Here is a 230,686-nt window from a genome sequence, read left to right as displayed (position 1 = left end):
AATAGCACCTGTCATTTTGTTCATTATTTCTGATATAGATTAAATTAGGTTTTATTATCTGTCAAATTAGTAATGCACTTTTATGTTTGTTTCAGTTAAATAAGTTTTCGTAGATGCCTCATTCCTTAAACAAAGTTCTTATCCTTCTCCAAAAAATATAAGGGAGTGTTTCTTCTCCCTATCCTTATGACTTATTTCAAAACTTAATTTCTTTCTTTCATAGGTTGTATGATAAAAATCATACTGGCACTCAACACTGTAAAAATGGTCATAATCACAATCATGGTCTGTGGTGTACCAGTTGAAAGCCAAGCGAGTAAAAGCGAAGAAATAATGCCACTACCATACTGTAATGAACCAATCAAGGCAGATGCTGAACCTGCCATTTCTGGTACACCATCCAATGCGGCTGCGGTTGAATTAGCAGCAATCATGCCGTTCATTGAAAAGAAGATAAAAACCATTGCAATGATGCTATAGATTCCACCAACCTGCTCATAGAATAAAATGCATAGCGTAATTAATGCCACAGTAGCAATTGCAGTCGTACATTTAAGTAGACGATCAAGGCTAAACCGTTTAACCAAGTTACGATTAATAAAACTTAGTCCCATTACCCCTAAAATATTCAATGCAAACAGCCAACCATAATGCTGAGCATCCACACCGTAAAAAGAAATATAAACAAAGGGTGAACCGACAATAAAAGTAAAGGCAGCTACGTAAAAGAAAGTGACACACAAGGTATAACGCATAAACTGCCAATTACCCAATAACCGACGGTAATTGGCAAAGGTATTCATCACAGATGCTCTGGTTCGTTTCTCTACTGGATGTGTTTCTGGTAAAAAGAACAGGGTTAAAAACATGACTCCACCAATACTTGCCAGCAACCAGAAAATGCTATGCCATGTACTGAATTTAATGATCTGCCCACCCAAGAGTGGTCCTGCAATCGGTGCAATTGCCATAATCACCATCAGTGTTGAAAGCATTTGTGCCGCTTGGGTTCGACCATAAAGATCACGAATCATGGCACGTCCAAGCATAGGGCCAGTACATGCACCAAAAGCCTGAAACACACGCCAAAATACAATTTGCTCAATGGATTGAGACAACGCGCAACCAATTGAACCAATCACAAAAAGAATCATGCCTATAAATAAAGGAATTTTCCGTCCAATGCGATCACTCATTGGGCCCCAGATCAACTGTGCCAATGCAAACCCAGCCAAAAATCCTGTAACTGTCAGCTCAACATTTCCATTTAACTCATGTGCCATTTGTGGCATCGCAGGTAAATAAATATCGGTTGAGAGTGAAGTGAATGCCATTAATGCACCCAAAATCCCCATAAAAAACCAGCTTGAAGTGTTCAATGCATTATCAGGATTTTGAGTGTGTGTTGGAGAAACAGGCATTTTAGTGACTCGATTGATCATATTTAAAACATAACTTAGTTTGTTGCATGGTTTTGCAGGAGTTGTTGAATAACAGGATTATTTACCGACAAGTCTTGCAACCATTGTGCGATTTCATTTTTGGCTTGGTTCGCCCGCTCACCCTCCATCACAAATAGAATTCCGTCCCGTTCAATACCACCTCGTAGTTCAATACTTTGCATAATTTGGCATCCACGACAGTACTGGTTGAACTGGGCAAGACTTTGTCCCATGCCATAACCTGTATTGTTATTAAAAGGCACAATCATTTTACTGTTTAAATCTGCATGATATTGGTTCAGGAAACTTTTGATTGGTGGCGGTAACTGCATATCCCATGTTGGAAAGCCAACAAAGATCACATCATATTGCCCAATATTTTCGACCTGAGTTTTGAGTGGCGGTAGATAACCATCCTGATTTTCCTGATCGACTTGCCTAACAATGGCTTGATAATTTTCAGGATAAGGTGTCTGCAACTCTAAAGCCACCAAGTCCCCACCGACTTTTTCCTGTACCATCTTGGCAAGTGCTTCGGTATTTTTAGTGCGGGACAGATACACAATCAGGGCTTTAGGATTGTCTGTATTCACGGGTGGATTTGGTGAGGGAGCCATGTTCTGCTCTGTCTGTGAGTTTTCCGCACTTGGACAACCCATCAAGCCAATTGCACAAACAAAGAATAGAATAAAACGCATACTTGCAATCATCTTCCACCCCCTCTTTTAATCCAGTTTATTTTGCTTGAGCCATTGTGAAAGTAGTTCTGCAATCTGCTGATTGTTTAAATCAGAAAATGGAAAATGGGTATTACCGTACACCCCAATATCAGGCAAATGCACCAACTGGGCTTTTCCGCCATGCTGATTGATTTTATCCACCCATAACTGCGCCATTTTTAGACGTACTCGCCAGTTGTCCTGTCCCGCATTTTGCTGTCCAGCATCGCCATTTTTCTCAGTAGGAATATTATCGCCATAGTAGATAATGATTGGCATTCTGGTCAGCTTCTGAAACTCTGCCATTTTGACTGGGGTTGGTGACAATGTCCCTGTTGCACTTGGCATGGGTTCAGGCAGTTCATTTTCAGGAAACACAAAACCACTGCCAGGTTCGTAAGCAACAATGCCTTTGACCTGACTTGATTTTATTGCTGTCCACCAACCTGGCCCTCCGCCTTGTGAATGGGTAATTAGTACCGCATCACCTGATTTTTTTAGGACTTCCACCATTGCATCACTAATCACCTGCTCATCATAGGCTCCTGTATTCGGTGTCATTTGACGGAAATACTGGTTTAAAGCAGTTGGCTCTTGTGAAAACTGTACCCCTTTAAAAAAGTTGGGATACTGTCCTAAACGAAACATATTGAACCAAGCCTGATCATTGGTGGTGGCTGGTACTTCTGCGGCTACAGTTGATTGTCCCGCCTGTCCCCGACGTGGTTGATCGACCACATACACAGGGAAATGCTGGCGCAGGAATAGTGTCTGGAATCCCTCACGACCATCAGGTGTAGTTCCCCATGTTTTCGCTGATTGTCCTGCACCGTGTAAAAAAACCAATGGATAAGGATGAGCATGTTCAGGAATTTGATAAAATACCGAAGCGTGATCACCATGCAGGGTTTGACCTTGTGGCTTAAATAGTTGTTTATCGTCAAACTGTCCCGCACTTTGAATGACTTTACCACCCGCGGCAAAGTTGCCTTGCTGGGCAATACTCAAAGCCGATGATTGATGTGGATTGACTGAGCAGGCTGACAGCGATGCAGTAACACAGATAGTCAGCAGTAGTTTGCTGAAGAGTGCGTTGATATTCATCATTTTTATTGAGTCCCTATTATTGTAGTTGCTTTAAAACACTTTGCGCATTGTTCGCCAGATCACGACCAACAGTCTGCTGCAATGTGGCCATGATTTTTTGCATCTGAGCAGCATCCACCCCCAGATTTCGGGTAATTCTTAAATGCGAACGCAGTTGGGCATTGACATCACCCATGGCAGACAATGTACTCACCACTACAATTTCACGTTCCAGAGGCGACAAGTTGTCCTGACTAAACAAATAGCCAAATAAATGGGCTTTTAAGGCGTAATCTATTGTGGGAGAGAAGTTTTCAACCAGTGGTTTTGAACTTTCCTCAATGGAGGTCTTGTTGAGATCAGCCAACTGCTCTATACCGAGTTGATAGTAGTCAGTACCACTTGGTAACGTGCTTGGCAGTGCACCCTGTATATCCTTGATACCTTGTTTTTGGCGTTCTTCAAGCAGGCTTTTAAAGGTCAATGTGCCATTTAAGGCACGAGGAAAACCCGCATAGGCGTATTGATGGGCAAACACTTGCTTGATTTCATTCACCGTTAAGCCATTTTGCAGTCCATTGACTAACGCAGGTTTAAGCTGTTCAAGATTGCCTGTGGCGTTAAAGGCAGCAATCGGAATCAGGCTGAGTTGTTTTTGGCTCAATGTCACAGATGTACTTGCTTTAGGCAGTGCAGATACTTTTGGCTCAGTCGGCAAATTCACTTTTTCCAGCCATGTTACGCTCTTGCCATCGGTTGCCACAGGGGTAATGGCAATATGCGACATCGCACTATGCTCACTTGCACCATGCCAGTGTTTGACATTCGGTGGACACCAAATCGTATCGCCTTTTTTAATCGTTTGAATGGGTTTGCCCCATTCCTGAGTACGCCCCTCACCCTCTGTCACAATCAGATATTGACCGTGTGGATGGGTATGCCAGTTAGTGATTGTACCTACTTCAAAATTAACAATGGCAGGTGCAACATCACCTTGCGAGGGCATCACTGGGTAACGGGCAAAGTTTGCCTTGCCAGAAAAGTTACTTGTAGGCGCTGACTGAATACTGTGTTGCTCTGCTTTGGTAATTTGCTGACCCATTTTATCCTCAGCCCAGACCATACCTGATAGAGAACTCATCACCAATAATGCATTAACCTGATGTTTCATGTTATTTCCCACTATCCCTATTAAAAAATAAGGCAATGATTCAAGAAAAGTCATTCAATCATTGCTTATCATTCAGACCAGCAATCTTTATTTCAGGTGCTTGCCATAAAATGCAGTCAGTTGCTCCATCGCCTGTTTGACATATTCAGGCTTCCAATAGGTTTCAATATGGGTAGCATTAGGAATTTTAAATAAGGTTTTGTCTTTTGTGCCTGTGGCTTTGGCAAAGGCATCTTCAGTCATGTAAAGACTGTCCGCCTTACTGCCTGCAATCATGAGTAAGGGCTGATTGATCAATTCGATTTGATCTGTCGCATCCCAGCGCATCAGGTCAAGCAGGCTGCTCATGGTATATTTAAAGGTTGAATTTGGATGGGCATGGGTACGCCAATAGTATTCATATCCCTGACGGTACATCTCAAATGGCAATGCAGCAATTTGCTCATCAGTCATATCGGCATCACCCGCATAAAGGACTTTGCCGCCTGAAACTTCCTGAGCACGAGCATCAGTGGCTTGTTTTAAACGCTGTTGAATAGTATCCAGTTGCGAATCGGCAAAACCATTACGACGCACTCGTCCAGAATTGAACATACTGAGAGTAGCAACCACTTTAAAACGTTTATCTGTTTCTGCCGCTGCCAATGAGTAGCCACCACCGCCACAAATGCCAAGTAAGCCTAAACGGTTATTATCTACTCCAGCATATTGGGTAATAAAGTCTGCCATGCCATGCACATCTTCAATACGGTTTGCAGGTTTATCAACACTACGAGGCTGACCACCACTACCACCCTGATAGGCAGCATCAGCAGTAATGGTGATATATCCCTGTTCAGCCAGAAGCTGAGCATATAAGCCTGCAACCTGTTCCTTAACACCGCCATTTGGATGCGCCACTACAACCGCAGGATATTTTTTACTTGGGTCATAATTGGTAGGTGTATAGACATTGGCAACAATATCCAGTCCATTCAGTTTATAAGTCACTGGATGAATATTGACCTGACCTTTGACATTTTCAGTAATCGCACCGCCATAGACCAAGCCAAAAGGATTTTCTTTTTTATCTGCGGCAAAACCCGCACTTGAAGTGGTAATGGCTGCTGACATTAAAACGGTATGTAAAATTTTCATTTTCGCTCCTGAATTTTAAGTTTAGACATCCATTTTTCGACCAGCCAGCCATTCAATCATGGCGGGGTCACGATGCGAGAAAAAGGAACTGGTGGCGGTATCCATTGCCGTGATTTGGGTCATGTCCTCAATCGACAGCTCAAAGTCAAAAATATCAATATTTTCCTGCAAGCGTTCTTGACGTACCGATTTAGCTAAGGACACAACATTGCGTTGTAGTAACCAGCGTAGTACCACTTGCCCAACGGATTTACCATATTTCTTGCCAATCTCAACCAGTACAGGCTGGCTGAATAAATTATTTCGTCCTTCTGCAAAAGGTGCCCAAGCTTCTGGCTGAATATCTCGTGACTGCATCCACGGCACGGCATGGAGTTGCTGGTTAAATGGATTCACTTCAACCTGATTCACCGCGGGTTTGACCTGATTAAATGCCATCAGATCAGCTAAACGATCAGGGTGGAAATTACTCACGCCAATGGCACGGATTTTACCTGAGGTATACAGCTCTTCCATTGCTCGCCATGCCCCATGTACATCGCCAATCGGTTGGTGAATCAGATATAGGTCAAGATAATCCAGTTGTAAACGGTTCAGTGAACGCTCAAACTGCGCTTTTGCTCCCTCATAACTGGCATCCTGTAACCATAATTTTGTGGTCACAAACAATTCTTCACGTGCAATCTGGCTTTGGCGAAGTGCATTACCGACCTGAGTTTCATTCTGGTAAGAGGCTGCGGTATCAATCAATCGGTAGCCTGCATCAATCGCATGTAAGACTGCCTGTTCACACTCCACAGGGTCGTTCATCTGGAAGACACCAAAACCAGCGAGGGGCATTTCAATATCATTGTTTAATCGAACTGTTTTCATTGCTATCTCTCACCACGTACATGGAGAACATCGGTTAAAAAATAACTATACCCCGACAATAAACGATGTATTAGTCAGGCAATTTCGATTACATTTATATTGATTTTTGATTAATTACATCCGATTAACAAAATAATCGTATTTTGAGGTAAATGATGTCTGAGAACTTAGATGATTTAAAAGCGTTTATCGTGGTCGCTCAAACGGGAAGTTTTACCAAAGCCGCAGGACAGTTGGGGGTTTCACAGTCTGCCCTGAGTTATACCCTCAAAATGCTGGAACAACGTCTTGGAGTTAAATTACTGAATCGAACGACTCGAAGTGTTTCTACCACTCAAGAGGGAGAACAGCTTCTGAATGATATTGCCCCACTCATTACTGGTATTGAACAAAAACTCTATAACCTCAACGAATTTAGAGATTCTCCTCGTGGGAGATTAAGAATCAATGGAACTGAAATCAGCCTTAACTTTTTATTGTGGGATAAATTATCCAAATTTTCGCATGATCATCCCAATATTCAGCTTGAACTGACTATGGATTATGCCTTTGCAGATATTGTTAAAGATCGCTATGACATTGGTATTCGATTAGGAGAAAATGTCCATAAAGACATGATTTCGGTTAAGATCAGTAATGAATTAGAAATGATGACTGTCGCCTCACCTCATTATTTAGAAATTTATGGAACACCACAAACGCCTGATGACTTACATCAGCATCGATGTATTGGACTACGCTTACCTAGCCATGAACGTATTCAATCATGGGAGTTTAAAAACTCAAAACTAAATCCAGAAGTTCAAACCATATCTCCGGAATGCTCCATGGTCGTCAGCCATGCAAGGTTACAACTAAAGGCTGGACTAGATGGTCTTGGAGTTGTATGGCTACCTAAAATGATGGTTGAAACAGAAATACAAAAAGGAAATTTTGTCAGGATACTAGAGGACTGGGACATAAGTTATTCAGGCTACTATATGTATTACCCAAGTCGTCGTGAATCTTCACCATTGTTTAGGCTATTGGTTGATGCTTTACGTTTACGTAATTGATGAAATTATTTTTTAAAATAAAACAAAGATTTATATTTTACTTAAGTTTAAAGCTTACGATCCAAAATTATGCTTTGAATAATGATGAATCTTTTAGTTCATGAACTTGGCTTTTAGTTTTTATAACTTTATACCTCTAAAATGCACTTTTATATTTGCTTCAGTTAAATAAGTTTTCCTCAATATCTCATTTCGTAAAGAAATAGCCAGAACTCCCATAAGCTTAATGTGCCACAAACAATGATTTAATTTATTCTTAATGTGTCAATAACAAGTTTCAAAGCTGGTGACTGCTGTCTACGATGAGGATAATACAAATGAAATCCTGGGTATGCTATTGCATACTCATCCAATACTTTTATTAATTGCCCTTGTAATAAATTGTCCTGAATAAGCTCTTCAGGAATGTAAGCAATGCCTTCTCCAGCTAATACTGCATCAGCAATAAGCTCAGAATCATTAAAGACCCATTGCCCAGAAACTTTAATTTTAGTTTCAATGCCTTCAACCAAGAATTCCCATTGATATAATCCACCTTGAGTAGACAATCGATAGCCAATACAGTTATGTTGAATCAAATCTTGAGGTTTTTCTGGGATGCCCTTTAGCGCAAGGTATTCAGGCGATGCAACAACAACCATTCTGACATCTGAACTAATCCGAACAGCAATCATTCCTTCCGCTACCCGACTACCAAAACGGACACCTGCATCAAAACGTTCCGCTACAATATCAACCATGCCATTATTTGCAGTTAGCTCAATATTGATATCTGGATAAAGCTGCGTTAATTGCTTTAATTTCGGTAATAGCACATAACGGATAGCATGATGACTTGCATTTATTCTTACATTTCCCGCTGGTGTATCTCTTAGTTTCGACAGTAATGATAATTCATTATCTATATGATCAAAACTCGCTCCAATCGTCTGTCTTAGCTTGTCACCAGCCTCTGTTGGAGAAACGCTACGTGTAGTCCGAGTGAGCAACAACATCCCTAAACGCTCTTCCAGTCCACGAATGGTATGGCTCAAAGCAGACTGGGAAACACCTAGCTTACCTGCTGCTTTAGTAAAACTACCTTCACGAGTCACCATCAGAAAGGCATATAGATCATTATAGTTCTCTTTTGTAATCATATAGATTCTCTATGGTTCAGTAATTTAAGCGTTAATATTGAAATAATACCACTTAGAAACGTATGATTTATTAATCCTATTCATGACTCTATCCCATTTTAGCTCCTTGCTCATACATTTTCATATTTCTATAATCTGTTATGCTTCGCACAAATAATTGAAGTTAAAAATAAAAAATCTATTATTCTTAAAAACTATAAGAGATTTGAACATGGCATATTCCCTCACCACGTTCATTATTAAAAGAAATATATAAGCTCTAATCCAACATTCTGCTCGTGACAATGCTTATTTCTTTATTCATATTCGTTTATGAATATTCGACGCAATTGGATTACTTTGTCGTCAAACGAGATATCAAAATAGAAGAAATAATCAAAATAAGTGCGCTGGCTACAAAAGTTATCTGGTAACCACTATGGTCAAATAAAATTCCACCCAGTGTTGAACCTAAAGCAATTGCAAGTTGAATAACTGCCACCATTAACCCGCCACCCGCTTCTGCATCATTGGGTAAGGTACGTGCTAACCATCCCCACCATCCTACAGGTGCTGCCGTTGCTAAGAACCCCCATATACAAAGTAATACTGCAACTACCATCGTCCAAGTTCCAAAAAATACGAGTGACAATGCGATAACAGCCATCATAATAGGAATAACGATCAAAGTTGCATAAAAACGACGTTTCAAGAACGTATTAATTACGGCAGTACCAATAAATCCCATAACCCCAATCCCCAGTAAAATAAGTGACAGGGTCGAAATATCAACCCGAGTTATGGTTTCTAAAAATGGTCGCACATAGGTATAAAGAGAAAACTGTCCCATGAAAAATAAACTGATCGCTAACATACCCATCATAACGACTGGATTACGCAATAATCCCAAAATGGATGATTGCTTTTCTGTTTGACGCGAAGTAGCTGGCATTGAAGGCAAACTCAACCATTGCCAAATAAAAGCGATGACAGCTACAGGAACTAAGCATAAAAATGCACCTCGCCAACCGATGATTGAGCCGAGATAACTTCCTAAAGGAGCAGCAATCACCATTGCCAATGCATTACCGCTGTTAAAAATTGCTAATGCTTTAGGTACTTGTGAGCTCGGCACTAATCGCATTGCCATTGCGGCTGACATCGACCAAAAACCACCAATGACCAAACCAATCAACGCCCGACCTAGCATATAAACTATATAATTTTGGGCTAGTGCCACGATTGCACCTGAAATTGCCATAATAGCCGTTAAAACTAACAAAAGTGTTTTACGATTCATATCTCCTGCTAAGCGAGAAATCGTCAAACTTGTGATGACAGCAAAAGCACCTGAAATTGCAATTCCTTGTCCAGCCAAACCCTCCGTAACATTCAGATCTGTTGCAATCGGTGTCAGTAAACTCACTGGCATAAACTCTGATGCAATCAAGGCAAAAACACATAAGGTCATTGCAAAAACCCCACTCCAGTAGGCAGGAGCTTCTACGAGGCTTTCTTTTTCTTCAGGGTTAAGCATTGACTATCTCTACTCGAAATTGGAGTAGCAATTATAAAAATAAGGTTCAACTGGAATAAGTAGCTTAAGCCGAATAGAGTTATGTATATAATTCATGAATCATAAAAGTATAAATATCGTATTTTTAGCAGTTCTTGAATTTTCACTTTAAAAAAAATCAAATAGTTTTTATTTAAACACATTATTTTCAACCACTTAAAATTTATGCCCTCTAATTAATGAATATTATTCATAAGTCTATGCTGTTTTTTTAGGCTAATACATCTGTGAAAGAATAGATAAACTCATTTCAATCCCTAAATTTATGAATCATCTTTTTACAGGAAGCAGGAATCATGCAATCACATATAAAGAAATTTCGTAATGCGACTCTAACAGCAACCCTTATTGCCACAATAGGCTTATTTTCTTCAACTTCAGTAATGGCGGCAGATATGCCAAAAGATACAGATAACTTTTATCAAAGTAGTCAGGTCACGATTCAAAAAGTTACGTTTAAAAATCAATACAACATGAATGTTGTCGGTAATTTAGTGATTCCTAAAAATTTAAATAAGAATACTAAAGCTCCTGCAATTATTGTGGGACATCCAATGGGAGCGGTGAAAGAACAAAGCTCAATGCTTTATGCACAGAAATTGGCAGAGCAAGGCTTTATCACTTTAGCAATTGATTTACCTTTCTGGGGCGAAAGTGAGGGACAACCTCGCAACTTAGTTGCCCCTGAACTCTATACAGAAGCCTTTAATGCTGCGGTAGATTATTTAGGCAGTCAAACCTTTATTGATCGTAATCGTATTGGCGTATTAGGTATTTGTGGTAGCGGTAGCTTTGCGATTAGTGCAGCAAAATTAGATCCTCGTTTAAAAGCCATTGCGACTGTTGCAATGTACGACATGGGTGCGGTAACACGTAACGGTTTAAATCACTCCCAGACGCTTGAGCAACGTAAGAAAATGTTAGAAACAGCAGCAGAACAACGTTACTCAGAGTTTCAAGGTAAAGGTAAACAATGGATAAACTATTTACCTAAAACAGTCGATGCCAATAGCGATCCTATTGTAAGTGAATTTCATAACTTTTATCGAACACCACGCGGAGCAGCAATTCCTACGGGCCAAACTTTGGAACAAACTCAAAACAGAGCTTTAACCAGTGAAGTTAGATTTGTGAATTTCTATCCATTTAATGACATAGAAACCATCTCACCTCGCCCAATGCTTTTTATTACTGGTAATCAAGCGCATTCCAAAGAGTTTAGTGAAGATGCCTATAAACGTGCTGGTGAGCCTAAAGAGTTGTACTACGTTAAGGGTGCTGGACACGTTGATCTATATGATCGAGTTGATGTTATCCCTTTTAACAAATTAACTGACTTCTTTACTAAAAACTTGAAGTAATCTTCAGTTTAGCCAAGTTGTGCTGACTCAAACCAACTTGGCATTTTTTAATTGAAAGTCCATATTATTGCCCAACCATGATGAGAACGAAAAATAAAGTTAGCCTTATTCTGATTGCATTAGGCAGATTTTTACCATCTGTACTACTTTACATCGTCCCCAATTTGGACACTTTGAATAGCCACTGATTTTGTAGACACCTTTTAATTAGTGGTGGACTGCCACTACTCTCCTAGACAAATTTAGCCTTTTCCTAAAACCTTTTTAGTAGGAAAATATGCATTCATAGCTAGGTTCATGAACCAAATATTTTATAAGTTATCACTTTAGTGCGCTAAGTAATTAAATTTATTGTTTATTAAACATAAATTTAATTGTGAACTGGATTCTAGGTGAACATAAGTTAAATAAAAGATTCAAAGAACGGCACGCTACACACTACTGTTTGTTGCCACAGCTAAGCAACGTGGATTATGATCGTAGAGATTCACGCTGCTGGCTTAGAGTTCTCATTCCATAAAAAGAAAGGTCTAGATTTTATTTAAGACACTAAATCAAGTGCCAGAAGATTTTTCAAGCTGGCTGCCCAGAATCCCTTAAGTGAATGTCTCCTGCTATTTCAGCACACATCAATAGAAAGATAAGCTTTTATTTTCTATATTAATTACGTTTAAATTCCAACCCTCTCATTTTTCAACTAGCTCAGGTTATAATGATGGTCTCCTAAAATATAGTTGATCTATTATGAATGCCTCCAATGACCCTCTACACGGCAAAAAACTTGCTGACATTTTGGATGAGTTATTGGATTACTACGGTGGCTTTGAAGGCTTAAGTCGTAAAATTGAAATTAGATGTTTTTGTATAGATCCAAGTGTTAAATCATCATTGCGATTCTTACGCACCACACCATGGGCACGTGAAAAAGTAGAAAACTTATATTTGTATGTCTTACGCCAAAAAGCTAAACAGAAATCGTAACTATCAGAACCCTAGTCTCAGCATTTTAATTAGTGGCGGACTGCCGCCACTCTCCTAGAAAAAATTTAGTCAATTCTTAAGACCTTTATTAGCAAAATTTGCATTTATAGTTAGGTTTTTAATTACGCTCAAAACTCTCAATTGATGTCTTAAAATCAATTTGTTGACTAATTTTCATTGCTTTATATGAAAAAATTATTGGTGGCATTCGTAAGTTTTTCTAATAATTTTTAAATTATTTACAGCCCCTAATATTGCTTTAAAATTACTTAAATTCAGTTATATAGCACCTATTCCTCCCACCTAAATCACTTTCACAAAAAACTAAGACTAACTTTGTCTTAGTTTTATTATTGACTTAAAACACAGACTACATTAGTCTGTGTTTGTAATTGATCAATTATGAAATTAAATGGCTTATATCACTAGTAGCGTCGAGTATGCGATTCACTGTCTTCTTTTTCTTGTGAATAATGAAGACAAACCTTTGAGTAGTAAGGATCTTGCCGAATTACAAGGAGTCTCTCCAAGTTTTATGGCCAAGATTTTTCCTAAACTTGAAAAGGCTGGACTTGTTGTAGCACAAGAAGGTGTTCGCGGCGGATATTTACTGGCCCAATCTGCTCACGAAATCAGTTTTTTAGATATTGTGAATGCAATTGAGGGTGAAAAACCACTTTTTGAGTGTCAAGAAGTTCGTGGTAAATGTGCGGTCTTTAACAATGCCCCACCCGATTGGGCAACCAGTGGTGTGTGTGCAGTTCATGCAGTTATGCTACAGGCTGAAAAAGCCATGCGAGATGCTTTAGGTGCACATACACTTGGTGATATTGCAGATCGTTTTGGCCGTTATGCACCCGATGTATTTTTTAGTGATGTAAATGGCTGGATCAATGAACGCATTGAAGGAAGAACAGCAAAAATGCGGAAAAGTAAGATATCACGGGATACACCGCCAGACTAATGAGCTGAAAGGGTCTCAAATCCTAGAGCAATAACACCCCGTAATCGTTTTAAACGCCTTCTCAGATTTTTCGGACAGTCAGAGAAAGGATTCGCTAACCCAAAATTTGGGAGATGAGCTAGAACTTATATGTCCGAAAAAATCGATCAAAAGGATAATCAAATGAGTAAGCGTATTATTATTGCAGGTTCTGGTTTTGCTGGTTTATGGGCTGCACTTGCCGCACAACGAGCAATTCACTTAGCTTCCCAGCAACAAAACATTGAAGTGGTGATGGTTTCCCCTAGTCCAAATGTGGATATTCGTCCTCGTCTTTATGAAGCTGTACTTGAAAATATGTACCCTGATATTTCAGAAGTATTAAGCGTAGTTGACGTTAAATATGTGGCTGGCTGGGTAAATGAAATTGATGCTGCTGCCCAAAATCTTGTAATTACCACAACTCAAGGCGATAAACAGACTTTAAGCTATGACCGTTTTATTCTGGCAACTGGTAGTACCACATTTATGCCACCAATACTAGGTCTTACCGAGTATGGATTTAGCGTAAGCACATTAGAAGATGCGGAAAAATTAGATCAACATCTTAAAAACTTAGCCCATAAAACTGCAAATGCAGCACGTAATACTGTAGTTGTCGCTGGTGGCGGCCTGACTGGGTTAGAAACCGTGACCGAAATGCCTGAACGTCTGCGTAGCATCTTAGGTGAAACTGATATTCATGTAGTTTTAGTCGATTCATCAGCAGAAATTGGTGCGGCATTGGGTGATGAAGCTGCGGCTGTTATTCGTGAAGCTCTCGATGAACTCGGTGTGGAAGGTAAAGCTGGGCTACGCGTTACTGCACTTGATGCTTCTGGCGTAACACTTTCTAACGGCGAAAGAATTGAAGCAGAAACTGTTATTTGGACTGCAGGCATGCGAGCGAATTCGCTTACCTCTCAAATTGCAGGTGAAAAAGATAATTTAGGTCGTATTTTAGGTGATGCTTATTTACATGCGCCTGAAGCAAAAAATATTTTTGTGACTGGTGATACAGTCAAAGTTCCAACTGACGATTTAGGTAATTTTAACGTAATGTCGTGTCAGCATGCGATGAGCCTAGGCCGTGTAGCGGGTTACAATGCGGCCGCAGAACTGGTTGATTTACCATTACACGCTTATAGTCAGCCGAAGTATGTGACTTGTGTTGACTTAGGTCCATGGGGAGCACTTTATACTGAAGGATGGAATCGAAAAGTTCAATTTGTGCGTCACGAGGCGAAAAAAATTAAACAAGAAATTAATACTGTATGGATTTATCCGCCTGTTGCAGATCGCGAAGCAATTTTTGCAATAGCAAACCCTGATTTTGTGATTGTTCCTTAATATTAGGTTTTCTAGAATAAACTCCTTTATTTAAACACTAAAAACAAAGCCGTCACTGGTTTTGTTTTTAGGGGCTATTTTTGAGTCATTAGGTATGACTTTATAATTCTGCTAAATTAAAAGCTTTGGTTCATAAACTTAATTTAAGATTAGTGCTTTGCTTACTTCCCGATAAAATTTTGGTGTCACATTCGTCCAGCGTTTAAATGCACGTGAGAAATGAGAAATATCAGCATAGCCCAAACGATCCGCCACCTCTTGAATAGACAACTTTGGCTGTTTTAATAAATGTTCGGCATGTTGTCTACGCACCTCTGCCAATAATGTCTGAAACGTTGTTTGTTGCTGTCCTAGCTGCCTTTGTAATGATCTCTCCGAAATATGCAGCTTTCCTGCAATTTGTTTGATTGATAAAAAACCATCCTGTTCGTCATAAATCATGGCTTTAATCACAGTATCCAGACGATCCCTTCCCATTCTTTTTTGTGCCAGTTTCTGAGCATCTTGCTGGCATTGTTGTCTGCTTAAACGTGCAAGCAACGGATCTGAGGTTTTTAATGGTATACCCAAACATTGTTTCTTAAAAATCAGGCAATCTGCTTCTGCAGCAAAATCCACGCTTAAATACTTGTTCGGATGGATATTCCTATAAAAATCAGGTTTATCTTGCTGAAACTTATAGCGAAGATCCAGATTAACTTGAGCCAGACTCTCCAAAATCTGTGCGAATCCAAATATCAAAAAGCAAATCGCGTGTGGATTCAATCGCTCTGGTCGTAATGGCTGAGAAAAATATAAGTACGCCATTTCGCCGTCAATCTTAAGTCTAGGCTTAAAAACGGCGCAATGTAGACCAATAAATTGCTCTAAAATCTCTATCGCTTCCGATAATGTCTGTGCTGCGGTTGCAGCGATTCCCACATTGCCATAACAAGATGCTCGCATGTCCTGAGCAAGATATAAACTCATTGCAGGTTCCTTGGTTAAGGTCGCCACTTTTTCGAGTAAGTAATTGAAAATATTCATATCAACATACCAGAACGGAGCTTCAAGTTTTTGCATCTGAATACCTGTACCTGCCAGCATTTGCTCAGGAGAAATATTCCATTTTTTCACCACATCGATCAATAAGTTGACATAGCTTCCTGGTAATTCTGGGCTCATTTTTATGTCCTCATTACATGAATTTGGCGTGAAATGGTAAATATTGGCAGCTAATGAACTATGCCAGTTTTAAGCATTTCGGCATAGTTCATTTATCTAAAATATATTGATTAATGTGATATCCCCATGAATATACTGATTGTGCATGCTCATCCAGAAAACTTGTCATTTACCAGTGCACTCAAGGACAAGGCACAAGAAACTTTTGAAAAACTCGGCCACAACGTTGAAATCTCCGATCTGTATGCAATAAATTTTAATCCCGTTGCATCTCAAGATGATTTTCAAAGCTTAAACCAACCTGATTACCTGAATTATGCTTTGGAACAACGCCATGCATTTAAACAGCATCAATTTTCACAGGATATTCAGACTGAAATTGAAAAAGTACAACGTGCAGATCTACTCATTTTGAGCTTTCCATTATACTGGACTTCGGTACCTGCCATTTTAAAGGGTTGGATTGATCGTGTATTCGTCTCTGGACTGTTTTATGGTGGCAAACGCTTTTACAACCACGGCGGCATGCGTGGCAAAAAAGCCATGCTTTGTTTAACGTTGGGTGGTCGTGATCACATGTTTGGTGAAAACACTATTCATGGGCCAATTGAGCATTATCTTTCATCCATCCAGCGTGGCACATTGGCCTATGCGGGATTTGAGGTTCTCCCGCCCTTCATTGCCTATCACGTACCTTATATCAGTCACGAAGCCCGGCAAAAACTGTTAACTGATTTTGAGACCCTCATCACTCACCTTGACCAGCTAGAAGCACTCGAATTTCCATTACTCGAAAATTTTGATGACAAGATGCATCCATTAAAATAAATAGGCCATAAAAAACTGCTATGCGTACCCCAACGTCATAGCAGTTTTTATCTCTAGAATGACTTTAGTTTTTGTGCTGTAGCTTATAACACTCATCTAAAGCCAATTCGTAATAGGCCAGACCTTCCTGAGCAGCCAGAAAAGCCTTTTGTTGTAGTACAGGATCTTTATCACATAAACGCTTAATCAGCTCCATCGCCTCATACGGATGCAAATCATCATAATGTGCATGCGCTCTTAACCAAGCTAAAGAACGTTTATTGATATTGACCTCAGGATGCTGGGTATAGACCTGAATTCCTTTATACACCTGAATAGTCCAGTCACCTGTTGCCCATTCAATTGCGAGATTAGTCGCGGCAATACTTTCAGCCAGCGTGCCTCGGAAGTTGACGTCCCACAAAAAGTGATTCACTGCATTCATGGCCACAGGTGGTTTGACATTGTTGAGCATCTCAACCGTCAGACCAAATCCCCCTGCCCAATCCTGATACCAATTCAAATGCCGTTCTTCCACCTTGATATTCTGGATCAGCCAGTCTCGGGTTTCAGTCACGCCATCCAGTTCAAATGAGGTTGCTTTCGCCAATGATCCGGCCATATAAGACGGAAAATGAGCCACCAGGGGATAGAAATTCAATAAGGCTGAACGAAAACATTCCAGACTTAATGAACCATTAGCCATATCCATAAATAACGGATGTTTACTCACTCTTTCTTTTGAAGGTAACAGGTCATCCCAGAACTGTTGCGCCCATTCGGAGTGAGGTGTGATTTCTAGTTTTGTTCCATATTGATTCATAGCAGTCATTGCGATGCATCCTATTTCGTATGACTTAATTCAATCATTGACCATGATTGATGCTTTTTTATAAATTGTATCTCAATGCTATCAAGATACAATCGATTGCCGTTTAATTTGTAACAGCTTTTTATTTCTTGAATCTAATTTAAGCTTGAATCATTATATTAGGCAATGCTTATTATTTAAAAATTAATATTTTTTTTATAATCTAATACACATTCTATTTAAATCAGTGTAACGTAGTAAAAAAATAATCCCTATTTTGACATTTATAAGAACATTTTTGGGAGTGGTGAGAGATAAGATGAAGTTGAAAGCTTCCAATATATTGGGACAAGAACAAATCGACTTGTTAATTTCTCGCGGGCTAAATTTAGTTTGGTTTCCTAAAGAATTAGAAGTGATCTATCGTGATCAGTACAGAAATGAGGCTGCGCATGAGTTCCGTTATCGCGCCCCTATTATTTTAGGTTTATATCTATTTCTAAGCTTCGGTATCTATCAGGTTCTACCTACAGACCTGCGTATCACTTGGATGGCAACCTACGGATGGGTTGGAATCATTATTACCTTGGCATGGATGCTGTCTTTCCTGCCGATGATGAATAAATGGTTTGACCACTATGTCTGTATCGGCTCCATGGGCGCTGTCGCTATTTCGTTTACGATCATTAACGTACTGGAACAAGGACAAAATAACGTTCTGTTCCATGCTGCCATGATGTATGCCGTTGTGATCATCTACGGTTTCGTCGGAATGCGTTTCTATACGGCCATTATTGCGGGCTGGGTGGGCGGTTTAATCGGGATTATTGCCAGTACATGGCTCAGTGGTGCCATCGACTGGACATTCCTGAACCGTACCTATACCTTCAGCAGTTTTCTGGGGATGGCGCTTGCTTATGCAACTGATCGGCAACACCGTGAAAACTATCTGCAAAACTGCATGATCGAACTCAACCGTTTAGAACTGATGCGACAAGCCCAACAACTGTCGATTCTCTCTCAACAGGATGCTTTAACAGGTCTGGCAAATCGCCGTTATCTGGATGAGGTGCTTGAGAATGAATGGAAACGTGCGACACGGCATGGACTGCCAATTACCATCATGATGATCGATATCGATTTCTTTAAGCTTTATAACGATACTTTGGGGCATATTCAGGGTGATCAGTGCTTACGGCGCATCGCGATTATGCTCGGCTCTATCGCCTCACGCAGTGGCGATCTTGCTGCACGCTATGGTGGTGAAGAGTTTCTGTTACTGTTTGCCATGACGGATCGTGAACAAGCCCTTCTACAAGTCCGCAGACTCATGGAGCTCATCAGTAATATCGGGATTGCTCATCCAAGAAGCCATGTATCCAAACAAGTCACTATTAGTGTGGGTGTTGCCACCATGACGCCAAGTCTAAATGACAGTCTATCCGAGTTTATTGCGCAGGCCGATCATGCGTTATATATTGCGAAAAGTAATGGTCGAAATCAGTATCATATTGCGACATCAGATAATATGATTTCTGAAACTTTATAATTGATTAACTATTATTGAATGAATGTTAAATTAATTTAATTTTATTCTATTTAAAATGTGATCTAAGCCACACATATAATAAATTATCCGTGTGGCTTAATCTTTTTTATATTAGGGTTCGATTGGCTTAAATGGTGCAACCACATCGGCATTTTGAGCACGATGTCTTAAGAAATGATCCATTAGCACAATCGCCAACATCGCTTCAGCAATCGGCGTTGCACGTACACCCACACATGGATCATGACGACCTTTGGTTAATACATCAGTATTTTCACGTTCAATCGTAATGGTTTTACCTGGTGTAGTAATACTTGCAGTCGGTTTCAATGCAATCGCAACACGAATAGTTTGACCACTCGAAATCCCACCCAAGATACCGCCGGCATGATTAGCAAGGAAACCGTCTGTGGTCAGCTCATCACGAGTTTCATGACCAAACTGTCCAGCAACAGCGAAACCATCACCAATCTCAACGCCTTTAACCGCATTGATGCTCATCATGGCATGGGCAATATCTGCATCTAAACGATCAAATACAGGTTCACCCCAGCCGACAGGTACTTTTTCAGCCACGATTTCAAGTTTTGCACCACAACTGGTGCCTTGCTCACGTAAAGCAGTGACCAGCTGTTCAAAACGCGGAACAGCATCAACATCACCACAGAAAAATGGATTATTCGGAACTTCCGCCCAATCCAGTTTTTCTGCAACTTCATTACCAATTTGAGTAACATGTCCACGAATATCAATGCCAAATTTTTCAGCAAGATACTTCTTGGCAATCGCCCCCGCAGCAACACGCATTGCAGTTTCACGCGCACTTGAACGGCCACCACCACGATAGTCACGGAAGCCGTATTTTTGCGTATAGGTATAATCAGCATGGCCTGGACGGAATGTTTGAGCAATATTGCCGTAATCTTTTGATTTCTGATCTGTATTACGAATCAACAAACCAATCGATGTTCCTGTCGTTTTACCTTCAAAAACACCAGAAATGATTTCGACTTGATCTGGCTCTTTACGTTGCGTTGCAAACTTTGATGTTCCCGGTTTACGGCGATCAAGATCTTTTTGCAAATCAGCTTCACAAAGCTCAAGACCAGGTGGCACCCCATCGACAATTGCCATCAAGCCAACACCATGTGACTCACCACATGTTGTCACTCGAAACAGTTGCCCAATACTATTCCCTGCCATGTTTCATCGCCTCTTAATTTTGAACGGATTGCTGAAATAATTCTTTATAACGACGGCATTGTTCAGCGGTTAAGGCAAAAATACCAGAACCACCTCTCTGGAAAGTCAACCAATGAAAATCAACCGTGTTGAAGTTCTGACGCATTGCCCACTCAGAATTACCTACTTCAATCACAATCAAACCATCTTCAGTCAAATAATCAGCCGCTTGAGCTAACATTTTACGAACCAGATCCAGACCATCCTGACCCGCAGCCAAAGCAAGCTCAGGCTCATGCAAGAATTCTTCTGGTAAATCAGCCATATCTTCAGCATCCACATACGGCGGATTGCTCACGATCAGGTCATATTGATTCTCGGCAGGAATTTTTGAGAATAAATCAGATTCAAGTAAAGCCACCTGATATTGCTTATCATGATGCTCAGTATTAATTGAAGCCACTTCTAAAGCTTCTTTTGAGATATCCGTTGCATCTACTTCCGCATCTGGATAAGCATAAGCCAACGCAATTGCGATACAGCCTGAACCTGTGCACATATCGAGAATGCGTTGCGGTGTTTTTGGATTATTATTTTCTGGTAAGTTGTTTAACGCTTCCAGCATACGACCATTCTCATCTAGGCAGTATGGTGCAAAACGCTGTTCAATCAACTCGGCAATAGGTGAACGAGGAATCAGTACACGCTCATCGACATAGAATGGCTTATTGAAGAAATAAGCCAAGTTCAATAAATACGAGGTTGGAATACGGTCATTGATACGACGTTCTAATAAACTTAAGAATTCCGCTTTTTCACTTGGCAGTAACTTCGCATCCAGAATCTCAGCGTCCGCTTTCCATTCAAGTGAAAGTGTTTGAAGTACCAATGCAGAGCTTTCTGCAAAATAATCTTGAGTCCCTTGACCTAAGTGTGCGTCATATTGACGAAGTGCGGTTACCCCAAAACGAACGAAATCTCGAATGGTTACTAAATTTTCAGCCGCTTCTTGTAAATGTTCAGGGCTGATTGTAGGTCGCTCCACTTAGGCGTCTCCAAAAGTGCTAATTGCAAAACGCTTTATTCTAACGGGATTAAGCAAGATTTAACAATAAAAAAACCGCCTCTCTACAAGAAGCGGTCTTTTAAAGCCTTAACTTGGGTAAAAAGCTTATAGTCCTAATTTTTCAGCGACATAGTCTGAGTCTTTATCACCACGACCCGAAAGGTTGACCACGATCCTGATGTTCTTATCCATTTTGGGTGCTTCACGTAACGCCCAAGCCACCGCATGTGAACTTTCCAACGCAGGTACAATGCCTTCCACACGTGAAAGGGTCATAAATGCATCTAAACATTCTTGATCGGTCGCCGTTTCATATTGCACACGTCCAAGTTCTTTCAGGAAACTATGTTGTGGCCCTACACCTGGATAATCCAGTCCTGATGCAATCGAATGCACAGGTAAGGGTTCGCCTTGCTCATCCTCTAGCACATAACAGGCCATGCCATGAATCTGTCCCGGTTTACCCAAGGTCAGCGTTGCAGAGTGCTTATCGGTATCCAAGCCATGACCTGCTGGCTCTACGCCCACCAGTTTGACATCAGTTTCATTTAAAAATGCGGTAAATGCACCAATCGCATTTGATCCACCACCGACGCAAGCAACCACATAATCAGGATTCTGACCAAAATACTCATTAGATTGGGTTTTAATTTCCTTGCCAATAATTGACTGGAAATCACGTACCATTTTTGGAAATGGATGCGGCCCGACCACTGAACCAATCGCATAAATATAGTTTTTTGGATCTTTTAAATATTCCTCAAAGGCACTATCGACTGCATCTTTTAAGGTTGCTGTGCCTTGAGTCACTGAAACCAGTTTTGCACCCAGAATTTTCATTTTAACGACATTGGGATGCTCTTTTTCGATATCCACTTGTCCCATATGAATTTCACACGGAATACCCACCAATGCACAAGCAGTTGCTAAAGCGACACCATGCTGTCCTGCACCTGTCTCGGCAATAACCTTCGTTTTACCCATGTATTTAGCAAGTAACGCTTCGCCTAAGCAGTGATTAATCTTATGCGCACCAGTATGGTTCAGGTCTTCACGTTTTAAATAAATCTGTGCGCCACCCAGTTGTTCAGATAAACGCTTGGCATGAAACAATGGACTTGGACGACCCACATAATTTTTGAATAAATCGTTCAGCTCACCTTGAAACTCGGCGGTATGGCGAATCTCTTCATAAGCCGCATTAATCTCATCCATCGCCTCTTTTAAGTGAGGAGGAATGAACTGACCGCCAAAATTTCCAAAGAAACCTGCTTCATTGGGTAAAGCTACCCCATTGATTTGATGTTCCATCATTATTCCTGTTTTTATAAAGTTGTCGTCTTAATATAAATATTAACGCGATAAGTAGCGCGTCATGTCTTCGATACCTTTCAGCGTCATCGGAAACATATGATTTTCAAAAATGTCTTTAATCCAGTTAATGGTCTGGGTGTAATGCCAATAACCTTCCATTTCAGGATTCAGCCAAGCGGTTTTATCAAAATGCTGACGTAAACGTCTCAGCCACACTTCACCCGCCTCATCATTCATATACTCCACCGAACCACCGACTGACTTTAACTCATACGGTGCCATACTGGCATCACCCACCACAATGACGCGATAATCACGTCCATACGTATGGAACAGATCCCACGTATTCATGCGGGTTGCGCTACGGCGATGGTTGTCTTTCCAGACATAATCATACAGGCAATTATGGAAATAGAAGTATTCGAGGGTTTTAAACTCTGATTTGGCCGCACTGAATAGTTTTTCGCATTCAGCAATATAGGCATCCATCGAACCGCCAACATCAAACAGCATCAACACTTTAATGCGGTTACGACGCTCAGGTACCAGTTGTACATCCAGAATACCCTGTTTGGCTGTTTCACGGATAGTACCATCCACATCCAGCTCTTCAGCAGCCCCTTGACGGGCAAACTTACGTAAACGGCGTAAAGCGATTTGCATTTGGCGGGTTCCCAAAACCTGATCATCATCCAGATTCTGGTATTTACGCTGTTCCCATACTTTAACCGCAGAACGTTTACGCCCTGGGCCACCAATACGAACACCTTCAGGATGATCACCAAACGCACCAAAAGGCGAAGTACCGCCTGTGCCAACCATACGATTGCCACCCTGATGTTTCTTATGCTGTTCACGTAAACGTTCTTCCAGCATTTTCATCAGTTCTTCGAGCGAACCCGCTTTTTGCAATTCCGCACGTTGTTCAGGCGTTAAATGCTTTTCCAACAGTTCAAGATCAAACCAGTCTTTGGGTAATTTGTGAACCTGTTTCAGCAATTCATCTAAATCAAAGGTTTCAATGCCATCAAAGTAATCTTTCATGGCACGATCGAACTTATCAAAGAAGCGTTCATCTTTGACCAAAACTGTTTTAGCCAATTGATAGAACTCTTCCTGATCTGCAAACACAAGACCTGAAGCTACTGCCTGATTAAGATCAATGAGCTCACGTGTTGTTACAGGTACGCCATATTTGCGTAAGGTGTAAAACAGTCGCACAAACATTGCTCAGTACTCTTAACGGCGTGACATAAAGGCTAAACGTTCAAGCAATTGCACATCTTGTTCATTTTTAATCAAGGCACCGTACAACGGTGGAATGGCTTTAGATTTATCGTGGTTACGCAATACATCTTCAGGCATATCATCTGCCATCAACAAGCTTAACCAGTCAATCAGTTCAGAAGTTGATGGTGGCTTCTTCAAATTCGGAATTTCACGTAATTTAAAGAACACCTGCAATGCTTCACTCACCAATGTATTGGAGATACTTGGAAAATGAACTGCGATGATATCGCGCATGGTCGCTTCATCAGGGAATTCGATATAGTGGAAGAAGCAACGGCGCAAGAAGGCATCTGGTAATTCTTTCTCATTATTCGAGGTAATAATCACGATTGGGCGTTGTGTCGCAGTAATGGTCTCGCCTGTCTCATACACATAGAACGACATTTTATCGAGCTCATGTAACAAGTCATTTGGAAACTCAATGTCTGCTTTGTCAATTTCATCAATCAACAGGACACAACGCTCCTCACTGGTAAATGCTTCCCACAATTTACCGGGCTTAATATAGTTTTTAATGTCGTAGACACGATCATCACCTAACTGACTATCACGCAAACGCGAAACCGCATCATATTCATACAAACCTTGCTGGGCTTTGGTTGTCGATTTGATATGCCAGGTAATCAGCTTTAAACCCAGACTTGCAGCCACTTGTTCTGCAAGCAAGGTTTTACCTGTACCCGGCTCACCTTTGACCAGTAATGGTTTTTGTAGAGCACGTGCAGCTTTCACTGCAAGTTTTAAGCTATCGGTCGCGATATATTGATCTGTACCAGCGAAGTGTTGTGTATCAGCAGACATTTAAAAACCTTATTTTTCTATATTTAACTTAGTATCTAAACTGAACGTGCAGTTTTATTTGCAGTGTATTTTGACCAGCAGAAGCCAATCAGTAGCCCTGTACCAATGACAAATAAAATCAATGATAGATTTGACCAGATCAAGACATGTTCTTTAGTAAGCACACCAAAAAGCAAGCCAAAGATTGCAGGTGCAAGAGCTGAATTTGGACCTTCTGAAATGGTTGGCGTTGCAAGAACTGCAAAAGCCACGATCCACAGGATTCCACCAATTGGATTTGGCAGGCGTGACATCAAACGATACCAGCACCACAATGCAATTAGCGTCCCCGTAACATAAACAATGATCGCTACATTTTCTTCAGGAAACTGATCCAGTACCGAAAGAATGTTCGACCAAATTGCTGTTAAAGTTTCAAGCACCGCGTAAGCCCTCTGGTTCTACCGCATTTGGGTTGATCAACCCTTCTGGCGGCATTTGAATGAAGAAGCCTTTGGTATTTAATGAGTCTATAACATGTAAAACGTTTGCACGTGCAAGTTTTCGCTCATTATGAAGTTCTAAATGCATCACAAACGTGGCTTTGCCAAACGCCTGTAAAACGCTTTCTGGAACACCTTCAAATGGGTTCTCTTGTTCCTTGTCATCAGGATAATTTGGACGAGCAATATACATATACATTTCATCTTTCTTGCTCGATCTATAAATATCGCAGTGCATGTTTACTCACATCTATTAACAATCAAAGACAGCATACATGAAAATAAAAATGGATACATTAAGGATTGTTAACGCCAGAGTCGTCTTTTCAATCCCTTGTACGCCAAGCAACTTCTAGTCATAAAATCAACGTGCCATAATTACAGCCTAAAGCTGATGTGAAATGTGATATGCAACAAAACAAATATGATGACCCGCACTTCTTTAACGAATATTCAAAAATGCCCCGCTCGCGCGATGGACTCAGTGCGGCTGGAGAATGGTCTGCATTTAAAGCTCACCTTCCAGAACTCAAGAATAAGAGAATTCTGGATTTAGGCTGTGGTTACGGCTGGCATTGTCAATACGCCTCGGAGCAAGGTGCATCCACAGTAGTCGGAATTGATCTCTCCGCCAAAATGCTAGAACAGGCGCAACGTTTATGTGCAGCAAAAAATATTCGCTATCAACAAAGTGCTATTGAAACATTTGATGCCGAAGCCGCTTCATTTGACCTGATCATCAGTTCACTGGCATTGCACTATATACAAGATCTTGATGCTGTATTTGAAAAAGCAGCACACTTACTGGCGCCACAAGGTGAGCTGTATTATTCCGTCGAGCATCCTGTATTTACTGCCCGTGCTCAACAAGACTGGATTTATAATCATGAAAAACAGCCCCTCTACTGGCCCGTTGACCATTATTTTGAAGAAGGTCAAAGAGAAACACAGTTTCTAGGTGCTCATGTGGTGAAATATCACCGTACCATTGAAACTCATGTCATGGCTTTACTCAAAGCAGGTTTCGAAATCACTGCCCTGATCGAACCATCACCAACCGCTAAAATGATTGAAAAGATGGGCTGGCAGGATGAACTAAGACGCCCCATGATGCTGATTATTAAAGCCAAAAAAAAGAGCTAATCACTTAGCTCTTTCTTAAAATACTAACGGGCAATTTTCATTTGTGTTGCCAGATAATCAATATCTTCCCGCAGCAATGCAATCAATGGTTGAGTCAGCAGATCATAACGCCAGCCCATTAAATAATTCGGCAAGCTCTGCTCATCCAGATGGAAGACTACATGCTCATAGATGGCATTCATCCATTTCTTGCGCAGCAACACTTCTTTCGGAATTCCAGTCTGAAGCACTACATTAGCAATTAAAGCATCTATCTTCGGTGCAACTTCTTTTGAATTATTCTTGATTGGCCGTGCCATACGTAAAGGCCATTCATTTTCAGGCGGCAAAAATTTCAGCAAGTCCAGAATGGTTTTACCATGCTCACGAACTACATTCGGACGTATATCTTTAATCTTGGCAAGCTGGAACGTATTACGCGGATTTTTTTCGACCAGATCAATCATGGTGCCATTACGGAGAATAAAGCTACGCGGCTGATTCAATGCCTTGGTAATCTGTTCTCGCCAGATACTCAACTGCTGCAGTTGCATCAACTCACGGCGTGAATGACGGTAATTACCAATATCCGTATAGAGTTCTGCCAATGGTGTTTCCATTGCAATCTCTTTGGTGAGATTCTGACAATCTTCCAATACGTATTGATAAAGCCCCTTCACTTTCAGATCATTTTTCAATGTATCCGCCAGCTTGGTGAGATACAAAACATCATTTGCCGCATAACTCATTTGCTCTTGCGACAATGGTCTTGCCAACCAGTCAGAACGGGTCTGATCTTTTTCAATATCGATATTGAGACAGGTTTTTAATGCATTCTGATAACTGACTTGTAAGCCATGTCCAAGAAATGCCATGGCAATCTGGGTATCAAACACATTATTTAACGGTTTTTGATCTGCATAATGGTAGATCAGATCAATATCTTCACCGCAGGCATGAAAAATATTCTGTTGTGCCGCAAAAATCTTTGGCCAAAAACTTGTCAGATCCAAAGCAGCGCCGTCGAGTAACAGAATCTGGCCATTTAAATTGATTTGGCAAACACCAAGTTTAGGATATAAGGTATCGACCTTGATAAATTCGGTATCAAGTGCATAGACAGAACACTGTTCCATCTGGCTTAGGAGAACAGCTAAATCTTGTTGCTGCTGGATAAACTGAAACATGTGTGCTCAAGTAAAATAATATAGAACCATACGCAATAGAACTGTCTAAGATCAGCTATTGCTTAACTAAAAAACAAAATACAAAAAATAAATCTAATTGGTATTCCACATATAAAACATGAAATTACTCCTCTCTCCATTTCATCAAAAAACGAAAATCCTTTTCGCCAGCTCATAGTGCCACAAATCATCGCAAATAGATCTACGATAATGTTAGACAAAATGTAAAATTTAATTATTTGTTTAAATTAACAGCATGAATTTAAAATAAATATAAGAAAATGCCTAAGGAGGCTATTATTTCATGCGCATACGGTTATGGACAGCCTGACTTAAAGTATGACTATCGACATATTCCAGCTCACCACCTTGTGGTACACCTTGTGCAATTCGGGTCATATTAATCGGTAAATGTTTGGTCGCTTCAACCAGATAATGTGCGGTCGCTTGCCCTTCTACCGTCGCATTGGTTGCCAGAATCACTTCCTGAATCTGTCCTTCGCTCAAACGCTGAATCAGGTAAGGAATCCCGATTTCCTCAGGGCCAATTCCATCTAAAGGTGACAAATGCCCACCCAAAACGTGATATTTACCACGAAAGCTGCCACTTTGCTCAATCGCCATAACATCTGCTGGTGATTCAACCACACATAACAATTGCTCATCCCGCTCTACAGAGGCACAAATATCACAGATATCATGTTCTGTTAAAGAGTGACAAATACGACATTCATGAATATGGCTGGATGCTTCATGTAAAGCATAAGACAGTGCAAAGGCACCTTCGCGATTTTTCATTAATAAATGTAATGCCATACGCTGTGCTGATTTTGGGCCAACACTCGGCAGAATACGTAATGCTTGAACCAGTTGTTCAAATCGTTCACTAAACACAAATTAACTCGATTATTTGTAGAAAAAAAGATTCCCCAAGCACCCAGATTGAGTGCTTGAGGAATACTCAATTAGAATAAGCCAGATAAACCTGGTGGTAAGCCCATACCTGAGTTTGCACCTTGAAGTTTTTCTTCTGAGATTGCTTCCACCTGACGTGCAGCATCATTCATTGCCGCAGCAATCAAATCTTCAACCATGTCTGCTTCGTCTTGTAACAAGTCAGGGCTAATTTCGATACGCTTAACGACATTACGGCAAGTCATCGTTACTTTAACTAAACCACCGCCTGCTTCCGCATGAACTTCAGTATTTGCAAGCTCTTCTTTGGCTTTTTTAAGATTAGTTTCCATATCTTTTTGCATGCGCTGAGCTTGCTGCATGAGCATATTAATGTTCATAAGTTTCTCTCGTTAAATTAAATCTAAACCGCGTGATAAGTCGCGAATAATATCATCAATGTCTTCTAAACCAACAGACACACGAATTAAACCTTCTTCAATTCCTGCAGCTTGTTTAGCTTCTGCCGACATTCTACCATGTGAGGTGGTTGCTGGATGTGTAATTGTTGACTTAACGTCACCCAGATTACTGGTAATCGACAAGAAGCGCGTATTATCGATTACTGTCCATGCGCCTTCACGTTCGCCTTTCACCACAAAGGATACGACACCGCCAAAACCTTTTTGTTGTTTTTTCGCGAGTTCATGTCCAGGATGATCAGGCAAACCTGCGTAATATACTTTTTCCACTTTTTCGTGCTGATGTAACCATTCAGCAAGTTTCTGCGCACTCTCACAATGGGCTTTCATACGAATGCTAAGCGTTTCAAGGCCTTTCAAGAAAATCCATGCATTAAATGGACTCATTGAATTACCTAGGGTACGAATTACACCATTTACTTCTTCAAGCAAGTCATGCTTACCAACCACCGCACCACCAAGCGCACGGCCCTGACCATCGATATATTTGGTTGCAGAGTAAAGGACTAAATCAGCACCAAACTTGATTGGCTGTTGTAATACTGGCGTACAGAAACAGTTATCAACGGCAAATAAAGCCCCATTGGCATGCGCAATATCGGCAATCGCCTGCATATCACCGACTTGTGCCAATGGATTCGACGGCGTTTCGATGAATAAGATACGGGTATTTGGACGAATCGCCTGTTTCCAGCCCTCAAGATCACCTAGATCAACAAAGGTCACTTCAACCGCAAATTTCGCCACATATTTTTCAAATAAGGCAATGATTGAACCAAATACTGCACGCGAACAAATGACATGATCGCCCGCTTTTAAGTAGGCCATACACATTGCATGAACTGCTGCCATACCTGAACTGGTCGCCACTGCACGTTCTGCACCATCCAAAACTGCTAAACGCTTTTCAAATGCCTGCACTGTTGGATTGGTATAACGTGAGTAAGTATTGCCTGCGATCTGCCCTGAAAATTTTGCAGCAGCATCCGCGGCACTTTCACATACAAATGATGAGGTTAAAAAGATCGGCTCACTATGTTCACCTTCCGAGGTACGATCATGCCCTGTGCGAATTGCCAGTGTTTCTAGTTGGTATTCTAAATCATCGCTTGGATTCATCGTTTTGTATGCCTTATGATCATAATGAGGAAATATGCCAATATTTTGAGCGCCTAAGGTATTTAAGGTCAAGGCGTAAGATGAAATTATCGCTTAGACTTCGTGCAATCTTGACTCATGATGAGACTTTCTAAGATGAAATCGCTTGTGGAACAGCAAAAAATAAATTTTAAACATCTGGCTATGCGTGTATTCGATGCAGACAAACTGGTTTTGTCTCAATCAACGCCGTATCAAGTGATTGCGCAATTCAAACAAACCCGTGTCCGTTTCTATGCTTCAGAGAATAAGCGCTATAAAGAGCCACTGGTTTTTGTTGCACCCCTAGCGATTAATATGGATATCTATGACCTCTATCCTTACCGTTCATTGGTCAAACATTTTCAGGAAAGCGGTTTTGATGTCTATCTGATTGACTGGGGCAAGCTTACTTATAAAAACTATCAGATTAACTTTCTATCTTTTATTGATAAGTTTATTCCAAAATGTATTGAAGCTATTCAACAACATGCACAATCTGAAAAAATTTCACTGCATGGCTGGAGTATGGCAGGCATTTTTGTCACGTTATATACCGCACGCCATCAGCCAAGCGTTGTCAAAAACCTTGTGGTCTTAGGCAGTCCAATCGACAGTTACGCTTCGGGTTACATCGGCAAGCTTTATAAAACCTTGGCTTATCTCACCAACCGTAACCCAACCATTAAAGATTATATCTATAACCGTTTGCCCAAGCTGATGATCCATTCACCGGGCTTCCTCAATTCGTTGGGTTTTAAGCTGCTTGATCCTAAAGGCTGGATTGATGGCAATATTCAATTATTAAAAAATTTGGATAATTTGAAACTGGTACAAGAAGATGCCACCTTAAGCCACTTCTTAAATAATATGATTGATTACCCAGGCGGCGTAAACCAAGACATGTTATTTAACGTCTGGCTGCAAAATCCTTTAAAACACGGTGCGATTCGCCTCAAGAACAAAACCATTGAACTTAAAAATATTAATTGTTCACTTCTTGTCGGTGCGGGTAAAGGCGATCAACTGGTAACTTCCGAGTCTGCATTTCCGCTGACCCAGTTGACAAGCAGTCAGGATGTCACGTTTACTCTTATCCCTGGTGGGCACTTAGGTTTAATGTCCAGTCAAAACAGTTCAATTGAGTTCTGGCCAACTTTAACCACATGGTTAGCCGAACGATCGACGCAAATAAAAAGGTAAAGTATGACTCAATCTGTTGCATTCATCGGTTTAGGCGCTATGGGCTATCGCATGGCGGCGCATCTTCCTAAATATTTTGAGAAAGTTCTGGTCTGGAACCGAAATTTTAGCAAAGCAGAACAACATGCAGCAGAATATGGCACCACGGCGGTTGAACTTGCTCAGGCAGTACAAGCCGACATTATTTTCTCATGTTTACCCACCAGCGATGATGTGGAAAAACTGATTGACGGTATTGAAATTAAGTCAGGTTCAATCTGGATTGACTGTACCAGTGGCGTACCAGATGCAGCCCGCCGTCTCGTCGAAAAACTGAAAGCACAAAATATTGATTTTCTGGATGCCCCTGTAAGTGGTCAAACAGTAGGGGCTGAAAATGCAACCTTGACCTTTATGGTGGGTGGCGATGTGGATGCATTTGAACGTGCTTATCCCGCTATGGCTGCATTAGGTAAATTGATTCAGCATGTGGGTGAACCCGGTGCTGGCTTTGCTGTAAAAGCCATTAACAATATGTTGCTTGCAGTAAACTTATGGTCAGTGACCGAAGGTTTCAGTACCTTAAAAGCACATGGCGTGAACTTGGATGCGGCCCTAAACTGTGTGAATGCCTCTAGTGGCAAAAGCTTTGTTACGGAAAATATTTTCCCGCAACGTGTGCTGAGCCGTGAATTTCCAGTGACGTTTGGTCTACCATTACTTGCAAAGGATACAGGTATTGCACTGGATCTCGTCAAGGATGCCAAATTACCAACACCTCTACTCGCTCTAACACAGAGCCTGATTCAAACAGCAAATTTAACTGCGGAGCCAAATAGCGACTTCTCCGCAGCAGCAAAGCTCTATGAATCATGGAGTAAAATTACGCTGAAGTAAGGGAAAATACCTAAGCGTAAAAAAGTTCTTAATGCATAAAAACCGCTCTTTTGAGCGGTTTTAAGCTCCAACATATATAAAAATATAATTATTTACTTACCACCTACTCTTGTAGTAGTTTTCAAATTAAAATAACAAGAATATTGAGCATTTCAGGACACTTTTTTTATTTTCTCATTTCACATGAAAAACACTATGCATTTATAGTATATTTAATAGAACTATTTTGGCATAATCTATGTCGAAAAAATTTCTAAGCATATATTTAAGTTATGAAAACTAAATTTAATATAGTATTTATTACATCTATAATTCTAGGGTTTTGGTATGTTGCAGGAAGAAGTTACTTTGATGGCTTACTCAATACAACAGGTTTTAATCCTGCGCATATCGGAATGGAAGTTAGTGATTATACATATTTTGGTTTTCTACACTCTTATCCCCATTTATTAATTACAGGTTTTATAAGCTCGGCTTTATACCTTATTTATGAAGCATTTAAAAGAAAGAATATTTTTCTAACCGAGTTCTATTTTTGTTTAGCAAAAATTAATCATATTTTTTAAAAAAAAGGAATAACCTTCAATGAAGTTAAAACAAGAAATGAGATATCAAATAAAATTTTAAAAAATAATTTAGAACCAAAAACAATAAAATTTACATCCATTCTAATGGTATGGTATACATTTATTGCTTTCTACCCCTTAATATTATTAGGGTTTCTTTATTATTTAATAAATTTTTACAACTTAGGGGAAATCAGTAGAAATGAACGAGTATTAAACGGTGAAAGTTATATAATAAAAGACAATGAAAAATATTTTGGAATAGTATGTGGAAAAGAAAACTGTATTTTTCAAACAAAAGATTTCTCTAAAAATCTCTCATTGAAAGACAATAGCATTAAGAATAACAAACTACAACCAACCAAGACATACAACCTTACTAATCAAAATTCAATTTTTTCTGCTTTTGAAATTGAACAAGTAAAAAATAAAAATTACATTATTTACTTATATCAGATCACTCCTAAGCAAGACTTAAACAAAAATGATTTAAAAGATCATCTAAGTTTGTTTTCAAAAAAAGGAGTAGTTTATCGACCGATAGTAAATCAAAAAGTTATTTTATTAAGTTCCTTATCCGACAAACCTAATCTACCTGTGTTTTTAGCATTTAAATTACCTTTAAATGATCAAGTTGATTTTATCTTTAATCATAAGATACCTTATAAATTAAGTTTAAAAAATTAGATTATTACTACAAAACTAATTAGCAGCGGACTCATAATCCGTTAATCCAAAGGACACCTCAGCCTCTCCTCAAACCCTATAATTTAAGGAGATAGTAGATTTTGATTTTGGGACTATCTTGATTTAGAAACTAATGCTGTACTTGCTCTTATATTCCGCATGCTCTGGTACATTGTGTATGTCCTGATCTGTCATTATTCCATGCTCAGGCACTTTGAAAGTGTTGTGTGCCTCATTTTTAGGCACAATCGGTGGTTTGGTATTGGCGTCATAATTTATTGAGGAACAACCAGCTAATCCTAGTCCCAATATTCCTGCAAGCAATAATTTTGTCATGAGTCCCACCAATTACTATAAAAATCACATAATTTAGCAAATCATTTAAATCATGTCTCATGACTAATATTTATGAAGCGCTTTACTTAAAAGACTGAAATATTGAAAACCAATTAATTTTTAAAAGCAGTTTTCTTGTGATTTTTTATTATCATTCTATTCCTAAAAAAGACTACTCACTCTTACATATCGAAGTATACAAACCCTTGTTTTTTCTATATAAGAGGTATTCACCCCTTAAAAAATGAGCATATCAATCATGGAGTCTGTCAGACTTTTATACGTGAGTAAAATTAAGAACATTGACTCGAACTTAAAAACAAATTTGATTGAAATCCTTGATGAGGCTGTAGATTTTAATTATCGTCATGATATTACTGGTGTTTTATATTATGGTCATGGCTATTTTGTACAATGTCTAGAAGGCCCAAAGAGTCTCATTGATGATCTATTTTACAATAAAATTGTGAAAGATGAGCGTCATATCAATTGTGAAATCCTCTATTACATTGAATGTAAAGATAAATTCTTCTCGCAATGGTCTATGAAATTTTCACCAATCAATCAAAATATTACTGATTTTTTCATGAAATATCATTTAGAAGAGTTTAACCCGTATTTGTTAACAGCAGAAACTGTCGAGAAGTTTGTTGCTGTTCTAGCAGGTGAACCTGAGTATAATGTTCAGGCTTATGTTTCCTAAACAAATTTAATTTCTCCTCTATGGCATTCTTCCTCAAGAATGCCATTTAACTTATAAAAACAATTTTTTATTCAAAATAGATTGAAGCATTCGATGAGAAGTGCTTATATATACAGCAAAGAGGACGACCTCTTTTTTATTTTTTCAAGCTTTAGGACGACCTAAAAATATTATTAAAGAGGTGTCCGCAATGGCTTGGGCTTATCTAATTTTAGCTGGTATTTTTGAAATCATCTGGGCATATTCCATGAAAATGTCCGAAAGTTTTACTAAATTAACCCCTAGCATCATTACCATTATTTTTATGATCCTGAGTTTTGGCTTACTTGCCGTGGCAATGAAAACACTGCCTTTAGGCACAGCCTATACCGTATGGGTTGGAATTGGTGCAGTAGGTGCATTTCTGATTGGAATTTTCTTTTTAAATGAACCGATGGGTTTATTACGTCTTTTGGCAGCAGCCTCAATCGTTTTTGGTGTTGTATTGATGAAACTGACCACCGAGTAACGTTTATTTCATAAAGCCCTTTTCAGGGCTTTTTTTAATGTTATTAAATTGCATCTTTTCAAGCTATGCTAGGCTAAGAAGTCTTTAAGCCTTTGATAAGGAGCAATACGTTGTACGAAATACGAAAAGCAACATCAAATGATTTTAATGAATTAACAAAAATATGGCTTCAAGCCTCAATCAAAGCACATCATTTTATTCCTGCAAGCTATTGGGAAAGCAATACAACCAAGATGCAAGAGATCTATTTACCCATGTCTGAAGTTTATATTGCGGAAGATGCAATCAATATTTATGGGTTTATTGCCTTGGTAGAAGACACTGTTGCAGCTCTCTTCGTATCTCCTGAACACCAAGCAAAAGGCATAGGCAAACAACTGATCTCATACGCACAGGATATGAGAAGCCGTCTAGAGTTAAACGTCTATCAAGAAAATAAAAACAGTGTAAAGTTTTATCTGGCCAGTGGCTTTAGGATTATAAATGAAGGCCTTGATACAGCCACCAATGCAAAAGAATATGTCATGCTTTGGGAGAAATCGTAGAATCTACATCAAGGTTTCGTTGCTATAAACATTGATTTTATCGTTTTAAGAAAAGTGTTCTTTCTACTTCACGACGACGCACCAGTCCCTTTAGAATTTGCCCGCCACCTTTATTCCATACCAGAAACTGATCTGCCGCGGCTTGATAGTCTCCAGCATTTAAATACTTGAGCAGTGTTGAATTCTTAAACGCATTCTGGCCAATGTTATAGCTCAGGGAAACCAATGCATCAAATTGATTTTGAGATAGTGTTACTAACACTGCTTTATTGACGGCCTTATGAAAACGCCTTAAGTCATGCTGAAAAAAGGATTTTGCCTGCTCTACAGTGCAGTGATCGCCTTTCTGTACCCGAATACCATCAGGATAAACTGTCGTACCAAAACCAATCGTCCATGTACCGGTACCATCATCATAGGCATCTAACTTCAAATCTTCGAAGCTGGTAATCAGATTAATCCCAGCCTTACTTATAAACCTTTCATAATCATCTGAATCAACTGCTACACCAATGGCGTCATCTACATCAACAGCAGTTGCGATATTTGAATCTTTATTTGCGCTACGATCCTGATATGAAAATAACTTAGAACCAATAATCCTGTGTAAAAAATCAAAAAACGTCTTCATGATGCATTTTTGCTCTCTGTACTGATCCATCAACCCATTTCAATGATCTACTAAAAACTCACCCTATCATTCATTCAATAAAAAACCTGCTTTATTTATGTTATTTGCTCAATGAAAAACCCGCCGAAGCGGGCTTGTTTATTCTTCAATTTCGATCGGGTCACCATCTTCAGGTCGAATATGTCTTTCACCATCATCAGCAGGATCTACACTCGAACCATCTTTGGTAATACTGTTGTATAACTCATCCTCTTTTTTATCATCAATGAATTCCTCATCGTCGAAATCCATCGCTTCATTATCATCATCAAAATTTAAAGGCTTATTTTCATCGATCATGATCTGCATCCTTTATTTAAACATACCATTTCATGCTTGAATAATTGATAGAGATATTCAACAGTGAACAAACACCTTTTGTGTAACCAATGCTTCAAAATGTATGGATGAGTAATAAAAAAGGCGCCTGAGCGCCTAATTTGATTAATCGAAAGCTATTGTGACTGGTTACATTGAATCGTTTTATTGAAAGTTTTATATGACCCTGTTGTGACCATACCAGGCATATAAATCTGCTCACTATGAGCCTGAGCTTTGCTTTCAAGTTCAGTAAAACCTTTGCCCTGACAAATACCTTCGGCTTTTTTATCTACCTTTTTCTTCATCGACTCATCTGATGCAAAGATATTGGCTGTGGTCTGAATCCTATAAGCACCAGAGTCAAGTTCCGTCACTTGCGCTGGAAACATCTGTGCGCAGCCTTGTAGGAGGAGTCATGGAATAATAATCCAAAAAAATTTCATAGATATTCTCTTTCACAAGATTAAACTTTGCTCGCCGCATAAGAATATCATAAATAGCACAAGTTCCCTTTGAGTTAAGAAACTTGCAATTATTCAATCCTGATTATCACATATTGCAAACCGACATATTGATCAAGTTTGGCATGGTTCAAAGTATCATGAAATTCTACTGGCACTTCACGCTCTGTTTCTTCAAATATCCATTTGATATTTTTAATAATTTCAAATTTACCATCAGCATCAAACTTTACACTTGGATCGACAATAGCCTTAACCCTGATGTTTTTATTCGCTTCGATATCTCTTAATGTGATAATTGCCATATCAATCCCCTGATAAAGACCTTTTATATCACATTAGCCCAAAAATTACTGATAAATTAAATATTTATTTCACATTCGATTCATCTGCCTTTGTCTCCGAACCAGTCCAAGCACAGTTTTACGTGCCCGAATCTCTTCTTCCGAAAAAGGCAAATTTAAAATTAACAATTCAATAGACAAAGCGCTGTTCTCAATCAAAAAACAATCTTGTTCTGTACTCCAGTCTGGAGCAGGAAATTCAGGCTTAAGGCGGGATCTTCTCATGCCTATATTCTAATCTATTTTGATCAATAAAAAAGCCCACTCCATAGAGTGGGCTTACCCTTATATTCTTTTGCGCTGAATGAGGGTTATTGTTGTTTAGTTATAATGAAACAACAAAGCAAATATAGAGCAAAGTGTGACATACATCAACAAAAATATGTAATTTACAGAGTGACTTTAAAGTTCAACTACACAATATAACATTTGACCAATGAGTCAAATGTTAAGCCGTTTTATTTCTTTCGTCCTATCTTAGCCATCCATGCAAGTACCAAAAATATCAATAAAATAATAAATACAATATACATATAAGAAGTCTAATTAAAATAAATACTTAGCTTATGATAAAGCATCAAGAAAAAAAGTTCATCTCTTAACAGAGCGGTTAAATTACTTGCTTATTTGTTTGGTGCAGTATTGATACTTTTCCGCTTTATTTTCAATCCCAACCGTATGAATACATGAACAAAAATGAAGTACCCTCGCGTGAGGTATAGCTTCCGGAACATCTACACCATAACATTGAAGATCCACCTCACCCAATCTTGGTGCCATAATCCATTGACCTGTGTAAAAAGGATAAGTAAATCCAATAATTACAATACTAATGAGTATAAAAATAGGAAAGTTATTTCTAATATATTTCAGCATTTTTTAAATTCTTGATAAAAGTAAATGTGTTGTTAAGCGTTAATTTTAATGATCGCCCGATAATTGTAACGGATAAACAGTCACAACAAATCCTTCTTTCGCGAATAAATAAACCTAGTCATTTTTAGGACTTTTAACTTATCGCCTCGTTCTGAAAATCCTTTCAAAATAGGACAAAACTTCACCGACAAGTTATGACGCATCATTGCTTTTAAATGCTGTAAATATGAACACTTCGACACCATATCAATAAGGTGAGTTCCGAAAATACATTTCTCTCTCCCATGATTTAATCTTCGACAAGGTACAACTTCGTCAACTCACATCTCTGAAAATTCATTTATGGAGCATGTGATGCAAAAGCAACACTATACAACCCCATTCGCACAGTACATGGGCAAAGATATCGATGGCTTCTACCATGTGCGTTTAGGCCCGAAAATCTATCTACTTAAAGTTTCATTAAATTACACACCTGAATTTGATACTGAATTTTTTGGTGGCGTTCAGGCTGCTCCTTTTGATTGGCATTCCGTTCTGGTCAAGGATACATCTGTCAGTGAACCTCGTCCGATTACTCCCGATAAACTAGCAATCAAATGGCTTAAAGGTAATTTGAAGAAAATTATTAATTATCAACGTGCCATAAAGCGAAATGCCAATAGCCAAACGATGCGCTATAGCAAAGAACAATGTATCGACTTTCGTAATGCGCAATACAATGGTGCTTAAGCAGAAGAAATACCACATTTATCAATCACATCAGAAGGCTGTACAACAACGGCCTTTTGATAAATAGAAATAAACAAAAGATAAATAGTGATAAAAAAATCACAGTAGATATTTTCCCTGCGCTATTAAATATTAATCAATATCACTCTCTCAATATCTGATTGACATAAAGGTATATTTTTATTGACATCTCAGGCTTTTTTCTAAAATTCATTATTCTTTTGCCGCTTTATAATTTAAATTTTCATTCAAGATAAATCTATTATGCTCTGTTTTTGGCCTTTTACATTGATCGAAATAAATCAGTCATCAAATATTTACAATGAAATTTGTTAATACGAAAATGTTTAGGCTAATCTCTAAATAGTTTTATAAAAAGAGTGACTTAGAAGTCAATCAAGTAAAATGGTGTACAATGAACTGCCTTATAATTATATGTTTTAGTTAGAATTATTAAAACGTATTGATATAAAAGGATTTTTACAACTATAAGGATAAATTGTGGAGTAAAATTACACTCAAATAATAGAGTTTTATTGAAATTTTATTAAGAAACCTTATATTGGTATATACGTAGCGACCAACAGCCATATGGATCTATCTTCATAAAGCGTCGGTTTATACCTTTTTGATTAGAGGAACACCTCATGAATAAGTTAACAGTTGCAGTTTTTGCAGGTTTAATGACCCTAACTGGTTTTAGCGTACAAGCGGCAACCCCAGAACAAGAATGTAAAAAGTTACAGGATGACTATAACCTCATCTATGCATCTAAAGGATTCTGTTTTAAAGATGCTGATGCCAAAGCAAAATTTGGTAATGAAAACTGCCACACCACTAAGCCAAAGTTCTCTGACAAAGAGCAACAACGCCTTGATGACATTAAAGCTCGCCAAAAAGAGCTAAACTGCAAATAAGCAAATCCTTGCGGAGTGTTCAGTGCTCCGCTTTAGGCTATTTTATTTAATGCCTAAATTCTCAATGTTAAAGCACATACTCCCTATTTAAGGATGAATCATGGCATACGATGACCAAAATATTTTCGCACGTATTTTGCGTGGTGAATTACCTGCAATCAAAATCTATGAAGATGATCAGGTACTCGCTTTCATGGATATCATGCCTCAAGCTGATGGTCATGCTTTAGTTATCCCAAAAACAGCAGCGGTAACTTTACTTGATTTGCCTGCAGATGCAGCGGCTTACACGATTCAAATCGTACAAAAAGTTGCCCAAGCGATGGAAAAAGCGCTGGATGTTAAAGGCATTGTTCTGATGCAACTTTCTGGCGCTGCGGCGGGCCAAACCGTACCACACGTCCACTTTCACCTGATTCCAAGTTCAATACATGAGCTTGGTCACCATGCTGCACAAATGGGTGATCAGGAAAAAATTAAAGCATTTGCTGAAAAGATCAAAGCTGCTCTTTAAACGTCAGTTTTGTCAAAAACGGAGTTGTTACTCCGTTTTTTTATTTTATAAACCATTAAAAATAAATAAGAAATATAATTATTACCAAATATGAATCGTCATCAAACTGTCATTTTTCTTTCACTTCTCTGTCACAAAGTTTACCGATACTGCATACAAGTCAGTGAGCTGTGTAACTTTATGTACACAAGCAAGCTTATAACAGTAACTAAGGCATCGGCCATTTACAAAAAAGTGTTTTGGAGAAATCTCAATGAAAAAATTGCTTCTTGCTGCTACTGTAGCAACTTTAGCCATGAATGCAGCGCAAGCAGCACCAACATTGTATGGTAAGCTCAATGTGACTTTGGATCAAATTGATAAAAATGGCTTTAAAGACGAAAGCGTAACTAAAGTAAACTCAAACGCTTCTCGTATCGGTGTAAAAGGTGAAGAAAAACTGACTGAGAAATTATCAGCAGTTTATTTAGCAGAATGGGGTGTTTCAGCTGACGGTTCTGGTTCAGATACTGACTGGGGTATGCGTAACCGTTTTGTCGGTCTTAAGTCTGACGGTATTGGTACTTTGAAAGTAGGTCAATTCGACTCTTACCTTAAAACTGCTGCTGGTAACAACCAAGATATTTTTAACGATCACACTGAACTGGATATGACCAAAGTTCTTGCTGGTGAAGATCGTTTAAGCAACGTAGTTGGTTTTGAAACAGACAAGAAATTACTAGGTGGTCTAGCATTCAACATCATGTTCCAACAAGGTGAAGAATCTTCAGCTGTTAAAAATGATGCGAAAGGCCAAAAAGGCAGCCGTGATGGTTTTGGTGACGGTGTTTCAACATCTCTTACCTATGAAAATAAAGACTATGGCCTAGCAGCAGCTGTTGCAGGTAACTTTGGTGTAGCATCAACTTATAATGCTTATAACAAAGAACTTGGTGGCAAAATCTATTCTGATGCAATCCGTGTAACAGGTTCTTTAGACTTGGCTCCAGCTGGTGTTAACGGTTTAGTATTGGGTGCTTTATGGCAAACTGCTCAACCAACTGACGATACAGTTGTTGTTGCTGGTACACCAGCTGTTTCATACAAAGGCTTAAAAGAAGATGCATTTGGCGTAACAGCTGCATATGCGATCCCTTCTACACCTGTGAAATTAAAAGCGGAATACATCTCTGCAAAAACAGAAGTTGATGGTCGTGAAGATCGTAAAAATGACTTGTATGGTATCGGTGCAGACTACAACATCAATAAACAAGCTCGCTTCTACGGTGTTGTTGCTCAACAAAAAATTGACTGGCAGAAAGATGATAACAAGAAAACTGTTATCGGTTTGGGTATGGAATATAACTTCTAATTTGAAGTTAGCTTCTTAAACTAGAAATAAAAGGGCAAACTGCCCTTTTATTTTTTGAATTTATTATTTTTCAGTAAAAAAGTTTTTTACCGCTTTACGAAAATTTTGAATCACCAGCTCCCTTGTTCTGCCACGCCTAAAAATAAGAGAAAATGGTGCGCAATAACCAAACATTGCGGGTAATAAGACTTTTAAACGTTTTTGCTCCACCCAAAACTGTGCAAAATGTTCGGGTAAATAACCAATGTATTGCCCAGATAAAATTAGAATGAGTTGTGCTTCCATTGAGTCAACTGTCGCAAATGAATGCTTAAATCCCTGTTTTGCCAGTTCAGTGTGACTCCAGTAACCACGACTCACCATTTTTCCTTGTCGAATAACGTCAGCAGTCAAATTCTGGTGTGCGAACATAGGATGTTTATCACTACAAAATAGCCACTGTTGTTCTTTATGGAGAGGCTGATACATCACCCCATTCATTTTCATAAAGAATGAACCAATCGCGACATCAAAACGATTTTCCAAAATTCCCATTTGCAACTCATACGGCGACTGCACCTGAATTTTGATATAAATATGAGGGTTTTGTTTTGAAAACTCACGAATCATTTGATCCAGAGGAATATTCTGATCCGTCACCATAGAATCTAACATACCGATTCTCAACGTACCGGTTAATTCACCTTTAATCTGGGCAGTATGTCTAGAAAAGTTTTCCAGTTCATGCAAAATCCGTTTGGCCTCCTGTAGAAACATCTCTCCTTTTTGGGTTAAAGAAAAACCACCACGCCCTCGTTCACATAACTTAAAACCCACAATTTGTTCTAGTTGAGTCATGTAGGTACTAATTGCAGAGGTTGATAGATTCAACTCCTGTTGAGCATTTGCAAAGCCTTTATTCCTTACAACGCTGACAAAAATTCGAATCAATTTAATATCAGAATAGGCCACTTCTTCCATCATATTTTCCTTATTACCTCTGCATTATTTTAAAACATCCAACATCAGATTAGTTTAGAAAAATCTGAACTAAGTTTTTAAAAAAAAGGATTTATTACCACCCGAGGCTGGTTGATAAATAAATAAAAGGAGAAATAAATGAACAAGATGTTAAATCAACCACTCGGTGGGAATGAAATGCCACGCTTTGGTGGTATTGCCTCAATGCTACGCCTTCCAGTGGTAGAACATGATGCTGGGCTTTCTAATCTAGATGCGGCTTTTATTGGCATTCCTTTAGATATTGGTACCTCCTTACGTTCGGGAACTCGTTTTGGACCCCGTCAAATCCGTGCTGAATCAGTCATGATACGCCCTTATAACATGGCAACAGGTGCTGCACCCTTTGAATCTTTGAATGTTGCAGACCTTGGTGATGTTCCTATTAACACCTTTAACCTAGCTGAAGCGGTACGTATTATTGAAGAACATTATGACCATATTCTGGCACATCCTATTATTCCGCTCACACTTGGTGGCGATCACACGCTAACCCTCCCCATCCTCAGATCTATCTATAAAAAACATGGTCCAGTTGGCCTCATTCATATTGATGCTCATGCCGATGTCAATGATGAAATGTTTGGTGAAAAAGTCGCACATGGCACCACTTTTCGCCGGGCAGCAGAAGAAGGCTTACTCGATTGTCAGCGTGTTGTTCAGATTGGCTTACGTGCTCAGGGCTATAGTGCAGACGATTTTAACTGGAGCCGTCGTCAGGGTTTTCGTGTCGTTCAGGCCGAAGAATGTTGGCACAAATCGCTTGCCCCTTTAATGGAAGAAGTAAAACTGCAAGTCGATGGTGGGCCTGTTTATCTCTCCTTTGATATTGATGGTATCGATCCTGCATGGGCACCCGGTACAGGTACACCGGAAATTGGGGGCTTAACCACAATTCAAGCAATGGAAATTGTCCGTGGTTGTCAGGGTTTAAATCTTGTTGGATGTGATCTTGTCGAAGTATCGCCACCATACGACACCACGGGCAATACATCCTTATTAGGTGCCAATTTACTTTATGAAATGTTATGCGTTTTGCCTGGAGTAAAGATACATAAATAATTGTATTTGCAAATGATAATAATGAAATAAGGGAATATTCAAGGATCTTATCGGATGAAGATAGAACAATCACAACGGGCTGCTGCGGCAGCATTTATTGGCACAACCGTAGAGTTTTATGATTTCTATGTATATGCCACCGCCGCAGCCTTAGTACTCGGTATCGTATTTTTTCCTCAAACTGATCCTGTCACTGGCACATTGGCTGCCTTTGCAACCTTTGCAGTGGGTTTTATTGCACGCCCTGTTGCAGCACTTATTTTTGGACATTTGGGGGATAAATTCGGCCGCAAAAAAATGTTGCTATTCACAATGCTACTGATGGGTGTTGCCACGACAGGAATTGGACTCATACCAAGTTATAACAGTATCGGAATTTGGGCACCTGTACTGCTGATTGTTCTACGATTTATGCAAGGTCTATCTGTCGGAGGTGAATGGGGCGGCGCCGTGTTAATGGCAAGCGAACATGCACCCGCTCATAAGAAAACCTTTTTTGCTTCTTTTGCCCAAATGGGCAGTCCTGCAGGCCTGATCCTTTGTTTACTGGTTTTCAGAGCCATTACCTCTTTGGATGAAAAAGATTTATTCACTTGGGGCTGGCGTATTCCATTCCTGTTGAGCTTTGTCTTTATGCTGATTGGTCTTGCAATACGTTTAGGGGTTGAAGAATCGCCTGAATTTAAACAAATGCAGGAGAAGCAGGAAATCGTCAAATTTCCAATTAAAGAATTGCTCAAAAACTACTGGCCTCAGGTACTTTTTGCGGGACTCTCTATCACAATCGGTACGGCAGGTTTCTTTTTTACCAATACATTTATGATTACCTATGTCACCCAATATGTCGGGATCAGTCGCCCAACTATTCTGGATGCATTATTTTGGGTAACTGTATTTGAATTTATCGCGATGCCAGTTGCTGCCTGGTATGCCAGTAAAATTGGTTCTCATCGTTTTTTATTCTGGGCTGCCATTTTATGTATCGCTGTTCCTTATCCAATGTTTATGCTGGTCAGCACTAAAAATATTTATTTGATCGTTTTAGGCATTACATTGGCTGTGATTGCGCTGTCTTCACTGTATTCAGTCGTTGCTGGTTTTATGGGTGAAGCTTTTCCTGCCAAAGTTCGTTATTCAGGTATCTCCATTTCCTATCAAATGATTGCGGCGATCACAAGCGGTACTACTCCAATCATTGGGACTTTGCTTGCACAGCACTACGCTGGTGAATGGTTACCTTTAGCGCTTTTATTCAGCTTCCTATCTTTGCTTTCTTTGATTGGTATCTGTGGCATTACTCGGCTCAGAAGACAACAACTCCAAACACCGCAACCTACTCAGAAACAGGAAGTTTCAAGAGAGGCTGCTTAAAATTACAAACGTTAGAGACAAGGATGTCTCTTATAAATAAACAAGGAAATCAATATGAAGAGAGATCATTCTAAATCCATTACACACATTGAAAGTTATGGTATAGAAGAAATACCAGCCCACGCTCGTACCGCAACGCCATTTGATCTATTCCGCCTGAGTTTTGGTGGCGCCAATACCTTTTCAACCTGTGTGTTGGGAAGTTTTCCCATTGTATTTGGTCTTTCTTTTCAAGCAGGTTTATGGGCGATTTTGTGTGGTGTTGTATTCGGTGCATGTATTTTAGCGCCTATGGGAATTTTTGGTGCACGTACAGGAACCAATAACGCCGTAGCTTCAGGAGCACATTTTGGCGTACACGGAAGAATTGTAGGTTCGTTCCTATCTCTACTTACAGCCATTGCATTTTTTTCTCTATCGGTTTGGAGTTCTGGTGATGCACTCATTGGTGCAACTCAACGTTTGTTTGATCGTTCCTATCAAAGTAATTGGGTTTATGGATTGGTGTATAGCGGCTTTGCCTTGCTGGTACTGATTATTTGTATCTATGGTTTCCGTTTTATGCTATTGGTCAATCGAATTGCGGTGATTGCCTCAAGCCTACTCTTCTTTTTAGGCCTTTTTGCTTTTTCTCAACAATTCGATTCAGCTTATGCAGGACAGATTCAATTCGGTGAAACTGGCTTTTGGGCTGCCTTTACGGGTGCGGCGCTAATTGCTTTTAGCAATCCAATCTCTTTTGGAACTTTCTTAGGAGGCTGGTCACGTTATATTCCCAAAGAGACCCCATCCTATAAAATCATGCTGGCAGTTTTTACTTCCCAGCTTGCAACCTTGATTCCCTTCCTATTTGGTCTTATGACAGCGACGATTGTTGCAAGTCATGTACCTATCTTTATGCAACAGAATAATTATATTGGTGGGCTAATTCACATAGCACCTACCTGGTATTTTATTCCGCTGTGTTTAATTGCGCTTATTGGTGGTTTATCTACTGGAACCACGGCCTTATATGGTACAGGATTAGATATGTCGAGTATCTTTCCGAAGCTGCTTAGCCGTGTTAAAGCAACAATATGTGTTGGTCTCCTCTCTATCCTATTTATTTTTATCGGTCGTTTTCTGGCAAATTTAACTCAAAGTGTCACGACCTTTGCTACCCTCATTGTCGTGTGTACCAGCCCATGGATCATTATTATGATTATCGGTTTTGTATCTCGTAGAGGCTATTATAAAAATGATGATTTACAAGTATTTGCAACTGGAATAAAAGGTGGCGTGTATTGGTTTCATCATGGTTGGAACTGGCGTGGTGTCATCGCATGGATTCCAAGTGCACTCATTGGCCTATGCTTTGTGCACTTACCTCATCAGTTCGTCGGGATCTGGGGAAATCTTTTTAATGGTCTCGATCTGAGCTTACCTATTAGTATTGTACTGGCGGCGCTGCTTTATACTCTACTGCTCAAATTCTTTCCTGAACCAAGCTCAGTGTATAGTCCAACATTAACTGCTCAAAGTGCAAAACAGCAAACTAATCCATCACTGGTTTCAGACTAAGTATAATAAAGCAGATAGAGAGCTTAACCCATAAACATTCAGCCAGAAAAAAGCCTGTTCATGTGAACAGGCTTTTCATTGAGATTAATTTATTTCTTTAAAAAACCACTCACAAGATTCAACACTTGCTGAATATCCTGATTGGCTTCTTGAGGATTGGTACTGCTGCCTTGAGGCGTCAATGAATCAATCACTTGTGGTAAAACCGAAGCAATGGCACCGTAAATTGCCTGTTTAGGCGCTTGGGTTTGCTGAGCAACCTGTTCTACGTCCTGATCATCAAATAAGCTTTGAATATTTTGTGCAGGCACATCTTCAGCATTTTGCTGTTGTGGATCAACCCAGCTTTGTACCTGATTGCTTAGACCAGCATTTTTCAATTTATCCAAAGCACCTTGTAAACCGCCTTGTTTTTGAATCCACGCCAAAACTAAAGGTAAAACTGCAATCAACAACGTTTGTGCCGTGTTTCCACCCGTTGCATTACTTTGAGTTGAACCTGCACCACCGCCTAATTGACCCAACACAGAACCTAAGATTCCGCCTAGACCACCTTGCTGGTTTTGAGTATTTTGCTGTTGCCCACCCAACTGACCAAGTACTGAACCTAAAATCCCACCTAAACCGCCAGCTTGACCTGACTGTTGTTGACCGCCGCCTAAAGCTTGCTTCGCTAAAATTTCAACAATATTGGTTAAATCTGTCATAACCTAAACTTTCCTTTTGGAATTATTTATCCCAAAAGCATACGCTGCTTTGAAAACACAGCACAAAGATAAATTGTTAAATTTTGCAAGGCTTTGCTGCGAATCTCCGACCGAAATCTCAATCAGATTTAAATCGCAGCATTCACGGTTTACCAGCGGAATTTATCCCAGTTTTCAGGATTGGCCCAGAACTTGGAGTTAAACCAATCTGGTACGTGTTTATAGGTTAAAATATTAAATTGCCATAATGCAAAATCGCTGTCATGAGTAGTTTTATCAATTAGTTGAGTGAAACCCAGTGAACGCAATAGCTTTTCATCTTCACGCTTACTCACCACTACAATCCGCTTCGCCATCAGGTCACGCAACTTCACCAAAAGCTGCGCTTTTTGTGTTTCGGTAATATTTTGCATTTCTTCGGTATCAAATAATACAAAACCTAAATCATAACGCTGCGTAAATGGCAGACTTAAAAAGTCAGTTACGTTAAAATAATGCCATTGAATTGAAGCATTTTGGTCAATCTGCTGACCTATACAAAGTGCAGTATGAATGGGCTGTTCTTGAGATAAATCGTCTAGCATAGAAGTGATGACATTTTGTTCAGCCATAACTGCAACCCTTGATTGAGAAAGATGAGAGTTTATTAATGGAACTACAAGGCATTTGTCATAAAATGCATGCAGCGCTCAAAACGCATAGTGTAACTGATCAATCAACAAGCAAGGCAAATGTTGAATATAAATTTATATTAGATCGTACAGAAACTGACCTACCTTTTGTTTTAGGGCAGGAAATCGAGATCGAATGGACTGGTAATATTTTTTGTACCTCTTGCGGCTCAAAAACACCGAAGTCTTATTCACAAGGTCATTGTTTCAAATGCTTTAAAACAAAAGCAGAATGCGACCTGTGTATTATGAAGCCTGAAACCTGCCATTATCATTTAGGCACTTGCCGTGAAGACCAGTTCGCTCATGATGTCTGCTTCCAGCCGCATATTGTTTATTTAGCCAATTCAAGTGCCTTGAAAATCGGGATTACGCGTATCGTGAATATGCCAACCCGTTGGCTGGATCAAGGCGCAACTCAGGCTTTACCAATCATGAAAGTGGGCTCACGTCGTTTGTCAGGCCATCTGGAAACTTTAATTGGGACACAAATCGCAGATAAAACTGATTGGCGTAAACTTCTTAAAGGTGAAGCTGAGCCATTAGATCTGATTGAAAAACGTGATCAGATTCTGGAAGAATTTGCGCCTAAGATTCAAAGTATTCGTGAAGAATTTAATCAAAACCTTGAGTTTAACGAGAATCTGGAATTTCTAGAGGACGAAAAACCAAGAGAGTTTATCTATCCTGTTGAACATTATCCTGAAAAGATTAAATCACTGAATCTGGATAAAACACCTAAAATTCGTGGTATGTTGCAAGGCATCAAAGGCCAGTATTTGTTAATGGATATTGGTGTGATCAATATCCGCAAGTATACGGGTTATGAACTGATCCTTCGCGCCTAATCCGCAGTATAAAAAAGGTGGCTTTCAATGCCACCTTTTTTATTTATCCCGTTTTTAAACAGTTCAAAATTGCCTGTACTGGATCCTCGGTATTGCCTGAGATCAGTTGTTTATGCATGCTTAGATGTTGCATCATTTGAATATGCGCCGTTTCTTGATCCATTAAACGCTCAATTTCAGTGGCTAAATGCTGTGGTGTTGCATCAGCCTGTATCAGTTCTTCAATGACTTTTTTACCTGCAATAATATTAGGTAAAGAATAATACGGAATCTTGACCAAGAATTTGGCAATGATGTAGGTCAGCCAATTCAACTTATAGAACGTTACCATTGGACGATGCAATAACATTGCCTCGAGTGTCGCGGTACCAGAAGCCAAAGCCACAATATCACTGGCATTCATGACCATACGGCCAATCTTCGATTCTGCATCGCTATTTTCCAGCACATGAATTTTCGACTTTAAACCAGCATCCAAGTGTTGAATGCCCTGTTCAATCTGATGTTTACGTGCATCATTGATCGCAGGAATTAAAAACTCGACTTCAGGATGCTTGCGATGCAGGATGTCAGCAGCACCTGTCAACAACGGCAGTAAACGTTCGATTTCACCACGGCGACTGCCGGGTAATAAAGCGATGTGAGTTTTGTGTGCGGATAGACCCAGTTGATGCTTGGCTTCGGCAATTGGATTTTTTAATGGTAACTGCTTTGCCAAAGGATGCCCGACGAATGCCGCAGCAACGTCATAATTTTCATAGAACGTTTTTTCAAATGGAAATAAACAAAGGACCAGATCGATACTGCGTTTAATGCCATGCACACGGCCTTGACGCCATGCCCATACCGATGGACTGACATATTGCACGGTTTTTATTGGTAAATTCTTTTCTTTAATGGTTTTGGACAAACGCAAATTAAAATCTGGCGCATCAATACCAATAAATATATCCACTGGATGCTCGGTCCAGCGCTCGACTAGACCATCACGGACAGCAAATAACTTTTTCAGGTCTTTTAAAACTTCCACGATTCCCATGACGGATAAAATTTCCATTGGATAGTAGCTATGGAAACCTTCCGCAATCATTTGTGGTCCACCAATCCCTTCAAATTCGACATCGATGCCTTGTTCACGAAAACTGCGCATGAGTTTCACCCCTAGCGTATCTCCAGAAACTTCTCCCACCACGATGCCAATTCTTAGTTTTTGCTTTGACAAGACCCACGCCCCACAGAAAGATTTAAATGATTCTAACAAAATGATTTTACACTGAATCAAACATGATCTGGCAATTTGTTCACGATTGGTGAACATCATTTCTCATCTAAGATGTCATTGTTTTACAGAAAACCTATCTAGATTTACGATGAAATGGCAATTGATTGAGATTGCAGGAATAGCTAATATGAACAAGAATCATTCCCATATGTGATTTATTTCTCCCTTCCTCCGTATCAAGACCCGTTATGGCTAAATCAACCTCGCTTACCTTTGTCTATCGACTGAGTATTTTCTATCGCTTTGCGTTGACCTTTGTACTGGGCTACCTCTGTATGATGTATTTAAGCCTTAGCCTGACCTCATTATTTGTCCGTGTACTTGATAAAGCAGAGGCGATTTATCTGGCGGCTTTTATCGCGATTCTCTTTTATCTCATTTTCATCATTATTAGTTTCTGCTCACATTCATTATTGAAACTCACGTTGATCAGTCTGGGCTTAACAGGCGTATTGTTTGGCTTATCTGTAGGTTTAAATTAAAAATGCAAAATAAAGGTGTTCGCCAATCAATGGCATGGTTACATGCATGGACAGGTCTGATTTTTGGCTGGCTTTTGTTTGCTATTTTCTTAATGGGCACAAGTTCATATTATCGACATCAGATTAATTTGTGGATGCAACCGCAACTGGCTCAGGTTCAAGTGAATCAGAATACAGCCATCACAACTGCTGTCGATTATCTACAAAAGCATGCTGGCGATGCCAAGTCATGGTATCTTAAAGTGGCAAATCACGAAGAACCCGTCAATAAAATGTATTGGCAACAAGCCAGTGGCGGTTATGAAAGCCGTAGTCTGGATGCCAATACAGGTCAGGAATTAAAACTGTCAGCAACTCAAGGTGGAGAGTTCTTTTATAATTTCCATTTTCAGTTGTATGGATTCCCGATCATGATCGGGCGTTTGATTGCCTGTCTTGCCGCTTTCATTATGTTGGTGGCCTTAGTCTCAGGCATCATTACCCATAAAAAGATTTTTACCGATTTCTTTACACTGAGAACCTTTAAATCGCAGCGTTCCTGGCTGGATTTTCATAATGTTACTTCAGTACTCGCACTTCCCTTTTTCCTGACCATTACCTTTACAGGCTTGGCGATTTTCTTCTATCTCTATTTGCCATGGGGAATGCAAAAACTTTATCCCGAGAATCCTTATCAGTTTTTTACTGAAATTAGAACGACTGAAAAGATTGCCATAAATAAAACCGAGCCTCATAAAGCTGAGATGCTACCGATCAGCACCCTGCTGGAAAAAGTAAAGCAACAATGGGGCGAACAAGCACTGGCATCAATTGAAGTTAAAAATCCTAATACAGATCAGGCGATTATTACCTTTAAGCAATTAGAAGATCGATCAATCACGTTAAATCAGGCACAAATCACCTTTGATGGCACAGGCAAAATTCTCGGCAATACCCGTAATGAAAGTGCAGTTGCCGCCCTGAATGCAGGTGTCTATGGCTTACATATGGCAACTTTCGCCCAACCTTTACTGCGCTTCGCATTCTTTTGTTCAGGTATTTTGGGTTGTTTAATGATTGCTTCAGGCCTATTGCTGTGGAGCTTAAAACGTCAGATCCAAAACAAATCTGATCAATTTCATTTCGGTTACTATCTGGTTGATCGTTTGAATGTCGCTGCATTTATTGGTCTGCCCACTGCAATGCTCAGCTATTTATTTGCCAATCGATTTGTACATGTGACCGAAACCACACCCAATTATGAAATCTATACATTTTTCAGCGTCTGGGGATTAAGTTTTATCATCGCCTTAGTGACGAAAAAGCAATATTTATGGAAATCACAGATACTTATTTTTGGATTAGTGGCTTTGATTCTCCCTCTTTATAACTTGCTCTATCTCATCAATCATCAGTTCATCACAGATCTGCAAAGTTATTGGCTATTCTTACGAATTGATTTATTCCTAATTGCCTGTGCCTTGTTCGCTGTATTTATTTTCAAGAATATCCAGCCGATTCAGGAAAAATCCGCTCAGAAGATCAAAACAAAATTAGCCAAAAATGAGGTGAAAGCATGATTCTTTTAAGCCTCGTGTTAATACTTGTTGGAATGCTCCTGCTCTATAAATGTAGTTCTAAGCAGATGAGTAAAACAAAACAACAGTTTGTCATTCGCTATCAAATACAGCTCAAAGTTCTGGCTTATCTGTGCTTTTTGCTTGCAGGTAGCCTGCTTTGTTTAGAATATGGCAGTTCGATTGGATTCGTAAGCTGGTGGATTTTTGCAACGCCCGTGACTTTCTTATTGGTGCTCTGGGTTAATGAGCTTAAACCTGTTAAAAAATAAAATGAATCCGTCAGGCAACTTTTTAGCTCCACTTGTAAAAAGTTGCCTAAAAAACCACAACTCATTGATATATTTTATTTATAGAAATCATTATTCCTTTGCTGACAACGTCCAAACAGATTCCAGCCTGCTTTATCTGAATAAAGCTTTTGGTATTTTTATGCTGTCATTGCACCCTTATCTCTTAATCCCAAAATAAATTCTAAGAGAACCTATCTTTTTCTTTAGCGTTTTTTTGCATAAGTAAATCACTATTCATCACAACGAGTTATCTAAAAAAAGCATAAGATATGCTGATTTTTGCATATTTAGGCATATTGTCGATGTTTGGTCCTATTGAATTTATTATGGCTGGGGTATTGGTTGGCTTCTGTGTTGGTATCACAGGCGTCGGCGGTGGTTCTTTAATGACCCCAATCCTGATCAGTCTATTTAAAATCGAACCTCATATCGCGATTGGTACAGACTTGTTATATGCCTCAATCTCTAAATTTTGCGGCTCTATTGTCCACGCCAAAAAACTCAATATTGTCTGGCCGATCGTACTCTGGCTAGCATTAGGCAGTATTCCAGCATCATTTGCGACGTCTTGGGCCTTAGAACATTACCTAAGTCAATCCACGCATTATAAAGCTGTGCTGACTATGGTTTTAGGTTTTATGTTGACCTTGACAGGTATTTCAATTGTCTTTCGTGCACAGATTGAAAAATTCTTCGACCGTTTCCGTAACCGTGAACAAGCGAATATGGAAAGCGAACAACATGCTTTGCAACACAAACGTCATTACATTGTCATTATGGGAATCGTATTAGGTATCTTTGTTACCCTTTCATCAGTGGGTGCTGGTGCCTTTGGTATCATGGCTTTAGTTCTAATGTTCCCTAACTTGCCTATGATCCGTATTATTGGTTCAGATGTGGTTCATGCCGTTTTACTTACAGCAGTTGCAGGCCTTAGCCATATGTCTTCAGGTAACGTCGACTTTAGTCTGTTGATGTGGTTATTGGTCGGTTCTATCCCTGCCATCATTGTCGGGACTTTAATTAGTTCACGTATGCCAGAAAGACTGATTCGTAAAATTTTAGGGATTACCTTATTTGCTTTGGGCGTGAACTTTATTGTGAACCCTGTGAAAGCCAAACCGAAGCCAGTTGAGACTCATCAGGCTGTCGTTGTACAGCAGACAAGTCATTCAACAACAATTGTTTAAGCCAACAAATGCCACTGCTTTCTGCATAAATTATCGTTATTGCTAGTTAACCAGTCGGCATTTCATGCTATATTCGCAGACAAAATAACCTCTTTTTTCGATTGAATTTGTGACAGCAATGAATACTCTACAGTCAAATCCAGTTTCTCAGCCCGATATCGATGATGTAAACATTAAAAGCATTCAAACGCTGATTACACCAGCAGAATTGAAAGCTGATCTTCCATTATCTGAGGCTGCGTCTCAAACTGTGTTACAAGGACGTGCTACTGTACGTAATATTTTAGATGGCAATGACAAACGTTTGTTTGTCGTGATTGGCCCGTGCTCAATCCACGATCCTAAAGCTGCACATGAATATGCTGATCGCCTGAAAGTCTTGAGCGAAAAAGTAAAAGATACTTTATATCTGGTGATGCGTGTTTATTTTGAAAAACCGCGTACCACTGTGGGCTGGAAAGGTTTAATCAATGATCCAGACATGAATGACTCATTCAATATTGAAAAAGGCTTGCACATTGGTCGTGGCTTATTGATTGATTTGAATGAAAAAGGATTACCTTGTGCGACTGAAGCACTTGATCCAAACTCACCGCAATATTATCAAGATTTAATTTCATGGTCTGCGATTGGCGCACGTACCACTGAAAGTCAGACTCACCGTGAAATGTCTTCTGGTCTTTCATCACCTGTTGGCTTCAAAAATGGTACTGATGGCGGCTTAACCGTTGCAACTAATGCGATGCAATCGGTTAAACATGGTCACAGCTTTTTGGGCCTGAATGAAAATGGTCAGGTTGCGATTATCAATACCAAAGGTAACCCGTATGCACACGTGGTATTACGTGGTGGTAATGGCAAGCCAAACTATGATGCAACATCTGTTGCAGAAGCAGAAGCTGCTCTAGCAAAAGCGAAAGTGAGCAACAAGATCATGATTGATACCAGTCATGCCAACTCAAACAAAGATCCGTACTTACAGCCTTTGGTTTTGAAAAATATCACAGAACAAATTCTGGATGGTAACAAATCAATCGTTGGAATCATGGTTGAGAGTCACTTAAAAGGTGGTCGTCAAGATATTCCAGAAAATCTGTGTGATCTTGAATACGGCAAGTCAGTGACTGATGGCTGTATTGACTGGGAAACAACTGAAAAAGCATTGCTAGAAATGCATGAAGCGTTAAAAGACGTATTACCAAATCGTTAATCTTTAAATAGATGTAAAACAGGCTCTTATGGGCCTGTTTTTTGTTTTGAATTACACTGATATCTTTTGAATAAGCCTCTTTTTTTCATTATACTGCTGCCACATTTCCCCTACGACGTATCGCTGATATGAAGTCCAGTTTTCGTCAACATTTGCTTAAGTGGCGTGCCTCTCTTGGCGCGGTGACTTTGCTGTGTTTACTCTGGCATATCTTCTTACCAACGATGGTCCATACAGGTATCGTACCTGCACTTTATGCAATGCCAAGTCATTGTCAGGTGACAGTGATTCAAAATGCATCATTGATGACTCAGACTCACACAGGCCACCAGTCACATGCAATGCATGACATGCACCATACCCAGCAACTGCAAAGCTCTAAACATGCACATCTTAGTGATCATGCACAGGAGGTTTTTGCGCTTGCCAGCCAGATCATGAAACATTGCCCTTTGTGTACACATGGCCTTGATGCTGCTGTTCTCATCCCATTGATTGCATTTATTTTTATATTTCTGCTGGCCTGGTTTGGTCGTGTACGAAGTCTGTGCTATACGTGGACAGAAGATCTGCATATACCCCGCATCTTTTATATTTTCCCAACTAAACAAGCCCCGCCACTCACTTTATAAATCGCAAATTTTACTTCGCGCCCAGTTACAACTACGGCGCGTCCTTATGTATTGCTTTTTATAGAGTTCAAAATGAATACTCAATTCCGTTTGTCTGTATTAGCGGCTGCTTGCCTTTCTGTCAGCTATAACTCCGTTGCTTTTGCTGAAACTGTGCCATCTGATACGACCAAAACCTTAGCCACCATCGTTGTGACCGCCAGTCGTGAAGGCGAATCAATTAATAATACCCCTGCTGCGATCAGTAAAATTAACAGCAAAGATATTGAAGATAAACATGCAACATTCATCGGCCAACTGGTCAATCAAACCCCAGGTGTTTTGATGAATGATCTGGGCAATGAACAGCATATGATGTCGATTCGTCAGCCAATTACCACAGCAGCAGTTTATCAGTATCTTGAAGATGGTATTTCAATTCGACCTGTGGGCGTGTTTAACCACAATGCCTTGTATGAAGTGAACCTTGCTGGAATTGACAGTATCGAGATCTTGCGTGGTCCAGCCAGCAGCTTGTACGGAAGCAATGCCATTGGCGGAACTATCAACTTCCTGACCAAAGCACCGAGTGCAACACCAACAGCAAATATAGGAATCAGTGCAAGTTCAGAAGCTTATCGCCGTCTGGATATTGATGCTTCTAATACCTTCCCAACTGAGTATGGTGAACAGGGTTTGCGATTATCTGCCTATGCCAGTGATCGTGGTGACAGCTGGCAAGACCATGCCGAAAGTAACAAGCAAAGTGTTACCTTACGACATGACTGGCGTATTTCTGATGCGACACAAATCAAGAATATTGTGAGCTACAATCACCTAAAAGCAGACATGACAGGCAATTTAAGTCTGGAGGATTATCGTAAACGTCCTGGTTATAGCTATCAAACCTTTACTGATCGTGAGGTTGAGGCTACTCGTATTTCTTCACAGCTGAATCACCAATGGAATGATCAGCAACAAAGCCAGTTCACCGTGTATTATCGTGACAATACCACGGAACAAAATCCAAGCTATAGCATCCGTACCGATGTTAAAAATGGTAAACCGACTGGCACATATAGTGGACAGACCACATATAACGCATTTCAGTCTTATGGCTTGAATATGCAGCATTCAGCAACATTGGATCAGGTCAAACTGATCGTCGGAGCAATGGCAGATTACTCACCGAATCAGGCCAAAACCAATGATATCGAGGTTTTCCGTGATCCAGACAGCCTGATTTATACGGGTTATAAACAACGCCAGTTGCTACGCGATTTTAATGTTGACGTCAATAATCAGGCCCTCTATGCACAAGCAAACTGGCAGGTTATTCCGACCTTAAATCTGGTCGGTGGTGCTCGTTATGACTGGATCAGTTATGACTACAGCAATAAATTAACCCCATCAAAAGTAACAGGTGCGCCTGATGAAAAACGTAATTTCCATAAAGCCAGCCCACAACTCGGTTTTGTCTGGAATATCACGCCTGCCATGGACATTTACAGTAACTGGTCACAGGGCTTTGTTCCGCCAGAAGTAAGCAGCCTGTACGGCGCAAATCTGGTCACGCCAAATCTGAGAGAAGCGACATTTGATAATATTGATGCTGGTTTACGCTTCAAACTGCTGGATGACCGTGTCGATGGGGAGATTACCTTATACCGTTTACAAGGCAAAGATGAAGTCATCAATTACACCAAGCCAGATAATACCCGCGAACCACGCAATGCTGGTAAAACCCTGCATCAAGGGATAGAAATTGGCGGCACATGGAAGATCAATGCACTTTATGATCAGCGTTTAAAAGTTTCAGGTAGCTTTGCAAAACACGAATATAAAGCGTTTCAACCCTCAAGTTCACTCGATTACAGCGGCAATACCATGCCAAGCGCACCCAAAAGCTTTGGCACAATTGAATATCAGATCAAACTGGTTCCTGAATTATTACTTGCTGTAGAAGGTGTCTATGTCGGATCTTACTGGATCAATGATGCCAATACAGAAAAATATGATGGACACACCTTACTGAACTTACGTGCTAACTACCGTCAAAATGCTTATGAAGTGTTTGGTCAAGTCATCAATGCCACCGATGTGCATTATGCAGAAAGTACATCTTTTAGCAATAATCAGGCAAGCTACACACCTGCCGCACCGCGGACCTATTTATTAGGTTTGCGCTATCATTTTGGAAAATAAAAACGACTGAATAAAAGATATGGCTTCAACTGAGGCCATATCTTGAGGTTTAAATATAAAATGAGGCAATAACAAAGCTCAGCATCAAACCCGTCTCACTCAGCTCAATTGCAGCACCCACCGTATCACCCGTAATCCCGCCAATACGCTTGATAAAAAGCCCACGTAAATAAAAAATAATGATCAAAAAACTGAACAAGGCGACTAACCCTGTCCATTTAAACATACAAAGCAATGCTATTGTAATGACAAAAACCATCCATATTGCTAGTCGTGGTATATTCTCAAGCATTGAACTTGCCAGTCCCTGCACACGAACATAGCGTGTCGTGAGAAATAAAAATAGTGGCACACTACGTCCAAGCATGGGCAATACAATAAGAAATGCTTCAAACTTTTGTTCAAGCAACACATAGAGTGCGACAAATTTAAGCAGACATACCGCAATCAGGCTTAATACCCCGATCGGGCCGCATGCTGGATCCTTCATAATTTTCAGGGTTCGTTCTGGATCACCAAAGCCACCCACCCATGCATCTGCGGTATCCGCGAGTCCATCAAGATGTAGGCCACCAGTCAACCAGATCCATAGCACCAGAATGAGCCCTGCACTGAACACAATAGGAAGTTTTGCTAATATAAGCGCGAACGCAAATAACATCAGTCCAATCAATAAGCCAACGACAGGATAAAACAGCAAGGTCTGACTATTTTGCTTTGCACTTGGCATATTTTTTAGTTCGATCGGCAAAACCGTCAAAAATTGCAAGGCAATCCAGAAAGGTGTCATGCGAAACAGCTCAATTCAAAAGGTTTATCATGAAATGATTATGAAGAAATAAAATTGGGAATAGCAAGCTATTCCCAAATGAAAATATAAAATAAGTCAGCTTATTGAATTTGATAACATTGTTTTAGCTTCAAATAGTCATAATAGAAGCTGTTAGTGCTATAACGCGCATAGTTACAATCTGGTTTAAACAAGGTCTCTTTTTCGTTATAGAACATCTTCACCAAAGTTGTTCCTTGTGTATTCTGATAGATATCCCACTGTAAATTTGCAGCCATTGGCGACACAAACTCACCACGCCATTTACTATGGGTATAATTATAAGTTTGACGTAAAGGTAGCGGCTGCATCATGTCATGCAATTCCAGACTGGTTGCCAAAGGAATGATGATTTCGGCATGTGCAAAACGTAATACTGCACGATGCGTTTGCTGCTTATCAACTATCGCATCGACCTGTTTAAATAGATCCTGTTTTAAGCCTTGGGCAATTGCACTAGTGACATTCTTCGATTCAGTAAAGCTTGGCCCTTTGCTATAAAAATCATTGGCATCGTTAAATTCAGCATAAAATTTTGCAGCTTCTAGTGGCATATATTTATCAAAATCAATATTTTTTAGCTCTGTTTGCATGCCCCCAGCAATTGAATATAACTCATACACATACGCAGCCGCATCCACAGCACTGGCAATGGTATTCTTGCCTTTACCTTTTTCGGTAATGCTTTCGCCATTTGGCGCTGTCACCGTATAGGAACCCGTATTGCTAAAGCGATATCCTGCTGAACCTAATTTTTGAATAAATTCTGATTTGAAAATAGGAGTAAGCACATTCATGGCTATCTGTTCAGCTTTGCTATTTTGGGCAAGTTCACTTAGTTTATTTGCCAAATCAGCATCATTTTCCTCAAACTGTTGATAAGCCTGACTTGCATCATAGATTGCCTGTTGCTGTGTAGATAAGGGTTGAGTTAAATCACTGTCCTTATTCAAGCTGTGAAAATACAGTTTAAAACGATCTACGCCTCCATCTTTAACTGATGGTACACTGCTGCTGGCCAGACTGGTATATGACACTGGCGTAATCTGGTTTTTAAGCTGTGGTTGCTGCTGAATCAGTTCAGCCGTAAAGAATTTCGCACTATCCACAGCACGATCAACACCTGAACTTTGCACTAAAATTGAAGCAGGCTGTGTCGAAGCGGTTTTAAACAGATCTGGTAAGCGCTGTAATAGACGATCTGCAATACCTCGATGCTCCTGTATACCTTGCATGCTTTCATTGCCATATCCAAACTGACGAATCCCTTCCACGCCATAGCCCAACAGGATATTGGCCTTCATCATACTTTCCAGATCAGCCCCCAATTGCTCCCCCAACGGCGTTAAGGCGTTTTCTGCTTTGGCCTGTTTCCACAAGTTATAAAGTGCCAAATCATATTTGATACTCGACAAACCTCTAGAACCATGACGTGCAACCAGCTCCGTAAAAACGGGCTGAAAACCTTGTGGAACAGCTTCGTATTTTTTCAGATCTTGCTGCGGTTGATACGGTGTTTTGGTTTGATAATATTTTGATTGTGGAGTGGTTTCAGGTGATGGCTGACTTTGTTGATGATCATCGTTATTACAGGCTGCCAATAAAATGCTTACGCATAACATACTGCTTTTAAATAATATATTCATGAAAGATTTGATTATAGGTCAAGAAATTGACCTGTATCATAGGCAGTGGCAATGACAGTTCGATTACAGCTTTCTACTCAGTTATACAATAATCGACAAGGTCATTTTCCCATTCATTTATTTTCTACAAAATGAATCTCATTGTCGCGATGGATCAATTCCAGTGAGTATAGCTTTCCAAGCTCGGCTGGCATTTTTAATAAATCATCTAGCGCCTGTTGACGTGCTAAGCAGGTCAATAATTTAATTACCCCGCCATGTGTTACAACCAAGGCCCTATGCCAATGATTCTGCTGCATTTCGGTATAAATACGATTCACCCCATACATGACTCGCTGTTGGAACTGGGCAAAGCTTTCCCCATTCGGTGCATGATATTGCGTGGGAAATTGCCAGAAATTTGCCAATAACTCAGGTTCTGTTTCATAAATGGTTTGGGTTGAAATGCCTTCCCAATCACCAAAGAATATTTCCTTCATTTCGGAATGAAGCAAAAGTGGTCGTTCTAACTGCTGGGCCAATGCAACCGCAAACTTTTGGCAACGCTGTAAAGGTGAACTGATAATTACATCCCAATGCATCTGCGCATTCAAAGCTTGCTGAATGGTCGATTGCATCTGCAACCAACCCTGTTCTGTCAGCTCATCATCCAGATGACCACGCAATGTATGACTGAATGTCGTTTCACCATGGCGTAGTAAATCAAGGTGCAACTTTGTCACCTGTCACGGCTGCTTCAGCAAAAGTCGCCATTTGATTATGTAAAACACAAGCAAGCTGGATCATGGATAATGCAGCACCTGCACCACTGCCTTCCCCCAGACGCAAGTTCATTTTCAAAATAGGCTGCGCATTCAGTTCTTGTAAAACACGTTGATGCCCGTACTCAGCTGACTGGTGTCCGAATAACATCCATGTCCGACTCTGTGGCTGAATACGGACTGCGCATAAAGCAGCAACTGAACTAATAAAACCATCCACCACGATTGGTAAGCCAATTTGTGCGCAACGAATATAGGCGCCTGTCATCGCGGCAATTTCCAGACCACCGACCGCTGCCAGAATATTTAAGGCATCATTTTTAGCCTCTGTTTGATGAAGCTTTACGGCTTGATCAATCACATTGATCTTATGTTGTAGTTGCTGATTAGTAATGCCCGTTCCCACACCTGTCAGTTGTGCAGCATCTTCATTTAACAATAAACAGGCCAAGGCTGAAGCAGAACAGGTATTGCCAATCCCCATCTCACCTGCAATAAAAATATCAGCAGCTTGTGTTTTGGCGCGCTCCACGCTGGCCTTCCCCAACTGTAAAGCCGCTAAGCATTCCTGCTCTGTCATTGCAGCCTGTTGAGCAAAGTTGGCGGTGCCTGCACGAATACAATGACGCTCCACACCTGCATATTCATAAGCATCACCGACCGTACCGCAATCAATGACTTGTAAATGTGCTTGATGATGCTTGGCAATGACGCTAATCGCTGCACCACCAGTCGCAAAGTTTTGTAGCATTTGGCGGGTCACGGCTTGCGGGTAAGCCGAGATATTTTCAGCAACCACGCCGTGATCACCCGCAAAAATCGTGATCCAGGGTTGCTGAATCTGAGGATGAACTGTTCCTTGCAAAGCAGCCAGATCAATTGCGATTCGTTCCAGATCGCCTAAAGCTCCTGTAGGCTTGGTCAGTTGAAGCTGACGTTGTTCAGCTTGCTGTTTTGCACCCAGATCAGGTTGTTGAATCGCCGCTAAAAACCATTGCTCATGTTCAGTCATATTATTTCTCATCTTTTAAAATCATTGGGAAGCCTGCGACACAAAACGTGACCTTATGGGCGAGTTGACCCAGTGCCTGATGCAAACGCCCCGCTTCATCCACAAAACGGCGGCTGATTTCTCCCATTGGAACCACACCAAGCCCAGTTTCGTTACTGACCAGAATGACCTGAGCTTGCAGTTGAGCTAAGAATGCCAAGAGTTTTTCTGTTTGTTGTTGCAGTAATGTCGTATCTTCAGCCAATAATAAATTGGTCAGCCATAAAGTCAGGCAATCCACTAGAATCAGTTGATTGGGTTGGTCACATTGCAACAGTCGATCAGCTAGATAAATCGGTTCTTCGCACACTTGCCAATGTTCAGGACGTTGTTGCCGATGATGCTCGATACGCTGCTGCATTTCGTCATCCAGCGCCTGCGCTGTGGCAATATATACAACCGACAAGCCAGAATCCTTGGCGATTTGTTCTGCCAAACGACTTTTCCCAGAACGTGCGCCGCCTAAAATCAGTTGCAACATATCTAACCCAATTCAATTTGCTGATAAGGATACAGTAATCCTTGTAAAATCTGTGCCTTATAATAGCCGAAAGTGAGTTGCTTCACTTTAACTTTCCACTTTTTAACGGGCAATTGCTGAATCCGCTCTAGCACCCGATCACTCTGCCATGCTTCGCGATACAGGCCTAAAGTAATATGCGGACAATACTCAAGCGCAGCAATTTCATCTGACACTGAAGCCAGTTGCCGACGAATTTTTTCCAGAATTTGATCCGTATCTTTCACTTGCAAAAATAAGGCACTGCTAAAGCTATCCAGTTGGGCAATCTCTAACTCAAACGAAGATAGCTCCAGATTTTGCAATTGCTTCATCTGTTGTTGTAATTGTTGAATCTGAAAATCATCATTGTATTGCTTCTCTGCGGATGTCAGAAACCCACATACAAATAAGGTAATGTGATATTGACGTTGATTGGCAGGAATCAGTAAATCCGAAAAATCTGCCCGAATCTGGTCTAAGTATTCAATTAGTTCAGGCTGATCAATTTCAAGATACCATAACCCATAGTCTGAACGGCCACGATGCCACTCAGAATAGTCCCGAACGACGGTCGAACACAGTTGGGTTGATGGTTTCAATAACACAAAATATAGATTCAATAAAATATGGAATATGCCATTAAAACATAAGCATAGACTGGATTAAAATAATTGTTTATCTCTCAGCCTTGTCAATCTTGCGAATATAAAATTAGGAAATATCAAATGATATGAGCACATAGCATTATTAAATTGTGGCTTAGTCAACACTAAAACCGTCTAGACACAAGCTGATGCGATTCAGACCTCTGATCATAACTATGCCGCGAACTCAACTTATCCAGCGCATCATCTAAGCCTAAAATCTATATCAGAGATAACACAACTTTATCGATTTAAAGCTGTGTTATTCAATGCTGATAAGATCTACACCACTTCAGATGGGGCTTTAAATCCATCAAAATGGTAAGTCAAGGTTTCTCCCTGCATTTCCGACTGGATCCCCTGATAAAGCATATCTAATAAAGCTTTCTTTTGAGTTGAAGTGAGATCCATCATTTCCACATTCTTACGGATATGTTGAACAATCTCCAACTCCTCAATTTCAAGCTGTCTTAATGCATAAACATAGCCATAAATCGCGCCGTGCAAAATCTTTTGATAAGGCAATTGCTGCTGAATATGATTTTCCAGACTGCCAAATACGCGCTCATTGAAGCCTAGTTTTCTCAGCGGATCGCGAGCCACCCGTTCACACGTATCTTTATAAGCAGAGCGGCAAGAATGTAGAAAACTCTCCGCCATTCGGTCTAGCTCTTTGGCCTGATTCGGTACAATATTCGCCAAACCTAGTTTTACTTCCTCAACCACCTGCTCCACATACTTCTTGATCTTGGCATCCGCTAACGCAATCCCGATCATGTCGTGGTCATGCATACTGGCGTACCAAGCCGTCATGGCATGGCAGCCATTCCATAAACGGTTTTTAATGATCTGAATATCAGAAATCTGCTCAACCAGAATCATTTGGCGCATTTTATTGAGGATCGGGCTACGATTTTCCACATAAATCGGCATATCTGTTTCGCTATGGAATAGGATCAAATCCATATTCTGCAAAAACTGACCCGCCTGAAATTGACCACGCATATCCGCCAAACAGTTGGTGATTTGCTGTTCTTGTTTCTCGGTCAACGCGGTCTCATCTGACAGCTCAATCGCTTCATCATTCAGATCGGATTGATATTGTTTAAATAAACGGTGCTTGATATTCAGCTGGCGATATAAGGCTTGGTCGGTCAGCTTTGCCACCATTCGGTTAACGACGGTATCGCAAAAATAGTGTTCACTTAGAATATGCTCTGCAATATCCTCATCGGTGATCTCAAGCAACGCTTCACGGATATTTTTCAGTACTAGATATTTTGCACAGACTTTATTCAGGATAATCAAGAAGGTAATCGGCTCATGCTGCTCCGTATCTTGCGACATGAAACGCGCCAATAGTCCTCTTGCAATTGTTTTTGCTTCCGATGCAATGGCCTGTTCAGGCAAACACAGCGCAATCAGACTTGAATGCATATACATCTCGAGCATCTGCTGTTCATTGTCCGCATCGATTACAGTCAGATTCTCAATCCGCTCATCATATGAGGATTGTCCATAACGGATACTGTAGCTGCCAAAACTATTGACTGATTCGAGGTACAGGCGATTTCTGGTTGAAGCGAGAATGCGCTTGGGTCTGGTAAAACCATCCCAATGTGACAACACCTGTGCGATATAACCACCACCGATGGCACCAAAACCATGAATCCCGACGGTCAGCTGATTGATACTTTGCGGAAATGGTTCTTGTAACTGCGGCATTCCCATTTCAGGAATATATTGATCCAGTGCATTTAGGCACTCATACATATCCTGATAATAGAAATTTGCTTTGGCAAGCATACTGTCATTGGGTTCTTTTATATCTTTAAATAAAATGGTGATCCCGCCAGCATCACAGGCTGAGCAGATCCCGTTTTCAGAATCTTCAAACATCAAACATTGTTGAGGCTGCAAATTTAGTTTTTGTGCCGCTTTAATAAAAATTTCAGGATGTGGTTTACCTTTTTCGACTTCGTCACCACAGACCAGAAGATCAAAAAATTTATAGACATTGGCATTGATCAAGTATTCTTCGGCAATTGCCCGACGACTTGATGTCGCGACAGCCATTCTTAAACCAGACTTGCGTAAACGTTCCAGTACCTGAATCAGGCCCTTTTTGATCGGAACACCATTATGACGAACTGATTCCAGTTCAAGTTCATCAGCACGTTTTCGGATTGCTTGATAAGGAACATCTTCACCATAAAAAGTTTGGGCAAGCTGTTCAGCAGTTTTTGCACTGAGTCCAAGACACTGCATTAAATATTCATCTGAAAATTCCTGTCCAATGAGTTCTTGGGACGCCTGTTTTAATGTTTGAAAGCGTAACCGCTCAGTATCAAACATTGTGCCATCCATATCAAAAAGCGCTCCCTGAACAGGATAATCATGAAAAATCAGCATCTTTACTCCTTTGTTTTGTTATTGCGCTTATTAGATTAACTAAAAAATCATGACAAAATTTAGACTGTAAATAAATGAAATAAATTTGATTAAAAAATAACCTCAAGTTGTTTTTTTCAGCTTATAGTTGACTAAATTTGTAAAGATTACTTGCATCCCTAACAAAACAATGATTGTTTTTTAGTCAACAACTTTGATGATATAGAATAAACCAGACTTATAATTAAATGGGAAATAGATAAATAAAGTGGAAAAAAAGAATATTTTTAACTATTTATGAATATGAAATCGAGTACCCATTTCGGTAATAGAATGAAGTAGCAAATAAAAAGCCGCAGAACGCGGCCTTGAAATTCAAAGATCTACTCTATATTTGGCCTGCACCAGCAACATGAAAATCACACATAGAGATGGAATGGCTGCAATCACAAATAAATGGGTAATGATCAAAGATTTAGCCAGATATCCACCGAATAATGGGCCGATCACTGAACCCAAACGGGCAATCCCAATACTCCAGCCCACGCCCGTTGTACGCAATGAAACTGGATAATAACTTGCAGATAGTGCATTAATGGCAGGTTGCCCACCAACAATCGCAAAGCCCGCAATAAAGATAACCACAAACAGTAAGGCAATATGACTGACCGAATATCCAATCAAGGCAACACTAACAGCAGCCACTATAAACACTGGAACTAAAACCTTATAAAAACCAATCTTGTCAATTTTTAACCCCATCACGATACTGCCAATCGTACCGCCCAACTGTAGAGTGGAACCAATCATCAGCGCCTGATTCAAAGAAAGGCCGGACTCTTTCGATAAGGTCGGTAACCAGTTGGCGAGAAAATACAGACTGATCATATTTAAGATACTGATCACCCAGATCGAGTAGGTAAAAAAAGCCCGCTTATTTTTAAATAACTCCAATGGTGACTTTTTGATTTTAGGGCCGATATTGCCAATGATTTGAGTTGCTGTGTTGAGTTCCAATGCTGGATAAAATTTCTTCAGCCAGAATAGAATCGTTTTCCCATTCTTTTTGTTTTCGCCTAAGAAATACAATGATTCTGGTAGCTTAAACAGCATAATAAAGAAAATGATCAGAGGAATAACGCCACCAAAATAAAAAATTGCCTGCCATCCACCTATGGGCGTAAGTAATGCAGAAATTCCTCCCCCCAGCATGGCACCGACTGTATAACCACAAGAAATCACCATCATGGTCAAAATACGGTATTTGTTGGGTACAATTTCAGAGCTATAGGCCATGGCATTCGGCATGATACCGCCTAAGAAAATGCCCGTGATAAAACGTATAACAGCCAGCTGTTCAATATTAGCGACATGCGGTGTCCACAACATCAGTACAGAAAATATTAACGTTGAGATCAATAAGATTGGACGTCGACCAAACCGATCAGACAGTGAACTTAAAACAAATGAACCAACAAACAATCCAAATAAACTGGCGCTAAACACCACGCCTAACATGGTTTTTTCGACACCCCACGCTTCTATAATCATCGGCGCGGCATAAGCCATTGCCTGAATATCATAGCCATCCATGATCATCAGCAATAAGCAGGTAAATAGAATAAATTTTTGATAACGCCCAACGCGCTGCTGGTCGATTAAATCATTTAATGCAACTTCTTTCATGGTGATTCCTTCTCCATGTTGCTTTACATGTAATTTTGCAATCCATAATTACTTTATTCGTAATTGATTTATGATATTCGTAAATTCAGCAAATAACAATATGTTGTTTTGTTAATCAAAAACCCTTTTTTAATTTTACATATCAATATATTATTTATTTTTAAAAATGATGTTTTCTATATAAAAAAACCTCAACACAAGTTGAGGCTTATCTTCAATCTAAATCTTAAATTCAGTTTAAGTCAGGCTTAAATCTTGAGACTGCTGCTGGGTAGATTGCTGTTGTGAAGCAGAATAATATTCGCCAAATTTGTCGTAAAATGTTTCTCTAAAACAGTAATACAACATCGCCGTTTTTTCAGGCATTGGAATTAAACGCTGGCTCTCATAGCAAAGATCCGCCACCACTGCTGCATAAGGTTTTACAGTATGGTCTGGCTCCCCTACAATTTTTTTCGCTTCAGAATTCTCAAAAATATAAAAACTCAATAAACGGATGGTCGGTCTTAAAAAGCCTTTACCAAAAACGGATTTATCTCCAAAAAGCAAATGCCAGCCAAGATCGTGCTCATCACCCTCGTAATAACGCCCTAAGCGATCACGTTTCCCTTCATAAATTTCGGTATATCCCACATCCTTGCCATCAACACCCACAATCATTAAACGTTGATGGTCATCGGCCAGCATTTTGTCGAAATAAACTTGTAGTTCAAGTTCAGACTTATTCAGTTGCCATTGGGGAATTACGTGTGGCTCATGCATCCATTGATGTAATAAAGGAATATCCTGAGGATATTGGACTTGGCGGACATAATATTGTGTCCCATCTTCATAATACTCAAAATAATCAGGAAGTTTTTGTGACAGTGTAAGCATTAAGATATTCCTTGCCTTTAATATTAGATGATAATGATAATCAATTTTATTAAGACAAAAAGCGTTCTTTTTCTTGTTTTTTGTTAATGAACTGCATCTGGCGAAGATCACTAAACAGCAAACAGCCGTAAAATGCCTTATGAATTTAGTCCACCAACCAAACTAAAGATGAATGCGGCTAACATTGCACCCCACCAGATCTGTATAAAATATTTTCTAAACAGATAAAAACCAAGCACTTGTAAAAAGAAGGCCGCTGGCAAGGTGACAAATAGCCAGCTCAGTGGGCCAACTGAGCTGCCTTCATATAGATAATTCAACACAAAAGAGAATGTTAAAAATATTACGGCAGAAAAAGATAAAAGCTTTTTCCGAGAGGCATTTAGCCAAGTATATTGCAGTTGTTTCTGCCCGTATTGGCTGAGGATGCAAGCTTGTATAAATGCGGCGAAGGCCCAGAATAATGCTGCAAGACTCATTTTAAAGCTCCTGCAGGCTTGAACTTATTTAGATAAAAATAAATTGCGCCGAGATAAAGTATTCCAATCGTTAGTAATGCCAAATCTACCCCAGCCAACGACCAACGTGAATGAATGATGCTCTGCCACAAAGATGCCTCAGGCACCACAACAAAACTACTCAATGGAATGAGAAATAAAATCAAAGCTGTACTTGGCAGTAATAGCAATACAGCCGTTCGGATATTCAGGATCAAACTGATCAGTAAACTTAATAGCCAAGTGAAGTAAAAGGCCGAAACTTCATAAGTACTTCTTGGCTCGAACACTGAGGGTAACAGTCGCCCTGCCAATAAATAACTGGCACAGGCAAAAGGCAACCCGAGAAAAGTAAAAAAGTTGAGATGCTGTACCAGTTTATAGCTGAAACGATGTTGCGTTTTAATACGTTTTTTCTGCCAGAGCAATGCCCCTGCGGCCAACATCACACATCCAATAATGCCCATGATAGACAAAATCAAACGCATCCAGTAAGAGGCAAAATAGCCCAGATGAATACCATAAGAAGATGAAGCCAACTGGGCTATTGCACTTAAATTTCGAGGTTGATCCAGCTGCTCGGCGGTATTGGCAGCAAAAATATATTGTGGGGTATTTAAGGTAATAATATTTTTATAATTATAGTCAAAGGTGATCATCGCCTCTGGTGTATTCGGTTTTTGTACTTCAAATTTATCGAGTATTGCGCCTGTTTGTGCCTGCGCTGGTAATTGTTGAATAAAGCGTTCCAATGGCTGCATGTTGCTCTGAGATGAGGATGGTTGCGGTTTTGCCATCTCTAGAAACTGCATCTCATTATAAAATTGAGGTATACCTTCTTGAGCATAATGCTTGGATAGTCCCCACGGCAACACCAGATAAAATAGAATCAGTAGTCCTGTAAAAGCCATCACCAGATAAAAAGGAAATGTAATCACTCCCGTTATATGATGCAGATCGAGCAAGGAACGCTGGCCTTTAAAGGAACGAAATACAAAAAATTCTTTAATGATCTTTTTATGCGTGATCACACCTGTAACCAAACTAATTAATAAGATCAGGGCGACAATGGCAACGATGAAACTACCGATCTTGCCAGGCAGTGGATAGAGGGTGTAATGCAATTTAAAAAAGAAATCACCTGCCAGAGTCTGTCGTGCAGGATTGAGCAATTCCCCTGTCATGGGATTCTGTAATTGTTGGTGTTTTCCTGTCTGATCCTGCCATTGCAACAAATTGACTGGCATGCGTTCATTTGCAACGGTCACACGCCATCTTTTTGCATCTGCGGCATGCTGATTTAAATAATTAAACGCGGTTTGAGCTGAGGTTTGGGCAGTCGGTAAAGTTTGAATCTGGCTCATCGCCTCGGGTTGCGCCCAGACATTAATTTCAGTACGGAAATACGCAATCGACCCGGTTAAGAAAATAAAGAAGATGATCCATAAGACAATAATGCCAAACCAGCTATGCAGAATGGCCTGAATTTGACGAAAGTTCATCTTAACTCATCCCCCACTTATGCATGAGCCCGTAGCCAGCCAGTAATAACACGCCTAAGCCATGGATGATCCAGAACCAGCGTTTAGACATAATTGCACTGGTCAATATCACGTAAAAAATGAAAAAGATGAAACTCAGAAAGACGGCGAAATAGACATTTTCGGCTTTAGCAAAAGGCAACCAATCCGCCAAAACCAGACTGAGCCACGAACTATAACAATAAGCCGCCAAGCAGATAAAAAATACTCTGCGATAGCTTAACTGAAAGATCTCTTGTTTTTCTGAGGGGCTCATCCGTATTGCCTTTGCCTGTAAAATCCAGCATAAAAATGAAGAAATATCTGCATCTTCACAGATATTTCTTCCTCTGTTTTAATTAATAGCTAATGGTATAACTTAAACCATAGGTCCGGCCTTCTGCAGGGAGGCTTGAAAGCTTGGCATAGGTAAGTGCTGATTGCTGACTATATACTGTGCGATAATCTTTATTCCATACATTAAACACACCAAAGTCTACACGTCCTTTTCCAGCAGGAAAGTGAGTCAACACATCCATTGTCGTATAGCCTTTAATATCAGCTGACTTATTAGGAGCAATGTTATTATCATTTACGGCAAGTTGATCATCCTTAAATGCTTTATCAGTTCCTTTAACAGCTAAAGCTTGCACACGAACGCCGTAACCTTCATCATTATTCCATTCGGCAAAGACCGTACCTTTGGTTGGCGAAACCTGAAATGCATTCAATTCTCGCCATTTTCCCGCACCATCTTTATATTGTCCGCGCGTATAACCTAAAGTACCACCCACCTTAAAGCTTTCCATAAAAGGATAACTTGCTGTTAATTCAGTCCCATACACCCGTTGGTCCGTATCTGCCAAACTTGCTGATCGGTCTGAACTAAATTGCACGACCTTATCTGAAGTATTATAGAAACCGGTTAAACCTAAATTAAGACCTTGATCCTCTTGTAAACGCCAACCTAATTCATAACTATTCACTTTAATTGGTTCAATATTTGCAGATGAGACACTCACGATTGCAACATCACGTAACATTCGCTGGACATCTGGGTAACTAAAACCTTGTGAGAAGTTAGCAAAAACCTGTTGTGCATCTGTGAGCTTATAAACAGCTCCTAAATTGAATAAGACTTTACTATCACTGGTAGAGTCACTTGGAGCAAGAGTCAAATCGGCACTTTGACCTTGTGCAGCTCGTTGACCTTGTCTTGCAGGAAGATATGCATCAGTTTCAGCTTTAATATACTGATAGCGTGCACCCGCCTGGATATTTAAACGATCAGTTAATTCAAGATCAGTTTGTAAGAATGCACCAAGATTCTGAATAGTTGTATCAGGGCCTGCTCCATAACTTTTTCCTGTGTCTGTATAAGTCAGGCCATTGTTTGATGCATTTAGTAAATCGTAATGTTGACTATCTTTTTCATGATCATAGTCAACTCCATATGTGAGTTTTAATGCACGATCAGCAACAGTCAGATCTTTCTGCAGGGTTGAGCGTAATCCAGCGACCTCTACATTCGATTGTGATTGACTAGCGAATTCAGATAAAGCATAGACTGGGAAGAAACGAGCCTTTTCCTTACGATAGTAGGCTTCAAGATTCAATATCTGCCCTAAAACGTCTTTGTTTTGATACTGAGTGTTTACTGAATAACGTTCAGTAAATGGCTGATTATCAAGCTGCAATCCTTTAACAGCTTTATATGAAGGATTATTAACGACATCACCGGAGTAATCTCGTCCATATTTAGTATCTTGTTTATCTTTATAATATTGAGTAGCAAAGCTTAATGTCTGATTATCAGTTAAATCAAAATTTAAACGCCCATTTACATCAACTGTATCCGTGTCTTCACGGCTTGTTTGATAGGGATCAGTAGCAATTCGGTCACCATGACTATCAAACTGCGAACCGCGACTGGTAAAGTTCGCCCCAAGGAAACCATCGACATTTGCCTGACTAAATGAAACCGATTGTCCAACTTCATAAGCCAATCCGTCCCCACGGAAGGTGTCTGAAGATGTGATACCGACTTTACTTTCAAAGCTGAGTGGTTTTGACGTAGCAGCACGTTTGGTAATGATATTGATAATGCCACCTGTCGCACCAGAACCATAAATACTGGTTGCGCCAGATATAATCTCAATACGCTCAATCATACCTGGGCTAATGCTATTGAGCTGACGTGATACATCACGCGAACCCGTTTGAGATACCCCATCAATCATAACCAGCACATTTCGGCCACGCATGGTCTGACCATAGTTACTGGTGGTTCCACTGCTTGGTGCCAACGACGGAACCAGTTGCGCCAAAACATCCGCAACCTTACGCCCCGCAGTTGCTTGCTGTGCAATTTGATTACGGTCAATGGTCTGCACAGTCCCTGCAATTTCTGCAATATTTTTTGGTGTACGCGTCGCTGTCACCACAATTTTCTCTAATTGTGCAACAGGTTTCTGCGTAGGCTCTGCCGTTACAGCCGCATTTGCTGAAACAGTTTCTTCTGCATAAACATGTTGAGCGAACATTGCCAGTACTGCAAGGCAGCATGGCGTCATTTTAAACAGTACTTGTTTTGCCCTAAACTCATTATTGACTTTCATTTTCTCTTTCTCCAGAGCCCTTATATCACTCAAAAAATATCCAAAAGGCAGGCCATCATACTAAATTTAAATTTTAATGAGAATGATTTTTATTAAAAATAGTATTCATCTCGACGCTGCTGTTTAAAAAAATGGTCTTTTTTCAATTTTTCTGCTTGTTCGAGCTGCTGGAACTGTTCCAGATAGTCATGAGCAGTCTCTGATTTTAAGATAAAAACACCATCTGCATCACCAATCAGCAGATCACCTGATTGCACCGTAAACTGGTTCAATTCAATACCAATATCCATTTCGACGAGACTTTCGCCTTCATTTCGTGTGGTTAAACAACTGACTGACTGAGCAAAAATAGGCAATTTGAGTTTAAGTAAGGCCTGTCGGTCGGTGACAGCTCCTAGGACCACGACTCCTGCCAAACCACAATGAATCGCGGCAACACTTCTCTGCTCTCCCCAACATGCACGTTGCAGATCATATCTAGCGTCGATGAGCAATACTTCATTGGGTTGGCAACTCAGCAACACCTGTCGTAACTGGCTGGCATTCTTTGATTGCAGCCGAACAGTTCTGACCAGACCTACCAGTTGTTGCTCAGGTGACATGGGGAAAATCTGCGGGACATGCCCTAGATCCAATACATGACCAATGGTCGAGGTTGCAATTTTTTTATAGGCTTCGACCAGCAATTCTGGCTGGATAACTTGACTCATGATTTTATCTCTGTTGATTTTTTTAGCTGTAATGGGCAATTTCGACACAGCTCCTGTCCTGCTTCCTCTAGTTGAAAATAGAAGCAGCACTTTTGTCGCATATAGGTATTGAATTCGGGATGCCAGTTATTCCACAGCTTTAAAAAAGGGTTTTCCTGCAAGTTAAAACTTTTTGCCGATTTTGCTTTTAACAGTTGTCGTTGCTGTTGGAGTTGAGCATGAATGTCTTTGCTTAGATTTTGTCGAGCCAAAGCATGATAAAACTGAACCACACGCACAGCGACATTTTCCCAAAGTAATGTATAAGAAACGCGCCCAACGCGGGCAATCTGCTGTAATAAATCATTGAACTGTAGCAATATGATGTCAATTTCTTGTAGAGACATCACCTGAAAAGAATACATTGCCGAATCAGTTAGTTGCAGTCGTCTTTCCCAGTTCCATGTTTCAGGTAGCTCTACGATAAAGATCGAAGGCTGCCATTTTACAAAAGGAAGCGATGCCGCCTGACAATACAAAAAAGGCAGCATCCACAGCGTGGCCCAATATTTAATAAAAAGTGAAGTGGCACATCTCTGATTCTTCGCATGAATACGTGTCGCAAAATCCTGTAGCACCTGCCAACAAATCGAGTCATCGAATAGATCTGCCAGCGTGATTGCCTGCTGGTTGGAACAATGTATTTCCAGTTTCAGCTGCTGTTGCAGCACTGAAAAAGAGCTTTCCAACCCTGCTTGAAAATGGCGACACATATTCATTGCGATTTACTCAGATTGAGCTAAAACATGCCAAAGTGGATTTCGGGTTTCCCCGATTCCTGAGGGCATGCTGCCAATACGGGTATCCTGTTCTAGCAAAGGTCGAATCAACTGTTTATAAGGCCAGTTTGGTGACTCAAACAGTAAGGCCTGCAACTGGCTTTGAATCTCAGGCTGAAAGTCCAGTTTTTCCAGAACTTGTCGTAATTGTTCAGCCAGTACTTGCCACAGCTGATCTGCTGGGATTTGGTAATACTTTGCCAGCGTCTCGACAATACAACCTAAATTGACCTGAATTCCTAGCGTCTGGATATAAAACAGCAAAGCCTCAGCTGAATCATGATAAAGCGTATTTCTGAAATCATGCGGGCTTAAATAATCTGGATCATCCAGACCATTTTGCAGCACCCACGGCAGATAAATACGTAGTGAATCATGATCTCTAAACATCAGGCCATCAAATTGACCATTCTTAAGCACCAGACATAGATTTTGCCCATGAATTTCTCCCATCAGCCCCAAGCGGAACAGACGTAAATTCACCTCAAAGAAGCATGCACATAATTTGGCAAACTGCTCCAAAACCTGTGCAGCATCATTCTGTAGCTGTTGAAGCTGTAAAATATAGTCAAAAACCGCAGGTTGACCTGAAATGGTATGTCCCAGACTGGCCATCGGAATCAGTTGATAAGGCTGCTGCAATAATTCAACTGGAATATGGCGGCGTTGGGCTGCCAGATGGGTTGGCTTCTCTACAAAGAGCCATTCATTGTCCGCACTTCGATCCTGTTGTTTTTCAGGTAAATAAGACCACCATTGCGTTTCCTCACATAACCATAATTTTTGCTGCAAAATCGGATCTTTTTGCTGAGCTTGGCGTAGCAACTTCTGGTTTTTTTCTCCATTGATCATTTTCACGATCGGAAGAAAACGCAATGAACCCAGCGCTTTAATGCCTATCGGCAATTTCAGGCTTTCTTGTGGAATTTCCTTAGACAAAAGACTGCGCATCGAGGCACTGGCATACATGCCTTTTGAAACAAAGTTCAAGGGCTGACAAATTCCCGCCGCGATATCTTCCGCAAAGAATTGCTGAAATAAATGCTGAAATTGCCACGGATGTATAGGCATGGCGATATGCGTTTCACTCAATCCGCGCTGGAACATTTCCTGTTTCAGTTGATAGCGTTCAGCACGATTAATGAAAATCTGGCTAGGTTGTTGCGTAAAAATATCCTCAACACCTGCACCAAACATCATTTTATCTTTATGCACCGCAACCCAATGAATACTCAGTTCTTGAGCAAATTCAGGACAATATTGCATATACTCTTGCTGACTCAATCCCTCCTTTAACTTGGATAAAGGATGATAAGGACGATCCCGATACCCCGCATATTGCTCTAAAATGCGGAACACCTGTGCTGAGCTTTGATGAATCAGATCATGAGCATTGACTTGATGCTGTTGTAGCAGACGATATTGCTGCAAACATTTCTGGATTTGCGCTGAAAAGATCTGAAGCTTGTCGGCCTGACAGTGTTGAAATAACCCAATCTGTTGCAGACATTCAAACAGCTCAAATAATTCAATCGAGTGGATTTGTGTTTGCTGATTACCTGTTTCAACTCGCAAAATTTCTGACTCGGCCGTAAAAGACCATGCTTGTGCAATGCCTTGTTGTACTGGAAAAATAACAACATATTGTGAATGTTGCTCAGGCAACAGTACAAAGTACTGCTGCTCAAGCGTGTTGTTAAATTGCTGTTTCAAGTCAAAACCGAATGTATCCAGCTTGGCCTGTGCTGTTGAATCATCCACAACAGAGTGCTCAGGAATCAGTGCCTCAACCAGTAAGGCATTGACAAAGTCTTGTAAAATGATTCTGTCAGTCAGTTGATAGACAGGTTGAAGTGCATTCATAAATAATCTCACTTCCCCTGCGCTTTAAACGGCGCCAATGGGTTATCAACAAACTTGATCTGAATACGACCATCACCAAACAAACGGCGTTTGGTCAATGACTCAATACGTAACTTTTCCGCAAAAACATCAAAAATTTGATAGCGCTGATGATGTTCAGGATGTTGTTGTTGATAATCTTGAATGACTTCTGCAGCCCATTGCCAGAAATCCTGTTCTGCAACTGAATAAGTCTGATTGAGGAAAATCGCAATATCAGTCAATGCCACAAAGAACAGGCAGGCACAGCTAAAGTCTCGAATCCCATCCAGATCATCAGTCAAGATAAAGGACATGCTATTGGTTTTGGCATGTTCAGGCGGCAACTGATCCAGTTCAGGCGCCAGCTCTGGATGAGCCAGATGTGCTGGACTGTAACGTACGCCGTCATGAAAATCTTTAAGCAAAATACGGGTTGGCCAACCTTGTTGATGCACCAGAATAATATTCTGCCCATGCGATTCAGTCGCAATCCCTTCGGCAAACAGCAAATGAATCAATGGAGTAATGACCACTTTCAACAATTGACGTGTCCATTGCTCAACCCCGTAGTGTTGCAACCACGGCGCAATCATGGCCTGACCATCTTTTTGAATATGGCTTACCCCATTCAGTGGAATCGCATCTTCACCTTCACGTAAATATTGATGGACACTTTCACGCCATAAGCATCCGATCGTGCCATAGGCCTGTTGCGCATGCGAAGCAGGCAAACGGGTAAAATCAACGCTCAGACCATACACCTCACGCAACACTGCAAAATCGAGCTGTCGAGCAGTTTCACTTTGATCAATCAGGCGTTGCAACCAGTCGGTAATAATCGGCCCGTTCATAACCGTATGTTTTGCCAGTACTCGAGAACTAGAAGTATTGGTCAAACTCATTGAAAGCTTGATATAAGGTTTTTCTGGATGCTGTAAATTGGTGACTGTACGCAAGGACTGCTGTGCCAGATAACGGTCTTGGCTATGACCTAAATAAATAATGTCCTGATCTGCAATTTCTTCTGCAAAAATCGAAATCAGGTGATTTTCCCATTGCCAAGGATGAACGGGAATCCAGACATATTCAGCGGCGTTTTGAGTTTGCTTGTCCAGTTGTTGCTGAAACTGGATCAAATCCTGTGCATTGAGTTGTTCTTTAAAAAATGCTTCTGTTTCAATATGACTCGAATGGTTTTCTGCAACAAGCTTCTGATGTACAGCCAACCAGACCAAAGCCATCGGCTGGGCAAACTCCACCCCATAACGGACATTGTCTTGCAGACTAAAGCCAACACGGGATTTATAACAAGGATGATATGGATGCCCATCCATCAAATAAGATTCCAGAATATCGTATGGATATTGAATTGCTGGCAAGGCGTAGTTTTCAAAACAGACTTGTGATTGCAGGTCGTGAATATAAGTCCGCTTTAATTCAAAAATAAAATCTTCCACTTTGGTCGCGTCGGCAATCGAGCGTAGGATTTCATCAATAACCTGATTCAGACGAGCCGGTTGCAGGTTACCTTCAGCATCCTGACGGAGCACATCCTGATCACGTGCCAGACGTACCAACTTATAACTGTATTGGCGTTGCCCTTTGGCAATATACTGAACCGCTTGCTGTTGGCGATCCTGCACCTGAACAATAAAATTTTCACCATCATGATCAGCCGCAATAATTTCTTCAAAAATCAGGGCTTGTAATAATTGCTTGATGACACGTTGTTCAACGCGTTTGGCCTGATCAGACTGTGGTTGTTGCCAGGCTTGAAAAGTATTTTGAATCACATGTGTATTTGCTAAAACTGGATGTAATTGTCCCATGTTGCTCTTCCTAATTATTTAATTCATTTTGTGTTGATCTGGAAAGCGCCATGCATAAGGCAAAGCGCACAAGATAAGAGCCGTACAAAAAATAAAGATTTCCTGAATGCCCTTAAATGAATCCAGTGTTGTATGAGGACTGATCTGAAAAAGATCCTGACGTAATTGCAGATATAGCGCAGCAAGCACCACTGCAACTGCGGCAAACAGCCGACGGAACAGATTGTTCAAGGCAGCCGCCTGAGTGACCAAATGCTGTTGTTGCTGACGCAAGCTGTTAAGCCCTGCTGTGGTCGATGGCATATAGGACAGTCCCATACCCAAACCATGCAACATCATGCAGAAGATGATGAACCAGACATTTTTCACAGGCGCCCATGCCAGCAAGGCAAAAGACAATGCAGTAATCAGCAACCCCAGACTCATAATTTTTGCGGCGCCGTAACGATCAAGATATTTGCCAGCAGGTTGACTACATAAACCTGTCACCAAGGCACTGCTCATCAAAGCAAAACCCGTCCAGAGTGGGCTGAGATGCAAACTCTGTTGAATCCACAACGGCACCAGCAACATACCAATAAACAAACCTACCGTTTGTGCGACACAGATCATCAAACTGAATCGAAAACCTTTTGCAGCAAACAAGGCAGGCTCAATCAATGGGCTGGTCTGATTTTTTTGTCTTCTCGCAAACTGCCAAAATGTGAAAGCACTTAATGCAAGCAATATCCAATAGACAGGTTGCGCGATATCTTCAAGTTGATGAATCTGACTCAAGGTGCCTAATAGCAAAATAATGCTTAGGCTTAGGCAACTAAAACCGATCCAGTCAAAGGACTGATTGCTATCGCCTTGTTCTTTAGGCAGATAAAGATATCCCAACACCAGCGCGATACAGGCAATTGGCAAGTTAATGAAGAATAAAGCCTGCCAATCGAGCCATACCAAGACCAGCGCGCCTAACATCGGTCCAACAGCCAAAGTCAGCATAATCATCGCGCCCCACAAACCTGTGGTACTGCCCCGTTGTTCGCTCGGCGTGACTGAAAAAATCAGACCGAGTGATAATGGAATCATCAAGCCACTACAAAACCCTTGCAAGGCTCTTGCAATCAGGACGGACTCAAACTGATTGAATAAACCACCCACTGTCGAAGCCAAAGCAAAACACAACAATGCGGTTAAATAAGTTTGTCGTTTGCCAAAACGCTGGCTGAAATAACCCGCCAGTGGCAAGCTGATACTCATTGCTAGTAAAAACGCGACCATCACCCAACTTGCCCAGATTTCACCAATCTGGAAATACTGCATCAGCTGGGGGATAGCAGGATTAAAACTACTGTTGTTTAAACTGACGGTCCCTGTACCTAACATGACCGTGAGTAGAACATAACGCTGCAAACCGACTTGTGCCGCTTGATTGATGGGTACAGAAGACCGTTCCATACGTGCGATTCCTCTGTTGACCTTAGTCAATGTGCTCTGACAACTTTACTTGTGCATAAAAAGCGGGAGAAGTATGCCGAAGCTGTCCAGATTTATTCGTCACACGGGATAATCCTGAATCAGCCAGTTGCACATGGTTTCGTGCAGGTTGTTCTGACGATACAGAGGGCGCCACGCCAAATTGTTGATAAGACTGGGCCTGATCCAGCTTAAATAGTTCTTTGCCTAATAACTGATTGGCAATGGTGGCTGCCCGATGAGCGCCTAAACCCAGATCTGGCGTGCCAACACCATGATGGAAAACTTCCATGTTTTGCAGGAAAATTCGCCCATCGCCTTGATAGTTCACTTCAAAATCTGCGCTGACTTGCCAGCGTTGTGTCTGATCAAGCGGAATCAACGTTTGCAGATTTTCCAAGAAAGCGGGTTTTGGATAACGATAGCCAGTAGCCGCAATTACACTATCGGCATCCAGCACATAACGTTCACCCTGCTGCTGGTGCTCGAAAAGCAAACGAATTTTCTGATTTTCCAGCACTTCGGCATGTTGTAATTGATGATGGCCTGCGAGTGTGACCTCGGTGTTATGTCCAGCGATACTACGGTGATACAGTCGCTCGTAAATATCACGAATGGTTTTACTACTGATTCCCTTATAGAGATTGGCCTGTTGGGCTGGTAATTCAGCCTTTAATCCAGCTGGCAAATGATAGAAATACTGCATATAGTCAGGACTAAAATGCTCGAGTCCCAACGGTGTATTCTCCATCGGGAAAAACCCCGCAGAGCGTGTCAGCCAATGCAAATGAAAATCAGGCGTTGTTTTCCCTTGCGAATATTGCCGGTCAAATAAATCGATAAAAATTTCCGCGGCTGATTGGCCTGAACCAATCAACACTACATTCCCTTTTAACTGCGCAGGACATTGCTTTAAATATTCAGCCGAATGTAAGCATTGCTTTGTTTTCGGATATGCCTGCTGCAAACTTTCAGGTAAATGCGGAACTGTACCAATCCCCAAGACCAATTGACGCGTTTGATAGCGCTGTTTTGCACCATTCGTCAGAACTTCAACCTCAAAACCACCTTTAATCGGCTGAACATCCAGAACTCGGCTATTGAATTGAATATGCTCTAACTGCTGCACCACCCACTGACAATAGTGGTTATATTCCTGACGTGGAATATATAAATTTTCACGGAAGTAAAACTTATATAAACGCTGCTGATGCTTTAAATAATTGAGAAAGCTATAGGGACTGGTTGGCTCAACCAGACTGACCAGATCCGCCATAAACGGAACTTGCAGCAAGGCATTGGGCAATTGCATGCCCGCATGCCAGTCAAAACCATCTTTTTGTTCAAAGAACTGATAGTTAAGATCACTTTTGTTTTGCAGCAAACTGGCTAGACTTAAATTAAAAGGCCCTAACCCAATGCCAATAAAATCAAGCATAGCTCACATCCTTCTGTTCAATAAACAGAGGATTTTGCAATTGCACATAGACCGACTGATGTTCAACTGGAGCAATCAATTCATCCAGCTCATGCAAACGTGTCAGCAAGTTACCTTTATATGGCAAGGTTTCGTTAAACAATAAACCCTGTAACAAGGTACTGTCAGGATACTGCTGCAATAGGTCTTGCAAGAAGACTTTTAAATGCTCAAGCAGAACATCTTCGCTAATGTGGCCCGTTGCACCAATTGCATTGATAATGCCGAACAAGGTATTTCCAAAGAAATAATAACTGAAACGTTCATCAACGAAGTCTTTCGGCCCGACTGCAAATGCCTTTTCTTTTAGCTCAGGTAAAGCCTTTAAAATCTCAGTGGCAAATTCTTCGATATAGTAAAAGCCTTGATTGTCACGTAGCCACAAGGTCTTTGGAAAATGATTCTCCATTTCCAGCAAGACATTTTGTTGATGAGATTCGAACGCCATCCCATAACGATGATAGAGATACATTAACGGCTGCAAACTCACTTCAAGGAAGCGGTTAAACCAGTTTAGTGCAATCTCTGAATGATCCATTTCAGGATGTGCTTTGGCAATTTTTGCGAAAAGCGCATTAAAACGATTTAAATCCTTGCTTGGATGATCCTGACATAATGAGGCAATACAGGTGACTTGCTGTTGTGGACTAAAGGGTTGATCACGGAAAATACAGATACTTTCATTGACCACTTCACCCTCAATTTGCAAAGCCATCCATGCAGGATCATTAACGGCTTTTAAACTTGGGCAATGTTTTAAAATATTCTGACCAAATTCACTGTGCCACAAACGATGGGTCAGTTCACCACGATGACACTCTTTCGCCAGATTGACACGGATTGAATTGGTAATCATCACAGAAAGTGAAGGTTTCACCATCCACGGCGCATTAAAACTCGCCAGTGTACGAATCGAAGTCGTCGGTGAAAATTGCCAGCCACGTAAGCCCAGATCAATCAGTTGTCCAGTTTGTTTTAAACGCTCAAACCACGGCTTGCTTTGTAAATAACGTGCCTGCCAAGGATGTAAAGGCAGCAATTTATACTCGCTATGGGTGTTGAGCAGCTTGAGATCATTTTCAGATAAATACCATTGCAATGCGCTTTTAAGCTGGTCTGAAATTGCTTCATCGGTCGCACTGCCCTCAGCAATATAATCCTGATACACAAACCAGTAATGTAGTTGAGTCTGGCCTTTATGTTCAGGAGAAAACTTGAGCCAGTCCTCATGCACAAAACCTGTTCTACTCTTTGGTGCAGGGTGCATACTGTGCCCGAGCACCAAAGCCTGTTCAGATTCAATAAAATTCTGACCTGCTTTGACTAGATCATCAAAATCATGTTCACGTTGTACTAAAAACTGCTGTAAAGCATCACGGCTTTGAATCCATTTTTCGACTAAAGAAGCAGCATCTAAAGGAATATCAGATTCAAAAACCAGTTCTTCCAGCAAAAGACCAACGATTGCAACGGGACTGAATGTTCTTACTTGTCCTTGAATAATAATTTGCGGGAAATCGGCTAAACGATGTCGCCCGACTCGACTGACATACGCTAACGGGAAATAGCACTGTGCTTGAATGGAATGGATCGGAATGGTTAACAGCGTCAAACCTTGGCTAAACGCGTGTTGTTGTGGACTTTGCTGATTTTTATTAAGCAAGTGACCTTTGCCTGTTTCTTGCGTATAGGCGTTGACGAAGTGTTGTATCGCCAACCGATTGGCAAGTGATTGCATCCGATTGTATCCTCTATCCAGAGATCTGATTTATTTTTCGAAATGTTTTAGGCCATAAACATATCCTAAGCGGAACTAAGTTACGTTTAAGACGAAGCTAATGATAATTATTATCATTTATATTTTCAATTCAGTGCCGCCTGCAGAAATTACAATCTAATTGATTGAATTAACTTACTTTAGAGATGCTTTAAGCAAATGAGATACAAAAAGATAATAATAGTTCTTATTTAATAAAATGATAACTTACTCATCGGCAATAGCTTTTTGTGATTCTAAAATCCTATAAATAACAGTGTACTAAAATAAAAACAGCCCAAAATGATGACTTTAATTGCACAAAATATCAAAAATGAGTTCATTTATATCTTTCTAGAATGCTTCATCTGACTTATTGCCTATCTCTTGTATCAATTTATAAAAATGATCACTTTTCGCCGTTGCACTGTTCCCTATTTTCTTCACTATAATGCCGAAAATTTAAAAATCATTCTCAGGGCGAGATCACAGGAAAAATGATGAAAAGCAATAAAAGACGGCATCACACATCAGATGCAAAAAATATTATTCCACTTTTATCCATGAGTGGATTTATTTTATTTTCAAACGCTTCTTTTGCCGCAACTTCAACCGAAGCAACGCTTTCAGACAATAAGACTGAGCAACTACCAACAATTACCATTTCCGCATCACGCTCAGATGAACTCTCCTCTTCTGCCAAGCAGGTCACTCGACTCGATGAACAGCAAATTGAACTTTTGAAAAATGCCTCATCGGGCAATATTGCCACCGTACTCGCCAAAGTCGTGCCTGGCTTATCCGACTCCAGTCGTACCATGACCGATTATGGACAAACCTTACGCGGCCGTAATGCACTGATTCTGGTCGATGGCGTCCCGATGAATCTCACCCGTGATACCTCAAGAGGACTTTCTGCGATTGATCCTGAGAGTATCAGCCATATTGAAGTGATTCGCGGCAGTAATGCGATCTATGGCAGTGGAGCTGCGGGCGGAACCATTTCGATTACGACAAAAGCGACAGGCGGTGAACCGAGCGCCAAGACCGTAATTGGGTTACAAAGTTCACTGACCAATCCTCGTTCGGATGCCTTAAGTGGAGACATTCATCAATATTTTTCAGGTAGTTTGAACGATTTCGACTATGCACTGGATTTAGGTTATCAACGCATTGGCAGTCCTTACGATGCGCGGGGCAAACGGGTTGCACCAGAACCAAGTCAGGGTGATCTTTTCGATGCGGATGCCTATAGCATTGGCACTAAACTTGGATATCACATTGATGATAATCAGTACCTGCAACTTGCCGCGAATTATTATCATGCGGAACAAGATTCTGACTATGCTTCTGACCCAAGCGTTGCCCAATTACCGCCAGGCAGTGTCCCTGCCAAGGCAATCAAAGGATTGAAATTAAAAGAACAGAATAAAAATGAAAACCAGATTTACAATCTGACTTATAGTCATAAAGATTTCTTCGGCAATAAGGTGAATGCTCAAATCTATTATCGAGATTTTTTCACCCGCTTTTCGCCATTTGATGCCCGTAAAGTCCCTACTCGAGGTGGACAAGTCGATCAGGTTTATCAAGAAAATAATGTATTGGGCAGCCGCTTGACTGTAAGTACTCCGCTCGAGTTTCTTGGAGATAGCTCTCTGGTGTGGGGTGGCGACTTTAGCCGTGAAAAGAGCGAAATGCCGCTGGATACTTTCGATCAGAATATCTATGACCAATCTGGTGGCCTAGAATTCGTGAAAAATGGAAAGCTGATCTATTTACCTGAGCTCACCACTCAAAGCATGGGCGCATTCGCTCAATTAAAACACCGATTTAACGATCAATGGTCAGCTGAGGTCGGCACGCGCTATGAAGACAGTTATGCAAAAATTGATAGTTTTGTGCCTTTGTCCCAGCTCAAAGAAGCTGATCCCTATACCGTCCAAGGTGGTAAAGTAAAGGCTGATGCATGGTTGTACAATGCCAATCTTACTTTCTCACCAAATGACGAACATTCAATTTATGCCTCATTTAACCAAGGTTTCCAGTTACCTGATGTAGGTGTGGTTATTCGTAATGCAGGAAAAGATTTTGACTTAGGTTCTTCATTCTTAGAGCCTGTCAAAGTGGATAATTATGAACTCGGCTGGAATGGCCATTTCAACAATTTTAGCTCAAGTTTAGCCGTATTCCATTCCACGTCTGATCTGGGTGGCGTACAATCCTTTGGCAATGGATTAATTTTGACCCGAACCAAGGAAAAAGTGACTGGTGTAGAAGCTACTCTGGATTATCTTGAAGATGCCAAAGTCTGGGGCGCTGGCGGTAGCATTACCTGGATGAAAGGTCGTGAAACCCCGCAAAATAGTCATACTGAACAGGATATGACAGGTTTCCGTATCCCGCCGTTAAAAGTTACCGCCTATATTTCCTATAGCCCGACCGATACATGGACCAACCGTATTCAGGCGACATATTTTGGCGCAGAAGACTACCGTCTCAATGGTAACAATGGCTTCGGTCGCTATGATGTCAAATCCTATACCACAGCGGATTTAATCAGCAGTTTTGCCATCAATAAACAGGATACGGTGACGATTGGAATCGAAAATATGTTCAATCGTGAATACTATCCGTTTTATAGCCAGCTTATGCGAAATAGCAATAATACCAGTCACTTACTCGCGAGTGGCGTAACCGCTAAAGTGTCTTATACACATAAATGGTAATTCAGGAAAACAAATACGATAGATATCTTCTGATATCTATCGTTGTTCTAATCTTTAGCTTTTAATTATCGCAGTTGAATTAAGAAGAACTTTAAAACTCAATATCAATATTTTTATAAATCAAGTACATCAACAAATTGAGCACCCAATATCTTAGCCAGATCCTGAGGGTTCAATCCAATATCCAGTCCTCTTTTGCCCCCACTGACATAAATTTTGGCAAAATTTTGCGCCGTGGCATCGATCACGGTTTTAAGACGTTTCTTTTGTCCGAGAGGACTAATCCCCCCAACCAGATAGCCAGTTAAGCGTTCAGCATCTTTTGGATTGGCCATTTGTAATTTCTTGCAGCCCACTGCTGCTGCAACCTTTTTCAGATTGAGTTGATGATTCACCGGTAAAATTGCAATGAAGTAATTTTTTTCATCTGTGACCATTAAGGTTTTAAATACTTCTTCAACTTTTAGATTCAACTTTTCTGCGGCTTCCAGCCCAAAACTTTTTGCATTGGCATCATGTTCATATTCATGAATTGAAAAAGGTATTTTATTTTTTTCTAACAACTTACAAGCGGGTGTCATATCTATTCAGTATTTTTGCTTTAAGGATAAAGTGAGGTAAGTGTAGCACTTTAAAAATAAAAGATTAAATTTGCTTAGGCTATTTTGAACATAAATCTATTCTTGATAAATCAGCAAACAACCTCATATATTTGCTAAAGATGAAATGCACAGGCTCAAACAATTCATGAGTTATAAACATAATAATTTGATGGCAATGCGCCAGAATTATTGGGACGATGAAAGCTCTTCTACAGTCCAAGCGGAAAAACAGTTTTTAAAAGAACTCCTCGTTGAAGAAGACGTTTTTAAAGATGCGACTTTAGACGACACCAAGTATTTCTTCTTTACACTGCCTAGTATTATTATTGTGAAAGCTTATGCGCTCGGCTTTCATCATAGTCAGGTCAAACGAATGTTGATTAAACATATTCATACCCATCGAGCCGCACTCATGAAACGGGCAGCATTAAAAATTCAGTTTAAAATTTAGGACATATGTATACAAAAGCCAAAAGATAGATCTAAATTCTACTTAGGCTATTTGTGGACAATTCTCCTATTGCACAAATTTAGACTGATAATTCAAGAGATTGAACTATTTTAATACGTTCAAAAGCGGTAATATCCGCTACAATTCATCTCTCGGCTTTCAACCCTCCGATTTCAGCATAGGATTTTTCTTTCATGTCAGATCAGAACGATAAGCTTAAGAATCTAAAAACCTCCTCGGTGGATCGTCGCTTATCTATCGCAAAAGCGTCTTTACTTGCTGGAACACGTTGGGCAACTGCAAGTGCAACTTCTCTTTTCTCAAGTGAAGAAGAAAAAGAGAAGAAACGTAAAAAAGCCATGGCTGAACAGGCGCATTATTTAGTTTCTGAAATTGGCAAACTTAAAGGTTCAATCGTCAAAATTGGTCAGATGATGGCTCTATACGGCGAACATTTTTTGCCTGAAGAAATTACCCAAGCATTAAATACCCTGAACAATCAAACCGTGGCCCTCGCTTGGCCTGCAATCAAGGCACATTTGCAAGATCAGTTAGGTTCAAAACTTGATGATTTAACCATCGACCATGAGCCGATTGGCACAGCTTCACTTGCCCAGGTTCATCGCGCGACCCGTAAATCTGATGGTCAGGAACTGGTACTTAAAATCCAGTACCCGGGTGTGGCAGAAGCGATCGACTCAGACATGAATCTTTTCAAGAATATGCTGAAACTGACTCGGATGGTGCCGCAAACCCGTGAATTTGATCAATGGTTTGACGAAGTTCGTGACATGATGCATCGCGAAGTGGATTATGCAATTGAAGCAGCGACTACACGTCGTTTCGCTGAACGTTTGAAAGATGATCCGCGTTATATCGTCCCACAGATTGTGGATGAGTTCTGCGCTGAAAAAGTACTGTGTATGACGTTTGAACGTGGCGTCCCTGTGAATAGCCCAGTGATGCTTTCTCTGCCGCAAGAACGCCGCAACCAGTTGGGCGAAGCTTCTTTAGAAATTGCAGTGCGTGAGTTGTTTGAATGGGGCGAAATGCAGACCGATCCAAACTTTGGTAATTATCTAGTTCGTTTGGGTGATGGCAGTGAAGTCAACGATAAAATCGTTTTACTCGACTTCGGTGCAATTCGACAGTTCGATAACAACTTGCTGACAGTCGCACGTAACCTGATTCAAGCTGGCTATGATCATGACAAAACTGCGATGGTCAAAGCTATGAAGGGTTATGAATTCTTTGATGGTATGCCAGAAAGTGTCAAACCTGGTATGGCAGATGTGTTCCTGATTGCAACGGAAGCCTTTAGCTGTCCAGAAAACAATCCAGATATGCCTGCGGGGATTATGGATGATCAAGACCGTTATGACTGGAAAAAAAGCCAGCTCCATAGTCGTGTGATGCAACAGGCTGGACAGTCAATGGCTTCTCGTTATTTCTCGGTTCCACCAAAAGAATTTATGTTTATTAGTCGTAAATTCATTGGTGCCTACACCTTTATGACCGTAATTGATGCAAAAACCAATGTCCGCAAAATGATTCGTCAATTTGCTTAATCAATCATTTCCTGTGAAATGAGAAAAAGCCTGTCCATTCATATGCACAGGCTTTTTTGAGCTCTATTGATCAGAAAGTTATGCTTTTAAGCACAAGTTTCTGGCATTTTTTTAATTTCATATGGCAGTCCAACATAGTTTTCTGCCAAAGTCGTTCTACCTGCTGTCGATCCTAAAATATAACTTAATTCTGCCTGCTTAATTTTATGGTCAAACTCGCTTTCCGTTTCGAAACGATGGAGCAAGTGTGTCATCCACCAAGAAAAACGTTCAGCTTTCCAGACGCGTTGTAAACATTTCTCAGAATATTCATCAATACCCTGACTCGAACCCTCAGTGTAATACTCGATCAAGGCACTCGATAGATAAGCAATATCCGAAGCCGCCAGATTCAGCCCCTTCGCGCCTGTTGGCGGAACAATATGTGCTGCATCTCCAGCCAAAAACATATTTCCAAAACGCATTGGCTCGGTCACAAAACTACGTAACGGCGCAATACTCTTTTCGATGGATGCACCAGTGACTAAATGTTCACGGCTTTCAGGATCTAAACGACATTTCAATTCTTCCCAGAATCTATCATCTGACCAGTCTTCAGCATGATCCGTCAATGGCACCTGTAAATAATAACGGCTGCGGGTTTCTGAACGCATGCTACACAATGCAAAACCACGTTCTGACTGTACATAGATCAACTCATCCGCAACGGGTGGTACATCAGCCAATACACCTAACCAGCCAAATGGATAAATTTTCTCAAAAGTTTTAATTTTGTCCTCAGGCACACTGGCTCGACAAATACCATGATAGCCATCGCAACCCGCAATAAAGTCACACTGAATTTGAAAGGCTTTGCCCTGATAGTCAAAATGTACTTGCGGTGCGTCATAAAAATCTTTGACCTGTACATTTTCCGCTTCATAGAACGATGTCAGTTGTGCCGCTTCACGAGCTGCCATTAAATCTTTAGTGACTTCGGTTTGTCCATACACAGTGACTTGTTTACCACCTGTGAGTGCAGACAAATCAACACGGTGTTTCTGCCCATTGGTTAATATTTCAATTCCTGAATGCGGTAATCCTTTCTCTTTTAAATGTTGATCTACACCAGCCTGTTTGAGTAAATCAACCGATACCTGCTCTAGTATTCCTGCACGGATACGTGAAGCCACATAATCAGCACTGCGTTGCTCAATAATGATGTGTTCAATGCCAGCTTTATATAGCAATTGACCTAGTAATAAACCCGCTGGGCCAGAACCGATAATTGCAACTTGTGTCTTTAAAATATCCATCACGTCATCCTTGTTATATGTCCTGACTTTTAAACTACTGCTTTTAAGTTTCGTATACGATGTATTCAAATCAAAAATAACCGTTTATCATTCCACTTGTCCGAATAGCGGACAAAACATGCAAAATAACAAGGAAGGAAGGATGTCCTCTACCGATGCTTTTTTAGAGCACCCAAGTTCACACGAACGTATTCGTCAGGAAGACTATATTGCAGGTTTAGCCAAAGGTCTGGCTCTACTTGAAGCTTTTGGAATTGATCGTCAACGTTTGAACGTTACTCAAGTGGCTGAACGTACTGGCATTAGCCGAACAGCAGCACGTAGACATTTAAAAACTTTAAAATACTTAGGCTATTTGGAAACAGATGAGCATTATTTTTGGCTAACCCATCGCGTGTTACGTCTTTCTAGCTCTTATCTAAGTTCTGCCCATCTCCCTAAAATCGCCCAATCTTTTCTGAATCTTTTATGTGCCCAAACCTCTTTAACCTTTTCTCTGGTGGTCTTGGATGACAATGAAGTAGTCCCTATTGCCCGAAGCTATCTTCCTCAACACGACAATTTGCGGGTCAGTCCTTATGGCATGCATTTAGGCAATCGCCTACCTGCACATGCCACCTCGACAGGAAAAGTTTTATTGGCAGCGCTACCTGAACAGGCTCAATACGATTGGGTCAAAAGTTATGGCTTAAAGCGCTTAACCCCTTTTACGATTATCGATGAAGCTACGTTTATAGACGTGCTGAAAAGCATCTCATTTTCGGACTATTGTCTATCAAAAGAAGAACATGAGCTGGGCGTGATTGCGATTGCAGTTCCAGTGCTGAATGCACAAGGTAAAGCCATTGCGGCGCTTAACTGTATGTCGCAGACCAATCGTGTACAAGAAGATTATTTAGTCCAGCAAATTTTACCTTTGCTGCGTAATACTGCTAATGAGCTACGCAATGTAATATAAAAATCAAATCCTTACGGCCCTTCTTTCTTTACTCATAAAAAACCCAATAAAATTTATTGGGGGCATCAATCTTGTCTAAATATTCCTCACACATCAAATAAAGCCTTTTTAAGCAAAATGGGAAAGCGTCCATTTTTAGTAAAAAAAATCCCCAAGCTAGATTTAAATAAATATCAGCTGCTTAGCATTCTCATTTTTTAAAATCTCAATCTTTGCTCAAATTCCATGCATAAAAAAAATTGACAGAAATCTTAAAAAATAATACATATAGTTTTATATGTTATATTTTAAAACCTAAAGACAAGGAACGACAGATGTCTAAAATTCAACTAAAACATTTTATTAACGGCGAATATGTAGTAGCACAAGGAACGGATTATTTCGATCTGGTCAGTCCAGTAACAGGCCAAGTTTACGCTGCATCACCCAACGCAACGGATGCAGAAGTAGATGCCGCTTATGCAGCAGCAAAACAGGCTTTTAAAATCTGGGGGCGCAGTACTCCCGCTGTTCGTCAAAAGGCTTTACTTGATTTAGCAGATGCAGTGGAAGCAAATGCAGAACGTCTAATCGAAGCACAAAGCCGTAATACGGGACAATTGAAGCATTTGATCGCCTCTGAAGAAGTGGCAATTTGTGCAAATCAAATTCGTTTCTTTGCGGGTGCGGCTCGCCTACTCAATGGCTCAGCAACAGGTGAATATTTAGAAGGTTTGACCTCAAGTATCCGTCGTGAACCTGTCGGTGTGGTTGGTCAAGTAACGCCTTGGAATTATCCATTAATGATGGCGGTCTGGAAAATCGCGCCTGCTTTGGCAGCTGGTAATACTGTGGTTTTGAAACCAAGCGACACTACACCTGAAAGTACCCTGCTTTTGGCAGAAATTGCAGCACCATTTTTCCCTAAAGGCGCGTTCAACGTACTCTTAGGTCAAGCCAATGTTGGCTCTAAAGTGGTTTCACACAAAACCCCGGCACTCGTTTCAATTACAGGCTCGGTACGCGCTGGCTTACAAGTCGCCGCTTCTGCCGCTGCCAACTTAGCCAAAGCACATCTTGAATTGGGCGGGAAAGCGCCAGTCCTCGTATTTGCCGATGCAGATATTGATAAAGCAGTAGAAATGATTGCCATGACAGGTTTCTTTAATGCTGGTCAAGACTGCACTGCAGCGACACGTGTGATCGTGGAAGAATCTGTGCACGATGAGTTTTTAGCAAAACTGGTGGAAGCAGCAAAAAATACACGTTTTGGTGAGCCTGATGACCAAGATGCACTTTATGGCCCATTAAATAACGCCAATCAACTTAAAAATGTGCAGTCGTTTATTGAAAACCTGCCAGCACATGCAAAAGTCGAAACTGGCGGTAGACATGCCAATCGTCCAGGTTTCTATTTCGAAGCCACCGTGATTAGCGGTTTACAACAACAAGATGAAGCCATTCAAAATGAAATCTTTGGCCCTGTCATCACGGTTCAAAAATTTAAAGATGAAGCGGATGCCATTGAAAAAGCCAATGATATTGACTATGGCCTTGCATCAAGTGTCTGGACCACCAACCATGCCCGCGCAACCCGTCTATCACGCGAGTTAGATTTTGGTACAGTCTGGATCAATACCCATATTCCATTAACTGCTGAAATGCCACACGGTGGTTTCAAGAAATCTGGCTATGGCAAAGATTTATCAGGTTATGGGTTTGAAGAATACACGCGTATCAAACATGTTATGAGTTCAAATGACTAAGGCACAAGATACAGATAGGAGCATAGAATGGATATTCAGGAAGCCAAACGCTTTGTTAGTCAGGCTCATCATGTCTTGTTTAATTTACATGATCCTCGTGCTTTAGACCGTTATTTTTCTAAAGACTTTATTGAGCATTCACCACTGGTTGCAGATGGCCTTTCCGGTCTTCGTCAGCTGATTCAGGATTGTCCAGACATTCGCCACGAACCGATTCGTGTACTGGGTGATGGTGATTTAGTGGCAATTCACGGTCGTTTTCATGGTTTAGATGAAGCGCCTTTGGTCGGTTTTGACATCTATCGGGTTAAAGATGGCAAGATCGTTGAGCATTGGGATGGTTTGGTGCCTGAAGCCCAGCCAAATATCAGTGGACGTACCCAACTGGATGGCCCGACCCAGATTGATCATCATGCCGATCGAGAAGCAAACCGTAAAATCATCCGAGATTTTTTTCAAAAGGCCTTAATTGACGGGGACTATGAAGCGTTCAGAACCTATACGGACGGCGATCATTTCCTGCAACATAGTCCTGATATTGGTGACGGGGTAAATTCCGTCATTGATTTCCTGAACAAAATCCGTAATCAAGGTGAAGGTTTGGTATACTCCAAAACGCACCGAAGCATTGCCGATGGTCAGTTTGTGCTGACTCATTCAGAAGGAAGTATTGCTGGAAACCGACATGCCTATTTTGAATTGTGGCGTCTCGAAAATGGCAAAATTGCGGAACTTTGGGATGCAATCCCTGCTGTTCCAGAAGATGAAAAGGCAATACACAGCTTTGGCGTGTTTTAATCCATGATCCGTATCATTAAGCGAAGTCATTCAGCTTCGCTTTTAGAGAACTAGCTATGTCAGCATATACGATAATCTTTGCACCGATCACACAATCGACCCGCTCTGAACAGGTGGTTGAACGTTTGGAGAATGCGATTATCTCAGGACTGCTCAAAAGTCAGGAACAACTTCCGAATGAAGCTGACCTAGCTCGTTTAATGGGTGTTTCGCCGATCACGGTGCGTGAAGCGCTCACAACCTTGCGGGTGAAAGGCTTAATTGATACACGACGTGGCCGAAATGGCGGAAGTTTTGTGTGTGAATTACCTGCTGATTTACGCCTAAGCCTGCATCCTTTACGTCAGGCGTCTAGTGAATATCTGGCTGATCTTGGTGAGTTTCATAGTGCAATTTTAAGTCATAGTGCTTATTTGGCCTCACAAAGAACCACCGAAGATGAGCTTGGTAAAATCAAGGAAATGGTTGAACAATTTCATCAGGCCAGCGAAGCGGACATACGAGCACAACTGGATCTACGCTGTCTGCTCACCTTGACTTCATTTGCCCAATCAGCGCGACTGGCCAATCAGGAACTCTCGATACAGGCAGAATGGGCCCCACTTATTGCTGTTTTGTACCAAGATGATGTCTTTCATCAAGCAGTTGTAGATCAATACCATAAAATTTTGTCATCATTTACTCAGGGAAATGAGGATGAAGCAGTTCTCCAGACGAGAAAAATCATCACTATGCAAACGGATCAAATGCTCCAATACAAGTTATCAATCAATTAAAAACAATAAAAAAAGGGATATCTAAAAAGCATAGATCTCAAAAATATGGAATTTTAGGAGTTATCGGAATGACCCAACAGACACCAATAGAAGAGCTTCAAAAGCTGCTTGAGCAAGTCACTCAAGAGACTTCTACTCTGGCAGAACTTCTTGCTAATAAAGCGAGTCAGATTCTAGCCAAAGATAAAACAGGAAAGCTTAAAGACATCAAACTGTCTACCACTGAACGTAAACAACTGCAGCAGGAAATCAAGCTTGCTCTGCATCAAAGCCAATATAGTCAAGGTATGGGCTTTGCCAGCTATAGTCCCGCAACAAGTACGGAGCAGGAATACTGGACACTGGAATGGTGGTATAAAAAAGAAAATCAATTACAGCAAGCACAGCTTGAAAACTACCAGAATGCACAACGCTTTCTGGATTTCCGTACTTTTGAATGGTTCCAGCAACCTGCGAAAAATAAACAACCCTGTACTTATGGGCCTTATGTCGACTATATCTGCAATGGCGCTTATACCATTACTATGGCCCATCCTGTGATGATACAGGATCAGTTTGTTGGTGTTATTGCTATTGATGTACTGGTCTCTGCACTAGAGAAAGTGTTGCTTCCGAAGCTAAAAAATATCAAACAAAAAGCAGTCATTACCAATAATATTGCCCGCGTCATCACCTCAAATGACATTAGCATCCGAACTGGGACACTTCTCAAGAACTTGACTCATAAGTCTTTGAATAGCTTACCGAGTCAATCGCTCCAGTTAGTCATGATTTAGCGTTAATCAGACCTCAATTCAACGTTTAACGCCCACGCTCCTCTAAATCTCTAATTTTTTGGCTTGCTAAAACGAGCCAAGGGATTTTTTTGCCTAAAAATTACATGTGCTTTTCTGGATAGAAAACAACAATAGATCAGGTTGCAACATTATGGAACAACAATCTGCTTCATTTAAAAAACTCTCATTATGGCAAGTGACTGTGATCGGCATTGCTTATATGACCCCGATGACAGTATTTGATACCTTTGGCATTGTGTCAGGCATTACTCATGGTCATGTGCCCTTGGCTTATTTATTGGCATTGACCACAATGCTGCTGACGGCTTTTAGTTATGCACGATTTAGCAAACACTCTGAAAAAGCAGGTTCTGCCTATACCTATACCGCGGAAAGCATTGGGCCTAAAAGTGGTTTATTTGTGGGCTGGTGTACCTTACTCGACTATTTATTATTACCTTTAATCAATGTTTTGCTGGCAGCCATTTATTTAACAGCCCTCATTCCCAGTGTTCCGTACTGGTGTTGGGTCATTGTCTCGGCTGGACTGGTCACGTTAGTCAATTGCTTCAGGATTCGTCTACTCGCCAACCTAAGTCTGATTTTTGTGTTTGCACCCATTATCCTGATGATCATTTTTGTGTATCTGGTGATTCAAGGCATTGGAAGCACACAGGGTTATGAATATGTGCTCACCTTAAATCCTTTATGGACAGGCCCACAGGAGTTATTACCGCTTGTTGCAGGCGCATCGGTACTGTGTTTTTCTTTTCTCGGTTTTGATGCGGTTACCACGCTGTCGAATGAAACCAAGAATCCGACCAAGACAATTCCTTATGCGGTACTCCTGACCACGCTTTTTGGTGGCTTGATCTTCTTTAGCGCATCTTGGTTCATTCAGCTGTATTATCCTACCAATGCGCGTTTCCAACATCCGTCAGAAGCATTGCCAGAAATCGTTCTGTATGTCGGCGGCGCATTATTTCAGTCAATTTTCCTGTGCGGACAGATTATGAATACAGTGGCTTCTGGTCTTGCCTCACATGCCAGCGCCTCTCGTTTACTCTACATCATGGGCAAAGATAATATTTTCCCTCAAAAATATTTTGGCACGCTACATGCCTCACTTGGCACTCCATTTTTCTCGGTGTTATTTGTTGGATTTATTTCTTTAAGTGCCATGTTTTTGAATCTGGCTCAAGTGATCAGCCTGATCAGCTTTGGTGCTCTGGTTGCATTTACCGCTGTTAATTTTTCAGTATTTGTCAGGTTTTATATCAAGGAAAAACAGCGTTCAGGATTTAGAAATAAATTTTTTAATCTTTTCTTACCGCTACTTTCGGTCATTAGCATTGCTTGCCTATGGATCAATCTTGATTCATCTGCTTTAAAATTTGGCAGTTTCTGGTTAGCGATGGGCATTTTTCTGTTTATTTACAAGGTTCTCAGAAAACAAAAGATTCACTTAACCAATGCATATTGAGCAGGAATTTCAAATACGTCTATTTCGTTCCAACTCTTTAAATTATATTGATGACTTAAAAAAGTTACTGAGTACTCCCAGTAACTTTTTTGCTTAGATCCCATTAATATATGAACAAAATTTATCTATAAACACGCTCCTATAAAATCATGAATCATACCGTTAAAAATAAGTTCAATATCTTCTAGACTTAATACATCTAAATTAAGCACTATATAAACAGAACTTTCAGTCTATGATTCTAATTCAAAAAAACTCTTTATAAACCATTAAAATAGGACAGTGTTTTTTGTATTTAGGGCATATCTTCGATATTTGGTCTTTTATTATTCAATATTTTACATACAGTGGGATAGATTATAATTTTTAGTTTTATTAAATCTAAATAAAATGCCCCATTATAAAAAAGAGGCAGATTATTTATATGCTGGATTTAATTTGGTGCTCTGACTGAAAATCCTGATAGGTCTTACGTTCAGCAGATTCTTCTGTCAAAGGTACAACTTCCCTCATTGTGCTTAAACAACGCTGCGCCAACTGAATATATTCCTGCGTACCTTGAATTTTCCAGAGTCGTTCTTTTTCAGAAAGTTCTCTGGCCACTTTTGCTGGACTGCCTAAAGCCAGAACATTGGCAGGGATTTGATCTTTAGTTTTGACTAAACTATTGGCACCAATAATGCTATTTTCACCAATTTCCGCATAATCCAGAATGACACTGTTCATGCCAATCAAGACATTTTTACCGATACGACAACCATGCAACGTCGCAGCATGACCGATATGTCCCATTTCCTCAACCAGCGTAACACTTTGCGGAAAACCATGAATGATACAGTTGTCCTGTACATTGGCATTTTCCTTGATATGGATACGGCCAAAATCAGCCCGTAATGAAGCAAAAGGGCCAATATAAACCCCTGCCTCAATAATCACATCGCCAATTAATACAGCAGTGGGATGTACAAATGCGCTGGGATGAACAACAGGAATCACATCATCAATACTGTAACAAGGCATCACTCACTCTCTCATTATTTTGGCTCAGACCGCCAAAGCGACGCCAGAAATGTGCAGTTGCATTGGGCATAGGCCCTTCCGATGTAGCAGCAACCGACAAGAAATAGTCATCTGCGGCTTCAAAGACTTTTTTATAGATATTCATGGATAAGGTACGCGCCTTGACTGCGGGCCAGTCTGCTGACAAAAGCTCTAATGGCAAGGCAGGATCTTTAAGCAAAATCCGACGGTAATAATGAATCAGTAAAGTCCGGATCTGAAAGGCTTGCACAGGTTCAATGCGATCATCGTCCTGCATCAAGATTGCTCCGATTTCCCGAAACATATCCAGAAATTGCAGGTAACGTTGACGCAACTCATCAATCGGCCAGTTGGTCTCTAACATACGGCTAATGGTATCGGTGGAGTTATTAAACAGCTGCAAGGTCTCTGCCTTAAACACCACCACCTGCTCACTCATATTCAGATCAACCAGCAACTTTTGCAATTGCAAGCGGTTAGATCCTGGATAAGCCATCAGATTGGTCGAAATATTGGCAAAACCTAGCCATTCCAGTTCTTTCTTCAAAAATGCTTTATTGTCTGTATCCATACTCGACATCAGGATCAGATCCCAAGAATGATCCCATTCCTTCATCTGATCATTATAAATCCGTTGCTCTGCTTGCAAATATTTTGATCGACTGGCATCGGTGATACGATAAAAACTGGTTCTGCCAATCTTGTCTGAATCTAGCCAGTCATTTTTCACCAAGCGAAACACGGAAGTCCGTACAGCACGATCATTAAAATCAAACAGCTCCAGCAACTGAATCAAGCTGGCAAGACTAATATTACCGCCACGATGCAGCACCGAATCACCAAAAATGGTTGAAATGAGCGATGTACCGCTTAGGGTTTCATTCTGAATAATCGAATCAATAATTTGCTGTAGCTTTGCACTCATACTTTTATCTTGGCGTTTAAGATTCAGGATATAGATTCTATACCCTGAATGATCATAATGTTAAGCAATCTGGCGCATATCGATAACGCGTTTTGCTTTCCCCTCAGAGCGCGGCAAAGTCAGTTCATTCACCACCTCTACCGTTACTGAAATCCCGATCATGGTTTTAATACGTTGCATTAACTGCTGAGCCAGTTGCTGCGCCTGCATGTCACAGTTATGGCACATTTCGGTACGGATATGCAAAGTGTCCATGTGTCCTTTTTTCGCCACCAGAATTTCATAATTTGGCACCAGACTTGGAACTTGTAAAATCTGTTCTTCGATCTGGGTCGGGAAAACGTTCACACCACGAATAATCAGCATATCATCACTACGCCCTACGATCTTGTCCATACGGCGCATGACGAGATTCTGACCCGCCAATAAACGGGTTAAATCACGGGTACGGTAACGGATGATTGGCAAACCTTCTTTGGTGATGGTGGTGAATACCAGTTCGCCCAGCTCACCGTCTTTGCACACTTCACCAGTTTCAGGATTAATAATTTCAGGATAGAAATGATCTTCCCAAATGGTTAGTCCGTCACCTTCATTAAGGCATTGCATGGCAACACCAGGGCCCATAATTTCAGATAAACCATAAATATCCAGTGCTTTGATATTCAGGCGCTCTTCGATCTCACGGCGTAACTCTTTCGACCACGGCTCTGCTCCAAAAATACCAACTTTTAATGAGGTATTACGCGCACTGCCCAACTGTTGCTCGAGCTTTTCAATAATGCTGATGCAATAGGATGGCGTGACCATGATTGCCGTTGGTTTAAAGTCCTGAATCAGTTGCACCTGTTTCTCTGTCTGACCACCTGACATCGGAATCACAGTTGCGCCTAAGCGTTCAGCACCATAATGCGCACCCAAACCGCCAGTAAACAGGCCATAACCATACGCCACCTGAATCATATCTTTGGCACTCAAACCCGCCATACGCAAGCAACGCGCAACAATATCCGACCAAGTATTGATGTCTTTTTGGGTATAGCCAACGACGGTTGGTTTACCTGTGGTGCCTGACGAGGCATGTAAACGCACAATCTGCTCTTGCGGAACGGCAAACATGCCAAATGGATAGTTGTCGCGTAAATCCTGTTTGGTAGTAAATGGAAATTTGGCCAGATCATCCAGTGTGACGAAATCATCTGGATGCACACCAGCATCATCAAACTTTTTCTTATACACAGGACTATTGGTGTAAACATTACTCAATGTTTCTTTTAACCGTTTGGTTTGAAGCGCTCGTAACTCCGCAAGCGTCATTTTTTCTACGTCTTCTGTAATGAGGCTATCCACTGCCGTCTCTCCTATTTCGTTATATTATTCGAACCGTTTCGTTTCAATTAAATTAAGCTACATTTTCTAAAATCAGGGCGACACCTTGCCCAACACCGACACACATGGTGCAAAGCGCGTACTTCCCTTGGCGTCTTTTCAATTCTCTGGTGGCAGTAATTACCAAACGCGTGCCACTCATGCCGAGAGGATGACCCAGTGCAATTGCGCCACCATTGGGGTTAACACGTATATCATCATCCTTCAGGCCTAACTCACGCATACAAGCTAGCGACTGGGCAGCAAAAGCTTCGTTTAGCTCAATCACATCCATTTGATCCAGACTCAGACCCGTTTGTTTCAATAATTTTTGTACCGCTGGGACTGGGCCAATACCCATATATTTCGGTTCAACCCCTGCACTGGCAATCGCCACCACACGAGCTAAAGGTTTTAAACCATGCGTATCTGCAAATTGGCGGTTAGTGAGTAAAACACACGCCGAGCCATCGTTTACACCTGATGCATTGCCTGCTGTAACTGAACCACCCTCTTTACGGAATGGTGCTTTCAATTTCGCCAAACTGTCCAGACTGGTATCTGCACGAGGATGCTCATCTTGGGCAAACATTGTGATGTTCTTTTTACGATCCACCAATTCAACTGGCAAAATTTCCTCATCAAAGAAACCTGCTTGCTGTGCCGTAGCCACTTTTTGTTGACTACGAATTGCAAAAGCATCTTGATCCTGTCGGCTGATTTGATATTTTTCAGCCACATGTTCAGCCGTTTCCGGCATGCTATCTGTACCATATTGTGTTTTCATCTTTTTATTGATGAAACGCCAGCCAATGGTCGTATCAAATATTTCAGGACTACGCCCAAAAGCTTCAGTTTGCTTGGCTTGTACAAAAGGTGCACGGCTCATGGACTCGACACCACCTGCCAATACAAACTGTGATTCACCCGATTTAATCGAACGTGCTGCCAAACCCACTGCATCCAGTCCTGAAGCACAGAGTCGATTCACTGTCATGGCAGGAACTGCTTCTGGTAATCCAGCCAATAAGGTTGCCATACGTGCAACATTGCGATTGTCTTCGCCCGCCTGATTGGCACAACCTAAAAATACTTCATCTAAATCCTGCCACGGTAAATGTGCGTGTTTTTCTTTTAAATGCTTGATAGGCAATGCAGCAAGATCATCGGTACGTACCGAGCTTAGGGACCCTGCATAGCGCCCAATCGGGGTACGAATAAAATCACAAATAAAAACGTCTTCCATGATCACTCCTGCTTATGCAAATGCGGTTAAATCTTTTGAATCGTTGGCCGTTACGCTTTGCTGCTGTGCCACGTATTGTTTGAGATAAAGACTTGCACGATATTTTTCTTCGCCATAAATGGCATATAAATTATTGAGCGTTTGCAGCACATACTGCGCGCCCAATTGCATCATCCATTGATACGGCCCCTTAGGATAATTGACACCATATCTCATGGCATTATCAATATCTTCCATACTGGCAATACCGTGAAGACTGGCTTCACAGGTTTCATTGATCAGCAAGACAAGGGTACGTAAAGTTAATAATGCAGGATGGTCTGTAATCCAGATCACATGCATCTGATATTGAGCAAAAAATGCCTCAACTTTTGCCAGATCATCGGCTTGACACAACTGGTTGTGGCTCAGCACTACGGCTTGCGACTTTGAAAAATCATGATGCCAATCCATTAATACCGTTTTACGGCTTAGATAGTTCAGGTTGACAGATTCACCCTGACTTAACCGTAGATCAATATCATCCATCTGAATGATGTTTTCTTCATTTTCAGTCCCACCATTCAGCGCTAGACGTTTTAATAGTTCAGGTAATTGAGACCATGCGCCTTTGACCTGAACATGTGCCTGAAAGGCTGTCGCTGTAATGGCTTGAGGCTGAAAAGTCGAATACTGATTTTTTTCATCATAGTGATAGAAACCTTGCTTTGACTTCCGTCCCCATGCACCTGCATCGACCAACTCTTTCTGAATCAAACTTGGACGATAACGCGGCTCATAAAAGAACGCTTCATAGACACTTTGGGTAACAGAAAAATTCACATCCTGCCCAATCAAATCGGTGAGTTCACACGGCCCCATCGCAAAACCACCACACTGCTTTAAGGCATAATCCAGCTGGTCATAAGTTGTGACCTGTTCCTGTAAAGCACGAAATGCTTCTGCGTAGAATGGACGGGCGATACGATTCACGATAAAACCTGGTGTTGATTTGGTCAGCACTGGAATCTTCTTCCAGTTCAGCATCAAAGTTTTTAACGCCTGACATAATCCTGCTGGTGTTTTTAAACCTTGTACAATCTCGACCAGTTTCATCACTGGCGCAGGATTAAAGAAATGCAGGCCCACGACACGTTCAGGTTGTGGAATCCCAGCCGCAATCGCAGTCACTGAAATTGAAGATGTATTAGTGGCAAAAATAGTGTGTTCGTTACAAATAGCTGCAAGCTGTTGAAACAAAGACTGCTTTACTTGCAGTTTTTCAACCACCGCCTCGATCACCAAATTCACATCAGCCAAATCTTCTATACCATCAGCAATGCTTAAACGTGAACATGCCTGTTGAGCCTGTTCGTCTGTTATCTTGCCTTTTTCAACCAGTTTAGCAAAAGTCTGATGCAATCCCTCAACCGCCTGCTGGGTCTTTTCACGATCAAGATCGTAGAGAACAGTTGAATGACCATTCATAATCGCTAATTGGGCGATCCCGATGCCCATGGTTCCAGAGCCAATAACGGCAATGCGGGCATCAGATAAATCCAGATGAGTCATGCTTAAAGCCCCTGAAAGTTTGGCTCACGCTTATTCATAAAAGCTTGTACGCCTTCACGATAATCTTCTGAACGACCTGCAATACGCTGTAGGTCTCGTTCCAAGTGCATTTGCTCATCAAAGCTATGATTAGGGGATTGATGAATGGCTTTTTTAATCAAGGAAAGACCAAAAGTCGGCTGTTTCGCGAGACGTTCTGCCAACTCAGTGACTTTTGTTTTTAATTCTGCATCTTCAGCAACATCCCAGATCATGCCCCATTCTTTGGCAGTTTCAGCTGGTAATTTATCACCGAGTAAAGTAAGCCCCATGGCACGTGCGTGACCGACTGCGCGTGGCAGGAACCATGTTCCACCCGAATCAGGTACCAGACCTAAACGGCAGAACGCCTGTACAAAATTGGCAGATTTAGCTGCAATCACCAGATCACACGCCAAAGCGATATTTGCACCTGCACCTGCCGCCACGCCATTCACCGCACAGATGACAGGTTTTGGCATATTTACAATGGTTCTAATCAGCGGGTTATAGTAAGTTTCAATCGAATACCCTAAATCTGGTGCAGCGGCATTCGGATCAACCACACGGTCACCTAAATCTTGTCCTGCACAAAAACCTCGACCTTCACCACTGATCACGATGCAGCGAACGTCCTGTTTTTTTACCCAAAGATTCAAAACCTCAGCCACCTCACGGTGCATGTCCACGTTAAAGCTATTCAATGCTTGTGGACGATTGAAGGTTAAATAACCCACACCATTTTTTTCTTCAACAATAATATTTTTATAGTCCATCACTCACCTCTAAAGATTGGTTTTCTTTTTTCAAAAAATGCGCTAATGCCTTCATTCCGATCCTTGGTTGCTGCCAACCAGACAAAGTTTTGCCGTTCGGATTTCAGTCCCTGACTTAATGTTGTCTCATGAATACTTTTGATCGATTGCTTGATTACCCGAATCGCTAAAGGCGCTTGTTTGGCAATCTTACTTGCCAATTGAATGGCATATTCCACCGTGAGTGCGACGGGCACCACCTCGCTACAGATGCCATGCTGCTGTGCTTGCTTGGCGGAGATCATTTCACCCGTCATTGCCCAGCGCATGGTCAGCTGCTGGCCGACCAAACGTGCTAAACGTTGTGTGCCACCTGCACCCGGTAACATCCCTAAACCAATCTCAGGCAGAGCAAATTTGGTATTGTCACCACAAATCACGATATCCGAATGTAGAACCAGTTCAAATCCAGCACCCAAGGCATAACCATTCACTGCTGCAATGATTGGCTTAGTAAACGCATCGATCTTCTGCCATAACTTTGGACGAATATCGAGTTGTAAGGACACCGCATCCATTACTGCCAATTCGCTCAGATCGGCACCTGCAGCAAAGCAATTGCGATTTCCCGTTAACACAACCACTTTTACTTGAGGATCGTGTTCAGCCTGTTCCAGCAAATCACATAAACACTGTAAGGTGGCGTTGTTCAAAGCATTGCGTTTTTCTGGACGGTTTAGGCTCAGCAGCATGACACCCTCAAGTGGTGTTTCTACCTGAATCAATGTTTGCATCGCTGTTTCTCTACTCATCAAAGCTCAAACGCACATTCGCGCCTTTGGGTAAAGTCTGACAGCTCAGTACATAGCCTTTTTCCACCTCATCATCTTCAAGGCTATAATTCAGGAACATATCCACTTCACCTGAAAGTACCTTGCAGCGACAGGTGGCACATACGCCACCTTTACAGGCATAAGGCAAATCTGCACCTGCACGTAATGCAGCATCGAGAATACTTTCGTCCTCTTGTCCAACCGCAACAATCAGCTCTCGTCCATCTAGCACGATGTTGACTTTTTCTTCCTTACGATTGGCATCGGCTTCCGCTGGACGTTTACGGATATGACCTGTGTTAAAACGTTCGGTATGAATGCGCTCTTTCGTAATCCCCAAATCAGGTAACAGGCTTTCGACGGTATCCATCATTTCATCAGGGCCACAGGCAAACACATGATCAAAGTCTGTCTCTAATACGTCATGTTCAAATAACTGCTTGAGCTTATTTTCATCAATACGACCATTCAGCAGTTCACTGTCGTTGAACTCCCGCGAGAAGATATTGATGAGTTGGAAACGTTCTTTAAACTGATCTTTCAGGTCCATAATCTGCTCGGAAAACATGGTCTGTTTCCATGAGCGATTGCCATATACCAAGGTAAAATTTGCCGACTCTTGCTCAAATAACACCTGTTTAATAATGGAAAGAATTGGGGTAATTCCACTGCCCGCAGCAATGCCTAAATAGGCTTGACCACCCGTACGTGCCGCTTTCTGAAAAAACACACCTTGTGGTGGCATGACTTCCAGTACATCACCCACTTTTAAATGCTCATTGGCCCAATTGGAAAATTGGCCCTGCTCAATCTTTTTGACTGCAATGCTGATGTCTTCTTTTGGCGCATAACTACAGATTGAATAGCAACGGCGAATTTCCCCCGCTTCGGTTAAATGGCGAATAGTGAGATGCTGGCCTGGCTGAAATTGAAACTGTTGCTGTTGTTCTGCGGCCAGATCAAAGGCAATGCAAATCGCCTGATCAGTCTGTGGTGTAATTGTTTTTACTTTTAATGGAATAAATTGGCTCATGGCTGATTTCCTTATCCAAGACTTTAAATACATTTAAAATAATCAAAGGGTTCAAGACAGTCCTGACATTTGTACAAGGCTTTGCAAGCGGTGGAGCTGAACTCGGTTAACAGTCGGGTTTTACGACTCTTGCAATGAGGACACACCACGCCATCACTCAGATGAACATGCGTTCCACATTGCTGTGCCGTACCTTCTGGTGGCGCAATGCCATAGGCTTGCAGTTTCTGTTTACCTGCGTCCGACATCCAGTCCGTGGTCCATGCTTCTGATAGATCAATGATGACTTTTGCGGGAATCAAATCTTCTGCTGCCAGTGCTTCGACAATCTGTGCTTTTAACAGGTCAGTAGCTGGACAACCGCTATAAGTTGGTGTCAATCGAACAATAATTTCTTGCTGTTCATTCAACTCCACACCACGGATCATGCCCAAATCCACCACTGACAGCACTGGAATCTCTGGATCGCTGACCTTTTCTAAAACATCCCAACATTGATCAATACAATGACGAATCATGTGCATAGCGACACTCCTTGCCTTACCAAGTCATCTCAGGATAACTGCGTTGAATGGATTGCATTTCAGCCAACAGATAACCCAGATGCTCGGTATGCAAACCTTGTTTGGCACCACGGCGGTAGGCACCATTTGCAGGAATGCTCAATTCAAAACGCTTTAGTTCGGCAGCTACGACCTGATCCCATTGTGCTTTTTCGCTGGATAAATCAGGAATGATGCCTTGCTCAACCAGTGTTTTTTCTTCCGCAGTCAACTCGAACAGTTCAGCGCTAAAACGCCACAAATTGTCTAATGCCTGTTGTACACGTTGATGTGCTTCTGCCGTGCTGAGGCTTAAACGTTCCATCCAGCTGGTTGAGAAACGAATGTGATACTTGGCTTCTTTTAAAGATTTCACCGCCAATGCCGCGACTTCTGGCGTTTCGGATTGGGTTAACGCCGTTAATAACAATACATGGTAATGATCCATCAGCCATTGACGTACGATGGTTTGCGCAAAATCACCATTCGGTTGTTCACACAACAATAAGTTCAAAAACTCACGTTCATTACGGAAATAAGCCAATTGGTCTTCATCACGTTTTTCAGCTTCGTATTGTCCTGCCAAAGTCAGAAAATTTCGGGATTGTCCCAGTAAATCCAGACCGATATTGGCCAATGCAATATCAATTTCAAGTTCAGGCGCATGACCACACCACTCGGCCAGACGTTGTGCCAACACCAGTTGACTGTCGCCGATATGTAATAAAAACTTCGATAAAACCGTGTTATTCATTTGCATACTCCCTTACATGTGCTCAATGCCATCAGGGATATGATAGAAAGTCGGATGACGATAGACTTTGTCCAATGCAGGTTCAAAAAACTCGGCTTTTTCATCTGGCTGCGAAGATTTAATCAGTTCCGAACGCACCACCCAGATACTGATACCTTCATTGCGGCGGGTATACACATCACGTGCATGTTGTAATGCGATCTCATCATCAGGTGCTCTTAAACTACCAACATGACGGTGACTTAAACCCTGCTTACTCCGCACGAACACTTCATAAAGCGACCAATTGTTCTTATTTTCCATTGCGATATCCTTAAATTTTTCCATCAATTCTGTTTTAAGCGACTTTACCGACTTGGTTCTGCTGTTTTTTGGCGTAGACAACAGCTGCATCACGCACCCACTTGCCATTTTCCCAAGCCTTGCGGCGTGCTTCGATCCGTTCATGATTACAAGGCCCACGACCTGCAATCACCTCATTAAATTCTTGCCAGTCAATTTCGCCATAGCTGTAATGACCAGTTTCCTCATCCCATTTCAAATCCGCATCAGGCACGGTCAAGCCAAGCTGTAAGATTTGCGGTACGGTGTTATCGACAAACTTCTGGCGCAATTCATCATTACTAAAACGCTTGATTCCCCATGCCATACTTTGTGCGCTATTTGGAGAATGCTCATCGCTTGGGCCAAACATCATCAATGCAGGCCACCAGAAACGGTTCACTGCATCTTGCGCCATCTGTTTTTGTTCAGGAGATCCCGCAGCCAATGCCATCATGGCTTCAAAACCCTGACGCTGATGGAAACTTTCTTCTTTACAGATTCGCACCATGGCACGCGCATAAGGGCCATAAGAGGTCCGGCATAAAGCCACCTGATTGACAATCGCAGCGCCATCCACCAGCCAGCCAATCGCCGCCACATCGGCCCAGCTCACCGTTGGATAATTAAAGATCGATGAATATTTCATTTTTCCATCAATCAATTTTTCCATCATGTCATCACGGTCTGCACCCAAGGTTTCAGCTGCACTGTAAAGGTAAAGACCATGCCCTGCCTCATCCTGAACTTTTGCCAGTAATACAGCTTTACGTTTCAACGTTGGTGCACGGGTAATCCAGTTGCCTTCTGGCAGCATCCCGACAATTTCCGAATGACCATGCTGTCCAATCTGACGAATCAAGGTTTTACGATAAGCCTCAGGCATTTCATCTTTGGCTTCGATGGTGATGTCATTGGCAATGTTGTGCTCAAATTTCTGATAATTATTTTCCATGTGTCAATTCCTTGAGAATTTCATCCATGAATCCATTTTTCGATACACACAAAACAAAGTCAACAGATATTTTTGTATCAAATTAAAATTCACCACAAAATCAAATTCAAATAATTGATTTAGTTAATATTAATTAAATTAATAAAAATTTTATTCAATCTAAAAAACAAAATAAGGTTGACTTTTAGCGCAATCAATATGAAATTATGAATCATATTTTAAGTATTTCTATAATTGATGTATCACATAAAAATGGAGTTTGATCATGCTTGAACAAGCACATCTAGAAGAAGCGACCACGGATATTAAAGAACAAAGCTCAAGCCAGCAGTTAACCAAACTGGCGTCTTATGTCTATGGAATCTGGCATTCAAGTCATGAAGAGACACGTACCGTTGTACATGCAATTACTGGTACCCCAATCTATAGCGTCAGTAGTCATGGCATCGATATGCAACAGGTCGTGCAATATGCCAAGCAAAATGGTACTGAACTGGCAAACTGGACTTTTCATCAACGTGCCAATGCCTTAAAGCAAATTGCCCAACATTTATTTGAGCAAAAAGAACAGTTCTATAACTTGGCTCATGCCACTGGTGCGACACGTAAAGATGCCTGGATTGATATCGAAGGCGGGATTCAGACCTTATTCGCCTATTCAAGTCTGGTGCGCCGTGAACTGAATGATGAAAAAATTATCACTGAAGATAGCTGGATTCAGCTCTCTAAAAACGGCACTTTTGGCGCGAAGCATATTTTAAGCCCTAAAGCTGGTGTTGCTGTGCATATCGATGCCTTTAACTTCCCTATCTGGGGCATGCTGGAAAAAATTGCGCCGACGCTCTTGGCTGGTGTGCCTTGTATTGTCAAACCTGCAACTGAAGGCGCTCAACTGACTCAAGCCGTGGTTGAGGCGATTGTTGCAACGGGTATTTTACCCAAAGGTTCGCTACAACTGATCTGTGGTCAAATTTATGATCTTTTTGATTATTTAGGCCCTCAAGACTGCGTCACCTTTACAGGTTCAGCCTATACAGGACAAAAGCTTCGCAATCATCCGCACTTAAATAAATACTCCATTCCATTCAGTATGGAAGCAGATTCGGTCAATAGCGCGATTCTCAGTCCAGAAGCGAATGAAGCAACGCTAGATCTGTTTGTACGTGAAGTGTTTCGTGAAATGACCACCAAAGCTGGACAAAAATGTACCGCCATTCGCCGTGCCTTTGTTCCTCATGCTCTGCTTGAACAAGTTCAGCAAAAGCTGAGCGCCAAACTGGCAAAAGTCGTGGTTGGAGATCCACAAAAACCTGACACGACGATGGGTGCTTTGGCTAGTCCTAAACAAAAACTGGATGTAGCAGCCAAAGTTGCTGAACTGGCAAAAGAAGCCCAAATTGTATTTGGTGGCGATAGCACATTTAAATTTAATGCAGATCATCCAGACAAAGGCGCCTTCTTTCCACCGACACTCTTGCGCTGCGACAAACCATTAGAAGCCATCTCAGTACATACCACTGAAGCATTCGGCCCTGTATGTACCTTGATGCCTTATCAATCCATTGATGAACTTGTTGATCTGGTGGCGCGTGGTGAAGGCAGTCTGGTGGCCTCCGTCGTGAAAAATACGGATGAAAATATTGAACAGATCATCCTGAAAATTGCACCGTGGCACGGTCGTGTTCATATTCTGGATGAAGAGTCAGCCAAAGAAAGTACGGGACATGGTTCTCCACTGCCTCATCTTGTACACGGCGGGCCTGGTCGTGCGGGTGGCGGTGAAGAACTTGGCGGCATTCGTGCAGTCAAACACTATATGCAACGCACAGCGATTCAAGGTTCACCGAATAGCCTAACGCAAGTCACCCATTCATGGACGGCGGGTTCAAATATTAATGAAGACCGAGTTCATCCATTTAAAAAATCATTTGATGAACTGGTGATTGGTGAACGTTTACTGACTGCACGCCGTACCGTGACTGAAGCAGATATTGTCAATTTTGCTTGCCTCAGTGGTGACTATTTCTATGCCCATACCGACAAAATCGCTGCGGCAGATTCTTTCTTCGGTGAGCGTGTTGCGCATGGCTACTTCATTGTTTCAGCAGCAGCAGGCTTATTTGTTGATGCTGCTCAAGGCCCGGTGATTGCCAATTATGGTATGGATAATTTACGTTTTGTCGAACCGGTCAAAATTGGTGATTCAATCCGAGTTGAATTGACCTGCAAACAAAAAACACCAAAGCCACAAAAAGACCCCTCTCAACCGGAGCATGGTGTGGTGGTTTGGGATATCAAGGTGAAAAATCAGCGTGATGAACTGGTGGCAACTTATGATATTTTAACTTTGGTTGCACGCGCAGCTTAAATTATACAGATTGATGGATACGATCAGGTGTCCATCAATCATTTTAAAAATTTAGAATCCTAAAAATAAGTTCTATTCAGGAAAATCCATGAGTGCCTATATCATTCTGATTCGTAAAGAATTAAAAAACCAAGATGAAATGAAGACCTATACCACGTTGGCACGCCAAGCCAGCCAAGGCTTCAATGCTGAACCTATCGTTTTTTATGGGCAATCTATTGCTTTGGAAAATATTGAAACTGATGGCGTTGCAATTATCAAATTTAGCACGATGCAGGAAGCACAAAACTGGTATCACAGTGATGCCTATCAACAAGCCAAAAAACATCGTGATTTGGCAGGTGAATATATTATGATTTTGACAGAAGGTTTAAGCTGATTTAATTATCAAACTAAAAAATTATCTAAAATTTAAAAATTGAATCATATTTTTAATTATCCTTCTTTTATTATAGACGGGAGGAGTTAGATTGTATGCATCATAATAAAAATATAGCACAATCCATAATACAGTTATTTTAAAACTCATAATAACAACAAATTATTAACCCCACCAACCCCACGATAAACCTTTAATAAATAAGTCCTATCTTGTATAAAACCATTTCCTCAACCTTCATATTTCTAAAATATTTATCCATTTTCTTTATTCTTTCGAGTAATTTTCACTTTTATTTTAATTGTGTATTGCTTGATCAATTAAAACTTTATATAAATAAACATACGATATCAAAAAAAAAATAATTTAATAAAAAAGTATCAATTTAAAATCCCAGTCATCACAGGAAGATGCACAATGAATGATAACAACCTAGAAAATATGCTCGGCAGGAATGAGCACGAAACCAATCACTCACCCGAGCATACGGTACAGAAAGAGCAAGAACTTCATACCCAAGAAAGCTTCGGCTATCAATGGTATGTCGTCGTGATCTGTATGGTGGCTTATATTCTTTCTTTTGTAGATCGCCAGATTCTGTCCTTAATGATCGAACCGATTAAACAAGATCTCATGTTAACTGACACGCAGTTCAGCTTATTACAAGGTCTGGCTTTCTCTTTATTTTATGCCTTTATGGGCATTCCGATTGCTGCGCTTGCAGACAAAAAATCACGAATCAAGATTATTTCTATTGGCATCGCCTTCTGGAGTCTTGCAACAGCAGCATGCGGCTTGAGTAAAAACTTTATCCAAATGTTTATTGCCCGATTAAGTGTCGGTGCGGGCGAAGCCGCTTTATCACCAGCATTTTATTCGATCGTTACAGACCTATTTCCCAAGGAAAAACTGGGACGTGCTTTAGGTTTATATGCGATTGGGGCATTCATTGGCTCAGGTCTGGCCTTTCTGATTGGCGGTTATGTGATTAGCCTGTTAAAAAATGTGGATATGGTCGTTTTACCTGTGATCGGACAATTAAAAACATGGCAACTCACCTTTTTCATCGTAGGATTACCAGGTGTTTTGCTGGCTCTAGTCATGATTCTGACGGTGAAAGAACCTAAACGTAAAGGTTTAAAGCTGGATCAGAATGGACAAGTCATACAGGCATCGTTTAAAAACTCCATTGCATTTATCAAAACCCACAAAAAAACTTTCTTTTGTCATTTTATTGGTTTTTCTTTCTATACCATGATGCTGTACTCACTGCTGGGCTGGGCGCCTGCATTCTATATGCGTCACTTTGGTTTAGATGCCAGCCAAACAGGTTATATCCTCGGGATTATCATTTTAATTGCCAATACCGCAGGCGCATTATTTTGTGGATGGCTAATCGATTATTTTTCTAAAAAAGGATATAGCGATGCTGCCATTCGAGCAGGTATGATCGGCTGTGCCGCGCTTGTACTTCCAAGTGTTCTATTCACTCAAGTTGATAATATGTATCTATCCTTTGGCCTAATTTTTATCGCCATGTTCTTCTCAACTTTTCCAATTCCCGCCTCGGCAGCGGCCACCCAAATGCTCACTCCAAATCAATTACGCGCTCAGGTTTCAGCCAAATTTTTGCTTATCTCTAATCTAATTGCATTAGGTGTTGGCACAACAGCAGTCGCGTTATTAACTGATAAGTATTTTGAAAATACAGTGATGGTTGGAAACTCCATTTCGATTGTGAATGCGATTGCAGGAATAATTGGTGTTTTCTTGCTGTTTAAAGGATGCAAATATTATCGGGAAAGCATCCTGCTTGAAAAACTAAATTAAAACAGTCTACTTCAGGCCTTTCTTATTTGTAGTTTAAGGAAGGCTTGAATCTAATTGCTCAAATAACAACGCTATCTGGAATAACATATTTCTAAATCTGAATAAAAAATTTGACTGGCGAATCCATCTAACTAAATGATTCCAGACTGGAACTTTTGCCAACTTTCAATCAGCTAAACTTAAACTTTGTCATTTTGGTCAATTTTTTTAAAAATTATTTTTCTGATATTTTTTAAAATACATAAAAAACAAAAACCTACAAAACTTTAAATAGGCATTTTACCCTTTATCTTTCTCCAGTCTGCATGTCAAACAAGACATAGTCTTTTGATCAGGAGCATGTCAGCATAATTTTACAACCATCCTTCAGGATATAACCATGTCGAATATGATGAATAAGGCTCAAGGGTTTGGGCTATCTTTGATCACAAAAATCGCAGGAAGCGAAGTACTTGATCAACTCAAATTAAGAAAATTTGTAGAAAAATCATTATATCAAGGTTCAAAAACAGGCTTTAAGGTACTTAATAAAACTCAAAAAGCATTTAAGCCTCAACCCATCGATAAACAACGTCTCCCGAATCAGACCAACAAAAATCTGTTTGATCTCAGCCTGACCGAAGAACAGCAAATGACCGTTGACGCGATGTCACAATTTGCAGAAGAAGTCTTATATACGCTGGCACATGATGCGGATCACTACGCCCAGTTTCCAGAACAACTCTGGCAACATCTGGTCGATCTGGGTTTAAACTACTACGCGCTTCCAGAAGCCTTGGGGGGCGTTGCAGCAGAAAAAAAAATTGTTAGCAATATCCTGATTGCAGAAAATCTAGCAAAAGGTGATTTCAGCCTGACTGCGGGTCTATTGAGTACTTTCAGCGTGATCAATGCCATAACCCGTTGGGGATCTACTCAAGTTCAGTCCATGTATTTACCTGTATTTGCTGAAGATACCGATGTCACCGCAAGTTTTGCCTTCCAAGAAGCAACACCCGCATTTAACCCATTTCAGTTAAAGACCAAAGCCACAGAAGCCAATGGACAATTCTATATTACTGGTGAAAAAACCTTAGTAATTTTAGGCGATACCGCGGATGTCTTTCTGGTTAGTGCAGAATTTAACGGTCAGCCTGATATTTTCGTGGTGCAATCCAATGAAAGTATTGCCATCAAAGCCAATCCAGCGATGGGTTTAAAAGCTGCTGAAACCGCAACACTGCAATTCAACCAGACCCCCGCTTTACGTTTAGGTGACAGCGATTTTGATTACACCGCTTTTGTCGATCTAGGCAACCTGATGTGGTGTGCCATGGCTGTTGGAACCTGTGAAGCCATCAAAGCCTACTGTATTAAATATGCCAATGAGCGTATAGCCTTTGGTGAACCTATTTCACATCGTCAAAGTGTAGCCTTCATGATTGCGGACATGGCAATTGAAATCGATGCCATGCGTATGCTGGTACTCAATGCTGCAAGCTTGGCAGAAGCTGGACAACCGTTCCATCGTGAAGCTTATCTTGCTCGCCTGCTCTGTGCTGAAAAATCCATGAAAATAGGTACTGATGGCGTACAAATTCTGGGCGGACATGGATTTACCAAGGAGCATCCTGTTGAACGCTGGTATCGCGACCTTCGTGCAACTGCAATCCTACATTCTGGCTTACATGCTTAATTTTGGAGAACAATAATGAACTTACAAAATCCGAAAAAATTCAAAATGCTGGTGGATCAGGCACACGAAACTGCACTGAATGTTTTACGACCTATTTCCCGTAAATATGACAAAGCCGAACATGCTTACCCGAAAGAACTGGACATGCTTGCTGCTCTACTGGATGGCATGAATGAAAGTGGCGAAGGTGTCGGTGCAGCCAATGCCAGTAAACGCGGCACGGTAAACCCAAATACCGTTGTAAATGGCGGCAATATGTCAGCAGCGCTGGGCATTATTGAAATGTGTTACGGCGATACAGGCTTGTTGCTGAGTATGCCTCGTCAAGGTTTAGGCAACTCTGCCATTGCAGCAGTTGCCAATGATGAACAGTTAGAACGCTTCAAAAGCACTTGGGCAGCGATGGCGATCACAGAACCCGGTTGTGGTTCTGACTCAGCAGCAATTCGCACTACAGCAACCAAAGATGGTGATGACTATATCCTGAATGGTGAAAAAATCTTTGTCACCTCAGGTGAACGTGCCGACTCGGTGGTAGTGTGGGCAACATTAGATAAAAAACTAGGTCGTGCTGCAATTAAATCATTCGTGGTACCCAAAGGCACACCTGGAATGAAGGTTGAGCGTCTAGAACATAAACTCGGAATTAAAGCTTCAGATACTGCGGTGATTAGCTTTATTGACTGTCGTGTGCCTGCTGCCAATTTATTAGGTAATCCTGAGATTGATGTGGCAAAAGGCTTTGCTGGCGTGATGGAAACCTTTGACAATACCCGCCCACTGGTTGCGGCAATGGCAATTGGTTGTGCCAAAGCCTCATTAGAGCGAATTAAAGAAATCTTCAAAGATCAGCTTGATCCAGACTACAAAACACCCTATTTACAAACTTCAAATTTAGCTGCGCAAATCTATCGAATGGAAGCCGAATGGGAAGCCGCCCGTTTGTTAATGATTAAAGCAACTTGGATGGCCGACAATAAAAAGCCGAATTCAAAAGAAGCATCGATTGCCAAAGCGAAAGCTGGTCGTGTTGGCAATGAAATTACCTTAAAATGCGTCGAGCTGGCTGCCAGTGTCGGTTATGGCGAAGATGAATTACTGGAAAAATGGGCACGTGACTCAAAAATTCTGGATATTTTTGAAGGTACACAACAGATTCAGCAATTGATTATTGCCCGTCGTGAATTGGGTAAATCATCTAGTGAATTGAAATAATTGTTGCTTTACTTATTCAATACGAAGAAAAAGGACGTGTTCAGCACGTCCTTTCTATTTTAATAAATAATGTTTTATCTCATCGTCACAAACTCTTCTGCTGAGGTTGGATGAATGGCAACAGTATTATCAAAATCTTTCTTGGTTGCACCCATTTTCAAAGCCACCGCAAAACCTTGCAGAATCTCATCCATGCCAAAACCGATACCGTGGATACCGACAATTTTTTCATTTTCACCCACACAGACTAACTTCATTTTAGTCGGCTGACGATGTTGTGTAATGGCGCTGTACATCGCAGTAAAGGATGAGTTATACACTTTTACAGCTTGTTGCCCGTATTGCTCAATGGCTTCTTTTTCAGTAATCCCCACTGTGCCAATGGGTGGATGACTAAATACCACGGTTGGAATATTGTCATAATCCAAGTGCTCCTCTGGTTTATGATTAAATAATCGCTCAGAGAGTCTCCGCCCAGCAGCCACAGCAACCGGAGTCAGTTCCATTTTCCCTGTAATATCACCCACCGCATACACGCCTTGCTGTGAAGTATTCTGGAATTTATCGACTTGAATATAGCCTCGCTCATCCAGTTGAACATTGGCTTTATCCAGATTCAAACTCGCAGTATTTGCCTCTCGCCCCGTTGCCCAGATTAAGCAATCAACCGTATAGGTTTCGCCATTTTCTAAATGTAAAGTAACGGAATCATCATCATTTTTTGTGATTTTCTTAGGTACAGCTTGGGTATGTACGCTGATACCATCAGTTTGCATGACCTCAACCAATGTTTCACTGACAAATGAATCAAAGCGTCTTACGGGTAAATCCTTACGAATAAACAATCCGACTTGCGAACCCAAAGCATTGAGTACACCCGCCAACTCAACCGCAATATACCCCGAACCGATCACTGCCGTTTTTTTAGGTAAAGCTGTAAGCTCAAAGAAACCGTTCGAATCAATACCATATTCAACACCTTCAATATCTGGTAATGACGGCTGTGTCCCAGTTGCAATCAAGATATGATCTGCCGTGAATTTCTCACCGTTAACTTCGATGGTATTTTTATCAATAAAATGAGCCGCGCCATGAATAAGATCAACCTGATTCTTGCTTAGGCTATTTTGATAGGACTGATGAATCCGATCGATATAAGCCTGTCTATTCTTAATTAAAGTCTGCCAATCGAAAGATTCTACTTTACTGTTAAAGCCATAATCTGGACCATATTTATGGATGGCCTCAGCCACATGAGCTGCATACCACATCACCTTTTTAGGCACGCAACCCACGTTAACACAGGTTCCACCGATCTCAGCTTTCTCAATTAAGGCACATTTTTTCCCGTACATGGCAGCACGATTCACTGATGCAATGCCACCACTGCCAGCACCAATTGCAATATAATCATAATGTTTTGTCATCTTTGCCTCATAAATTGCTTATAAGATTATTCTTAAGTTATACATAGATATACAGCAAGAAGATGCAAAATCTGTACTTGGTTAAAGTTTTAATACAAGAAAATAAAAAGGCACTGATGATGATTCAACAGTGTCCTGCTTTTGCAATGTTTTTTTGGATTATGCAGTTGCTACCTGTTCTGTAGAAACTTCATTTAATGATTGGTCAACCACACCAAATTTCTTAAACAGTTTGGCACGACGTTTTGGATAAATATTGGCTTTATTCAAGTCACCTTTATAGTGATCAAAGACACGCTTATCCATCATTTTTGACCATAATGGTGGAATCAAAGCAGGTAATAACATACTTGCATAACCACTCGGTAGCTCAGGTGCTTCATCAAAATGACGCAATGCCTGAAATGGACGGGTTGGATAAGCGTGATGGTCTGAATGGCGCTGTAATTGATACAAGAACAAGTTGGTCACAATATTATTATTGTTCCAGCTATGCTCAGGCATGGTGCGCTCATATTTGCCATTTTTGTCTTTCTGACGTTTTAGGCCGTAGTGTTCAATATAGTTAATAATTTCAAACAAACTAATTCCGTAGAACGCTTGTGTTGCTAAATAAGGAATTACCCCCTTACCAAACAGACCAACCATTGAGCCATGAAACGCGGCACTCATGCCCCAGCCTTGTAGCAATTCATTGTCCCTTGACCAGAACTCTTTGCCTTTACGTTTTAAACGCGTCGTTTCGATTTCAATTGCTGATTTGAAAGAGCCAATGACCGTACGTGGCCAAAACTCATAGAATGTTTCACCCATTTGTGAAGATGCTGGATCTTCAGGTGTCGCAGCACGTTTATGGTGACCATAAGGATGTTCAACACGGAAATGGTTATACCCTGTTGGTACCAACGCCAAATGCGAAAGAATATGGTCAATACGATCAGATTTATGACTTAGCTCATGTGCAGTATTAATGGCAATCCCATTAATTGCACCCATTGAAATACCAAGAAAAATCTTATCAATGAAAGAGGTTTCTTTACGGCTTGATAAATAACATGCATAAACATTGGCTGCATATTGTAGTGGAATAAAGCTTTTTACCAACCGAGAATAATATGGGTCTTTTTCTAACAGCTTAATATCTTCATCGGTTGGATTATTGGCGTCTTTCCCAATAATCGTATCAATTGTTGGAATCACAATGTGTAAAACAATTGGACCACCTAAAGCAAAGATTTTTTTCAATGGGCGTGGTGCAAATTGATAACCTGCCAAAATACCAATTCCGATTACAGGCAAAGCTGGGCTAATGGCCCATAAATAACGTTTCCGATCCAACTGAGTTTTTGACTTTGGAATGCTTACTGGCGTAAGTTCTTGCTCAACATTTACTGGCGCATTCATCATCGAATCCATGTCTTTGTATATATAAGTATATTTTGAGGAATTATGGAATTCATGACAGTTGCAAGCGTCCAAAAAAGCTATGTCAAAGTCTTTGGCATCATCCTCCCTGTTTTTGTCCTATAAACACATATTGAGTTATTGGTACAGCTCTCTATAATTTAAATGAATACATCGTTAAAAAATCATATGGATGCTTTAAGTAAAATATTTGCTGATATTCATTTAAATCACACTGAATATATCTACTTGAAAACTCAAGGAGAATGGAGTTTTATCTGCCAAGATCAAAGCGCCTTAATTGTTCATATTGTTTTAGTTGGTTCTGTTTTTATTCAAATTGATGCACAAAATAGTTTAACTGCACATGCGGGCGAAATTGTGGTGATTTCTTCAGGGAAAGCCCATACAGGTGCAGATAATGCGATTACCAAACTGGTCGATGCCGTTGATATTTCAAAATTGTTCGATGGTCATAAAGAAGAAGCCATCGAATTCGGCACACAATCACCCGAAAAAAATCTCATTCTGACGGTACGCTGCCAGATTGACACTATTATGGCGCGTCCTTTTATTCAGGCCTTACCACCCATTATTCATCTCCAGCACGGAGATACCAATGCACCAGAATGGCTACAAATTGGCTTACATTTCCTTGCCTTAGAAACACAAAATATTCAGGCAGGCCGCGATATCATCATCGATCATCTCGTGAATATCTTATTAATCAAATGTATTCGAGATCATATTCAACAAATCTCAACTCAACATGGTTGGCTCAGTGCCTTAAATCATCCAGAACTCAGCAATAGTCTGGCGGCCATCCATAACCACCCCGAAGATGCTTGGACGGTTGAATCATTGGCAGAACAATGCTGTATGTCACGCTCCAAGTTTGCCAGCCTCTTCCACGAAGTGATTGGTGAATCACCTCTCGCCTATTTACAGCAGCATCGCATGCGTCTGGCAAGTCAATATCTGCGTAAAAGCAATCACTCAATACAACAGATTGCCAATAAAGTGGGTTACTCCTCAGAAACGGCTTTTAGCCAAGCCTTTAAACGCACGTTTGAGCATTCACCTAAACAATATCGACAACAATTTGTAGAAGAAGAAAATTGAGCATAAAAAAAGACACTATCGTGTCTTTTTTGCTTTGCATTATCGATTAACGCACAATACCACGTGTGGACTGTTCTAATGAATCGATGAATAGCTGAGCCTCAGGTGTTTTGACCAGAATTTCGTTACGAATCTGTTCAATCGCCTGTTCAGTGGTTAAACCAGATTTATAGATCAGCTTGTAAGCTTCTCGTAAACCCTGAATCGTATCACGAGACCATCCTTTACGACGCATCCCCTCAATATTCATACCATAAGCACGCGCTGGATTACCAGAGGCCATGATATAGGCAGGTACGTCTTTAAGGATAAGCGCTGCACCACCGATCATGCTATATGAGTCGATTTTGCAGAATTGATGAATACCCGCATTACCACCGACAATCACGTGATCGCCGACATGGACATGCCCTGCAACACCAACATTATTAGCAAAAATATTATGGTTACCAATAACACAGTCATGGGCAATATGCGTATTGACCATTAACAGGTTATGGCTACCAATTTTGGTCAGGCTGTGATCCTGAACCGTACCACGATGCAAAGTACAATGCTCGCGAATCGAATTATGGTCACCGATTTCTAACCAGGTTTCTTCGCCTTGATATTTTAAATCCTGACAAATTTCCCCAATACTCGAGAACTGGAAAATATCATTATTTTTACCAATTCTCGTAAAACCACCAATGACAACATGTGAATGTAATTTTGTACCAGAGTCAATACTTACATTTGGACCCACAACACAATACGGACCAATTTGTACATCAGATGCAATTTCTGCAGACGGGTCAATAATTGCTGTGGGATGTATTAAATTCTGACTACTCATGTCTGCTCAATTTTCTGGTGTGAAATAATAATCTCTGCCGTTGCAGCAACAATGCCATCAACGCTAGCAGTACAATTGTACTTGTAAATGCCACGTTTTTGCATCACAAGTTCAGATTTTAAGACAAGCTGGTCACCTGCAACAACTTGTTTTTTAAATCTGATCTTTTCTGCACCTGCGAATAAAAACAGTGAACCTGCTTTCGGCTTTTGATTAGTTAAGACAAAACCCAAGATTCCAGAAACCTGCGCTAATGCTTCAATCATTAGTACGCCAGGCATAATTGGATAAGTCGGGAAATGCCCTTGGAAAAACTCTTCATTAATCGAGACGTTTTTATAACCGACAATACTGTTCTCAGTTATTTCCGTAACGCGATCAACTAATAAAAATGGATAACGATGGGGTAAATATTCACGAATGGTAAGAATATCCATTGGTAATTCAGGCATCGTAAATGCTGGAGATGTAGACTCAGTCATAATAAATTATTTACGTAACTTAAAGGTTGATTCAAGGGACTCTAATTGAGCTTGCATATGATCAAGCCTTTTAGTGATTTGGGTCAATGGCACATCTGCTAATTGTCTGAGACGTACAATCGTCTTTTTCCAGTGACTATTTTCAAAAAGTCCCATGCCAGAAGAATACGTTCCAGCCTCAGAAATATTTCTTGTGACCATTGACATTGCAGTAAGTGTCACATTATCTGCAATTGTAAGGTGTCCAACCACCCCTGATGCACCACCTAGAATACAGTTTTTGCCAATCCGGGCACTCCCTGCGATCCCACAATTTGCAGCGATGGCCGTATTTTCACCAATGTGTACATTGTGAGCAACTTGCACAAGGTTATCAATAATGACACCATCTTCCAGAATTGTGTCATCTAGAGCACCACGGTCAATACTACAATTTGATCCAATTCGAACATCATTTCCGATACGAACCGAGCCCAGTTGTGCAATACGGTGCCACTTACCCTGATACGGTGCAAAACCAAAACCTTCCGTACCAATAACAGTATTGGCATGAATACGCACACGATCTTTCAGTTTTGCAGCACCTGTAATCGTCACATGCGCATCAATAAAACAGTCTTTACCAATTTCGACTTCATCATCAACAAAAGCATGTGCCTGAATAATTGTATTGTTACCAACAACACAATTTTCACCAATCACGACATAATGTCCAATATACACATCATCGGCAATCATGGCAGATGGATGAATTTTGGCAGTACTTTCAATACCGCGTTGGGCAATCTTTTTTTCAAATAAATGCGTTAAAGTCGCAAAAGCTAAGTAAGGATTATCGACAACAATAAAGTTTTGTTTATTGATCAGTTGTGATTTAAGTGAAGCTGTGACGATATACACACCCGCATGACTTGCTTCTGCCTGTGCGAGATATTTGTCGCCATTCACAAAACAGATCTGATTTTCTTGCGCATGTTCTAAACTTGCCAAGCCCGAGATCTGAAAATCTTGTGCACCGAAATACTCACCTTTGACAAGGTGAGCAATTTCTTCTAAACGATAAGTACGTCTATTCATTGATTATTTAATTGAATTAACCTTTTGAATCATTTTATCAGTTAAATCATACTGAGCGTCAGAGGCAATCGTAGAATTTTTATTCAAAATAAAGTCTAAGTTGTTCTCTTTACGCAATTGTTCAGCAGCTTGCTTCACACGTGTTTCAAAAGTTGTATTCATTGCCTGCAAACTAGACTGAACTTTGGTTTGTAGACCTTGCTGAGTTGAGTTAAATTCACTCAGTTTTGACTGATATTGAGCAGTTAACTTTTGAATATCAGCCTGATTCATTTTCTGACCTTCAGTCTGTGCTTTTTGTTGCAAAGACTCTAACTCTTTACCCAATTGCTCAAGACGAGTTGAAGTCGGTTTTACCGATTGACTCAAACTTGCATTTTGTTGCTTGAGATAAGTACTGCTTTCTACAACTTTAGCCAAATCTACTACAGCCAGGCCAGCAGCATTTACTGTTGCAGAAACCGTTAAACCCAAACCCAACATCAGCTTTGTTAATGTTTTCATTATTGCATCCTTTATATATCTTACAGCGCTAAGCAAGGCCGTACTTAGAAAGTACGACCGATTTCGAATTGGATAGATTTAGTATCATCGCCTGGCTTATCATTTAACGGATATGCATAGCTAAGTGATAATGGACCAATCATGGTAATCCATGTGAAGCCAACACCCACGCTATAGCGCATATTGCCAAAATCAAACTTATAGTTGTCATTACAATATTGTTTGACATCAATATTGCTTCCATTCATCTTCATTGTGCCAGTTGCGATATCACACTTAGTATCAAATACCTGTGCGCCTTCTGCGAACAATACTGGACGAACTTGACGTGTCCAGTCGCCTTTAAATGGTAAAGGTAATGCCAGTTCTGTACCGAACTGTACCAGCGCATTACCACCGACTTCTTCTGGATCTGGATCATTCTGATCAGTTTTTTGGAAAATAACACTTGGATATTTTGGTCCCAAGGTACTGTTGTCATAACCACGAACCGAGCCATAACCACCCGCGTAGAAGTTTTTATAGAATGGTAAATCATTACCATAACCTAATTTACCATAACCACGAAGTACAAATCCGGCACCTAATGATTTAAAGGCTTGTGCATCATAAGTTACTTTTTGATAGTCAACATCACTACCCGGCAAACCAATTTCTAAGCCAACACGATGAGACATACCTGAGGTTGGGAAAATTGGTCGATTGAGTGTGTTATAAGACCAACCTAGATTTAACATATAAGTCAGAAACTCACCCTCGAAAGCATTCTCATAGGTTCTTTCCTGGCCAGGTTTACAATTACCCGTGTATTTATCATCAATCACTTCCCATTGATCTTCCGGACAGTAAGTCGCGCTACCTGTCGCTTTACCACCATTTGCCAATAAATAATCACGAATATAAGTTGAAACGCTTGGACCTGTCCGAACTTTAGTCTGGTCAAGACCTAAAGATGCACTTAAACTCTGGTTTTCATCAATTGGATAACCAAAACTTAAACTACCACCAATACTATCCGTCACATAGTTGTTAACGTTATAGTCTTTATTTAACTTGGTTTTACGGTAGTAAACGTTATAACCACGACTTACACCATCAATGGTGAAGTATGGGTCGGTCACACTTAAGTTATAGTAATCTTGTGTTTCTGAACGCGACAAATCAATCGCTACACGGTTACCTGTACCCATAAAGTTGGTTTGACTTAAACCTGCCTGGAAAGTTACACCACCATTTTGTGAGTAACCTACAGCAAGTGTCGTTGTACCTGAATGCTGCTCTTCAACATTCACGTTCAAATCGACTTCATCAGGAGAGTTTGGTACACGAACAGGTTTTACATCAACCGTTTTAAAGAAACCGGTACGCTCTAAACGAACTTTAGAAAGATCGATTTTCTCGTTACTTGCTAATGCACCTTCCATCTGACGCATTTCACGACGTAAAACTTCATCTGCAGTTTTACTGTTACCTGTGAAGTTGATACGACGTACAGTCACTTGCTGACCTGGATTGATATAATAATTCAGGTTCACAATGCCAGTTTCATTGTTGATTTCAGGTACAACATTCACTTCGGCGTAGTAATAACCTGCATTACCATATTTACGAAGCAAAAGTTGCTTAACTGCATTTACTTTTTCTTGCGAATAAGTTTCACCATCTTTATAAAGCTTAAGCGCTGTTAGCTCTTCTGGTTTATAAAGTGCATCACCCAAGAATTTGGTTTCACCAAACTTAAACTGGCTACCTTCATCTACTGAAACTTCGATAAAGATGTGCTTTTTATCTTCACTGATATTCAGTTGTGAATTAATAATATTAAAATTGATATAACCTTTGTTTAAGTACAAAGCACGTAAAGCTTCTAGACTGGCAGCCATTTTTTCACGTGCATAGCGGTCATTACGGGTAACGACAGATGCCCAGCCGCTTTCTTTCACTGCAAAAGCTTGCTTGATATCGCTATCACTAAAAACTGTATTACCAATGATATTAATATCAAATACTTTAGCAGCCGTACCTTCATTAAAGTTTAGCTTTAATTCAACACGGTTATTTGGACGCGCAACTGTTTCAACCGAAACATCAGCATCATAACGACCTTGCTGGGTGTATTGTTGCTCAAGCTCAGTTTCAATAATCTGTAATGCAGATTTTTTGAAAACTTCGCCTTCCGCAATACCCATTTTCTTTAAGCCTTGCTCTAAGGCCTCTTTTGGAATCAGTTTATTGCCTTTGAATTCCAGCTTTGAAATGACTGGACGTTCAACAACTTTAAAGACCAAAACATTATTTTCTTTATAGGTTTTGATGTCATCAAATAAACCAGAAGCATATAAAGTACGGATTGCCTCGGCAATCATAGGATCACTTACTCTATCGCCACTATTTATTGGTAACATAGAATAGATACTTGCAGGTGTTAAACGCACTAAGCCATCAATTCGTATATCTTGTGCAAGAAACTCATCTGCAGCGTATGCTTGTTGTACCACTGCCATCGCACTAACCAGTGCCAAAGGCATTAATAAATGTGTGTGACGCATGCCCATATATTTTCCAGTAAGTTAAATTCCATTTGCGTTGTTATAAACGCATGAAGTCGTTAAATAAAGCCAAAAGCATCATGCTACCGAGCAGTACCATACCAACTTTTAGACCAAACATCTGTATTTGTTCAGAAACAGGTTTACCACGAATTACTTCGATAAAGTAATACACCAAGTGACCACCATCAAGCATCGGAATCGGTAATAAATTCAAAATCCCTAAGCTGACACTCATCAAAGCCATGAAGGAGATAAACGTTTGCCAGCCCATTTCAGCACTTTGACCAGCCACTTTCGCAATTGTGATTGGGCCAGATAAATTATCCAGTCCAATTAAACCGCGCACCATCTTGATAATAGAGTTAAAAATCATGCCCGAGAGCTGAGTGGTCTTATCCACCGCGACACCCAAAGCTTCAATCGGTGAATATTGAATGGTTTGTTTGTATTCGTTTGGAATCGTGATCTTACCTGCATCACTCTTCACCCCAAGCACGCCCGTGGTATTGCCCATATTATCGCGTTGACCTTGAGGCATGACTTGCAAATGCACAATCTGACCTTCGCGCAATACATCAATATTCAGCAACTTTTCTGGAGAGCTTTGAACTACATCAACCACATCAAACCAGTCTTTCATTGCAACATTATCAATTGCAACGATCTGATCGCCCACTTTCATGCCTTGACGCACTGCCGCACCATCTGCACTAAGTTCTTTCACTTTAGCAGGAATCACTGGACGGTAAGGCAAAAAGCCCAGTACATCTAATGGAGACTGACTTTGATCTTTCAGGAAATCTTTAATCGGTAAACTAAACTGTTTTTCAGTGCCAGCACGATCAACAATGATAGAGACTTGCCCAGTTTCACCAACACGATTTACCAAAGCGTAATTCAATTTTTCCCATGTTGGCGTTGTTTGTCCGTCAACATTGATAATCTTGTCACCCACTTTCAAGTCAACTTGTGCAGCAGGCGTATTTGGCATCACTTTACCAATACGTGTATTCAGTTGTTCTTGCGCAGGAAGGAACAAAATCCAGAACAGAAATACTGCAAAAAACAGGTTAATCAATGGTCCCGCAGCAACAATTGCAATACGTTTCCACGGAGATTGTCGGTTAAATGCATAAGGTAAATCTTGCTCTGCAACATTGCCTTCACGCTCGTCCAGCATCTTGACATAACCACCCAGTGGCAAAGCAGAAAGCTGATATTGGATTCCTGATTTTTTAGACTGCCATTTCAATAATGTTGGCCCAAAACCAATCGAATAAACCAGAACTTTAACGCCTAATCTACGCGCGACCCAATAATGACCAAATTCATGAATTGCGATCAGAGGACCAAGCAATAAAATCGCTGCAACAATCATAAATAGTGCATTCATACGATTTAGCCTCCTTTTCTCACAATATACTTTTCTGCAATCTGTCTAGCGATCATATCAGTCTGTAAAATGATGTCTATGTTTTCTGCTTTAGCATTTTGTACAGCTTGCAAAGTATGATCGACCACTTGAGGAATCTCGGTGAATCGGATTTTTTGCTTCAAAAACGCAGCAACTGCAATTTCATTTGCTGCATTTAATACTGTAGGTGCCAAACCACCTGCACGCATTGCCTGACGTGCCAAGTCCAATGCTGGGAACTTAACAATATCTGGTTGCTGAAAATTCAATTGAGCAGTCTCAAATAAATCAAGCTCAGGAACATCTGTTGCCAACCGTTTAGGCCAAGCTAATGCATGCGCGATTGGCGTACACATATCTGGGTTACCCATTTGTGCCAAAGTTGATCCATCCACATATTGCACCATGGAATGAATAATACTTTGTGGGTGAACAACAACTGTAACAAAATGTTCTGATATTGAAAACAAATGGCAAGCTTCGATCAATTCCAGACCTTTATTCATTAAGGTCGCCGAATCAACTGAGATTTTCTGCCCCATTGACCAGTTTGGATGCTTGCATGCCTGTTGCGGTGTTACATCATGCAGTTGTGCCAAGGAATGGTTGAGAAAAGGCCCACCTGATGCTGTCAGCAAAATACGAGACACACCCAATTGTGGCTGCCCTGTTCTTTCTGCATTGAGATAGTCGTGCGGTAGAGACTGGAAAATCGCATTATGTTCAGAATCAACAGGCAACAATAATGCATTATGCTCGCGTGCCGCCTGCATCATGATGTCACCCGACATCACTAATGATTCTTTGTTGGCTAATAAAACACGCTTGCCTGCTTTTACTGCCGCAAGCGTGGGTAACAAACCTGCCGCACCAACAATGGCCGCCATGACGATATCTACGTCAGCATGCTCTGCAATTGCAATTAAGCCAGCCTCATCTGTGAGGATTTCAATATTTTTTAAATTTTCTTGATTTAAACGTTGTTGTAACTCAAATGCTTTTTCATTTGGCACAACAACTACTTTTGGATGATGTTTTTTACAAATTTCTAAAAGCTCATCTAAACGACTATATGCAGAGACTGCAAATACGGTGTACTGGTCTGGGTGCTGTTCCAATACTTTTAAAGTACTTTGACCAATTGAACCAGTAACACCCAATATACAAACAGCTTGAGTCATTTAAAGATCTACACCAATAAGTTTTAATATATACATACCTGTTGCAAAAATCGGTGCAGCCGCAAGTAAAGAATCAATACGATCAAGCACACCACCATGTCCCGGCAGTACACGCCCGGAATCTTTAATTCCAGCACGGCGCTTAATCATGGATTCAAACAAGTCACCCAGCACTGATGCGAACACAGTAATGATCGAAAGAATTAAGAATAAGATTAGCTGTATTGCGGTTAAGTTTAAATAGAAATATTGCACAACCAGCATAATGATGACCGTTGTCGCAATACCGCCATATAAACCTTCCACTGATTTATTTGGGCTAACAGAGGGTGCAAGTTTTTTCTTACCAAACTTACGACCAACAAAATAAGCGCCACTATCCGCTCCCCAAACCAGCAGGAACAAATACATGAGCCACCACGGTGAGCTATGCCAAACGGCATAAAGTGAAGTTACCGCAGCAGAAATCAGGATAAATCCGATGATATATAGGGATGGATTGTACCAATTGTCCGATTCAGGATAATTCTTGACCCAGTAGATGCTTCCCAACCATGTGAGAATCGATGCTGCCCAAAGTAAAAGAGCAACATCATCAAAAAATAATGCAAGTGTTGATACTGCTGCAACACAGCCACCATATACCCAAGCCTTCGGCTTTGAAACAGCGGTTACACTACGTGGCATAAGCTTAAACCATTCGTAGCCTGCAACCCCTGCAGCTAAAATCATAAGCATAAACATTGGATAATGTGATTGCGTTGCAAACATGCAACTTAAAACAACAGCAACTAACACCAATGCGGTAATAATCCGCTCTAACATTATTAATTCTCTATTTTCGCTTGTTGAATCTGTTCTGATGTCTTGCCAAAGCGTCGTTCACGTCCTGAAAAAACACGAAAGGCATGATCTAGCTCTTCTATGGTAAATTCTGGCCACAAAGTATCGGTAAAATACAATTCTGCATAGGCAGCTTGCCAGAGTAAGAAGTTAGACAAACGATAATCCCCACCTGTACGGATCAATAAATCAACAGCTGGAAGATCATTTAGACTGACATATTTATCAAATAAATCAACATTTATCTGATCTGCTTGAAGCTTTCCTGCAAGCGCATCCTGAGCAATCATTTTCGCAGCTTGCGCCATATCCCACATTCCACCATAACTGATCGCAATGGTCAGTGTCATAGAGCTATAAGCTGCTGTTTTTTGCTCGGCATATTGCATCAAATCACGCAATTCATTAGACAACCGAGAACGGTCACCAATAAAACGTAGTGCAATATTGAACTTTTCCATACGCGGCAGTTGTTCATGAATTGTTTCTTCCAACAATTTCATTAACAAATCAACTTCGTATTGGGGACGGTTCCAGTTTTCGCTTGAAAATGCAAAAACGGTTAAAGCGCGAATGCCAACTTTCTTGCAATGCTCGACAATCGGATCCAAGACATTTTTGCCTTCACGATGCCCATCGCCTTTTTGCATTTGATTTTTTTTGGCAAAACGATTGTTGCCATCCATAATGATGGCAACATGTTGAGGAAGAAGCTGTTCTTCTTGCGAGGTCATAAAAATCAGACCTTCATCAATTCTGCTTCTTTTGCTGCAAGACGTTTATCAACCTCTGCAACATATTTATCAGTGATTTTCTGAATATCATCTGATGCACGACGATCATCATCTTCAGAAATTTCTTTTTCTTTCAACAATGCTTTGAGATCACCTAATACATCGCGACGAATGTTACGAATCGCAACTTTGGCATTTTCAGCTTCAGCACGCGCAACTTTTTGCATATCACGACGAGTTTCTTCTGTTAACGCAGCCATTGGTACACGGATTGCATCAGCAGTAATAGGGTTCAAGCCCAAACCTGCTTCACGAATCGCTTTATCGATCGCAGCAACCATTGAACGTTCAAATGGTTGAACCAACAGCGTACGTGAATCTTCAAGCCCGATATTTGCAACTTGATTCAACGGAACATCAGAGCCGTAGTAAGAAACCATCACACCATTTAAAATAGATGGGTGCGCACGACCTGTACGAACTTTGGCAAAGCCCAACTCTAAAGAGTCAAGCGACTTCTGCATGCGCTGTTCGCTATCTTGTTTGAGATCGTTAATCATATGATCTTCCTTACTTATTCATTAGGTATTACAAAATATTTAAACATTAGTATAAAGAGCTTTATGGCTCACGTACATTAATTCGTAACGTGAGTACCCTCTTTTTCGCCCATTACCACAGAAAGTAATGCACCAGATTTGTTCATATCAAAAACTTGTAATGGCACATTGTGGTCACGACATAAACAAATTGCCGTAAGATCCATCACGCCAAGCTTTTCATCAAGCACTTGATCGAAAGTTAAATTGTCATATTTAACCGCATCATCGTATTTGCTTGGATCTTTGTTATAAACGCCATCAACTTTGGTCGCTTTCAAGATCAGGTTCGCCTCGATCTCGATACCACGTAAGCAAGCTGCGGTATCTGTAGTAAAGAATGGGTTACCTGTACCAGCAACAAAAACACACACTTCACCTTGGCTTAAATGACGGATCGCATCGCGGCTTGAGTATGGTTCAACAACCGTACCAATCGACAATGCTGACATTAAACGTGTTTTGATATTGCGGCGCACCAATGCATCACGCATTGCCAAACCGTTCATCACAGTCGCCAACATGCCCATCTGGTCGCCTGTTACACGTCCAACCAGACCGTCTTTTTGTAGCTGGCTACCGCGGTATAAGTTACCGCCACCAACAACGATACCCACTTGCACACCCAAACCTACCAAGTGAGCAATTGAAAGTGACATTTGATCTAACACTTGGGCATCAATACCCATATCTTTATTACCTGCTAAAGCTTCACCAGAAAGCTTTAGCAAAATTCGTGCATAACGTGGATTTTTAGAAGCTGACATACTTTTACTCCAAACCGACCAATCTCAAAATTTTCTTAAATTTAATTCAACATCAAGCAGATTTAATCTGGATTAACTTTGCAAATAAATCGTATTCATCTGCATCGGTAATTTCGACTTCAAGCAAATCACCTGCTTTAATCACGCTCTTATCAATATCTTCAACAAAAACGTTGCCATCAATTTCTGGTGCATCTGCATAAGAACGGGCAACAGCAACTGGGAATTCATCTTCCAGACTATCAACCAGCACAGTCATTTTCTGACCAATACGTTTTTGTAGTTTTGCTGCTGAAATGGCTTGTTGCACTTCCATGAAGCGTTCATAACGCTCTTGTTTGATCTCTTCTGGCACATGATCAGGAAGATCGTTTGCGGTTGCACCTTCAACTGGTGAATAGGTAAAGCAACCCACACGATCTAACTGCGCTTCTTTTAACCATTCCAGCAAAATTTGGAAATCTTCTTCAGTTTCACCAGGGAAACCCACCACGAATGTTGAACGAATCACCAATTCAGGGCATTTTTCACGCCACAATTTAAGGCGCTCTAAGGTATTTTCACTATGAGCTGGTCGCTTCATCAATTTTAAGATGCGCGGACTGGCATGCTGAAAAGGAATATCTAAATATGGCAGGATTTTGCCCTGCGCCATCAAATCAATCGCAGCATCAACATGTGGATATGGATAAACGTAATGTAAACGCACCCAGATGCCTAACTGACCTAGGGCTTCACACATGTCATAGAATTTGGTTTTAACAGGCTGACCATTCCAGAAATCCAGCTTATATTTGGTATCTACACCATAAGCAGAGGTATCCTGAGAAATGACCAGAATTTCTTTTACACCAGCACGTTTTAATGCAGCAGCTTCATCCAGCACTTTTCCGACTGGACGAGACACAAGGTCGCCACGCATACTTGGGATAATGCAGAATGTACAACGGTGATTACAGCCTTCCGAGATTTTTAAATAAGCATAATGCTTCGGTGTTAAACGAACACCTTGCTCAGGGACTAAATCAATAAATGGGTTGTGTTTTGGCGGTGCTGGTACATATTCATGTACTGCTTCCATTACATCTTGATAGGCTGCTGCACCTGTAACTTTAAGAACATTTGGGTGCATCTGGCGAATTTTGTCTTCGTCTTTACCTAAACAGCCTGTAACGATGACTCGGCCATTTTCGCTCATGGCTTCGCCAATCGCGTCTAAAGACTCTTGTACTGCAGATTCAATAAAACCACAGGTATTTACAACGACCAGATCCGCACCATCATAATCTGATGCAACTTGATAACCTTCAGTCTTTAACTGAGTTAAAATTCGTTCAGAATCTACCAATGCCTTAGGACAACCTAAAGATACAAAACCGACTTTGGGGGTCTTCATGAATCTGCGCTCCACTTGAATCGGCGTATTGTATGACTTTTCTTGGCTTACGCATAGCTGCAAAGCCATCTCTTTGTGTAATGCACCAAAATACGACCAAAATTTTAAATAAAATCCACAAGCGCACTATTTTGGAACATAATAATTTATTGAAATCACTGCATGTATGTGAAAAATACTGCATAAATCCCTTTTTTTAGAATTAAGTTGTTGAAATTTCATTAATACAAAGTTGGCTTGTATTTTGCATAAAGTACATTTTAGAAGTTAATGGCTATTCATTAAAATTTATATTTATTGCGCCATTTTAAAACAGGATGATTCACAAATGGATCAACAGAACATTATCGACTATCGACTCTTAGTAGATAATTTGAGCACTGCCATTTTACTGGTCGATAGTCAGCTTAATATTTTTTATTTAAATTCTGCTTGTGAAGCATTATTTGATATCAGTTTGCTGCGTGCATCGGGTCAGCCTGTTCTTAACTTGTTACATGCACACGACGACACATTCAACACACATGAAGCTTTATTAAACACTTTGGAAAGTGGACAACACTACACCCGTCGCGAAGCGGTCATCAATGTTAACTTTAAAGCGATTCATGTTGACTATACCGCTTCTCAACTGAATGCGGGCAAAAGCTATCACCCTCTTTTATTGATTGAACTCAACCCGATTGACCGTATGTTGAAAATTTCAAAAGAAGAAAATCTGGTTCAACAGCATCAAGTGGCTCGCCAGTTAGTGCGTGGTGTTGCACATGAAATTAAAAACCCGTTAGCAGGTATTCGTGGTGCGACTCAATTACTGGCACGTAGTTTAAATGATGATCGTTATGGTGAATTTACCGACATTATTATTAGTGAAGTCGATCGTTTGACCAATCTGGCGGATACGATGCTCGGCTCACGTCAATTACCGAGCTATGAGCATGTCAATGTACATGAGCCACTGGAACGTGTTCGCTCGCTGATTGCCAACCAGACAAAAAAGAAAATCAAGATTACCCGCGATTATGACCTTTCCTTACCCGATGTCATGGCAGACCGTGATCAACTGATTCAGGTCATGCTCAACATTAGTGTCAATGCGGTACAGGCCATGACCGAAAATAAAGACTTTTTTACCGACTCAGAACCAGAGCTGGTGTTGAGAACCCGCATCCAGCGCCTAGTCACGATTAATGGCGTCCTCAATCGATCAACCGTGCGTATTGATATTGAAGACAATGGTCCCGGAGTTCCTGAAAGTATTCTGGAATCTGTTTTCTATCCTTTAGTCACAGGACGCGCCAAAGGTACAGGACTAGGACTCAGTATTGCTCAAAATATTATGCATCAACATAACGGAATGATTGAATGTCAATCAGTTCCAGGAAAAACCGTATTTAGCTTATATCTACCTTGGGAGTTAAACCATGTCACGAAATAAAATTTGGGTAATAGATGACGATCGTGCCATGCGTTGGGTACTGGAAAAAACCTTTAAAGAAGAAGGTTTCGATGTCACCAACTTTGAAGAAGCCCAAACTGCGCTTGAACGCTTACATGAGGATGCACCAGATGTCATTCTAACGGACATTCGTATGCCCGGGATTGATGGCTTAACTTTCCTTTCCAAAGTGAAGAATACTCATCCTGACTTACCTGTCATTATTATGACCGCACACTCAGATTTAGAGTCTGCTGTCTCAAGTTATCAAACAGGTGCATTTGAATATCTACCGAAGCCTTTTGATATTGATGAAGCATTAGCACTGGTTAATCGTGCCATTTTGCATATTAATAAGTTACAGCAACAAGAAGCCACCAAAGCGGCTTCTCCGTTACAGTCGACTGAAATCATCGGTGAATCACCTGCTATGCAGGAAGTTTTCCGTGCCATCGGTCGCTTGTCACAATCCCATATTACCGTATTGATTAATGGTGAATCGGGTACAGGTAAAGAGTTAGTCGCTCATGCCTTACATAAGCATTCACCTCGACGCGCCAAACCTTTTATTGCGCTGAATATGGCGGCGATTCCAAAAGACCTGATCGAAACTGAATTGTTTGGTCATGAAAAAGGTGCTTTTACAGGTGCAAATACGCAACATCAGGGTCGTTTTGAACAAGCCAATGGCGGTACTTTATTCCTTGATGAAATCGGTGATATGCCATTTGAAACCCAAACACGTTTACTTCGTGTTTTGGCCGATGGTGAATTCTATCGTGTGGGTGGACATATTCCCGTTAAAGTGGATGTACGTATTGTTGCAGCAACCCATCAAGATCTTGAGAAACTGGTAAATGAAGGCCGTTTCCGTGAAGACCTTTATCATCGTTTGAATGTGATTCGAATTCACATTCCAAAACTGTCTCACCGTAGCGAAGACATCCCAATGCTGGCACAGCATTTCTTGGCACGTGCAGGTAAAGAGCTTGGTGTCAGTCCAAAAATCTTACGTACTGAAACCACTGATTATATGCAACAGCTTCCATGGCCCGGAAATGTTCGTCAATTAGAGAATACTTGTCGCTGGTTAACAGTGATGATTACGGGGCGCGAAGTTTATCCTGAAGACCTGCCTGCTGAATTGAAGCAAGCCTCTGTCCAAAAGACAAGTGATAGTCAAGCAGCTTCAAATACCAGTCCTGCTTTAGTTGAGCGTATCGCAGTTCATCATTGGGATGAGTTATTAGGTCAATGGGCAATCCAGAAACTTAAAAATGGCGAAATGAAGATTCTTGATATCGCTACCCCAATGTTTGAACGTACGCTGATTAATGCAGCCCTACAACAAACGCGCGGCCGTAAACGTCATGCAGCTGAACTTTTAGGCTGGGGCCGTAATACCCTGACTCGGAAATTGAAAGAACTGGGTATGGACTCGACAGATGACGATGAAGAGGAAGAAAGTCGCTCTGCTTAAATAACACCAAAAAGCGAGTCGAAATGACTCGCTTTTTTAACATTTTGAGATCTTTTGAAACATAGCTAAATTTCATAGTCATACAATAGATATGGTTTTTGTTATACTAGTACCACCCCAACATCCCAAAAGTAAATAATGACCGATCTTTGTTATCCAAGCTGTAGTAAACCGCAAACCCGTCGAGGACATGAACGTCGCCTTGCCCTATTATTGTGCGCAACCGATTTATTTCTTGAGAAAGGTTATGAAGCGGTTTCTCTGGATGATATTGTCAATCATGCGGGTGGTTCAAAAACCTCTATTTACAAATATTTTGGCAATAAAGAAGGTCTGTTTACCGCGATTTGTGATTATCGTCGGGAAGTTTTCTTTCAAGGGGTATGTTTGCCTTATGTTCCAGAAAAAACTGATTTAAGAGCCTACCTGACCCAGACACTGCATCGTTTTTATCAGCATATTATTCAGCCTGAAAATATTGCTTTTATGCGCATGTTTACTGAACAATCACAAAAAGATATCCAGCTCGCCCATTATTTCTATAATCAATGCGCTCTCAATATTCAAAACACCATTGCCTATGCACTTGAGCATGCACATAACAACAATGAAATTTTCTGTGCTCAACCTAAATTTTCTGCAATGATGTATTTTGGTACGCTAAGAGATGTCGAATGGCGCAATCTCATGGGGTTAGATGTGCCAGAAAATGATATCGAAATCATTGATTATATTAACTATTCTGTAGACTTGTTTTTAAAGGCTCATCAAAAGGTCTAATTCTTTTGCATTTTCTTGAACCTATAGTATAGTAGTCAATTCTTTTTTATCCACCACTCGTCAAACAACAATTAATTATTGATTTTTCTCAATAATTATTGTGGGAGTAGCTATGGCGCTTCGGCATTTCCTAACTTTACGTGACCTATCCACACTAGAACTGCAACGCATTTTAGATCGTGCACAAGAACTCAAACGCATGCAACATAGTCATACGCTGTATCAACCGTTTGCAGGTAAAGTTTTAGGAATGATTTTCGAGAAATCGAGTACACGTACACGTATTTCTTTTGAAGCAGGTATTTGCCAATTTGGTGGTAGCGCGATCTTCCTTTCTCCACGTGATACACAATTAGGACGTGGTGAGCCAATTGAAGACTCAGCTCGTGTTATTTCAAGTATGCTGGATATCGTGATGATTCGTACTTTCGGACATGACATCGTAGAACGTTTTGCATCTTATTCAAAAGTTCCAGTCATCAACGGTCTGACCGATGATCACCACCCTTGCCAGCTACTCGCTGACTTGCAAACTTTTCAGGAACACCGCGGTAGCATCGAAGGCAAAACGGTTGCATGGATTGGTGATGGCAACAATATGTGTAACTCATATATTGAAGCTGCGCATATGATGGGCTTTAAACTTAAAATTGCTTCACCTGAAGGCTATGAGCCAAAACCTGAGTTTTTAGCTGAATTTGCGGATTGCGCAGAAGTGTTCAATAAAGCAGAAGATGCCGCTGTAAATGCCGATCTGATCGTCACAGATGTATGGGCAAGCATGGGACAGGAAGAAGAACAGAAGTTACGCGAGAAAGCTTTCTCAGATTTCCAGGTCAATGAAAAACTTATGGACTTGGCACATCCTGATTGCCTCTTCATGCATTGCCTCCCTGCGCATCGTGGTGAAGAAATTTCAGAAAACATGCTTGACCATAAAAATGCTGTGGTTTGGGATGAAGCTGAAAATCGCCTGCATGCTCAGAAAGCATTGATGGAATTCTTACTCAATGAGAATCTTAAGAAAGATTAAGTGATAAAAAAAACAGCATCTTTTGATGCTGTTTTTATTTGTGCGCTTTAAATTGAACACTGAAATAAAAACACTTATAGTAAGCTAAGCCCTTTAGAATAAGTTTCTCATCATATGAGAACCTCACTCAACACACAGCGGACGTTATGACTTCACTCGAACAAGCATTATCTCAAATACCAAGTTTTTCTTTGGTGCATGAGCATCTGTTTAGCTCAGCTCAACCAACAGCCGAGCAATTACAACAGATTAAGGAATATGGTTGCAGTACGGTCATTAACCTTGCGACCAGCAAATCAGAGCGCTATTTAGCGAATCAGGATCAAATCTGTCTGGATTTAGGTCTGAATTATATTCACATTCCAATTGATTGGGACGTACCTTGTTCTGAGCAATGTTTATTAATTTTAGATTTAATTGACCATTTGGTTCAAAACGAGATCGTTTGGCTACATTGCACTGAGAATACACGTGTAAGTAGCTTAATGTACTTATACCGTCAGTTTTATCTCAATATGGATCTACCGACTGCACAAGAATTACTACATCAGATCTGGGAACCGAATGAAACATGGACGGGTTTAATTCATAGTATTACTCTACAGCTGCAAGGCCGTAAAGCAACACAAGAATTAGAGCAGTCACTCATCAATACCAATCATTTTGCTTGATGTGAAACTAATACAGTTGCGGTTGCCAGAATTCCTTCCTGACGACCTGTAAAACCAAGCTTCTCTGTCGTTGTGGCTTTAATGCTAATTTGAGTCACATCCACATCTAATACATCCGCAATACTTTGACGCATTTCCAAATTATGCTTTGCCAGTTTTGGACGTTCGCACGCGACCGTAATATCTGCGTTATTCAGATGATACCCACGATCTAAAATCAACTGGTATACATGTTTTAGCAACAAACGACTGTCTGCACCTTTATATTCTGGATCTGTATCTGGAAAATGCTGTCCAATATCCCCCAATGCTAAAGCGCCCAGTAATGCATCACTCAGCGCATGCAAAACCACATCGCCATCCGAATGTGCTTTTAAACCGTGTGTATGCGGAATTTTGACACCCGCCAAAGTAACAAAGTCACCTTCTTCAAATGCATGCACATCAATCCCTTGTCCAATACGAATTTGAGCAACCATATGATTTTCCTTTTACAATATACCGAACTAATCTTGTATTCAGGCTTTCTATTTCGCTATAGTACGTTGAGCAAATTAGACTGAAAGTATAAGTGATTATGCTGTTTAACACTGTAAGAAATCAATTAAAGAAATCTGGTTATATCATCACATTGGGTTGTTTTTGCTCAACATTTGCCTATGCGGAATCTATTGACTGCAACAGCTCTGCTTTGGAAGCACAAAAAATATGCACCAAGCAATATAAAGAACAGCGTCAAAAGCTGAATAGCAAGTTTTTAACAGCGTATCTGGTGACGGATGCGCCTTTGCAATTGTTACATGATACGCAGACACAGTGGCTCAACCAGATACAGCAATGTAAAACCAAAACCTGTTTTCAGCAGCAATTTGAAGCACGTCTGGATGACCTGAACTTTTATACGTCTATGAACCAGACTTTAACTCAACATTATCTAAAATATGAACATGGCAAAATCGCATCTCAACCTGTTCATCTACAAATTCATCAGCTCGATAAAGACAAGTTAAAAATTGAAGGGATCGCTTATCGCAATCCCAACAATCGTCTAGAAACGCAAACCATGTCATTACTTGCTTACAGCACCCCTGAGCAAAAAAATCAGATCATTGATAATGAAAAAAAATGCCAATACCAGTTTGATTTTCAGAAAGCACTTTTGATTGTCAAATCAGAGCAGAAAGGTTGTGAGCGTTTTACAGGAATTTATCGTCTTTACGATTAAGTCTTCAAAGGAATAAAGCCGATGTTATAACATCGGCTTTATTGTTTCAGCTTGGGAATTTTTGCGCAATTTCCTGACTAATCAACACTGCCGTTGCAGCAGATAAAGTCCAGCCTAGATGTCCATGCCCCGTATTATAAAAGACTCGTGGTTGTTTACCTTGTTTTACCACAGGCAGCATATTCGGCATCATTGGACGCAATCCTGCCCACGGCACCACATGTTCAGTCGAAATATCAAAATTCTGGTTGACCCAGTTAATTAACGGTTGAATCCGGTCAGCACGAATATCCCGATTATAACCATTAAACTCAGCCGTTCCCGCAATCCGTAAACGATCCGCACCTAGACGAGAGGTTACAATTTTTGCACTCTCATCCAGCAAACTGACCCACGGCGCATTATTTACACTACGCTCATCTTTAAGCTGGACAGTGATCGAATAACCTTTGACTGGATAGACATTTACACTATCCCCCAACATATCAGCCAATTGATAACTGCCGACTCCACCACAAACCAGTACCACATCTGCAATAATTTCCGTAATGCCATCCGCAGTCGGATTTACATTTTCCGAGCTGTTTTTGCAATGAACAATTGCTTTGTCTTGATTGAACTGAACATCAACCACATCCAGACCAAAACAATATTTTGCCCCATATTGCTGAGTTCTTTCTGCTAACCCCACAGAATATTTATGGATATCTCCCGTTGCATCCCCAGCAGTGTAATAACCACCAAAATATTCGCCTGTTAAGGTCGGTTCAATTGCTTTCATTTCCTCAGGCGTAATTGCATTCCGCTCAAGTTTACCTTCAACCAGTACATCATTGACTTTCTTAGCAATCTCATAATCTTCTCTGGTGTGATACATATGCAAAATGCCACGTTTTTCCAGATCAAAAGAAAGACTTTCTTTTTCAGCAACTTCAAATAGGCGTTGTCGAGCCAACAATGCCAAACGCACGGTTTCAATGGTATTGGCTTTATAATTTTTGATATGCGTTAAAAATTCAATTAACCAGCGATATTTATGCGCACTAAAGGATGGGTTGAGCAGCAATGGTGCATCTTTCTTACTCATCCACTTAATGCCTTTCAGCACTGTGGCTTTCTGGTTCCAGACCTCTGCATTACAGGCAGACAATTGTCCACCATTGGCAAACGAAGTCTCCATTGCAGGAAAAAGATGACGATCGATCACCGTCACTTCATAGCCCAGTTTTATTAATTCATAAGCAGACGTTACACCCGTAATCCCCGCACCAATTACAACAACATGTGGCATAGCAAACTCCTTGAAATGCATAACATTCCATAATGCTTAGCCCCATCTGTCATGGTACCTGAGAGTTTCGGCAGATGATTACCAATTAATCATTAAGCCTTCCCCTTCGGTGAGTGTTTATCGTAGAAGAAAAATGTCCTGTGTTCCTACAAATTGAGCACTGCTCTCCAGATTTTATGTCTATTATTACAGTCCTTTTGCCTGAGAGTTTCCGGGGTCGTTGCTCCTTCGGCGAGTTCATTGAAGAACTTCTCTCCCGCAATAATATTTATATCCTTATAAGCAATATATATGCCGTTCCAAAATACGCACACTAAAATCTTGTAAATGTTTGTAGATCAAGATTTATACGCATGTACTTATTTATCGAGTATAAAAAAAGCAGACTCGAAGTCTGCTTTTAAATCTTAGAATTTACATTGCAAAATTTGTTCGGAAAATTGACCTTTCCAAAGTTCACGCAATGTTGGTAAATAGAATTTTTCACCAATCATCACCAGTTCAGCATCAATCAAGGCATGAATCTCATGCATTAACACATAGTCCAAGGCAATCAAGGATAATTGAGGCTGTGCCTGAGCAATCTGCTTGCGCTTAACTTGTGCTTTTTTAACCAGCTCATTGGCAAAGTTCTTATCTTTATAAGTCGTAATCGCACTTAAACGAAGCTCAATCACGCCCCAGCCTTCAAGTAACTTTTTAAATACTTCAAAATCTTTTGAGGTTGCTTCCCAAGTTACATTTTCCAGATTATTATCTTCTGGCAATACAGGTAACAGTAAATCAGCCGTACTTGGAAAAATTTTCTTTAAATTCAACAGAAACTTAACAGGATTTTCATTGGGTAAATCAGAGAACTGAATGTTGGTTTTAGTATCTGTTAAATAAATCGAGAGCATAATGAAGCAACAGTTTCGTCAATCAAAAGTGTATTGTACGCAGTTCACTTTATAAAAACTACTCTCATAAAAAATCCTTCTATAAGCAGAAGGATTTTTTATCTTGCTGATTAAATATTTTTATTTGCTATTTGGCGAAACCATATTTTCAGGTTTAACCACTTCATCAAATTGCTCTGCTGTCACTAAACCTAACTCCACAGCCACCTGTTTCAAGGTTTTATTTTCCTTGTAAGCTGTTTTCGCAACTTTGGCAGAGTTTTCATAGCCGATCACAGGATTCAGTGCTGTCACCAACATCAATGAATTATGTAAGAAGTGATCAATCTTGTCGCGATTCGGTTCAATACCGACCGCACAATGGTCATTAAAGCTATTACATGCATCACCAAGCAACTGAATGGATTGCAATAAATTATAAGCAATCACTGGCATAAACACATTCAGCTCAAAGTTTCCTGATGCACCCGCCACGTTAATTGTTGTGTCATTCCCTAAAACTTGAGCGACCACCATGGTCATCGCTTCACTCTGGGTCGGATTGACCTTACCCGGCATGATACTCGAACCAGGTTCATTCTCAGGAATACGGATTTCACCAAAACCACAGCGTGGCCCACTCGCCAACCAGCGAATATCATTGGCAATCTTGTTTAAACTTGCAGCCAAGGTTTTCAAGGCACCCGATGCAAATACTGCTGCATCACGACCAGCCAAAGCTTCAAACTTATTTGGCGCAGTCACAAATGGCAGACCCGTTAATTCAGCTAATTGCTCAGCCGCTTTTACCGCATAATCAGGATGGGCATTTAAGCCCGTTCCAACTGCTGTACCCCCCAAAGGTAATTCATACAGTCCAGCCAAAGCCTGTTGTAATCGTTTTAAACCATGTTCCAGTTGTGATACATAACCACTAAACTCTTGCCCCAAGGTTAAAGGCGTTGCATCTTGTAAATGTGTACGGCCAATTTTAACAATGTCATCAAATTCTTCGGATTTGCACTGTAAGGTATTTTTTAGCTTTTCAACGGCAGGAATGAGTAATTCATTAATTTGAAGGCTTGCAGCAACATGAATAGCAGTTGGGAACGAATCGTTGGTTGATTGCGCGCGGTTAACATGATCATTCGGATGCACAGGTTTTTGCGCGCCTAATGCCTGACCTAGTTTCTGGTTGGCAATGTTTGCAATAACTTCATTACAGTTCATGTTACTTTGCGTACCAGAACCTGTTTGCCAAACCACCAAGGGAAATTGTGAATCCCATTGTCCAGCAATCACTTCTTCGGCAGCACCAACGATATATTGACTTAAATCTTCAGGAAGTTGTTTTAATTCAGCATTGGTGATCGCAGCAGCTTTTTTTACTAAGCCCATTGCACGAATCATCGGGCGTGGTAAACGCTCCTGACCAATTTTAAAGTTCTGTAAACTTCTTTGCGTTTGCGCACCCCACAAGGCTTCATTCGGAACCTCGATTTCACCCATGGTGTCGTGTTCAATTCGCATTTGCATAAACAACCTCTGCTCTATTTGGTTAAAATTTTCACGGGCTGAAGCAAGCTAATGCTTTGGCTGGTTGTGGATATCCTAATCAAACCAGCCAAATATGTAAATAAGAATCATTATCTTAATTACCTTTTAAGGTATTCAGATAAAAACGCCATTCATCTTCAATCATTTGTGCTAAAGGCCGTTTCGGTGTCCAGTTTAAAATACGCTGTGCTTTATCTATATTTGCACCAAGCTGAGCTAATTCCTCATGTTGATAGATTGCAGGCTGAACGCGAACTTCAGCCTGCGTCACCTTTGAAATCTCATCCAATAAACTTTGGATAGAAGTCAGCTGCTGATGGGCAATATTAAATGACTCCAGACATCCGGATTGCGTTTTTAGCCAATTCAAGGTCATTAAAATGGCATCACAAGCATCCAGAACATGTAAGAAACTACGCTCCACCGTGCCATCTTTGGTCTGAGCCTGATTTTGCAATTCAATACAATCACGTTGCATCGCTGCAACTTGCAATGCTAAAGGCACAATATTTTTAGGGAGCTGAGTAACATACTCGCCTAGAACGCCATGCTCGAATGCACCAACAATATTAGATAAACGTAGATTGACTATCTTCCACTCAGGATCAACTTTATAGGTATCGGCAATAATGTTTTCTACCATTTGCTGCGAGCGAATATAAGGATTGGCATAACCGTAGTTAAAGACCGTATCTTCAGAGAGTGCGGTATCCGACTTGCCATACACCGCCAGACTGGACAGGTTTAATAATTGTCTCACGCCCATCCGTTGCATGGCACGTAACAAGCTCATAATGCTACTGACATTATCATTATAATATTCGAGCGGTTTTAAGGCCGATTCTTCAAGCGACTTAAAGCTTGCTGTATGAATAACGGTATCAATTGAATATTGTTCAAATACTTTATTTAAAGCAGGCGTATTACGTACATCTAGTTTTGCAAAAGGAATATACATGCCTGAAATATATTCCAAACGTTCCAAAGTTTGTAAAGTTGAGTTAGCCAGGTTATCAACAATGACAATCTCTTGCCCATGAGCCAATAAACTCAAAGCAATATGTGAACCGATAAAGCCTAAACCACCTGTCACCAAAATCATTGTATACTTACCTTCTTTTTAATCTGTCCATCATCATTTTGCCTACTATGACCATAGTGAATGTTCAATGAGTACACTACTGTTAATTACTTCCTCACCAACTTCTGTGATCGCATGGCATGCATTGGGTTTAGCGCAAGCATTACAAAATAAGCATGAAGAATTTCGTGTTTTCTTTTACCAAGACGCTGTTCATGTTGCGAACGATTTACAGTGGTTTCCTGATGATCAACGTAACCTGAAACAAGAATGGCAAAAGCTGGGCATTCGACTCCCTGTCTGTGTCAGTGCTGCCCTTGCTCGGGGAATCACTGATGCAAGCAATGCACAACGTCATTCGCTTCAACATCACAACTTGGCACAAGGTTTTGAGCTGGTTGGGCTTGGAGAGCTTGCTGATGCAGTGCAAAGCTGTTCTCGTTTAATTCAATTTTAATTTAAGTTCTTTAATAGAGTGTTGCTTTAAAAAGGTAAATTGTGTGAAATCTGTACTTGTCATCCTAACGCAGCCTAATTTAACGAATTTGCAGACCAATGAAAGTCTGTCTGCCACTATGGTTTTAGCAACCTTTGGTATTTCTGTCAAAGTATTATTAAGAGACGCTGCCTTGAGTTTATTGGACAATAAAATAGAATTCGACCAGCTAAAACATGCCTTTAAAATTGCAGCCAATATGGTGGACAGTTTTGAGTTCTATGATTTGACCCCAATCTTGGTTGAGACTAAAAATCAACAACTTAACATCATAAAGAATACCGATCAGGAAATTGAATTTATCGAGATTACCCCTGAACTCATCCGTTCATTTGATCATGTCTTGTATTGGTAAGGTATTTCACAATGAAAAATAGTGTTTTATTTTTAATCCAATCGCCTTATAACAATCTCGATAAAATCTGGGAACAGTTGGCACAAATGGCACAATCTGATGATCATATCGTTATTATGGGTGATGCGACTTTGTTTATTCCATCTTCAGTTTTTAGCCACTACCCTCATCTTTACTGCTTAGCGAATGAACAGGAGATGCTGAGTAAGGAAGATCTGGAACAGGTTAAATCCATTGATTACGCAGCATTTGCAGATTTAGTTTTACAATTTGAACGTTGTATCACGTTAAAATAATGCTTTGATTCGATTTATTTAAAATTTACTTAGGCTATTTATGCAATTAGAATTAGATCAAGACGGTCATCTGGTCGATTACACCATCTGGAATCCTGAGGTTGCTCAGGAACTGGCGAAGACGCTGGACTTAGAACTTACCGATTGGCATTTTGATGTACTTCATGCAGTACGCCAGTTTTATCAGCAGTTTGGACATTCGCCTGCAACCCGCCCATTGATTAAGTTTTTAATGAAAACTGTCAGTCCTGAGATTAATAATGCCGAGTTACAGCAACGATTTAATACAGGTCTGGTTGCTCGTCATTTAAGTCGCTTAGCGGGCGTGCCCAAACCTGCAAACTGTTTATAAGAGTTCACGCAAATTTCTTTGCACACGCCACACATGCAATGACTGCAACCGTTACCGCAAACATTGCGATACTGACCTGCTCATGCAGAAGTACCGCTGCAATGATTAGTCCAAATATCGGTTGCAGGAGTTGTAATTGGCCTACAGTGGCTATTCCACCTTGCGCCAAACCCTTGTACCAGAAAAAGAAACCAATCAGCATACTGAACAATGAAACATAAGCTAAACCCAGCTTGGCAGAAATCGAGATCTGGTCAAAACTCACCGGCATATAGAGATAAGAAACCAGAAGCATAATCGGCAAGGTTAAAATCAGTGCCCAACAAATCACTTGCCAACCACCCAAATGTTTCGAAAGCTGCCCACCTTCTGCGTAGCCAAAACCACAAAGCAATATCGCCAATAACATGAACAGGTCGCCATAATTAAATGACCATGTACCTGTCTGGATCAACATAAAACCAAAAACCAGTGCACCACCTAATATCGCAAATAACCAAAACACCAGATTAGGCCGTTCACCCCCTCGCAATACCCCAAAAATCGCAGTCGCCAATGGCAATAGCCCAACAAACACAATGGTATGTGCAGCACTCACATATTGAAGTGCCAAGGCAGTAAAAAGCGGAAATCCAACCACAACCCCAATGGCAACGTAAAATAAGGACAGCCAGTCTTTTTTCTGGGGTAACTTCTGACGTGATAATAAAACCAATGCCAAGCCTAACAACCCTGCTATTGCGGCTCTTGCTGCGGTTAAAAAAGTCGGACTAAAATCCATCACCGCAACACGGGTGGCTGGTAAAGAACCCGCAAAAATAACCACGCCAATGAATCCATTTATCCAGCCACTGCTTAAAGACTTCATTTAAATTCTCCAGATCTATATGCAGAATTTAAACTGTGCTATGGTAAATGCACCATACACAATGCAGTACAATTTTAAATAACTGTACTGGTATAAAGACCAATACAGTCAGGCATAAACACATGAAAAGTACAAAAATCGATTTTGTGATACAGCATATTCATGAACAGATTAAAAACCGCTCTTTAGTGCCTGGCTCTCGGCTTCCTTCCGTTCGTGCATTGGCTGGTCTTTTAAATCTGTCTATTTCCACTATTGTGGAGGCGTATGAACGTCTAGCAGCACAAGGCCTGATCGAGGCAAAAACAGGTTCAGGCTTCTTTGTCGCAGGCCCGATTGCGCCATTATCCATCTCGGAAATTCATCCTAAAATTGACCGCAATATTGATCCCCTCTGGATTTCGAGACAAGCACTAGAAGCAAAACAAGGGGTATTAAAACCTGGATGTGGCTGGTTACCAGATGACTGGATGCCTCATGAAAATATACGTAAAGCAATTCGCAAAGTCTCCAAAGCCAATTCAAGTATTCTCACCGATTATTCAACGCCGCTCGGTTTAGCACCCTTACGTGAATTACTTTCTCGTAAAATCTTAGCAAAAGGCATTGAAGCAGTTCCGAATCAGATCTTATTGACGGATTCTGGAACTCAAGCCATTGATTTAATTTGCCGCTATTTTCTGAAACCGAATGATGTCGTGTTAGTCGATGATCCCTGTTATTTTAATTTTCACGCCTTACTCAAAGTTCACCAAATTAAAATTATTGGTGTGCCTTACACACAAACTGGGCCAGATATTGAGGCATTTGCGGAGGCGATTCACAAGCATAATCCCCGTTTATACATTACCAATTCAGGAATTCACAATCCGACTGGTGCAGTGTTAACCGCATCCAAAGCCTATCAGGTATTAAAACTGGTTGAGCAGTCAAATCTGATTGTGATTGAAGATGATATTTTTGCAGATCTGGAACTTCATACGGCGCCACGACTTGCAGCACTAGATGGCCTGTCTCGCGTTATTCATATTGGCAGTTTCTCTAAAACCTTATCGGGTGCAGTCCGAACAGGTTATATTGCAACCAAACCAGAATGGATTGAGGATTTAACTGATATCAAAATTGCAACCAGTTTCGGTGGTAATAATCTTTCCTCGGAAATTTTATTTTCAGCCTTAACCGATGGCAGTTATCGAAAATATCTCGATGAACTCAAAATAGATTTGGCAAAAGCTATGGACGCCACGGTTAAAAAATTAGAAAAAATGGGGATTACACCTTGGGTGAAACCTCAGGCAGGTTTATTTTTATGGTGTGAGTTAGCAGAGCATTTTGATACGGCACGAATCGCTCAATATTGTCTGGAACAAGGCGTTATTCTGGCACCCGGCAATGCCTTTAGCCAAAGTCAGAATTTTAAAAATTTTATTCGTTTTAATGTAGCGCAATGCCAAGATCCAAAAGTGTTCGAGGTGCTATCGCATGCAATTCAACAGGAAATAGCACATCAAAATCTTTAAAACCTAATAAGGAAATGATCATTTCATGGCCTTTTAGCCGATAAAATAATGCATGACTGGAATTTTACTCACTCCTCATCAAGCACTTTTTTGTTTTTGCTCGATAAACGCAAAATAACCGGGCCCCGCAGCAACACGTACATCTTTAACATGGATAGGTTCATTACAATCTGAGCAAATCACTTTAGGACTGATTTTCTTGCCACAGGTTTTATGCGTAAATTCGATTGGCTTACCCAATCCCATATCCATCCATTTATCCGCCCATTGCACCATCGCCAGAAGGATTGGATACAGATCTAAACCTTTTTCAGTCAATTGATACTCAAAACGTTCCTGACGGTCAACATAAGGCACTTTCATTAAAATCTCGTGCTCGACCAAACGCTTCAAGCGTTCTGAAAGGACATGACGGGTTAAGCCAAGACTACGTTGAAAGTCATCAAAACGGCGTACACCCATAAATGCGTTGCGTAAGATGAGCATTGTCCAACGATCACCTAATACTGAAAGCGTCCGAGCCACTGAACATGGCTGATCGCCAATTTCTTCCCATTTCATTATTATCACCTAATCATTTTTTTAAAGTTTTTGCAGACATGGAATCCATGTCTTGAACCGTCGAAATTTGCCAAGGGGGTCGCCATTGCCTGCATTTCATGCCTTGTTTAAGTCGTTTTAACCAATAACATAATGCATGGACGAAATGTCAACAGCCCCTAACCAAGCAATATAAAATATACACTAAACCACCTTGTCCATCAGATGCAATATTGGTACTTGGCTAAAAGTGTCAAAATTCACAAATTTTACTCATTTCTGCTGAGCCCTTTAATTGCGAATGAATACGCCGTTCACTTCCATTCCTGCTTCAGGCTGAATATGGGCAGGAATACGCACCAGACAGTTAGCCTGCATCAAATTACTCAACATATGCGATTGTTGCTTGGCAAGACTTTTCAGCTTGAGCTGACCTTGTTCAAAATAGGCATGCATTCTTAAGAATCTTTCACGTGCATCGGACTTCAAATCATGGGTCAGTATTGCACTAAACCATTCCAGAGATTGAGTCTGGTTTTGTAAGGCATCGAATAGCGATTTACCATACATCTGCATACACACATAAACGGCTGCTGGATTGCCTGGTAAACCAAGTATGTAACAGTGATGATTTTGCGCTGTATATTCGGCAAAAAATAAAGGTTTCCCCGGTTTTTGTTTCACCTTCCAGAAAACCTGCTCAAAGCCTGCTTCAAAGGCACACGGTCGCACAAAATCATAATCGCCCACAGAAACACCGCCTGTGGTAATAATGACATCATAATGCGGTTTGAGCTGTTCGAAGCATTGCGTCACCTGTTCAGCCTCATCAGCAATATGGCGTATTTCTACCACTAATCCATAATCTTGCAACCAAGCTTTTAACAATGGGCCATTGGCATCAAACACTTTTCCAGCCTGTAAATCGTCAGGCGTTTCCGCAACTTCATCACCTGTAATTACGACGGCAACTTTGGGTTGTTTAAACACTTCAAGAGTTTTTACTCCAGCCATGCTTAATGCTGCTAAAGCCCCAATATTAATGCGCTGACCAAGCTCTGCCAGTTGCTGCCCACACTGAATTTCTTCACCTGTAAAGCGGATATCTGCCTGAGCCTTGATATGTTCAGTCAACCGAATCAGCTTATCGCTTTCAATATTTACGATTTCCTGTCGAGCGACATGAGTGGTTCCTTCAGGAATTTTCCCCCCAGTAAAAATACGAACGGCTTGTCCATCCCTAAGCTGTACATCAGACTCACTGCCCGCTTTAATTTCGCCAATCACCGAGAAAGTAGCATCTTGCAAGTTTTCATGAGCGCTATGGATTGCGTAGCCATCGACTGCACTTTGTGAGAAGCTCGGTAAATTCACCTGAGAAACGATGGCTTGAGCCAGATAGCGATTGAGACACTCGCCTAAGGGCAAGGTATCGGTGGCTAAGGGTTTGGCTTGGCTTTGGATCAGTACGAATGCCTCATCAATACTGATCAATCCTTTTTCAGCACCACATCCTGACATTATTCATAGCCCCCCGGATGAGGTAGGTCTCGACATACATCAAAAATATGCACCAACGCAGGTAAAATCGCAGCCATAGATTCACTGGCGCCGCCACGGCTGCCTGGTAAAGTCACAACCAATGAGCGATCAATAAATCCTGCAACACCACGTGACATTGCCGCATAAGGCGTCCGTTTCTGTCCAAATGAACGTGCCGCTTCCATCAGACCATCCAGTTTTCTTTCTAATAGCGGCTCAAGCGTATCCACCGTAATATCACGCTTGCCAATCCCTGTTCCACCAACCGTCATGATGCAAGCATAAGATTTGGTTAACTCCAGAACCAGATCTTTTAATTGATCAGCTTCATCAGGCAGGATCTGATAATGAATCGGATCAAAGCCTGCTTCGGTCAAGGTCTCAACCACGGACTTACCTGCTGTATCAGGTTTACGCCCCGCAGCCACGGTATCCGAAAGTACGATCACAGCCGCAGAAACAGGTTGACGTAAAGTCCGTTTAAAGTGGGATTTACCACCTTTTTTCTTCAGCAATTTGCATTGATCCAGACACAGCTCTTCAGGTTCACAATGCGGTTTCAACATATCATATAGCGTTAAGCCCGCTAGACTCGCAGCCGTCAAAGCCTCCATCTCGACACCTGTTGGCCCAATGGTTTCCACTGTGGTTAAGATCACCACATGATCATCTTGCAAGTCATACTCGACATCAGCACGATAAATCGGTAAAGGATGGCATAATGGAATCAGTTCATCTGTTCGTTTTGCTGCCAGAATGCCTGCAATACGTGCAGTTTTTAAAGCATCGCCTTTTTCGGTATTTCCATCACGAAGTAACTTAATACAATGTGCGGGTGCATGTAAAATTGCTTGTGCTTCTGCTACACGGTAACTTTCGGGTTTCATCCCAACATTTTTCATTTTAACTTCCTAACGCTTTATTCGTGTGTATGCGCATGTGTGCAATTTTCTGGATGATGAGCATGTTGATGCCGTTCAGTGTGAGACGTTGATTCAGCGGTATCTTTACGGATACAACAACCTTCAACATAATGACTAGTACCATCCATGAAAAATTCTTCTTTCCAGATCGGTACTTCATGTTTTACCCGCTCTACGGCTTCTTCGCAGGCTTGAAAAGCTTCACGGCGATGAGCGGCATAAGCAATGGCAATAATGGCAGTTTCACTAACCCCTAAATAACCAATACGATGCATGACCCGAACATAAGAAACTTGATACTTCTCTTTGACTTGCTGCTCGATTTCACGAATCATCTTTTCAGCAACTGGCGTATAGGAGGTATATTTCAATGCCTTGACTGCTTTACCTTCATGATGATTACGCACGGTTCCAATAAAGATATCAACGCCACCACATTCAGGAAATGCGTGTATTGGGTCGAAACTATCGAGGCTTAAAGCCTGATCTTGAACTCTGGCAAATTCACGCATATTTATCCCCCTGCCACTGGCGACAACAGTACTAAAGTACAAGATTGATCTAATTCCATTTGACGTGTCACAATATCTTCTCCTATTGCACAGGCACATTTTTCCATTGCCTGATGCGCTTCTGGATAAAGCGTTACAATATGGGTTAATACATCTTTAACACTTCGATTTTCTGCAAACTCAAATGCAAGTGCCTTTGGCAACAACCTTTCAATTGCGCCAAAAGCTTCAATTTTGATCTCAATGGTTTGCATATTTTCTCCAGATCACTTGCTCTTTAACCACCCAGCATGTGCATACTGATTTTACGGGCTTGTTGATGTTGTATCGCATGATAGCCTTTGGCTTTATGCCAGATATAAGGCTTCACCTGTTGGTCGAGTTGCAGCAATGCACGCTGTTTTGACTCATTATTTTGCTGAATTAAATCTTGTAAATAGGGCTTAATATTTAAGCCTTGTTGAGCAAATAGACAGTTATACAGTTCGCCCTGAGCCGTTAAACGGATTCGATCACAATCCCCACAAAATGAATGGGTAATAGTCGAAATAATGCCAAGTGGATAATCTCCATCAAGCTGATAAATACGTGCAGGCTCATGCTGCTGTTGTAAGACCTGAACATCATAATGAGGCTGGAGCTGCGCTAAAATTTCTGCTTCACTCACCACAGCACCATCTGTCCAATGCTGATCTCCATCCAGCGGCATAAACTCGATAAAGCGCAATGGAATGTTGTGTTGTTTTGCCCACCGTACCATCGGCAAAATCTGGTCATCATTATGACCTTTCATCAACACACAATTGAGTTTAAAGGGTAGCCCTACTTTTTTTGCAGCCTCTATGCCATTCAGTACGGGTGCAAGTTCTTTTTTGGTCAGTTGCTTAAACTGGGTCGGATTGAGGCTATCCAGACTAATATTGAGATCATCTAAACCCGCCTGTTTCAATGCTTCAGCATATTTTGCCAAATAATGGGCATTGGTCGTGATCGAAATCCGTTTTAAGCCGAGTCCTCTTAACTGTTGTAAATCAGCAATAAAATGAACCACGCCCTGACGCATTAACGGTTCACCGCCCGTGATACGAATATTTTCGATTCCTTGTCCAACCATATATTGGCAAAAAGCAAATAAGGCTTCGAAACTGAGCAAATCCTGTTTCTTCATCCATTCAGGATGCTCAGGCATACAATAAATGCATTTGAAATTGCAGCGATCTGTCACGGAAATCCGTAACTTACGCTTAATACGACCATACTGATCCTGAAGAATCGGTAAAGTCGTTTCAAGTTTCTCATGCTTCATCATACGCACTCATTTGTAGATCTTTTTACTGGCCAAGCACAAGTTCTGTGCAAGCTTGTTCATGTATCGAGTTAAAGCTTTTTATTACAGCAATAATTATTCCAAGCACATCCTCTGTTCAGGCTTGCTGTTGCTTATTCAAACAAATAAGCAACACTTTCAATTTACGCATAAAAATATCCGATGTCTTGCATATTTTTGTTCAAAATCCTTTGCACTATTTGCAGGCAACTTTCCTTGTATTGATAACATTTAGTGCATGATGCTCATAAAATCAATATGCTGATCGTCTAAACCGTCAAATGCTGTAAACGCACAGGTACGTATTTATGATATGGCGTTTTGGACAACGGATCACAATGCCGTGTTGAAGTCAGGCGGTTCAATTGTGGCCCGACTGGCTCAGCGCCAGCATAACTTAATCCATAACCATGCGGTAATGACACTACACCTTTTCGCATCCCTTCATCAAGCTCAACCATAACCTGAATACGCCCATGCTCTGAAATACATTGCAGCATTTGCCCTGTTTCAACGCCTAACGCCAAGGCGTCATCAGGATTCATTCTTAAACGTCCTTCTGCATCCACTTTACGCCATGCTGGATCTCTATAGATCTGATTCGCATTGTAGCTACGTCGTTCACCTGCCAGTAAAATAAAAGGATAATCTGCTGTGGCTGCAAACTTCTGATGCTTTAATTCAGCCAGCTCGATAAACATTTCTGGAATTGCCAAACGAATTTTTTTGTCCTTATAGGCAATCAGCTCCCAGACATCAGCATAATCATGTGCAGACAATACGACGCCTGAACGCTGTTTCAAAATGGCCTGAAAAAGCATTACACCAAGATTAAAACGATTACCTTCATAGCCAGCCCGCTTCACCGCTTTAAAATGCTGTGCTGCGTATTGCATACATAAAGGCAATAACAAAGCTGTCGAGGCAGCATCATCGGGTAATGTTTTGCCCAAAGTGCGATATACAATGGATGCAGCATAAGGAATCAGCTTCTTATTTTTTACAAAAGAGGCGCCAAGCGCTGCGAAATAGGCAAGATAAGCCGTTTTCGCACGATCTTTTTCCGCAATTTTACTCAGGATTGGAAACTGTCGGGGAATAACCTGCATGGCTTCCAGTAATCGTGTATAAATTTCCGCTTCAGGTAAAGTATTACCTTGTGCTTTAAAAAGTGGATGCCGTAAATGAAAGCCATTTTTAGGAAATTCTAAGTTGAATCCCGTAAATTCCCATTTTTCGAATTGGGTATGCGCTGGTAAAACATAATGTGCCAGACGCGCAGTTTCTGTCATTGCAACATCAACCACGACCAAAAGTTCCAGTGACTGAAAGGCTTGCTCATAAGCGCTGGTATCAGGATAAGTCAGTAAAGGATTGCAACTATCCACGAATACGGCACGAACTCGTTTTTCCCCAGCCTTTAAAATCTCATCAGGCAAAATATTCGGGGGAAAGAAGCCAGAAATGGGGAACATTTTATGATGAACTGTACGGCGATACTTTGGATTCCGCTCATCGGTATTGCTCAGGATTGGAATAAACATGGTATGTAGGTTATTGGTTCCCTGCTGACCAAAATGTCCTGTAAGTAAATACAAAAGTTTTTCCAAATAACCATTCAATGTCGTATTTAAAGTGTGTTGAATACCTAAATCAATACGTACACAGCCACGTTTGGCTTTGGCAAAGTCACGCACGATCTGATAAATCAACTCAACCGAAACATCCGCTTTCTGGATATATTCCGCTATCGGAATCGCTTTAAACGCCTGTTTAACTTCGTCAAAACCATGTGTATGTTGCTGAATAAATTGCTGATCATACAACTCCTCTTTCAGCAGGATTGCGATCATGGCAGACATCAGATAGGCATCTGTTCCAGGCTTCAGTTGTACATGAATATCGGCTTGTTTAGCCGTTTCTGTAACACGTGGGTCAAACACCACCATCGTCCGATTCGGATCTTTCTTAATATGTTTCAAGGTATCACGGGCATTGGGAATGCCGTGTGCCTGAAAAGGATTGGTTCCAATAAACAGGACATAGTCCGCATGCTCGACATCCTCCGTGGTATGACAGGCTTGACTACCGAACAAACGACCATTGACCCAGAAATCTCCGGTTTTTTCTTGGGCTAAGGAGTTATAAGAATAAAAGCTTTTCATGGCATATAACAGTTGACGACCATAGGCAGCTCCCAAATGATTTCCCTGCCCACCACCACCGACAGAAGCGAATGCCGTTCCCCCATGCGTATCCCGAATCTGTACAAGCTGATCAGCAATCTCCTGAATTGCCTGATCCCAACTGATCTCCTTGAATGAACCATCGACTTGACGTTTTAATGGCGCGGTCAAACGATCTGCATGCTGCTGGTAATGCTGCAAACGTGCCGCTTTCTGGCAAATATAGCCTTGAGAAAAAGGATGATGAGTATCACCTTTTATCTTTTTAAACTGATTATCTGCAACTTCAACACTCAGCCCACAGTTGCGTGAACATAAAATACAAGCCGTTACATCCTGTCTTGGTGCTGTTCCAGTCGTCATTGTTCTCACCTTATTGTTTTATGAATATTGGCCCATTAAACAGATTTGCCCTGCTGAACCCACCACACGAATATGTTGCTCAGTGCTGATTTCTACTTGGTTATGTTTTGAGGGTAATTTAACAGGTTTTAAAAAACGAACATCAATTTGCTGAATTGGCTCAGGAAGAAACTCAAAGCTGCGTGCAAATACGCCAAAACCATGTAGGACTTTTTGCCTAAAGCTTGATAGTTTTGCTAACGGCCCAACCCAATGAATTGGATTAAAATCACCCGTCAATAACGCAAACTTAAAACCATCATCGGCTGTCGCAGACCATTCGCCTAAACTGTGCCAGCTTTCATTATCTGTCGTTTCAGTACGCTTGGTTTTCTCAAAATTGGGCAAAATAAATGCCATATGCAATACCGCTTCGACCAGCGTTGGCTGAGTAATCGTACCCGTGATAATTTGCACTGAAACACGAGCCAAGCCATTGCGCTCATCCACAGATGCGATCTTGGCCTGAATCAATAGCTTTTCATTTCTGGGAATGTCACCATAAATCTTTAGGCTCACACCTTGATTGATGATCTGACTAAGCGGGTAACTTGTTTGTAAAAGCAGACGGGTTGCAAATGAAAGTCCCCATTGTGAAACCATATGTGCGGGGATGGAATCTGGATATTTACGAGCTGATGCTCCACTCCATTCAATATAATGCTTCACCAACTCATCGCTTGGTGGTTGAATAATTTCTTTAATTGGTGCCAACGCTTGCCAATCACCTTGCTGAACTTTAGCTTTTGAGAAGCTTCGTAATACAATTTTCCCAAGCCCAGCCAAGGTTGCCTGATGCTCAAATAAAAACTGCAATGGAATCTGCTGATAACGAACTGCCCTCATCTCTTACTCCTTCTTCCTTTTATTTTTCTATTACGATGTTCACTGCACACATATAAGTGTTGGCTTAATTACATCGAGACTAACATGTTTGAAATTTAATCGAGTTCTAAAATAGAACTCAACAAGAGAAAGGTCAAGACCTTCTGTCTGAATCAGGAAATAATGACAGACGCATGCAAACGACCATTTTTATTTATATCTTATAGAAATAATAAATAACGATATAAAAATTTAATTAGTGATTAATACCTCATGTCTTTTATTTAGGCATGATATTTTCACAAAGAATTAAAATGCATACCTAAAACATCATAATTTAATAAACAAAAATTAGTCAAAACATTTCTTTTATATCTCAAACAATTACCTAAATATCAAAATTAAAACAGGCTAAAATACTGATAATAAAAAGGACTTTTGCATATTAATACAAAAGCCCTTTCATATGAGACATATTACAACAAACTGATCCAAGAATGATTAACCAATCACATAATACTCATCAATATATTAACTTCTTATGTTTTAACATTAGATCTTTCTTTTCACTTGATAATTGCTCATTCATATCTTTTGATTGATACATCTTGTTTCTTTTAAACATAAATTCGGGCTTATAATTTCCTTCCTGATCATAATTAGCAGGATTAAATTCAGGAAAATCATCATAATAATCAGATACTTTTTGCATATTCATCTCCTATGACTCAATACAGATTATTAAAAACTAATATATTAAAGTATGTACCACAACAGAGCCATGCACTATATAAATAGTAAACGCTAAAAGATTCTATATGAGAAATGTAAGGAAAATTTACGATGTATTACAAGCATTACTAATGTAAATTACGTTCTGCTTGTGTTTACTTATTGACAAATCAACTATTATAAAAAATTTATCGCTCTATAATAAAATAAAATGGCAATAAGAGAGATTAAAATTGAACAACAGTATAGATAAAACAAGTTCAAAATTAGATTATTTACAGATTTTGAGAGATAAGCTTAGCTCAAATTATAATAAGCCATGTCTATTTCTAGATATAGATGGAACTTTAGCTGATTTTCAGGTCGATCCCAATGACTGTTATATTCCAGCTAAGACTTTAAATATTATAAAAAAAATTATTTCAAATAAAATCCCTGTGGTTGCCGTAACAGGACGGGATATTGATTCTGCACGTAAATTATTTGAATCTCTTGATCTTCCAATTGCTGCATTGCATGGATTAGATATATACCTTGGAAAAGAAAAAGAATTACATGCATCCAAGAATTTCATAGAAATTTCTTATATTTATAATATGTTAACTAAGGCATGTATCCCATATCCAGATTTACTGATTGAAAATAAGAAATCTTCAATTGCACTACATTATAGAAAAGCACCAGCGCTGGAATCTATAGCAAAAAAAATAATATTGGAAAGTCAGCAGGTATTCCCCAACCTAAAACTGATTCAAGGAAAATTAGTTTATGAATTAATCCCTGCTCAAGCGAATAAAGGCTTGGCCATCGAGGAAGTTTTAGCACATTTCAACCAGCATGATCTTTATATTCCCGTTTTCATTGGTGACGACGTCACGGATGAAGATGGTTTTTATTTTGTGAATCAGGTGGAACATGGCATCTCAATCAAAGTCGGTCAAGGGCTTACCCATGCCAGATACCAGCTTCAAGATACAAAACAAGTGCATGATTTTTTAGAATTATTTTTAGAACACATTCAGAACTATGACAACAAGGTTAAAGGTAACAACAACTTAGGTGGAGAGAAAATATGTCTAAATTAATTATTTTATCCAATCGTGTCAGTATTCCAAATGGACAAAAACCTGCCGCAGGCGGACTTGCTGTCGCCATACAAGATGCATTAGATGATATTGGCGGTGTATGGTTGGGATGGAATGGAGAAAAAGTCGATATACAAGACGACGTTCATTTTAATATACTTCGTAAAGCCAATGTTGAATATATCACCTGCCCTTTAACACATAATCAATATTCAGATTATTATGCTGGATTTGCCAATAATACGCTTTGGCCTGCTATGCATTATCGTTCAGACCTGATTGAATATAAGTCATCAGAATATGAGGGATATCAGCAAGTCAATTATTTATTCGCTCAGAAACTTGCTGAAATTGCACAACCAGAAGATACCATTTGGGTGCATGATTATCATTTTTTAAGTGTGGCAAAATATTGTCGTGAACTGGGTATGCAAAATAAGATCGGATTTTTCCTGCATATTCCCTTTGCACCTTTATTTATTTGGCAAAGAATTCCGTGTGCCCAACAATTAATTGAGGATTTATGCCAATACGATGTGGTGGGTCTACAAACCGATAAAGATCAAAAAGTATGTATGCAAGTATGTACATCTTTATTGAAAGCACAGAAGATTCAACAGACCTTAGTCAGCTATCATCAGCGTCTGACCATGATTAAATGCTACCCGATTGGGGTAAATCCAGCAGCGATTCAAAAAGCGGCTCAACAGTTTATTGATGTACAAGACTTGCTTACCCGCCCAGTTGAGCTGAATGCTGCGAAAACCATTATTGGCGTAGACCGGATTGATTATTCAAAAGGTTTGCTGGAACGTTTTCTGTCCTATGCAGAGTTCTTGGAGAAATATCCTGAGTATCAGCAGCATATTCAACATTTACAGATTGCCTGCCCATGCCGTTTGGAAGTTCCAGCTTATCAGCGTTTATTTGAGCGTTTCAAGATTAAGATCGAGATGATTAATCAGGAATTTGCACAGGAAGACTGGCAACCCGTGGAATGTATTTATGATGCAATGAAACATCATCATTTGATGCAAATCTATCGTCAAGCGGATGTGTGCTGGATCAGTTCAATACGAGATGGGATGAATCTGGTCGCGAAAGAATATATTGCCGCGCAAAATCCATCGAATCCAGGTGTACTGATTCTATCCAAATATGCAGGTGCTGCAGAGCATATGGCAGAAGCACTACTAGTTGATCCTACCGACAAAACGGCAATGGTCGATACTTTAAAAACAGCACTGGAAATGCCACGACAAGAACGTATTTCACGCTACAAACAACTGATGAAAGGTTTAAAAGATTTTGATATTAATGACTGGCGCAATGCATTTCTTAATGACTTACAGTACAAAACTGCTTTGCAGGATTTCAGATTTATGGGCATGCGTAACGTTAACCCTATTTATCAAAATTTATAGTACTTCGATTTGTAAAGAACTGGCAGTATCCAGATATTGCCAGTTCAGTTCAGTTCAGTTCAGTTCAGTTCAGTTCAGTTCAGTTCAGTTCACTCTGACGCTTATTTCACGTAAGTAAAACGATTTAAAACCACAATCAATAATAATAGAACAGATAGCGCCATAAACACTGTACTTAAGCCAATCAGCTCACCAATCATTCCAATGAAAGCAGGTCCAACCAGAATACCAGTATAAGCCAAAGTCGAAACACAAGACAAAGCAACTGCGCTTGCCATCACCGTCTGACGTCCAGCACGGGAAAACATGATCGGAACGATATTAGAACAACCTGCGCCAACCAGTGTATATCCCACTAAAACCAGCCACCAATGCGGTGCGATACTGACCAAAACCAAACCCAAAGTTGCACAAATCGCGCTATAGGTTAAAAGCTTTTTCTCACCAAAATAACGGATCAGGTAATGCCCTGTAAAACGTCCTGTGGTCATGGCAATCGCAAAGAACGTATACGCCAACCCTGCAAAAGCGGCATTAACACCATATTCATGGGTTAAATAAATACCACTCCAGTCCATCGCCGCGCCTTCTGTCATGAAAATGATGAAGCAGGCAATACCAATTAACACAATTAAAGGCCGCGGCAAACGCTGACGTATCGACTTTTTCACTGTCGATGCTGCTTCTGAATCCGTATTTTCCACAGCTTTTATGCTGAATGGCACTGACAGAAAAGCAATAACCACCAACAGTAAACTCACAGCAAGTGCACTGACTACAGGCGAAATACTTAAAGCAAGCAATGCAGTAATAGTCAGCACCCCTGCTAATCCACCGAGACTTGCCATACCATGAAAGCCAGACATTAATGATTTTAAGCTATTCTTCTCAACCACCACGGCCTGAATATTGAGTGCAACGCCCAGACTTCCTGCTGCTGTGCCAAATAAGAATAAGGTGATCGCCATCATTAACGGCGTATTCCATAAGCTGAGGCTTGGCAATAAAACGGCAAGCAAGAGTAAAGCGAAGCCGATCGGCGCACGACAGCCAATACGCTGAACAATTTTACCTGTCGCAGGCATAGCCAGCATTGCACCTAAGCCACTGCATAAAAGTAATAAGCCAAAATCTGCATGATTAAAATGCAAACGTTGCTGGGCAAAAGGAATCAACGGCGCCCATGCAGCCGTGGCAAAACCAAGACCGAAAAAGCTAAAACGAGTTGAAAGACGTTGAGCACTTAATTGAATTTCAGGATCAATAAGAGCAGTTCTGGAAAAAAGGATCATTTAATACCATCCACACAAATTAACTCAGATCTTCCATCTCAGATAAATCTCCATAGAAAAACCCCTGCTAATCTATAGAGAAGTTCTATAAATCCACAGAGGCTTTTATGGCGAAATTATACACAAAATTACGGTAAAAACACTATTTTTTACAAATATAAAGTTATTATATTTCAACAACTTGATTTTAAATTTACAATAAAATTAAAGTATTTATTTCTAAGGATTTTTTAATTTACATCAAAATAATAAAGAATAAATTGATGCATATTCACCACTTAGTGTTTTTTAATCTAAAAATCTGAAAGTTTTCTTGTCTTAAAATATTTGCATATTAAAAAAAAGATCAACTTGAGTTTCTTTAGCAAATAAAAAGTTCAATGTGCAACAAAAAACCTCTGCCCGTGCAGAGGTTTAATCACTGTTATGTGACGGAAGAAGCTTTAGATTTTGGCATGCGTACCATACTTATCAATCATGATTGAACTGGCTTCATTCAAGCCACGTACGGTGACATGTATCCCATTTTTCTGGAATTTACTAATGACCGAATCCAGCATTGCCACGGAAGTGACATCCCAAATATGAGAATGGGTTAAGTCAATAATCACCGCTTTCACACCTTCTTTAAAGTCAAAACTCTGTAAGAACTTTTCTGACGAACTAAAAAAGATTTGCCCATGCAGTTCATACAAACGTGTAGCGCCTTCAAATGATGTCTTCACATGAATATCATTTTCCAGTTTATTGGCAAGGAATAATGCGGATAACAGTACGCCTGTTAATACACCTAAGGCCAGATTATGCGTAGCGACTACAACAGCAACTGTCGCGATCATCACCACATTACTGCTCTTGGGATTAGCGGTGAACTGGGTAATCGATTTCCATTCAAAGGTGCTGATTGAAACCATGATCATCACGGCGACCAAAGCAGCCATCGGAATGACTTTGAGCCAATCACTCAGAAAAACCACCAGAATGAGTAAAAATATACCCGCACAAAAGGTCGATAATCTGGTCAAACCACCAGATTTCACATTAATCATCGATTGACCAATCATGGCACAACCAGCCATCCCACCCATGAATCCAGAAGCAATATTGGCGATGCCCTGACCTTTACATTCCTGAAACTTGTCACTTGGTGTATCAGTCATTTCATCCACAATGGTTGCCGTCATCATCGATTCCAGCAGACCCACGACAGCCATTGGAATCGAGTAAGGCAAAATAATCATGAGTGTTTCGAGGTTTAAAGGAATATCAGGTAATAAAAATATAGGAAGCGTATTGGGTAACTCGCCCATATCACCTACCGTTCTAAGATCAATTCCCATCGATATGGCGATCAGGGTAATGATGATAATGCAGACCAACGGCGATGGCAGAAGCTTTCCTAGTTTTGGAATTAGAGGAAATAAATAGATAATGGCTAAACCCAGAGCGACAAAAACATATACATGCCACGTCACGTTCATCAGCTCAGGTAACTGCGCCATAAAAATCAGAATCGCTAAAGCATTCACGAAACCAATGACGACTGACTTCGATACAAAACGCATCAACTTGGCCAGCTTCAGATAACCCGCAATAATCTGGAAGATACCGGTCAGAATAGTGGCTGCAAGTAAATATTGAAGTCCATGTTCTTTGACCAAGGTGACCATGAGCAAAGCCATGGCCCCTGTTGCAGCAGAAATCATGGCTGGACGACCGCCGACAAAGGAAATCACGACCGCAATACAGAAAGAGGCATACAAGCCAATTTTAGGATCGACACCAGCAATAATAGAGAAAGCAATCGCTTCTGGAATAAGTGCCAGACCGACCACAAGTCCAGACAAAATATCCCCGCGAATATTGGAGAACCATTGTTCCCGAACATTGGATATCATAGAAATAGCCTATTCGTATAATTTTAAATCAAGGCTAGTGATGTGATATATACATGCACACGACTACACCACATCACTAGTCAAAGTGATGAGTTAATTTTCAAGCAAGAGAAATCAACTAGGGTGGCGTAAGCTGCATAAGATGAATGAAGAAATCAGAATGAATTGTGGCGCTAGACTAACATGGGTTCAAAATGATGTCATCTGATCATCTCCTTATATTTCGCTCTGACTCTTTCTTTGAATAAAAAAATACCGCCTTTAATGGCGGTACGCTGCAGTCCAGCGATTGCAGAAGTATGAGGGGTTCGGAGCCTCATACTTCTTTAGCACAACTTGTTTAACTCATTGAATGTTGTTTGAATTCTTCACTTTTAAAATAGGATACCAACTCGTCATAGCAGTTCTCTTGCTGAGGACGAACCAGTTTTTCAAGCTGATAATGAACTGTAAATTCAGGTGGAATATTCTCAAGAATTGGCGGCAGTTTTTTCTTACCTCCAATGGTAATTCTCTCAATAAACCCTGCCAGCCATAAAATGAATTCGTCCCGATGTTGATGATGTGGCACCAAGCTCACATCAATATTCAAGGCATCTTCGCGTAAAGGCTTTTGGAAACCTTCCTGAAAATCAATATACTGGTACAGCAATTTCATTTCAGTGCCCTTGATTTCCTTTCTCACCTCTTTAATTAAAAAATTTAGATATTCAACAGGCTTTTGCGTAAATTTTTTTTCATCTTTAAACTTGTTATATACTTTTTCCGCTATACGCAAATATTGTGGCATTTCTTATATCCTCCATTTATCTATACAGGATAAATTATGGAGATATCCTAGTTATCATTTGTAATGATTGTTTAGTTTTATTTTTACTATGTAACTGTAATGTTTAAAGAAAATTCTGAGCAGCGCAGTCAGGATTCACCATTAGACCAAGTAAAAAGAGTGATATTTTTAACATTTTTGAATCTTAATGATATCGGTTAGATGCTTTCCTGTTTCTCGCTCTGTATGTTGATATACAATTTGTAATATTTGCTTCGTCTCCAAATTTTTTAGGAAAAGAAGAATATTTTGCATCTCCTCAATATCATAGCCATATCCTATAAATAAGAACTCACCTACACCTAACTCATTAATATTTTCTTCAAGCCTAAGCATTTTATTCATAGCTTTACCTTATTATTTTCGCACTACTATTTCATAATAATATAAAACCATTAATTAGAAGTTATTCTAAACACTCCAACAACAACCAATATTCAAATATTATTTATCTAGCTTATAACTTTACAATAAAACAATTTCAAAAAATTCTATTTATAATAAAAATCCAAATATTAATTTTAATAAAAATAATTTTTAATTGAAATTAATTATAAGAACAAATGATTACCATTTTTTAAAATTAAAAATATAACTTACACTTTACTCTACAAAATTCTCTTAATTATTCTAATGCTGATTCAGTATTCATACTCCATAAGAGGAGAGTTAATTCAAGTCAAAATAAGATGACAATACATAAAAGTGATTCTCTTAAAAGCAAGACCAGAACAATACATGAGCTTAAATAAAAGCTAAAGATGAGATGGATAAGCACACAAGAAATCACCGCTCTGTGCATATCACTAAGTGAGTCAATCCGACTGAATCTCAAGGTTACACGTAATAATAGTGTTAACAATTTAATAAATAAATTTAGTTAAATCTTACATTTAATCGGGTTTTACTAGAGAGAATACTTATCACTTGAAGAATGAGAGCAAATGACGTACCAAAACGAAATACAGACTTTAACCAATCTTGCAACTACCTTTCGGGAAGCTTTAGATCACGTGACGAATGGGTTTATTACAGGAGCATTTAGTAAATTTCCAAAGGAATGTGGTTCTGATGCCTGTGACCTATTGCAGTATTATTTACTTAATGTCCATTATATTAAGTCTGATTATCGGGTCGGAAAAGTTCAGATTTCTTCACGCACACCAGAAATCGCGCACTGTTATTTGGTTGTGAATGGCGTTATTCTTGATCTTACAGCCGATCAATTTCATAAAGAATGGTTTCCTAAAGTCATTGTTTGTGAAAGTGCCCAGTATCCTTTGACACCTTATTTTAAATATGTGCGTAGTAAATCTGGACAAGACCTCATTCCATTAAACCCTTATTTACAGTCTATTTATGATCAAGTGTTAAAATATTTACAAAGAAAATAAGTTTATCTTTCAAGTGAAATATTCGAGTATAAAATACAGTCTTATTATTTTATACTCGAACAAAAAAGAGTAAAGTCCAGCGTTATTCTAAAAATTAAAAGGTGCTGTATTGTCTAATCCTTTTCTACTCCCCGCATACAGCTTCTGTATTCGCATTTGATGTGACATCATCTGTAAATGCTCAAAAAAATGATGCATATTGGTTGCCCATTTGCTCATATCTTTATCTGCGATCAAATATGTGTTGATATCCCCAACAAAATCCATGTCATGTATCTGCACCCGATCAGCAAAATGTGATTGCTGTACATAACTCACAGGCAAAATCGCAAGCCCAACGTCTAGGCTGACGCAACTGACGATGCCATCTAGACTGCCCATTTCTATGATATTCGCTGCCGGAAGTTGAAATGATGAAAGAAAGGAATCAATTGCTTTGCGATAACTACAGCCTTGCTTGAAGGCAATAAATTTCTTTTGAACCAGATATTCGTTTGAAAGTTGTTGTGGCGCTTGTTTTGAAGAAATTAAGACCAGTTTCTCTGTCCAGATATGAAAATTAAACATGCCTTCGATCGGGGCATGATTGGCAACAAATGCACAATCCAGCTTGGAGGTTTTTACCAAATCGATCAGCTCCCGACTCGGGGCAGTCGATAAGGCAAAAGGAAAATCGGGCGCAGATTCTTGTAAATCACGAAATAAGGCTGGAAGCCTCACCGCCGCTGTTGTTTCCATACTGCCAATTTCTAAAGGACAACGGGCTGCCAATTGGGTATTACAGAAGGTATCCAGCAGCTCTTGTTGTAGATCGAGCATTTTTTCTGCATAACCATATAACTGTATACCTGCCCGAGTCGGCTGAATTGGATTCTGCCGATGCAACAGTTCAACTTTAAGTTCGGTTTCTAGTTTCCTGATATGACTGGTGACATTGGACTGTACCGTATGCAATCGCTTTGCGGCTTCGGAAAAACTGCCTAACTTCACCACTGCCATGAACATTTCTAAAGACTTAATCTGCATCGCTATCACTATTAAAGATAGTTTGTATCAATTCAAATCATTTTACATGATTAATGACTCTTGTTTAAATTTTATTGAATTTCTCCAGATATCATGCTGATTCAAAATGAACGTGTCTAAACTTATATTTCTCATCTGTATTCTAAGTTGTTTTAGCTATGGGCTTTTTCTGGTCGATAGCAAAATCTTTGGCAAAGCACGACCTTTAGATCACATCAACTATAGCGATTAAATTTTGGTGCTGAACATGATCAAGACTGAGGGAATAAACGCTCATAAGCAGCAAACACTGCAATCCGCATTCTGTGCAGCGCTGATTATGGCGATTGGGATGGGATTTGGCCGCTTTGCATTCACGGCGGTCTATCCACATATGATTGAGGAAGGCATCCTAAGCTTGCATAGTGCTAGTGTCGCTGCATCCGCTAACTATGCAGGCTATTTGTTTGGGGCTTTATTCGCAATTAAGATCCAGTCACAGCACAGTTATTTCACCTGTGTATTCGCAACGGTAGGTACAGCACTTTGTCTCACCCTTCTTGCTTATGTAGATTCAGCTTCGGTCATTATTTTTATTCGTGGTCTTGCTGGTGTATTGAGTGCTTTTGCTATGATTTCAGCCTCGTTATGGCTGTTAGAACAACAGAAGCAAGCGCATCAAGCCCCTATTTTATATGCAGGCGTTGGTCTTGGGATTGCCTTTTCCGCTGAACTTTTGGTTTTTGGCACACAACTGGGATGGCAGAGTAAAAGCTTATGGTTATTGCTTGGGCTGTCTAGTTTTGGCCTTGGCTTCGCTGCTATTGTGGGTTTATCTCGAGCTCAGCCCAGACAGGTTATAGAGTCGCATCTCTCTCATGGCAATACTCAACAGCCCAAAGCTGTCTCATTGATTCTGATTTATGCCTTGGCAGGTTTTGGCTACATTATCACGGCAACCTATTTACCCCTACTGGTCAAACAGGCCTTGCCGAATATTGACGCGGCACACATCTGGGCGATCTTCGGTTTGGGTGCGATTCCTTCTTGTTTTTTCTGGCATTATCTACATCACAGACTTGGGACACGAATCGCTTTATCTTCTACTCTGGGAGTACAGGCCGTTGGTGTTGTCTTACCTATCATGCTGCCAACCACTTTAGGTTATCTGTTGAGTGCGTTACTGGTGGGTGGAACCTTTATGGGAACTGTGACCATTGCCATGCCTGTCGCACAGCGAATCGCACGTCAAAGCAAAAGTAATTTAATTGCTATCATGACCGTTGTCTATGGTCTCGGTCAGATCATCGGACCAATTGCAGCAAATACCCTATTTTCAATCTATCACACCCTCAATAGCTCACTAATAACTGCTGCGGGGGCCTTATTGGTTGCCACACTGATGAGTCTAAAATCAACTGAGGCGATTCATTAAGCTGAAATAGATGGCTTAAAAAACCTTCATCTGCTTGTATTGTTGCAACTCATCCAAGGAGTTAATGCTATGACAAAACAGGCTTTGCTTCTGAAATGCCACCGTCTGTCCATTCAATTGTTTTAAACAATCTCGCAAGCTGAGTTTGTTCTCAGCGATTGCTTGTTCCAGCACCGATAAACTTTCTCGCTTCAGCAAACAAAATGGATATAAAGCATCTCCATTCATTGTGACGTAGGCTACTTGTGTTTGAAGATTCTTGTGTAAAGCACGATGCAGTTTGACTAAAACCTGATTGGGAATATAAGTCACATCACAGGGAATAAATAAAACATAGTCAGCTTTAATATGCGACCATGCGCTTTTCATGCCCATTAATGGGCCTAGAAAACCCTGCTGATCATCGGCATAGCATTGAATATCTGGTTCAATCTGTTGGTAAATCGAACGATCACGATGGCTATTCACCCAAATCTGTTGTACTTGGGTCTTAAAATGCTCAGAAATTTTTAACAGTTGAATCTGATCATCGAACTGTTGCAGTAGCTTGTTCACGCCATTCATACGACGTGCTTGCCCTCCCGCCAAGATCACCAGATCTGTAACGGGATATTCTGTATTCATTCTTCTGCCTCCAGTTGACAGGTTTTGATCAAGCCACGAATTTCAGGTAAGCAGGAACCACAATTTCCGCCTGCTTTTAAAAATGCAGTGACTTGTTTTTCATGCGTGATATTTTGCGTTTTAATGGCTTCAATAATCTTATTTTTACCCACTTTAAAGCAACTACAGACCAATGGTCCATCATTATTTGCAGCGGACATTGGCATACCCGCCAGCAGTGCTTTACGATGCAGAGCACTTAATCTTTCACGTTTAAATAGGCTCGCCACCCAATCCCGATCAGGCAATAGATCGGCAGGAGCGATATATAAACTGGCAACCAGAATACCTTCTTTTAAAATCACACTATGACTGAGTTGCGATGAAATATCTTCAAGGCTTAACCATTCATAAGTTTCATCGACAAAAGGCAGGAAGCTTTTTAAATTCTTTTGGGTTTGATCAATACTCTGACGATCAGCAATTTCATAACGAATGGCTTTTGCAGTTTTGATCTTGGTCCACCACGCACAATTTTGTAATGAAGCTTTGATATGATGTTCAAAACCTTCACGTACATAGAGCACACCTTGCCAAGTGGTATGGAACGGCTGAATTGCGACAGGGGTATGTTTAAATTCAGGTTCACCTGAAATCGCATCCACCACAGGATTGACCACTTTACCAATCCGCGCATCAGAAGCGACTTGTTCAGTCCAGTGAATCGGTGCAAAGATTTGGCCACGGCGAACCCCTTGTGCCAAGGTCACACGCAGCACGCAGCGGCCCCATTCCGAACGAACCTCAACCAAAGCTTTATCACGAATACCAAATTTTAACGCATCATTCGGGTGAATCTCACAAAATGGTTCAGCGCGGTGTGTGGTGAGATTTGCCGATAAACCCGTGCGAGTCATGGTATGCCACTGATCACGAATACGCCCCGTATTCAACACCAAAGGATAATCTTCAGAAATCGCATGCACTGGATCTATAGCCACGGTTGGAATCAATTTGGCTTTTTGGTTTTTATGGCTAAAACGACCTCGATCAAATAGCTGCTCCACCGCAACACTTTGACCTTTCTCCCATACAGGCCATTGGATTGGGCGTAGAGAGTTATATTCATCCAGACTTAAATTCATGAGGCCTTTCAAATTGAAATAACGGAAATTTTCAACTTGGTCACGTTGGTCAACACTGGCATTTTGATAAGCCGATAAAGCCGCATGTTCATTAAAAATGTCACAGGCATGATTAAAATCAAAACCATTAAATCCTAGTTTTTTCGCAACCTGAGCAACTGCCCACCAATCGGCTTTGGCTTGTTTTGGCGGCGTTAAAAATGCACGTTGACGTGAGATACGGCGTTCAGAATTGGTAACTGTGCCATCTTTCTCCCCCCAACCCAGTGCAGGTAACAACACATCGGCATAAGCCGTGGTATCGGTATCTGCACAAATATCAGAGACCACGACAAACTCACATTTTTCCAATGCACGCTTGACTTGATCAGCATCAGGCAAACTCACTACAGGATTGGTTGCCATAATCCAAATGGCTTTAATTTTGCCACTTTCCACTGCTTGGAATAAATCAACTGCTTTTAAGCCTGCTTGCTTGGCAATCACAGGGCTGTCCCAGAAATCTTGTACCAGTTTTTGATGTGAAGGATTGTCCAAATCCAGATGTGCAGCCAACATATTGGCGAGTCCACCCACTTCACGACCGCCCATGGCATTGGGTTGACCCGTCATTGAAAATGGCGCTGCGCCTAATTTGCCAATTTTCCCAGTCAGTAAATGACAGTTGATAATGCTATTGGCTTTGTTCACCCCTTGAGAGGATTGATTCACGCCCATTGAAAATAGCGTAATCACTTTCTCCGTCTTGGCAAACTTATCAAAAAATAGTTGTAATTTTTCTGCGGAAATCCCTGTTCGTTTCACTAATCCATCAAAATCTTGTTCGCTGGTACTCGCAGCTAAAAGTGCCGCTAAACCTTCGGTATGGGTCTCTACAAAATGTTGATCGATACAATCATTGCGGTACAAATACTGAAACAAGCCGTTAAATAAAGCCACATCCTGACCAGGTAAGATTGGCAAATGTAAATCCGCTTGCTCACAGGTACTGGTAAAACGAGGATCAACCACCACTACAAATAAATCTGGATTCTTGCTTTTGGCCTGCATGATGCGTTGATACAGAACAGGATGACACCATGCTGTATTGGAACCGACTAAAACCACCATGTCAGTATGTTCAAAATCTTCATAACTGGCTGGAACAATATCTTCACCAAAAGCACGTTTATGCGCCGCAACCGCAGATGACATACATAAGCGTGAATTGGTATCAATATTGGCAGAGCCTAAATAGCCTTTTACAAACTTATTCACCACATAATAGTCTTCCGTCAGCAACTGACCTGAGACATAAAATGCAACGCTGTCTGCGCCATATTGATCAATACAGGCTTGAAACTGATCTGCAATTTTCTCAATGGCTTGATCCCATGTGGTGACTGTACGATGGTTTTTACGACCAAACATCGGATGCAAGACACGAGTTTCCAAGCCCACTGTATCAGCTAAATTACTCCCCTTGATACACAATCGTCCAAAGTTTGAAGGATGATTCATATCACCAGCGACTTGTACCGTCGTGCCATGCGCTTTATGTTGCACACTGACATCCACACCACAGCCCACGCCACAATAAGGGCATGTTGTTTTTGTTATGATTGTTTCTGCTTGATCGGAGCGACTGTGTTCTAGATTTTGAATACTGTTCATGACTGCCCCTTTTACCTCATTAATTCACTGAACTCTACGTTCAACAAAAAGTCTTTCTGAGTTCTTCTCCAGTTTCAGCTTAAACAATCTTTCTAAAACTAGATTTTTCTCATCACCCACTACCGTGACAGGCGGCATGGATGCCGCCTTGTTGAACTGCGGTAGCAAGGACGTACCGTCAGTTCAACAAAGGATTTTTGTTACTTTTCATCCTTGAAAAGTAAGGCAATGCCTTTAAAAATAACATCTGCTCATACATGAAATATGCGGCAATGCCATTAATACGTAACCTATTCTTCACGAAAAAGTTAACTTTTACCCTGCCTTTTTCATTGCAAAATCCTTACCAAATAACAGCTTGTTTCTAAATGTAGAAACAGGTGTTTGATCTGCAATCAACTCGGCATACCACATGCCATCTTCCGTATCACCAAACAGAACCGCACCAATCACTTTGTCTTTCTGGATAATGATACGCTTATAAATTTGACGCTTATCATCATTGAGGATGATGTCTTCATAATCCTCTTTCGGTTCACTATTTTCTAAATCAATTCGCCCAGCCGAGAATACGTCGACACCACTGACTTTTAACTGTGTTGGTACGGTTGGTGATTTAAAGGTCAAGCTGCCATGTTCAGCCAAATGCGTTGCACAAATAAAGGCTTGTCCCCACAGGGGTTCAACCAAACCAAAAGTTTGATTACGATGCTCGATGCATTCTCCCACAGCATAGATACTTGGATCAAAAGTCTGCATGGTGTCATTCACCAAGATGCCACGATTACAACGTAGTCCTGCACTTTGAGCCAAAGCAATATTCGGACGAATCCCGACCGCAAAAATCACTAAATCTGCATCTAACACAGTTCCATCTTTAAGGCGGACTTGACTGACATGCCCCTCTTCACCAATTAATGCTTCGGTATTGGCTTCCGTAATAATATTGATGCCCTTTTGCTCAATACTATGGCGCAACATACGGCTGGCACGACCATCCAACTGACGTTCCATAATTCGATCCATCAGGTGTAGAACCGTCACATTCATGCCACGTTGTTTCAGTCCATACGCCGCTTCCAGGCCCAGCAAACCACCACCAATCACCACGGCATTCTTCTTGGTTTCGCAATATTTGATCATGGTGTTGACATCATAAATATCACGGAAGCTGATCACGCCTTTTAAATCCACGCCTTGCACAGGCGGAATAAACGGCGATGAACCAGTTGCAATGATCAAACGATCATAATCAACGCTTTCGCCTTTCTCGGTATGTACCACTTTACGAGTACGATCAATTTTTACCGCAGGATCATCAGCGATAAATTGAATCCCTTTATCGCGATACCATGCATGTGGATGCAGCATGATGTCATCAATGGTTTTTTCACCTGAAAGCACTGGTGACAGCATAATACGGTTGTAATTGCCCCAAGGTTCCTCACCAATCACCGTCACCTCATAGCGATCTGGTGCCATGTCCAGTAAGTCCTCTAAGCAACGCATACCCGCCAGACCATTGCCAATCAGCACCAGTTTCAGCTTTTCTTGCGCAGCGCCATTATTGGTAATATAGGTTTTTTGCGGAACAGACCCGACCCAAACACGACCATTTTCAATTTTGGTTGGAAAAACCAATAACTTTTGGTCTTTATCTTCCAGACAGCGACCCGTCGCTAAACTGAAATGTTGCTTATAAATCGGCGATGCAATCACACGTTCACCTTGTAAATCGCCAATAATGCCACGGCACATCACATTGGCTTGGCTAAACGGGTCCTTATTGCTTAAAGCATAAATGCGTTTTTCATGTCCAACACGAAACAGTGCAACCGATTGACCTTCAATCAATGCGCCTACACCTGTATTCGGTGTGATGTCATCCAAAGCACACACCTCAACCCATTGATTTTCTGGCAGCATATTCATGCTCTTTAAACTGGTCATTTGAATTCTCCTTATGCTTCAACCATTGGGATACGATCGACTGAACGTTCAGCGTCATTTAATGGGCGAATCTGATCACGCACTTGAGTAAATTGAATATGTGGATCAGCTTGCTCTTCTGCACTGGCGTTGATATAGGTTTGGAAACGTTTACGGATTTCAGGATCTTCAACCGCGGTACGCCATTCATCTTGATAAGTGCCAATCACATGGCTCATACGGCTTTCGAGTTCTTCGGCAAGCCCTAGCGAATCATCGACAATCACCGATTTAAGATAATCCAAACCACCTTCCATATTGTCACGCCATACACTGGTGCGCTGTAAACGATCTGCGGTTTGGATATAGAACATAAAGAAACGATCGATATAGCAAATCAAGGTTTGGGTATCAAGATCAGATGCCAATAGCTCTGCATGACGTGGTTTCATGCCACCATTCCCACAGACATACAGGTTCCAACCTTTCTCAGTTGCAATCACCCCTACATCTTTACCTTGTGCCTCTGCACATTCACGGGTACAACCCGACACAGCCATTTTCAGTTTATGTGGTGAACGTAAACCTTTATAACGATTCTCAAGTTCAATCGCCAAGCCAACAGAATCATCGACGCCATAACGGCACCACGTACTACCGACACATGATTTCACGGTACGTAATGATTTACCGTAAGCATGACCTGATTCAAAACCTGCTGCGTTGAGCTCTTCCCAAATAAACGGGAGTTGATGGATTTGCGCACCAAATAAGTCGACTCGTTGTCCACCTGTGATTTTGGTATACAGGTTATATTTCTTGGCAATTTGACCGACAGCGATTAAACCATCTGGGGTGACTTCACCACCTGCCATACGTGGCACAACCGAGTAAGAACCATCTTTTTGAATATTGCCCAAGTAGTAATCATTACTGTCTTGTAGACCCGCATGGCTTGGTTCAAGTACGAAATCATTCCAGCACGATGCCAAAATATTGGCCGCCATTGGCTTACAAATATCACAGCCTAGACCATGACCATGTTGCTGAATCAAATCGTCAAAGGTCTTGATTTCATTGACACGAACCAAGTGATAAATTTCTTGGCGTGAATATGGGAAGTGCTCACAAACATGGTTATTGACCGTTACACCTTGACGCTGTAACTCAGATTTCAACACTTGCGTCACTAACGGCGCACAACCACCACAGGCTGTCGCTGCTTTGGTACATTTTTTCAATGCACCTAAAGAAGTTGAACCGTCACAAATCGCTTGGCAAATATCGGCTTTAGAAACGTTATTACATGAACAAATGGTTGCACTATCAGGCAATAAATCGACACCACTGCCACCTGCTTTAGCACCTGAATCGGCAAATCCAGGCATGATCAAACTTTCAGGCGTTTCTGGAAGCGTCAAACCATTCAACATCATTTGCAAAAGATCATTGTATTCTTTGGCATCACCGACCAAGACCGCACCAAGCAATTTGGTTTTGTCTGCGTCAACCACAATTTTTTTATAAACCAATGCATCCTCATCAGCATAAAAATAGCTGAGTGAGTTTGGCGTCATCCCATGCGCGTCACCGACGGAGGCAACATCAACACCCATCAATTTCAATTTGGTGCTCATATCTGCACCTGCAAAACAATGCGTATCTTCGGCTAAGATATGTTTTGCCGCGATTCGTGCCATGTCATAGCCCGGTGCAACTAAGCCATAAATTTTGTTATCCCACAGTGCACATTCACCAATCGCATAAATATTGTCATTTGAGGTTTGGCAATAATCATTAATTTTAATCCCGCCACGCTCACCCAATGCTAAGCCACTGACACGCGCTAATTCATCACGTGGGCGAATCCCTGCCGAGAATAAAATGATATCGGTTTCAAGCGCGCTACCGTCGGCAAATTTCATCACATGTGTTGCACTTTCACCCGCTTCAATACATTGTGTGGCTTTTTGGGTGTGAACTTTAACCCCAAGATTTTCGATTTTACGGCGCAATACTTTACCGCCAAGATCATCGATCTGTACCGCCATCAAACGTGGTGCAAATTCCACCACATGGGTTTCCAGATTTAAATCACGTAGTGCTTTGGCAGCTTCCAGCCCCAATAAACCGCCACCAATCACTACACCTGTCTTCGCATTCAGACTTGCTGCACGAATCGCATCCAAGTCTTCGATGGTACGATAGACAAAACAGTTTTCACGGTCATTGCCTGAGATTGGAGGAACAAAGGCATATGAACCTGTTGCTAATACCAATTTGTCATAATGAATCACATCACCGAAATTGGTGGTCACTGTTTGCTCAGCAGGATTGATCTCAACTGCTTTGGTGTTTAATCGGAGGTCAATACCATGTGCGTCGGCAAAGTCAAAACGAGCCAGTGATAAGTCTTTTGCTGTTTTACCAGAGAAATATTCAGTCAAATGTACGCGGTCATAAGCAATACGAGGTTCTTCCGCAAGAATGGTAATTTCTAATTCATCATCCGCTTTCTCCAAGATGGCTTCGATGAATTTATGTCCCACCATACCGTGACCAATCATCACTAATTTCATTGTGTTTCTCCTAAAATCTGACGAATGATTAAGCTATGCTGCTTTGTTCTGAGCCACGTTCTAAAACGGCCTGTTCAAACAGACGTTGTTCTTTTTCTTTATGTTCGACTGAGAAGCGGATCAACATGACTGAACCTGCTGCAAAGACGACTAGGCCACCTAAAACCATTAAACAGGTTTGAATATCGACCATACCTTTTAATAGGAAGCCTGCTGCAACTGCACCCACATTGCCGCCTGCCCCAATAATGCCTGCCACACCGCCTAAAGCATCACGATCAATGAATGGCACTAAAGCGTAAGTTGCACCACAAGCCATATGGGTAAATAGTGCAAATACCGTCATACTCATCATGGCAAGTGCAACACTATTCATTTGTGAAAACAGCATCAGGAATAAACCTTCACCCAAGATCAGGATAAACAGCACTTTGGTACGACCATCCAGTCCTTTTTTCATTGCGACTTTGTCTGAAACCAGTCCACCTAAGGCACGAGCAAATAGAGCCAATAAACCAAAGATTCCCGCAGCTAGACCTGCTTCTTTTAATCCGAAATTGAAGTGCTCGACGTAATACATCGCGATGATGTTGTGCATGAAAATTTCGATACCGAAACACGCGGCATAAGAGGCAAACAATATCCAGACACGATAGTTGCGTGCTGCGTGCATCAAGATTGCAACACCACCTTTTTTGTCACTTCCAACCACGACACCTTGCTCGCGCAATGCTTTAAAGTCGCCTTGAGGACAATCTTGGGTAAGCTTCCAGTAAAGGATACCGACGATCACCATCATCACACCTGGGACGATCAGCGCAATTCTCCAACCCATCGCTTGTTCAACACCAAACATCACCAATGCAGCCAATAGCAATGGCATCAAAGCTTGTGTAGCACCACCACCCGCATTACCCCAACCCGCTGAGGTGGCATTTGCGGTTCCCACCACATTTGGCGCAAACATAATGCTGGTATGGTATTGCGTGATCACGAAGCTGGCACCGATGGCACCAATCAGCAAACGGAAGAAAAGGAAGGATTCGTAACTGTTGGCTGCGGCTACACCAAATACAGGAATACTGCCGATGAGTAACAAAGCGGTATAGGTTTTACGTGGGCCATACTTATCACACAGTGGCCCGACAATGAGGCGGACTACAATCGTGATTGCAACAGCAGCAATATTGATATTTGCGATTTGGTCTTTGGTTAAATGGAATTCACCTGCGATCACCGGCATTAAAGGCGCACAGGCAAACCAAGCAAAGAAGCAAACAAAGAAAGCCAGCCAGCTCATGTGGAATGCCCGCATTGCTGGTGCAGAAAAGTTAAATAACTTGATTGAAGTTGCTTTTTTAGCAGATAAATCTAAAGACATAGCCATCTCCCATACTGAACGTAATTTGCGTTGTTGACACATCAGGTTGTGTAAACAAATCGATCAGATCGGACATCGTTGGCCGTCTTATAACTTTACAAGTCATCTTTGACTCATGAGATATTTAGCAATTGCTATGCCAATTTTTTAAAACACACCTTCAAAAACAGGTTAAATAATTGTTTTATATTAATTATAATTAAAAACATTCTCCTAAAAATGCATTCTATTTTATTGCTATATTCATAAAAATAAGAAATGAACTGTTTTACAGCAGCCTTGAAACCGCCTCAAAAAAACTCTTTTTCCGCACCAAAAATGCGCATTTTTATTTTGTGTTGGCTGGTCACATCTTTTTCATTTTTCTTTCTATCAATCGCAGTACACTAATCTCTATGAAGCATCTGGCCATGAATGCAGATCGAGATTTAACCCCTCATTGACTGGCATTAAATTTGCTTCAAAACAATCGTCTCTATCCTATACCGCACATGACCTTAGATGTGCTTTGACTTAGCGTTTGACCTTTATACTTATGCCGAAACTCAAGATCGCTCTTATTGATGACGACCAGGCTCGGGCTGAATACCTAAAAGCATGCTTGATTGAACATGACTTTGATGTGGTGGCTTGTTTTACGCTGGATCACTTCAATCTATTTAAACTCGAACACCTCCAAGCAGATGTGATTCTGCTGGATATGGATCATCCACATCGTGATGTAATCGAGAGTTGTGTCAGCAACTTTGATCTACCGACTGTCCTATTTACCAAAAATGCAGATAAAGACACCATTAAACAAACCATTGACGCGGGTATTACCGCCTATATCGTCGATGGTATTGACCCAAGCCGCTTACATACCATTCTCGATATTTCCATTGAGCAATATAAGAAACATAAAAAGCTGGAAGGTGATCTCAAAGATGCCAAGACCAAACTGGCAGATCGTAAAGATATTGAAAAGGCCAAAGTGTTGCTGATGCAATTACATGGGTTGACCGAAGATACCGCCTTTCAACTGCTCAGAAAAAATGCCATGAGCCATCGCATGACCATTGGAGAAATGGCTCGGCGCCTCCTTGATGCTCAACAACTTTTAAATAATCAATTAAAGGATGAGTAAATGGTTCATTCTATCGTATTAGAAAAAACTGACTTACAACTGGGCTATATTCCTTTACTCGACTGTGTTGCACTGCTTTGGGCCAAACAGCGTGGTTTTTTTGCCGAAAATGGATTAAATGTTCAACTGGTCAAAGAAGCGTCTTGGGCAAGTTTACGAGACCGTTTGGCTTTTGGCCTGCTAGATGCTGCCCATTGCTTATCCGCCATGCTTCCTGCTGCGGCTATAGGCGCTGATCAGATAGGTATTCCGCTGCAAACACCCTTAGTGCTAAGTGAAAATCGTGCCTTTATTAGCATCAGCCAAAAATTATGCTATCAACTGAATATTGATTCCCAAGATTCGGCTGAGTCTTCTGCCCATAAAGTCGTTGAATATATCCAGAATAACCATCCTTTGTCTCTCGCTCATGTATTTCAGCATTCAATTCATCATTATTGTTTAAGAGAATGGCTGGCCTTGGCCAGTCCTGAATTAGCACAATCCATTCAGTTAAAAACATTACCTCCACCCTATATGGTTGAAGCCATCAGCAATCACCTGATTGATGGATTTTGTGTGGGCGAACCGTGGAATACACAAGCTGAAATTCAGGGCCTGAGCCATATCGTCTGCTCCAGCCAACAGATCATTCCCAATGTTGCAGATAAAGTGCTTGCCGTAACTCAAGACTGGGCCAAACAGCACCCCCATACACTCATTGCACTGAGCCGTGCGATTCTGAAAGCACAACAGGAATTACGAGAACTACAAGATTTTACTCAGGTGTGGCAAATGCTGATGGACTTTGATGTGATTCAATTTCCATGTTCAGCAGAGATTCACGTCGAGAAGTATTTTAGTATTCAGAAGATTATTCGGAACTTCGTACAAAATAGTGCTGAACCGAAAGCAGAAGATTTTGAATGGCTATTTCAGCAAATGTATAAATGGAATGATGTTGCGTCAGAAAAAACCACCTATCTTGAACAAGCACAGCACTGTGTCTTGGGCTCGATTTATCAAGCTGCCAAAGAAAGTTAAATCTTGGACAAAAAAAAGCTGTCTTGAAGTACCAAGACAGCATTGAAAGACCCATAAAAGATTACGCCAATCAGATGTAATCTTTTAAGTGATTGTTATCATATTGAAGTCATGCATATCTTTTTCGGACATTTTTATGTCATTAACTGCCATCCAGAATCAGGGATTTCATCATTTTTGCCAATGGCAACAACAAGCAGAGTGTTCAATCCATAAGCAGCACAATAGGTCTCTATATAGTACCTACCCACGAAATGAGAATACTCAGATGAAGGGAGAAGAATTTAAGCCTGATCATTTGCTACAGCCGATTAAAACGAGAATGAAAACCAAGATTAAAAAACATAAAATCAATAATTTACAATAAAAAATATAGATTCCATTATTCAGGCTTTCAAACACTAGTTTCCACGATACATTGATCGACAAGTCATGTAAAAACAAACAGGCTTCGGCAAGATTGACTGCTGAGTTACACAAATCCCATGAACGAATTGGGGCAATTCAGTTTAAAATATAAAAAAACGAAAATACGCTGAAATTTGTCATATTTTAACATTGCCAATTCCTTGCAAAGTTTTCATTATATGCACCATGCTTGGTATGCAACTTTCTTCATCAATTAAAAGAATTTATAAAAAAATTGCAGAAATTTATGCCATAATAAGCAAACTTTGCAGACATCTTGCAAAAAATATTTGCAGTTTTAGAATTGGAGCAGGCTGAATGAGCTCAACCATTTTGGTGATTCACGGACCGAATTTGAACTTGCTAGGAAAGCGCGAACCAGAAGTTTATGGTTATCTCACTTTAGATGATATTAACCAGCAACTCACCGCTCAGGCTAAACACGCATCACTTACACTAGATACTTTTCAAAGCAATTGGGAAGGTGCGATTGTCGATCGCATTCATCAGGCACAAGCTGAAGGGGTAAAATTTATCATTATCAACCCTGCTGCCCTAACTCATACATCAGTTGCTTTACGCGATGCCCTTCTCGGCGTTGCCATTCCATTTATTGAGGTTCATTTGTCAAATGTTCACGCCCGTGAAGCATTTCGTCATCACTCATATTTATCAGATAAGGCCATTGGCGTGATTTGTGGCTTAGGTGCGAAGGGTTATTCCTTTGCACTCGATTACGCTATCGAAAAAATTCAATCTTCTAACTAATTTTAAACACATTAGGAATGCTCACTCATGGATATCCGTAAAATCAAGAAGCTCATCGACTTGATGATTGAATCTGACTTACAAGCGATTGAAGTTAAGGAAGGTGACCAGTCCATCTCATTAACTCGTCCTACTCCTGTTTATGCAGCAGCGCCTGTTGCGGCAGCGCCAGCAGCTTCTGCTCCAGCGGCTCCAGCAGCTAAAACACCACGTGGTGCAGTTGAAACTTCTCCAATGGTTGGTGTGTTCTATGCAGCACAAAGCCCGGGTGAAGCACCATTTGTAAATGTAGGTCAAACAGTTTCTGCGGGTGAAACACTTGGTATCATCGAAGCGATGAAAATCATGAACCCGATCGAAGCAACAAAGAGCGGTGTTATTGAAGAAATCTTGGTGAAAAATGGTGAAGTGATCCAATTCGGTCAACCACTTTTCCGCTACCGTGCTTAATTTGTTTGGGGATTCCGATGTTGCAAAAAGTATTAATTGCAAACCGTGGTGAAATCGCTTTACGAATTACTCGGGCTTGTAAAACTCTTGGCATTAAAACAGTTGGTATCTACTCAGATGCTGACAAAGACTTGATGCATTTACGCTTCGTTGATGAAGCTGTATGTATTGGGCCAGGTACCACAAGTGAAAGCTATTTAAATATTCCTGCGATTATTACTGCTGCAGAAATTACAGGTGCAGATGCAATCCACCCTGGTTATGGCTTCTTGTCTGAAAATGCTGAATTTGCTGAAATTGTAGAAAGCTCAGGTTTCATTTTCATTGGCCCTCGCCCTGAACATATCCGCCTCATGGGAAATAAGGTTTCTGCCATTATTGCCATGAAAAAGTCAGGTGTTCCAACCGTACCGGGTTGTGACCATGCAGTTACGATTCACAATGCACTTGCTGAAGCCAAAGAAATTGGCTTCCCGTTGATCGTAAAAGCTGCCGCAGGTGGTGGTGGTCGTGGTATGCGTATTGTAGAACGTGTCGACACCCTACTTGAATCTGTTCAGGCTGCACAGCGTGATGCTGAAATGTGGTTCGGTGATGACACCGTATATATGGAACGTTTCTTACAGAAGCCTCGCCATGTCGAAGTTCAGGTTCTTGGTGATGGTAACGGCCATGCGATTCACTTATATGATCGTGACTGTTCTTTACAACGTCGCCATCAAAAAGTATTAGAAGAAGCACCTGCACCAAACTTACCAGAACAAGCGCGCGCTGATATTCTGGAAGCATGTGTCAATGCATGTAAATTGATGCAATACCGTGGCGCGGGAACATTTGAGTTCTTGTTTGAAGATGGTGAATTCTTCTTTATTGAAATGAATACACGTGTTCAGGTTGAACATCCTGTGACTGAGATGGTGACAGGCGTCGACATTATTGAACAACAGCTTCGCATTGCTGCTGGTTTAGGTCTAGAGCTTGAACAAGAGCAAATCGAAGTAAAAGGTCATGCGATTGAATGTCGTATCAATGCCGAAGACCCAACTACATTCCTGCCTTCACCAGGCAAGATTGAAAGCTTCTATGCACCAGGTGGCGCGGGTATTCGTCTAGACTCACATATTTATCAAGGTTATAGCATTCCGCCTTACTATGATTCAATGATTGCAAAATTGATTGCTCATGGTAAAGATCGTGAAACATCTCTGGCTCGTATGCGTCAAGCCTTAGATGAAATGATTTTGACTGGGATTAAAACCAATATTCCATTGCATAAAGATCTTATCCTGCAAGATAAGAACTTCTGTGAACAGGCAATGGATATTCATTACCTAGAAAAGCATTTACTTAAACAGCTTGAACCGCAAGCTGAAAAAGCCTAAATAAAAAAGCCTCTTAAATAAGAGGCTTTTTTATGTCTACCGATTCATTAAGGTAAAACACGACGCAAGGTAGCAAAACATTTATCGCCCTTCTCGCTGGCACAGAAATCAATGGTGTGATCGTTTGACCATTTCACAAAATACTGAGAAACCTCACCTGTTTGATCCTGAGCTTGGCCAGAACAATCCTTTTCATTATTGTCATATTTAATCTGTAAGATCAGCGCAGGTAGCCGCTCTTTATGATCTTCAGAAGGTTGATAATCATATAAACCGTAAGACCATTCCTGTCCGCTTTTAATCACCACATCGCTGGAACCACGAAAATTATAGTACTCAACACATTTTTTATTATTTGGAATTTCCATTCCCCATAAACCCATAATTTCAGGGCGTGTTGTTACACGAATCGCATTCGCTTTAGCCACTTGCTGAGGCGTTGGCGCTGCCTTGTTATTTACGACCGTCTCTGCCATAGTCCATGTTGAGCAAGCCCATAATAATCCAATAATATAAATATTTTTCATAGATTTAATTAAGTCGTCATCTAAAACGGTGCATGCGCTTAAATTAGCATATTTTTTGATAAAAACACGCATTCATAACCATATAAACACAATATTTTTAGCACGTAATTTAATTGATTGTTCTGTTATTTTTTTCGGGTATTCTATTTCGCAACTTAGATTTATTTTTACTTTATAACAATTTAGCTTTAGGGATAAAAGCCATGAAATTTTCAGAATATGTGCAATACGATGGTCTTGGATTAGCTCACTTAGTTAACACAAAACAAATCCATCCTTCTGAATTAATAGACATTGCATTACAACGCACTCAACAGGTCAATCCCAAGCTCAATGCCATCATTATTCCCATGTATGAACAGGCAAAACAACGCGCAAGCCAACAACGTTCTGGCACATTTGCAGGTGTTCCCTTCTTGGTAAAGGATCTGTTTCAGGAATACCAAGGCATTCCGACCTCCTATGGTAGCCGTGCACTTAAAAACCGCAATTACATCCCTGATTTTAATGCTGAAATTGTCAATCGCTGGGAAAATACCGGTATTGTCACTTTTGGCCGTACCAATACGCCAGAGTTTGGCATTAAAGGTATTACCGAACCTAAGGCATGGGGTGCATGCCATAACCCGTGGAATTTAAAACATAATAGTGGTGGTTCTTCAGGCGGTTCAGCATCTGCGGTAGCGGCAGGCCTTGTCCCGATTGCCGGTGCTGGTGATGGCGGCGGTTCCATCCGTATCCCTGCTTCTTATTGCGGTCTATTTGGCTTAAAGCCTAGTCGTGGACGCACGCCGTGGGGGCCACAATTCAGTGAAGCCATGCATGGCGCAGCAATGCAGCATGTTTTAAGCAAAACTGTGCGTGATAGTGCAGCCATGCTTGATGCCGAGCAAGGCCCAGAACAAACTTCACTCTTTAGAATTGAAGCGCCAGCACAAAAATACAGTGATATCATTCAACAAACACCTAAAAAGCTCAGAATCGCGTTTAACACCCAATCCCCGATTGGCACCAAAGTGTCTAAAGATGCGATTCAAGCAGTGCAACACACTGCAAAACTGCTGGAATCATTGGGTCATATTGTGGTGGAAGATCACCCAAAAATTGATGGTTTGGCATTGGCAAAAGACTTCGTAACCACATGGTTTAGCCAGTTCTCTTATATGCAGGCACAAATCAAACAACAATATGGGGCAACCGATCAGGACTTTGAACTGGATTCCATTGCATTGGCGGCTTTTGGGGCAAAAACCACGGCAACAGAATATATTCACACTCTGGATAATTGGGGCGTGTATAGCACCCAGATGAACATCTTCTTTGAACAATATGACCTGTATCTCACTCCAAGCACAGCATCGGTTGCACCCAAGAATGGTGAAGTTGCCACGCCAACGTGGCAGAAACCCATCTTAAAAGGCTTGTTAAAACTTGGTAAAGCCCACTATCTCGCACAAGGGAAACTGGTCGAAAAAATGGTACAAGACAACTTGAGCTGGGTTCCCTTTACCCAGTTAGCCAATGTTACTGGCTTACCAGCCATGTCGGTGCCGCTGTACTGGAATCAACAAGGCCTGCCGCTTGGCAGTCAGTTTATCGCGCCGTTTGGACGTGAAGATCGCTTACTTCAACTGGCAGCCCAGCTCGAACAAGCACAACCGTGGATGCCTCAATATCAAAACATCCAACTCTAATTTAGCTTTTGGCTGCTGTTTCAATGTGATTCGGCAGCCAGAACACCAGTAATAGTCCCAGCAACACCACTACACTTGCACAGAAAAAGATGGTCATACCTGAAAGCATCTGCCAGTAATGCCCTGCCAACAAACTTCCAGAAGCAACGCCTAAGCCCCACATGGTGCTATACAGCGCTTGTCCACGTCCCTGTTGCTCTGCCGAGAAGTTCTGAAAAATCACTTTCATGGCAATTAGATGGAACAACCCAAAACTAAATGCATGCAGGCATTGGGTCAGCAATTGTCCGATATAATTTGTCTCCAACATCCCCACTAGCCACCAGCGAAGACTGGTCAGCAGTAGACAAATCACCACCAGTGTCCGCCAAGAAAAGCGAGTGAAAAATACTTTTTGCGCGACTGCAAACATGACAATCTCGGCGATAACACCCATCGCCCACAAACTGCCAATTTGTGTAGTACTGAAACCAATTTCTTTGAGGAAATTACTATAGAAACTATAAAATGGCGCCAGTGAAAACAATAAAATAAATTCAATGCTAAAGAATGCAGCAACAATAGGTTTTTTCAGAACAGGCCATAGCGGTTGTAATTTTTTTTGTGAGCTTGGTGCATGCTCAGGCTCTTTAATACTAAATGACCATAGAAAAGCAAGAAATGAAATCGCTAAAAGTAAAACTGGCAACATCGCAATTGGAATAATCTCCAATAATGCGCCAATCAAAAACACTCCGACAATAAAACCGACCGAACCCCACTTACGCACTTTGCCATACAGTTCAGCCCGTTTTTCACCCAGCCAAAATAATGTCACCCCTTCAAATTGAGCCAGAATAGCATTCTGGAAGAAGCTAAAAATCAGCATCAGCAAAGCAACCGATTGAAAGCTGTTTGGAATCACAAATATTGCAAACCAGATACAGGCTTCCATCCATGTGGCAATGCGCACTAGTAGCATGCGCTTGCCGGACTTATCGGCGATCCAGCCCCAGATGAGTGGCGCAAAAAAACGGGTAATAATCGCAATTGAAGAAAGAATACCAATCTCTTGATAGTTGAAACCCTGATCTTGTAGATACAGGTTCCAATAAGGCATGAATGTACCAACGATGGAATAGTAGAAAAAGTAAAAACCACCTAAGCGCGTCTGGATATTCAGAGATTGAAACAATTCAAAACCTTAAGATTTATTACTTGATATATGAGTGAATCTTATCTTATTTAAAAATTTAATTCGTGCTCAATAATCACGGAGACTCTATTTTTTAGATATCGCCAATAAAAAAGGGCTGAATAACTCAGCCCTTCTATTCACATCATATATTCAAAACTTATGCATCTGTATTCAATGCCACACTATGTTGCGTATTTCTTAACTTTCGCTGTTTAAGAAAATAAGCCAGCATCAAACATAGAATCCACGCAGGAATCATCATCACGGCAATACGCATATCAGGTGTTAATGACATGACCACCAAGATTCCCAGCATAAAGATCATGCAGAGATAATTACTAAATGGATAAGCAATACTTGGGAATTTGGTTGTTACGCCTTCTGCTTGCATGGCTTTACGGAACTTGAGATGTGTCCAGGAAATCACCACCCAGTTAATAACAATCGCAGCAACCACCAGCATCATCAATAAACCAAACGCTTTTTCAGGAAATGCATAGTTCAACAACACACACAAAACCGTCACGAAAGCTGAAAGATATACCGCATTGGTTGGAATACCACGCTTATTGATATGCTTGAGGAATTTCGGTGCATTGCCTTGTTGGGCCAAACCTAACAACATACGGCTACTGCAATAACTCGTACCGTTATATACCGATACTGCCGCAGTCAAAATCACAAAGTTAAGTAAAGTCGCTACACCTTGACTGTCCAGTGAAGCAAATACCATCACGAACGGACTACCACCTGCTGCCATTTGATTCCAAGGGAATAATGCAAACAGAATGAAAAGTGTCGCAATATAGAAAATCAGAATACGGTAAATAATCTGGTTCACTGCTTTTGGTAGAGTTTTATCTGGCTCACGTGCTTCGGCTGCGGTAATACCAAATAATTCAATGCCACCAAATGCAAAGATGATCACCGCCATTGCCATGACTAAACCTTCAACACCAAATGGGAAAAATCCACCCAATGCCCAAAGGTTACTGATGCTCGCCTGTGGCCCTGCTGTACCTGTTGCAAGTAAATATGAACCAAAGGCAATCATGGCGAGGATAGCCAAAATTTTGACGATGGAAAACCAGAACTCCATTTCGCCAAAAAACTTTACATGTAACAGGTTGATACCGTTAATTAAAATAAAGAAAGCCAGTGCTGAAACCCATGTCGGTATTTCAGGCCACCAATACTGAATATAGAGACCAATTGCACTCAACTCTGCCATACACACCAGAACATTGAGTACCCAATAGTTCCAGCCCGACATAAAGCCTGCAAATGAGCCCCAGTATTTATAGGCAAAATGACTGAATGAACCACTTACTGGCTCTTGTACGACCATTTCACCTAACTGACGCATCATTAAAAATGCAATTAGTCCTGCAATCGCGTAACCCAATATGACCGAGGGGCCTGCCAACTTGATTGATTGGGAAATCCCGAGAAACAGACCTGTACCAATTGCACCACCTAGCGCGATAAGCTGGATGTGCCGATTGCTTAAACCATGTTTCAGGTTTCCTTGCTCCTGTTTTGACATATGATTATTCTCGTCCTTGTAGCGTAATTTTTTTGTCTAAAATTACGTATATCATAAATTAATCACCAATGCCTACCTCTAATCAAAAAATATTTGATTTACTTTTCAGATAACCGCGCATATAAACAGAAAATTCAATAAATAACAAATATTATGAATAATGTAATTAAATTATGTATTGCGTAATTAATTATTTTCAGTATGATAGAAATCATAAAGTCGATATTTCTTGCTTGAGCCAAGACAGCTCAATGGATAAGACGAAAAATATGTATCGTTTTTTCAAAAGCTTGAACATAGCAAGATAAAAAATTTAAACGTTTTTCACAGAATGAGAGACAAGGAAGGTACAACATGGTGCAACAATTAAACTCTTTTCTTGAGATTGATCCACAATCAGATTTCACAATTCATAATTTGCCTTACGGAATCTTTAGCGAAACAGCACAAGGTGATAAACGTGTCGGCGTTGCGATTGGCGACTGGGTACTCGATCTTGCAGCATTAGAAGCGCATGGCGTGTTACACAGCAACGTCCCAAACTGTTTTAATCAAACAACCTTAAATAAATTTATTGAAACAGGTAAGCAAAACTGGCAAGCCGTTCGTAAAACCTTGCAAAGCCTATTGTCTGCTGAAAACCCTGCATTACGCGATAACGCAGACTTACGCCAGAAAGCGTTGTTGAAACAAGATGCCGTTACGCTACATTTACCAGTACATGTACCGGGCTATACCGATTTCTACTCATCTAAAGAACATGCGACCAATGTTGGTACCATGTTCAGAGACCCGAAAAATGCCTTATTGCCAAACTGGAGTGAACTACCAGTGGGCTATAACGGTCGTGCCAGCTCTGTGATTGTCAGCGGTAAAGATATTGTCCGTCCTTCTGGTCAGATCAAATTACCAAATGAAGAACGTCCTGTTTTTTCAGCAACGCGTAAACTCGACTTTGAACTGGAAACTGCTTTTATTGTAGGTAAAGCCACTGAACTAGGTGAGCCGATTGCGATTGAAAATGCATGGGATCATATCTTTGGTATGGTGTTGCTAAATGACTGGTCTGCGCGTGATATCCAGCAATGGGAATATGTTCCGCTCGGCCCGTTCAATGCCAAAACTTTTGCCAGCGCAATTTCCCCATGGATCGTTACCATGGAAGCTTTGGAGCCATTTAAACTCAAAGGCCCAGAACAACAGCCACAACCACTCGGCTATTTACAGGAAAATGTTGCAAACAGCTATGACATTCATTTGAGTGTTGAAGTACAAACACCTCAAGCACAACAAGCAGAAGTGATTTGCCAGACCAACTTTAAATATATGTACTGGTCGATGGCGCAACAACTCACCCACCATACCATTGCAGGCTGTAATGTTCAGGTTGGCGATCTCATGGGTTCTGGTACGATTTCTGGGCCAACTGAAAACTCTTACGGCAGTTTGCTTGAGCTGACATGGAATACCACCAAGCCACTTCACCTTTCAAACGGCGAAACACGCGGCTTCCTTGAAGACGGCGACCGTGTCGTCATGAAAGGTTATTGTGAAAAAGATGGTATTCGCGTGGGCTTTGGCGAAGTTGCCAACACCATTTTACCAGCACGTCACTTTAGTTTTAACGAACAAAAGGACGAGCGCTATGAAACTGTATAGTTATTTTCGTAGCTCGGCCGCGTACCGTGTCCGTATTGCGCTGAACCTGAAAGAGATTGCCTATGAAACCCAGCCTGTTCATTTGGTCAAAAATGAACAGCAACAGGAACAATATGTTGCGCTGAATCCAAGCCAGCTTGTTCCTACACTGATGGATCAGGATCAGGCGCTTTCACAGTCACTCAGTATTCTGGAATATCTGGAAGAACAATATCCAGCAACCCCATTGTTACCGAAAGATAGCATTGAACGCGCCAAAGTACGTGCATTTGCTCAGGTCATCGCCTGTGATATTCACCCACTGGATAATCTGAGAGTGCTGAAATATCTCAAGAATGATCTTGCAGTCAGCGATGAGCAAAAAAATCAATGGTATCAGCACTGGATTATTGAAGGCTTTAAAAGTCTGGAAAAACAGTTGCAGCATTCCAACGGGCAATTCTGTTTTGGTACACAAGCCACGATTGCCGACTGCTGCCTGATTCCACAGGTTTATAACGCAAAGCGCTTCAAGATTGATTTAAGCGCTTTCCCAAAAATTGAATCGATTTATCAACATTGTTTAACCCTTCCAGCATTTTTACATGCTGCACCAGAACAACAACCAGATTGGGAATAGGGATAAAAGGAGTTTTATCATGAGCTTTGCAATTAAAAAAATTCACCACGTGGCCTATCGTTGTAAAGATGCTAAAGAGACTGTGGAATGGTATAAAAAAATGCTCAACATGGATTTCATTCTGGCATTTGCTGAAGACCATGTACCTTCTACCAAAGCCTTTGATCCTTATATGCATCTATTTCTCGATGCTGGACAAGGCAATGTACTAGCATTTTTTGAATTACCGACTCAACCAGAAATGGGACGTGATGAGAATACCCCACAATGGGTTCAACATATTGCTTTTGAAGTTGAAGACCAAAATGCATTATTAGCAGCAAAAGCACATCTTGAAGCCAATGATGTCAAAGTATTAGGCGTTACCAATCATGGTATTTTCCATTCAATTTACTTCTTCGATCCAAATGGTCATCGTCTGGAACTGACCTATAATGATGTTCACGCAAATGCCAAAATCTCACGTATTACAGAAGAAATGAAAATGGAAATGCTGGATGAATGGAGCCGTACCAAACGTGCTCCACACCATACTCACTTCTTGCATGAAGATGAGCTAGGAGCATAATTCAGGCTCAAACGCTCGGCATTGGGGTTCTATCGCTTCAATGCCGATTTTTATTGCCTGAATATAACGCATGTATACGCTTTTTATGGCTTATGCTTGTGATACGAATATAGTGTAAGGTGATTAAAAACAATTGTATGCTTATACAATTCACCTATTTAAATCATTTAAAAAGATGATTTCTATTTTAGGTCATGCTCAGGCATTATGTGCTGCATGTAACACTAAATATTGACAGTAAACGCACACAGCTAAATGTATGCAGATTAAGGGTTATTGAATGATTGAAGAAAAGTTATCTGGTGGGGTTCAATCACTTGAGGTCGGTCTAGCCGTACTCAATGCCCTTTTGGAACACAATAAACCGATTATATTAAAAGAATTATCTAGCCGACTGGATATGCACCCTGCCAAAGTTCACCGCTATCTGGTCAGCTTGATCCGCATGAACTATGCAAAACAGCTTGAAGATGGCCAATATGCCTTAGGTGATCAGGCATGGCGTCTGGGTTTGAACTGCATTCAGCATACTGATGTATTACAGCTGGTTCAGCATCTGATTTACGAATTACAAAACAAGATCGGTTGCGGTATCCAGATTAGCAAATGGTCGCCTAGAGGCCCATTAGTGGTGCAATCAATTGAGTCAAATCACCCGATTTCGATTGTCACCAAAGTGGGCTCGGTTATGCCGTTAATCAACTCCGCTGCGGGGCGCGTATTTGCTTCATATATGCCTGAGGCCATCATTAAGCCGCTTATGCTGGCTGAATGGGAAAAAGCGACACAGAACCACTACCCGATCAAACCGAGTAATTGGGATGAATTCCTTGCGCTTAAACAAACTACACTACAACACGGCATGGCGATTGCTCAAGGCGACCTGCTGGTCGGAATCAATGCGGTGGGTTTACCAATTTTTAATGCACACCACTCGATGGAGTTTTGTATTGTTGCACTGGACAGTGAAATGTTCTTCTCGGTGCAGGAAGGCAGTGAAAAACTGGAACTATTTAAACGTGAAGTGGCTGCGATCAATCAGTATATTCAAACTCGTTAATTTTTATTCATTCATAAAAAAGCCAAGAAATAAACTTCTTGGCTTTTCGTTTCTTTCAGTTTTAGCTTATTTTGCTTCTAACACACCACGGCGAATCTGGTCACGTTCGATTGATTCAAATAGTGCTTTAAAGTTACCTTCACCAAAACCGTCATCATCTTTGCGTTGAATAAATTCAAAGAAAACTGGCCCAAGCATGTTTTGAGAGAAAATCTGTAATAACAGTTTTTTCTGACCATCTTTGGTATTGCCATCCAGTAAGATACCGCGTTTTTGCAGTTCTTCAGTTGGCTCGCCATGATCCGGTAAACGGTCTTTCAACATTTCATAATAAGTTTCAGGTGGCGCGGTCATAAACTGCATACCCATACCTTTTAACTTATCCCATGTTGAAAGCAGATCATCGGTAATAAAGGCAATATGTTGAATACCTTCACCATTAAAGTCCGCCAAGAACTCGGCAATTTGACCATTGCCTTTGTCTGAGTCTTCATTTAATGGAATACGAATCATGCCATCTGGTGCAGTCAACGCTTTCGAAGTCAAACCTGTATATTCACCTTTAATATCGAAGTAACGGATTTCCTGGAAATTAAAGATTTTTTCATAGAAGTTCGCCCAATATTCCATACGTCCTTTATAAACGTTGTGGGTTAAATGGTCGATTTCGTTTAAGCCCGCACCTTTTGGATTACGCTCGACATCATCAAAGAAAACAAAGTCATTTTCATAAATATCACGATCTACCAGGAAAATTGGCATACCACCAATTCCTTTAATCGCAGGAATATTCAATTCCATTGGGCCAGCTTGCGAGTACATCGGCTCTGCGCCCAGTTCGATTGCATTTTTAAATGCTTTCGCTGCATCACGGGTTCTAAAGCCCATTGCACATGCTGACGGGCCATGTTCTTTAAAGAAGAATGAAGCATAAGATTCTGGCTGGTAATTCAAAATGATATTGATATTACCCTGACGCCATAAATAAACTTTTTTAGATTTATGCTTCGCCACCTTGGTAAAGCCAATTGTTTCAAAGATTTGGTCTAATCCATTTTCCGTCGAAACAAATTCAATAAAAGCAAAACCACATAGTTCTAATGGGTTATCTAAAATGTCCATCTAGTTTCCCTTATTTAGATAAATTCATCCGTTGTTAATGCAAAGTCCCGTATTTTGTTTTGGCTAATCTCAGCTCAATCAACAAATCAGCACTTATACGCATTACTTTTAGAAAAGGTCACAGGTGTTTTTATAAGTATATTAAAAGCATCCGTGTTGAAACCTTTCCTTCCATAAGTAAGCCAATGCAACCATAAAGTATGAACTTTCTTTGCATAGGCCCTCAACCATAAATTCATGCTACAAGAAAGATTGAAGTTATGCAATACATAATTAAATTATGTTATGTGTAATTTTATTGGTTTTTTCTTGTCGTATATAACGTGTTTTAACTCAATTCGAACCAGTAGCTGCTAGGAGTCAGAATTTAAAAAGAAAAATGCTTCGAACTAAATCAGACATTGGTCTCAAGCTCAAAAAGTCAGCACTTTAGAAGCAGAATATTATTCTGAAGCAAAACAAAGGAGGTGTAGAGATGAGGGAGATAGAAGATGAGAAGCATCCCGATAACAAAATATTATCGGGATGCTCTTATTTTAGGATGGAAATGCCCAAAGATCTTTGGAATCAACCGTATCCGATAACAATCTAAAAGCAGCAGGCTCCAGATCCGGATCGACTACGACATAACCTTTTTCATTATTTTTTAAGGCTGCACATTTATTTTCAGTGAATTGATAACTTGCAGCATTTGCCAATGAGTTCTCACTGATTTTTGCTGTAAAGCTACAGTTTTGATCAAGTGAAATCATTTGCCCTTGAGCTTTCACCTCAACAGGAATCGAACTACCGTCAGCCAAAGATAAGGTATAGCTTCCCACCAGCTCATTCAAACTTAGCTTTTGATCAGCAATTTTTTCATAATGGGCAAATTCAAGCTTGAGATTTTTATCACTTTGATTGCTATACCATGTTTTAGTTGCTACATCATAATGCATCACGATCTGAGCGCGATCTTGCTCATCATTCAAAACCACCAGCTTGGTGCCATCCGTACCTGAATAGTATTTACCCACTGTAGGCAATTCCTGATCGGTTTCGATACTAACCGAATAAGTACCCACTGCTAAAGCAGGAACTGGCTCTGACTTCTCGGCTGGCTGTTCTTGTCGATCATTATTGTCATCATGACAAGCGCTCAAGGCGAAGCCAAGAAGTAATACCCATAAACAACGTTGCATTGGCCTTCCCCTTACTTGAACAGGTTTTTAAGACGGATCTTTAGCCATTCTTGCGCTGCAGGACGATGGTCGTAGGCCACTTGCATTGCAGTCACTGCAATCTTGCTTTGTACAACAGCACTTTCATCTGTTGCTTGTGCTGCTGTTGGTGCATTGGAATTAATGCCAAAACCTAAACCATATTGGTTACCACCTTTATCATCTTTGCTGACTTTAAAATTAAAGTTATACAAGTCATAGCTACCAATTTTCGAGAACGCGAACGGAGTGCTGGTGCTTAAGTTCTTTGGAAAGTTGACATTCAAGGTAATGCCTTTAGGTAACAAAGCACCCTGACCGGCTTTATTTTGCAGCTCTTTTAATAATACGACTGTCTGTTTTGCCACAATCACGGAATTGGCATTATTTAAAGTTTTATCATCAACCGTATTTGGATCTGCACTTAGGGCAATGGAAGGAATTCCTCGCGCTGCCGAAAACTGTACATTACCAATCGTGCCCGAATGAACCACAACCCGACCAACATTCTGTCCTTCATTTGGTCCTGACAGGACAAGATCAGGTGCTTTACCCCAACGCTTATTGGCAACCACATCCAGACCATAAGCAGTTGCCATGACGGGTGTGCCGTGCACATAACTCCAATCCCCATTGGTATAACCTGCTTTGGTAAAAGCACCTGCTGCTGGTGCGCCAATCGCCGCCGCCCCATTATGGCAACCATTTTCAGCCGCAATCTGCTTATCATTATCCGCCGAAATTACGCTGGCGCTGTACATCACAATCGCACCACCACGTCCGCTTTGTGGTGAGCATGGTACAGATACAGCGACACTATGACCATTGGCTTTTAACTCATCATAAAGCGCTTTGACATTACTGGTTAAGCCATCATCATTCACAATTAAAATATTTAAAGCAAAAGTCTGCGTCGAACATGCAGCTAAAATTAATCCACCCCAAAAACTCTTTTTCATCGTCCTATCACTATTCAAAATATTCGCCAGAAACAATAGTGTTGAAATATGAAAAATTTATGACGTATTCGCGTAGAGGCTTTAGCAAACCACCTGATTCATATCTATTCGCTGTCTTAAATTCTTAACAAAGTTCGATTAATTTAAATAAATAATTGATAAAGACCACAGCGATAATTGAACTATGAACGAGATATCAACCTTTGAAAAACTGACCCAACTTATTGATTCTTATAGCCATAAGCATGGCGCCAGACCACAAAAAATTTTAATCGGTTATAAAGCCTATTATCATCTTATGGGCAACTCGAACTTTGCCACAGAGGTGACAGATTCAGCATTAAATCCAAATAAAAGAAGGTATAAAAAGATAAAAATTAAGGTCACTAAAGATGATTATCAACTTGAGCTAGAATAAGATTCTAGCCTGAAAATATTGATGATTGTATTTGCAATTTATACGTTTAAATCAGAATTTCATTTTCGTTATAATATTTTTCCAGTTCTGCAATCAGCTGTTCTTTGCCATCCATGCCATATAATTCAAAATTAATCTTTTCCAGATAATTGACAATAAAAATTAAGCGACTATTTTCATCATTCTGCCGCTTCTTTTCTTGCAGAAACTTTTTATACGCGACAAAGAGTTGATAACTTTGACGCGTATTTCGTCTTCTATTTAAGCTTGTTGTGTTGTCTTGCTCAACCATACTTTACATTTTACCCCTTATGAAATAAAAACCCACCGAAGTGGGTTCAGAAGCCATCAGAATGTTGTGTCAGAAAACATCAAAATTATTATTTTTATGCTCTAACCAACTGTTTCTTGTTCTTATAGAATTAGAATAATCTGATGTTATGACAATTCAATGACCAATAGAATTTGATTAAAATTCTCTATCCATCAGGTAACGCTGAGCAATATGCACGGCCTGATTCGGTTTAGGCTGACACTGCGTCCAGATCCCGTCCGCTTGAAGCTCCCAAGCACGGCGGTTGTCTTTGAGATAATTATTCAAGCCATCTTCGATAATCAATTTCTTAAGTTTCTTGTCTTCAATCGGGAAGCAAGTTTCGATGCGGGAAAACAGATTACGTCCCATCCAGTCCGCACTGGCGCAATACAGCTTAGCATCACCATCATTATAGAAATAGTAAACACGGGTATGTTCTAAATAGCGCCCCACGATCGATCGAACACGGATATTCTCCGAAAGTCCTTTCACTTGCGGTCTTAGACAGCAGATGGAACGGATGATCAGATCAACCTGCACTCCCGCCTGTGATGCTTTATAAAGTGCATGAATCAATTGTGCTTCGGTCAAGGCATTGACCTTAATCATGATATGCGCTTTCTTACCCGCTTTGCTGTTTTCGATTTCTTGCTGAATCAGGTCAATCAGTTGTGCATGTAAGGTAAAAGGTGCATGGAAAAGTTTCTTTAACTTGGCCATTTTCCCCATGCCCGTCAATTCCTGAAAGACTTTATGGACATCTTCACAAATGTCATCGTCACCCGTAAGCAGCCCATAATCGGTATAAATTTTGGCATTGGTTGCGTGATAATTTCCTGTGCCCAAATGCACATAACGTTTAATCTTGTCTTGCTCGCGACGCACCACCAGAATCATTTTTGCATGTGTTTTATAACCAACGATGCCATAAACAACAACCGCACCTGCCTCTTGCAATACATTCGCCACTTCAATATTTGATTCTTCGTCAAATCGCGCTCTCAGCTCAATGACAGCGGTGACTTCTTTACCATTTCTTGCAGCTTCCGCAAGGATTTTCACAATCTCGGAATCCGCTCCACTTCGGTAAAGCGTTTGCTTAATCGCAAGCACATTCGGATCATAAGCGGCATCCCGCAAAAGCTTGATCACAGGAGCAAAACTGTCAAATGGATGGTGTAACAGTACATCGCCTGCCTTGAGCACATCAAAGATTGGCTTCTTGCTATAAAGTGCTTTAGGAATTTTTTGTAGATAAGGCTTAAAGCGTAATTCAGGTAAATCGAAATTTGAGATAAAACGCGCCAGATTGACGGGACCATCAACAAAATATAAATGTTCTTTTTCGAGTTCAAATTGTTCCAGTAAATAATCAGCAATATGATCTGGACAGTTTTTATTGACTTCAAGTCGGACGGCGCGTCCAAAACGTCTTGCAGATAGCTCACCTTTTAATGCAACCGCCAGATCTTCAACATCTTCTGATACTGTTAAATCGGCATTTCGGGTGACACGAAATTGATAACAACCTGTTGCCTTCATGCCAGGGAACAAGTCCGAGATATGTTCCTGAATAATCGCCGACAGTAAAATATAGTGTTCTGCGCTACCTGAAACATGATGAGGTAATTTTACCAGTCGAGGTAAAGATCTCGGTGCGGGTACAATCGCTAAATCAATTTCACGGCCAAATGCATCCTTACCTTCCAAGGTAACAATAAAGTTCAGACTTTTATTGGCTAAGCGTGGAAATGGATGAGCGGGGTCCAGACTGATCGGTGTGACTACAGGTTGTACTTCACTGTAGAAATAATCTTTAATCCAAGCCTTATGCTTTTCTAAAATATCGGCATGTTGTATGTAATGTACCCCATGACCTTGTAACTGGGGCAAAATCGTATAATTCAGGATCTTATATTGTTCTTCTACCGCCTCATGAACCACTTTAGAAATTTGCTGCAACACCTCTGCAAGCGGCATTCCATCTGGCCCTGTGACCTGAGTCGACATATTGATTTGTTGTAGCAGACTGGCAACGCGGATTTCAAAAAATTCGTCTAAATTTCGAGAGAAAATAATTAAAAAATTAAGTCGTTCCAGTAGCGGATGTTCAACATCTTTTGCCTGTGCAAGCACACGTTTATGAAACTCTAATAGCGACAACTCTCGATTTAGATATGTTTCTAAACTATGTTCTTGAGCATTTTTGAGTGCATGCAGTGAGGTCATTGATTACTCTTTTTTATATGTAAATTACTTTGCGATAAAGCAACTAGAAACGGATTTCTCAATCTCCTATTTTCTTAAAAATATATTGCAGATTAATGACATAAATAAATTTCTTGCCAAAAAGATAAATCATTTGATCTCGCTCAAGTTAAAACCATACGAGATCAAATGAAAGAGATGAGTCAATAGCGGTTCAAAATAAAACCACGATTAAAACATCTCTATGTCTATGGTCTAAAATTTATAACCCAGTTTAAGCCCATAACCGATGGAGTGATTTTGACTAAACTCAGCCACGTAATAATCACTGCCAGCCTGTGCACCCAGTTGCGCTTTTGCATCACCCAGCCAGAAATATTTCACGCCACCTGAAATAAAAGTTTGAGCTGTGGGACTATATTGTGCACCAATCCCAACATTATAGTAGCCTTTCACAGGCCCACCACTTGACACTTTCTCCCCAGCCCCTGAATCCCACCCAACCGACATCGAAGCAAACCATTTCTGAGAAAGTTTTTGTCCTAGCCCAAGATTTGCTGACCATTGATCATCATAATAACGAACTAAATTAAAACCATCTGGTCGACTTGGCGTAGACAAACTGCCCACAATCTTGGAAATTTCGCCAAAACGATAAGGCTGAAAAGAAAAGTCACTCCAGTTCACCCAGCGTACATTACCAAATAACAATGTTCCTGGGCGCAAGCCCGTTTGGAACTCAAGATTAACGGAATCTGGTGTCTTGAACTTGGTGGTTCCAGAGCTATTCGCATTGGGCAACTCAGCCACAATATGGTTGAGTGCTGCTTTTTTCTGCTCAGTCATTTGCCCAATCGAGACCATATAACTTAAATGCTGGTCGACCAGATCACGTCCTTGCTGGGTGCTTAACATATCAATCAACGGCGCATTTTCAGTTGCGTTGACTTTATGTTCTATTTCAGAACGATAGGTTAATGAGGCTTTCAAACCTTTTTCTGGAATCTGATACGCAAAACCAGCCAACCAGCCCCAGTCACCCACGGCTTTGCTGTGAAAATCATAGCCATTATAGAGACTGAACACCGCACCTCTAAGTTCAACCTGACTCTTAAAGTTTTCATAGGTCGGGCCGAGATAAAAATTCCAGTTTTTATTGGGCTGATAACCAAAAATAAAACTTAAATTCTGGATATCAAAGCTGGATTTGGTATTGCCTGTTGGCGCGTTATTGGAGGTCGCTTGGGCAATTCTCGTGGTCGTCATTCCTGGCAATAAAACAATATCATTTGAGGTGGCGACAAAGCTATTATTGCCTGAATACTCCGTATCTGACCCAAAAGGTTCATCATAAATAAAACCAAAAGAAAACTTTGGCGCGAGTTGTAGTTTTAATGCGGCTGAGGGCCAATAACTTGAATTTGCAATATCAGAGATCGATTGACGCGAAGCATTGATACCCGCTTCTTGTCCTTGTAGGGAGCTATCCATGACGGATAAACCTGCTTCAAAATAATTTCCTGGCTGTAAAAAGGCTGAAATGGATTGTCCATTTCGATCAAAAGCAGCGGCATTTAATTGTGTTGAAAAAACCGCTAATAGTAAACAATTGATTTTATGATTCATTTTACATTTCCTTGTAGAATGAAAGGGAGCTTTTTTATTGCTCTACTCCCTTCGATTTTCTTAAAATATTAATTAATAGTCTGGTCGAGTCAAAATTGGAAAATTAGGCGTTGGCTTTTTAAATAGCGCAAAGAATTGTCCAACTTTCATCGGATTGCCTTTTATCTCGCTGTCTTTAGATTGCAGCAGTTTGGCAGGATTGGTTTCACCACTGATCAGTCTCAAATACGAAAGCTTGGTGAGGCTTAATGTCGGACAGTCGGCTGGTAAACGATTACGCTCTATTTTTTCAAATAGCATGACTGAATTCTCGATCCGCAATGCAAAGTTTTCATTGCGATCAGTTAAGACCAGATTCAGGCACTGATTTTCATTTTTTAAATTTTCGACATCCAGATTGGTGGCCATAGCCTCCAAAAATCTTTCGGTTGGTGTATGAATCAGTAAACCTAAACGACTCGAGGTATTTTTAACTGTAGGCTGGCCTTGCAGTTCTTGCGCCCCCATTAAATAGAAATTACGCCAAGTTGACGCTTCAGCAGTATATCCAAGTTGACGGTATGTTTTAGCGAGTAGCTGTCTCGCCTGAGCATTGTCAGGGTTATTAAAGACCAGATGTTTTAATACTTCTGCTGCCCATCGATACTCCGCTTGGTCATAAGCTTTCTGGGCATTTTTTAGTGCGTTAGCCTCTCCTCCAGCAAGCTCAATATATTTCTTTGCCGCATCTTTAGGTGGCAATGGATCAAGATTGGAAGGATTCGCATCAAACCAGCCCATATAATATTGATATACCGCTTTGGCGTTGTGCTTTAAGGTCCCGTAATAACCATGTACATATAATTTCTGATCTAGCTCTGGTGGCAGTTTAATTTTTTCAGCGATTTCCGCACCATTTAACCCTGAGTTCATATAACGAACCGTCTGATCATGGATAAACTTATAAACATCTCTTTGCGTTTTAATAAAATCCTGAATATTTGCATTGCCCCAAACTGGCCAGTGATGCTGGGCAACAAAGACTTCCGAATTTTTGGTTTGTTCTAGCGCCTGATTTAAATAACCCACCCACTTTAAGGTATCGCGGACTTTTGCCCCTCTCAAGGTATAAAGGTTATGCAACGTATGTGACAGAATCTCCGCGCCATTGTAGAGTTTCAGCGAAGGAATGGAGAATGTCAGTTCTGACGGTGCTTCTGAGCTGGGTACATTATAAAAAACGAAATCCAGACCATCGATCTTGAGCTTCTGTTCTGGCTGTGTAATCAATTTATTCGGTTCTAAAATTCCCATTTGTCCGACAGCGACCGCCTTACCCAGACCATTATCGACCAGACCATTGATACGTTTAGGCAAATATGTTCCATACATATAGCTGGCACGGCGCGTCATAGCAGGGCCCGCCATGATATTTTCACTGGTGGCCTCTTCCATAAAGCCTTCTGGTGCAACAATCGGTATCTTTCTTTGCTTCAACTCTTCAGCCGAAATCACGCCCAGCGCACCACCGAAGTGATCCACATGACTATGGGTAAAAATAATTGCCGAAATTTTTTGATCGCCCAGATATTGTCGAGCAAACTTGATCGCAGCATCAGCCGTTTCTTTTGCTGTTAAAGTATCAACAATAATCCAGCCTGTTTTCCCTTGAATAATGGTCATATTGGCCAGATCAAAACCGCGAATCTGCCAAACACCATCTGTCACCTTAAACAAGCCCGCATTATTATTTAACTTGGCTTGTCGCCATAGACTTGGATTTACCGTATCAGGGGCAGCACCGTTAATAAAATTAAAGGCATCGAAGTCCCAGATCACATCGCCTTGTTCATTTTTGATCTGACCGCTCGGCTTGGCAACAAGCCCTCTTTCTGCATTTTTAAACTCTTGTTCATCTTGTAAATTATATTTATTTTGATAGAGCGCATGAGATTCAATCACTGCCTTTTCTACATTGACATCCGCTGCGCCAACATAAAACGGTAAAACACATAATAATGACGCTGTAACGACTTTAATCTTCATATTACTTCCTTATAACTTCTTTTATCCCGTTCACTGTTATATTTCAATGTGTCTTAGGATGCTCAAAACCGTAGGTAAAACCAGATATATACTTAAAACTTATGTTTAAATAACAATGTATTAACCGCTTCTATTCTCCTTTTTATGATGCCAGAAAGATCTAAATCCTTTTATAAATTCTCCATATAACGTTGTCTCTTTTTGACCAAAGTAGATTGATCAATTCCTAAAGCTTGGGCTGCTTTTTGCGTGGTTTTAAACTCTGTCAGTGCTTTGGCAATAATGCCGTATTCAAATGCCTCAACCTGTCTTTTTAGATTTCTCTCTGTCGGTTGTGAGGCAGATACATCAATCAAAGATTGAGGTTCATCAAAAATATTGGCAGGAATATCGGAAGGCTGAATCTGATCAGACAAACTCATGACTACGGTCTGTTCGATAAAGTTAGTCAATTCCCGAATATTTCCAGGCCATGAATACTGCTTCATCATCTGGATGACCGTTTTGGAATAGGTTCTATTGAGCTGATATTTATGATTAAAAAACTTGAGATAATGATTGGTTAAAGGTTCGATTTCACTAATACGATCTTTTAAATCATCTAAATGTAACTTAGCCACACACAGTCGATAATATAGGTCATTTCGGAATGTTCCCTTCTTCATTAGCTCCTGTAAATTATGATGTGTCGCGGAAATAATCCTGACATCGGTATAAATATAATCACTGCCGCCAACAGGGATAAAGCGGTTATCTTCAATCACTTTTAATATTTTTGCCTGCAAGGCCAGTGGCAAATCCCCCACTTCATCCAGAAATAAAGTGCCGCCATTCACCGCTTCAAATAAGCCTTTTTTGCCTTTCTGCAATGCGCCTGTGAATGCGCCAGGCACATAGCCAAAAAGTTCAGATTCTAATAAACCGTCAGGCATGGTGGCACAATTAATTTCCAGAAAAGGTTTATCTTTCCTTTTGCTGCGATTATGGATATGGCGTGCCAACATGGTCTTGCCCGTGCCAGTGCTGCCTTGAATTAGCACTTTAATATCAGATGCTGCAAGCCGATCTGCCAGTTGATAGATCTGGTTGGTTGAATCACTTAAATGTTCAAACAAATCTGCAAATGGCTTGGAATGAGAGTATTTTTCCTGAGTGTTTTTGATATCTTCCAGCTCACGCTGAGCATTTTGGGCACGTAATAACGCCGTAATATCACGTACAGAAGTAATCACTGCAACCAAGCTATTGGTGGTTTCATGAAAAACAGGATGACCTGTAACCAGTAGTTCTTTGCCATTTTTTAGTGATTGCAAGATCGTGGTTTTTTTACAGCTTTTAATGACTTCCAGTGAAACGGAGCGCGAGAGTACGCCTGCATTGACCAGCTCCTGAATGGAATGATCAATCAGATCATTGCGTTCCAGACCCGTCAGCATCAAATAGGCATCATTTGCAAATAAGATCTGTCCCATCCCATCTGTAATAAATACTCCATCATCAATTGCGTCCATAATTGAAATGAACATTTTTTTTGAAATTCTCACGTCCCTTGAGTTTTCCTTATCAAAGAAATTTATCCAGTCCATTGTCTTATCTCTAAATACCGTTCTAAGTGATGATTTAGAACATTGCTAAGTTTTACAGCATCTCATCCGTATGCCTTCAAAAACATATTGGTATTTAATTATTTATCTTTCAACTAATAAATCTGATTAAGCAAGTATGATGCCAAAACATATTATCCATAATTATCAGTCAGATATAAAAATAAAGACTTTTAAGTTAATGAAAAAAAGCATTATTTATGATTTTTTTCATCATAAAAATACTGAACAAATACAGGAGGCTTTTTTGGGAAAACGATTTTTATTGTTGAGAAATAAGTTTGATTGATGATGTTCTATGAATAGCAATGAAATTTATACATCATAGCTTCTACAGAAATACATTTTAGGCCAGAGCTAGATGCAATCATGGCATCAGAAATAGAACGCGAGTGCATATGATGGGTTTTGAGGAAAAGTTCATGCCCTTTTTTGTTTGACTTGCATACGGGTAAAATATATACATAAATAATGATACAAGCTGTATCAGGATATAAAAATACAAGAATCAAGAATAGGATGAATAATAATGTCTCATCAAATTAATCTGCCAAGGATCATGGAAATTGGCAGAAATGCACGAAGCAAGCTTCCCCTGATTCTGAATAGTTTAGGTGCAAAAAAACCACTGATCATTACCGATAAAATGATGGTTTCACTAGGATACATCGCACAAATTCAAGAAATATTAAAAGCCGAACTTATCGACAGTGATTACTTTGATGAAACCATTCCCGAACCCACCTCTAGCTCGATTGAAGCAGGTGTTGATCATGTCAAAAACCATGATTACGATGCCATTATCGCGATTGGTGGCGGCAGCCCGATAGATAGTGCGAAAGCGATCAGCATTTTAAGCAAGCACGGTGGTGTCATCGCGGATTATAAATTTCCCCGACAAGTCAATGAAATAGGCCTTCCAATTATTGCCATCCCGACCACAGCTGGGACAGGATCTGAATGTACACGTTTCACCATCATCACCAATGACCTGACCAGCGAAAAGATGCTCTGTGCGGGTTTAGGCTTTTTGCCTGTTGCAGCGATTATCGACTATGAACTCACCATGTCTCTGCCGGCCCGAACCACAGCAGATACAGGAATTGATGCACTTACCCATGCAATAGAAGCTTATGTGAGTAAAAAAGCCAGTCCATATAGTGATGCGCAGGCAATCGCGGCAATGAGATTGATCGGACCAAATTTGCAAACAGCGTATCACCAACCCAGCAATGAATCTGCTCGTGAAAAAATGATGCTTGGATCAACTTTGGCTGGCATTGCCTTTTCCAATGCCTCCGTTGCCTTGGTGCATGGCATGAGCCGACCGATTGGTGCCTTTTTCCACGTGCCTCATGGTTTATCGAATGCAATGCTGTTACCTACAATCACTGCTTTTTCAATTCAAGCCGCCCCTGAACGCTATGCAGAATGTGCCAAAGCGATCGGCTGTGCAAATCATGATGATTCGGATGACGTCGCCAATCAGAAGCTCATTGATACGCTGATTGAGATTAATCGAGATTTAGCAGTACCCAGCTTAGCTGAGTTTGGTGTCAGTAAAAGTGATTTTGATCAGGTCGTACATACGATGGCTGAACAAGCATTGGCTTCAGGTTCACCATTAAATAATCCAGTCGTACCAACGATTGAACAGATCATCACGCTTTACCAACAACTTTGGCAAGAGCAAAAACCAGCACTTATTGACGAGAATAAACTTACTGAGGAAAGCTACACATAAAACTGATCTAAAAAGCTGCCCGTGATCGTATATCTGCCAATCAAATATAAAATAAGCGATGAATACTTGATCTAGGAATCTCGAGTTCAACCGAATTTTTTAGCGGGCGATTCATTTTACGGAAAGAATATCTTTTTAGATTTACAGCAGTTGAAATAGCAATTAAAAAAGGATATTGAATAAAACATTTATTCAATATCCTTAGCTTTTATTAAACAATGGCTTAGGCAAAGAAAGCCTGTACATTATTTAATGCAACAATACGGCTTAATTTAGCTGGTAAAACGTCCGTATTCATCACGTTTTTGATTACCGCGACCGCGGCTACCACGATCATCATAATCATCGTCGTCATCACGACGGCTACGACTACGTCCACTTGAACGGTTGCCACCACGATCATCATAATCATCGTCGTCATCGCGACGGCTGCGGCCGCGGCCACCTGAACGGTTGCTACCGCGATCATCTTCATCGTCATCATCACGACGGCTACGACCGCGACCACCTGAACGGTTGCCACCACGATCATCTTCATCGGCATCATCACGGCGGCTACGACCGCGTCCACCTGAACGGTTGCTACCGCGATCATCTTCATCGTCGTCATCGCGACGGCTACGACCGCGACCACCTGAACGGTTGCTACCGCGATCATCATAATCATCGTCGTCATCACGACGGCTACGACCGCGTCCACCTGAGCGGTTGCTACCACGATCATCATAATCATCGTCGTCGTCACGGCGACTACGGCCGCGACCACCTGAACGGTTGCCACCACGATCATCATAATCATCGTCGTCATCACGACGGCTGCGGCCACGACCACCTGAACGGTTGCCACCGCGATCATCATAATCATCGTCGTCATCACGACGGCTGCGGCCGCGTCCACCTGAACGGTTGCTACCGCGATCATCATAATCATCGTCATCATCACGGCGGCTACGACCGCGACCACCACGATCGTCATAATCGTCGTCGTCATCGCGGCTACTAGAACGACGACCATTTTTATGACTTAAAGAACCAGCTTCACGCGCTTCTTCTGAAGTAAATTCATGTGCATTTCCCCGTGAATGGGCCATACGTCCAGCCTCACGGGCTTCTTCGGTGGTAAATTCATGCGCATTTCCGCTTGCATGGGCAGCGCGTCCGCCCTTACTCGCTATTTCCCGTAAGCGATCTGGATCCATGCTGGCGAATCCACGGTTTGAGGTACCTGAATTATTATCTTGATCATCTTGTCTAGAATCTTGATTAGCCATGATTATCTCTTCCTCTATTAAAATTATAGATGCACCGTTATATAGCGGCTATATTCACCATAAGAGATAAAATACTTTTGCTCTAACCCTGCTATGTTTCAATACTTTTAAATGTTGCCAATTTATTTTTTTATAAAACTGATATCATCATGTTATATGAGTAATTTTTAAGTATCATCTTTTAAACTTCCTATATATTTTTTACGCTTTAAATAACACAGAGAAGAAAGAATTAATAAAGACAACAAATAAACATTCTTTTACAACCCCAATCAAAATCATTAAAGTGGATATAAAAAAACACAAAGCACACATTTAAAGAAACAATAAAGTTTTAGACATTAAAAGATACGATTGAATAAATTTTCAGGAGATTTAAAATGAGTAAAAAAATGGAAGTCAGTTCAGATTTGGAACTACAACCTAGCTTTATGACATTACTTAGCCCTGAAATTTTGCTGGCTCATTTAGATACAGATAACCACGACTGGCTGGCATATGATTCGGACTGGTTTTATAAGGTAGAAAAAAAAGACATTACATTACCATTTCAGCGCATTCTACACATTACTAACAATATGAAAAATATTGAAATTTATAGCGATAAGTACGAAAATCCTAAGGCGCTAGAATCTCAACGATCATCGATCAATAACGAACAATTACAGGAAGCCGAGAAAATAATTAGACTAATCCTCAATCTAGAACAATCCACAGCCATTGAAAATTGGACCCAAGATACTGAAAATAGAACACTTGTCGAAGATATTATAGCCAGTCACCATATTAAGATTTTATCTCTCGTCTAGCAGTTATTTGATAATGGATAAAATTTATATTTTTTTACTAGCGTCTACGGAATAAATACAATTCCAACTAATCAAAACATTGTCCTTACCGAAAATAACATCTTTTTCAAAGATGATAAAAAATAATCGAATCAAAGGACTTTAGAGATGAGCAACAATCCGAATCAATATCCAACTTCTGCGCCTGCCCAAGAACAACCACACCAACCTGGTAAGCAACAAGCGATGCATCCAGAACCTGAAATTATCAAGTCGACGCATCAGGGCAGCAATAAACTCAAAAATAAAGTTGCACTGATTAGTGGTGGTGATAGCGGTATAGGCCGTTCTATTGCCGTATTATTTGCTCGTGAAGGTGCAGATATTGCAATTATTTATCTTGAAGAACAAGAAGATGCTGAAAAAACCAAACAACTGGTTGAGCAAGAAGGTCGACAATGTTTACTGTTTAAAGAAGATATAACTGATCCTGACGTCTCAGAAAAGTGTGTTGAGGAGACTGTAAAGGCTTTTGGGAAAATTAATATCTTAATTAATAATGCTGGCGTTCAGTTTCAGCAAAAAGATTTAATCAATATTAGTAATGAACAGTTAGAGAGAACCTTTAAAACCAATATTTTCTCGATGTTTTATTTAACTAAAGCGGTACTGCCTCATTTAAAAGAAGGAGACAGTATTATTAATACCACCAGTATTACCAGTTATCACGGGCACGATGAGTTAATAGACTATGCCAGTACCAAAGGCGCGATTACAACATTTACCCGCAGTTTGTCGACGAATCTCATGAAGCAGAAAAAAGGCATCCGTGTGAATGGTGTTGCCCCTGGCCCGATCTGGACCCCGCTCATTCCAAGTAGTTTTGATGCAGAAACAGTAGAGAAATTTGGTCAGGATACACCCATGGGACGAATGGGCCAACCGAGTGAAGTTGCGCCTGCATACTTATTCTTGGCTTCCGATGATGCCAGTTATATTACAGGACAGGTTATCCACGTGAACGGCGGTGAAATTATCAATGGCTAAGCCAGTATAAAACCTCCTTTGGGAGGTTTTTTAATAACAATAAGAGGCTATAAAATGAATCAGCATTTTACTATGGAAGGTATACAGCAAAGGGCTTTGCACTATTTACTCCATTTTTTAGAAGAACAGCATTATCGTTTTACCGTCATTACACCGCTTAGTCATGAACGGATTTTGAAGCGCAAGAAATACTTATCCAATACAGCGAGAAGCTTAAAGGATATTTTTGGCTGGAATCTGCCCTTTTATCCTGAAGCTCTGGATCAACAACTTTTTCTGATCTTAAAAAATGCCGACCTGATCCGTCTTGAAGATCATCAATGGTTGAGTACAGTTCGAGTGGCATCTCTGGATGAAAAGTTATTTATCCATTCAGCTTTTCCAACGCTTGAAACCGATGCAGTGTTCTTTGGGCCTGATACTTATCGTTTTTATTATCATCTTAAACAATGCTTACTCCACCAGACACATGTTATACAGCGTAGTGTGGAACTTTGTTGTGGTGCTTCGCCTGTCGCCATTACGATTGCCAAGTTAATTCCTGAGGCTACTGAAATTTTTACTGCGGACATTAATCCTAAAGCACTGTTTTATAGTCAGGTGAATAAAGATTTTACAGGGTTAAGTAATATTTTCCCCATACAGAGTAATCTTTTTTCCGATCTGGAGGGGCATTTTGACCTGATCTTTGCAAATCCTCCTTATCTGATGGATTTGCATGAACGCCAATATCGGCACGGCGGCAATGCGCTGGATGGCACTGATTTATCCTTTCGTATTCTCAGCGAAGCAATCAAAAGACTGACGCCTCAAGGCACGTTATTTTTATATACTGGCATAGCGATCAGTCAGGACGGCAATAAGTTTTTAGAAGCAGTCCATAGCTGGATACAAGATTATCCAGACTTTAACTACAGTTATGAAGAAATTGACCCTGATGTGTTTGGGGAAGAACTTGAACAACAAGCCTATCAACATATTGAAAGAATTGCTGTGGTTTTGATCAAGCTCTCTGCTGCCTGATTTTTTTGAATATAAAAAAAAGCTCCATGACGGAGCTTTTTAGCATTAGGCGGGTATGGCTTCTGCCACAGCTTCCCTCGCCCAAACCCGATGATGACGGAGTAACTGTTTTAGCTTCTCGGCCACATGACGGAAATCATCTTGCAATAGCGTGCCTTCATCTGGCTCTAAGTCGAGCTGATCCAGTAATTCAGCCTTATCACCCAAGAATACAATTGGTTTTAAATGCTTATAGGCTTCAAGTAAATAATGCTTGGTCACACCATCCGCCAAAACAGCATCTAAATTATCGCCATCTGCAATCACCACAGCATCATAGATAATAGAAGGTTCCGCTTTCTGCATGCCATCCGAGGTAATCACTTCATCGCGTGACCCTTTTACTGGTGCCAGCATTGGCGTTAATAAATGCACAATCGCATTTTCCTGAATCGACCAGTTAATGATGGTACGTAATGTCTCCGCATTGACTTTGTCATGAATCAGTACGGCGATTTTACGGCCCTGAATATCCTCAGGAATAAACGCCTGCATAGAAAGTTTTTCAGATTTTTCAATGCTGGCCTGCTTAAAGTTTTCTTTTAAGTCCGGCACCTCGATTCCAAGATTTTGTCCAACTTGTTTCGCGAGATCGGTATCAATATTGGCCAGCACTTCCTGAACTTCACGCTCACGGATATGCGGTCGCTGTACCTTGCTTAATTCAAAAGTATAGGCATCGACAACATGTTTTTGCTCATGCGGTGCCAAGCTCTGATAATACAAACGCGCTTGTGAAAAATGATCCGAGAAAGATTCACTACGCTGACGAATTTTGTGTCCATCAATGCGCTCCTGATAACTTTCAAAGCCGCCATTCTGTGCAGCAGCAGGAATCTCAATCGGCCAGTTATTATCAATCGAATTCGGCTGATATGAAGCCTGACCTTTATGGATTTGATGCTGATGAATGCCATCACGCTGATTATTGTGGAATGGACATACAGGCTTATTGATTGGGATCTGATGGAAATTCGGGCCACCCAAACGACTTAACTGAGTATCGGTATAGGAAAATAAACGAGCCTGTAAGAGTGGATCATTAGTGAAATCAAGCCCTGGTACGATATGACCTGGGCAGAATGCAATTTGCTCGGTCTCTGCAAAGAAATTATCCACATTACGATTCAACACAAACTTGCCAATTGGCGTAATCGGAACCAATTCTTCAGGAATAATTTTAGTCGGATCGAGCAGGTCAAAATCGAAGCTCATCTCATCTTCTTCTTCAACAATCTGCACACCCAGTTCCCACTCAGGATACAGGCCTTGCTCAATGGCTTCATACAGGTCTCGACGATGAAAATCAGGATCTTTACCTGCCAGCTTTTGTGCTTCATCCCAAACCAGTGCACTTAAACCCTGTTTCGGTGTCCAGTGAAATTTCACAAAACGTGCTTTTTCATGAGCATCTACAAAACGGAAAGTATGCACACCAAAGCCCTGAATCGAACGTAGATTACGTGGAATTGCACGATCAGACATCGCCCACATCACCGCATGCGCGGACTCAGGCACCAGTGAAACAAAATCCCAGAAAGTATCATGCGCAGTCGCACCAGTCGGAATTTCTCTATGTGGTTCAGGTTTTACTGCATGAACGAAATCAGGAAATTTAATCCCATCCTGAACAAAGAATACGGGGGCATTATTGCCAACCAGATCAAAATTGCCTTCTTGGGTATAGAACTTAATGGCAAAACCACGGATATCACGTACTGTATCCGCCGAACCACGTGGCCCCTGAACTGTCGAAAAACGCACAAAAATAGGTGTTTGTATGCTTGGATCAGTCAGGAAACCCGCTTTGGTAAAACGTTCATTGCCTTCATAAGCCTGAAAATAACCATGTGCACCGACACCACGCGCATGCACAATCCGTTCTGGAATACGCTCATGGTCAAAGTGCGTAATTTTCTCACGCAAAATAAAATCTTCGAGTAAAGTTGAGCCTCGCACACCCGCTTTTAAGCTATTCTGGTTATCTGCAATTTTTACCCCTTGATTGGTCGTTAATGCTTCGTCGGTGGCATCACTTCTTACCTGATCAAGCTGTCTGGTCTTTTCAGTCTGATTACTTTTGTCTGGTGTATTCCCAGCTAAAGCACTTTTAGTATTGTTATCTTTAAGATCGTCATTCATTGGGCTACCCTGTTTTATTGTTGGCTAAATAAAATGATTAAATGGTGTTGTGGTTTTCCTGACTTAACGCGGTGAAGCGGTTAAATAAGGAAATAACAATTCGGCATACTTCTGAGTACTCCATAGGCCTATGCTTTTGTGATGAGATTCGGGGGCCAGAAAAGGCGTCAATTTACAAAGCTTGAGTGCAAAATTGTCTGTCTGGCTAACTCTGGTTTGTAAGTGTTCCAGTTCGCCATCCGAGATGTAACTGAATAAATAATCATGTAATGGTTGTTCTTTACTTAGGCTATTCTTATAAGGCAAGACATGGGTTGAGTATTGATCGCCAGCAATCCAGTCATGAATAATCTGTCTTTCTGCAGGTGTAAACACACCATACATTTTTCCATCTTCATGGCTAATCATGCGCCAGAATGGGCTCTCTTCAGGATCACAATTAAATCTAATCCAACGCTTTTCGACCAGTTGATTGATAAAACTCCCAATCTGTTGTGGATTGGCTAGCCACTGATTAATGGATTTGCATCCAACAAATTGTTTTTCGTTATGAACCAGTTGCCCAATTAAGGCTTTGCGTTTTAAGATTTTATGAACAAAATTTTCAAGATTCAGGTCTTTAATAATTTGTAGTGAGGACATCCCCTGCTGATTTAAGGCATAGCCTCGTTTTACCTTCGCCATAAAAGCTTCTTTATCTTTATATTTTTTATAAACATTTTCAAAAACTTTTAAAGACTTATGCGCATGGCCATTGTCCAGATTATCGATGGTAATATGCAAATTGAAATATTTGGCTTCGATGCCCAGCTCTTTAAGTTCATAGTTGGTAATTAAAAGGTGTAAAGGAAGCTGCTCATAGCCGAGATTAAAACCAATGATTTCAGGAATAAACTCTGGTGGTGCATAAGCTAAAGCCAGTTGAACTGCTGAGTGATGGTAATACTCGTCATCTAGGAAAAGTTCAAAATCATCCAGCCCCAATACACGCAATAAATCATCGTAGATACAGACATGATTGGACTTCGCCTGCCCCAGACCAAGCTCTTCTAGATAGATTAAAATGAGGTCATGAAAAACAGGATCATTCCAATAATTTACGAAGCTATATAACCAAGAACCGTCTACTTTTTTTACAGGGGCAACTTTTAGTAAAAATTCAAATGCCTGCCCGATGTTTTTAAAATATTCTCGCTGGCTCCCTGCTTGGCGCTGGCTTAAATACTCTTGATAGCTGAGACATACTTTACGATTTTCGTTGTTATACCAATTACGGATTTCCTCAATCTCATTGGGCAAAGAAGTCTTATTCGGCTTCATCGTATCAAATTCTTGTGCTAAGAAATTAACTGCTTTTTTCTCTTTTTCAAAGTTAGATATATCCCCATCAAGGAAGAAAGAAACTAACTCGTAATAATTTTTATGATCGTCCTGCAACAAATCAAGTAATCTTTTTTTTACGACAACAGACATTTCCATTCTCCGAATCGAAAATATAAATTTACCTTACGTTGCTCATCCTTTATTCCTACCAACATTTTGTTAAAACAAGTTAAGATTGAAACAAATAAAAATCAAAAACCTTTTATATCAACAAAATAGGAAAACTACTTTTTTACATTTCAATATTTTGAATTATTTAATCAAAAAATAGATTAAAAAATAATTAATAATTTAAGTAATAAATTTGGTGAGAAAAACCTATGTTTAAAAAATCATGCGAATTACTGGCTCAAAAGAAGCTTTCTGTTTTCTTTCTTGAAAGTGCTTCCGCAGGTTATTTATCCTATCAGTTTTCTTTGAGTCCATTTTCTGGAGATATTCTTATAGGAAGTCTGGTTTGTTATGACTTAAAAGTAAAAGAAAAGGTGCTAAAAATTTCTCCAAAACTCATTAATAAATATAGTGCTGAGTCTATTCAGGTCACAGAAGAGATGATTAAAAAAGGAAAGAAAATCTTTAAATCAGATATTTATATTTCCTGTACAGGATTGCTCAAGAAAGGAGGCTCTGAAAGCAAACAGAAACCTGTCGGAACATTCTTTTATTGTATAGATTATAAAAATAAAACCTATATATTCAAAAAGATATATAAAGGTAGACCCGAAGCAAAGCTAAAAAATCTACTCAAGGATATATGCCGTGACATTGTTAAGATTATCAATAAAAAAGATATCCAAAATAAATGATCTTATTCTTTGTTGCAGTTTGTTACTTTAGTATAAACTTATATTAAGACTGTTCGCTTAAAAAACAAACACAAATACTTAACTTGTTAAAAAATCATTATTTCCATAAAAAAACTGCATTACATTTAAATATAGTGAAACAGGCTCACCCTATGATTAAAATAAAAATATGTTTTAATTAAATCATCTGATTTACTCAGATATTATCAAAAACCAAATGAGGTGTACGATCATGAGTAATACAAATAACCAAAGTAATCAAGAGCGCAATAATCAACAGCAGCAACAACAAAATCAGCAAAACCAGCAGAACCAAAACAATGACAACCGTCAGCAGCAACAGCAGCAAAACGACAACCGTCAACAACAGGGTTCGAATCAAAAAAATTCTAACCAACAAGGATCAAACCAAAATAATCAACAGAAATAAGATTTGATTATTTTGAGATCCGTAAATATTTAGGAGAATAAATTAATATTCTCCTAAATTTTATATAAGTTAGAACTTGCTGGAGAACGATAATGACAAATCAGAATATTACTGATCAAAATAATCAAGCTTCACGTGTAAGTATTGATCCAAATGATCATTGGCGTGAAAGTTATGTAACTCGCCCTTATTATCAGGAAGCTTCACTGGATACACCAGATCTGGATTATGATCGGGATTTTTCCAAAGCATATGAGCTAGGTAGTCGCGCACGTTCTGAGCACGACCGCAACACTCAGTTCGAAGATGTGGAAGGTAATCTCAAAGAGTCTTGGGAAGAGCTAAAAGCTGAATCAAGATTAAAATGGGAACAGGCCAAGCAAGCCATCAAAGATGCGTGGGATAAAGTCTAACTTCCCCTTCCTATACAAAAATGAGCTTATTTAAAACATAAGCTCATTTTTATTGCATAGAATATAATCACTTACAAACTATAAGAAAGAGTATATAAAAATGGATCTCATCGGTGTTTTCATTCACGATACGACTTGGGAATTGGTCGTAGAAATCATCATTCGTTGCTCTGTCATGTTTCTACTCATCCTGATCTTCTTGAAACTATCAGGAAAACGCGGCATCAGGCAACTTTCGATATTTGAAGTCGCCATTATTCTTAGCTTAGGTAGTGCGGCTGGCGATCCGATGTTTATAGATGATGCGCCGATTGCCCAAGCTTTTGTGGTGATGTGTACCATTATTATTTTATACCGGCTTGTAACTTGGGCCATGATGAAAAGCAAAAAAGTTGAAACGCTTCTGGAAGGAAAACCACTTTGTATTGTCGAAAATGGGTTGATGGTCATTCAGGATATGAGGAAAGAAAAATATTCGCATGATGAGTTTTTTGCCGAAATGCGCCAGCAAAGTGTTGAGCATCTTGGACAGGTAAAAGTCGCGTTGCTTGAAACTGACGGCTGCTTAAGTATTTTATTCTATGCTAAAGATGAAACAAAATGGGGTCTGCCTCTATTTCCAAATCACTATAAAAAAACAGATTATTTAAACCCAACGCTTTTTTATTCTTGTATGTATTGTGGGAGGACTCAGCACTTAAAACATCTTGAGGAAGAATGCCCGCGATGCAAGGGAAAAGATTGGGCAGAATCTTTAAATACATTGCATATCAACTAATGCTTTCTTATGCTTATTACAGTCACTTATAAACTTGGCGCCGAGTTTTAAGTGCTGTAAAGCAGATCATCTTAGCTGCTAAGGCGAAAAACTTTTCCCGTCCGTGGATGAGTAAAAGTTAAGTCATCATTGAGTTCGATCACTTTATCCGTGATCACAACTTTAAACAAAGGCGACCAGGAAAAATCATTGATATTCACATCCATTGTGGGCATCTTCTCATAAATTTGCTCCACAATAATCTTGTCACCCGCCTCACTACTCGCATCAACTTCTTTTAAGATATATTGTTTCGACATCTCAAAAACTCCTGTTTCAAAATAATCGTGGCAAAATACGAGTGATTATTTTATTTCATTAAATTGGTTCTTTATGCTTAAAGTATGAAACAATCTCTTCACCACTATTTTTAGACTTATCGACTATATTTCCCAATTCATCGTAATAATAGCTTGGTATCACCACTTTATTTTTTAATTTTGATTCTGATTTTTTTGTAGAAACAATTAACTTTTCCACAAAGCCAGATAACCATAGTATGTATTCACCTTTATTTTTACTTTTAGGTAAAATACTCACATCCAGATTAATTGATAATGCTTTTGACTTCATTAATAAATCTTCAAAATTAATGTAATTGTAAAGCATTTTAAAATTTGATTTTTTAACTACAGACCTTAACTCAATCATTAAATTATTAAGGTCTTCTACATGATCATCTGTGAACCCATGTTTAGATTGAACCTGCTCATAAATTTGTTCTGCTATTTTTAAATATTGATGCATGACATTATTCCTTTATATTCTATTTAGGAATTTTGCAGTATTTACAGTAATCAATTGTTAATAAAGTTGTGCTTTATGAAATAGCTCTTAAATTTCATATACATAAACACCACACAATAAGTGATTGGAACTACACTAATAAAAATTAGCGTGATTAACATCACAATAAAATGTATTGTTTATAATTCAACTTATTCTAATTCGCTATAAACACTAAAAATGACTAAAGTAAGGTCAGGCTACTTTAGTCATTTTCCCGTCATGCTTCTTTAATTAAGATGCTGGGGATTGACCTGAGTTGGAAGTCACATTGCCCGTATGAACCTCTGATGAGCCATGCTCTTCCATCATCGCTGGCGCTGATGTATGTTGCGTATCATCATGAATTTCATTATTTGGACTTACAGGCGCTGCTTCCATCGAATGAGGTGTCGTTGTTTCACCTCGTGTCATCGGATCATCAGCAGTCCGGTTCTTTTCACAGCCTGCAAACGTAAAAACACAACATATTGCTAGACTTTTCACCAATAAATTCTTCATTTTCATTACCTCTCGCTTGGTTTTATGAGTCACTAAGATTGTTCTCAACGATCTACTCTATTCATCCATCATCCACATACATTTCTTTTTCCGTTCATGCGCCAATCTGCATTTTCGACGCTCAGATAAAGACTTATGATGTCTAGCTGAGTCTCGTTCCCACTCATCTAGATCCATCATACGATCTGGAATATATTGAGAACTGGAATGGAAATTAGAACCGATCAATTGATTATCTTTAGCACTCATATTTTATTTCCTTATATTTATACTCAATTTTATATTTACCTAAATTTAGGATTTATATAAAAAGAAGCTTGATTACAAGCTCCTTTTTTAGATTATTTTAAGAACTTACTCAGCACTTTCTTACCTTTTACGCTATCGTCCATGCTCAGATCATCATCTTTTTTCTCATCAGATAGTTTAGTTTTATCTTTATGAGATTTATAATAACAACCTAAAGCAACACCTGTTCCTAAAGTCAGAATTGTTTTTAACATGTGGCACCTCTTAATGTATTTAAGCTACCTCTATACTGAACATCTTTTATGTAAATTTCCCTGTTAGTTTTTTTACTTTTCTTAAGAAATGAAATCTTATGTAATCATATAAAACATAAACATTTAGTCAAAAAATCCATAAGCCATTAAAAATAATAAATTTATCCACACATTAAATTATACATATATCTTTCGACATATATCTCGAAACAAGTTAATAGAAAAGTATAAAAACTTTCAAAATCAAAACAAATGATATAAAAAAATTGATTCTTCTGGACTTACCCTAAATAGATGCATATTTTTCACGAAGGAGAAATAATAATGGCTAAAATAAAAGCCTTTGAATCTATATCTATTCAAGATTTAGAAAATAATATTAATGAGTGGCTTAGAAATGAGTTAACGAAATATAATCATCAGGTCAATATCAAACAAATCAGCCATAGTTATACGAATGAAAATACCCTCTTCAAATTTACAGCCCTACTTGTTTATGAATATAACTAAAAGATAGTGATGCCTGATTAAGCTGGAAATCTGGCTTAATCAGCTTTCCTACAATGATTTCGTCATTATTTTTTCTTTACGTTGTTTCAAAACACTCCTACTACTCACAACAACAGGGTTAACGGACACAATAAGAAACCCAAAACGCTTCATAATCACAAAATGACCAGCGTTTAGGGAGAACTTGATATGCCACAATATTTGCGGATAGCTGAAAAAATTTACCAAGAACTTAAGGAGAATAAAGAATTTAGCAATGATCCGTTAGAAAATTTAAATAAATTGATGATTGAGCTTCGTAAAGAGATAAAAGATTCTAAATTAAAATTACTTTATAACTTTATTGATTTTGAAGAGTGTCTCAATAAGCCCAATGCTGAATGTAAAATTCAGCTGGATATTAGCCTTATACCGACCTTAAAGAATGAAGGTGAATTCATCTTATGGTTGGCAGGTTTTATCCAGCGAATTACCACAGATGGGAAGAAAAAGCTGCCACCTATTCGCAAAGAGATACCACCAGAATTCAAATATACCCAGCCTAAAGAAGTCAAGAAAGCCATGCCCGTGCAGCCTGAATACTCTAAAAGTGGAGAATTGATCAACTCCTACTTTAAGTCAGATGAATTTATAGAAGCATTCAATAAAAGCCACTAATTTACAGAAATAGAAGTGGGCTCTTGACCGTTCACACTTCTATGATTTGCTGAAATCATTCAGCAGCCGCCTTTAAGGGCGGTTTTCTTTTGTCTAGACATATTCCAACGTATAAAAAACCCTATTCACAAAGAATAGGGTTTCGAGACTTTAATGAAAACTTTCTATTTGCTCAGATCTGTGGTGCGAGTCCATGCATCACGTGAAGCATGTCGTGCCTCTTCCCAAGACAAACGCGAGTCCGCTTTGCCTTCTTGGTCCCAATGTGTTCTTAACTCAGGTTCGACTTCTTCGAAAGCCACATCAGGATCATATCCATAACGTTTTTCATAACCTAAGCGATATGCACCTCGGTAATCCCGATCATAGTCCAGATCAGGATATTTGGCCTTTGCCTCATTATAATAAGGCTGGTTAAAATAATTTTCGCGCCAGTAAGCATCTTCGACCGTAGGATCAATGGCCTCACCGACTGCATTACCAGCTAATCCACCAACAAAAGCACCCACGGCGCCACCAACTAATGTTCCTACAGGCCCACCAGCACTACCAATGGTAGCACCTGCAACCGCACCACCTGCTGCCCCAACGCCCGTGCCGACTGGATGTGAACCAGGTTCACCGGTAATTGGATCTGCATTTAATTCTTTTTTCACTTCGTCAGATGAATTTTTAATACGTTCACGATCATATTGGTCATTATTTGTCATGGTTATTCTCCTTAAAAATATTTACTTGAAACCTTCTGATGAGATAGAAGTTTCAATCAATGAACTATTTACAGTTTCAGACTAAATAAATTCTTTGTTAAAAACCGTTATAAGAATTTTTTTTAAGTTAATGGCGATGACTTCAAGTAAAGAAAGAAATATATTGAAATAGATATAGAAACTTATTGAAATAAAAACCCTCACAAAGAGGGTATAAATATTTTAAGCTTTATTATATTCAGGTCAGACTATCTTTGTCTTTATTCAAATATTTTGTATATTCTGCCTGATATTTCTGAGCAAGCTCCTTTTTTTGATCGTCTGCTAAAATTTTACCTGCTTGCTGGAAGAAACTATGCTCCTCCTCTTGTAAATGATGATGCACCACTTCAGATAATTTCTTGGCAATCGCAAGCCAACCAGAGTTACTAAATTCAGTCTCTGTGAGTTTTTCCAGTAACTCATCCATTTCATGGTGCTCAGATAAAGCATGTCGGGTGATGTTCAACCCTGCATCAGACATCATCAATGGAATATATAGAAAGCGATCCTCAGCTACTGCATGCGCAAATAGCTCATTTTTTAACAATTCAAATAGCTCTCTTCTTTCTGGTGTATCTCCAGAGGTTTGGATGAGCTTTTCAGAAAACGCTCTTTGCTTTTCATGACTTTCTCGCAAAGCTTCAAATATCGTCAATTCTTTTTCACGTTTTGGCATGTTTTATCTCTTTAGGCTATAGTGAAAAATTTATATTAAAAATCAGTTTGATAAACTATTTCTAAGAACACTTTATTTTAATATCTTACTGGCTTCTACTCATTTAAGGAGTATTGATGCTGGATCAACACTCCTCCATCATGGCAATGTTTGGCTAATTTCGATTGAAACTATTGGTAAAATCTCCATGCTTAAAATAGGAAATTATCTGTTCTGCATTTTGATCATTGCTCATGAATCCGATCTGCTTAAGGTCGCTATGCACTGTAAATTCGGGTGGGATATTTTCTACAATCGGCGGAGTTCTCTTTTTCCCGCCTACCGTAATTTTCTCAATGAATCCCGCTAACCACAGCACAAACTCATCCTGATATTTATAATTTGGAATTAAACTGACATCTATATTTAAGTAACCATCTATAATCTGGTTCTTAAAACCAGAATTAAACTCAATAAAATTATAAATAAGCTTCATATCCGTCCCCTTCAGCTCTTTACGAATTTGCTTGAGTAAATAATTGATACATTCGGCTGGGGCTTGCGTAAACTTATTTTCGTCTTTAAGGTTTTTATAAACTTTTTCAGCAATACGCAAATATTGTGGCATTTCAAGGGTCCTCCACTTTTTTGTATTCTTCCTTATTATCTAAAATTCATTTTTTCAATTTGTAATCATTTTTACTTTTATTGTGTCCTATATTGTTTTTATGATAATAGATTCATATTTAGTAATAATTATAGACTATTTTAGCTCCAAATCTAAATTTTTTGTATCCATGTAAGTCATAAAAACTCAATTCATAAGAGAACAATTCTCATATCTAACAATTCGTTACTTGTGGTTCAGGCTAGTTCTTGGCATCGTTTGTCCATTGCTTTATTTTTAGGAATCTCCTGGCTATGGCTAGTCCAGCACAAGCTATAAGACATAAATTACTTAACACTTTCTTTTCAAGACATTCTGTTTGGTTTCTTTGTATTTTCATTGCTTTAAGTATTACGTGGTTCAAAACAATTTATACGCCTCATAGTATTTATTATTTTATTTCAGACACCTTGCTCAATGGTCTGTGGTTAGTCACCAGTTTACTCAGTTTGGTCGGTCTCCATGATTTATTGCAAAAGAAACATGCCATTTTAAGAAACTACCCGATTCTTGGACATTTTCGTTTTATTTTTGAAGATGTTCGTCCAGAAATCCGTCAGTATTTCATTGAATCAGATCAGGATGCGCTTCCCTTTTCACGCATGCAACGTAGTCTTGTTTATCAACGTGCCAAGAATGAAAATGCAGATAAACCGTTTGGGTCAATTATTGATGTTTATGATCCAAATTACCGTTTTATTGTCCATTCGATCGCACCTTGCCCGCCATCTGACCCAGCTTCATTCCGTGTACAAATTGGTAATGCACAATGTAGCCAGCCTTACAGCGCATCGATTATGAATATCTCTGCAATGAGTTTTGGCAGTTTGAGTGCAAATGCGATTCGTGCACTCAATAAAGGTGCAGCGTTAGGTAACTTTTATCATGACACAGGCGAAGGTAGCTTAAGTCCTTACCATTTAGAAAATGGTGGTGACATTGTCTGGCAAATTGCCAGTGGCTATTTCGGTTGCCGTACGCCACAAGGTCTGTTTTCACCAGAAAAATTTGCTGAACAGGCAAAAAACCCAAAGATCAAAATGATTGAGGTGAAACTTTCTCAAGGTGCAAAACCAGGTCATGGCGGTATTTTACCAAAGCATAAGATTACAGAAGAAATTGCCGCTATCCGTGGTATTTCCCGTGATCATGACTGTATTTCACCGTCTAAACACCCAAGCTTTAATACCCCGATTGAAATGATGCACTTTATCCAGCAGCTCCGTGAACTTTCTGGAGGCAAACCGGTTGGCTTTAAATTATGTATCGGTCAGCCTTGGCAGTTTATGAGCATCGTGAAAGCCATGCTGGAAACTAAAATTGTGCCTGATTTTGTTGTGGTAGATGGTTCAGAAGGAGGTACAGGTGCAGCGCCAATCGAGTTCAGTGACTATATTGGTACCCCTTTAAGAGAAGGTTTACGCTTTGTACATAATACGCTGGTCGGTGCTGGGTTACGTGACCAAATCAAAATTGGTGCCAGTGGTAAAATGATCAGCGCCTTCGATATTGCCAGTACTTTTGCATTGGGCGCAGACTGGGTCAATTCAGCACGTGGCTTCATGTTTGCCGTAGGCTGTATTCAGGCACAAAGCTGTCATACCAACCAATGTCCAGTAGGTGTTGCGACACAAGATAAAGACCGTCAAAAAGCGATTGATGTGCCAAGTAAGGCAGAACGTGTCTTTAACTTCCATAAGAACACGCTACATGCACTTTCTGAAATGATCGCAGCGGCTGGTCTCAATCATCCTTCAGAGATTAAAGCGCATCATTTAGCTCAACGTATGAATGATCGTGAAATTAAAAACTATGCACAGATCCATTTCTTCTTAAAGGAAAATGAGTTGTTGCTTGGTGATTTAAAAGATGAAGACAATTTCTACTATCGCATGTGGAAACTTGCCGACCCAAATCATTTCTAATTTTTGTAAAAAAGGCCACTCAAGAGTGGCTTTTTTATGGCATATACAAGAAACAATTAGCGGCTAATTAAGCGATAAATAGCAAAAATTGCAATCATCAGAATTAATAAGAATTTCAGATAAGACGTCCAATTGTACTGCGAGCCTTTACCCTGCCAGATTTGTACTTCTACAGACTGAAATTGAATATTTGTGGCTTCCATCAATTCAGCATGAACGGCGTAATTCATCCCGTTATTCGACTCACTCACTGAAAATGGATCTGAACCAATCACCAGCAAGATGGGTTCATTTGCCTCATAATCATGCCGATCATTGCTCTGAAATACTTCAGGATGATAGCTATTCGAGGTCTCAATTTGAACACCTCCCATCCACTTCAACTCGGTTTCACCAGACTGTATAGTTACACCTTTCGCCACAAGCACAAAACGATAAGGATTTTTTGTTGCATCCGCCTGAAAGCTAATTCCCACATTTGGCCGTTGAAATGTGTCCTTCGGTTTATCAATAACGGCCTTATTTAAACCCTGAATCTCACTCGAAGTTAACAGGATCGAATTCACCAGATTTTCGCCATATTCTCCAGCTTTGGGCTCATGTTTCACCTGACCGCATGCAATTAAAATGATACTTACACCCAGCATGAATACAGCTCGAAACCAATTCATTCTGACTTTGAGATGAGAATTTTTACTAAATCGTTTCATTTAAAAAACACTCACTGCAATATGACGATCTAGCATCCAGCGAATCACAGGACTTTGCTGTTCCACAGGTAAAGATAAAATGTATTCAAAAGTTCGTATAACGACTTCACACTGTTTATTTTTGTCCTGTGCAGTTTCACCTGCATTGATCAAGTCCGCATCAGGCCCATAATCCTGCCTTAACTTCTCTGCAATCTGAATCCACGCTGGCGGAGCTTGCATGCGGTCTACCACTGAATGCGTGCCTTGATGAGTTAAAATATAATCAAGCGCAGCAGCGGTCTGTTGTTGCGTGGCGACACTCAGCAAATTTCTTCGTTCATCTAGCGTTGTTTTAGCATAGAGAGGAAATGCAATCGGGAAACAATTGCCTTTGCGTTTGGCATCATAAAGTTGCTGTAAATAGGCTTTTGCCCATAAACGTTGTCCCTCGTCATCTGCTTGCTTCTCAACAATCTCTCGAAGCTTCCACCACAAACTGCTACTGACGGCAGCAAGCATTTCTTCGGGTTGAACGACAGCATTGGCCGTTTGCTGAATGCTTTCGTAGTCTTTAAAAGCATGTTGCTTCAGCGGTTGTAGCAAAATAATCTGATCCAGAAGGTTCTGACGTTGTTCAACTGGATTGTTCTGTACAGCTTGCCCAGAGGTTAACTCGTGCTGTGAGCAACGATTTAACAAAAAGAAAACTGTAAAAATAGCCCCAATTACAATAAATGCTGCTCTCATTGCGCATTTCCTTGTTATTTTAATATTTGAAAATGAATAACTTAAGATAACCCATGTTTAACGTTTAAATGAACAGGTGGAACTGGTCTGGGTCACCAAAGTATTGGTAGATGCATTGCAACTTAAATAAATACCGCCATCTTCAGTGCAGATTCTTGCTGCATAAAGCTGACTATTATTTTCTAGCAATTGCGCTGGACGATCTGTATAACGGGCGAATCTCTGCAAAGCCTGAATGCGCTGTTTACATTGGCTGAACTCAAGTATGGTTTTTTGAAATTCGGATCTAGAAGTCACGGTTCTCGTTTTATTGCTTGCCAAATCCTGTGTATAAGCATTTTTCTCATGCATAATGGCTTGCTGCCGTTGTTGCTCCATCTTACGGCAATCACCCGTAAAACCATCAGCAACCGAACCTGTACAAGCCGTTTTTTGACTGGATTGAATCGCACATGGCCGACTTTGATAGGCTGTACCCTGATTGGTTACACATTTATATAGCTCTTCTGCACAAACTGGAAAAGCAGTACAGAGCAGAATAAAGACACAAAAAACCCTTAATGTACCTTTTTTCATTATTTCCCCGAATATCTAATGTATTGATATTTTTTATAATATTCAGGATTCTATCACTTAAGTAATGGCTAAAAAAGTAAAATCAGTAATAATAATGGTTAGGTTTCGCATGTAAAAATGCTGGAATCAGACCAGTCAGCGCCGCACGAATATCCGCACGCTCATTAATCAATTGGTGTGAGCCTTCTTCTAACATCAGCAAAGTCTGTAACCGAAACTTCCGACGAATATATTCAATGTTATAACGCCAATCCACAGTTTGATCGAGTGCACCCTGCGCTAACCAGACTGGAATACGACAAGCTGGGCGCTGCTCCATTTCAAGCATCCACTTCGACATCGCAAGAATCCAGTCCATCCCCATCATCCGAGGCTGCAAAGGATCGGTTAGGCGGATAAAACGCAGAAATTCAGGATTGTGATTATTACGACGGAAATGTCGCGGTACTTGACTCTTAATACGGCGGATAATGCCCAGCCCGACCGAGTTATGCCACCATGCCGTTTTTGCTGGTCGAATCAACGGTGAGAGCAATAAAACTCGATCCACAATTGGGTCTTCGCGACGTTCAGCAAATTCGAGTAAATGATGCATCCAGATGGCGCCACCCGTACTTTGCCCAATTCCCAACCACGGTTTTGGTAATTGCTTGGCGCCACGAACTGCATCATAAACAGCATGTAAGACTTGCTGATAATGATCAAAATTCTGAATACTCGCTGGTGAACCATTGCTGAGACCATGTCCAGGAAGATCATAGGTCACAATACTAAAACCCTGATCCAGAATTTCCTTGATAATGGGTTGATAAATACCACTATGTTCCAGATAACCATGTAATAAGCACACGGTGCCTTGAATCTTTTGCTGTTTCGGCTGGAAGACCTGCACATGCAAACGGAACAAAGGCATTTCCACATAACCTTGCCAATGCTCACAATCCAGCAAATTTAAACCATAGAGTTTGCGATAGGCCTGTAATGGTTTTGATGGCTCGACAATCGCTGATAGATCCAAAGGTTCCAGTACCTGCGGTGTGGTTTCACGATTTGGAACAGGCAAATCCAGTTGTTTTAGAATTGTCGGATTTAAAAATGGAATATTGGACATTATGGTATCTCTCGACAATCACTTGAACCAATCAACATATCACGAATTGTTGCCAGCATTTCGTAGTTTGCACGGCGACTGTGGTCATAGTTTTGTTCGCTAGGACGCCAGTCTGTCAAAGTGGTTGGCATAGGTGCAATGACAGGAACCGTTTCAATACCGCTTAAGGCAAATAAACGGCGGGTACGAGGCATGTGATATTCATCAGTAATGAGGATCACCGTTGGCGCCCCACCTTTCTTTTGTAGCAATAAAGAGCTGAATCTGGTGTTTTCACAGGTATTCATACTTCTATTTTCAAGGAGTTTGGCCTCTATGCCACGCTCTTTTAACCATGCCTGCATATAAGGCGCTTCAACACCACTCAACACGATAGGCAAAGCATATTTTTTCTCGACCTGAAGCGTTTTTTCCAAACGCAAACGGGTGTAATTGTTTACCACGATATCTTTACCATTTGCACCTAGCGTTAAACCGCCGCCCAGCACAACAATAGCATTTGGCTGAGAAATATTTTGTGGCTCAGGTGCGCCATCTTTATTCTTTTTCAGCTCAATCAGATCTTTATTGGTCTCGTCTTTATCATCTTCATTGACAGGTAATTCGATTGGATAAGTTTCTAAAAAAGCAATGTATTTACCCATCAAAGCCTGATTATCCGGTGTATTCCACTGCAGAAAATCTAATGGCGTTGTAATGGTGACTGCTGAACTTGCCTGATCCTGATCAGGTCGCTCACCCATCAAGGGAATATTCGGTTGCTTCTTTTCTTCGGCACTTTCTTTTTCCTGCTCTTCCGTAATCAGCTCTTGCAGTAATTTATAACGTGCCTGAATCAGTCTTAAATCTTCAGATTTCTCTGACTGAAAGGATCTTTCCATCAACTTAAGATAAGCCTGTCGCGCAATCCACAGATTCGAACCGGGTTCTAAAGTCTCGTGCTCACTCAAAGCTGCGGGTTTTTGGCTTTGTGCTGCGACTTCATTCACATCTACAGGCACAAAGCGGTTGAGCCCTTTAACCACCAGTTGTGAATAAAAAGGTGAATATAAAAAAAGTACAAAACAGCCCAATAGCACAAATAATATGGTAATTACTCGTACTAAACTGACCATCCAATGCACTTTAGCCATAAATCTCCTCATCCACTATGCGCTTGAATCAAACCGTGTTCACTATATAACACAGGTTCAGGTTCGAGCTGAATACTAAACTTTTGTTTTACATCACTTTGTACAGCCTGATAGGTATTTTTTACATCCGTCAGTGCTGCATCGGCATAATTGACTAAAACCAAAGCCTGCTTGTGAAACATGCCAACTGGCCCTAATTGCTTACCTTTCCAGCCCGTTTGGTCAATCAACCAGCCTGCTGCCACTTTAACATTGCTATTCGGCTGTGGATAATGCGGTATGTTAGGAAATTGTTGAGTAATTTTGTCAAATTCAGCTTCAGACAAGATCGGGTTCTTGAAAAAACTTCCCACATTCGGGAATTCTTTCGGATCTGGTAACTTGCTTTGACGAATAAGAATGACCTGATTTTGTAAATTTTCTGCGTTAAGCTCATCGCCCACTGCTTGCTTTAAGTCGCCATAATTCAATCTGAGATCCGCTTTTTTCAGCAGTTTAAAAGTAACACTCACGATGATGTAACGATTTGGATCATCTTTGAAAATACTGTGACGATAAGCAAAATGACAAGCTTGAGCTGGAATAGAGTCAAACTGTTTCAATTTACGATCATAAACCTGAACAGAGTCAATAAACTCTCCTGCTTCAACACCATAAGCACCAATATTCTGTACTGGAGAGGCACCCACCAAACCTGGAATCAAAGCCAGATTTTGTAAACCGAACCACTGCTGCTGAGTGCTGTATAAAACAAAGTCGTGCCAGACTTGACCCGCACCGACCTTAACAGTCACCGTATCCGCATCCTGAGTAACAACATCAATGCCCTGAATATTTAAGTGAACAACCAAAGCCTGTATTTGCTGTGGCAATAACACATTACTACCGCCAGACAATACCAATACATTGAGTTGCTGCTGTTCAGCAAAATCCAGCGCTGCAATCACATCATTTGGCTGATTGATCTGAACATAATGTGAAGCAATAGCATTAAGATTTAATGTATTTAAACGTTTAAGCGAAACCTGCTCTTGTACTTGCATGTTAAATTAAATCCTATGACCCTGCTGTTATCTGCTTTTTAAAAATATCGACCCATGCTTTACTGCTTGATTCACACTGATCCAGCACACGATCAAAACCATCTGCGCCACCATAATAAGGATCTGGAACAGCTTGCTGCTTGAATTGAGGATCATGCTCACTCATCAAGGCGATTTCTGCCCGAATTTGTGCTGCACCAAATTGCTGAGACGCTTTTTGCATGAGTGCCTGAATATCATCTAAGTTTTCATGATCCATTGCCAAAATCAGGTCAAACTCAACAAAATCATTCAGGTTAATTTGTCTTGCACGCAATGCTGACAAATCGTAACCACGCTGCATCGCATGTTGTTGACTGCGTGCATCAGGCGCCTTGTTGGGATGATAATTACTGGTTCCTGCTGAATCGACAAGCACGTCCAAGCCATGCGCGTCACAATAATGTCTGAGAATTGCCTCTGCGGTTGGAGATCGGCAAATATTGCCTAAACAGACACATAAGACTTTATACTGTGTTTTCATTACAAAACAGTTCCGACCATTTAAATGTTGAGGAGATAAAAATATTGCCTGCAAAATTCCAGCAAACAAAGGCACCGCACGTAAAACTCATTATGCATGAATTGACCATTGTGACATCCCGTATTTTGTCAAAAATTGCTTTGATTTGAAAGGAAATCGTGTTGATTATTATTGAAAATTCTTTATGAATATGTACTTTTTTGGAATTAAGGATGGTCGCTATTACTCTTAGGCCTCGAAGTCCTACATAACGACTAAATTTAGATAAGTTTACATTCGCGAACCTGCTAAGCACATAGTTCAGGTAATAAATTTTTATTTAAAATATCTTACCAACATTTAATTAGTTTTTTAAAAAAACTAAACAGTATAGTCTGTATATGTACTGTTATTATCCCCTCACAATAATTAAACAGAGGGTAAAAACTAACGATGGCGACACCTTATATTGTAGTCGGCTGCCCCACAACTGGCGGCGGGCAAGTTATATCAGGCAACAGCATGTTCCTGATCGAAGGCATTCCAATTGCTTGTGTTGGTGATAAAGCTACATGCCCGAAGCATAAAACGGTTGCAACGATTACCTCTGGCGATCCGTGCATGCAGATCTTTGGCAAAGCTGCGGCAAGAGTCAATGACTCACTTTCATGCGGCTGTAAGTTACTAATCAAACAGAGCCTTGTTGTACAAGATAACGGCTCTTCAGCAGGCGCAAGCCAAGCTAAATCTAGTGCTGTAGTAGCGCAGAATAATCTTGTTGCCCAGAGTGATGATTACGGCGTGAAGTTCCTTTTACTAGATGAGCAAACAGGCACACCACTAATCGAGCAGTACTTCAAGTTGGTTACACCTGATGGAAAATTACTTGAAGGATTTACCGATGAAACTGGTCACACCAAGATTGCAGAAACAGGTAAAGAAGCTAAAGAAGTTGACTTAACTACTTTTGACTTATCCGAACCATTACCAGAGTGGAAATAAGTAATGACTGCACCACATGATAGAAATGTTTACCCAGATTCAATGGCAGGTTTCCCTACTGAACAAAAGGTTTGTGTCATTACAGAGCCTTTGTGTAATCAATATATAAAAGAGCGTAATTATTATTTAGCTCGCCCTTATAACTTTTTGTTAGATATAGAGCAATGGTCCGAAGTGGCACAAAATGGTATAGAACTTTTGATGGCTGTAAGGTTCGGGATGGAATATGATGTTAATACGTTCCCAGATGGCTTTATGCATGACATTGCATTTCACACACAAATGTACCTTAAGTTCCATAACTATGTACTAAAGCACTCCTTAAAAGAAATTCCGAAAATTGTAGGTGAGTTTCAGCAAACTGCATTTAAAGTCAGGTTTCTCAGCACTTTTGCCGTCAATGATTTGCGTGAGTTAAGAAATTTAGGCCCATTTGCACAAGGTAAAGGTGCCGTTAAGTCCCTTAAAGACTTAAACAAGACTCTCAGTAAATTGAATGTACTTAATGCAACACGAGACTTAGAGTTATTGGCCAAAAATGGCGGTCCTCTGCATATTAATAGGGATATGTTTAAAAGAGTGTTTAAAAAAGACTTTAACCCCGGAATGGTTCAAATATTTAAAGATCAAAGGATTTATAAAGGAGACCCTAATAATGTTCAAGCCAATGAATTTAAAGAAAAGTTTGGCTATTAGCATCAGCGTTTACCTTTCATTAATGACTGGATGTGCAAATACCCCCGATGCCGGTGAAACACTAAAGAATGGTGGTGATGGTGCGGCTGGTATGCTTTTAATTGATTCAGAAGTTTATCGTAAGGCAGCGAATAGACAACTCGATGCAGTCACAGTCGAGTTACTATTTTCAACTATTGCCAAAATGTCTGTACTTGAAAGATACGAGAAAGACAGTAAAGGCGCTTATTTACTGGAAGATACTTTCAATGTGGGCAATGCTAATCAATTCTGCTGGGTAAACAAATTTTTGTTAGAACATAGAAAAGAAATACCTTCTAACCTTGACTATTCAGATACTTATAAATGGGTAGACGCTAAGCAATTGGTTCTTGTGAATATGCTAAACGAAACTTTAGGCGATAAAAGAATGAAAAATGATTGTAGATCCTAATTCTACTTAAGTGCAATAAAATGCCAATCCTCAAAATTGGCATTTTTCATTTATATATTTTTATCAATTTAAGTTATACAACCCTAACCATTTACTCACTTGTCAGCACATTAATGAGAAGAAATATTAAATAAATATTTTAGACTGACTGGTCAATAGACAGAACTGTCTTTATTTAATAAAATAGCACGGTAAATCGCTGCCGTGAGTAAATTTTATATGCCAACTCGATATATCGTTGTAGGGTGTCCCACAACTGGTGGTGGTAAAGTCATCACAGGCAATCGTAATTTTTTAGTCAACGGTCAAGCAATTGCATGTATCGGGGATGAAGCAACCTGTCCAAAGCATACTGGTGTTTCGATCATCATCACAGGTGACTCTACAACTCAGCTTGGCGGTAGATCAGTTGCACGCATTCATGACTCACTTTCTTGTGGATGTAAGTTACTTCAGCCAGAAGAAGCCTAAGCTGTGTCCGAAGTCTTTGATCAATATCCTCCATTTTATGGTTAAAGGATATAAAGCTATCTATCATTTTAAAAATATTCATTCATCAATAATCTTCCAGAGGTGGGCTTCCCTTTTACCTGATTAGAACTGCAATATTTTCCAATTATAAAAATAACTGGCGACTCAAACGATGTCTTTAAGGCTCGGGATATGTTCAGAGTAAAATTCACATGGAACATCAAAAAGTTTTAAGCACAAGAAAAAACAATATTCATTATTATTTTCAATAATTTAAATAATAAACTATCTAAATATTTATACGTTACTGGGAATGATATCAACAGATCAAAATTACACTTTTCAAGCGCATCTTATGTTAATTTATTTGAGCAATGGCCTATAGTCACACGATAAGAAATATAGTATTTATGATGAAAAAATAAGGATGTATGTATGAACCCGTTTCAATTTCAAACCGTTCCCAACATCATTGCGGGTCTAGGTTCTATACAAGAACTTAAAAATATTTTAACTCAACATAATTATCATAAAGCCCTGATCGTGACAGATGCAGGCATGATTCAGCATCAGTTGCATCAGCCGATTCTTGATATTTTACAAGAGATTGATTTGGCGCATATCATCTATTCAGATATTCAGGCTGATCCACCCGAACATATCGTTTTAGAAGCCGTAGATTTTGCCAAGCAAGAAAAGATTGATGTCATCCTAGGCTTTGGCGGCGGCAGTTCAATGGATGTTGCCAAAATCATTGCTTTGCTTGCACACCCAGAGCAGCAACAGCAGCTCAGTGAAATCTATGGTGTCAATCAAGCCAAAGCACCACGTTTACCGCTTATCTTGATACCCACCACCGCAGGTACAGGCTCTGAAGTTACCCCGATTTCGATTGTCACTACAGGTGCAACCACCAAAATGGGCGTGGTCTCTCCGATCCTCTATGCGGATGTCGCCATTTTAGATGCAACTTTTACGCAAGGTCTCCCTGCACATATCACGGCGGCAACAGGTATAGATGCAATGGTTCATGCCATTGAAGCTTATACCTCGAATATTAAAAAGAACTTTTATGCCGATATGCTGGCTAAAAATGCGTTGAAATTACTGAATCATAATCTGGCTAAAGCTCTCAAGAATGGTGCTGATCTGGAAGCGCGCCAGAATATGTTAGTTGGTTCAATGTTGGCAGGTCAGGCGTTTGCCAATGCTCCAGTAGGTGCCGTACATGCACTCGCCTATCCGCTTGGTGGACATTTCCATCTATCACACGGACATACCAATGCATTGGTACTGGTCGAGGTATTAAAATTTAATGCACCCAAAGCCAAACAGCATTATGCGGAATTAATGCAACTCTTAGATCCACGAAGTACAGGCTGTACAGATGGCTTATGTGATTTGTTTATTGATCATATGCAGAATCATCTAGATCAAAGTGGCCTGACTTTAAAATTAAAAGATTTGAATGTTCCAGAGGCCAAGCTTGTTCAACTGGCTAAAGATGCCATGCTGCAAACCCGACTCTTGCAAAACAATCCAAGAGAAATGACCGAACAAGATGCTTTACAGATTTATCAGGCGATTTATGCATGAGTAAACCCATTTTAAAAACACGAGCACAATTTAAATTCTTTTTTCCAATCCAGACCCGTTGGGCTGATAATGATATCTATGGTCATGTCAACAATGTGACCTACTATAGTTATTTCGATACAGCTGCCAATTCATTGCTGATTCAAAAAACGGGTTTTAACATTCACAACAGTGAAATTATTGGTCTAGTGGTCGATTCAGCATGTAGCTTTCTACAGGAACTTTCATTCCCCGAAATGGTTGAGGTTGGTGTAGCGATAGGAAAAATTGGTAACTCATCGCTTAGATATGAGCTGGCAATTTTTAAACAAGGTCAGCCCCAAGCAGCGGCACAAGGGCATTTTGTGCATGTATTTGTTGATCGCAAACATCGAAAAAGTACTGCTATTCCTCCAGCAATGCGGGAAGTTCTTGAGCAATATTTGCTGCCGAGTGAATAAAGTTAATATAAAGAAGCAAAGCGATTAAGCTTTGCTTCTTTATTAACGCTTAAGGTTTCAATTGAATATTATGCAATTCTGCATCGAAGGTTTCGACCAAGCTCTTGATGGTCGGTTCCTGATGTAGCAATTCGACGGCACGATTAAATGCTTTTTGCTTACGTTGATTTTGCATCAACAACGGCGTGTTTGAATCCACCGCACCATATTGCACATTAAAATGGGTTTGAGGCCATTGTGCTTTTAAAGCATCTTCCAAACCATGTTGTAACTGTGACAGCATGCCTTCATATTCCTGAGGGATCAGGAAGATAGATGCGCCATTGATCTGGCCTTGCATAATGCCATGTTGTGCCAATTCTTGCACCGCAGGCGAAAGCTGGCTGGTTCTAAACCAGTATTCCCATTTTTCCAGATTCCATTCGCCTTCCAAGCTCTGCTCACGCAACTTAAGAATATCTTGCGGCATTAAATTGCCCAAATCTTCTTGAGTAGAAGCAACCGCATTCGCTGGTAACTCAACAGCGATTTCCGCCACTGGTTCATCAATAATAACAGCTTGTTCTGTCGCCATCACAGGCTGTGACTCTAGAGACAATTCATCTACTGGCGGCGCTGTTTCAGTATTCTCTTCAACTGGGAAAATCAGAACGTCTTCCGAATCTGTAATACTCGATTGAACAATTTCTGCCTGCGCTGAAGTTTCCAGTCCGATCAACTGACCTGCTTCTGCATCAAACACCATCAAATTGCTATCTGAATTTTGCGCAACAGGTTCAGGTTCAGGTTCAGGTTCAGGTTCAGGTTCAGGTTCAGGTTCAGGTTCAGGTTCAGGTTCAGGTTCAGGTTCAGGTTCA

The 230,686-nt window shown here is 40.5% G+C and carries 221 protein-coding genes, 1 pseudogene and 1 riboswitch; of the genes and pseudogenes, 88 read left to right on the top strand and 134 right to left on the bottom strand.

Annotated elements, in window-relative coordinates; genetic code table 11:
• Positions 1-203: 203 nt before the first annotated feature.
• From PJ15_RS02160 to PJ15_RS02135, 6 genes are all read right to left on the bottom strand, one after another.
• Positions 204-1,421 carry a multidrug effflux MFS transporter gene (locus PJ15_RS02160; RefSeq protein WP_047427455.1) on the bottom strand — a complete coding sequence of 406 codons (1,218 nt, stop codon included), beginning with the start codon at positions 1,419-1,421 and terminating at the stop codon, positions 204-206.
• Positions 1,422-1,456: 35 nt separating this feature from the next.
• Positions 1,457-2,152 carry a flavodoxin family protein gene (locus PJ15_RS02155; RefSeq protein WP_047427453.1) on the bottom strand — a complete coding sequence of 232 codons (696 nt, stop codon included), beginning with the start codon at positions 2,150-2,152 and terminating at the stop codon, positions 1,457-1,459.
• A gap of 15 nt (positions 2,153-2,167) precedes the next feature.
• Complete coding sequence (locus PJ15_RS02150) at positions 2,168-3,268, bottom strand: alpha/beta hydrolase (protein WP_047427450.1); 1,101 nt, start codon at positions 3,266-3,268, stop codon at positions 2,168-2,170.
• 16 nt (positions 3,269-3,284) lie between these two features.
• Entirely contained in the window at positions 3,285-4,418 is a 1,134-nt protein-coding gene (locus PJ15_RS02145; RefSeq protein WP_047427448.1) for a cupin domain-containing carboxymuconolactone decarboxylase family protein, read from the bottom strand.
• An 87-nt stretch (positions 4,419-4,505) separates the two neighbouring features.
• Complete coding sequence (locus PJ15_RS02140) at positions 4,506-5,555, bottom strand: alpha/beta hydrolase (protein WP_047427443.1); 1,050 nt, start codon at positions 5,553-5,555, stop codon at positions 4,506-4,508.
• A 21-nt stretch (positions 5,556-5,576) separates the two neighbouring features.
• Complete coding sequence (locus PJ15_RS02135; protein ID WP_047427439.1) at positions 5,577-6,428, bottom strand: aldo/keto reductase; 852 nt, start codon at positions 6,426-6,428, stop codon at positions 5,577-5,579.
• 155 nt (positions 6,429-6,583) lie between these two features.
• On the opposite strand from PJ15_RS02135, the gene PJ15_RS02130 reads away from it, so the two are divergent.
• Positions 6,584-7,483: a LysR family transcriptional regulator gene (locus PJ15_RS02130; protein ID WP_047427437.1), complete on the top strand. Its 900-nt coding sequence runs from the start codon at positions 6,584-6,586 to the stop codon at positions 7,481-7,483.
• Positions 7,484-7,728: 245 nt separating this feature from the next.
• Here PJ15_RS02130 and PJ15_RS02125 read toward each other — a convergent pair whose 3' ends face one another.
• Both PJ15_RS02125 and PJ15_RS02120 read right to left on the bottom strand, forming a co-directional pair.
• Positions 7,729-8,622, bottom strand: coding sequence for a LysR family transcriptional regulator (locus PJ15_RS02125; RefSeq protein WP_047427434.1), 894 nt, complete (start codon positions 8,620-8,622; stop codon positions 7,729-7,731).
• Between the two features lie 334 nt (positions 8,623-8,956).
• Entirely contained in the window at positions 8,957-10,138 is a 1,182-nt protein-coding gene (locus PJ15_RS02120) for an MFS transporter (protein ID WP_047427431.1), read from the bottom strand.
• A gap of 335 nt (positions 10,139-10,473) precedes the next feature.
• Here PJ15_RS02120 and PJ15_RS02115 point away from each other — a divergent pair, with 335 nt between their 5' ends.
• The 4 genes from PJ15_RS02115 to PJ15_RS02100 all read left to right on the top strand — a co-directional run bounded on the left by PJ15_RS02115 (position 10,474) and on the right by PJ15_RS02100 (position 14,851).
• Positions 10,474-11,538, top strand: a complete 1,065-nt coding sequence (locus PJ15_RS02115) for an alpha/beta hydrolase (RefSeq protein ID WP_047427429.1) — start codon at positions 10,474-10,476, stop codon at positions 11,536-11,538.
• A gap of 744 nt (positions 11,539-12,282) precedes the next feature.
• Positions 12,283-12,519 (top strand): VF530 family DNA-binding protein, encoded by a 237-nt coding sequence (locus PJ15_RS02110; RefSeq protein WP_004961824.1) that lies wholly within the window; start codon positions 12,283-12,285, stop codon positions 12,517-12,519.
• Positions 12,520-12,931: 412 nt separating this feature from the next.
• The gene (locus tag PJ15_RS02105) at positions 12,932-13,483 is read left to right on the top strand and encodes an RrF2 family transcriptional regulator (RefSeq protein ID WP_004772146.1); all 552 of its coding nucleotides are present in this window, start codon (positions 12,932-12,934) and stop codon (positions 13,481-13,483) included.
• 162 nt (positions 13,484-13,645) lie between these two features.
• On the top strand, positions 13,646-14,851 hold the full coding sequence (locus tag PJ15_RS02100) for an NAD(P)/FAD-dependent oxidoreductase (protein WP_047429119.1): 1,206 nt from the start codon (positions 13,646-13,648) through the stop codon (positions 14,849-14,851).
• A gap of 138 nt (positions 14,852-14,989) precedes the next feature.
• Here PJ15_RS02100 and PJ15_RS02095 read toward each other — a convergent pair whose 3' ends face one another.
• Positions 14,990-16,015, bottom strand: a complete 1,026-nt coding sequence (locus PJ15_RS02095; RefSeq protein WP_047427414.1) for an AraC family transcriptional regulator — start codon at positions 16,013-16,015, stop codon at positions 14,990-14,992.
• A gap of 126 nt (positions 16,016-16,141) precedes the next feature.
• Here PJ15_RS02095 and PJ15_RS02090 point away from each other — a divergent pair, with 126 nt between their 5' ends.
• Complete coding sequence (locus PJ15_RS02090; RefSeq protein WP_047427411.1) at positions 16,142-16,843, top strand: NAD(P)H-dependent oxidoreductase; 702 nt, start codon at positions 16,142-16,144, stop codon at positions 16,841-16,843.
• Positions 16,844-16,907: 64 nt separating this feature from the next.
• On the opposite strand, the gene PJ15_RS02085 is transcribed toward PJ15_RS02090, so the two are convergent.
• On the bottom strand, positions 16,908-17,654 hold the full coding sequence (locus PJ15_RS02085; protein WP_004772138.1) for a TenA family transcriptional regulator: 747 nt from the start codon (positions 17,652-17,654) through the stop codon (positions 16,908-16,910).
• 298 nt (positions 17,655-17,952) lie between these two features.
• On the opposite strand from PJ15_RS02085, the gene PJ15_RS02080 reads away from it, so the two are divergent.
• Positions 17,953-19,182, top strand: a complete 1,230-nt coding sequence (locus PJ15_RS02080; protein ID WP_047427409.1) for a GGDEF domain-containing protein — start codon at positions 17,953-17,955, stop codon at positions 19,180-19,182.
• A 111-nt stretch (positions 19,183-19,293) separates the two neighbouring features.
• Here PJ15_RS02080 and aroC read toward each other — a convergent pair whose 3' ends face one another.
• The 7 genes from aroC to PJ15_RS02045 all read right to left on the bottom strand — a co-directional run bounded on the left by aroC (position 19,294) and on the right by PJ15_RS02045 (position 25,555).
• On the bottom strand, positions 19,294-20,385 hold the full coding sequence (aroC, locus tag PJ15_RS02075; RefSeq protein ID WP_005257576.1) for a chorismate synthase: 1,092 nt from the start codon (positions 20,383-20,385) through the stop codon (positions 19,294-19,296).
• Positions 20,386-20,398: 13 nt separating this feature from the next.
• Positions 20,399-21,409, bottom strand: coding sequence for a 50S ribosomal protein L3 N(5)-glutamine methyltransferase (gene prmB / locus PJ15_RS02070; protein WP_004772132.1), 1,011 nt, complete (start codon positions 21,407-21,409; stop codon positions 20,399-20,401).
• A 126-nt stretch (positions 21,410-21,535) separates the two neighbouring features.
• Positions 21,536-22,741: a tryptophan synthase subunit beta gene (trpB, locus tag PJ15_RS02065; RefSeq protein ID WP_047427385.1), complete on the bottom strand. Its 1,206-nt coding sequence runs from the start codon at positions 22,739-22,741 to the stop codon at positions 21,536-21,538.
• 42 nt (positions 22,742-22,783) lie between these two features.
• The gene (locus tag PJ15_RS02060) at positions 22,784-23,971 is read right to left on the bottom strand and encodes a vWA domain-containing protein (RefSeq protein ID WP_004772130.1); all 1,188 of its coding nucleotides are present in this window, start codon (positions 23,969-23,971) and stop codon (positions 22,784-22,786) included.
• Positions 23,972-23,983: 12 nt separating this feature from the next.
• Positions 23,984-24,835 (bottom strand): AAA family ATPase, encoded by an 852-nt coding sequence (locus PJ15_RS02055; RefSeq protein WP_004772128.1) that lies wholly within the window; start codon positions 24,833-24,835, stop codon positions 23,984-23,986.
• A gap of 35 nt (positions 24,836-24,870) precedes the next feature.
• On the bottom strand, positions 24,871-25,257 hold the full coding sequence (locus PJ15_RS02050; protein ID WP_004772126.1) for a hypothetical protein: 387 nt from the start codon (positions 25,255-25,257) through the stop codon (positions 24,871-24,873).
• Positions 25,250-25,555, bottom strand: a complete 306-nt coding sequence (locus PJ15_RS02045) for a YcgL domain-containing protein (protein ID WP_004772125.1) — start codon at positions 25,553-25,555, stop codon at positions 25,250-25,252. Before PJ15_RS02045 ends, PJ15_RS02050 begins: the two co-directional genes overlap by 8 nt.
• Before the next feature lie 170 nt (positions 25,556-25,725).
• Here PJ15_RS02045 and PJ15_RS02040 point away from each other — a divergent pair, with 170 nt between their 5' ends.
• The gene (locus PJ15_RS02040; protein ID WP_004772123.1) at positions 25,726-26,460 is read left to right on the top strand and encodes a class I SAM-dependent methyltransferase; all 735 of its coding nucleotides are present in this window, start codon (positions 25,726-25,728) and stop codon (positions 26,458-26,460) included.
• A gap of 23 nt (positions 26,461-26,483) precedes the next feature.
• Here the strand turns inward: PJ15_RS02040 and PJ15_RS02035 are convergent, their stop codons facing one another.
• The 4 genes from PJ15_RS02035 to PJ15_RS02020 form a co-directional block, all read right to left on the bottom strand.
• Positions 26,484-27,626: a ribonuclease D gene (locus tag PJ15_RS02035; protein ID WP_004772121.1), complete on the bottom strand. Its 1,143-nt coding sequence runs from the start codon at positions 27,624-27,626 to the stop codon at positions 26,484-26,486.
• A gap of 297 nt (positions 27,627-27,923) precedes the next feature.
• Positions 27,924-28,520, bottom strand: a complete 597-nt coding sequence (gene recR / locus PJ15_RS02030) for a recombination mediator RecR (RefSeq protein ID WP_005257562.1) — start codon at positions 28,518-28,520, stop codon at positions 27,924-27,926.
• Between the two features lie 71 nt (positions 28,521-28,591).
• Entirely contained in the window at positions 28,592-28,921 is a 330-nt protein-coding gene (locus tag PJ15_RS02025) for a YbaB/EbfC family nucleoid-associated protein (RefSeq protein ID WP_047427382.1), read from the bottom strand.
• Between the two features lie 12 nt (positions 28,922-28,933).
• Positions 28,934-30,121, bottom strand: a complete 1,188-nt coding sequence (locus PJ15_RS02020; protein ID WP_004772116.1) for an O-succinylhomoserine sulfhydrylase — start codon at positions 30,119-30,121, stop codon at positions 28,934-28,936.
• Between the two features lie 135 nt (positions 30,122-30,256).
• Between PJ15_RS02020 and PJ15_RS02015 the strand changes: the two genes are divergently transcribed.
• From PJ15_RS02015 to PJ15_RS02000, 4 genes are all read left to right on the top strand, one after another.
• Complete coding sequence (locus PJ15_RS02015; RefSeq protein WP_005257560.1) at positions 30,257-31,342, top strand: alpha/beta fold hydrolase; 1,086 nt, start codon at positions 30,257-30,259, stop codon at positions 31,340-31,342.
• A 3-nt stretch (positions 31,343-31,345) separates the two neighbouring features.
• A complete protein-coding gene (locus PJ15_RS02010) occupies positions 31,346-32,218 on the top strand; it encodes an NAD(P)-dependent oxidoreductase (protein WP_047427379.1) in 873 nt (290 codons plus the stop codon).
• A 272-nt stretch (positions 32,219-32,490) separates the two neighbouring features.
• On the top strand, positions 32,491-32,784 hold the full coding sequence (locus PJ15_RS02005; RefSeq protein WP_047427375.1) for a hypothetical protein: 294 nt from the start codon (positions 32,491-32,493) through the stop codon (positions 32,782-32,784).
• Between the two features lie 105 nt (positions 32,785-32,889).
• Positions 32,890-33,471: a hypothetical protein gene (locus PJ15_RS02000; protein ID WP_047427372.1), complete on the top strand. Its 582-nt coding sequence runs from the start codon at positions 32,890-32,892 to the stop codon at positions 33,469-33,471.
• Positions 33,472-33,594: 123 nt separating this feature from the next.
• Here PJ15_RS02000 and PJ15_RS01995 read toward each other — a convergent pair whose 3' ends face one another.
• The gene (locus PJ15_RS01995; RefSeq protein ID WP_032863893.1) at positions 33,595-33,807 is read right to left on the bottom strand and encodes a hypothetical protein; all 213 of its coding nucleotides are present in this window, start codon (positions 33,805-33,807) and stop codon (positions 33,595-33,597) included.
• Positions 33,808-34,066: 259 nt separating this feature from the next.
• On the opposite strand from PJ15_RS01995, the gene PJ15_RS01990 reads away from it, so the two are divergent.
• From PJ15_RS01990 to PJ15_RS01980, 3 genes are all read left to right on the top strand, one after another.
• On the top strand, positions 34,067-34,510 hold the full coding sequence (locus PJ15_RS01990; RefSeq protein WP_047427341.1) for a BLUF domain-containing protein: 444 nt from the start codon (positions 34,067-34,069) through the stop codon (positions 34,508-34,510).
• Positions 34,511-34,700: 190 nt separating this feature from the next.
• The gene (locus PJ15_RS01985; RefSeq protein WP_047427338.1) at positions 34,701-35,018 is read left to right on the top strand and encodes a DMT family transporter; all 318 of its coding nucleotides are present in this window, start codon (positions 34,701-34,703) and stop codon (positions 35,016-35,018) included.
• A gap of 110 nt (positions 35,019-35,128) precedes the next feature.
• Positions 35,129-35,563, top strand: a complete 435-nt coding sequence (locus tag PJ15_RS01980) for an N-acetyltransferase (protein WP_047427334.1) — start codon at positions 35,129-35,131, stop codon at positions 35,561-35,563.
• 37 nt (positions 35,564-35,600) lie between these two features.
• Here the strand turns inward: PJ15_RS01980 and PJ15_RS01975 are convergent, their stop codons facing one another.
• The 5 genes from PJ15_RS01975 to PJ15_RS18700 all read right to left on the bottom strand — a co-directional run bounded on the left by PJ15_RS01975 (position 35,601) and on the right by PJ15_RS18700 (position 37,584).
• Complete coding sequence (locus PJ15_RS01975; RefSeq protein ID WP_047429117.1) at positions 35,601-36,194, bottom strand: lysozyme; 594 nt, start codon at positions 36,192-36,194, stop codon at positions 35,601-35,603.
• A gap of 138 nt (positions 36,195-36,332) precedes the next feature.
• Positions 36,333-36,533 carry a hypothetical protein gene (locus PJ15_RS01970; RefSeq protein ID WP_047427331.1) on the bottom strand — a complete coding sequence of 67 codons (201 nt, stop codon included), beginning with the start codon at positions 36,531-36,533 and terminating at the stop codon, positions 36,333-36,335.
• 155 nt (positions 36,534-36,688) lie between these two features.
• Positions 36,689-36,943: a hypothetical protein gene (locus tag PJ15_RS01965; RefSeq protein ID WP_047427329.1), complete on the bottom strand. Its 255-nt coding sequence runs from the start codon at positions 36,941-36,943 to the stop codon at positions 36,689-36,691.
• A gap of 143 nt (positions 36,944-37,086) precedes the next feature.
• Positions 37,087-37,320, bottom strand: coding sequence for a hypothetical protein (locus PJ15_RS01960; protein ID WP_004772094.1), 234 nt, complete (start codon positions 37,318-37,320; stop codon positions 37,087-37,089).
• Positions 37,321-37,389: 69 nt separating this feature from the next.
• Positions 37,390-37,584: a hypothetical protein gene (locus PJ15_RS18700; protein ID WP_081402739.1), complete on the bottom strand. Its 195-nt coding sequence runs from the start codon at positions 37,582-37,584 to the stop codon at positions 37,390-37,392.
• A 1,005-nt stretch (positions 37,585-38,589) separates the two neighbouring features.
• On the opposite strand from PJ15_RS18700, the gene PJ15_RS01950 reads away from it, so the two are divergent.
• The 4 genes from PJ15_RS01950 to PJ15_RS01935 all read left to right on the top strand — a co-directional run bounded on the left by PJ15_RS01950 (position 38,590) and on the right by PJ15_RS01935 (position 41,749).
• Positions 38,590-38,967, top strand: coding sequence for a hypothetical protein (locus PJ15_RS01950; protein ID WP_047427322.1), 378 nt, complete (start codon positions 38,590-38,592; stop codon positions 38,965-38,967).
• Between the two features lie 647 nt (positions 38,968-39,614).
• A complete protein-coding gene (locus tag PJ15_RS01945) occupies positions 39,615-39,884 on the top strand; it encodes a YARHG domain-containing protein (RefSeq protein WP_004772091.1) in 270 nt (89 codons plus the stop codon).
• A gap of 100 nt (positions 39,885-39,984) precedes the next feature.
• Positions 39,985-40,398, top strand: coding sequence for an HIT family protein (locus PJ15_RS01940; RefSeq protein WP_047427319.1), 414 nt, complete (start codon positions 39,985-39,987; stop codon positions 40,396-40,398).
• A 253-nt stretch (positions 40,399-40,651) separates the two neighbouring features.
• Positions 40,652-41,749 carry a porin gene (locus PJ15_RS01935; protein WP_004772087.1) on the top strand — a complete coding sequence of 366 codons (1,098 nt, stop codon included), beginning with the start codon at positions 40,652-40,654 and terminating at the stop codon, positions 41,747-41,749.
• Positions 41,750-41,812: 63 nt separating this feature from the next.
• Here the strand turns inward: PJ15_RS01935 and PJ15_RS01930 are convergent, their stop codons facing one another.
• On the bottom strand, positions 41,813-42,709 hold the full coding sequence (locus tag PJ15_RS01930; protein WP_047427316.1) for a LysR family transcriptional regulator: 897 nt from the start codon (positions 42,707-42,709) through the stop codon (positions 41,813-41,815).
• A gap of 138 nt (positions 42,710-42,847) precedes the next feature.
• On the opposite strand from PJ15_RS01930, the gene speB reads away from it, so the two are divergent.
• The 3 genes from speB to PJ15_RS01915 are packed head-to-tail and all read left to right on the top strand — an operon-like array spanning position 42,848 to position 46,741.
• The gene (gene speB, locus PJ15_RS01925) at positions 42,848-43,810 is read left to right on the top strand and encodes an agmatinase (protein ID WP_047427313.1); all 963 of its coding nucleotides are present in this window, start codon (positions 42,848-42,850) and stop codon (positions 43,808-43,810) included.
• A gap of 54 nt (positions 43,811-43,864) precedes the next feature.
• Positions 43,865-45,181 carry an MFS transporter gene (locus tag PJ15_RS01920; RefSeq protein ID WP_047427309.1) on the top strand — a complete coding sequence of 439 codons (1,317 nt, stop codon included), beginning with the start codon at positions 43,865-43,867 and terminating at the stop codon, positions 45,179-45,181.
• Positions 45,182-45,235: 54 nt separating this feature from the next.
• A complete protein-coding gene (locus PJ15_RS01915) occupies positions 45,236-46,741 on the top strand; it encodes a purine-cytosine permease family protein (RefSeq protein WP_047427306.1) in 1,506 nt (501 codons plus the stop codon).
• A gap of 89 nt (positions 46,742-46,830) precedes the next feature.
• Here PJ15_RS01915 and PJ15_RS01910 read toward each other — a convergent pair whose 3' ends face one another.
• Positions 46,831-47,448, bottom strand: coding sequence for a YidB family protein (locus PJ15_RS01910; protein WP_005257430.1), 618 nt, complete (start codon positions 47,446-47,448; stop codon positions 46,831-46,833).
• Positions 47,449-47,597: 149 nt separating this feature from the next.
• Entirely contained in the window at positions 47,598-48,059 is a 462-nt protein-coding gene (locus PJ15_RS01905) for a DUF6231 family protein (RefSeq protein ID WP_004772084.1), read from the bottom strand.
• Between the two features lie 38 nt (positions 48,060-48,097).
• Here PJ15_RS01905 and PJ15_RS01900 point away from each other — a divergent pair, with 38 nt between their 5' ends.
• A complete protein-coding gene (locus PJ15_RS01900; protein WP_047427303.1) occupies positions 48,098-48,967 on the top strand; it encodes a DUF2797 domain-containing protein in 870 nt (289 codons plus the stop codon).
• Positions 48,968-49,010: 43 nt separating this feature from the next.
• On the opposite strand, the gene lpxB is transcribed toward PJ15_RS01900, so the two are convergent.
• The gene (gene lpxB, locus PJ15_RS01895; protein ID WP_413772462.1) at positions 49,011-50,285 is read right to left on the bottom strand and encodes a lipid-A-disaccharide synthase; all 1,275 of its coding nucleotides are present in this window, start codon (positions 50,283-50,285) and stop codon (positions 49,011-49,013) included.
• Positions 50,286-50,437: 152 nt separating this feature from the next.
• Between lpxB and PJ15_RS01890 the strand changes: the two genes are divergently transcribed.
• From PJ15_RS01890 to PJ15_RS01860, 7 genes are all read left to right on the top strand, one after another.
• Positions 50,438-50,731, top strand: a complete 294-nt coding sequence (locus PJ15_RS01890) for a hypothetical protein (RefSeq protein ID WP_047427297.1) — start codon at positions 50,438-50,440, stop codon at positions 50,729-50,731.
• Between the two features lie 2 nt (positions 50,732-50,733).
• Complete coding sequence (locus tag PJ15_RS01885) at positions 50,734-52,290, top strand: PepSY-associated TM helix domain-containing protein (protein ID WP_047427294.1); 1,557 nt, start codon at positions 50,734-50,736, stop codon at positions 52,288-52,290.
• A complete protein-coding gene (locus tag PJ15_RS01880; RefSeq protein ID WP_047427292.1) occupies positions 52,287-52,559 on the top strand; it encodes a hypothetical protein in 273 nt (90 codons plus the stop codon). Before PJ15_RS01885 ends, PJ15_RS01880 begins: the two co-directional genes overlap by 4 nt.
• 323 nt (positions 52,560-52,882) lie before the next feature.
• Positions 52,883-53,770, top strand: a complete 888-nt coding sequence (locus tag PJ15_RS01875) for a sulfite exporter TauE/SafE family protein (protein ID WP_004772078.1) — start codon at positions 52,883-52,885, stop codon at positions 53,768-53,770.
• 118 nt (positions 53,771-53,888) lie between these two features.
• Positions 53,889-54,980, top strand: coding sequence for a 3-deoxy-7-phosphoheptulonate synthase (locus PJ15_RS01870; protein ID WP_004772077.1), 1,092 nt, complete (start codon positions 53,889-53,891; stop codon positions 54,978-54,980).
• Between the two features lie 128 nt (positions 54,981-55,108).
• The gene (locus PJ15_RS01865) at positions 55,109-55,612 is read left to right on the top strand and encodes a hypothetical protein (protein WP_047427290.1); all 504 of its coding nucleotides are present in this window, start codon (positions 55,109-55,111) and stop codon (positions 55,610-55,612) included.
• Between the two features lie 72 nt (positions 55,613-55,684).
• Positions 55,685-57,796: a TonB-dependent receptor gene (locus PJ15_RS01860; protein WP_047427287.1), complete on the top strand. Its 2,112-nt coding sequence runs from the start codon at positions 55,685-55,687 to the stop codon at positions 57,794-57,796.
• 49 nt (positions 57,797-57,845) lie between these two features.
• Here the strand turns inward: PJ15_RS01860 and PJ15_RS01855 are convergent, their stop codons facing one another.
• From PJ15_RS01855 to PJ15_RS01760, 20 genes are all read right to left on the bottom strand, one after another.
• Entirely contained in the window at positions 57,846-58,586 is a 741-nt protein-coding gene (locus PJ15_RS01855) for an adenosylcobinamide-GDP ribazoletransferase (RefSeq protein WP_047427284.1), read from the bottom strand.
• A gap of 101 nt (positions 58,587-58,687) precedes the next feature.
• A complete protein-coding gene (locus PJ15_RS01850; protein WP_047427281.1) occupies positions 58,688-60,271 on the bottom strand; it encodes a histidine phosphatase family protein in 1,584 nt (527 codons plus the stop codon).
• Between the two features lie 113 nt (positions 60,272-60,384).
• The gene (locus PJ15_RS01845; protein WP_047427278.1) at positions 60,385-60,984 is read right to left on the bottom strand and encodes a histidine phosphatase family protein; all 600 of its coding nucleotides are present in this window, start codon (positions 60,982-60,984) and stop codon (positions 60,385-60,387) included.
• A complete protein-coding gene (gene cobT / locus PJ15_RS01840; RefSeq protein WP_047427274.1) occupies positions 60,974-62,044 on the bottom strand; it encodes a nicotinate-nucleotide--dimethylbenzimidazole phosphoribosyltransferase in 1,071 nt (356 codons plus the stop codon). The genes PJ15_RS01845 and cobT overlap by 11 nt, the downstream gene beginning before the upstream one ends.
• Position 62,045: 1 nt before the next feature.
• Positions 62,046-62,564 carry a bifunctional adenosylcobinamide kinase/adenosylcobinamide-phosphate guanylyltransferase gene (cobU, locus tag PJ15_RS01835; protein ID WP_047427271.1) on the bottom strand — a complete coding sequence of 173 codons (519 nt, stop codon included), beginning with the start codon at positions 62,562-62,564 and terminating at the stop codon, positions 62,046-62,048.
• A 2-nt stretch (positions 62,565-62,566) separates the two neighbouring features.
• Positions 62,567-63,190, bottom strand: coding sequence for a 2'-5' RNA ligase family protein (locus PJ15_RS01830; RefSeq protein WP_047427268.1), 624 nt, complete (start codon positions 63,188-63,190; stop codon positions 62,567-62,569).
• 321 nt (positions 63,191-63,511) lie between these two features.
• Positions 63,512-65,641: a bifunctional mannitol-1-phosphate dehydrogenase/phosphatase gene (gene mtlD / locus PJ15_RS01825; RefSeq protein WP_047427266.1), complete on the bottom strand. Its 2,130-nt coding sequence runs from the start codon at positions 65,639-65,641 to the stop codon at positions 63,512-63,514.
• Positions 65,642-65,995: 354 nt separating this feature from the next.
• Positions 65,996-67,306 (bottom strand): MFS transporter, encoded by a 1,311-nt coding sequence (locus PJ15_RS01820; RefSeq protein ID WP_047427263.1) that lies wholly within the window; start codon positions 67,304-67,306, stop codon positions 65,996-65,998.
• A 237-nt stretch (positions 67,307-67,543) separates the two neighbouring features.
• A complete protein-coding gene (locus PJ15_RS01815) occupies positions 67,544-68,182 on the bottom strand; it encodes a GNAT family N-acetyltransferase (protein WP_047427260.1) in 639 nt (212 codons plus the stop codon).
• A gap of 137 nt (positions 68,183-68,319) precedes the next feature.
• A complete protein-coding gene (locus tag PJ15_RS01810) occupies positions 68,320-68,661 on the bottom strand; it encodes a hypothetical protein (RefSeq protein ID WP_047427258.1) in 342 nt (113 codons plus the stop codon).
• On the bottom strand, positions 68,658-70,181 hold the full coding sequence (locus tag PJ15_RS01805; protein WP_047427255.1) for a PepSY-associated TM helix domain-containing protein: 1,524 nt from the start codon (positions 70,179-70,181) through the stop codon (positions 68,658-68,660). Before PJ15_RS01805 ends, PJ15_RS01810 begins: the two co-directional genes overlap by 4 nt.
• A gap of 1 nt (position 70,182) precedes the next feature.
• Complete coding sequence (locus tag PJ15_RS01800; protein ID WP_047427252.1) at positions 70,183-70,476, bottom strand: hypothetical protein; 294 nt, start codon at positions 70,474-70,476, stop codon at positions 70,183-70,185.
• 82 nt (positions 70,477-70,558) lie between these two features.
• The gene (locus tag PJ15_RS01795) at positions 70,559-72,817 is read right to left on the bottom strand and encodes a TonB-dependent receptor (RefSeq protein WP_047427248.1); all 2,259 of its coding nucleotides are present in this window, start codon (positions 72,815-72,817) and stop codon (positions 70,559-70,561) included.
• Between the two features lie 92 nt (positions 72,818-72,909).
• Entirely contained in the window at positions 72,910-73,527 is a 618-nt protein-coding gene (locus tag PJ15_RS01790; protein WP_047427245.1) for an RraA family protein, read from the bottom strand.
• Positions 73,524-74,285: a (2Fe-2S)-binding protein gene (locus PJ15_RS01785; RefSeq protein ID WP_047427242.1), complete on the bottom strand. Its 762-nt coding sequence runs from the start codon at positions 74,283-74,285 to the stop codon at positions 73,524-73,526. The genes PJ15_RS01790 and PJ15_RS01785 overlap by 4 nt, the downstream gene beginning before the upstream one ends.
• A gap of 6 nt (positions 74,286-74,291) precedes the next feature.
• Entirely contained in the window at positions 74,292-76,208 is a 1,917-nt protein-coding gene (locus tag PJ15_RS01780) for an IucA/IucC family protein (protein WP_047427240.1), read from the bottom strand.
• A gap of 8 nt (positions 76,209-76,216) precedes the next feature.
• Positions 76,217-78,058: an IucA/IucC family protein gene (locus PJ15_RS01775; RefSeq protein WP_047427237.1), complete on the bottom strand. Its 1,842-nt coding sequence runs from the start codon at positions 78,056-78,058 to the stop codon at positions 76,217-76,219.
• A gap of 18 nt (positions 78,059-78,076) precedes the next feature.
• On the bottom strand, positions 78,077-79,504 hold the full coding sequence (locus PJ15_RS01770) for a DHA2 family efflux MFS transporter permease subunit (protein ID WP_047427234.1): 1,428 nt from the start codon (positions 79,502-79,504) through the stop codon (positions 78,077-78,079).
• Positions 79,505-79,526: 22 nt separating this feature from the next.
• Positions 79,527-80,960: a lysine N(6)-hydroxylase/L-ornithine N(5)-oxygenase family protein gene (locus PJ15_RS01765; RefSeq protein WP_047427232.1), complete on the bottom strand. Its 1,434-nt coding sequence runs from the start codon at positions 80,958-80,960 to the stop codon at positions 79,527-79,529.
• Positions 80,953-82,737 carry an IucA/IucC family protein gene (locus tag PJ15_RS01760; protein ID WP_047427229.1) on the bottom strand — a complete coding sequence of 595 codons (1,785 nt, stop codon included), beginning with the start codon at positions 82,735-82,737 and terminating at the stop codon, positions 80,953-80,955. The genes PJ15_RS01765 and PJ15_RS01760 overlap by 8 nt, the downstream gene beginning before the upstream one ends.
• 518 nt (positions 82,738-83,255) lie before the next feature.
• Between PJ15_RS01760 and PJ15_RS01755 the strand changes: the two genes are divergently transcribed.
• On the top strand, positions 83,256-85,484 hold the full coding sequence (locus PJ15_RS01755) for a TonB-dependent receptor (protein ID WP_047427226.1): 2,229 nt from the start codon (positions 83,256-83,258) through the stop codon (positions 85,482-85,484).
• A gap of 113 nt (positions 85,485-85,597) precedes the next feature.
• Here PJ15_RS01755 and ybaK read toward each other — a convergent pair whose 3' ends face one another.
• Complete coding sequence (gene ybaK, locus PJ15_RS01750) at positions 85,598-86,065, bottom strand: Cys-tRNA(Pro) deacylase (protein ID WP_047427223.1); 468 nt, start codon at positions 86,063-86,065, stop codon at positions 85,598-85,600.
• 166 nt (positions 86,066-86,231) lie between these two features.
• Between ybaK and PJ15_RS01745 the strand changes: the two genes are divergently transcribed.
• Both PJ15_RS01745 and PJ15_RS01740 read left to right on the top strand, forming a co-directional pair.
• A complete protein-coding gene (locus PJ15_RS01745; RefSeq protein ID WP_047427221.1) occupies positions 86,232-86,537 on the top strand; it encodes a hypothetical protein in 306 nt (101 codons plus the stop codon).
• A gap of 194 nt (positions 86,538-86,731) precedes the next feature.
• Complete coding sequence (locus tag PJ15_RS01740) at positions 86,732-88,105, top strand: ABC1 kinase family protein (RefSeq protein WP_005257374.1); 1,374 nt, start codon at positions 86,732-86,734, stop codon at positions 88,103-88,105.
• 86 nt (positions 88,106-88,191) lie between these two features.
• Here PJ15_RS01740 and pobA read toward each other — a convergent pair whose 3' ends face one another.
• The gene (gene pobA / locus PJ15_RS01735) at positions 88,192-89,400 is read right to left on the bottom strand and encodes a 4-hydroxybenzoate 3-monooxygenase (protein WP_047427220.1); all 1,209 of its coding nucleotides are present in this window, start codon (positions 89,398-89,400) and stop codon (positions 88,192-88,194) included.
• A gap of 142 nt (positions 89,401-89,542) precedes the next feature.
• Here pobA and pobR point away from each other — a divergent pair, with 142 nt between their 5' ends.
• From pobR to PJ15_RS01705, 6 genes are all read left to right on the top strand, one after another.
• Positions 89,543-90,358: an IclR family transcriptional regulator PobR gene (gene pobR, locus PJ15_RS01730; RefSeq protein ID WP_047427219.1), complete on the top strand. Its 816-nt coding sequence runs from the start codon at positions 89,543-89,545 to the stop codon at positions 90,356-90,358.
• Positions 90,359-90,672: 314 nt separating this feature from the next.
• Complete coding sequence (locus PJ15_RS01725) at positions 90,673-92,103, top strand: gamma-aminobutyraldehyde dehydrogenase (protein ID WP_047427216.1); 1,431 nt, start codon at positions 90,673-90,675, stop codon at positions 92,101-92,103.
• Positions 92,104-92,130: 27 nt separating this feature from the next.
• Entirely contained in the window at positions 92,131-92,901 is a 771-nt protein-coding gene (locus tag PJ15_RS01720; protein WP_047427213.1) for a nuclear transport factor 2 family protein, read from the top strand.
• Between the two features lie 56 nt (positions 92,902-92,957).
• On the top strand, positions 92,958-93,677 hold the full coding sequence (locus PJ15_RS01715) for a FadR/GntR family transcriptional regulator (protein WP_004772040.1): 720 nt from the start codon (positions 92,958-92,960) through the stop codon (positions 93,675-93,677).
• A gap of 68 nt (positions 93,678-93,745) precedes the next feature.
• Positions 93,746-94,453 carry a cache domain-containing protein gene (locus tag PJ15_RS01710; protein ID WP_047427210.1) on the top strand — a complete coding sequence of 236 codons (708 nt, stop codon included), beginning with the start codon at positions 93,746-93,748 and terminating at the stop codon, positions 94,451-94,453.
• Between the two features lie 151 nt (positions 94,454-94,604).
• Positions 94,605-95,936 carry an APC family permease gene (locus PJ15_RS01705; RefSeq protein ID WP_047427208.1) on the top strand — a complete coding sequence of 444 codons (1,332 nt, stop codon included), beginning with the start codon at positions 94,605-94,607 and terminating at the stop codon, positions 95,934-95,936.
• A gap of 420 nt (positions 95,937-96,356) precedes the next feature.
• Here the strand turns inward: PJ15_RS01705 and PJ15_RS01700 are convergent, their stop codons facing one another.
• The 12 genes from PJ15_RS01700 to paaA are packed head-to-tail and all read right to left on the bottom strand — an operon-like array spanning position 96,357 to position 107,278.
• Entirely contained in the window at positions 96,357-96,956 is a 600-nt protein-coding gene (locus PJ15_RS01700; protein WP_047427205.1) for a carbonic anhydrase, read from the bottom strand.
• Entirely contained in the window at positions 96,937-97,902 is a 966-nt protein-coding gene (gene paaX, locus PJ15_RS01695; protein ID WP_047427202.1) for a phenylacetic acid degradation operon negative regulatory protein PaaX, read from the bottom strand. The genes PJ15_RS01700 and paaX overlap by 20 nt, the downstream gene beginning before the upstream one ends.
• Before the next feature lie 60 nt (positions 97,903-97,962).
• Positions 97,963-99,252 carry a phenylacetate--CoA ligase PaaK gene (gene paaK, locus PJ15_RS01690; RefSeq protein WP_047427199.1) on the bottom strand — a complete coding sequence of 430 codons (1,290 nt, stop codon included), beginning with the start codon at positions 99,250-99,252 and terminating at the stop codon, positions 97,963-97,965.
• A 52-nt stretch (positions 99,253-99,304) separates the two neighbouring features.
• Complete coding sequence (gene pcaF / locus PJ15_RS01685) at positions 99,305-100,516, bottom strand: 3-oxoadipyl-CoA thiolase (RefSeq protein WP_004772034.1); 1,212 nt, start codon at positions 100,514-100,516, stop codon at positions 99,305-99,307.
• A gap of 12 nt (positions 100,517-100,528) precedes the next feature.
• A complete protein-coding gene (locus PJ15_RS01680; RefSeq protein WP_047427196.1) occupies positions 100,529-102,067 on the bottom strand; it encodes a 3-hydroxyacyl-CoA dehydrogenase in 1,539 nt (512 codons plus the stop codon).
• Positions 102,068-102,069: 2 nt separating this feature from the next.
• Positions 102,070-102,861 carry a 2-(1,2-epoxy-1,2-dihydrophenyl)acetyl-CoA isomerase PaaG gene (paaG, locus tag PJ15_RS01675; RefSeq protein ID WP_047427194.1) on the bottom strand — a complete coding sequence of 264 codons (792 nt, stop codon included), beginning with the start codon at positions 102,859-102,861 and terminating at the stop codon, positions 102,070-102,072.
• Positions 102,861-103,634, bottom strand: coding sequence for an enoyl-CoA hydratase-related protein (locus PJ15_RS01670; RefSeq protein WP_047429114.1), 774 nt, complete (start codon positions 103,632-103,634; stop codon positions 102,861-102,863). The genes paaG and PJ15_RS01670 overlap by 1 nt, the downstream gene beginning before the upstream one ends.
• A 10-nt stretch (positions 103,635-103,644) precedes the next feature.
• Positions 103,645-104,706, bottom strand: a complete 1,062-nt coding sequence (gene paaE / locus PJ15_RS01665; protein ID WP_047427191.1) for a 1,2-phenylacetyl-CoA epoxidase subunit PaaE — start codon at positions 104,704-104,706, stop codon at positions 103,645-103,647.
• Positions 104,707-104,729: 23 nt separating this feature from the next.
• On the bottom strand, positions 104,730-105,230 hold the full coding sequence (gene paaD, locus PJ15_RS01660; RefSeq protein WP_047427188.1) for a 1,2-phenylacetyl-CoA epoxidase subunit PaaD: 501 nt from the start codon (positions 105,228-105,230) through the stop codon (positions 104,730-104,732).
• 16 nt (positions 105,231-105,246) lie between these two features.
• Entirely contained in the window at positions 105,247-106,002 is a 756-nt protein-coding gene (gene paaC / locus PJ15_RS01655) for a 1,2-phenylacetyl-CoA epoxidase subunit PaaC (RefSeq protein ID WP_047429112.1), read from the bottom strand.
• A gap of 12 nt (positions 106,003-106,014) precedes the next feature.
• Positions 106,015-106,305, bottom strand: coding sequence for a 1,2-phenylacetyl-CoA epoxidase subunit PaaB (gene paaB / locus PJ15_RS01650; RefSeq protein WP_005230234.1), 291 nt, complete (start codon positions 106,303-106,305; stop codon positions 106,015-106,017).
• 34 nt (positions 106,306-106,339) lie between these two features.
• Positions 106,340-107,278, bottom strand: coding sequence for a 1,2-phenylacetyl-CoA epoxidase subunit PaaA (paaA, locus tag PJ15_RS01645; protein WP_047427184.1), 939 nt, complete (start codon positions 107,276-107,278; stop codon positions 106,340-106,342).
• Positions 107,279-107,543: 265 nt separating this feature from the next.
• On the opposite strand from paaA, the gene paaZ reads away from it, so the two are divergent.
• The 5 genes from paaZ (at position 107,544) to PJ15_RS01620 (ending at position 114,745) form a co-directional block, all read left to right on the top strand.
• Entirely contained in the window at positions 107,544-109,646 is a 2,103-nt protein-coding gene (paaZ, locus tag PJ15_RS01640) for a phenylacetic acid degradation bifunctional protein PaaZ (protein WP_047427181.1), read from the top strand.
• A gap of 88 nt (positions 109,647-109,734) precedes the next feature.
• The gene (locus tag PJ15_RS01635) at positions 109,735-110,025 is read left to right on the top strand and encodes a DUF1330 domain-containing protein (protein ID WP_047427178.1); all 291 of its coding nucleotides are present in this window, start codon (positions 109,735-109,737) and stop codon (positions 110,023-110,025) included.
• 417 nt (positions 110,026-110,442) lie between these two features.
• Positions 110,443-111,855 (top strand): spinster family MFS transporter, encoded by a 1,413-nt coding sequence (locus tag PJ15_RS01630; RefSeq protein WP_047427175.1) that lies wholly within the window; start codon positions 110,443-110,445, stop codon positions 111,853-111,855.
• 388 nt (positions 111,856-112,243) lie between these two features.
• On the top strand, positions 112,244-113,530 hold the full coding sequence (locus PJ15_RS01625) for an acyl-CoA dehydrogenase family protein (RefSeq protein ID WP_171248567.1): 1,287 nt from the start codon (positions 112,244-112,246) through the stop codon (positions 113,528-113,530).
• Positions 113,531-113,545: 15 nt separating this feature from the next.
• Positions 113,546-114,745, top strand: coding sequence for an acyl-CoA dehydrogenase family protein (locus tag PJ15_RS01620; protein ID WP_047427170.1), 1,200 nt, complete (start codon positions 113,546-113,548; stop codon positions 114,743-114,745).
• A 74-nt stretch (positions 114,746-114,819) separates the two neighbouring features.
• Here the strand turns inward: PJ15_RS01620 and gorA are convergent, their stop codons facing one another.
• Positions 114,820-116,172 (bottom strand): glutathione-disulfide reductase, encoded by a 1,353-nt coding sequence (gene gorA, locus PJ15_RS01615; RefSeq protein WP_047427168.1) that lies wholly within the window; start codon positions 116,170-116,172, stop codon positions 114,820-114,822.
• A gap of 159 nt (positions 116,173-116,331) precedes the next feature.
• Positions 116,332-117,576, bottom strand: a complete 1,245-nt coding sequence (locus PJ15_RS01610; protein WP_047427165.1) for an alkane 1-monooxygenase — start codon at positions 117,574-117,576, stop codon at positions 116,332-116,334.
• Between the two features lie 189 nt (positions 117,577-117,765).
• On the opposite strand from PJ15_RS01610, the gene PJ15_RS01605 reads away from it, so the two are divergent.
• Entirely contained in the window at positions 117,766-118,698 is a 933-nt protein-coding gene (locus PJ15_RS01605; protein WP_032810588.1) for an AraC family transcriptional regulator, read from the top strand.
• Positions 118,699-118,744: 46 nt separating this feature from the next.
• On the opposite strand, the gene lpxA is transcribed toward PJ15_RS01605, so the two are convergent.
• The 12 genes from lpxA to rimO form a co-directional block, all read right to left on the bottom strand.
• A complete protein-coding gene (gene lpxA, locus PJ15_RS01600; protein WP_004772012.1) occupies positions 118,745-119,533 on the bottom strand; it encodes an acyl-ACP--UDP-N-acetylglucosamine O-acyltransferase in 789 nt (262 codons plus the stop codon).
• Complete coding sequence (gene fabZ, locus PJ15_RS01595) at positions 119,530-120,015, bottom strand: 3-hydroxyacyl-ACP dehydratase FabZ (protein WP_004772011.1); 486 nt, start codon at positions 120,013-120,015, stop codon at positions 119,530-119,532. Before fabZ ends, lpxA begins: the two co-directional genes overlap by 4 nt.
• 6 nt (positions 120,016-120,021) lie before the next feature.
• Entirely contained in the window at positions 120,022-121,092 is a 1,071-nt protein-coding gene (gene lpxD, locus PJ15_RS01590) for a UDP-3-O-(3-hydroxymyristoyl)glucosamine N-acyltransferase (protein ID WP_047427163.1), read from the bottom strand.
• A gap of 3 nt (positions 121,093-121,095) precedes the next feature.
• Positions 121,096-121,596, bottom strand: a complete 501-nt coding sequence (locus tag PJ15_RS01585) for an OmpH family outer membrane protein (RefSeq protein ID WP_004772009.1) — start codon at positions 121,594-121,596, stop codon at positions 121,096-121,098.
• A gap of 44 nt (positions 121,597-121,640) precedes the next feature.
• The gene (gene bamA, locus PJ15_RS01580) at positions 121,641-124,151 is read right to left on the bottom strand and encodes an outer membrane protein assembly factor BamA (RefSeq protein WP_005257330.1); all 2,511 of its coding nucleotides are present in this window, start codon (positions 124,149-124,151) and stop codon (positions 121,641-121,643) included.
• A 34-nt stretch (positions 124,152-124,185) separates the two neighbouring features.
• Complete coding sequence (gene rseP / locus PJ15_RS01575; RefSeq protein WP_047427157.1) at positions 124,186-125,541, bottom strand: RIP metalloprotease RseP; 1,356 nt, start codon at positions 125,539-125,541, stop codon at positions 124,186-124,188.
• A gap of 5 nt (positions 125,542-125,546) precedes the next feature.
• Positions 125,547-126,743 carry a 1-deoxy-D-xylulose-5-phosphate reductoisomerase gene (gene ispC, locus PJ15_RS01570; RefSeq protein ID WP_047427154.1) on the bottom strand — a complete coding sequence of 399 codons (1,197 nt, stop codon included), beginning with the start codon at positions 126,741-126,743 and terminating at the stop codon, positions 125,547-125,549.
• On the bottom strand, positions 126,744-127,568 hold the full coding sequence (locus PJ15_RS01565) for a phosphatidate cytidylyltransferase (protein ID WP_004772005.1): 825 nt from the start codon (positions 127,566-127,568) through the stop codon (positions 126,744-126,746).
• A 2-nt stretch (positions 127,569-127,570) separates the two neighbouring features.
• A complete protein-coding gene (uppS, locus tag PJ15_RS01560; RefSeq protein WP_005257328.1) occupies positions 127,571-128,320 on the bottom strand; it encodes a polyprenyl diphosphate synthase in 750 nt (249 codons plus the stop codon).
• A 5-nt stretch (positions 128,321-128,325) separates the two neighbouring features.
• Positions 128,326-128,880: a ribosome recycling factor gene (frr, locus tag PJ15_RS01555; protein ID WP_004653307.1), complete on the bottom strand. Its 555-nt coding sequence runs from the start codon at positions 128,878-128,880 to the stop codon at positions 128,326-128,328.
• 77 nt (positions 128,881-128,957) lie between these two features.
• Positions 128,958-129,686, bottom strand: coding sequence for a UMP kinase (gene pyrH / locus PJ15_RS01550; protein WP_004772000.1), 729 nt, complete (start codon positions 129,684-129,686; stop codon positions 128,958-128,960).
• 52 nt (positions 129,687-129,738) lie between these two features.
• A complete protein-coding gene (rimO, locus tag PJ15_RS01545; protein WP_005230215.1) occupies positions 129,739-131,082 on the bottom strand; it encodes a 30S ribosomal protein S12 methylthiotransferase RimO in 1,344 nt (447 codons plus the stop codon).
• A 328-nt stretch (positions 131,083-131,410) separates the two neighbouring features.
• Here rimO and glnL point away from each other — a divergent pair, with 328 nt between their 5' ends.
• The 5 genes from glnL (at position 131,411) to PJ15_RS01520 (ending at position 136,484) form a co-directional block, all read left to right on the top strand.
• Positions 131,411-132,520, top strand: a complete 1,110-nt coding sequence (glnL, locus tag PJ15_RS01540; protein ID WP_004771998.1) for a nitrogen regulation protein NR(II) — start codon at positions 131,411-131,413, stop codon at positions 132,518-132,520.
• Positions 132,507-134,000, top strand: a complete 1,494-nt coding sequence (gene glnG, locus PJ15_RS01535; RefSeq protein ID WP_004771997.1) for a nitrogen regulation protein NR(I) — start codon at positions 132,507-132,509, stop codon at positions 133,998-134,000. Before glnL ends, glnG begins: the two co-directional genes overlap by 14 nt.
• A gap of 138 nt (positions 134,001-134,138) precedes the next feature.
• Entirely contained in the window at positions 134,139-134,780 is a 642-nt protein-coding gene (locus PJ15_RS01530; RefSeq protein ID WP_004771996.1) for a TetR/AcrR family transcriptional regulator, read from the top strand.
• A gap of 112 nt (positions 134,781-134,892) precedes the next feature.
• Positions 134,893-135,813 (top strand): ornithine carbamoyltransferase, encoded by a 921-nt coding sequence (gene argF / locus PJ15_RS01525; protein ID WP_004771995.1) that lies wholly within the window; start codon positions 134,893-134,895, stop codon positions 135,811-135,813.
• Between the two features lie 146 nt (positions 135,814-135,959).
• Complete coding sequence (locus PJ15_RS01520; protein WP_004771994.1) at positions 135,960-136,484, top strand: protein tyrosine phosphatase family protein; 525 nt, start codon at positions 135,960-135,962, stop codon at positions 136,482-136,484.
• Here the strand turns inward: PJ15_RS01520 and ispF are convergent.
• The gene (ispF, locus tag PJ15_RS01515) at positions 136,472-136,963 is read right to left on the bottom strand and encodes a 2-C-methyl-D-erythritol 2,4-cyclodiphosphate synthase (protein WP_005257324.1); all 492 of its coding nucleotides are present in this window, start codon (positions 136,961-136,963) and stop codon (positions 136,472-136,474) included. The genes PJ15_RS01520 and ispF overlap by 13 nt on opposite strands.
• 98 nt (positions 136,964-137,061) lie before the next feature.
• Between ispF and PJ15_RS01510 the strand changes: the two genes are divergently transcribed.
• Entirely contained in the window at positions 137,062-137,709 is a 648-nt protein-coding gene (locus tag PJ15_RS01510) for a hypothetical protein (RefSeq protein WP_047427131.1), read from the top strand.
• Positions 137,710-137,755: 46 nt separating this feature from the next.
• Here PJ15_RS01510 and PJ15_RS01505 read toward each other — a convergent pair whose 3' ends face one another.
• The 4 genes from PJ15_RS01505 to PJ15_RS01490 all read right to left on the bottom strand — a co-directional run bounded on the left by PJ15_RS01505 (position 137,756) and on the right by PJ15_RS01490 (position 142,537).
• Positions 137,756-139,000 carry a D-amino acid dehydrogenase gene (locus PJ15_RS01505; RefSeq protein WP_004771988.1) on the bottom strand — a complete coding sequence of 415 codons (1,245 nt, stop codon included), beginning with the start codon at positions 138,998-139,000 and terminating at the stop codon, positions 137,756-137,758.
• 179 nt (positions 139,001-139,179) lie between these two features.
• Positions 139,180-139,269: riboswitch (glycine riboswitch) on the bottom strand.
• A 138-nt stretch (positions 139,270-139,407) separates the two neighbouring features.
• Positions 139,408-139,899: a hypothetical protein gene (locus PJ15_RS01500; RefSeq protein ID WP_004771986.1), complete on the bottom strand. Its 492-nt coding sequence runs from the start codon at positions 139,897-139,899 to the stop codon at positions 139,408-139,410.
• 120 nt (positions 139,900-140,019) lie between these two features.
• A complete protein-coding gene (gene fumC, locus PJ15_RS01495) occupies positions 140,020-141,414 on the bottom strand; it encodes a class II fumarate hydratase (protein ID WP_047427127.1) in 1,395 nt (464 codons plus the stop codon).
• A 115-nt stretch (positions 141,415-141,529) separates the two neighbouring features.
• Entirely contained in the window at positions 141,530-142,537 is a 1,008-nt protein-coding gene (locus PJ15_RS01490; RefSeq protein WP_047427124.1) for an NAD-dependent epimerase/dehydratase family protein, read from the bottom strand.
• A gap of 67 nt (positions 142,538-142,604) precedes the next feature.
• Here PJ15_RS01490 and tusD point away from each other — a divergent pair, with 67 nt between their 5' ends.
• From tusD to PJ15_RS01470, 4 genes are read left to right on the top strand one after another with little or no spacing between them, the layout of a single operon-like run.
• Complete coding sequence (tusD, locus tag PJ15_RS01485) at positions 142,605-142,973, top strand: sulfurtransferase complex subunit TusD (protein ID WP_005257318.1); 369 nt, start codon at positions 142,605-142,607, stop codon at positions 142,971-142,973.
• A gap of 43 nt (positions 142,974-143,016) precedes the next feature.
• Positions 143,017-143,367 (top strand): hypothetical protein, encoded by a 351-nt coding sequence (locus PJ15_RS01480; protein WP_005257317.1) that lies wholly within the window; start codon positions 143,017-143,019, stop codon positions 143,365-143,367.
• 11 nt (positions 143,368-143,378) lie between these two features.
• On the top strand, positions 143,379-143,663 hold the full coding sequence (locus tag PJ15_RS01475) for a hypothetical protein (RefSeq protein WP_047427121.1): 285 nt from the start codon (positions 143,379-143,381) through the stop codon (positions 143,661-143,663).
• A gap of 40 nt (positions 143,664-143,703) precedes the next feature.
• On the top strand, positions 143,704-144,015 hold the full coding sequence (locus PJ15_RS01470; protein ID WP_004771978.1) for a TusE/DsrC/DsvC family sulfur relay protein: 312 nt from the start codon (positions 143,704-143,706) through the stop codon (positions 144,013-144,015).
• A gap of 4 nt (positions 144,016-144,019) precedes the next feature.
• On the opposite strand, the gene PJ15_RS01465 is transcribed toward PJ15_RS01470, so the two are convergent.
• Positions 144,020-144,883 carry a DMT family transporter gene (locus PJ15_RS01465; RefSeq protein ID WP_047427118.1) on the bottom strand — a complete coding sequence of 288 codons (864 nt, stop codon included), beginning with the start codon at positions 144,881-144,883 and terminating at the stop codon, positions 144,020-144,022.
• A 122-nt stretch (positions 144,884-145,005) separates the two neighbouring features.
• Here PJ15_RS01465 and PJ15_RS01460 point away from each other — a divergent pair, with 122 nt between their 5' ends.
• On the top strand, positions 145,006-146,403 hold the full coding sequence (locus PJ15_RS01460) for a PLP-dependent aminotransferase family protein (protein ID WP_047427116.1): 1,398 nt from the start codon (positions 145,006-145,008) through the stop codon (positions 146,401-146,403).
• Between the two features lie 78 nt (positions 146,404-146,481).
• Here PJ15_RS01460 and PJ15_RS01455 read toward each other — a convergent pair whose 3' ends face one another.
• The 9 genes from PJ15_RS01455 to PJ15_RS01415 all read right to left on the bottom strand — a co-directional run bounded on the left by PJ15_RS01455 (position 146,482) and on the right by PJ15_RS01415 (position 155,372).
• Positions 146,482-146,964 carry a winged helix-turn-helix transcriptional regulator gene (locus PJ15_RS01455; RefSeq protein WP_004771974.1) on the bottom strand — a complete coding sequence of 161 codons (483 nt, stop codon included), beginning with the start codon at positions 146,962-146,964 and terminating at the stop codon, positions 146,482-146,484.
• Positions 146,965-147,234: 270 nt separating this feature from the next.
• Positions 147,235-148,464 (bottom strand): molybdopterin molybdotransferase MoeA, encoded by a 1,230-nt coding sequence (locus tag PJ15_RS01450; protein WP_047427113.1) that lies wholly within the window; start codon positions 148,462-148,464, stop codon positions 147,235-147,237.
• Positions 148,464-149,387: a bifunctional molybdenum cofactor biosynthesis protein MoaC/MoaB gene (moaCB, locus tag PJ15_RS01445; RefSeq protein ID WP_047427111.1), complete on the bottom strand. Its 924-nt coding sequence runs from the start codon at positions 149,385-149,387 to the stop codon at positions 148,464-148,466. Before moaCB ends, PJ15_RS01450 begins: the two co-directional genes overlap by 1 nt.
• A gap of 17 nt (positions 149,388-149,404) precedes the next feature.
• Positions 149,405-149,920, bottom strand: a complete 516-nt coding sequence (locus PJ15_RS01440) for a molybdenum cofactor biosynthesis protein MoaE (protein ID WP_047427107.1) — start codon at positions 149,918-149,920, stop codon at positions 149,405-149,407.
• Between the two features lie 2 nt (positions 149,921-149,922).
• Positions 149,923-150,174, bottom strand: coding sequence for a MoaD/ThiS family protein (locus PJ15_RS01435; protein WP_004771968.1), 252 nt, complete (start codon positions 150,172-150,174; stop codon positions 149,923-149,925).
• A gap of 23 nt (positions 150,175-150,197) precedes the next feature.
• A complete protein-coding gene (moaA, locus tag PJ15_RS01430) occupies positions 150,198-151,235 on the bottom strand; it encodes a GTP 3',8-cyclase MoaA (RefSeq protein ID WP_406935465.1) in 1,038 nt (345 codons plus the stop codon).
• 281 nt (positions 151,236-151,516) lie between these two features.
• Positions 151,517-153,796, bottom strand: a complete 2,280-nt coding sequence (locus tag PJ15_RS01425) for a molybdopterin-dependent oxidoreductase (RefSeq protein WP_047427103.1) — start codon at positions 153,794-153,796, stop codon at positions 151,517-151,519.
• Between the two features lie 18 nt (positions 153,797-153,814).
• Positions 153,815-154,681 (bottom strand): MaoC/PaaZ C-terminal domain-containing protein, encoded by an 867-nt coding sequence (locus PJ15_RS01420; protein WP_047427101.1) that lies wholly within the window; start codon positions 154,679-154,681, stop codon positions 153,815-153,817.
• A 502-nt stretch (positions 154,682-155,183) separates the two neighbouring features.
• Complete coding sequence (locus PJ15_RS01415; RefSeq protein ID WP_004771964.1) at positions 155,184-155,372, bottom strand: hypothetical protein; 189 nt, start codon at positions 155,370-155,372, stop codon at positions 155,184-155,186.
• A 253-nt stretch (positions 155,373-155,625) separates the two neighbouring features.
• On the opposite strand from PJ15_RS01415, the gene otsB reads away from it, so the two are divergent.
• A complete protein-coding gene (gene otsB, locus PJ15_RS01410; RefSeq protein WP_047427096.1) occupies positions 155,626-156,477 on the top strand; it encodes a trehalose-phosphatase in 852 nt (283 codons plus the stop codon).
• Positions 156,465-157,901, top strand: a complete 1,437-nt coding sequence (locus tag PJ15_RS01405) for a trehalose-6-phosphate synthase (RefSeq protein ID WP_047427092.1) — start codon at positions 156,465-156,467, stop codon at positions 157,899-157,901. The genes otsB and PJ15_RS01405 overlap by 13 nt, the downstream gene beginning before the upstream one ends.
• 101 nt (positions 157,902-158,002) lie before the next feature.
• Here PJ15_RS01405 and PJ15_RS01400 read toward each other — a convergent pair whose 3' ends face one another.
• From PJ15_RS01400 to PJ15_RS01385, 4 genes are all read right to left on the bottom strand, one after another.
• Complete coding sequence (locus tag PJ15_RS01400) at positions 158,003-159,193, bottom strand: MFS transporter (protein WP_047427090.1); 1,191 nt, start codon at positions 159,191-159,193, stop codon at positions 158,003-158,005.
• Positions 159,194-159,636: 443 nt separating this feature from the next.
• Positions 159,637-161,091 (bottom strand): SulP family inorganic anion transporter, encoded by a 1,455-nt coding sequence (locus tag PJ15_RS01395; RefSeq protein ID WP_047427088.1) that lies wholly within the window; start codon positions 161,089-161,091, stop codon positions 159,637-159,639.
• A 340-nt stretch (positions 161,092-161,431) separates the two neighbouring features.
• Complete coding sequence (locus PJ15_RS01390; protein ID WP_047427085.1) at positions 161,432-161,881, bottom strand: hypothetical protein; 450 nt, start codon at positions 161,879-161,881, stop codon at positions 161,432-161,434.
• Positions 161,882-162,049: 168 nt separating this feature from the next.
• Positions 162,050-162,265, bottom strand: a complete 216-nt coding sequence (locus PJ15_RS01385) for a hypothetical protein (RefSeq protein ID WP_047427082.1) — start codon at positions 162,263-162,265, stop codon at positions 162,050-162,052.
• A 599-nt stretch (positions 162,266-162,864) separates the two neighbouring features.
• Between PJ15_RS01385 and PJ15_RS01380 the strand changes: the two genes are divergently transcribed.
• Positions 162,865-163,314, top strand: a complete 450-nt coding sequence (locus PJ15_RS01380; protein WP_004771956.1) for a hypothetical protein — start codon at positions 162,865-162,867, stop codon at positions 163,312-163,314.
• A gap of 87 nt (positions 163,315-163,401) precedes the next feature.
• On the opposite strand, the gene PJ15_RS01375 is transcribed toward PJ15_RS01380, so the two are convergent.
• Complete coding sequence (locus tag PJ15_RS01375) at positions 163,402-164,346, bottom strand: LysR family transcriptional regulator (RefSeq protein ID WP_052138562.1); 945 nt, start codon at positions 164,344-164,346, stop codon at positions 163,402-163,404.
• Between the two features lie 241 nt (positions 164,347-164,587).
• Here PJ15_RS01375 and PJ15_RS01370 point away from each other — a divergent pair, with 241 nt between their 5' ends.
• The gene (locus tag PJ15_RS01370; protein ID WP_052138540.1) at positions 164,588-165,754 is read left to right on the top strand and encodes a YbfB/YjiJ family MFS transporter; all 1,167 of its coding nucleotides are present in this window, start codon (positions 164,588-164,590) and stop codon (positions 165,752-165,754) included.
• 15 nt (positions 165,755-165,769) lie between these two features.
• Here PJ15_RS01370 and PJ15_RS01365 read toward each other — a convergent pair whose 3' ends face one another.
• The 5 genes from PJ15_RS01365 to PJ15_RS01345 form a co-directional block, all read right to left on the bottom strand.
• Entirely contained in the window at positions 165,770-166,378 is a 609-nt protein-coding gene (locus PJ15_RS01365) for an NTP transferase domain-containing protein (RefSeq protein ID WP_047427079.1), read from the bottom strand.
• Positions 166,375-169,155: a nitrate reductase gene (locus PJ15_RS01360; protein WP_047427076.1), complete on the bottom strand. Its 2,781-nt coding sequence runs from the start codon at positions 169,153-169,155 to the stop codon at positions 166,375-166,377. Before PJ15_RS01360 ends, PJ15_RS01365 begins: the two co-directional genes overlap by 4 nt.
• Positions 169,156-169,470: 315 nt before the next feature.
• Complete coding sequence (gene nirD, locus PJ15_RS01355; protein WP_047427073.1) at positions 169,471-171,105, bottom strand: nitrite reductase small subunit NirD; 1,635 nt, start codon at positions 171,103-171,105, stop codon at positions 169,471-169,473.
• A gap of 11 nt (positions 171,106-171,116) precedes the next feature.
• Positions 171,117-173,663 (bottom strand): nitrite reductase large subunit NirB, encoded by a 2,547-nt coding sequence (gene nirB / locus PJ15_RS01350; RefSeq protein ID WP_047427070.1) that lies wholly within the window; start codon positions 173,661-173,663, stop codon positions 171,117-171,119.
• A gap of 28 nt (positions 173,664-173,691) precedes the next feature.
• Positions 173,692-175,044, bottom strand: coding sequence for an MFS transporter (locus PJ15_RS01345; protein WP_047427067.1), 1,353 nt, complete (start codon positions 175,042-175,044; stop codon positions 173,692-173,694).
• 535 nt (positions 175,045-175,579) lie between these two features.
• Between PJ15_RS01345 and PJ15_RS01340 the strand changes: the two genes are divergently transcribed.
• The 5 genes from PJ15_RS01340 to accC all read left to right on the top strand — a co-directional run bounded on the left by PJ15_RS01340 (position 175,580) and on the right by accC (position 180,201).
• A complete protein-coding gene (locus PJ15_RS01340) occupies positions 175,580-176,170 on the top strand; it encodes an ANTAR domain-containing response regulator (protein ID WP_004771946.1) in 591 nt (196 codons plus the stop codon).
• Positions 176,171-177,193 carry an ABC transporter substrate-binding protein gene (locus PJ15_RS01335; protein WP_047427064.1) on the top strand — a complete coding sequence of 341 codons (1,023 nt, stop codon included), beginning with the start codon at positions 176,171-176,173 and terminating at the stop codon, positions 177,191-177,193.
• A 726-nt stretch (positions 177,194-177,919) separates the two neighbouring features.
• Positions 177,920-178,369 carry a type II 3-dehydroquinate dehydratase gene (gene aroQ, locus PJ15_RS01325; RefSeq protein WP_004771942.1) on the top strand — a complete coding sequence of 150 codons (450 nt, stop codon included), beginning with the start codon at positions 177,920-177,922 and terminating at the stop codon, positions 178,367-178,369.
• A gap of 27 nt (positions 178,370-178,396) precedes the next feature.
• The gene (gene accB, locus PJ15_RS01320; protein ID WP_004771941.1) at positions 178,397-178,819 is read left to right on the top strand and encodes an acetyl-CoA carboxylase biotin carboxyl carrier protein; all 423 of its coding nucleotides are present in this window, start codon (positions 178,397-178,399) and stop codon (positions 178,817-178,819) included.
• A gap of 17 nt (positions 178,820-178,836) precedes the next feature.
• The gene (gene accC / locus PJ15_RS01315) at positions 178,837-180,201 is read left to right on the top strand and encodes an acetyl-CoA carboxylase biotin carboxylase subunit (RefSeq protein WP_004771939.1); all 1,365 of its coding nucleotides are present in this window, start codon (positions 178,837-178,839) and stop codon (positions 180,199-180,201) included.
• Positions 180,202-180,248: 47 nt separating this feature from the next.
• Here accC and PJ15_RS01310 read toward each other — a convergent pair whose 3' ends face one another.
• Positions 180,249-180,728: a hypothetical protein gene (locus tag PJ15_RS01310; RefSeq protein WP_032864027.1), complete on the bottom strand. Its 480-nt coding sequence runs from the start codon at positions 180,726-180,728 to the stop codon at positions 180,249-180,251.
• A 203-nt stretch (positions 180,729-180,931) separates the two neighbouring features.
• Between PJ15_RS01310 and PJ15_RS01305 the strand changes: the two genes are divergently transcribed.
• Positions 180,932-182,422 (top strand): amidase, encoded by a 1,491-nt coding sequence (locus tag PJ15_RS01305; RefSeq protein ID WP_047427059.1) that lies wholly within the window; start codon positions 180,932-180,934, stop codon positions 182,420-182,422.
• A gap of 1 nt (position 182,423) precedes the next feature.
• Here the strand turns inward: PJ15_RS01305 and PJ15_RS01300 are convergent, their stop codons facing one another.
• Both PJ15_RS01300 and PJ15_RS01295 read right to left on the bottom strand, forming a co-directional pair.
• The gene (locus PJ15_RS01300; protein WP_200045279.1) at positions 182,424-183,596 is read right to left on the bottom strand and encodes an MFS transporter; all 1,173 of its coding nucleotides are present in this window, start codon (positions 183,594-183,596) and stop codon (positions 182,424-182,426) included.
• A 160-nt stretch (positions 183,597-183,756) separates the two neighbouring features.
• Complete coding sequence (locus PJ15_RS01295) at positions 183,757-185,145, bottom strand: amino acid permease (protein ID WP_047427053.1); 1,389 nt, start codon at positions 185,143-185,145, stop codon at positions 183,757-183,759.
• A gap of 354 nt (positions 185,146-185,499) precedes the next feature.
• Between PJ15_RS01295 and fahA the strand changes: the two genes are divergently transcribed.
• From fahA to PJ15_RS01275, 4 genes are all read left to right on the top strand, one after another.
• Positions 185,500-186,804 (top strand): fumarylacetoacetase, encoded by a 1,305-nt coding sequence (gene fahA, locus PJ15_RS01290; protein WP_047427050.1) that lies wholly within the window; start codon positions 185,500-185,502, stop codon positions 186,802-186,804.
• Entirely contained in the window at positions 186,791-187,423 is a 633-nt protein-coding gene (gene maiA / locus PJ15_RS01285) for a maleylacetoacetate isomerase (protein WP_047427047.1), read from the top strand. Before fahA ends, maiA begins: the two co-directional genes overlap by 14 nt.
• Positions 187,424-187,442: 19 nt before the next feature.
• On the top strand, positions 187,443-187,991 hold the full coding sequence (locus PJ15_RS01280; protein WP_005257261.1) for a VOC family protein: 549 nt from the start codon (positions 187,443-187,445) through the stop codon (positions 187,989-187,991).
• A gap of 280 nt (positions 187,992-188,271) precedes the next feature.
• Positions 188,272-189,051, top strand: coding sequence for an IclR family transcriptional regulator (locus PJ15_RS01275; RefSeq protein WP_005257259.1), 780 nt, complete (start codon positions 188,272-188,274; stop codon positions 189,049-189,051).
• Positions 189,052-189,117: 66 nt separating this feature from the next.
• On the opposite strand, the gene hppD is transcribed toward PJ15_RS01275, so the two are convergent.
• The 3 genes from hppD to PJ15_RS01260 all read right to left on the bottom strand — a co-directional run bounded on the left by hppD (position 189,118) and on the right by PJ15_RS01260 (position 192,331).
• The gene (gene hppD / locus PJ15_RS01270; RefSeq protein ID WP_004771926.1) at positions 189,118-190,173 is read right to left on the bottom strand and encodes a 4-hydroxyphenylpyruvate dioxygenase; all 1,056 of its coding nucleotides are present in this window, start codon (positions 190,171-190,173) and stop codon (positions 189,118-189,120) included.
• Between the two features lie 536 nt (positions 190,174-190,709).
• Positions 190,710-191,354 (bottom strand): hypothetical protein, encoded by a 645-nt coding sequence (locus PJ15_RS01265; RefSeq protein WP_047427042.1) that lies wholly within the window; start codon positions 191,352-191,354, stop codon positions 190,710-190,712.
• Between the two features lie 11 nt (positions 191,355-191,365).
• Positions 191,366-192,331, bottom strand: coding sequence for a 5'/3'-nucleotidase SurE (locus PJ15_RS01260; protein ID WP_047427039.1), 966 nt, complete (start codon positions 192,329-192,331; stop codon positions 191,366-191,368).
• A gap of 184 nt (positions 192,332-192,515) precedes the next feature.
• On the opposite strand from PJ15_RS01260, the gene PJ15_RS18695 reads away from it, so the two are divergent.
• On the top strand, positions 192,516-192,749 hold the full coding sequence (locus tag PJ15_RS18695; protein WP_047427037.1) for a hypothetical protein: 234 nt from the start codon (positions 192,516-192,518) through the stop codon (positions 192,747-192,749).
• Positions 192,750-192,795: 46 nt separating this feature from the next.
• On the opposite strand, the gene PJ15_RS01250 is transcribed toward PJ15_RS18695, so the two are convergent.
• The 5 genes from PJ15_RS01250 to PJ15_RS01230 form a co-directional block, all read right to left on the bottom strand.
• Positions 192,796-193,041, bottom strand: coding sequence for a hypothetical protein (locus tag PJ15_RS01250; RefSeq protein WP_004771921.1), 246 nt, complete (start codon positions 193,039-193,041; stop codon positions 192,796-192,798).
• 177 nt (positions 193,042-193,218) lie between these two features.
• On the bottom strand, positions 193,219-195,294 hold the full coding sequence (ppk1, locus tag PJ15_RS01245) for a polyphosphate kinase 1 (protein ID WP_047427033.1): 2,076 nt from the start codon (positions 195,292-195,294) through the stop codon (positions 193,219-193,221).
• A gap of 234 nt (positions 195,295-195,528) precedes the next feature.
• A complete protein-coding gene (locus tag PJ15_RS01240) occupies positions 195,529-196,899 on the bottom strand; it encodes an OmpP1/FadL family transporter (protein ID WP_047427031.1) in 1,371 nt (456 codons plus the stop codon).
• A gap of 72 nt (positions 196,900-196,971) precedes the next feature.
• Complete coding sequence (locus tag PJ15_RS01235) at positions 196,972-198,924, bottom strand: alkyl/aryl-sulfatase (RefSeq protein WP_047427027.1); 1,953 nt, start codon at positions 198,922-198,924, stop codon at positions 196,972-196,974.
• A gap of 170 nt (positions 198,925-199,094) precedes the next feature.
• Positions 199,095-200,435, bottom strand: coding sequence for a sigma-54 interaction domain-containing protein (locus tag PJ15_RS01230; protein ID WP_406935464.1), 1,341 nt, complete (start codon positions 200,433-200,435; stop codon positions 199,095-199,097).
• A gap of 622 nt (positions 200,436-201,057) precedes the next feature.
• On the opposite strand from PJ15_RS01230, the gene PJ15_RS01225 reads away from it, so the two are divergent.
• The gene (locus tag PJ15_RS01225) at positions 201,058-202,272 is read left to right on the top strand and encodes an iron-containing alcohol dehydrogenase (protein ID WP_047427022.1); all 1,215 of its coding nucleotides are present in this window, start codon (positions 201,058-201,060) and stop codon (positions 202,270-202,272) included.
• Between the two features lie 272 nt (positions 202,273-202,544).
• Here PJ15_RS01225 and PJ15_RS01220 read toward each other — a convergent pair whose 3' ends face one another.
• Complete coding sequence (locus PJ15_RS01220) at positions 202,545-203,543, bottom strand: KGG domain-containing protein (RefSeq protein WP_047427019.1); 999 nt, start codon at positions 203,541-203,543, stop codon at positions 202,545-202,547.
• A gap of 380 nt (positions 203,544-203,923) precedes the next feature.
• Here PJ15_RS01220 and PJ15_RS01215 point away from each other — a divergent pair, with 380 nt between their 5' ends.
• The 3 genes from PJ15_RS01215 (at position 203,924) to PJ15_RS01205 (ending at position 206,401) form a co-directional block, all read left to right on the top strand.
• Positions 203,924-204,352 (top strand): hypothetical protein, encoded by a 429-nt coding sequence (locus PJ15_RS01215; RefSeq protein ID WP_047427015.1) that lies wholly within the window; start codon positions 203,924-203,926, stop codon positions 204,350-204,352.
• Positions 204,353-204,499: 147 nt separating this feature from the next.
• The gene (locus PJ15_RS01210) at positions 204,500-205,378 is read left to right on the top strand and encodes an SDR family oxidoreductase (protein ID WP_047427013.1); all 879 of its coding nucleotides are present in this window, start codon (positions 204,500-204,502) and stop codon (positions 205,376-205,378) included.
• Between the two features lie 54 nt (positions 205,379-205,432).
• Positions 205,433-206,401 (top strand): N5-glutamine methyltransferase family protein, encoded by a 969-nt coding sequence (locus tag PJ15_RS01205; protein ID WP_047427010.1) that lies wholly within the window; start codon positions 205,433-205,435, stop codon positions 206,399-206,401.
• A 45-nt stretch (positions 206,402-206,446) separates the two neighbouring features.
• On the opposite strand, the gene katE is transcribed toward PJ15_RS01205, so the two are convergent.
• A complete protein-coding gene (gene katE / locus PJ15_RS01200; protein WP_047427008.1) occupies positions 206,447-208,582 on the bottom strand; it encodes a catalase HPII in 2,136 nt (711 codons plus the stop codon).
• A gap of 63 nt (positions 208,583-208,645) precedes the next feature.
• A complete protein-coding gene (locus PJ15_RS01195; RefSeq protein WP_047429107.1) occupies positions 208,646-210,055 on the bottom strand; it encodes an iron-containing redox enzyme family protein in 1,410 nt (469 codons plus the stop codon).
• Positions 210,056-210,285: 230 nt separating this feature from the next.
• On the opposite strand from PJ15_RS01195, the gene PJ15_RS01190 reads away from it, so the two are divergent.
• The 4 genes from PJ15_RS01190 (at position 210,286) to PJ15_RS01175 (ending at position 212,392) form a co-directional block, all read left to right on the top strand.
• Positions 210,286-210,771, top strand: a complete 486-nt coding sequence (locus tag PJ15_RS01190) for a CinA family protein (protein WP_047427005.1) — start codon at positions 210,286-210,288, stop codon at positions 210,769-210,771.
• A 232-nt stretch (positions 210,772-211,003) separates the two neighbouring features.
• Positions 211,004-211,201, top strand: a complete 198-nt coding sequence (locus PJ15_RS01185; RefSeq protein WP_047427002.1) for a hypothetical protein — start codon at positions 211,004-211,006, stop codon at positions 211,199-211,201.
• A gap of 107 nt (positions 211,202-211,308) precedes the next feature.
• Complete coding sequence (locus PJ15_RS01180) at positions 211,309-211,614, top strand: hypothetical protein (RefSeq protein WP_227504685.1); 306 nt, start codon at positions 211,309-211,311, stop codon at positions 211,612-211,614.
• A 100-nt stretch (positions 211,615-211,714) separates the two neighbouring features.
• Positions 211,715-212,392 (top strand): DUF421 domain-containing protein, encoded by a 678-nt coding sequence (locus PJ15_RS01175; protein ID WP_047426994.1) that lies wholly within the window; start codon positions 211,715-211,717, stop codon positions 212,390-212,392.
• Positions 212,393-212,463: 71 nt separating this feature from the next.
• Here the strand turns inward: PJ15_RS01175 and PJ15_RS01170 are convergent, their stop codons facing one another.
• From PJ15_RS01170 to PJ15_RS18565, 5 genes are all read right to left on the bottom strand, one after another.
• Positions 212,464-212,691: a hypothetical protein gene (locus PJ15_RS01170; RefSeq protein WP_047426991.1), complete on the bottom strand. Its 228-nt coding sequence runs from the start codon at positions 212,689-212,691 to the stop codon at positions 212,464-212,466.
• 58 nt (positions 212,692-212,749) lie between these two features.
• Positions 212,750-213,178, bottom strand: a complete 429-nt coding sequence (locus tag PJ15_RS01165; protein WP_004771900.1) for a hypothetical protein — start codon at positions 213,176-213,178, stop codon at positions 212,750-212,752.
• A 273-nt stretch (positions 213,179-213,451) separates the two neighbouring features.
• Positions 213,452-213,718, bottom strand: a complete 267-nt coding sequence (locus PJ15_RS01160) for a hypothetical protein (RefSeq protein ID WP_047426987.1) — start codon at positions 213,716-213,718, stop codon at positions 213,452-213,454.
• Positions 213,719-213,775: 57 nt separating this feature from the next.
• Positions 213,776-213,967, bottom strand: a complete 192-nt coding sequence (locus PJ15_RS01155; RefSeq protein WP_047426986.1) for a hypothetical protein — start codon at positions 213,965-213,967, stop codon at positions 213,776-213,778.
• A 92-nt stretch (positions 213,968-214,059) separates the two neighbouring features.
• On the bottom strand, positions 214,060-214,221 hold the full coding sequence (locus PJ15_RS18565) for a hypothetical protein (protein WP_004771897.1): 162 nt from the start codon (positions 214,219-214,221) through the stop codon (positions 214,060-214,062).
• A gap of 324 nt (positions 214,222-214,545) precedes the next feature.
• Between PJ15_RS18565 and PJ15_RS01150 the strand changes: the two genes are divergently transcribed.
• Both PJ15_RS01150 and PJ15_RS01145 read left to right on the top strand, forming a co-directional pair.
• Positions 214,546-214,731 (top strand): sporulation protein Cse60, encoded by a 186-nt coding sequence (locus PJ15_RS01150; RefSeq protein WP_004771896.1) that lies wholly within the window; start codon positions 214,546-214,548, stop codon positions 214,729-214,731.
• 189 nt (positions 214,732-214,920) lie between these two features.
• The gene (locus tag PJ15_RS01145; RefSeq protein WP_047426982.1) at positions 214,921-215,388 is read left to right on the top strand and encodes a hypothetical protein; all 468 of its coding nucleotides are present in this window, start codon (positions 214,921-214,923) and stop codon (positions 215,386-215,388) included.
• A 164-nt stretch (positions 215,389-215,552) separates the two neighbouring features.
• On the opposite strand, the gene PJ15_RS01140 is transcribed toward PJ15_RS01145, so the two are convergent.
• From PJ15_RS01140 to PJ15_RS01130, 3 genes are all read right to left on the bottom strand, one after another.
• Positions 215,553-216,098 (bottom strand): glycine zipper domain-containing protein, encoded by a 546-nt coding sequence (locus tag PJ15_RS01140; RefSeq protein WP_047426979.1) that lies wholly within the window; start codon positions 216,096-216,098, stop codon positions 215,553-215,555.
• 238 nt (positions 216,099-216,336) lie between these two features.
• Positions 216,337-216,816: a hemerythrin domain-containing protein gene (locus PJ15_RS01135; protein WP_004771891.1), complete on the bottom strand. Its 480-nt coding sequence runs from the start codon at positions 216,814-216,816 to the stop codon at positions 216,337-216,339.
• A gap of 154 nt (positions 216,817-216,970) precedes the next feature.
• The gene (locus PJ15_RS01130; RefSeq protein WP_047426976.1) at positions 216,971-217,423 is read right to left on the bottom strand and encodes a hypothetical protein; all 453 of its coding nucleotides are present in this window, start codon (positions 217,421-217,423) and stop codon (positions 216,971-216,973) included.
• A gap of 293 nt (positions 217,424-217,716) precedes the next feature.
• Between PJ15_RS01130 and PJ15_RS01125 the strand changes: the two genes are divergently transcribed.
• On the top strand, positions 217,717-219,387 hold the full coding sequence (locus PJ15_RS01125) for an FMN-binding glutamate synthase family protein (RefSeq protein WP_004771888.1): 1,671 nt from the start codon (positions 217,717-217,719) through the stop codon (positions 219,385-219,387).
• 56 nt (positions 219,388-219,443) lie between these two features.
• Here the strand turns inward: PJ15_RS01125 and PJ15_RS01120 are convergent, their stop codons facing one another.
• From PJ15_RS01120 to PJ15_RS01090, 7 genes are all read right to left on the bottom strand, one after another.
• Positions 219,444-220,097 (bottom strand): hypothetical protein, encoded by a 654-nt coding sequence (locus PJ15_RS01120; protein WP_047426971.1) that lies wholly within the window; start codon positions 220,095-220,097, stop codon positions 219,444-219,446.
• Positions 220,098-220,826, bottom strand: a complete 729-nt coding sequence (locus PJ15_RS01115) for a hypothetical protein (RefSeq protein ID WP_047426969.1) — start codon at positions 220,824-220,826, stop codon at positions 220,098-220,100.
• A gap of 57 nt (positions 220,827-220,883) precedes the next feature.
• Positions 220,884-221,402, bottom strand: coding sequence for a hypothetical protein (locus tag PJ15_RS01110; protein ID WP_047426967.1), 519 nt, complete (start codon positions 221,400-221,402; stop codon positions 220,884-220,886).
• A gap of 82 nt (positions 221,403-221,484) precedes the next feature.
• On the bottom strand, positions 221,485-222,513 hold the full coding sequence (locus PJ15_RS01105; RefSeq protein ID WP_004771884.1) for an alpha/beta hydrolase: 1,029 nt from the start codon (positions 222,511-222,513) through the stop codon (positions 221,485-221,487).
• The gene (locus tag PJ15_RS01100; protein ID WP_004771882.1) at positions 222,513-223,646 is read right to left on the bottom strand and encodes a YdcF family protein; all 1,134 of its coding nucleotides are present in this window, start codon (positions 223,644-223,646) and stop codon (positions 222,513-222,515) included. Before PJ15_RS01100 ends, PJ15_RS01105 begins: the two co-directional genes overlap by 1 nt.
• Before the next feature lie 8 nt (positions 223,647-223,654).
• Positions 223,655-224,689: a UDP-N-acetylmuramate dehydrogenase gene (murB, locus tag PJ15_RS01095; RefSeq protein WP_047426963.1), complete on the bottom strand. Its 1,035-nt coding sequence runs from the start codon at positions 224,687-224,689 to the stop codon at positions 223,655-223,657.
• 13 nt (positions 224,690-224,702) lie between these two features.
• The gene (locus PJ15_RS01090) at positions 224,703-225,212 is read right to left on the bottom strand and encodes a low molecular weight protein-tyrosine-phosphatase (RefSeq protein WP_047429104.1); all 510 of its coding nucleotides are present in this window, start codon (positions 225,210-225,212) and stop codon (positions 224,703-224,705) included.
• A gap of 432 nt (positions 225,213-225,644) precedes the next feature.
• On the opposite strand from PJ15_RS01090, the gene PJ15_RS01085 reads away from it, so the two are divergent.
• The 6 genes from PJ15_RS01085 (at position 225,645) to PJ15_RS01060 (ending at position 229,829) form a co-directional block, all read left to right on the top strand.
• Entirely contained in the window at positions 225,645-226,193 is a 549-nt protein-coding gene (locus PJ15_RS01085; protein WP_047426960.1) for a PAAR domain-containing protein, read from the top strand.
• Between the two features lie 3 nt (positions 226,194-226,196).
• A complete protein-coding gene (locus tag PJ15_RS01080) occupies positions 226,197-226,889 on the top strand; it encodes a hypothetical protein (protein ID WP_047426957.1) in 693 nt (230 codons plus the stop codon).
• Entirely contained in the window at positions 226,849-227,322 is a 474-nt protein-coding gene (locus PJ15_RS01075) for a hypothetical protein (protein ID WP_052138539.1), read from the top strand. Before PJ15_RS01080 ends, PJ15_RS01075 begins: the two co-directional genes overlap by 41 nt.
• A gap of 219 nt (positions 227,323-227,541) precedes the next feature.
• Entirely contained in the window at positions 227,542-227,793 is a 252-nt protein-coding gene (locus PJ15_RS01070) for a PAAR domain-containing protein (protein WP_004771876.1), read from the top strand.
• A gap of 435 nt (positions 227,794-228,228) precedes the next feature.
• Entirely contained in the window at positions 228,229-229,389 is a 1,161-nt protein-coding gene (locus PJ15_RS01065) for an iron-containing alcohol dehydrogenase (protein WP_047426952.1), read from the top strand.
• The gene (locus PJ15_RS01060) at positions 229,386-229,829 is read left to right on the top strand and encodes an acyl-CoA thioesterase (protein ID WP_047426949.1); all 444 of its coding nucleotides are present in this window, start codon (positions 229,386-229,388) and stop codon (positions 229,827-229,829) included. The genes PJ15_RS01065 and PJ15_RS01060 overlap by 4 nt, the downstream gene beginning before the upstream one ends.
• Before the next feature lie 49 nt (positions 229,830-229,878).
• On the opposite strand, the pseudogene PJ15_RS01055 reads toward PJ15_RS01060, so the two are convergent.
• Positions 229,879-230,686, bottom strand: a pseudogene (locus PJ15_RS01055) (DNA polymerase III subunit gamma/tau); the annotation flags it as partial.

The organism is Acinetobacter sp. neg1 (assembly GCF_000788125.1).
In the GTDB taxonomy this organism is placed as follows: domain Bacteria; phylum Pseudomonadota; class Gammaproteobacteria; order Pseudomonadales; family Moraxellaceae; genus Acinetobacter; species Acinetobacter vivianii.
The sequence above is the reverse complement of the archived record's forward strand: the minus strand, read 5'-3'. Positions and strand labels throughout refer to the sequence as shown.

Excerpts from the sequence above, each read along its gene's own strand:
- PJ15_RS02160 (WP_047427455.1), bottom strand. The coding sequence starts at position 1,421 with ATGCCTGTTTCTCCAACACACACTCAAAATCCTGATAATGCATTGAAC.
- PJ15_RS02155 (WP_047427453.1), bottom strand. The coding sequence starts at position 2,152 with ATGATTGCAAGTATGCGTTTTATTCTATTCTTTGTTTGTGCAATTGGC.
- PJ15_RS02150 (WP_047427450.1), bottom strand. The coding sequence starts at position 3,268 with ATGATGAATATCAACGCACTCTTCAGCAAACTACTGCTGACTATCTGT.
- PJ15_RS02145 (WP_047427448.1), bottom strand. The coding sequence starts at position 4,418 with ATGAAACATCAGGTTAATGCATTATTGGTGATGAGTTCTCTATCAGGT.
- PJ15_RS02140 (WP_047427443.1), bottom strand. The coding sequence starts at position 5,555 with ATGAAAATTTTACATACCGTTTTAATGTCAGCAGCCATTACCACTTCA.
- PJ15_RS02135 (WP_047427439.1), bottom strand. The coding sequence starts at position 6,428 with ATGAAAACAGTTCGATTAAACAATGATATTGAAATGCCCCTCGCTGGT.
- PJ15_RS02130 (WP_047427437.1), top strand. The coding sequence starts at position 6,584 with ATGTCTGAGAACTTAGATGATTTAAAAGCGTTTATCGTGGTCGCTCAA.
- PJ15_RS02125 (WP_047427434.1), bottom strand. The coding sequence starts at position 8,622 with ATGATTACAAAAGAGAACTATAATGATCTATATGCCTTTCTGATGGTG.
- PJ15_RS02120 (WP_047427431.1), bottom strand. The coding sequence starts at position 10,138 with ATGCTTAACCCTGAAGAAAAAGAAAGCCTCGTAGAAGCTCCTGCCTAC.
- PJ15_RS02115 (WP_047427429.1), top strand. The coding sequence starts at position 10,474 with ATGCAATCACATATAAAGAAATTTCGTAATGCGACTCTAACAGCAACC.
- PJ15_RS02110 (WP_004961824.1), top strand. The coding sequence starts at position 12,283 with ATGAATGCCTCCAATGACCCTCTACACGGCAAAAAACTTGCTGACATT.
- PJ15_RS02105 (WP_004772146.1), top strand. The coding sequence starts at position 12,932 with ATGGCTTATATCACTAGTAGCGTCGAGTATGCGATTCACTGTCTTCTT.
- PJ15_RS02100 (WP_047429119.1), top strand. The coding sequence starts at position 13,646 with ATGAGTAAGCGTATTATTATTGCAGGTTCTGGTTTTGCTGGTTTATGG.
- PJ15_RS02095 (WP_047427414.1), bottom strand. The coding sequence starts at position 16,015 with ATGAGCCCAGAATTACCAGGAAGCTATGTCAACTTATTGATCGATGTG.
- PJ15_RS02090 (WP_047427411.1), top strand. The coding sequence starts at position 16,142 with ATGAATATACTGATTGTGCATGCTCATCCAGAAAACTTGTCATTTACC.
- PJ15_RS02085 (WP_004772138.1), bottom strand. The coding sequence starts at position 17,654 with ATGACTGCTATGAATCAATATGGAACAAAACTAGAAATCACACCTCAC.
- PJ15_RS02080 (WP_047427409.1), top strand. The coding sequence starts at position 17,953 with ATGAAGTTGAAAGCTTCCAATATATTGGGACAAGAACAAATCGACTTG.
- aroC (WP_005257576.1), bottom strand. The coding sequence starts at position 20,385 with ATGGCAGGGAATAGTATTGGGCAACTGTTTCGAGTGACAACATGTGGT.
- trpB (WP_047427385.1), bottom strand. The coding sequence starts at position 22,741 with ATGGAACATCAAATCAATGGGGTAGCTTTACCCAATGAAGCAGGTTTC.
- PJ15_RS02060 (WP_004772130.1), bottom strand. The coding sequence starts at position 23,971 with ATGTTTGTGCGACTGTTTTACACCTTACGCAAATATGGCGTACCTGTA.
- PJ15_RS02055 (WP_004772128.1), bottom strand. The coding sequence starts at position 24,835 with ATGTCTGCTGATACACAACACTTCGCTGGTACAGATCAATATATCGCG.
- PJ15_RS02045 (WP_004772125.1), bottom strand. The coding sequence starts at position 25,555 with ATGCACTGCGATATTTATAGATCGAGCAAGAAAGATGAAATGTATATG.
- PJ15_RS02040 (WP_004772123.1), top strand. The coding sequence starts at position 25,726 with ATGCAACAAAACAAATATGATGACCCGCACTTCTTTAACGAATATTCA.
- PJ15_RS02035 (WP_004772121.1), bottom strand. The coding sequence starts at position 27,626 with ATGTTTCAGTTTATCCAGCAGCAACAAGATTTAGCTGTTCTCCTAAGC.
- PJ15_RS02025 (WP_047427382.1), bottom strand. The coding sequence starts at position 28,921 with ATGAACATTAATATGCTCATGCAGCAAGCTCAGCGCATGCAAAAAGAT.
- PJ15_RS02020 (WP_004772116.1), bottom strand. The coding sequence starts at position 30,121 with ATGAATCCAAGCGATGATTTAGAATACCAACTAGAAACACTGGCAATT.
- PJ15_RS02015 (WP_005257560.1), top strand. The coding sequence starts at position 30,257 with ATGAAATCGCTTGTGGAACAGCAAAAAATAAATTTTAAACATCTGGCT.
- PJ15_RS02010 (WP_047427379.1), top strand. The coding sequence starts at position 31,346 with ATGACTCAATCTGTTGCATTCATCGGTTTAGGCGCTATGGGCTATCGC.
- PJ15_RS02005 (WP_047427375.1), top strand. The coding sequence starts at position 32,491 with ATGAAAACTAAATTTAATATAGTATTTATTACATCTATAATTCTAGGG.
- PJ15_RS02000 (WP_047427372.1), top strand. The coding sequence starts at position 32,890 with ATGGTATGGTATACATTTATTGCTTTCTACCCCTTAATATTATTAGGG.
- PJ15_RS01995 (WP_032863893.1), bottom strand. The coding sequence starts at position 33,807 with ATGACAAAATTATTGCTTGCAGGAATATTGGGACTAGGATTAGCTGGT.
- PJ15_RS01990 (WP_047427341.1), top strand. The coding sequence starts at position 34,067 with ATGGAGTCTGTCAGACTTTTATACGTGAGTAAAATTAAGAACATTGAC.
- PJ15_RS01985 (WP_047427338.1), top strand. The coding sequence starts at position 34,701 with ATGGCTTGGGCTTATCTAATTTTAGCTGGTATTTTTGAAATCATCTGG.
- PJ15_RS01975 (WP_047429117.1), bottom strand. The coding sequence starts at position 36,194 with ATGAAGACGTTTTTTGATTTTTTACACAGGATTATTGGTTCTAAGTTA.
- PJ15_RS01970 (WP_047427331.1), bottom strand. The coding sequence starts at position 36,533 with ATGATCGATGAAAATAAGCCTTTAAATTTTGATGATGATAATGAAGCG.
- PJ15_RS01965 (WP_047427329.1), bottom strand. The coding sequence starts at position 36,943 with ATGTTTCCAGCGCAAGTGACGGAACTTGACTCTGGTGCTTATAGGATT.
- PJ15_RS01960 (WP_004772094.1), bottom strand. The coding sequence starts at position 37,320 with ATGGCAATTATCACATTAAGAGATATCGAAGCGAATAAAAACATCAGG.
- PJ15_RS18700 (WP_081402739.1), bottom strand. The coding sequence starts at position 37,584 with ATGAGAAGATCCCGCCTTAAGCCTGAATTTCCTGCTCCAGACTGGAGT.
- PJ15_RS01950 (WP_047427322.1), top strand. The coding sequence starts at position 38,590 with ATGCAAAAGCAACACTATACAACCCCATTCGCACAGTACATGGGCAAA.
- PJ15_RS01945 (WP_004772091.1), top strand. The coding sequence starts at position 39,615 with ATGAATAAGTTAACAGTTGCAGTTTTTGCAGGTTTAATGACCCTAACT.
- PJ15_RS01940 (WP_047427319.1), top strand. The coding sequence starts at position 39,985 with ATGGCATACGATGACCAAAATATTTTCGCACGTATTTTGCGTGGTGAA.
- PJ15_RS01935 (WP_004772087.1), top strand. The coding sequence starts at position 40,652 with ATGAAAAAATTGCTTCTTGCTGCTACTGTAGCAACTTTAGCCATGAAT.
- PJ15_RS01930 (WP_047427316.1), bottom strand. The coding sequence starts at position 42,709 with ATGGAAGAAGTGGCCTATTCTGATATTAAATTGATTCGAATTTTTGTC.
- speB (WP_047427313.1), top strand. The coding sequence starts at position 42,848 with ATGAACAAGATGTTAAATCAACCACTCGGTGGGAATGAAATGCCACGC.
- PJ15_RS01920 (WP_047427309.1), top strand. The coding sequence starts at position 43,865 with ATGAAGATAGAACAATCACAACGGGCTGCTGCGGCAGCATTTATTGGC.
- PJ15_RS01915 (WP_047427306.1), top strand. The coding sequence starts at position 45,236 with ATGAAGAGAGATCATTCTAAATCCATTACACACATTGAAAGTTATGGT.
- PJ15_RS01910 (WP_005257430.1), bottom strand. The coding sequence starts at position 47,448 with ATGACAGATTTAACCAATATTGTTGAAATTTTAGCGAAGCAAGCTTTA.
- PJ15_RS01905 (WP_004772084.1), bottom strand. The coding sequence starts at position 48,059 with ATGGCTGAACAAAATGTCATCACTTCTATGCTAGACGATTTATCTCAA.
- PJ15_RS01900 (WP_047427303.1), top strand. The coding sequence starts at position 48,098 with ATGGAACTACAAGGCATTTGTCATAAAATGCATGCAGCGCTCAAAACG.
- lpxB (WP_413772462.1), bottom strand. The coding sequence starts at position 50,285 with ATGTTCACCAATCGTGAACAAATTGCCAGATCATGTTTGATTCAGTGT.
- PJ15_RS01890 (WP_047427297.1), top strand. The coding sequence starts at position 50,438 with ATGGCTAAATCAACCTCGCTTACCTTTGTCTATCGACTGAGTATTTTC.
- PJ15_RS01885 (WP_047427294.1), top strand. The coding sequence starts at position 50,734 with ATGCAAAATAAAGGTGTTCGCCAATCAATGGCATGGTTACATGCATGG.
- PJ15_RS01880 (WP_047427292.1), top strand. The coding sequence starts at position 52,287 with ATGATTCTTTTAAGCCTCGTGTTAATACTTGTTGGAATGCTCCTGCTC.
- PJ15_RS01875 (WP_004772078.1), top strand. The coding sequence starts at position 52,883 with ATGTTTGGTCCTATTGAATTTATTATGGCTGGGGTATTGGTTGGCTTC.
- PJ15_RS01870 (WP_004772077.1), top strand. The coding sequence starts at position 53,889 with ATGAATACTCTACAGTCAAATCCAGTTTCTCAGCCCGATATCGATGAT.
- PJ15_RS01865 (WP_047427290.1), top strand. The coding sequence starts at position 55,109 with ATGAAGTCCAGTTTTCGTCAACATTTGCTTAAGTGGCGTGCCTCTCTT.
- PJ15_RS01860 (WP_047427287.1), top strand. The coding sequence starts at position 55,685 with ATGAATACTCAATTCCGTTTGTCTGTATTAGCGGCTGCTTGCCTTTCT.
- PJ15_RS01855 (WP_047427284.1), bottom strand. The coding sequence starts at position 58,586 with ATGACACCTTTCTGGATTGCCTTGCAATTTTTGACGGTTTTGCCGATC.
- PJ15_RS01850 (WP_047427281.1), bottom strand. The coding sequence starts at position 60,271 with ATGAATATATTATTTAAAAGCAGTATGTTATGCGTAAGCATTTTATTG.
- cobT (WP_047427274.1), bottom strand. The coding sequence starts at position 62,044 with ATGACTGAACATGAGCAATGGTTTTTAGCGGCGATTCAACAACCTGAT.
- cobU (WP_047427271.1), bottom strand. The coding sequence starts at position 62,564 with ATGTTGCAACTGATTTTAGGCGGCGCACGTTCTGGGAAAAGTCGTTTG.
- mtlD (WP_047427266.1), bottom strand. The coding sequence starts at position 65,641 with ATGCTGATTTTTCATGATTATCCTGTTCAGGGAGCGCTTTTTGATATG.
- PJ15_RS01820 (WP_047427263.1), bottom strand. The coding sequence starts at position 67,306 with ATGAAAGAAGTTGCATTAAATGATTTAATCGACCAGCAGCGCGTTGGG.
- PJ15_RS01815 (WP_047427260.1), bottom strand. The coding sequence starts at position 68,182 with ATGCTTACACTGTCACAAAAACTTCCTGATTATTTTGAGTATTATGAA.
- PJ15_RS01810 (WP_047427258.1), bottom strand. The coding sequence starts at position 68,661 with ATGAGTCTTGCAGCATTATTCTGGGCCTTCGCCGCATTTATACAAGCT.
- PJ15_RS01805 (WP_047427255.1), bottom strand. The coding sequence starts at position 70,181 with ATGAACTTTCGTCAAATTCAGGCCATTCTGCATAGCTGGTTTGGCATT.
- PJ15_RS01800 (WP_047427252.1), bottom strand. The coding sequence starts at position 70,476 with ATGAGCCCCTCAGAAAAACAAGAGATCTTTCAGTTAAGCTATCGCAGA.
- PJ15_RS01795 (WP_047427248.1), bottom strand. The coding sequence starts at position 72,817 with ATGAAAGTCAATAATGAGTTTAGGGCAAAACAAGTACTGTTTAAAATG.
- PJ15_RS01790 (WP_047427245.1), bottom strand. The coding sequence starts at position 73,527 with ATGAGTCAAGTTATCCAGCCAGAATTGCTGGTCGAAGCCTATAAAAAA.
- PJ15_RS01785 (WP_047427242.1), bottom strand. The coding sequence starts at position 74,285 with ATGAATATGTGTCGCCATTTTCAAGCAGGGTTGGAAAGCTCTTTTTCA.
- PJ15_RS01780 (WP_047427240.1), bottom strand. The coding sequence starts at position 76,208 with ATGAATGCACTTCAACCTGTCTATCAACTGACTGACAGAATCATTTTA.
- PJ15_RS01775 (WP_047427237.1), bottom strand. The coding sequence starts at position 78,058 with ATGGGACAATTACATCCAGTTTTAGCAAATACACATGTGATTCAAAAT.
- PJ15_RS01770 (WP_047427234.1), bottom strand. The coding sequence starts at position 79,504 with ATGGAACGGTCTTCTGTACCCATCAATCAAGCGGCACAAGTCGGTTTG.
- PJ15_RS01765 (WP_047427232.1), bottom strand. The coding sequence starts at position 80,960 with ATGCTTGATTTTATTGGCATTGGGTTAGGGCCTTTTAATTTAAGTCTA.
- PJ15_RS01760 (WP_047427229.1), bottom strand. The coding sequence starts at position 82,737 with ATGCAATCACTTGCCAATCGGTTGGCGATACAACACTTCGTCAACGCC.
- PJ15_RS01755 (WP_047427226.1), top strand. The coding sequence starts at position 83,256 with ATGAAAAGCAATAAAAGACGGCATCACACATCAGATGCAAAAAATATT.
- ybaK (WP_047427223.1), bottom strand. The coding sequence starts at position 86,065 with ATGACACCCGCTTGTAAGTTGTTAGAAAAAAATAAAATACCTTTTTCA.
- PJ15_RS01745 (WP_047427221.1), top strand. The coding sequence starts at position 86,232 with ATGAGTTATAAACATAATAATTTGATGGCAATGCGCCAGAATTATTGG.
- PJ15_RS01740 (WP_005257374.1), top strand. The coding sequence starts at position 86,732 with ATGTCAGATCAGAACGATAAGCTTAAGAATCTAAAAACCTCCTCGGTG.
- pobA (WP_047427220.1), bottom strand. The coding sequence starts at position 89,400 with ATGGATATTTTAAAGACACAAGTTGCAATTATCGGTTCTGGCCCAGCG.
- pobR (WP_047427219.1), top strand. The coding sequence starts at position 89,543 with ATGTCCTCTACCGATGCTTTTTTAGAGCACCCAAGTTCACACGAACGT.
- PJ15_RS01725 (WP_047427216.1), top strand. The coding sequence starts at position 90,673 with ATGTCTAAAATTCAACTAAAACATTTTATTAACGGCGAATATGTAGTA.
- PJ15_RS01720 (WP_047427213.1), top strand. The coding sequence starts at position 92,131 with ATGGATATTCAGGAAGCCAAACGCTTTGTTAGTCAGGCTCATCATGTC.
- PJ15_RS01715 (WP_004772040.1), top strand. The coding sequence starts at position 92,958 with ATGTCAGCATATACGATAATCTTTGCACCGATCACACAATCGACCCGC.
- PJ15_RS01710 (WP_047427210.1), top strand. The coding sequence starts at position 93,746 with ATGACCCAACAGACACCAATAGAAGAGCTTCAAAAGCTGCTTGAGCAA.
- PJ15_RS01705 (WP_047427208.1), top strand. The coding sequence starts at position 94,605 with ATGGAACAACAATCTGCTTCATTTAAAAAACTCTCATTATGGCAAGTG.
- PJ15_RS01700 (WP_047427205.1), bottom strand. The coding sequence starts at position 96,956 with ATGCCTTGTTACAGTATTGATGATGTGATTCCTGTTGTTCATCCCAGC.
- paaX (WP_047427202.1), bottom strand. The coding sequence starts at position 97,902 with ATGAGTGCAAAGCTACAGCAAATTATTGATTCGATTATTCAGAATGAA.
- pcaF (WP_004772034.1), bottom strand. The coding sequence starts at position 100,516 with ATGGAAGACGTTTTTATTTGTGATTTTATTCGTACCCCGATTGGGCGC.
- PJ15_RS01680 (WP_047427196.1), bottom strand. The coding sequence starts at position 102,067 with ATGACTCATCTGGATTTATCTGATGCCCGCATTGCCGTTATTGGCTCT.
- paaG (WP_047427194.1), bottom strand. The coding sequence starts at position 102,861 with ATGGACTATAAAAATATTATTGTTGAAGAAAAAAATGGTGTGGGTTAT.
- PJ15_RS01670 (WP_047429114.1), bottom strand. The coding sequence starts at position 103,634 with ATGCAAACATTGATTCAGGTAGAAACACCACTTGAGGGTGTCATGCTG.
- paaE (WP_047427191.1), bottom strand. The coding sequence starts at position 104,706 with ATGAGCCAATTTATTCCATTAAAAGTAAAAACAATTACACCACAGACT.
- paaD (WP_047427188.1), bottom strand. The coding sequence starts at position 105,230 with ATGCACATGATTCGTCATTGTATTGATCAATGTTGGGATGTTTTAGAA.
- paaC (WP_047429112.1), bottom strand. The coding sequence starts at position 106,002 with ATGAATAACACGGTTTTATCGAAGTTTTTATTACATATCGGCGACAGT.
- paaB (WP_005230234.1), bottom strand. The coding sequence starts at position 106,305 with ATGGAAAATAAGAACAATTGGTCGCTTTATGAAGTGTTCGTGCGGAGT.
- paaA (WP_047427184.1), bottom strand. The coding sequence starts at position 107,278 with ATGGAAAATAATTATCAGAAATTTGAGCACAACATTGCCAATGACATC.
- paaZ (WP_047427181.1), top strand. The coding sequence starts at position 107,544 with ATGCTTGAACAAGCACATCTAGAAGAAGCGACCACGGATATTAAAGAA.
- PJ15_RS01635 (WP_047427178.1), top strand. The coding sequence starts at position 109,735 with ATGAGTGCCTATATCATTCTGATTCGTAAAGAATTAAAAAACCAAGAT.
- PJ15_RS01630 (WP_047427175.1), top strand. The coding sequence starts at position 110,443 with ATGAATGATAACAACCTAGAAAATATGCTCGGCAGGAATGAGCACGAA.
- PJ15_RS01625 (WP_171248567.1), top strand. The coding sequence starts at position 112,244 with ATGATGAATAAGGCTCAAGGGTTTGGGCTATCTTTGATCACAAAAATC.
- PJ15_RS01620 (WP_047427170.1), top strand. The coding sequence starts at position 113,546 with ATGAACTTACAAAATCCGAAAAAATTCAAAATGCTGGTGGATCAGGCA.
- gorA (WP_047427168.1), bottom strand. The coding sequence starts at position 116,172 with ATGACAAAACATTATGATTATATTGCAATTGGTGCTGGCAGTGGTGGC.
- PJ15_RS01610 (WP_047427165.1), bottom strand. The coding sequence starts at position 117,576 with ATGAATGCGCCAGTAAATGTTGAGCAAGAACTTACGCCAGTAAGCATT.
- PJ15_RS01605 (WP_032810588.1), top strand. The coding sequence starts at position 117,766 with ATGGATGCTTTAAGTAAAATATTTGCTGATATTCATTTAAATCACACT.
- lpxA (WP_004772012.1), bottom strand. The coding sequence starts at position 119,533 with ATGAGTAGTCAGAATTTAATACATCCCACAGCAATTATTGACCCGTCT.
- fabZ (WP_004772011.1), bottom strand. The coding sequence starts at position 120,015 with ATGACTGAGTCTACATCTCCAGCATTTACGATGCCTGAATTACCAATG.
- lpxD (WP_047427163.1), bottom strand. The coding sequence starts at position 121,092 with ATGAATAGACGTACTTATCGTTTAGAAGAAATTGCTCACCTTGTCAAA.
- PJ15_RS01585 (WP_004772009.1), bottom strand. The coding sequence starts at position 121,596 with ATGAAAACATTAACAAAGCTGATGTTGGGTTTGGGTTTAACGGTTTCT.
- bamA (WP_005257330.1), bottom strand. The coding sequence starts at position 124,151 with ATGGGCATGCGTCACACACATTTATTAATGCCTTTGGCACTGGTTAGT.
- rseP (WP_047427157.1), bottom strand. The coding sequence starts at position 125,541 with ATGAATGCACTATTTATGATTGTTGCAGCGATTTTATTGCTTGGTCCT.
- ispC (WP_047427154.1), bottom strand. The coding sequence starts at position 126,743 with ATGACTCAAGCTGTTTGTATATTGGGTGTTACTGGTTCAATTGGTCAA.
- PJ15_RS01565 (WP_004772005.1), bottom strand. The coding sequence starts at position 127,568 with ATGTTAGAGCGGATTATTACCGCATTGGTGTTAGTTGCTGTTGTTTTA.
- uppS (WP_005257328.1), bottom strand. The coding sequence starts at position 128,320 with ATGACCTCGCAAGAAGAACAGCTTCTTCCTCAACATGTTGCCATCATT.
- frr (WP_004653307.1), bottom strand. The coding sequence starts at position 128,880 with ATGATTAACGATCTCAAACAAGATAGCGAACAGCGCATGCAGAAGTCG.
- pyrH (WP_004772000.1), bottom strand. The coding sequence starts at position 129,686 with ATGTCAGCTTCTAAAAATCCACGTTATGCACGAATTTTGCTAAAGCTT.
- rimO (WP_005230215.1), bottom strand. The coding sequence starts at position 131,082 with ATGAAGACCCCCAAAGTCGGTTTTGTATCTTTAGGTTGTCCTAAGGCA.
- glnL (WP_004771998.1), top strand. The coding sequence starts at position 131,411 with ATGGATCAACAGAACATTATCGACTATCGACTCTTAGTAGATAATTTG.
- glnG (WP_004771997.1), top strand. The coding sequence starts at position 132,507 with ATGTCACGAAATAAAATTTGGGTAATAGATGACGATCGTGCCATGCGT.
- PJ15_RS01530 (WP_004771996.1), top strand. The coding sequence starts at position 134,139 with ATGACCGATCTTTGTTATCCAAGCTGTAGTAAACCGCAAACCCGTCGA.
- argF (WP_004771995.1), top strand. The coding sequence starts at position 134,893 with ATGGCGCTTCGGCATTTCCTAACTTTACGTGACCTATCCACACTAGAA.
- PJ15_RS01520 (WP_004771994.1), top strand. The coding sequence starts at position 135,960 with ATGACTTCACTCGAACAAGCATTATCTCAAATACCAAGTTTTTCTTTG.
- ispF (WP_005257324.1), bottom strand. The coding sequence starts at position 136,963 with ATGGTTGCTCAAATTCGTATTGGACAAGGGATTGATGTGCATGCATTT.
- PJ15_RS01510 (WP_047427131.1), top strand. The coding sequence starts at position 137,062 with ATGCTGTTTAACACTGTAAGAAATCAATTAAAGAAATCTGGTTATATC.
- PJ15_RS01505 (WP_004771988.1), bottom strand. The coding sequence starts at position 139,000 with ATGCCACATGTTGTTGTAATTGGTGCGGGGATTACGGGTGTAACGTCT.
- PJ15_RS01500 (WP_004771986.1), bottom strand. The coding sequence starts at position 139,899 with ATGCTCTCGATTTATTTAACAGATACTAAAACCAACATTCAGTTCTCT.
- fumC (WP_047427127.1), bottom strand. The coding sequence starts at position 141,414 with ATGCAAATGCGAATTGAACACGACACCATGGGTGAAATCGAGGTTCCG.
- PJ15_RS01490 (WP_047427124.1), bottom strand. The coding sequence starts at position 142,537 with ATGATTTTGGTGACAGGTGGTTTAGGCTTTATCGGTTCACATATTGCT.
- tusD (WP_005257318.1), top strand. The coding sequence starts at position 142,605 with ATGAGTACACTACTGTTAATTACTTCCTCACCAACTTCTGTGATCGCA.
- PJ15_RS01475 (WP_047427121.1), top strand. The coding sequence starts at position 143,379 with ATGAAAAATAGTGTTTTATTTTTAATCCAATCGCCTTATAACAATCTC.
- PJ15_RS01470 (WP_004771978.1), top strand. The coding sequence starts at position 143,704 with ATGCAATTAGAATTAGATCAAGACGGTCATCTGGTCGATTACACCATC.
- PJ15_RS01465 (WP_047427118.1), bottom strand. The coding sequence starts at position 144,883 with ATGAAGTCTTTAAGCAGTGGCTGGATAAATGGATTCATTGGCGTGGTT.
- PJ15_RS01460 (WP_047427116.1), top strand. The coding sequence starts at position 145,006 with ATGAAAAGTACAAAAATCGATTTTGTGATACAGCATATTCATGAACAG.
- PJ15_RS01455 (WP_004771974.1), bottom strand. The coding sequence starts at position 146,964 with ATGAAATGGGAAGAAATTGGCGATCAGCCATGTTCAGTGGCTCGGACG.
- PJ15_RS01450 (WP_047427113.1), bottom strand. The coding sequence starts at position 148,464 with ATGTCAGGATGTGGTGCTGAAAAAGGATTGATCAGTATTGATGAGGCA.
- moaCB (WP_047427111.1), bottom strand. The coding sequence starts at position 149,387 with ATGAAAAATGTTGGGATGAAACCCGAAAGTTACCGTGTAGCAGAAGCA.
- PJ15_RS01440 (WP_047427107.1), bottom strand. The coding sequence starts at position 149,920 with ATGCGTGAATTTGCCAGAGTTCAAGATCAGGCTTTAAGCCTCGATAGT.
- PJ15_RS01435 (WP_004771968.1), bottom strand. The coding sequence starts at position 150,174 with ATGCAAACCATTGAGATCAAAATTGAAGCTTTTGGCGCAATTGAAAGG.
- PJ15_RS01425 (WP_047427103.1), bottom strand. The coding sequence starts at position 153,796 with ATGACGACTGGAACAGCACCAAGACAGGATGTAACGGCTTGTATTTTA.
- PJ15_RS01420 (WP_047427101.1), bottom strand. The coding sequence starts at position 154,681 with ATGAGGGCAGTTCGTTATCAGCAGATTCCATTGCAGTTTTTATTTGAG.
- PJ15_RS01415 (WP_004771964.1), bottom strand. The coding sequence starts at position 155,372 with ATGCAAAAAGTATCTGATTATTATGATGATTTTCCTGAATTTAATCCT.
- PJ15_RS01405 (WP_047427092.1), top strand. The coding sequence starts at position 156,465 with ATGTCTAAATTAATTATTTTATCCAATCGTGTCAGTATTCCAAATGGA.
- PJ15_RS01400 (WP_047427090.1), bottom strand. The coding sequence starts at position 159,193 with ATGATCCTTTTTTCCAGAACTGCTCTTATTGATCCTGAAATTCAATTA.
- PJ15_RS01395 (WP_047427088.1), bottom strand. The coding sequence starts at position 161,091 with ATGATATCCAATGTTCGGGAACAATGGTTCTCCAATATTCGCGGGGAT.
- PJ15_RS01390 (WP_047427085.1), bottom strand. The coding sequence starts at position 161,881 with ATGCCACAATATTTGCGTATAGCGGAAAAAGTATATAACAAGTTTAAA.
- PJ15_RS01385 (WP_047427082.1), bottom strand. The coding sequence starts at position 162,265 with ATGAATAAAATGCTTAGGCTTGAAGAAAATATTAATGAGTTAGGTGTA.
- PJ15_RS01380 (WP_004771956.1), top strand. The coding sequence starts at position 162,865 with ATGACGTACCAAAACGAAATACAGACTTTAACCAATCTTGCAACTACC.
- PJ15_RS01370 (WP_052138540.1), top strand. The coding sequence starts at position 164,588 with ATGATCAAGACTGAGGGAATAAACGCTCATAAGCAGCAAACACTGCAA.
- PJ15_RS01365 (WP_047427079.1), bottom strand. The coding sequence starts at position 166,378 with ATGAATACAGAATATCCCGTTACAGATCTGGTGATCTTGGCGGGAGGG.
- PJ15_RS01360 (WP_047427076.1), bottom strand. The coding sequence starts at position 169,155 with ATGAACAGTATTCAAAATCTAGAACACAGTCGCTCCGATCAAGCAGAA.
- nirD (WP_047427073.1), bottom strand. The coding sequence starts at position 171,105 with ATGACCAGTTTAAAGAGCATGAATATGCTGCCAGAAAATCAATGGGTT.
- nirB (WP_047427070.1), bottom strand. The coding sequence starts at position 173,663 with ATGAAATTAGTGATGATTGGTCACGGTATGGTGGGACATAAATTCATC.
- PJ15_RS01345 (WP_047427067.1), bottom strand. The coding sequence starts at position 175,044 with ATGTCTTTAGATTTATCTGCTAAAAAAGCAACTTCAATCAAGTTATTT.
- PJ15_RS01340 (WP_004771946.1), top strand. The coding sequence starts at position 175,580 with ATGCCGAAACTCAAGATCGCTCTTATTGATGACGACCAGGCTCGGGCT.
- PJ15_RS01335 (WP_047427064.1), top strand. The coding sequence starts at position 176,171 with ATGGTTCATTCTATCGTATTAGAAAAAACTGACTTACAACTGGGCTAT.
- aroQ (WP_004771942.1), top strand. The coding sequence starts at position 177,920 with ATGAGCTCAACCATTTTGGTGATTCACGGACCGAATTTGAACTTGCTA.
- accB (WP_004771941.1), top strand. The coding sequence starts at position 178,397 with ATGGATATCCGTAAAATCAAGAAGCTCATCGACTTGATGATTGAATCT.
- accC (WP_004771939.1), top strand. The coding sequence starts at position 178,837 with ATGTTGCAAAAAGTATTAATTGCAAACCGTGGTGAAATCGCTTTACGA.
- PJ15_RS01310 (WP_032864027.1), bottom strand. The coding sequence starts at position 180,728 with ATGAAAAATATTTATATTATTGGATTATTATGGGCTTGCTCAACATGG.
- PJ15_RS01305 (WP_047427059.1), top strand. The coding sequence starts at position 180,932 with ATGAAATTTTCAGAATATGTGCAATACGATGGTCTTGGATTAGCTCAC.
- PJ15_RS01295 (WP_047427053.1), bottom strand. The coding sequence starts at position 185,145 with ATGTCAAAACAGGAGCAAGGAAACCTGAAACATGGTTTAAGCAATCGG.
- fahA (WP_047427050.1), top strand. The coding sequence starts at position 185,500 with ATGGTGCAACAATTAAACTCTTTTCTTGAGATTGATCCACAATCAGAT.
- maiA (WP_047427047.1), top strand. The coding sequence starts at position 186,791 with ATGAAACTGTATAGTTATTTTCGTAGCTCGGCCGCGTACCGTGTCCGT.
- PJ15_RS01280 (WP_005257261.1), top strand. The coding sequence starts at position 187,443 with ATGAGCTTTGCAATTAAAAAAATTCACCACGTGGCCTATCGTTGTAAA.
- PJ15_RS01275 (WP_005257259.1), top strand. The coding sequence starts at position 188,272 with ATGATTGAAGAAAAGTTATCTGGTGGGGTTCAATCACTTGAGGTCGGT.
- hppD (WP_004771926.1), bottom strand. The coding sequence starts at position 190,173 with ATGGACATTTTAGATAACCCATTAGAACTATGTGGTTTTGCTTTTATT.
- PJ15_RS01265 (WP_047427042.1), bottom strand. The coding sequence starts at position 191,354 with ATGCAACGTTGTTTATGGGTATTACTTCTTGGCTTCGCCTTGAGCGCT.
- PJ15_RS01260 (WP_047427039.1), bottom strand. The coding sequence starts at position 192,331 with ATGAAAAAGAGTTTTTGGGGTGGATTAATTTTAGCTGCATGTTCGACG.
- PJ15_RS18695 (WP_047427037.1), top strand. The coding sequence starts at position 192,516 with ATGAACGAGATATCAACCTTTGAAAAACTGACCCAACTTATTGATTCT.
- PJ15_RS01250 (WP_004771921.1), bottom strand. The coding sequence starts at position 193,041 with ATGGTTGAGCAAGACAACACAACAAGCTTAAATAGAAGACGAAATACG.
- ppk1 (WP_047427033.1), bottom strand. The coding sequence starts at position 195,294 with ATGACCTCACTGCATGCACTCAAAAATGCTCAAGAACATAGTTTAGAA.
- PJ15_RS01240 (WP_047427031.1), bottom strand. The coding sequence starts at position 196,899 with ATGAATCATAAAATCAATTGTTTACTATTAGCGGTTTTTTCAACACAA.
- PJ15_RS01235 (WP_047427027.1), bottom strand. The coding sequence starts at position 198,924 with ATGAAGATTAAAGTCGTTACAGCGTCATTATTATGTGTTTTACCGTTT.
- PJ15_RS01230 (WP_406935464.1), bottom strand. The coding sequence starts at position 200,435 with ATGGACGCAATTGATGATGGAGTATTTATTACAGATGGGATGGGACAG.
- PJ15_RS01225 (WP_047427022.1), top strand. The coding sequence starts at position 201,058 with ATGTCTCATCAAATTAATCTGCCAAGGATCATGGAAATTGGCAGAAAT.
- PJ15_RS01220 (WP_047427019.1), bottom strand. The coding sequence starts at position 203,543 with ATGGCTAATCAAGATTCTAGACAAGATGATCAAGATAATAATTCAGGT.
- PJ15_RS01215 (WP_047427015.1), top strand. The coding sequence starts at position 203,924 with ATGAGTAAAAAAATGGAAGTCAGTTCAGATTTGGAACTACAACCTAGC.
- PJ15_RS01210 (WP_047427013.1), top strand. The coding sequence starts at position 204,500 with ATGAGCAACAATCCGAATCAATATCCAACTTCTGCGCCTGCCCAAGAA.
- PJ15_RS01205 (WP_047427010.1), top strand. The coding sequence starts at position 205,433 with ATGAATCAGCATTTTACTATGGAAGGTATACAGCAAAGGGCTTTGCAC.
- katE (WP_047427008.1), bottom strand. The coding sequence starts at position 208,582 with ATGAATGACGATCTTAAAGATAACAATACTAAAAGTGCTTTAGCTGGG.
- PJ15_RS01195 (WP_047429107.1), bottom strand. The coding sequence starts at position 210,055 with ATGTCTGTTGTCGTAAAAAAAAGATTACTTGATTTGTTGCAGGACGAT.
- PJ15_RS01190 (WP_047427005.1), top strand. The coding sequence starts at position 210,286 with ATGTTTAAAAAATCATGCGAATTACTGGCTCAAAAGAAGCTTTCTGTT.
- PJ15_RS01185 (WP_047427002.1), top strand. The coding sequence starts at position 211,004 with ATGAGTAATACAAATAACCAAAGTAATCAAGAGCGCAATAATCAACAG.
- PJ15_RS01175 (WP_047426994.1), top strand. The coding sequence starts at position 211,715 with ATGGATCTCATCGGTGTTTTCATTCACGATACGACTTGGGAATTGGTC.
- PJ15_RS01170 (WP_047426991.1), bottom strand. The coding sequence starts at position 212,691 with ATGTCGAAACAATATATCTTAAAAGAAGTTGATGCGAGTAGTGAGGCG.
- PJ15_RS01165 (WP_004771900.1), bottom strand. The coding sequence starts at position 213,178 with ATGCATCAATATTTAAAAATAGCAGAACAAATTTATGAGCAGGTTCAA.
- PJ15_RS01160 (WP_047426987.1), bottom strand. The coding sequence starts at position 213,718 with ATGAAGAATTTATTGGTGAAAAGTCTAGCAATATGTTGTGTTTTTACG.
- PJ15_RS01155 (WP_047426986.1), bottom strand. The coding sequence starts at position 213,967 with ATGAGTGCTAAAGATAATCAATTGATCGGTTCTAATTTCCATTCCAGT.
- PJ15_RS18565 (WP_004771897.1), bottom strand. The coding sequence starts at position 214,221 with ATGTTAAAAACAATTCTGACTTTAGGAACAGGTGTTGCTTTAGGTTGT.
- PJ15_RS01150 (WP_004771896.1), top strand. The coding sequence starts at position 214,546 with ATGGCTAAAATAAAAGCCTTTGAATCTATATCTATTCAAGATTTAGAA.
- PJ15_RS01145 (WP_047426982.1), top strand. The coding sequence starts at position 214,921 with ATGCCACAATATTTGCGGATAGCTGAAAAAATTTACCAAGAACTTAAG.
- PJ15_RS01140 (WP_047426979.1), bottom strand. The coding sequence starts at position 216,098 with ATGACAAATAATGACCAATATGATCGTGAACGTATTAAAAATTCATCT.
- PJ15_RS01135 (WP_004771891.1), bottom strand. The coding sequence starts at position 216,816 with ATGCCAAAACGTGAAAAAGAATTGACGATATTTGAAGCTTTGCGAGAA.
- PJ15_RS01130 (WP_047426976.1), bottom strand. The coding sequence starts at position 217,423 with ATGCCACAATATTTGCGTATTGCTGAAAAAGTTTATAAAAACCTTAAA.
- PJ15_RS01125 (WP_004771888.1), top strand. The coding sequence starts at position 217,717 with ATGGCTAGTCCAGCACAAGCTATAAGACATAAATTACTTAACACTTTC.
- PJ15_RS01120 (WP_047426971.1), bottom strand. The coding sequence starts at position 220,097 with ATGAAACGATTTAGTAAAAATTCTCATCTCAAAGTCAGAATGAATTGG.
- PJ15_RS01115 (WP_047426969.1), bottom strand. The coding sequence starts at position 220,826 with ATGAGAGCAGCATTTATTGTAATTGGGGCTATTTTTACAGTTTTCTTT.
- PJ15_RS01110 (WP_047426967.1), bottom strand. The coding sequence starts at position 221,402 with ATGAAAAAAGGTACATTAAGGGTTTTTTGTGTCTTTATTCTGCTCTGT.
- PJ15_RS01105 (WP_004771884.1), bottom strand. The coding sequence starts at position 222,513 with ATGTCCAATATTCCATTTTTAAATCCGACAATTCTAAAACAACTGGAT.
- PJ15_RS01100 (WP_004771882.1), bottom strand. The coding sequence starts at position 223,646 with ATGGCTAAAGTGCATTGGATGGTCAGTTTAGTACGAGTAATTACCATA.
- murB (WP_047426963.1), bottom strand. The coding sequence starts at position 224,689 with ATGCAAGTACAAGAGCAGGTTTCGCTTAAACGTTTAAATACATTAAAT.
- PJ15_RS01090 (WP_047429104.1), bottom strand. The coding sequence starts at position 225,212 with ATGAAAACACAGTATAAAGTCTTATGTGTCTGTTTAGGCAATATTTGC.
- PJ15_RS01085 (WP_047426960.1), top strand. The coding sequence starts at position 225,645 with ATGGCGACACCTTATATTGTAGTCGGCTGCCCCACAACTGGCGGCGGG.
- PJ15_RS01080 (WP_047426957.1), top strand. The coding sequence starts at position 226,197 with ATGACTGCACCACATGATAGAAATGTTTACCCAGATTCAATGGCAGGT.
- PJ15_RS01075 (WP_052138539.1), top strand. The coding sequence starts at position 226,849 with ATGTTCAAGCCAATGAATTTAAAGAAAAGTTTGGCTATTAGCATCAGC.
- PJ15_RS01070 (WP_004771876.1), top strand. The coding sequence starts at position 227,542 with ATGCCAACTCGATATATCGTTGTAGGGTGTCCCACAACTGGTGGTGGT.
- PJ15_RS01065 (WP_047426952.1), top strand. The coding sequence starts at position 228,229 with ATGAACCCGTTTCAATTTCAAACCGTTCCCAACATCATTGCGGGTCTA.
- PJ15_RS01060 (WP_047426949.1), top strand. The coding sequence starts at position 229,386 with ATGAGTAAACCCATTTTAAAAACACGAGCACAATTTAAATTCTTTTTT.